The organism is Bythopirellula superficialaquae (genome assembly GCF_059632245.1).
In genome coordinates, this window is the sequence record NZ_CP197426.1 from 4,093,320 (window position 1) to 4,324,005 (window position 230,686).

Consider the following 230,686-nt stretch of genomic DNA (forward strand, 5'->3'; position numbering starts at 1 on the left):
GTGGCGTCGACCCAGAGCACTGGCGTGAAGGAGAACATCTCGTCGCCGTCGCCCAAATGCGCGTCACCAAAAGCGAAAGCATTGGGATTCGTGGCCGAGCCCACCTTGAGATCGGGGGAGCTCACACTCAACAACTCGATGTGGATATGGGCCGCGTCAAATGCCGCGTTCCAGCGGTTTGCACTGCTGTTGAACAGTATGTCATCCACTCCGGCCAGCGACTGTGTGTTGCGCATCTCCAGGTCGGAGTAGGTAAGACCTAAGACTTCCTGCGAAGTTTTCTTACCAGCATACAAACCTGACCCTGGCAGCAACGGCAAAGGTGCTTGGCCAGAATACGTTTCGGGGAGGCGGTTATTGGAACTCGTGTCGTTGAGCACGGGAGTAGCTGCGGGGCCCGTGTAAGTGTAAGCGCCGATGCCATGGTAGTGATCTCCGTGGTTCAGCAAGAGCGTCAAGCGGTTGAAATTCGGATTGTCGGGATAGGCTCCGCCGCCATCGCCCGCTGGGGCCGTGAATGGTGCCGATCGATTATCGATGCCGATGTAATATTCGGCCAATTGGGCAGAAGCTGCTGAAGCCCAGGCCGACAGCCAGCCAGCGGCCATGGCCAGTGTAAACAACGTCTTACTTTTCAAGCATTTCATCAGTCAATTTCCTTAAGCGAATAAATCAATGAGGTTGTTCGCAAACACGATGCAAGGCCTTCGTCGCAGCGCTGACCAACGAAGACAATTTGCAATACAAACGTATTTGCAATCAATTTGCACAATATACACACATGCAATTGAATTGCAAATACGATTTCTGTGAATTTCGCGCGAAGAGTCATCTACATCAGAAAAGCCGAAGCCGATCAGGCTGGAGTGCAATCCCGACAATGGCCGCGCAAGAGAACTTCGGTGATCTCACCAAGTTTTTCGCGGCGTGGACCCCGGCTGGGGGTCAATTGGAATGAGAATTCTTCGAGGCAGGTGACCTTGCCGCAGTCGACGCACATGAAATGAGGATGCTCGAGCTCGTGCCGATTGGTTGAAGAACGAAACTCGAAACGGCGGACCTGATCCCCGAGATCGAGTTTGGTGAGCAGCCCCGCTTCTGCCAATTCCTGCAACACACGATAGATCGTCGACTGGTCGAAGCCGAATTCACTCAGTGCATCGGTAACCTCGCCGTGACTCACCGGTTTGGCAAGGAGAGCCAGATGTCGCAGGACGCCCACGCGGGCTGCCGTGCTGCGGAGGCCCGCCTGTTTGAGGATGCCTTTGGCCCAGGGAGTATCTTGCTTCGGTTCGGTCACAATTGCCTCACAATTAGGATCGCTGAGGCAATTAGATACCATTTGCACTTGAATTGCAAATACGAACAGCAATCTTATCGCTGGCCAGGCTGGCTAGTCTTATTGCGATTCGGATTTTGTGGGCGTTCGACGCGAAGTTTGACCTGATTATCACGCTCTTCGACGGTCGCCGTGAGTGGTGACGCTTCATATTGCGTGTAGCGAATGTCGACCAAGCTTGATTCGTCATCTGTCTCGTGGGCTTCCGAATGCTTGATAACCTTACCACTGGGGGCAGATACATGCTGGGTGATGATCACACGATGCCCACCGGGGACAGCGCCATCGTCCTTGGAGAAGGTTCCCAACTCGAATCGACCATTCGTATCGATCAGGCCTCGAGCGGACGGTCCCGGATTATCGGGCAAGAATTGCACCGTTCCAAATCGCACGGGCTGACCATCGGCAAATGAAACCATTCCCGAGACAGGGAAAGTCGCTGGCCGGGAATCACTGCAACCCACAAGCAGCACGAAGCCAAGCAAGTTGACCCAACGTGAAAGCTTAATCAACGAGGAACTCATCCTACCACCAATAAGGTTCCTCTTCCCAAGGAGGGAGTGCGGCATCATCTCGGCGACAGATTTGTTGCAGGATGCGGTCGTCGATGAAATTGTCGATCGACCTCGCAGATCCATCAGCAAAAACAAACGGACAAACACCTGGATGCCAACTTCCAAAACCAATGATTGGGATCGTCGTATCGTAAGGACCACGCGCTAAGGGAACTCCTGGTCCGCCAATCCGTGCAAACGCTGGCAAATCTTTGCCGTTGTAAAGTGGACCATTTTCAGGCACCTGGGCGAGTCGACCTTGGGGGACGTGCATTTCACCGGCAAGCGCCGTGTTGCTGGCCCCATCGACGAGGTGTTTGTGTCGCAGCTTGTTGAGCCAATCGGCGGGTTTGTTTTCCTTGCAAACGGGCTCACTGGAAATGATCACACCCATGCCGTTGCCGCCCCGCCAGTATGCGTACAGCCAGTCCTCGGATCCGCCCGTGTAGTCACCGTGATTGCCGGCATAGTCACCTACAGCCCCACCTGTGAGTTCGATGATTTCGGTGCCGCTGCAACCACAACCATAGGTGATGTTTTGCTCGACCACACCCGAATCAACGCGAGCCTCCTCCACGGACCGTCGCGAGGGACAAACAAAATGCGAAGGGATAAAGTTTCGCGTATCGAGATCGTGATCGTCGTAAGGCTTATAGATGTTCCACTTGGAGTAAGTCACCGCTTGCTCGACGAAGGGAAGAATCCGCACCATCCACGAAGGTTCCGTCTCGGCACAATCGTTCGGTCCGTAAAATTCCCGTGCGCGAAGCCGAGCGGGTGGGAAGGCCTGTTTGGCTTGCTCGAAATTCAGAGTGGCCAAGCCGATTTGACGTAAGTGATTCTGGCACTCCGCCAGGCGAGCCGACTCACGTGCTGCTTGGACCGCGGGCAACAGCAAGCCGACCATTGCTCCCACGATGGCAATCACGACTAAAAGTTCCACCAAAGTGAAGGCTGTTCGCAATACGGGTGGTCTTCGCAACATCATACGGGAGTCCACTTTAAGTCGATGGGTCGGCTGATCGCAGTATAACCGCGATTGATGAGGACGCAAATATTTCAAACTTGCGGCGATCAAGTACTCACGACTCTTAGATTATCCCCCCGAAACATTTACCCCCGAAAATCGGCATGGCAGGCGGCACACGATTTCTTAACCGCTGTTTCGGCCTCGACGGCCTTGGCAAAATCTTCTGACTTGGCGGCTTGCTTCAACTGGTCCGCGGCATCGCGCAAGGCATCGGCGTGGGCTTGGTACGTTTTGTCATCACCGTAACCGTAGTCTTCGCCGCGGATCACTTGCGAGAGCATGGCGAGTAGCTCCGCTTCATGAACAACTTGCGTCGCCTGCTTCCGAAAGTCGCGCGGCTTGGTCAGCAATGTCGGCAGCTTCTCTTGAGCCGTGATTTCCATGCGTTGCATCAACGGGGCGAACTGGGGGAAGCCGGTTTCGGCTTCGCTCGCTTCCACCGCTTGGCCGCGAAGTAAATCCTCGAGCAGCAAACAAGTTTCCTTGACCATCGCCAGACTTTCGTCAGAACCAACTTCGCAGGCTTCGGCGGTTTGCAGACATTGTCGTTCCATCGCCGCGGCACTTTTCTGCCAAGGGACGTCGCCTGGGTACTGCTGGATAACTCGAAACAGTGTGGCCAGCATTGCCAACTCGCGCGGGCAATCCTTGAGCTTCGCCGCTTCAAACTTAGCGGGGCTCGTTGTGAGCGCCGTGAGGTTATTGGCAATCCGCTTCACTTCCGTGGCGAGCGTCTCGGCTTCGATTAGCGTTTGCCAATCGAACACGTCTTTTGTTTTCGACTCTTGCTGAGTTGCCACCGCTTCTTTGGTCTTATCGGGCGGGTCACCGTTCAGAGCTTGGAAAGCATCGTCGTAGAAAACGTCCTGCGTATCGCCAAACGACTCGGGGGGCTGCGCAAAGTCTTCACCCTCCACCATGGGACAAATCGCCGACACCAGAACCCACGCGAAAAAAAATCTCGATTGCGGCACGCTTCGCCTCTCGGTTTGTTGGATAGAAGCTCGCTGGGTAGAAGCTCGATGACTAGAAGAATTTGGCTGATTCGTGTAGGTTGGCGTCTTAGCAACCAGCCCACGATTCGTGCATTTGTCAGGGAACGCGATGTCCAATCTACCAGAGATTCTCGCCAAAATCGATCAAGCCGTCGCTGCGGACAAGCTCACCAGTTCCGCCGCGGACAACATCAAGATTTGGCTCACCGAGCCGCGCTATGCCGAATACGCCACGCAGGTCATCGAGCATGTGCAAACGGATCGTTGGCGGGAACTCGACGACGTGTTTTGGACGATCATTCCCTTCGGCACGGGCGGGCGCCGCGGGCGGATGTACCCCATCGGCAGCAACGCCATCAACGACCGCACGATTGGCGAAAGCGCACAGGGCCTTGCCAATTATGTGAAATCGCAACTCGGTAAGGATGCCAAGCTGGCTTGCGCGATAGCCTACGACACCCGGCATCGGTCGATCGAGTTCTCCAAACTCTGTGCCGAGGTAATGGTCGCCGCGGGATTCAAGGTTTATTACCTTAAAGGTCATCGCAGCACGCCGGAATTGTCTTTCACGGTGCGCTACAAAAACTGTTCCTGTGGCATCATGGTCACGGCGAGCCATAATCCCCCCAGCGACAATGCCGTGAAGGCCTATTGGTTGACCGGCGGGCAATTGTTGCCTCCGCATGATCAGGGCGTGATCGACGAAGTGATGTCGGTTGAAACCATCGAGCGGGCGAATTTCGACGAAACGGTTGCGGCGGGCAAGATTGAATTCTGCCAGGACGAGATTGATCCTAAGTTCATCGAAGCCGTGTTGAAGCAATCGACTCCCGGCCCGCGCGATTTGAAAGTGATTTACTCGCCGCTCCATGGCGTGGGTGCCACGGCGGTGTGTCCCGTGCTGGATCAAGCCGGGTTCAAAGATGTCGAAGTCTTTGCCTTGCACGCCAAGCCAGACGGCGATTTCCCCAACGTGCCGGGCAATGTTTCCAACCCCGAGAATTCTCAGGTGTTCGACACAATTGTCGCGCACGCCAAACACGTGAATGCCGATCTCGCCCTCGCCACCGATCCCGACTGCGATCGCATCGGTTGCTCCGCACCGCTTACCAAAGCCGAAAACAGCCCCTGGCACTCCCTCTCGGGAAATCAAATCGGGGCGTTATTGGCCGACCACATTCTGGAACTTCGCAAAACCCAGGGCCGACTTTCGCCCGACAATTTCATCGTGATCACGCTGGTAACCACCCAACTGACCCGTCGCATTGCCGACAGCTACGGCATCAAAACCTTTGGCGATTTGCTCGTCGGCTTCAAATGGATCGCTGGCGTGATCGACGAGCAAGGTCCTGACAAGTTCATCTACGGCACGGAAGAATCGCACGGTTACATGGCCGGGGATCACACCCGCGACAAAGATGGTGCCGTCGCTTCGTTGCTTCTATGCGAGCTGGCCGCGAAGCTGAAAGCCAACGGCCAAACGTTGCACGAAAAGCTTGATTCGCTGTTTTGGCAACATGGGATGCACGTCGAGCGAACAATATCGGTGCAGATGCCCGGCAGCGAAGGGATGGAGCGGATGAAGGAAGTGATGCTCAAATTCCGCACGGAACCGCTCAAGCTGCTCGCCGGCATCGACGTCAAGCAAATGCGTGACTACGAAAACATGGAGATCGTGCTTCCCGACGGCACGAAAAAGCCGCTGGTTGGTCCTAAGGGGGATTTGGTGATCATCGACCTAGCCACCGAAGGCAACTACGTGGCGATCCGGCCCAGCGGCACCGAGCCCAAGATCAAGCTCTACATGTTTACCTACGAGCCACCCGAGCAATTGGCGAATCTCGACCGCGCGAAGGAAGAACTCAACGGCCGGCTTGATAGCATGGAAGCCGACATGCGCAAGTTTGCGGGTGTGTAGAAGTAGCATTAATTAAATTGCCACGGACAGACACGGATTAAACACGGATCATTTGAATTCGTCCGTGTTTCATCTGTGAAATTCCGTGGCCATTCTCTTGAACATCTTGTGGCAGGTCTGGCCTGCGAGCCGCCATCGGCTTACGATTTGTTGCCATGGCCGACACTTCCGAAGCATCGGACAACTCATCTGCCGACACCTCCCCTGCCCTGCCCGAGCCAAAATCTCAGGTGGAGTTCTTTCTGCGCGCCGCCGAGAAGGTCCGCTCGAAGTTTCCCGACACGCCCGGCGTCTATTTGTTCCAAGATCAAACAGGCCGCGTGCTGTACGTCGGCAAGGCCAAGAATTTGCGAAATCGCGCGAGCAGTTATTTCCTCAAAGCCGCAGCGCAAGATCTCCGCACGAGCCGGCTGGTGCAGGAAGTATACGACGTCGACTTCATGGAAGCGGAAAGCGAAGTCGACGCCCTGTTGATGGAAGCCAGGCTGATCAAAGACATTCAGCCGAAATACAACAAAGAACTCCGCGACGACAAAACTTTTCCTTATCTGCAAATCACGACGCACGAAGATTTCCCCCGCGTCGAGATCACCCGTGAACCACGTTCAAGCGGTGTGAAACTCTATGGCCCCTTCACCAGCGCAGGGGCGCTCAATGGGGCGCTGCAAGTTCTCCAGCGCGTATTTCAGTTTCGAACCTGCTCGCTCGATATCGAAGCCGAGGACGAGCGTTGGCGGTGGTTCCGCCCTTGCCTGCTGGCTTCGATCAATCAATGCACCGCCCCCTGCAATTTGCGAATCAGCAAGGAAGAATACCGTCGCGACATCGGGCGACTCAAGAAATTTCTCGATGGCAATCGCAAGTCGCTCGTGAAAGAACTTCAGGCCGAAATGCTCGACGCGGCTACCAATCGCCGCTTCGAACAAGCGGCCCGGCTGCGCGATGAAATCGCGATGCTCGAATCGATCAAGGAACGCGGCGATCTCGATAAACATATCCAGCCAGAAGTGTTTTACATCGATCCCCAAAAGGGGCTTATAGGACTACAAAAAGTTCTCAAGCTCCCCACCACGCCAAGGACGATCGAAGGGATGGACATCGCCCACCTGGGCGGCAGCGAAACGGTCGCGAGCCTCGTGCAGTTCATCGACGGCATGCCGTTCAAACCGGGTTACCGTCGTTACCGCATTCGCGAAGTGCAAGGAATCGACGACTATGCGAGCATGCAGGAAGTCGTCACTCGGCGGTTCTCGCGTTTGAAAGACGAAACGGAGATGTTCCCCGACATTCTGCTGATCGACGGCGGCAAGGGCCAGCTCAACGCGGCGATGAAAGCGTTCGACGCCGCCGGGGTCGAACCACCGTTCGTGATTTCACTCGCAAAAAAAGAAGAACTGATCTTCATCAACGGCCGCCCGAAACCGCTGCGATTGAGTCACAGTTCGTATGCGTTGCGGCTGCTGCAATACGTGCGAGACGAAGCCCACCGCTTCGCGCAGCACTATCATCACTTGCTGCGGCGGAAGAAGAATCTGGGGGAGTGATAAAAAGTCGTTCAAACATAGCCCTCACGTCGAGGCATCATGACTAATGTCATGGCAAGCAATAAAAGTCCTGCACTACTGGGTTCTGGAATCAAAGTGTAGGCCGTGAGCATAGTGGCACTGTACGCTCCATTAATGGCCACTGTATACGCCGAAATGAGTTGTCGGCCGGCAATGGTCAATCCCGAGTTGAACAGCATTTGATTTGGCCCTGGAGCCTGCAGCTCGCTCCACAAGAGCGTCCCCGCCACGTCGTACTCGGCAACATAAGACGAGAATGTTTTATTGCCCGCCACGAAGACTCGGTCGTCGGCCCCAATCGTGAGCGAAAGAAGAACAGGGCTGATACCGGACTCGTTAGGGATTGACCAAACTTCGTTACCATCCTCATCGAATTTTAGAATTCGATTGTTGACCACGGCATAGATATTGTTCTGGCTGTCAACGTCGATACTAAAAGCATTGAACCAGGGCCCCAAATCTTTAAGCCAAACTACATCGCCGTTGGGCGTCGTCTTTGTGAGATAGGAATTGAGATCGGGCGAGTTTGGCTGCGAGTAGTTATTGAACATCGAAACGATGTTTCCACTGTTGTCGACGGCGGTACCGTTAGAGGTCGGCGTGCCATTTCCTGGGTAAGTTCCATCGAGTGTATCAAACTCGGTGAGCCATTCGAGTTGTCCCGTGGGACTGTACTTTTGCAGATTGTGAAATGTGCCGGGTGGAGGCTTGCCGTAGTTAATCGCCCAAGGGGCTACAGAAACATACGAATGACCGTCTTGACTCACAGCAATCCCAACGGGCACATCCCGGAGTGGCCCAGTAATCGGTTGATACCAAATCTCGGTGCCGTTGTGTTTGATTTTGCTCACGAAGGCTTGATCTTCGTTGTGTCCGGTAACCAGCGCATTTCCATGAAGATCGGTCGTCACGCCGGTTGGACGATTGTTGCCGTCGAATACGTGGCTCCACATTAGGTTTCCGTCGTTTTTGATGCGAGCCACGCGGTCGTTATGCGGCCAGTTCATCAGGCCCGTGACATAGAGATCGCCATGGGGCGCAGGGGACACATCAGGTTCGTAGAAATTCGGTATCGTGATTGACCAAGCCTTAGGGAGCGCTGTGCCGAAAGCGAAACCAAATGTTGCATGACTCGCAACAAAGATCACGGTAAGTAAGAAACGAACTAAAACGCAGTAGGTCGACTTCATGAGCGCAGCTCCGCCTAACAAAGACAAGATCGTAATGCGAGCGATTCTATCACGGCCACCAGCAGATTCCCGCATTGAGCAGGCTTTCCAAACGCCATTTTCCCCGAAAATTATGCTCCTACTTGCATCCTCCTCGCACTCCGCTAAAATGCGACTACTGAGTGGGTAACAAACCCATTTTCAGTAAAAAACGGATTTATTTGTGGGTTTTAAGCCTTTAATGGCAGCCAGTTTTTAAGGAGGGCATCTCGCACTTTCGTTGAGCTCGCTCGTTCATGCCCGATGCACCGGAACTCTTTGTTGGGGAATGGGCGCGGTCGGTTGACGAGCGTTTCCGGCTCTCGATTCCCACGGAGTGGGCCGAGGAGTTGGTCGATGACAGCAGCGAATGCGTGCTCGCCAAAGAACGGCCCGGTTGCGTGAGTGTTTGGCACCCACGCGATTGGACCGAATGGTTGAATCAAGGATTAGAGTTGGTGGCCGGCAAGATTCGCAGTGGGCGAACCGCCGGTCGCATGGATCAGGTCCAGATGTTTGGCCGTCTGCTGTCGACACGGCATAAGACGGTTCCCATCGCGGGCCGTGGACGGATCGCGATTCCCGACAGTTTCCGCACGTTTTTGGAAGTGGAACCTGGTGGGGAATTGTTGGTCGTGGGTGCCGCGGTGTGCGTAGAAATTTGGAATCCAACCCGTTGGAGTGAACACATCGGCCAACACATGAGCGAGTTTCGCGACTTGTTCGATAAGTTGGCCAACTAAGAAACACATCAGGCGAGCCGGGGACGTCAGTGCCCGGACAAGTCGGCAGGCTCACGCCTACCGCTCGCCAACCAAATCATCGTCGCCGTGCCCGGTCGGCACGATAGCCTATAACAACCCGTCCGTTGTCACCCGGTGCGGGGTGCAAGTCGCATTTTGGAAAGGCTATTGGGCTTTCGAGCCGCGGAAATCGCCGGCTGGGCATGGCGACCAATTTTTACGCTGAGGAGAACTTGGCTTCAATCTATCATTCTGATGGAGCCTAGGTACGTCGGGGGCGGATAGAATCTAGGTTCATTCCGTATACGTATTGGATGCTGGCAGAAAGTTTGAACCAGATCCCTCTGGTCGCGGAACTCCCCTCGGGATGACATTTGCTTGCCCCGCGCCGTTGCTTTACTACGGCTGAATAATCGACGACTGCGTCGGATCGGCCGTCGGTATCTGCGAGCCGTATTCATTCTGCAGCGTCACATACGCGAGCCGCAACTGGTGCAGTAGTGTTTCGAGCATCGCGGCTTCTTCGGTCGAGAGATTCCCCTTGGTCTTGTCCTGCAAGACTTGCAGCATGTCGATCGTGTAGCGGGCATGTTCCCAATTGAGCGAATGCTCGTTGGTGAAGGGATTCGGCAACTGCCCCAGCGCGACCATCGCTTCCGACGCGAAAGTGGTCACCAGCATTTCGAACGAGGCCGGTGGCAGTTCATGAGGCCCTGGCGACGCGGCCTTGCCGGTTTCGGGTTCCTTGGCAAGAGCTTCCTTTTCGGCCTCGACTTGGCTCTTCCAGTCTTCGTCGATGAAAATTTTCTTCTCTTCGCTCATATCAACTGCTTTCTAACGGGCCTTACGAACAAAAGGGACGGTTTCTTCCTCGCCAGTAGCGGAAGTTTCTGACGACGTTTCCGAAGGGCGTTCTTTGCGAGTTTGCCGGTGAGCAACCGCGGCCTTCACAAAACCGGCAAACAACGGGTGAGCTGCCGTCGGCTTCGATTGAAACTCGGGGTGATACTGCACGGCTAGAAACCAAGGATGGCTAGGAAGCTCGACAATTTCCACAAGCGTTCCATCAGGACTTGTGCCTGTGATGGCGAGGCCCTGATCGATCAATTGTTGACGATACTCGTTGTTCACTTCGTAGCGATGACGATGGCGCTCGCTGACGAGTTGCTTGCCGTAGCTTTCGGCAGCGTGACTTTCAGCGGCCAAATTCGTCGGCTGTGCGCCGAGTCTCATCGTGCCCCCCTTGTCGGTGATCGTTTTTTGATCGTTGAGCAAGCAGATCACGGGGTAACGAGTTTCTTTGTCGAACTCGGTCGAGTGAGCGCCCGTCATGCCGCAGACATTGCGGGCGAATTCGACGACGGCACACTGCATTCCCAGGCAAATGCCAAAGAAAGGGATTCCTTTCTCGCGGGCATATTTGATGGCCATGACTTTGCCTTCGATGCCGCGTTCGCCGAAACCGCCGGGCACTAATATACCGTCGTAACCTGCGAGCAGCTTCTCGGCCCCTTCGTTCTCGACCTCTTCGCTTTGGATGCGAGCTAGGCGAATATTGGCGGCGTTGGCTATGCCAGCGTGATCGAGTGATTCGTAAATCGATTTGTACGCGTCGCGGTGCTCCGCATATTTGCCCACCACGGCGATGCTGACTTCATGCTGAGGATTGCGCAGCCCGTTGAGCAAATTCCGCCAATCTTGCAGGTCGGGCTCGCGGGTCGAGAGGCCTAGCTTGCGGCAAATCATGCCGTCGAGATTGTTGTCCAGTAAACTCAACGGTACTTCGTAGATCGAAAAATCCTTATCGCGTTCTTCGATGACCGCTTCCAAAGAGATGTTGCAGAACAACGCGATCTTTTCACGATCTTCGCGGCTGATCGGCTGTTCGGTACGACAAATGAGAATGTCGGGCTGAATGCCGATCTGACGCAACTGACCAACGGAATGTTGCGTTGGCTTGGTCTTCAATTCCCGCGCGGCTTTCAAGTACGGCACAAGCGTCAGGTGAATATACAGACAATTCTCTTTGCCGATGTCGAGCGCGAATTGGCGGATCGCTTCTAGAAACGGCAAGCTCTCGATGTCGCCCACCGTGCCGCCGATCTCGGTAATCACCACGTCAACTTTTTCGTCAGCATCCTTGGCGATCTTGTGAATGACCGATTTGATTTCGTTGGTGATGTGCGGAATGACCTGCACAGTCTTCCCCAAGAATTCGCCACGGCGTTCTTTGTTGATCACCGACTGATAGATCTGGCCGGTCGTGTAGTTCGAGTCGCGCGTGAGGGGCGCGCTGGTAAAGCGTTCGTAGTGTCCCAGGTCGAGATCGGTTTCGCTGCCGTCATCGAGCACATAGACTTCGCCATGCTGATAGGGGCTCATCGTCCCCGGATCGACGTTGATATACGGGTCGAGCTTCTGCATTCGGACCGTAAGACCGCGCCGCTCGAGCAGCATGGCAGCCGACGCACTCGTCAGGCCCTTTCCCAAAGAGCTGACAACACCGCCGGTGACAAAAATGTGCTTGGTCATTTGGCAGAATACCTTCCTGGCTTGCTAAAAGGGTCCCGTCGTAGATCCGCCCTTAAAAGTATGGCACAATCCTGCATTCTAGCGGCGAAAGTGCTAGCTGGGGAGGGTTGGCCCCCAATCCCCTTGCCGGCTTTGTAGGAGACTGCAAAGGCGAAAACACGGAACCGCCAAGATCGCCACATTCGCCAAGAAAAGAAGAATTTAATAAGAATTTCGCAGAGATTTTGTGGCCGTCCTCTTGGCGTTCTTGGTTCCCTTGGCGGTTCACTTTTGAATTCTACAGCCTAAGAAACGCCGTTGGATTGCTGCTGGGCATCGAGAAAATCCTGCCCGTAGGCGTAGCGGGTGTTCACCGGCATACCCGATTGACAGAGCGGGCACTCGCTGGCGGGCCAGTCGGGAATGTCGTATTCCAACAAATAGGCGTAATCGTTCACGCCCAAATCAGCGGCCGTGACATTTCCCCGATCGACCAGTGCCGCGGCGGCGATCACATCGGCGCCGGCCTGGCGGAGGGCATTCGCCGTTTGGCGGATCGAGAGCCCGGTGTTCACCACGTCGTCGACGACCAGCACGCGCTTGCCCGCGACAAGTTTGTCGTAACCACGATGAAACGCGAAATCTCCCCGTAACTGCGAGGAACGCGGCGCGGTGTGTTCGGCAAACACTGCCGGCAGGCCTAATTCGAACGCGGTCCACTGGGCCACCACCAAGCCACCGGTCGCAGGGCCGCAGAGAATTTCCGCATCAAAATGCTTTACAGCCTCGGCTAGAAGGAGCGTGAGCCGACGGATTCGCTGCGGTTCCACGAAAATCGTGTCCTTGTCGATCCAGCCGCTGCCATGGTCGCCCGAGATGTAAACAAAGTGATCGTCGGCCAGTAGTGCGTGGCAATCGACCAAAATTTGCCGGGTCTCAGCGGTCGCGGAATTCTCGGACATTGGTGGGCTCGCGATGAAGATGAGGGATTCGCTCGATTGTAGCAGGACCCACAATCTTGCAAACGCGGCCAGAAACCGCGGTTTATTGCGCGGCAAAAGAGCACGTGAACGAGTAGAATGGCAACTTACCGTATCTCGTCATTGATATTCTTTTGTAACTCAAGTTGATTTCGCATGTTCCGCTTCTTTTTCTTGATATTAGTGCTAAATTTTTTGGCCTCGACGAACATCTGCCAGGCACAAATCGCAGTCGATGGCACGCTCGTGGGCGATGAAGCCGACTACGGGGCCGCGCGATCTGTACAAAACACAAACACCGGTTACGGCAACTCGATCAACGGCGACCCGAAGGCCGCCAAGTCGGGCTCGGAAATCGATCAGGTGTTCGCCGCCGTTCGCGATCAACGGCTCTACGTTTTGATCACGGGCAACTTGGAAGACAATTTTAATAAGCTGAGTGTGTTTATTGACTCCACGCCGGGGGGCATGAATCAAATCGTCGGCAGCAACTTGCCAGCTCAGGTTGATCCTTACTGTTGTTCGGGAAGTGGTGCTCTTCAACGCTTCAATGGTATGCGTTTCGACTCGGGCTTCGAGGCCGATCACTTTCTCACGTTCTCGAACGGCAATCATACGTTCGGCGCGGGAATTAACATTTGGACTTTGTCCGCTTACTATGCCGACCTGACCCAAGGCCCGAGCGGGAACAAAAGCGAGATTGGTTTTCAGCGTAATGCATCCGGCATTGAACCCGGATTGGGAATCGGTGAGCCCATCGATCAGCTCAACAATGGATGCACCGGGCCAAGCGATACCAACTGCATACCCCCCGAGCATGAATTCGCCGAGCCGATTGATTTGGTGAACGATCCCGGGAACACTCGCGGTCATCGCGATTTTCTGAATGATGTCGATTTGTTGATGGCGATCAACAACAGCAACACGCAAGGAGTCAACTCCGGCAGCGGCGCGGCGAGCGGCAATCCGGCTAACGTGCTCACCGGCCTTGAATTCTCGCTACCGTTGTCGGTGCTGGGCAATCCCACGGCCGACATTAAGATCACCGCCTTCATTGGCAACGGCAATCATGGGCACATCTCGAATCAATTCGCTGGGACAGGTGTGCTGCAAGCAAACGTGGGGAGCCCCAGCTCGGTCAACTTGGCCAACATCGCCGGCAATCAGTATGTGACCGTGCCAGTTCCCAATGCCGACTTCGACAACGATGGCGACATTGATGGCCGCGATTTTCTCGCCTGGCAGCGAAACAACGGCTCGGCATCTGACTTAGCACTTTGGCAAAACCAATACGGCGACGGCATTCCCTTCAGCACCATACAAGCCATCCCCGAGCCGAGCGGGTTGGTGCTAACGGTTCTCTTCCTAGCCGCAGGCGGCAGCCGGCGGTCCTCAAATTCGCTTAGCAAAACGACAGCCCAGCTCTAGGCAAATTGCTAGCATCAAAATTCATATTGACTCGCAAGGTCGATCCAGCACACATTGCCGCAAATGCCGTCGCACTATTTCGCCGCGGCCGACCCGCTCCCACGTGCAAATGGAGGTGCACATCATGAAACGCGATTTGGATTTAGCGCGACAACTACTGCTCGACATCGAAGCCCGCGGCGCTGACTGCTCGGTCAGCGTCCTGCACAACGGCGCAGTTCACGAACATGCTTCGACGAGCTTCGAGATCGACGAGCGAGTCCGTTACCACCTGCGGCTACTGATCGATGGTGGCTTTTTGAAGGAAGTCGACCGCACGACCGCTGGCGTGCCTTGTGTGCGGCTCACTTACGATGGCCACGAATTCTTGGAACTCGCCCGGCACGAATCCCTCTGGCGCGAAGCGAAATGGCTCTGCCAGGAACGAACCGGCGGAGAATCTCTGACCGTGATTCGCACGTTCCTCGTGCGTCTTGCCGTTGGACCCCGTGACTACGTGCCCCGGGTGCGTCAGAGCTTGGCCCGACGCCCGCGTTACGTGACATCAACCGAACCCCGCGCAACTCGCAATCGCGTCCGTTATGTGCGCGTGCGTCCGACCGAAGACAATGTGATTGAACGACCTTTGCATTACTTGGCGGACGTCGAATCCGAGAGCCGGTACGACTTGGACTACGAAACGGCCTTTCCGACCCATTTGATCTAAGCAACGATCTGCAGAGATCGGTGATGAATCGAGGCGCTGCCCTCCAAAGGCAGCGCCTTTTTTCGTGTGTGTCCCGCGACCCCGTTGAAACCGGCCCGCGGCAAGCCGTGCTGGCAGCGGGATCGCCTCGGAACCCATCAAACGACAAAATTTTCCGCGTTGTTGCGTCGAGCCAAAGTAGAAATCCTGCCCTAAGTTGTAATTTATCAACAAGTTATGGCGTAGAATTTATTTTCCCGATTGTCCGAATTTTTGCGGTTCTACCGCGAACCTTCGCGACGAAACCATAGTCAGTAGGGAGTTCGCTCGCTGGGCGAGGACGGCGTTGGGTCAAGTTTCGCTTGACCCCAACCAACCCGGTAGCGAAACTCCAATAGTGGAGTCAGTTTTTCAGGCGTCACTTTCACACAGTCGCGTCAGTAAAACTGACCGTTTTATCCTTTAGGTTCTCTTCAGCAGCGCAGAGCGCAGCGAGGGTCACCATGCGTAATCTTCACACGAACATCAGCAATATTGGCATTCAAAGCATTTGCCAAGGCATCGCGCTGATCGTCCGCAATGAAGTCGTACGCCCCTTGCGCGCCACTCTATCAGCGCTGCGTTGGTATGCGTCACGCCTGTCAGACGATATGCGCGACGCACGTTGGCATGGGCTCGCTATGGCCGCTATGACGGCCAAACCGGCCCACTGCTTTGCCACGGCAAAGCAGCACGAGCGGCACGTCGTACGAGTTACGACCCGCTCAGTCGCCTGAGCTTGGGAATTCTGAAGCACTAGCAACGCTTCCCCCAAAATCAGCCCGACCGCTAGCAGCCAACTGCCCCCGGCATTGCCTTGGTTGCTGTGCATTCGTTGCCACGATTTTTACCAAATATTTAACCGCGCCTGGCCTGTGGGCCACCGTCGGTTCCATAAGCGAGAGAACCATGACCGCATTACTGGAAGATGAGTTACTTGAGTTTGAAGAGCCTGTGGAAGCCACCACTGCCGAGTTGGTGATGGCCGCCCAGGATGGCGAATCCGAGGCTTTCGGCGAGCTCGCCAATCGTTTCGAGCGGATGGTCTACTCCGTCTGCTGGCAGCGGTTGCGTAACCACGCCGAGGCGCAGGAAGTTGCTCAAGACGTGTTCATCAAGGCGTTCGAAAAGTTGTACCAGTTAACCGAACCCGCGGCCTTCGCGGGGTGGTTGCGGTCGATTGCCGTCCGGCAGTCGATCAATCGCAGCACTCGACGTCCGCCTTCGATCGCGGTCGAGCCACAAACTATGGATCGGCCTGACAATCGGCATGTTGCTCCGCTCGATTCGTTGCTCACCAACGAACGATACGATCAACTGCGGTACGGCTTGGGACAATTGTCGTCGCTCGACCGGAGCACGCTGGTGGCGTTCTACCTGCAAGGTCGGTCGCTGTTAGAAATGAGCGATGACTTTGAAGCCCCGGTCGGCACGATCAAGCGTCGGTTGCACGTCGCTCGGAAGCGGCTGGCTAAAGAATTGGAGTGCCTTCAAGCGGTGTGAGCCGCGCTAAGGTCTCAATGCGTTTTTCCTGGACGGGTCGGGGATCGGCAACGGTGTCGGTCTCCGACCTTATTTGTTTGATTTAAACACGGTGCAAGCACCGTAGCTAAATCGTTCTGCGGCCGCCCCCCGCCAAACAGACCCAACCCACGATGAACGCAACACCGCCCAGCGGCGTGATCGCGCCCAATTTGCTCCACGCCGAACTTAAAAACGTCATGGCGTAGAGCGAACCGCTGAACAGAACTATCCCGACAAAAAATAGCACGGGTGCGGCTAGCAGCAGGCGGCTTTTGGCTGATCGTTCCGCCACGAGCGCGACTACGATCAATGCTAAAGCGTGATACATGTGATACTTCACGCCAGTTTCAAACCAGCCAAGCCGCTTGGCGAGATCGGCGTCGTAGCCTAGCGCCACGACTTGCTTTTCGAGCCCATGAGCGCCATACGCCCCTAAGCCAACCGCAGCCGCGGCGAGCAAGGCCCCCAGCATGATTGCCGTTCGACTATTCACGTTTTTGACTCCATAAAAAAACCTCCGACTCCACGATAAGTGAAGCCGGAGGTATTGTGAAGTCCCGAGAATTACTCGCCTTGGTTGATGCCGAGGCGTTCTTCTTCTTCCTCTTGAATAATAATGTGGGGCGTGACCATCATCATCAAGCTGTCAGTTTCGCGACCGATACCGACGTTGCGGAACAAGCGGTCGACGTAGGCGATCTTACTTAACAGTGGCACACCGAACTCGTTGCGACCTTCTCGCAAGCGTTTGACGCCGCCCAGGAGCACCGTGCCACCGTCGGGCACGCTGACCGTGGTTGCCACCGTGATAATCTGGAAGGTCGGCAACTGCACCGTGGTACCGCTGCGAATCACTTCTTCCGCTTCTTCTTCACTGTTGTTGTCTGTACCTTCCTCGGTCGTGCTACTTGACGTTGAGGTCGTTTCCGAGCCCTCGAAGGTGAATGTGTCTACGTCGCCGATCTGACTGAAGAACGGTACGAGCGTCAGACGCACATATTTTCGGTCATCGGAAACCACGGCCTGAACCGTGAGCAATGTTCCTTCGGAAAGGACCACGATCACCGGTTGCTGAGCAGCAGCAAATTCACCCACCACCGGGATCACGCTGATCACGAAGGGTCGCAATGCCGTGTCGGCCACGATGCCTTGCTGTCCGTTGAACAACGTCACCTTGGGTGCCTGCAAAATGTTCGCCCGGCTGTCGCCCTGCGAAGCATTAATCAGGAAGAAGGCTTCGATGTCGCTGAGAATGGCGAAGCCGAATTCACCCACCGTTTGGGGACTGCCAAATTGAGGATTCGTGAGAGCAAAGCTATTTTGGCGGAATGGCACGTCCAAGTCGACGGTAAAGTCAGGCAACGGATCGGCCAAACTTGTTGGATTTCCACTGATACCAACCGTCGCACTGGGGCCTTGGTAACCTGGCGGCGATATGATCGATCCACCAACAATGCCCGTGTTGTCTTTGATGTTGAAGTCGAAATCGATGCCAATTCGCTCGAAGAAACTGTCGGTCAGACGAATGAAGCGGACTTCAATCGTGACCTGCAGATCCTGAAGACGGCGTAATTGCTCGAGCAAATCGACGATTTGTTCGTGAACGCGCTGGGTTTGGCTGACCACCAAGCTCAAGTTCGTCGGGAAGGGTTGGATTTCCCCTTCACCGCTACCATTTTCCATCCAAGTGTCATATTCCACCGTCGAGACGATCAAATCGATCAACGAATCGAAGTCCGCATTGGCCGCACCACCCAGGCCACCCGGTCCGCCACCGACGGGAACCGACGAGCCACCTGGCGCGCTGTTACCAAACTGCTGTGCGAGCGTGCCGCCAGGCATCGTGCCACCACCGCCAGGAGGGGCCGTCGGCACCATCGCCACGGGACTCGAAGTCCGCGACCCGTTGCTGAAGGGCATGTTGGCATAAGCATCGTTGATCAAACCCTGCAGACCCATATTGCTGCTGGGAACGAAGTTCGGAATCGGAATCACTAGATCGGCCACGTTGTAAACGCGGCGAACCAATTCACCATCGCGAATTTGCTCGCTGGTGATCTTGAGCACCTCGTCTTTGATCATGTAGGTGAGATGCAGAGGTTCAAGAATCAGATTGAGCGCGCTCTCCAAAGAAACTTCGCTGCTCAAAGTGAGCGACACAGGCGTATCGGGTTCAACACCTTCCTGGCCCAGACCGCGCGGATCGAGATAAATGTTGATCCCGGCAAGTTTCGACAAACTGTCGATCACTTGCGAAAGAGGCATCTTGTCGTAATTGGGAAGTACCGGAGTTTTGAGCTTCTTTTGGATTTCCAATTCTTGCTTGGATTTGTAGCCGTCCCGATCCGTGGCACCCTTACGATTAACTATTTTGTCCCAAGTTTCCGCATCGTAATTGATCGGGTTGGTCGAATCTGCCAAAGCCTTGGCGCTGGTTTCGCGAATGTCCAAGAATGCGTTGGCAACGCCATTTTCGCTCAGTTCTGAAATCTCGTTATTGAGAATCGTGCGACGGATGAACTTGGCATTCTCCCACACCTGCTGAGCCACAGGATCATCCGGCGACATGTCGTACAGCCGCTTGGCGACGACTTCCATTTCAGCATACCGTTGTTCGTCACGCAGCTGATTGAATTGATCGACCATCTCGGCCGTCTTCGTGCGCAATTGGGCTTTGACAGCTCGTTGCCGTTCCACATCGGCCAGGGCTTTTTCATTCGCTTCGTCCAGTTCCAGCTCGGCACTATGATCTTTGATATAGCGATCTGTTTCGGCGGTGCTCAAGCTCAAGCGACGCAACAATTGTGTCTTGGTACTTTCATCGAGCTCGCTCTTGGTGACGACCTCGGCGGCTTCTTGCAAAATTGCGAGCGACTTCTTGGGATCGCTCTCACGCAATTTGTGGGCTTCGGTTTGGCGTTTGCCGATGTCAGCCGAAAGCTGTTGGGCAATCATGACTTGACCGGTCGAGGCATCGTCCAACAGGTTCGAATCCGCCTGTGCCGCAACTTGGGCTGGATTGCTGGCGAGCATTTGCAAGTGATCCTGCAAACGTTGCTGATTCTCTAAATCGATCTCGTTCCGCTTAGCATGAGCCATGCGGAATAGTTTGAGGGCTTGATTGCGGTCCCCCGCCCGCAGCGCGATTTCGCCTTCTTGCAACAAAGCAAAACCATCCATCTGCTCCGGCATGAGATTCGGAGTTGGGGGCGCGCTGTCTGTCTCTGGCAATGGTTCCGGAGTCGGCAATTGAGCCAACCGTGGCACTTCAGGGGTTGCTGCTTCTTCAAGGGTCGGCAAAGTCAGGTCCACTGGCATCGCAGCCGCTGCCGGTGCGATTGCTTGATCCACGATCACTTGATTGTTAGCGTTGTTGCGCTCTTTGCGAGTTTGCGCGATCCGAGCCAGCAATTGATTGGGAGCGGGGTCGGCTAGTTTGACTGCATTCACCAATTGGCTTGCTTCAGACGCGGCCCGTTCGGCGTTATCCAAATCGCCCCATCCCAACAGAACCTGGCCCTGACCGGTTAGGAATTTCGCATAGTTGTATTTCCAACTCGACGAGTCGTCCTGGTTCGTTTTGAGTTGTTTCAGATCGGCCACCGATTGAGCCAACGTGGCTGGTGAATCTTCGCCGTCGGTATAGGTAACGCCACACGCTTGGGCTTGTTCCAAATGTTTGGCGGCTTGTGCCACATCACCTACAATCAATGCCCGCCGACCAGCTAAAATCTCGGCATCGCATTCTTCGCGTGTACCCGCTGGAGCTGTCGCGGTAGGCATATTCACGTGAGGGGCTGAGCCCATCAGAACAGACGCATTCCCGGTGGACGCCGGTGCAGCCGCTTGAGTGGCCGTGAATGGATTGGCAACGCCGCTTTGCTTGGCAACCGTGGCGGCAGGTGCTTGTTGCCCAGGGGGGCGGCTTTGAGCGAGCTTGTCTAAATCACGGCGAACACGGGCAGGTGTATCGCCAAAGTGCAGAACGGGATATTTGGGATTCGCGGCTTCGGCCCGCTTCACCAGGGCTTCGGCCTTCGCCAAGTCGCCTTGGGCCATTGCCTGCCGCGCGTTCGACAAGATTTGGTCGACGTCGGCGTGCGTTAATGCACCAGCCTGACCGGTCGAAACATTCCCGCCTTGAGAATTGGTTTGTGTCTCGGCATGAACCCGCGACATGGTGAACAAAATCGCCAACGTCGACAGCCAACCAACTCTTTTGATGAACCGGTTCAACTCGATACTCCTTTCGAGACGTTTGCCATCCATGGCCGAGTCTCGCAACGCTTTGGTAAGCAGTTTTTAGACACGCGAAAGGCGTGAACTATCAGTTCTGCTTGGCCGCGTAGCCATCCCATATGATGTCTGAATGAAAATCCCCGAACTTCGCCCGTAACCAGAGATTTCTGGCACGAGAGGGGGGTTAAATACTTGGCACGCAAAATCGCGTCAAGTGCAGAAAAGAAACTCAGGAAGAAGTCCTGAAAGATTGCGCATGCTAGCAGTACACGCGCCGTGCCATGCTGAGTCCTAACAAGCGAAGGAAAACCTAGCCGGGGTGCTACGCACGCCGGGGCACAATATAAAATATGGCCCGGGCCGCGTGGCGACCCGGCTAGGTTTGTATTTATCGATAAACGAATTCCTAGAAACCGCCTCGTCCACGGCCTCCACCACCGCGACCGCCACCCCCCCGGCCGAAGCCCCCTTCGCCACCATAACCGCCGCCCCGCTCATCTTGTGGCGCTTCGAGGATCGCTTTGTATTCCTTGACCGTGGGAAAGTCGTTGAGTTCTTCTTTGATGGTCAATTTGCCGGCCGCATCCATCAACACGACCCTTGCCGGGGCGAGCAAATCACGATTCTTGCTGCTCAGCTTGTCGCCACCTTGGATATCCACCAGTGTCGCCCCAGTCGTAAAATCGAACTCAGGATCTTTGTCGACTTCATACTGGTTAGACCAAACCACTTTCGCTGCTTCACGCAGATTCATGACTGTGCCACGAGTGAACGATTCCGCCAAGGCAATTTCTGCGGCAAAAGCGCTGTTCAGAGCTTTGATCAACAATTCGGCTTCCGGCTGAGAATTGTAAACCCCTTCCTTCACAGGCTCAGCGCTCATCACGTACAAACGGGCGGGTAACGGCACGCTGGCAATCGGGCTCGGTTTGCTCCATTCGGTGAGCCGGAAGCTGCGCATCTTGGGCGTTTTGATCTTGTTCCGGCGGGTCGTGACTGTTTTGTCCAAATCTTTGATGGGAACGCCGTCGTTCACGTCCTGCAAGGCCAGCTTAACGCGATAGCGATAACGATGTCCCGGCTGCACGGTGTTATCAAAGAAGCGCAACAGCACATCGGAGGTTTTTCCATCCCAACTGAACTCGGGGATTTCCACGGCACTGCCTTCACCCCTCATGCCACCACGACCGTTGCCCCCTCCGCCGCCGCGACCATAGCCTTCTCCCCTCTCCATACCACCACCGCGGCCGTATCCTTCGCCGCCGCCACCGTACATACCCCGACCACCTTCACCCCCGTATCCGCCTTCGCCGCCGTAGCCGCCGCGCTCCATGTAACCACCAGGAGGCACTTCACCAGCCCGAGGCGCTGTGCGCCCAAACCCCATGTCATCCTCTCCATCAGCATCATCGGCGGCAGGTACTTCTTCCACGGGAGCCATCTCTGCTTCCATCAACGCGGCCTCCTCGTCGGCGGCCAGCGGAATCGAAGAATGACTCGCGCGGTCGTCCCATTCCTTCAAAATCAACGGGGGCAGCGGATGGGTCAGCAATGGATGAACATATTTCGAAGCAACTACCTCCTGGGGATTCACGGGGTAGGTCGCCAGCTCTTCGGTCAAAACTTCTTCGCTCACAGTGGCAAGGCGTTTCCATTCTCCTTGGCCTTCGGGAGTCACTTCGGCTCGTTCGATTAAGTAACCCAAATAAACCGGCATGTCGCGCTGAGGTTGATAACCACGAGCCGACTGCAAGGCATCTTCATACAAACGATTCTGAGCTTTGATCGGCACTCGTGCTAAGACGGTCACCCACGACTGAGCGCGAATATCTTCAAAACCTTCGAGTTCCACGCCGGTTCTGGGTTGCAAGACTATCGAGGAATTCGGTCCCCGACCCCGCTCTTCTTCTTCACGTTCATCGCGGCCACGACCACGGCGCCCTCCGCCTTCGCCTTCCTCACCATCACGCTCACGAGCGGCAAGCGCTTCGGCTTCTGCCTTTTCCTTTTGCTGTTCGGCCAGAGCTTCAAGTTGACGCTGGTAAATCATTTCGGGATTGGATGTTGCCCAAAGACCAATATCAGGTCGTACTTCAAGATCTTCTGCTGTAAGCAACTCAGGATCGGTTCGCGATTTCTGCGGTTGCACGATGTAAGGATTGTGTGGATTGATATTCGGAAAATGCTCGGGCTCGACCGCTTTCATCGACGCCAGATCGATTTGAACCTTTTCGATCACGGCGGCGGGGTCGACCTCCGCAACTTTCTGATAGTCGAAGCTGTTGACGTGCTGTTCCGCAGCGCTGGCTTGAGTGGTCAGCGTGCCAGGGTCTTTACCAGCTTCCATGCGCGGCACACCCATCGCCGACCAGAGCAGCAAAAAGGCACAGGCCAAGATTGCCGCCATGCCGATTTTCTCGCCATGGGCCAGCAACAATCGCACGACGGCGTTTCCACCCTTAAGATTGGTTTTCATGGCCTGCTCTCCTGTTCGAATCCTTCTAAAACTTGGGCAACAACTACTCAGTTATTGTTAAAAAACTACTGACCTACCGCGAGTTGGCTGTCGTCAGCTGGCGCGGCTCCGGGATCGCTGGTGGGCTCGTTATAAATGAACACCGAGCCCTTCAAAAGCAGTTGCACGTAAATCGGATCAACCGGTCCGCTCGAGCTCGTCATACTGCTGTAGGCCCCTCCGCCCCCTTGGCCACCAAACCCTTCCATCGATTTGTCGGGGTTAATTCGTAATTGTTTGACTTCAATCGGCAGCGGTGAATTCGCACATTCAATCAACAACCGAGGGATATACCGCTGGTCGATCACCAGATCCATGCGAATGGGGAGCTGGCGATATTCGGTACCAACGTCTGCCGCGGGTGCTCCGGCATCATCCAAGTAACGTCCCGCGAGAAGCGCTGCATCCATAGCCGCGGGGTCGCCTCCCCCTTCTCCGCCATAGCCACCCATTTCGCCCATGCCTTCGCGACCCATCGACATTTCACCTCCAGGCATCCCTCCGCCGTATTCCCCCCCACGGGACATCATGCCTCCTTCGCCGCCCATGCCACCACCAGGAGCCGCCGAAGGCATATAAATTTGTCCAGGAGACAAGCCCATCGATGCACTCGCTCCCACTTCCAATGCCAAAATCGTGCGGATCGCAGCATTGTCAGGGCGGGTTGCTCCGCGGGCTTCGTTCGTCTTGGCAATCACGTTAAGTAGTGTTTCGTAGACCCACAAATCTTCTTGTGTCACCCAGATTTGCATCGCCGAAGGTTTCGCTTCGCGGAAAGAGAGCTTGGCTCGCAATTTGTCTTGCTCTGGCCACTGCACGATGTAGTCTTCCACAATCGCGCCCGTGTCCGCCGCGCCGCCATAAGCGCCTTCACCCCCGCGGCCAAATTCACCCCCGCCGTACCCCCCTTCGCGTCCTCCGTACCCACCACCCGCACCAGAGCTCCCTTCGGCCAGCTTTTGCGCCTGGACAATTTCCAGCAAACCGTCGAAACGCTTACCGATGTAGTTCTGATAAATCGACCGCATGGACGAGTCGATCGGATCTTTGAATTTCAGTTTTTCGATATATTCAACAAACTGCGGTCCCAATTCCTTGGGCCACTTGAGCACGGAGTCTTTTTGCTTGTTGTAAAGCGTGTTCCAAACCGACTGGACGATCTGGGTTTGCTCGGCAACTACGGCTTCTTCTGTTTCGTTCACCACAGGATTGGGATGCACGGACTTGTTTTTCAAGCCTTGAATGGCCGTGAACATGCCGTCGATGGCCGATTTGCGCGTGCTGAATTGGGCATCCAATTCGCCGGCTGCCATCTTCCAACAAATCACCGCGATCAGGAGGCCGAGCACACTCAGCACCCAAAAGCGTTGTTGCCAAATCACTTTGGCGATTGCCCGCACTTGATCCATCGAGAATTCCTCAAACTAAAAAACGGTATGTTTTGTTTTCTCTGTTATTCCGCAGGGGGTTGCTCGGCCTCGGCGGCAGCCGCAGCAGCCGCGGCTTCTTGAGCTGCCTTCTCTGCCTCGGCGCGAGCCGCTGCCAGTTCTTTACGCTCGGCGCGTGACTTCGGCTGCCACACGAACTGCACAATGAAATCAAAGCGGTTCACTTTGATCAGTTTGCTATTCGCACCCGCTCCGCCGGGGTTGTAGCCCCCTTCGCGACCGTAGCCGCCACCAGAACCCGAAGCCGACGGGTCTTGCGCCATCGCCTCGGGATCAATCTGCTCCTCGTAAAGTTTCTTTTCGCCGTTGGCTAACCAAGCATGGCTAATCGCTAGGTCCTTGATAGGCACATCGATCAATTCGCCGTTGGGGCCGTCTGGCAGTTGAACGGTCCCCTCTTCGAGATTCTTGATCAAAGTGCTTTTGACGAACTCACCACGCTCGTTCTGGGGATCGCTGTTGTGGTAATGAAACCCAGTGAGCTGAACTACCCAACCGGGGCCACTCAACGCTCCGCCACCCGTAGCACCGGCTGCTCCGGCATCGCCGCCCGCCATGGGATCAGCGAACTCAGCCGCAGGAGAAGCGGCATCCAATGGTGCCGCAGCTGCGCCAGCCGCGGTCTGGCCTTTGGCATCGTCATAAGCCGCTTGCACCACCGTCATCCACTCCGTGCCGATGTCGGTGAAGTGCTGGGTCTCCATCGAAACGATATGCAACTCGTTCCGCGTGCTGATATCCTCAGCCGTTTCTTTTCTTTCCTCGGCCGGACTCGTGTCCTTGGGCAAAGCCACATCGACGGCCTTGAGCAACTCCAACCACCGCAAGCGACCTTCGATATTGCTCACTAACTTTTCGCCGGTCGTTTTCATCGCGTCGAAGCGCGAATGAATATCCGCATTGCTCGATTCATAACCGGACGCGGTGGTTTGCACCGATTTGGCCCGCGACTCGGCTTGCTTCATCGCATCGTTTTCGACTTCGCTGTACGCCGCGACATGAGAGTAATAATTGAACGTCAGCCCCGCGAGAATCGCCGCGGCTCCGGCCACCATCCAAGGCTTCTTGTTGCGCACCAACCGCGTGCGGACAATTTCTTCGGGCAGTAAATTGGTTTTGAGTTCTGACTTGCCCAGCCCTTGTAAACAAAGGCCATACGCCACTGCGAAGCTTAGCGTGTTTTCCTTGAACTGTGGTTTACCTGCCGCACTGCCGGCCATCAGTCTCTCGAACTCTGTGACCGGATTCACTTCCATTTCGAGATTCTGCGACAGATAACGCTGTAAGCCCGGTAGCTTCATGCCGTTGCCCAAGGCGAGCACGTTGCCGATCTTTGCCGACTTGTCGATGCTCGTGAAATAGCCCAGCGAACGCTGAATTTCCGACAGCAAATCGCTAAATACGGGCCGCATCGCCTGGAAAACGGCCTTGGGATCGTCGGCCTCGGTGGCATTGCGTTTGAGATGCTCCGCCTTCACAAACGTGAGTTTGAGTTCTTTACTGAGCGCACGGGTAAAGTGATTACCGCCGATGGGGATATTTCGCTGCCAAACGCGAAAACCGTTCGTGACCACAAGATCGGTCGTGTCGGTCCCCAGCGAAATCACAACCGTCGATTGCGGCGGCTTCTTGGGATCGTACGGCTCGGCCTTGAAATCACCTAGGCGATCGAAGCAAACAAAGTTATAGACCGCCAATGGCATCAACTGGATGATATCGACTTCAATCCCCGCGGCGTCGAGCGGCTTGAGCGCGCGGGCCACCTGATCGCGCTTCATCGCAAACAGGCCCACTTCCGGCTCCAAGGCGAAGCCATCTTCTTCGCTTCCGCCGGTGAGTTGCTGATAATCCCACACCACGTCGTCAAGCGAAAATGGAATCTGCTGACGCGCTTCGTATTTAACGATGTCGGGAATCTTTTTGGCTTCGACCGGCGGCAACTTGATAAACCGTGCAAGGCCACTTTGCCCGGCGACTGAAATCGCGACGCGATCTCCCAGGACTTCGTTGCGCGAGAGAAACTGCGTGAGCGCTTCGCTCACCAGCTCTTCGGGATCAGCCTCGGGCTGCGAAAGAATCTTCGGATACTCGATGTAGTCAAATGACTCCACGACTAGCCGATCCGGTTCTTTTTCGTGGGGGCGACACAACAGCGCCTTGAGCGCGCATTGGCCAATATCAATTCCCCAAACGGCATTGCTCTTCGCCATACCTAATAGATTCCTGTTCCGATTTATTGTCACCGCAGGCAGCAGCGCTCGCCGCCACGGCTGTTTCGTCGTTCTCTTGAAAAGCCCAAGAACGACGCATCTCTGTGATAAGTGCCTCTATGGACAATTTATCGCGTCAGCGTCGTGTTCGTCAATTTTTTCTGACGAGAAATGGGCACGGAGAGAGCTTCCCCCGTCAGCCCAAAAGCCGCGCGAGCAAAAAGTCCCCCAGCCTCTCCATTTTAGTCGATAAAAGGCCTTTGTATAGAATTTGCCGGTTGGAACGACTTATCGGCTCGACTTGGACAATTCGCCGCATTTCCCGGCGAAAACTACGAGTCGCGGTGGTTGCAATTCCCAGCAGGGAATCTGATAACAAGGTGACGGCACTAATCGGCTCGGCAATGAAGCCCGTCCGTCATGCCACCCAAGAGGGGCTCGCATGTCATTTCCAACCGCCATTGAAGAGACAATCCCCACGGCCCAAGCTACCATGATCGTCACCATTGATGGTCCGGCAGGATCGGGAAAAAGTAGTGCCGCACGTAGATTGGCCAAACGTCTGGGCTTCAAGTTTTTGGATACGGGGGCCATGTATCGGGCCATCACTCTGGCCGGGGCCCGCCAGAAAATCGACTGGAACGACCCGGAACCACTCGCCCGCATCGCCGCTACGGCCACGATCGAACTCTTCGACGACCGCGTGATGCTCGATGGTGAGGACGTTTCCAGCGAAATTCGCACGGTCGAAATCACACGGCTCACCCGCCACGCGGCTGACAATCTCAAAGTCCGGCACATCCTGGTCGACCTTCAACGGAAAATTGCTGGCGATTACGATGTGGTCGCCGAAGGCCGCGATCAAGCTACTCTCGCCTTTCCGCAAGCCGAGTGCAAAATCTTTCTGACAGCCACTGAGGACGTTCGTGCCGAGCGACGCTTTCACGATCTCGTTGCCCGCGGCGAAGACGTTTCGCTGGAATCGGTCAAAGAAAACCAACGCCTCCGCGATCTACAAGATCATGAGCGCGATTTCGGCGGCTTGCGCAAAGCGCCCGATTCCATTGAAATCTACACCGACGATCTTTCCCCCAGCGAAGTCGTCGACAAGCTCGAAGTGTTGGTTCGCTCACGAATGACCATAATCTAGTTAGCCGGCATCGTCCCGATGCCGTTGCCGGAGAGCAAGATGTCAAATTCCGCAGACGTTCTGATTGTCGGTGCCGGACCCGTGGGTCTCACCATGGCCACGGCGCTCCATCATCACGGCCTTTCCTGCCGGCTGATCGACAAGGCTCCCGCGCCCAGCGACAAATCCAAAGCTTTGGTCGTTTGGAGCCGTACGCTCGAACTCCTGGATAAGTTTGGATTGGCCCAGACATTTATTAACGACGGCCTCAAGCTCAAAGGCGCCAGCATTCACAACGAGGGGAAGCAAATTGTTCATTTGGCCATCGCCGGACTCGACAGCCCTTACTGCTTCCCCCTGATGATTCCGCAAAACGAAACCGAGCGATTGCTCGCCGAACATCTCGCCTCGCAAGCAATTACCGTCGAACGCCAAGTCGAACTGGTCGCCTTCGGCGAGAAAGCCGACGGCGTGAATTGCACGCTCCGCTTCGCCGATGGTCACGAAGAAACGGCCGACTATCCCTGGGTCGTCGGCTGCGACGGCGCGCACAGCACCGTTCGGCACACACTCGGCGTGCCGTTCACTGGTGCGGCCGAGCCCAACGACTGGATTCTGGCCGACGTTCATCTGCACGGTAATATGTCTCGCGATGAAATTAGCGTCTTCTGGCATACGAAAGGGGTGCTTGTTTTTTTTCCGATTGGAGACTCCCGCTTTCGGATGGTCGCCGACCTTGGCATGGCCCAACCAGGGGGCAAACCGGCCGATCCCACGCTCGCCGAAGCGCAAGCCAAAGTCGACGAACGGGGTCCCGGGGGAATCACTCTCACCGACCCGATCTGGCTGGCCGGCTTTCGCATCAACGAACGCAAGGTCGATCAGTATCGCCACGGCCGCGTGATGCTTGCCGGCGATGCCGCCCACATTCACAGCCCCGCCGGTGGTCAAGGAATGAATACCGGCATGCAAGACGCTTTTAATTTGGCTTGGAAATTGGCGCTCGTTCATAAGGGTCAAGGTCAACGAGAGCCGTTGCTCAATAGCTATTCTCACGAACGGAGCGGCGTGGGCGATCAAGTCCTACGCGGTGCCGCTACGATGACCACCGTGGCAACATTGCGTAACCCGGTCGCGCAGTTCATGCGGAATCACATCGCCCCGATCGTCACATCGTTTGGCATTGTGCAAGACAAAATCAAGAATGCCATCTGCGAACTCTCGATCAATTACCGCGATAGTTCGCTCTCCGCCGAAGATTGGCCCATGCTGGGTGGGGGCCTGCCCGCGGGTGATCGCCTCCCCGACAGCCCGCTCACTTCGGCCGCAACGGGTCAGCCCACGAGCCTCTTCACAGTGACAAAGGGGACACAACACGCGCTGCTGCTGTTCCCCGCCGCAAACGACGCCACCGCAATCGCCACGCTCACGCAACTTGCCGACGACGTTCAAAAGGCGTTCCCGAATATTTTCGCGACGCATGTGATCTTCAAACCGACCGACAAACCCACCACCCCCGTCGGGGGCAATTCCCAGGTCTGGATCGACGTCGATGAACTGCTCGATAAGAAACTGAGCATCACGCACCCATCAGTGATCGTCGTCCGCCCCGACGGATACATCGGCTACCGCGGCCAACCCGCGGAGAGCGCGAAAGTGATGAACTATCTGCGAAGTTATCTATTGGTAACCACGAATTGAACGAATCGACACGAATAATTTTCTCTTATTCGTGCTATTCGATGATTCGTGGTTTCTGTCTCTTCCGTCATTCCCGCGCAGAGCCTGCCCTCACGAAGGTGGGGGCGGGAATCCAGAATTTAGCGGGGTAGCACCGATACTTCGTCTGCAATAAGCACCGCCTACGTTGCCACGCAGCCAGACAAGTATCGGTGTGCGCAGCACAAGAGGTGAGCAGCACTGGCCAACCTCTTGTCATCGACACCGACACTCGACTGTTCACGCCAATAAGTACACATAGTTTGTACCAAGTCGAATGTCGCTGCCAACCAATACCAAGACATTGCCGGAACTGCGCACCGCTTGTTCCGGCCTACATCCTCTTCATTCGTGTTTTTCGTCTCTTTCGTGGTTCCCCTCTTCCTTCTCAAAAAACATCAAATGCTGCCACGGCAGTTTGTCGTACTCCTCGACGAGCTTAAAACCGTTCGCCGGGAATTCTTTCATGATCTGCGCCTTGCTCATTTTGTGCAGCGGCTTGATCGGCACGAGCGGATCCTCCTCGCGAAATTCGACGAGCGCCACCCTGCCCCGTGGTTTGAGACTCGCACGTATCGCGGCGAGCATCTGCTCGGGATGCGAGAACTCGTGATAGACATCCACCAACAGCATCAGGTCGACCGACTCCGGTTCGAGCCGTGGATCGACGGGTGTTCCCAACAGAGGCTTGATGTTCTTAATTCTGTTTTTGCGCATCTCGGCCCGCAGCATCGCCAGCATGGGGCTCTGAATATCAACGGCGAACACTTTGCCGTCTGACCCCACAAGCTCGGCTAGCTGGAGCGAATAAAAGCCGTTGCCGCAGCCCATGTCGCACACGGACTGTCCGGGCCGCACATGGAGAGCTTTCAGAAGTTGCTCGCAATCTTCCTCGCGTTGACGCGATTCACGCACAAGCCACGGCGCGCCGGTATAGTGCATCGTGACGGCAATCTCGCGCCCCATGTACTCAGTGAGCGCAGGAGGGATTGGTTCCTTGGCCTCGGAAAACTCGCCAAGGCACAATCCAATCAAGCACGCCGCTAGCAAAATGAGTTTGTTCATAGATCTGAATATTAAACCGCTCATCGACGCTGATGGGCGCTAATTATTTTTTCTCGTTTTATTAGCGCCCATTAGCGTTTATCAGCGGTTAAAAATCTATCGTTTGTTCTGGCCAAAGATTTTGCTCGCAATTGGCCACCAAATTCACGACAATCAGTGCCTACGCACACCATGCGGTGCCGCCGCTCGCATCTAGCTGGCCGTTTTGGAACGTTGCTTCGAACAAATTTGACCAAAAGTCCCCCTATTTTGTCACATGCCGCAGCAATTTCCCCTTTGCCTGACGAGAAATACGCAAAACAGGGGTGCCAAAACCGGGGAGTTTCGTCGCGAAAGTTGGGACCCCGGGCGCCGTTCCAAAAGTGTGACCAAAAGTCTGGCTAAAAGTTCGCCCAAGAGTCCGCCGCCCCGATCAACTAACTCCAGACAGCGGGCCAACTTAACCCGATTGTCACTGGCCGCCTTCATCGTTAAAATGTTGGATTCCCATTCGCCGGATACCCCCACACAGATTGTCAGCGTTGGCAATCGAGTAGACGGCGGTCACCTCGTTTGTTTGGATCGAACTCAGCAGCCAGGGCAATCTGCCGAGCGACGTCCCCGATTGGTTTTTTAATTCATGGTCAACCGTAACTTAATTCGCGAATTCGACATTACTGATGAAGATTGGGAACTGGCCGTTGGTGAGCTCGCCGACGAGGATGCCGGTTGGTTAGATGCCACCGACGTCGATGTCAACCAAATCGTAGAAGGCAAAATCATCCGCATCGACGAAGAGTATGTGCTCGTCGACGTTGGCTATAAGAGCGAAGGCACGATCGCCCGCAACGAATGGGAAGAAGGCGAAGAGCTTCCTGAAGTGGGCCAAACGATTCGTGTGCTCGTCGAAGACGTGGAAGATAGTCACGGGTTGCTTGAAGATCGCGGCATGATCGTGCTCAGCAAGCGCAAGGCCGAGAAGATCGAAAAGTGGATGAAGGTCATGGAGACCGTCCACGAAGGCGACGTCGTCAAAGGCGAAGCAGTCCGCAAGATCAAGGGTGGTTTGCTGGTGGACATCGGCGTCAACGTGTTCCTGCCTGCGAGCCAAGTCGATATCCGCCGTCCGCACGACATTGGCGAATACATCGGCAAGACGATCGAGTGCATGGTACTCAAAATCGACGAAGCCCGCCGCAACATCGTGGTCAGCCGTCGCAGCCTGATCGAAGCCCAACGCGAATCGAAGAAAACCGATTTGCTCAAGGAATTGCAGGTTGGCCAACTCCGCAAGGGTATGGTCAAGAACATCGCCGACTTCGGCGCGTTCGTGGACCTGGGCGGCATCGACGGTTTGCTGCACATTACCGACATGAGCTGGGGACGCATCAATCACCCAAGCGAAATGGTCAAGATCGACGACGAGCTCGAAGTGCAAATCCTGCACATCGACTACGAGAAGGAAAAGATCGCGCTGGGCCTCAAGCAGAAACAAGCCAGCCCGTGGGAGAATGTCGCCGGCAAGTACCCGGTCAATTCTGTAGTCAAGGGCACGGTCGTCAACGTGATGAGCTACGGTGCGTTCGTTAAGCTCGAAGACGGCATCGAAGGCCTGGTTCACATCAGCGAAATGTCGTGGACCAAGCGCATCAGCCACCCCAGCGAATTGGTGAACATCGACGACGTGATCGACGTGGTCGTGCTGCGAATCGACGAGCAGAAGCAGGAGATTTCGCTCGGTATGAAGCAAACCCAAGACAATCCTTGGGAACGCGTTGCCGACAAATATCCGACCGGCGCGTTGGTTAAGGGCAAGGTTCGTAACCTCACCAATTACGGTGCGTTCATCGAAATCGAAGAGGGCATCGACGGCTTGCTGCACGTCAGTGACATGTCGTGGACCCGCAAAATCAGCCATCCCAGCGAAGTGGTCGAGAAGGGCCAGGAAGTCGAATGCAAGGTGTTGTCGGTCGACCAAGAACGTCGCCGTATCGCTTTGGGCCTCAAGCAAATGGACGACGATCCTTGGGCCACCGACATCCCCAACCGCTACCAACAAGGTCAGCTGGTGAAGGGCAAAGTGACAAAGATTACCAATTTCGGTGTCTTTGTCGGTTTGGAAGACGGCTTGGAAGGCCTGCTGCATATCTCGGAGCTTTCCGATCACAAGGTTGAGAACCCTCAAGAAGTGGTCAATGTCGGCGACGACATCGAAGTGAAGGTGCTGAGGGTCGATTCCGAAGAACGCAAAATCGGGCTGTCCCGCAAGCGTGTGGAATGGGCCGAAGAAGACTTCGCTGCTGCTGCTGAGGCCGAAGCTGCAGAGGCCGCCGCGGCTGCCGCAGGCAAGAGCGATCCTTCGGAGCTCAAGGGTGGTATTGGCAGTGAATCGGGGCCGCTTTTCAAGTCGGCCAGCGAAACCAATGGGTCCGCTGAAGAGGATGCCGTTGAAGCAACGCAAGAATAGTTGCCTGGCAGTTTGAATGTGTCACAACTAGGGCACGGTGGAAACTTTCCACCGTGCCCTGTTCTTTTTAAAGTGATGCCGTGGCAATCGTTACGGTCGGCATCATGCGTACAGCCGATCCACTTCAACATCAGACGCCAAAATTGCAGGCACATTCCCCCCTACGTCGATACTTCTTGTGCAACAGGACGTAAACCAGGCGGGTGGAAGTTCGCTGGCTTTGTTGGCCAGAACCACAAACTCGGACCGGTTAAGAGTGGCGCCAAAAACCCTGCCCGCAACAGGACGTGGGGGGTGGTCTGCAGCCCCCAGGCTTGCGGATCACAGTGGAACGGCGAGATCGCATCCCCCACCCAACAACGGTTCAAGTTACCTATGGCAACCACGTCCAAAACCCGCCGAAGCTCATCTGCCGTTCAGACCCCGCTGGAAACCTACCTGCGGGAGATCAATGAAACGGCCTTACTGAACGCCGCCGAGGAAAAAGAACTCGCCGTGCGGATTGGCCAAGGCGACGCGACAGCCCGCGACCGCATGGTCCGCGCCAACCTGCGTTTGGTGGTGAACATTGCCCGCGGCTATTCGGGTAAAGGCTTGAGCCTGCAGGACTTGATCGAAGAAGGCAACCTTGGCTTGTTGCGTGCGGTCGAAGGCTTCGACCCCGCGATGGGCACTCGCTTCAGCACCTACGCCAGCTACTGGATCAAGCAGTCGATCAAGCGGGCCCTCATCAACACCGGGAAAACGATCCGTATTCCGGCGTATATGGTGGAACTGCTCTCCAAGTGGCGGCGGGCGACTGCACGGTTGACCGAAGAACTCGATCGCAGCCCCACCCCCGAAGAAATCGCCCGCGTGCTTGGCCTGCCGAAGAAAAAGCTGCCGATCATCAAAAAGGCGATCAAGATCTACAACGCCACGCCGCAGACCGACCAAGCCGACGCGGGTTGGACGCTGGGCGACATGGTGATGGACGAGCGGCAATTGAGCCCTGACGATACGCTCGTCGAAAGCGACAGCCTCCGGCACGTGATGGAAATGCTCACTACGATGGACGAACGGGAAGCTACCGTCCTGAAGATGCGGTTCGGACTCGACAATCACGAGCCACGCACTCTTAAAGAGATAGGCGAGCAATTGGGCCTCACCCGTGAACGCGTACGGCAGATCGAAACCGAAGCTCTCAATCGCATGGCCGATAGCCTGGAAGATCCTCGTGACCGGGTGATGCGGCACTAAGAATCGCAAAAAACATCGGGAATCTCGCGAAACTTGACGATCCGGAACGCACCTGCCTAGCATGGAAGTGGTGCTGATTCCCCCCCCTGTTTCAAGGATTTTCCGCGTGGCTCTGCGATTACTTCAAACCTGCTTGGTCGTGCTCGCTCTTGGGCTTGCCGTCGATGTGCTGGCTGAGGATACCGTCCCCGCTGTCTATCAGCGTAGTCGTGAAGTTGAATTTGTGAATCACGGCGGCGGCTGGCAGGGCGGACAACGTGGCTGGGGAAATTGGGGCGGCGGGTTCTATAACCCATGGTTCGGCCCGCAATTCTTCGCCGGCACTTGGTATCAGCGGCCTTATCCTGACCACTTGATCTACAACAACGTGCGATCCGGAATGCCGGGTGTGCCGGGGTCGATTGTGGCAGGCTCGGTCGCGCCCAACTGCCCTTGCGCTGAAACGCCAGTGCAATAAATCGCCTGTTCAATAATGCTAATCTAGCGACTGAACCCTAGACTGAAGCTAAACATCTGCTCATCGTCGAAGGGAGCTTTGCTGACGGGGAAGGCAAAGTCCAAAGCAATCGGCGCGGGGCCCATCGCGGGGACAGTCACACGCAAGCCAACGCCCGGTGCCACGCGGAAGTTGTCGATCGTCACGGTCGGCTCGACCGTACCGAAGTCGCAGAAGACGACGCCGTGCAACATGTCGTCGGCAGTAATTGGGAACAAGTACTGCAACGAGTTGAGCCATTGGAAATCACCACCTGATTCAATCCAACGACCATTCACCAGTGTCATCGGCGATGCACCACGGAAATCAAAGCCGCGTAGCGTTGAAAATCCACCCGCATAGAAGCGGTCGTAAATCGGGGCGTCATCACCCATCCAGCCGACGTTGGTCGCATAGCTCAACACATGTCGTCCCGAATGGTCCGGCCGCTCGTGCAGCAAATAGTATTTGCGAAAATCGGCGTCGACGCGGGGGTATTGAAACTTGCCCGTGACATATTCACCACCTATTTCGAGATAATGCCCCTGAGTTGGCAAAAATGCGCTATCGCGAGTGTCGTTAATCGCTGAGAGCTTAAATCCATGCAGGGCATTGTCACCCACCACTTCGTCTAAATCTGGGAAGGCGCCTGGAGCTGTGGCAATATTGCTAATCTCAACATTTTCTCCTCGATATGTTGCGACTGTCGACAAGTCGTTCTCCAGCCACTGATAGCCAAACGAAATACGACCACCCAGGCGGGATTCATCCCAGTCAGTATAGCTGCGATCGAAATAGGAAGCGCTGAGACCGAGATTCACCGGGCTATCGAACAAATACGGCTCTTGGAAGCTCACCAAGTAGCGATTCACTTCACTACCGGGTGACGCGTCGATTCGGAAACGCTGACCAGCACCGCGGAGCGCTGTGCCATTGCGAATGTCTTCCCACGACGTGGGAAATCGCCGCCAGTCGAAGTTGCGTTCATCGATCACGATGTTACCGATCACGCCTGCATCGGAGTTCACGCCCATGCCCAACTGCAAGCGGCCGGTCTGAGTTTCCTGCCCATCAAAAATAATGTCCACGGTTTGCTCGGGATAAGGCTGCCCCGGGAACCCAATATCGCCATTGGGATACACTTCGTAACCCGGAACCGGATTCGCGGTAAAGCCTTGGGTCGGCCCAAAGCTTTGCGCAGGTGGCGGAATTGACTCGGTGTATTGAACCGGCTGCACATTGCTGGGAGGTTTGACACTCGGATCGGTCGCACCAACAGCACGGCCACCATACGGTGAATTCGTTGATGTTGGCAGCGAAGCATAGGCACTGTTGGGTACTACATCAGGAGTTTGACCGCGCACCGCTTGATAGGCATTCGGTTGTGCATTTTGGGGAGCGGCAGCAGGCCGCACCCACCACCCTGATTCAGTGGACTCTGGGCTTTGGCCACGGATGATAATTTCTTCTTCAGGGCTTGGTGAAGCAGGTGTCGTCAATGGCTGAGACCCATCTTCTTCAGGACTCGAAAGCATGCCTTCTTCTTCCAACCAACGCTCATAATGTTCCAAGCTTTCGCATTCGACATGGACATCCATTTGAGTGTCCACAGTCGATGGAAATTGAGTCTGTGGTATGGCGGCAACAGGCGCTGGCAAGTTGTCTGCAAAAGATGGAGGCGCGATTACTCTCGGCCCCCAATTGTCAGGGCTTTGGCCACGAATCCCCGAGCCGCTCGCCTTCGCCGGAATTTTTGGCCTACTTCGAGGAGTGGGCTCACTCGTAAAGGTCGCCGCCATCACTTCGGATTCGTCAGGGATGCGGTAGGTGATCTTGGGACGCACACCCGTCGCTGGATCGGTATGGAACAAGCTGCTTGCCACGAGACGGCGTTCGCTGGCCCTCAATTCACGGATATCCATGATGTCGCCAGGACGCAGCGACATACGATTCATAGCCGTTTGAATTCTCGTGTGAGGATTGTCACCAGCGATATGGACGATGATACGTCCGACGCGAAATCGCTCACCTTCTTCAATGTGATAGACGAGATCGACTTCGCCCGGTTGCTCAAGAAACACGGTTTCCGGCTTCACGTCGGCAAAGACATAACCGTGGCTGCCGTAGAGATCCTGAATCCACTGAGCATCGGCACCCATTTTGGCCTGCTCGAACGCATGGCCTCCCTTAAGTTTGGCCGTTTCCGCCAGTGCGACGGGCTCAAACTTGCTGTTACCAATGAAGCGGACATCACGAATGTTGTAGCGAGGGCCTTCCGAGATTACGAAAGTAATCTGCGCCCAGTTCTCACGTGGATAGTAGTCAACCTTACGGCTGACCTTTGCTTGGAAGTATCCAAACGAACGGTAGTACGCCGTGAGGGAGTCAACGTCGCTGTCGATCTGCTCGCGATTGACGTAACCCTTGAAGACTTTGAGTAGCGGCGGCTTCGATTTGATAATCGTCCGCAAGCGTCCTTCGCTTACGAATTCGTTGCCAACGAACTCGACGTTCCAAACTTTTTGCGAAACACCTTCGTTGATCAAGAAGGAAATGCCTTTGTCGGTCGGCTTGGTTCCTTCGAGAATCGTCACTTGGGCGTTGTTGTAACCTCGGCCTTGATAGTATTCCTCGATCTTACGCCGGGCTTCCTCGACGGCGTAAGGATCGACCGCCCCACCGGCTTTCAAGCCGGTTTCTTTGGTCAGCTTCTTATCGGTTACGCCTTCGTTGCCGAGAAACGTGACATAGCGAATCGTGGGACGCTCAACGACCTGGAAGATCACGATCCGACCTTGGGGCGTGCTTTCGTAGAGCGGTTTCACGTCGATGAACCAACCGAGATTGGCCAGCCGACGAACGTCGCGCTGTACGACCGATTGATCGAAGGGCCGTCCAACACGAGTCGTTAAATGTCCGGCAATCTGCGAGGCCGTGATTGTTTCGTTACCGAGCACGCGAATTTCTTTAACCATATCCGCGGGATCCACGGCAATGTCGGCGGTCGGTGCAGCCAATTCTTGCGCCGAGACAATGACTGTTGCCGTCAAACAGCAGAGCAGCAAGCCGGCTGGAGCCGTGTATGCTACGAGTCGGTGAAGTCGCTCAAGGAAAGGCATGGGCAATTGAAATTCTTACGGGAGAATAGCATGTTGGCTGGGGGCTAAAACGCCATGGGCGCAGTGAGGCCCCCAGTTGGGCCGCAAAGAAATAGCGGAACCTTGGGGGTGAGACAAGCCGAGTTCTGGCTGAGATAACAAAACTGTCACGAAAAGATGCTAGAATTCGCCGCCGTATTGATCGAATTCTTCGTAAGTCTTATGAGAGAAGTTGCGAAAACGGGTAAAATCGTGAATCCAGGCAAGCTTCACATCGCCCGTGGGACCGTTGCGTTGCTTGCGTACTAGCAAATCTGCCTGACCGCGTACCCGCTCCCGGTCTTCTTCGTTCGACATATAGTATTCTTCGCGATGCACGAACATTACAACGTCGGCATCCTGCTCGATGGCCCCCGACTCGCGCAAGTGGCTCAGTTGGGGCTTGTTGTCTTTCGATGATTCCACTTGTCGGTTGAGCTGGGCGAGGCATAACACCGGAACGGTCAACTCACGCGCTAGCCCTTTCAGACGACGTGCGATTTTGGCGACCTGCTCCTGACGTGGATCGCGCGAGTTATCTGGGTCAATCAATTGAAGGTAGTCAATCACGATCAATCCCAGACCATCACGCCGTTTCAGCCGCCGAGCATTGGCCGAGATTTCCGTCATCGTTCGGCTGGGGGAGTCATCAATAAATAGCGGTGCCTTACTAATCTCGCCAGCACACTTAACCAGCTTGCGACGCTCTTCACTTGTGATCGTGCCGTTACGTAAGCGATGGCCGTTGACTTCAGCCACTGAACAGAGCAAACGGTCGCCAAGTTCCAACGCCGACATTTCCAAGCTGACAAACAACACCGGCACATTCATCTGTACCACAACATGCTCGGTGATATTCATCGCGAGCGCTGTTTTGCCCATACTCGGTCGTGCCGCGAGAATGATCAATTCCGAATTCTGTAATCCCCCCGTGAGCTGATCGTAATCATCAAAGCCCGTCTCAATCCCACCGCACGCATGTTGGTTATCCAGACGTGCATCGATTCGTTCCAAGGATTCGTGCAACACGTCGCTGATACTGCTTAAGTCACCAGAACCCCGCGACTCCAGAATGCCAAAAACTTTTTCCTCGGCACGACTTAACGCTTCGCGTGTATCAAGTGTGGGGTCGTACGCATCATGAACGATGTCGGTGCCCGCGTGAATCAACGAACGCAGCACAGCCTTTTCGGCTACGATTTTTGCATAGTATTCAGCATGGGCTGCGGTCGGCACCATTTGGCCGATTTCCGCGAGATAAGCGGCCCCGCCGATCGCTTCATATTGCTCGGCACGACGTAAGCTTTCGACCAACAGCATGGGGTCTATGCTCTTGCCGCCATCATGCATCGCGAGCAAATGCTCGTAGATTGTGCGATTGGCGTCGCTATAGAAATCCTTGGCACGCACGACGAGCGCAACTTCGTCGAAAACTTCGGGAAGCAGCAAAATACTGCCAAGCACCGATTTCTCGGCCTCAATGCTTTGCGGCAGCTGGCGCTCGAAGGGGGCCGACGCAGTTGTCCTTGGCGAGCCGGCATGAGTCCGTTCAATCGTAGCCATGATGAGTCAGCTCCTTCTACGAACTCAAAGACACACAGCCCCAACTACTGATCGCAATCAGTGGCTAGCATCGAAATCTACCGGCATGCACTGAGACTCGTGCGTTGACAAGAATTACTTGTCGTCGGCACCAACAGTCGGCACGACCCACACCTTCAGTTCGCCGTCGACGTCGCTCGCGAGCTTGAACTTAACGGTGTAGAGGCCCAACTCTTTGAGCACGCCATCCAACCGAATCTGGTCGAGATTCAAGGTGATGTCGATTTTCTTGAGAGCGGCGACAATGTCGGCGGCACCTACGCTGCCGTACAAGTGACCGTCTTCGGTGGCGTTGGCTTCGATCGTGATGCTTTGCTTGGCAATTTCACCAGCCTTCTTGCGAAGATTGGCTTGATGAACTTTTTCCAAAGCCTGCAATTTCACACGATGCTTTTCGACCATCCGCTTGTGATGGTCGGAGGCCAACGTCGCCATGCCGTGAGGAATAAGATAGTTGTAGGCGTAGCCTGGCTTCACCTCGACTACGTCTCCTTGATGGCCCAAATCCTCGACGCCGTGAATTAGCAGCAACTCGATCCCGCCGTGGGGACCAGTCGGCAAACGCTTAATGCGGTGAGGTTTTCTTTTCAGCTTTTTGGTATGGGCACTCATGTTTTCGTATCGCTATTGGTTATTAAGTTTTTTGGTGTTTTAGATAGGCGGCAAACTCATACGCCGCGATAGTTTTGCTAGAACGGAATTTCGTCGTCGGGCGGCATCATATCCATGGATGCGGAAGAATATTCATGAGGATCAGCACTGGCCGTGCGGTTCGATGAACCACCACTTTGGCCGCCTCCACCGCCGCCCCCTTTACCTCCGACCATTTGCATCCGCTCGCCGACGACCTTGAGTTTGGTGCGTTTTTGACCGTCTTTTTCCCAAGATTCCATCTTCAAGCGGCCCTCGATCAAGACGCTCGATCCCTTGGAAAGATACTCGTTGGCCACTTCGGCGGTACGACCCCACAGGGTGATGTCGACAAATGTTGTTTCGTCGACCCACTGGTCGTTCTTTTTAACGCGATCATTCACCGCCAGGCCAACATCGGTCACGGCCGTGCCGTTGCCGATGTAACGGAGCTCGATATCGCGCGTCAAATTGCCAAGCAGCACGACTCGATTAAAACTTGCCATGGGACAATCCTTCCGCGGTCACAAACTCAGACGGGTTCCAGTACTCAGGTCGTAACGACTTCTTCTTCAACTTCCACAATGTCGTCGGCCACCGGCGTCACACGGACGACTCCACCGCTGCGGGCATGTTCCAGAATGGGTTCGACCAGGGCACCCGGCAGCCGGATAAAGAGCTGACGTAAAATGCCGTCGTGAATTTCACACTGGCGGGTGAGATCCTTCAAAGCACCCGTGGGGAGACGGAAATAGGTGATCCAGTAGGCACCCTTGCGCTGACCGTTGATGGGATAGGCCAAGCGGCGCTCTTCCCACAAACGGCTGACTTCGATCTGTCCGCCAGCTGCTTCGATGAAGCCGTTGATTTCGCGAGGCAACCCATCGCGATCCCGCGCAAATGCGTTGGAATCAAAAATAAACAGCCCTTCGTAAACTCCGATATTCCCGTCCAAAGTGATACTCCGATTAACGTGCCTAAAAGCTTTTTGCCACCTGAATATTATTGTGGATCTGACGAATGCGTGTTCTCAGATTTTTTGTTTTCTGGTTTCTTGTCTTCGTTTTTCTTCTCTTCGAGTTTGCTCGCTTCGGGGCGACCACCGTTAAATTTGGTCATCGCCGCGGTTGTCCCCTGCTCTACCCAAGTGACCACGGCTTGCCGCGCGCGAGCCACTTGTTCATCAACGGCTTTGCGTTCCAAGGAAGTGAACTTCCCCAGCACAAAGTCTGCCGCGTTCCATTGCTCCGGCACAGGTCCAATCCCCATCCGCAAGCGTGCGAATTGATCGGTCCCCAATTGCCGAACTGTATCCGCGAGACCTTTTTGCCCCCCGTCGGAACCACTCGGCCGCAGCCGCAAGGTTCCTAAGGGAATGTTGAAGTCGTCGCAAACCAACAACAAGTCGTTCTCGCCGAGCTTATAAAAATCCTTGACCTGTTTGACGCTGCGCCCACTCAAATTCATGAACGTGTGCGGCATCAGCAGCAAGATTTTTTCCGAACCAACGAGTCCTTCTTGAAGGTGTCCTTCAAACTTAAGTCGTCCGGGTGCCGTCGCATATCTCTGCGCCAGCGACTGGATGACTTCAAAACCGATGTTGTGTCGTGTTTCGTCGTATTTTTTCCCGGGATTTCCCAGGCCAACAATCAATTTCATACGACGCGATTTCCTTACTACTCTTTCGCCAGCGAACAATCAGCTCGCCAGCGAAAACGAGCAAGTCTTACTCTTCAGCTGCCTCCTCATCGCTAGCCTTGCGACCGATGACTTCGGGTTCAGCACCATCGGCGAGGCCTTGATCCTCGGGGGCTTCGACCGGCTCGACGCAATGCACGAGCACCATATCCTGGTCGCCAATGACCTTGGCTCCTTCAGGGAGGTCGATAATGTCTTTGATTTTCAGCGAACCGCCCAAATGCAGGTGATTCACGCTCACGTGCAGATGATCGGGGATGTGACCGGGATCGGTTTCGATCTCGAGGTAATGCACCAAGTGTTCGACCACGCCACCCTCGTGCTCGCCAGGGGCTTCGCCACGCAGCAACAGGTCGACTTCAATCGTAACGCGATCCTTGGCGTCGACCCGTAAGAGGTCCACATGCAGCACGTGTTGCTGGAAAGTATCCCATTGAATTTCTTGCAGCAGGGCCTGCCCATCGGCGGCACCCTTGAGCTCCACCACCTTGGCTCCATGACGCAATGTGGCTTGCAGGCCCTCGGCAGTTACTGTCAGGCTAATTGGTTCTTGGCCATGTCCATACAATACCGCAGGAAGCTTACCCGTCCGGCGCAACCGGCCGTTATTGAGCTTTCCATGCAACTCGCGCTTGGTGACTTCCAGAACTTCCGACATGACAAAAACTCCAAACTAACCAGTATTGCAAAGCGCCGCCGGGCGCTAGATTGACCGACAAACCGCCAGCACTTCACCAGCCAAGGGCGGGAGAACAGGCGGAAGCCCTTGATTGTCGCCGATTTTGATAGAATTTCAAGCCCAGGAAAGCTCGAAGTTTGGGCCAAAATTAGTGAAATAACCGGCTGATCGACTCGTTGCGGTGAATTCGCTTGATCGCCTCGCCCAACAGCGGGGCAACGCTCAAAACTTTCATTTGCGGCAGAATCTGCTCCGGTTTCAGCGGGATCGAATCCGTGCAGACGATGCTCTTGAGGTTGGCCCCGGCTAAGCGCTCGACCGCAGGCCCACAAAGCACGGCATGCGTGGTGGCCACGTGAATTTCTTTGGCCCCCTTCTCATGCAACACCTTGGCCGCCCCGCTAATGGAACCTGCTGTGCTGATCATGTCGTCGAACATCAACACAATTTTGCCCTCCACGGGCCCACCGATCACGTTTTCTTGAACCGTGGTGTCGGCACTTGTGCGGCGTTTGTCGACGATCGCCACCTTGCCCCCCAGACGCTTGGCGTGCCCCAATGCTCGCTTAATGCTCCCTTCGTCGGGACTGGCGATCACTAAGTCCTCGCTAGGAATCTTCATTTTCAAAAAGTGATCATTCAGCACCGGGGCGGCATACAGGTGATCCACTGGCACGTCGAAAAAGCCCTGGATCTGGGCCGCGTGCAAGTCCATGGCCAATACGCGATCGGCACCGGCTCGAGTAATAATGTTCGCAACGAGCTTCGCGGTGATGGGAACGCGGCCTTCGTCTTTGCGATCCTGGCGAGCATAGGCAAAATAGGGCATTACAGCGGTGACCCGTTCCGCGCTCGCTCGCTTGCAACTGTCGATCATCACCAACAATTGCATCAGATTTTCATTGGCAGGGGGACACGTCGGCTGGATCAAATAAACGTCTCGACCCCGAATATCCTCGTCGATTTTGCACGACGTTTCCCCGTCGGGGAACGAGCCCAACGTGATCTGCCCGAGTGGAACGCCGAGATAATCGGCGATCGATTTGCTCAGCGGCAAGTTCGCCTTACCACTAAAAATCTTGAGGTCGGCCATAAATCTTCTCTTAGCTTAACCAGCAATTCCCAAGCGTTTCATTTCCACTTCGACTAAAGCTAGTTCGTCGGGGTTGTTGATACTCAGCGACTCACACGGTTGCAGCACCTTGTCGGCTCCCACTTGCTTGCCGGCCGCCAACAAAATCGCCGGACAATCGGTAATGTAGTATTCGCGCTGTGCGTTTTGATCGGTCAACTTGTCGAGCGCCCACAGCAAATCCTGCGAATCGAACACATAGGTGCTGACATTCACTTCGCGGATATTACGTTGCTCGGCCGTTGCATCCTTCTCTTCGACAATTCCGACAAATTGACCTCCAGCATCGCGAACAATGCGGCCGTAACCCGTCGGGTTAGGCTTCTCGACGGTCCCCAACAAACAAGAGGCGCCCGCCGCGGCGAAGTTCTCAAATAGTTTCTTGACTGAAACCGTCTGTAAAAGAGGCGAATCCCCGGCAACGATCAATACAGGCCCACGATGATCGGCCAGTTGCCCTCGGCACATCATCACCGCGTGCCCCGTGCCAAGCTGCTCGGTTTGCTCGGCAAACTCGACGCCCGGCTCCCCCGAGAGTTCTTCACGTACAAGATCAGCCCGGTAACCCACGACCACAACAATGCGGTCCACGCCTGCCTGACGCAGGGAATCGATCACGTAGCGGATCATCGGACGGCCCGCCACGGGCACCAGCACCTTGGGGAGCTCGGATTTCATGCGAGTCCCTTTGCCAGCCGCCAGTACTATGGCCAAGGTGGGTCGATTTGCAGAATCAGTTGGCATAGGAATTCGATTTCGAGGTCAAAGGGGAATCCTTATCTTGCCACGAATGGCCATCGGCTTCCAGGGTCAGGCTTCCCAGAAAGGTCTTTCGCAGGCCAGTTTCCCGCCTTAAAATGCTAGATTCCACTGAATTGCAGGAATTTATCTGTGAGTACACTAGCCGCACCACCGCGGACCCGACGTTCGCCAGCGAGGAATCCCGTTTTGTTAGAAGCGATCCAAAAAGCCGATGTCCTGATCGAAGCCATGGGCTGGATTCGGCAATTTCGCGATAAGGTCACCGTGATCAAACTAGGCGGCAGCGTCATGGAAGATCCCGACGCCCTTCGCCACTTGCTGGTTGATATCGTCTTCATGGAAACCGTTGGCATGAAGCCGATCGTCGTGCATGGTGGCGGCGCGGCGATTAGCCGGGCGATGGCCGAGGCCAACATCGAGCCGCGATTTATCCACGGTCGGCGTTACACCGATGAAGCCACCTTGGAGATTGTCGAGAAAGTCCTCGCCGGTGAAATCAACGAATCTCTGGCCGCCAGTATTGAAGAGTTCGGTGGCCGTGCGATGCCCCTCAACTTCAGCGGCAACAATAATAATGTGCTGTTTGGCGAGCGCCTCACGCTGTCCGACAAAGACGGTTCACAGATTGACCTTGGTCTCGTGGGGCACGTCACGCGCGTGGACCGCGAAATCCTCGACAATCTGACCTACGCCAACCAAGTGCCGGTCATCCCTTCAATGTGCGAGACGGAAACTGGCGAAAAGCTCAACGTCAATGCCGATACCGCCGCCACGGCAGTCGCCCAAGCGATGGGTGCCGAAAAGCTGATCTTTCTCAGCGACGTGAACGGCGTGCGGCGTGATAAAGATGACCCCGAGTCGCTCATCCACTCGCTGACCGCAAGTGAAGCCCAGCGGCTGATCGACGACGGCAGCATCGAAGCGGGCATGATTCCCAAGGTTCAAGCCTGCTTGGAAACACTTAGCAAAGGCGTCCGCAAGATTCACATCATCGATGGCCGCCTACGGCACTCCTTGCTGCTGGAAATCTACACCAACCGCGGCGTCGGCACTGAAATCATCGCCGAACCTGTTTGATCTGCATCCAGTCTGTAAGGCAACTCATAAATCATCCTTCCCAAGGAATCCAACGTGACAGTGGCCGAAAAAACGCGAATTTCCCCGGAAACGGTCCAGTTATTCGATGAGTATGTGATTCCAAATTACGGCCGCTATCAACTCGCGCTCGTACGGGGGGAAGGCTCACACGTTTGGGACGATCAAGGCAATCGCTACCTCGATTTCTTCCCAGGTTGGGGCTGCAATCTGCTGGGCCATTGTCCACCCTCGGTAGTTAAGGCGGTGCAAGATCAAGTCGCCAAGCTGATTCACGTTCCTAACTCTTGGTATATGGAAGCCCAGGGGCAGTGGGCCAAATTGCTTAGCGAGCGCAGTTTCGGTGGACAAGCCTTCTTTTGTAATTCCGGCGCTGAAGCCAACGAAGGCGCGATTAAGCTCGCCCGGCTGCATTCCACGACTGGTAAGTACAAAATCATCACCTTTGAAGGGGGCTTTCACGGACGGACCTACGGAGCGACCACTGCAACGGCCCAGCCCAAATATCACGATGGTATCGGCCCATTGCTCCCCGGATTTGTGTATGCCCCGTTCAACGATTTGGAAGCCGTGGCAGCAAAGATCGACGACGACACCTCCGCCATCATGGTCGAGCCGATCCAGGGTGAGGGTGGTATTCGGATCGCTTCGCCCGAATTTCTGCAGGGACTGCGCAAACTTGCCGATGAGCGGGGCCTGCTCTTGATCTTTGACGAAGTACAAGCGGGTTGCGGTCGGACCGGCCAATGGTTTTCTTATCAACATGCCGGCATCGAACCCGACATTATGACGCTCGCTAAGAGCTTGTGTGGGGGAATCGCTGGCGGCGCGTTGCTCGCTAAAAAAGAAGTTGCCAAGAGTTTACGGCCTGGCATGCATGCTGCCACGTTTGGCGGAAACCCAATCGCCGCTCGTGCTGGGATCGCCACGATTGAAACTATCGAAGAACAAGGTCTCTTAGAACGAGCAACCCAACTCGGCGAGGCCTTCCGCACACAGCTTGCTCCGCTCGTCGACGAATTGCCTTTTGTGAAGGAACTGCGCGTTCGCGGACTGATGATTGGTCTGGAACTGACCCTTCCCGGCGCACCGATTGTTCAGCGCTGCTTGGACAACGGCCTCTTGATCAACTGCACACAAGGTAATGTCATCCGTTTGCTCCCGGCGATGACCCTCACAGACGAAGAGCTAGAAAATGGCTGCGACATTTTGATCGCAGCCCTCCGCGAGCACACGCCTTAAGAATTTACATTTCACCCTCCTACCACAAGTGGCCATCATGCGACACTTAGTCAGCCTCAACGACGTCACGAGCGATGAAATTCAACGGATTTTCGCTCTCACTGCCGACCTCAAAGCCAAACTTGAAAAGGGGATTCGCGAGCCGATTCTCCCAGGCCGCGTGATGGCCCTGTTGTTCGAGAAACCATCGTTGCGCACGCGCGTGAGTTTTGAATCCGGCATGGCGCACATGGGCGGTTCGAGCATGATGCTGGGCGACGACGTCGGCTTTGGCAAACGGGAACGGATAGACGATTTTTCGCGTGTCTTGAGCGAATTGGTCGACGTAATCGTGATGCGCTGCAAAAAGCACGAGACCGTCGTCGACGTGGCAAAATACTCGACCTGCCCGGTCATCAATGGCCTGACCGATCTGGAGCATCCGTGTCAGGCACTTGCGGATTTGTACACGATCAAATGCCATGTCAAATCTCTCAAGGAAGCGAAACTCGCATGGGTGGGCGATGCGAATAACGTTGCTCGCAGTTTGGCGCTCGCCTGCGGTAAGCTGGGAGTCCATTTCGCGGTAGCTACGCCTAAGGGTTACGGTTTTGACGATGCGTTCATTGCCGTGCTCAACAAAGAATGCCCGGGCATGAATTTGACTCTGACCAACGACCCCATCGCCGCGGTGAAGGGCTCATCAGCCGTTTACACCGATGTGTGGGCGAGCATGGGTCAGGAAAGCGAACAGGAGCAACGAAAGATTGATTTTGCTCCGTTCCAAGTGAACGGGAAATTGATGGCGGCTGCTCCTAAGGATTCCGTGTTCATGCATTGCCTCCCAGCCAAACGCGGCGAAGAAGTAACCGACGAAGTGATGGACAGCCCCAACAGCGTAATCGTCGAGCAAGCCGGCAATCGGATGCACGTGCAAAAGGGCATACTCGCTTGGCTGATGGCCGCTCAAAACTAACTTACGGCTGAAAGACTCCAACGCATTCCCGATCTGAAACGAAAATTGCCATGCCCACCCGAAGCGATAACCGCCCCGCCGACGCGTTGCGTCCTTTTATTTTGGACCATAGCGTTCCTGGCGCTGCCGCGGGCAAAGTGCTCGTTCGCGCGGGCCGCACGACCGTGCTTTGCACGGCGAGCGTTGAAAACGACGTGCCGCCGTGGCTTGTCGGTCGCGGCAAAGGTTGGGTGACGGCCGAATACAGCATGCTCCCTGGCAGCACTTCCCCGCGCAAACAACGCGAACGCGGGGTCAAAGTCGATGGCCGGAGTTCTGAGATTCAGCGCCTCATTGGCCGTTCTCTCCGTGGCGTTGTCGATCTCGCGGCACTTGGCGAACGCACGTTGACCGTCGATTGCGATGTGCTTGAGGCCGATGGCGGCACGCGCACGGCAAGTATCACGGGGGGCTTTGTCGCGTTAGTGGCCGCGTTGCGATCGCTTCCGGAATTCAGCGGCGACAAAAAACTCCCGCTCACCGATTCTATTGCAGCGGTGAGCGTGGGAATCGTCGACGGCGTGCCGCTGCTGGATCTTGATTACACCGAGGACGTTCGCGCCGACGTCGACATGAACGTCGTCATGACAGGCCGTGGACGGTTTGTCGAGGTGCAAGGCTCCGGTGAAGAAGCAACGTTCGACAAGTCGGAACTGATGGCGATGATTTCCCTCGCGGAAAAAGGAATCAGCGAACTAAGCCGCCTGCAGCACGAGGCGTGTCACATCACGCTGCAGACGGACGAATCAAAACTTGTCGCGGATTAAATACCACCACCACCACCGCCTAAACCACCGCCGCCGCCCGTACTTTGCACTTGCGAGGCAAAACTAAAGTTGGTGACGTCGCCGATGCCCGTGAATGACGGCGAAGACGTGATTCGCACGTATCGTCGATCCGCTGAGACTACGCCCGTGGCTGTCATTTGCACACCGTCAGGCAAAGTTTGGATAATCGGTTGGAATCCAACGGCACCAATCTGACCATTGAGCGCCAAGCGACGAGCCAAACCAACGTCTCCACCGGGTCCACGAATGGGAGAAATCCGAGGGTCAGAGAAATCTCCTAACCGTTGCGCTAATACGTTGTCGCTAATTGCTTGCTGCCGCTGGAGTGCTACTTCCACTTGCTGAGCTTGTAGCGACTGGAGTCGGCGACCATCTTCTAACTCAAACACCACCATCGCATCGCTATCATCATGAATGGCAATATGCTGGCGTTCGTGAACTTCGCGTTCCGTGCCTTTGTGCTTGTAAACGTCGACAATTACTTTATTAGCTACCACGTCGCCATAAATCTTACGAAGCCGAGCACGATACGTACCAGGAAACGCCTGGGCGTTGAGATACTTTTCATTCATCGCTTTGGATTTGTCGGCTGTGTCTTGACTGGCAATATCGCCAGTGCATACGCCGCCTCCAGTCGTGCGTGGTTGTTGTAAAGAGCACACAGTGCCACCTGGTTCCTCGACGAGCAGATCAACGTCAGCATCTCCTGTCCAAGTCACCTCAATGACGACATCGCGGGCCAATGCCTTTTCCAATTGCGACCGATAATTCGCTGATAGCGGATCATTCGCAGCTTCCATCGTCTCAAGTGCAGACTTAGCCACTCGAAACGCCGTGTTATAAATTTCTTGCTGTTCCTTTGGCCAGTCGTTCTCAAGAATGCCAATCGTCGCCCAACGAATGCCAGCCGCATCCTCAACTCGCTGTGCGGCACGCAAACCTAAGGCATAGGCTTCGGGGTGCAAGCCTGGAACCTTCGCCACTTGACGGTAAACATCGAGGGCACGGTTATCCAAACCGATGTGCGACAAGTATTGAGCAATCAACAATAATTGATCCGCGGAGGTACTGAAATCGACTGCCGACATCACGGCACGCTCGATGTCTTCCTTCGAACGACCGTCGAGTTCCATGGCGATTCCGAGCGATTCATACATCCAAGGCTGCGACTGACCATTCTGAATCGCTACTTGAATCAATTCGATCGCTTCTGCTGGCTGTCCCTGCTTCATAAGATTGCGAACAGCCTGACGTACATGACTCGGGTCAAGCTTTTCCTGGGCAAAACGCTCAGCCCAGGTCATTGATTCTGTCGGAATATCGGCCGGCTTTTGACTCGTGGTGACAAGTTGGGCTTTAGTTTCTGCCTGCTTCCCAGCGACTGGCTCGGCATCAGCTTCTTCAGCGACATTAAACATACCGCCGCCGCCACCGCCGCCCATGCCACCCATGCCACCACCACCCATACCACCGCCACCCATGCCGCCACCACCCATACCACCGCCCATGCCACCACCCATACCGCCACCCATACCACCGCCACCACCCATCATGCCGCCCATACCGCCGGTCATGCCTAGGCTCTGAATAGGAAGCACAAGATCGGCCACGGGATAGACCTTCACTTTGAGGGCTTCGTTGGCTTTTTCTTCGGTCGTGATCATTAGCACTTCGTCATCAATCGTGTAAGTCAGGTCTTCAAGACCCGGCTGACGCAGCATCAAATTCAGAGCGGATCTTAGCGAAATATTCCGCAGGTTGACTGTGATCTCGGTGTCGGGGCTGATCGCCACTTCATCAAGGGCTGCGTTATCGAACACGATGGGAATATCATAAATCTCTTGAAGTTCGTTAATGATTTCGTTCAACGGTTGCTCATCGTATTGCAGCGGAGCCTTCAGCGGTTCACGCAAAGCCGATTGAATGGCTTCTTCGGCCTTGCTGCGGGCGCTCAGATCGACAGAAGCGTATTTCTTGCGCCGCGCAGTGAGTGCTTCCCATTCCTCGGCATCCGGATAAACGATGGGAGGATTGTCTGGAAATGGGATATGAGCAATTTCATTTTGATACATCGTTTCCCAAAAATTCTGCCATCGGGCAGCACGAGTTACCTGTTGCAGGTAGTTGTGCCGCTTGAAGGTGGCCCAGAGACGGGCCGCCCGGGGAGTGACGCCATTGGGATCAATCTCTTCCACGACCTGTGTGACTTCGATAGCTTCAACAAAGCGTCGCTCGTCGATCAAAGCGTTAAAACGCTCCATCAGCTGCTTTTCTTTCTCGATCCGCTGCTCCAGCCGTTCGTTAATCAACTTGCTCTCACGAGCGGCTGCCAATTGTTGTTCACGCTGCCGGTCGATTTCATCTTTCAAAAATGCCTGATGACGAGCTTCTTTGAGCGCGATTTCGAGCTTATCGACTAATTCCGCACGCTTTTCCGGTGACAAATCCGGGGCACGCTTCACGCTGTCGAGTGCAAGCTTCATATCCTGAATCGCGACCTGAGGATCAGCCGACATCGTGCTACGGGCATTAAGAATCGTGTTCTGAATTTCTTTGCTGAGCATCTCAGCGTAAACGCGACGTTCTTGCTCGACCTGATCGAGAAATACACCGTCGCTCGCCTCGGGGGTCATTACATCATCCGCGGGACGAACCAACGAAATGTCGCCTTGCGGTGGAACAGGAACCGTAGCAGGGGCAGCAGCAGCCAGGGCTGATTCAGCGGGAGCAGCGTTGCCGGCAATCACATTTTGCACCGTGCGAGCTTGCAAATTGCCTGGGTCGCCGCGGAGCACCGCCTCCGCAATACGTCCTGCCGATTGCTTATCGCCGCTCGCAGCCGCGCGTTCAGCCATCTCGGTGAGTTGATCCATACGGGCACCAACCAATCGAGCCACTTCAGCCAAGCCCGCCGAACCAACCGTCGGCAGCGAGGCACCGTCGTCAACCTTGGCGATCTCGATGACTTCGTTCAGAAAAGCGTGATCATCCGAAGAAGCTTCGGGAGTGACTGACCACGAAAACTTGCCTTGCTCGGCACCTGAAATTGTATCGATCTCAAGATTCAACGATTCGGGCAAAGCCTCTTTCGTGCTGCCGATCAAAATCGTGTCGCGATCGGCACGCAAAGGTGGCGTCACGGCCGGATAAACTTGTCCCAACGTGCCAGGCAAATTTACAGCTGTGGGCCAGAGAACTCGCCCACGGACCGCGGAGACCAAATCTTTGCCCGCCAGTTGAGCATTACGTAGGTTATCACCTTCGGCTTGTTGGATGGTGATATTGCCACCGGATTGGTTGGCGAGGCCTGCGAGCAAATTCACGTCAAGGCGAGGACCCACGGCAAAGCTGGAAACGCTTGCGCGGGCGTCGCGCAATTCAGCCAAAGTTGCAGCCATCGTTTCCTTATCGAGCAAATTCGCCGTGCTAATGCCATCGCCGATGTAAACAATCATGCGTTGGCCTTTGTCTGTTTTAGAAAGCTCGGCGACTGCAGCTTTTAACGCAGCGGCCATGTCGGTCGAACCCAGCGGAACTTGCTTACGCAGTTCGCTGATCGCGGCTTGGATTTCTTCGCTTTGAGGACCCGTAAACTTGGAAGTCACTTGATTGACTTTGAGATCGACACCAAGAAGCTCAACTTGATCGTCGGCCTTCAGGCCCGCGAGAAGTGTATCGAGCGCCGCAAACGCCGCTTCGCGATATTCCCCCTGCTGGCTGGCCGAAGTATCAAACAGAATCACAACGGCAGCTTGAGGAACTTCCTTCTCGGGCACATCAGCCATCAAGCTGAGGGCGTAGTTTGTCGTCCCCTCGTGCTCGTAGGTGATCATTCGCGAAGAGTCGGCGGCCCGACCCTCACTCGTGATAGCCAAAGCGGCGACTAACATGCATGCTGCAAACAAACGATACTTACGCATTGATGCGCTCCCGTTCTTCCCCAAAAAAGGTTTGCCTAACCTGTTCCTAAAAAGCACTCCGCGCTAGCGCCGGGAAGACCCGCCGCAGCCGCAGAGTTTCTGTAAAGCTCCAGATACTATCAGTTTAAGCTGGTCGAAATCGGACTGCCACAAGATTTCGCCAGATTACCAAGCCAGTTTGCGGCGAAGAGGAGCTTCACGAACCATTTTGCTCGGGATTTTGCGGTTTTTCCTATAAAATCGCCCGTTTCGCAGTCCGGAAGTCAGTTTATGCCTGGATCGACACATCCGGAGTAATCGGAACACGAAACTGAAGTGTCCTTCGATTCAACCACCGCGGTCCAAACCTCGCTTGAACGTGAACGAATGTTCGGCAAGGATCGTATACCCATCATAAGACGATATTTGTCTTGCGCTGGCGAACTTATCTAAGACGACTGACCGTGCAAAAAAATAAGATTCAGAGGAGTCATCAAATCATGAAACGGGTTTTAGCGCTGTGTGCCATGACTGGATTGCTTGGCATTGCCGTGGGCATGGGGTTAGGGCAACGCGAAGCAGAATTTCCCTACGCGGCGGGAACTGCCTTCGCCGTCCAACCTGCCGCGAATGTCGCCCTCAATGACCCCGCCCCTTGGGCCAACCAGGCCGGCGAAGAACGTCCGCTAACAACCGAAGAGCAAACCAACGTCTATGTTTACGACCACGCCAACCCCAGCGTCGTGAACATCGATACCCGCAGCGTGCAGATCGATCACTTCTTCGGCTTGCAGCGCGAAGCAGAAGGAACCGGATCGGGAGCGATCCTGGATCGCGCAGGCCATGTGATTACGAACTATCACGTGATCGACGGCGCCGATCAGATTGAAATCACGCTAGCCTCTAGCAAAAGCTATCCTGCCACGGTCGTTGGTGGTGATAAGGAACAAGACATCGCTGTCTTGAAGGTCGATGCCCCCGCGGCGGAACTGACCCCGATTACGCTCGGTCATTCCGACAAATTGCGTGTCGGTCAGCGAGTGTACGTTCTGGGGAATCCCTTTGGTTGGGATGGCACGCTGTCGACGGGCATCGTTTCGAGCCTTAATCGGGATCTTCCTAGCCGCGTCCCTGGTCGGAACATGGAGGCCCTGATTCAAACCGACGCTGCCATGAATCCTGGCAATTCCGGCGGACCGCTCTTGAATACCAGCGGGCAAATGATCGGCATGTGCGTGGCCATTGCCACGAAAGTCGGTCAAAGCGCCGGCGTAGGTTTTGCCATTCCTATCGACCGAATCAAAAGCATCGTCCCCGAATTGCTCGATAATGGCCGGCTCGTTCGCGCGGATATTGGAATCACGCACGTGATGGAAACAGAGACAGGATTGGTGATTGCTCGGCTCGATCCTCAAGGACCCGCGGCTCAAGCAGGTTTGGAAGGGTTTCGTCGCGTGGTTCAGCGACGGCAGCAAGGGCCGCTTGTTTATGAAACTGAGCAGATCGATCGCAGCCACGCCGATCGCATTCTCGCCGTCGATGGCGAGCCGATGAAAACGGGCGTACGATTTCGCGACAAGATTTGGGAACACAAGCCCGGTGATGTGGTGAAGATTACGATCCTCCGTGACGGCAAGCAGCAAGACGTCGATGTGAAGCTGGCGGCCGACTGAGATTCACCTCAAAGACTATTCACAAAAAAAGCCCGGGGACCAACTGGTCCTCGGGCTTTTTGAATTTGTCGACTTAACGACTCATTACGGAGCAGCAGGTGCTTCGGCGGGCTTAATGGCATCGGCCGCATCTTGAGCAGCATTTGCGGCATCTTGAGTGACATCAGCAGCGCCCTGAGCAGCGTCCGCGGCAACTTCCTGACCAGCTTTCGCGGCGTCCTTCGCGGCATCAGCTGCGGACTCGGCAGCGGCCTTCATATCCTCGGCAGCTTTTTCCGAGGCGGCTTTTGCATCAGCAGCGGCATCTTCAACAGCAGCTTTTGTTTCGTCGGCTGTTTTTTCCATGTCGGCGGCAGCCTTCTCCATGGTTTTCTCAGCTTCTCTCGGACCGCAGCCCACAATGGCCAACCCAATCGTTAACGTGACCAAAGCGTGTGTAATTCGCATGTTCGCACCCCTATTGTTTGCAGGGAAAGGAAATCGACGCGGTGGCACAGTTGCCTGGTGAACACCCACCACGAGTTCATCAATCCTTAATGATAGCCGCGCCACTAAAACCAGTACCAGAAGAATGAACACATTCTCCGTTAATATAAATGTAGTTCGCCAACGAACGGCCATAATTGGACCGGCTTATCTCACCGAAAAACTCGCGGCCAATTGACCCGTTTTATCGCTACGACTAAATTCAGTGATTGCCCCGAAACGAACGCCGTTTGGCGAATCTTGCCGTGAGACAGCCCCAAAGTCGCCTGATTTGCGATTTCCTGCTTAAATTTGCAGGGGTGTTGACTGCTGTCTCGATCGCGATTGCGACCGTCGGAATTCCCGTGGAACTTCCCTTTGCCAAGGAAATCCGAGAGTTCTTCCCCTGCATGAATTGCGGTTGCGGCTGCGTGAACGCCGAGATGTGTTGGCGAGATTGCTGCTGTTTTACGAACGCACAAAAATTGGCGTGGGCTCAAGAAAACGGCGTGGAAGCCCCCGCGTTTTTGCTAGAGCAAGTTGCCGTGGAAACACTTCAGGACTCTGAATTGGCCGACATGAAGCCCTGCTGTCGAAAGCGCGCATTGGCTGCTCGCAAGACAACGAGTTGCAGCCGAGACAACCTAAGCTGTGATTCGGAATCCAAATCCGATTCTCAAGAAGATGCGCCGGGAATAATTGCGATCAACGCGTTAAAATGCCAAGGGAATTCCCTGTCACTCTCTTTGCTCCCACCCTCGATTCCCACCGACGAGATTGGCACCGAGTTGCCGCTTCTGCCCGGCGAGGAAGTCTTCATCGCCGAGAATCTTTTCTATCAGCCGCCTTGCTTTGATGCGGTCGTACCACCCCCAGAATTTGCCGTTCTGTAAATCTCTTAAGGCAATTTCTGTATTTTTCCAGGCGTCTCGCAGCCGTATGTCGTGCTGCGCGTCCGTTGGATCTTCTTAGTACGACTCCACAAGAAAGGTTTGAACTTATGTTTCTCAAAAATAGTGTGTGCGCGTGCGCGCTCACTTTGATGGCCCATGCTGCCTATGCCCATGGGCCTCAAATGCAGGTCACGGCTAATGACGGCAAGATTGTTACTCGTAGCATTCTCAACGATGTTTACGAGCCACTCACGTCGCCCAAGACTGTGTACGTGATGGAAGTGTTGGACTATCGCAATGTGTGGTATGCTCGTCCCGAAACGAAAGTGAATCCGCCCGAGCATCCGACGGCCCCAGGACAACCGGTTTATTATTCTGGCCCTGGCTTGGCCTACGGTGTGGATCAAACCTTTGCCGTTGGCAGCAGCTTTTCGATCAATTTTCTGACCGGACTGCAGCTTTGGAACGGAGCAAGCTTCGGCGATGCTGGATCCACGGAACTGCAATACTACCGTGGTGGCTCGGTGGGTGGCGATGGTCAACTCATCAACCCAACCGCGTCAATTACCACCGTTGATAACACTTCGTCATTAAACTTGACATTTCCTGCGATCGCTGCCGGATATGATGGCGAAGCTCATTCGACAGCACGCTTGCGTTTCCTGGGTGATGGCACGACTTCAACCGCAGGGAGTGGTCCTCAAACAGGCACCGTGGCCAGTGAACCTGCCGAAGGTATTTATCTCGCGAGTTTGATACTTTCCAGTAACGATTCCTCGCTAGAAGCTTCTGATCCTTATTACTTTGTGATGCACAAAGGAGTCCCCTGGTCAGATGTTGCGACAGCCATCGGCGCGCTGAATGTGCCAAACTCGGCGGTTCAAGTGCTTGGTGTTCCCGAGCCTTCGACACTGGTGTTGGCGGGCTTGGCTCTCAGCTTGTTCGTTTCCCGACGGAGAACCCAGTCGTGAACCGTCAGCGAGCATTTACCCTCGTGGAGCTCTTGGTCGTGATCGCGATCATCGGCGTCCTCGTGGGCCTGCTTCTCCCTGCAGTGCAGAGCGCGCGGGCTACCGCGCGCTCTGCCAGCTGCAAGAACAACATGCGCCAGATTGGACTGGCCCTCCACCAATATTGCGATACTCACGATGGAGAGTTTCCCGATTGGTCGCATACGGCCGGTGCCGACAAATCGTGGATTTACACACTGGCGGACTATTTTGAAGACGTTGATGGCCTGCGAATCTGTCCCGACGATCCCTTATGGAAAGAACGGCTCGACGCACGTGCCACCAGCTATGTGATTAATGATTACATAGCGGCCCCCACGATCCCGGACGCGGTGCGCAACATGAACAAGGTTACCGCCACGAGTAGGACAATCGTGGTTTTCGAGATTGCCGACAAACAGGCCGCGAGCCCCGACGTCGAGCATGCTCACTGCTCCCAGTGGTTCGACCAAATCAACATCGATTGGGGCCGTGTGGAATCCAAAGTCCGGACTGATATCCAATTAGAACGGCATGCCGATGCCGCCCATTATTTGTTTCTCGACGGCCACGTGGATCTCATTTCCTCGGATCAGATCATCTCATGGATCGACGACGAATTTGATTTTGCCAAGCCTGACGAACTCTGGAGTTCTCCCTGATGAACTTTCGTATTTACTTATGCATAGCTCTCGTTTGCCTCACGGCGAGTCATACGTTCGGCCATGGCACTCCGCTCGATATCTTCGTGGACTCAAATCGACTGGTCGTGAAACATCCGTTCGACCAAACATTCGCTCCGCCGATCTTTGGGCAGTCGGATCAGTACGACGACTTTTCCGACGTGGATAGTTTCCCCGGTATTGGGAACGTCGTTCTGTGGGATATTCCTGGTTTAGATATTCACGACATGACGGGCACAGCTAATCTGTCGCTGGAAGTTCTAGCACGTCCCGTGATTGATTCCCCCACGGCTGAGCACCGCGTGTTGTGGTATTGGAATCCAGCAACGGAAGTGGTGGAAGAATCTCCCGCCGAGTTTCATTTGTTTGGAACGGGTGCGCGAACCCTTACGCTCGAACCCGGTGCTCAACAATCGCCGTCTCCGTTTTTGCTAGCCAATCAAGTGGCTGGGCAAACTGGGTTTCACAATCATTCCTTGATCTTTTACGGCTTGGATGACGACGCGGTTGCTCCGGCGGGGGTCTATGGCTTTTTCGCTCGATTTACCTCAAACGCTTATGCATCGAGCGATCCGTTTTTGATCATTTTCAATTACTTCACCGACAATGAAGAATTGCCAGCCAATGCGCTCGCCATCTACGAAGCGGCCACCTTACCCGGCGATTTTGATCTCGACGACGATGTTGATGGCCGAGATTTTCTGCTGTGGCAGCGGCTGACGGGCTCCACCTCGCGCACCGTGGCCGATGCTTCACTCAACGGAATTGTCGACACGGCGGACTTGCTCATCTGGCAAAACAATTACGGCACGGTGTTTGGAGAAACATCGCCGATTAGCTTGCTGCAGGTTCCTGAACCGACAAGCCTCGTTGGCTTAATAGTTCTTGCCGCTCTTGCGAATATGCACCATCGGCGCCGCTTCGCCTTGTAAGCCGCCACGCACGACCTTGGCCAGGAATATCCGATGATCGCCGGAATCGAAATGCGACACCGGCTCGCATTCCAGATGCCCCAGGCAATCGGTGAGAATGGGCACGGCCCGCGCACAATGGCGAATGTTTAAGCCCTCAAATGCTGGCTGATCGGGTTCAAAGCCTTTGCCGAAGTGCTTGAGCAGGTCGAATTGCTTTTCCGCCACGAGATTTAAAATGAACGGATCGCCGCGGGTGATCCAGTCTTCGACGTATCGTCCCTTTTTCACGGCAATCGTCACCATCGGTGGTTCAAAGCCGGCTTGCATGACCCAACTGGCGAGCATTCCCGTTGCCCGTTCACCTGAGCCCACGGTGAGAATAAAGATGCCGCTCGGCACGCGTCCCAACACGGGATCAAAATCTGCTTGGCTCATGGCGAGTTCCCTCTCGTTGATTTCTTATCGCTTGATGGATCGACCCAATTTTTGCTCGACGCTATCGACCTTCGCCGTTAAGCGACCACTTTTGCCGCGACGGTAATCGAGCTTTGCCGAGCAAGTGACTCGGTCGGAATGCTTGGCCATCAGTTCGATGCAAGCACGCATGAGTTCGATGACCTCAGCAAGCTCCCCTTCGACAATGGTGCCCATCGAGTGCACTTCGTAGGCGAGGCCACTTTTATCGACCAAATCGACACATTCCGCCACGTATTGGCTGACGCTTTCACCAACGCCCATTGGCACGATGCTCATCTCTAACAGGACCATGACGCCTCGTCCTTCCATCTTACTTGCTAGCACTGCGACTGCATTTTACGGAGTTTTGTGGCTCTGTCGACCTGGTTTGCTAGCATGCAAATTCATGGACTAGCCACAATTCGGGCGATAACTGGTCATATCGCCCTTCGCCGAGCGAACTCAATTCAATACTCTCCACGCCGAAATTTCGCACGTCACAACTTGTGTTTAGTGCGCTAACGACCCAACCACTCGCCAACGCAACGACGTACTCCATCATGGCCTCGCGAATCGTATTCGCACTGCTGTTCACCGGCTTCGCACTCTGCGATTGCTTGTGTTCGCGCGCGGATGCTCAATCTGTTGGCAGTCGCAACTCGAACTGGTCACCTTATCGCCAGTTACACATCGCGCAAGATGTCGATCCCGAAGACTCAGAACCGATCATCGAGCCGTCGCAATACATCGATTGCGAACCCTGCCCGCCTGAATGCAACAGCATGAACGGCTACTGCGTGCCACCGGCCGTGGCGCCGCAGCCGATCTATGTCGAGCAAACAACAGGCACTCCCTTCATGTCGACTCATGCCCCCGCAGCCAATTGCGGTTGGGGCTGGGAAATCTTGCCGTCGGATGTAATTTGGCATTCCTATTGGGCGGGTCCCAAAGAACCACGCATGTCGGGTACGTTCTTCAAAGACGTTCACAACGAAGTCTCGCTGCTCGACGTCACTTTGGGTGGCCGTGCTTCGATCGTGCGTTATGGCACGCGAGTCAACAATCAGCCTTATGGTTGGGAACTGCAAATCGAAGGTGCTGGCATGCCCCGTTTGAATCTCGACGAAAACTGGGACCTCGATTCGTCTGACTTTCGGTTCGGTATCCCACTCGTTTATGGGACTGATCTAGTTCAATTCAAATTCTCGTACTATCACCTCAGTTCACATCTCGGCGACGAATTCATCGAGCGCGAAAACTTCCCGCCTGATGAGCGTGTCAACTACTCGCGCGACGTTCTCGTATTTGGCACTTCATTCTTTCCACGTCCCGCTTGGCGGTGGTACGCCGAAGCGGGTTGGGCATTCTATGCCGACGAAGGCGCCGAACCCTGGGAATTCCAATTCGGCGTTGACTACGCTCAACCTGGTCCCACCGGTGCGGGTGGCACTCCTTTCTTCGCGATCAACGGCCTATTGCGGCAAGAACTCGACTTCGGTGGTAGCTTGACCGCTCAAGCGGGTTGGCTCTGGCGGGGTAATACCGGGCGCGTCTTCCGTACTGGCGTGCAATACTTCAACGGCAAGAGCGACCAATACGCATTTAGTGGCCCGCTGCTGCAATTCGAGCAACAGATCGGTGTCGGTCTGTGGTACGACTTTTAGGGCATCTCCTTTCGGGTAGGCACTCCCCTGTTGCGGACATAAAATACGTCCATGGGAGCACGTTTCAAAGAATATCAGGTCTTTTGGCGGGAATTTCGCCAAACCTTTCACACCACGGGGGCGGTGCTCCCCAGCGGTCGTAATCTCTGCAAAGCCCTGGCCAGCCAAGTCGGTCGCGACGAACTCCCTCGCCGCGTCCTCGAGGTTGGCCCCGGCACGGGTGCTGTGACCACCGAGATCATTCGCCGCCTCGGTCCAAACGATCGCCTCGATTTGGTGGAGCTCAACGCACGCTTTGCGGCAACCTTGCGTGATCGGCTCGCCAGCGAGCCCAACTGGCAAAAGGTCGCCAATCGTGTTCGTGTTCTCGAAATGCCCATCGAACAACTCCCCAACGACGAAAAATACGAGTGCATTGTTTCGGGGTTGCCGCTCAATAATTTCTCCTGTGATTTTGTCGAACAAGTTCTCAGCCACTTCCATAAGCTCGCCGCCGAGGGTTGCACGCTCAGCTTCTTTGAATACGTCGCGATCCGTAAAGCCAAGGCGCTCGTGAGTTCCTCGTCCGAACGCACTCGGCTGTTGGGCATTGAAAAACTGCTCAACGACGAATTCGCCAATTGGGAATTCGCCCGCAAATGTGTACTCGCCAATGTTCCTCCCGCCTGGGTTCATCACCTCCGTTTCGCCAAGATGTTGCCCGACGCTGAAACAGTGCCTCAAATTCAACCCGCCCTAGGCTGACATGGTTCACATCCTTACCCTTGAAACTACCTGTGACGAAACCGCCGCGGCCGTCGTTACCGACGAACTCGAAGTCCTCGGCGCGGTCGTCGCTTCGCAAAGTCATCTCCACGACAACTACGGCGGCGTCGTTCCCGAGATTGCCTCACGCGCTCATGTCGAACGTATCTTGCCTGTGATCGAACAAACGCTCTCGCAAGCCAATCTCAAACTCAGCGATCTCAATGCGATTGCGATTGCCAATCAACCCGGCTTGTCAGGGTCGCTGTTGGTTGGCCTCATCGCTGCGAAAACACTCAGCTTTGCTCACAATTTGCCGCTGATCGCCATCGACCATTTGCAGGCCCACATCTATGCTTGCCGCATCGATAGTGGCCGCGATGTGTTTCCCTGCATTGGCTTGATCGTGAGCGGCGGGCACTCGAATCTCTATCGCTGCGAAACGGCTCTCGACTTCACGCCCCTCGGGAGCACCATCGACGATGCCGCGGGCGAGGCCTTCGACAAGGTCGCGAGCATGCTCGGTCTTGGTTATCCCGGCGGACCGGCGATTCAGCGCGCGGCCGAAAAAGGCGATCCCAAAAAGTTTCATCTCCCACGACCACTTCTTGATAATAAGGACCGACTCGATTTCAGCTTCAGCGGTTTGAAGACCGCCGTTCGTTACGAACTCTTTGGCCCCGGTCGCCCCGAGATGGGTCAGGCAGCCCAGCTCGATCCGCAGCTTGTGGCCGACATGGCGGCGAGTTTTCAGGAAGCAGTTATCGATTGCTTGCTGGCCAAGGCCGATCTCGCGATGAAAAAAACCAAGTACACGCGGCTCTGCGTCGGCGGGGGCGTCGCTGCCAACTCACGCTTCCGCGAGCGAATCGAAGCCCAAGCCAAACAAAACGGCTACGAACTGTTCATCCCTCCTCTCAGGCTCTGCACCGACAACGCAATCATGGGAGCGATCGCAGTCGAGCGTTATAAAGCTGGTTTATTTGAAGATCTGTCGCTCGATATTTCGGCAGGGCTCGTAAGGCATTGAGAAAATTTATGATTGCTGATCTCTAAATCAGAAATCAGTAATCATAAATTCTCTCCCCCTTCAACTTGGTAAACCTTGCCAAGTTGATTTCTATTGTTGGCCTCGTAATCTCTCGAGAAAAACGGCAAGACTTCCAACTTGTCCAACTTGGCAGACTTTTTTGCGCGATTCGAAATGAATTGTGATTTTTTCATTGAGTTTGTCATGTGTCTGGACCTTCGGCGTAGCCTGCTCGTAGGCCGGAACGAGTAACGCGAGTTCCGGCACCGAAGTGGTATTGGTAACGCTTTGCCGGAACTGCGCTCCGCTTGTTCCGGCCTACATTCAATGCCTAACATTAAGACCCCATTATCGTGATTTGCGAACGCGTTTCCACAACGATTTTTGGCCACCCAAGATAAAACTTAGCCCCGGGTGATCGAGAGATCCTGCCGACCGTACACCCGGGGCAGCGGCTTTCTCTGGCTCGTGTATATCGCGGCTTTCGTGGTACCTTTCCCAACGTCCGCGCAATAAAAAAAGCAGTGCGGCCTGGGTCAGCCGCACTGCTTCAAATTTTCGACTTATCGTCGCGTAATTTATTCTAACAAACGTCTCTTACAAACGCTTCTTATAAACCTTGTGCCTTGCGTTGGCACGAGGGGCAATACGAGGGGCTCTTCACCGAGCTATCGACATCGCCACGGAAGAACGACGTTTGGATCTTGCTCACCCGTTCACCATTTTGATAGGTGGCCAGCGTAGCTTGCCATTCTTCGTCGCTCACCTTGCCGGTCTTCTTGCACAACACGACCGAACCGGTCTTGTCGATGATCGCGGCAAACGGAAATTCTTCGGCCTTGAAAGCGTCAGCCACCTTCTTGCCGTATTCTGTGCTCACGTCGACGTGGCAGCATTCGTAAGCGTTAAGCAATTCTTCTTGCTCGCCTTCGGCGGTGAGTTGCTCTTCTTCAGCAGCTGCTTGAGGATCGCTCGGGTTGTCGAGCACGATCAACAAAGGACGGGCTTCGGCCCGCGAGGCTTCCAGGGCTTGGCCGTAGTCTGATTGCCACTCAACCGAATCGACGGAAACGCCCAAAGTCGAGAACGCAATCACGGTCATTGCCAAAAATTCAACCATTTCAACTCCTTTCGCGGCGAGGACGACGCTTGCGCGGATTCCTCGTCCAAAAAAATAAGTCGACCAGCGACACACTGGTCAGGCTCTTAATGGGAAAGCATGAGGCAGGGAAAAGGCGATTAGTCGTTGAACAGGCTCAAATGAGAAACGAGCCTTCGCAAGTCATCCTGACTGTTCGCCCAAAAAATAGAGGAAGGAAACTCAAGGTGGGAAATCATTCCCCGCAGGCAAACTCGTTCTGCCTCGCGGTGCTCCCTTCCGAAGGAGCATGGGCGAATCTTAACGGGCCTCGCGTCGAATTCAAGTCGCGCGGTGGCAAACCCACGACATTTTGCGCGAATCAACCTGATTTGTTGCTATCATGCCGACTGCACTCGCAAGCCATAACCCCTTACCCAAAAACAACTTGACACAATTCCGTGCGGATTGTCGCAGAAACTTTATTCCATTGAAATCGACGCGTGCAGTTTCCCACCTTACAATCGCAACTTCATGCCTGCTAATCGTCGTTGATCAAATTTCATTGAGATCGACATCTAAGGGAGAAACACTATGCCACTGTTGTTTAGAACCGTTTTGGTACTCACGTTAGCAACAGTCTTTAACAATGCATCGCATGCGTATTTGATTGTCGGCACCGAACCAGAAGGGAACGGCGGCTACGGGGTCGGCTTCAGCTTCGATCCTGAAGTGAATCTCATCATCGGGCAAGAGTTCACACTCAACCAGGCGATCACGCTTGATGGAATTCATGTGTTCCTCAATGGCAATGGCACCGGCGGCCCACAAAGCGATTTCACGCTTTACCTCACCGACGCAATCGGCGACACGGCGACCGCCGCAAATGTCCTGGCCACGATGACGGGCACTTTTCCCGATAATCCCCCCGGCACGCATGCGCCCGTTTCGTTTTACGGATTCGGACCGTCGCTCGATGCCGGCAGCTATTATCTGGTGATCACATCGGACGGTGGCGCGGGCTCTGGCTGGGGATCGGGGGCTCCGATTATCCCGACGACTTACGGCACGGTCGGCAGCGCGTTCGTGGGGATCGTGGGTGGCGGCGCGGTCGGCGACTACACGAATCTCGATCCTGGGAATCCCCAAGCGGGCAACGTCAATTTTCAGTTCACGCGCATCCCAGAACCGGCAAGCACCATAATGTTGGCCGCTTTCGTGTTCATGGGGATGAAGGCGCGAAAGCGTTAATAGTTGGCCGGTTAGGCTCTTGTTGATCTTTTCGCCAAGCAGTAAGCCCTGGTCCTTACTATTGCATGGACCCGTCGGAACTGGCTACTTCCACAATCTGTCCGCCGTCACGGTCGGGTGACCTCGTTCGTCGATTTCGTGCGATGGGAACGACGTCCGTTGCCAGCCCAACCGACTCCAAGCCTTTTATAAAGTAGTAATTCAGGTCAAATTCCCACCAGCGGGTTTGTAAAGAAGCGGCTGCTTGATCGGCGTGGTGGTTGTTGTGCCAGCCTTCGCCACCCGTAATAAACGCCACAAACCAATTGTTGCGGCTGTGATCGCTCGTTTCGAAATTGCGATAGCCGAAGATGTGCGACAACGAATTGACGCTCCACGTGATGTGCCAAACATACACCGTGCGAGCAAAAACTCCCCACACCAACACGCTCATCGCCAATTGCAAGGCGGCCCCATTGTCCTGCAGCACGAGATACGAAATCCCCCAACTCACGAGGAAATAAAGCGATGCGTGCAGCAGATAAATCCAGGCAAACGCGAGTCGCGAACGCTCTAGATACATATAGAACGGATCTTGCAAGATATCGCGGGCGTATTTTTCATAGAACGACAGCGGTGTGCCGCTTTGTTTCTTTACGCAGAGCCAGCCAATGTGCGCCCACAAGAAATTTACCAACGGCGTGTGTGGATCTTCCCGCTCGTCGGAATGGACATGATGCCTACGATGCCATGCCACCCATTTGGCCGGCGTTTCTTGAGCGCTGCACAGTGCCAATACGACGAAGGTGTGTTCGAGCCATTTTGGCGTCTTAAAACTCTTGTGTGTCAGTTGGCGGTGGTAACAGACGGGGATGCCCACTTGGCCGAAAATGATGACCCCCACCCAGAAGGCGATCACACCGGTCCAACTAAACAGCCACGGGAAAAAAATTCCCAAGGCGAGGACGTGCATCACGACAAATGAAATGATCGAATCGCGCTGCAGAGTCGTTACGTCGACGAGAGTCGGTAATGGAAAGGCCGGGGCAGCAGGTTTAGAGGCGGTAGGAGCAGGCAAAGATTGACCACCTAACGGTAAAAGTCGAGTTGTCTCTAACCGTGACACTCTAAAACAATTCAGTCACCGTATTCCCAACGCAAAATGCGAACACCACGTACGCTGCTGGGCCAATAATTAGAGAGCAAATTAAGTACCGCACTTGATTAATACTGCAACATAATTTGCCTGCCGTATTCAAATAACTTAAATTTACTATTCTTTTGTATTTATTCCTGGTAACCCAAGTAGAGGTCTTGTTAGTTGATCTCAACTCGTGTGGAAGTCGGATGATCAGACTGCAAGTACCTGCACCATCAACATTAGTGCTTTATTACTAATTAGCGATTTTAGAGAAGCTGAACTTTACCAGCATGGCCGCTTGATCCAGGAAGAAACCTTTGGAGAACAAAAATTCTTGCCAAGACTCGTGTGGATGCGGTGCCAAACCGCGTGAAAAGAAAAGAAAGTCGGGGCGACATGATTCGAACATGCGGCCTCCTGCTCCCAAAGCAGGCGCTCTAGCCAGGCTGAGCTACGCCCCGTGACGCACGGACCGCGTTGCGATCCGGCTAAGATTGAGTATGGATATTACAGATCGGCCACAGGTTCGGCAATGCGAACGTGTAAATATGTACACAAATGCGCCGATTTTGGCTGTAATTTGAGCAAATTCTGCACTGCTGATCAACGCTTCGCCATGGACAAAATTAGCAAATATTAGCGTCTCTCAGCGGTTGTCCCACCTAACCCACTTCACGGAACATCGTGCTTTCGCCGGTCAGGATGCCCTTGAGCCGGTCGAACTCATCGAGATTTCCAAAGTGGATCGTGATCTTCCCCTTCCCCTTGGCCGACTGGCGTAGCTCGACCTTGGTTCCCAAGGCGAGCCGAAGCTGATCTTCCAACTGCGACAGGTGACCACTTACGGACACGTTGGCGGGGGGGAAAGTTCCCTCGCCGGAGAAAACTTTTAGCGGCTCGCCGTCGGCACGTTGGATATGTTCCGACACAAGCTGCTCGGTCGTCCGCACCGAAAGCGACTCGGCGGCGATCCGTTTGGCGAACATTTTTTGTTCTTCTTCATCGCCCAGTGGCAGCAGCGCCCGGGCATGACCTTGAGAGATTTCTCCCGCCGCCACGAGCTGCTTCACCTGTTCGGGAAGTTCAAGCAGTCGAATCAAATTGGCCACCGTTGAGCGGTCAACGTTCACCCGGCCGGCGAGCTCTTCCTGGGTGCAACCATATTCTTGGATGTAGCGCTGGAACGATGCCGCTTTTTCCAAAGCATTCAAATCTTTGCGTTGGACGTTTTCGACAATCGCCAGCTCGGCCATCTGCCGATCATCGACTTCGCGCACCAGTACGGGGACCTGATTCCAGGCGGCAAGTTGCGCGGCGCGGAAACGGCGTTCACCAGCGATAATTTGAAACCGTCCCATCATGGGACGCACGACGATTGGCTGCAAAAATCCGTGGGTGCGGATACTGTCACACAAGTCTGCTATTTCAGCTTCGTCGAACTGTTGGCGAGGCTGATAGGGATTGCGGTCGATCATCGCCAGATCGATCCATTGCTGCCCCGCAGAGTTGTCGCCATGCTCAAATTCATGTGTTGAAGCTTGAGGCTCGCCCGCAAAATTTTCGCTGCCCACGGGAGCCTCATTCGAGAAACCCAACAGCGCTTCCAAACCACGACCCAAGCGGCGTTCTTTATTCACGGTCCATTACCTCCAAGCAAAGTTCCACGTAAGCCCGCGCACCCCTCGATCGCGGAGCATAATCAACCACCGAGCATCCATGACTCGGCGCTTCCGAGACGGCGACGTCCCGGGGAATCACAGTTTGAAACACGACTTCGCCAAAAAAGTCGCGAACCTCGCGGTCGACTTCGGCCGTGAGCTCAAGGCTCGCGTCGTACATCGTCAGCAAGATTCCGCCAAATGAGAGCCGGCTGTTGGGCCGCTGCATCACTTGGCGAATCACATCGATCATTTGCGTCAGTCCTTCCATCGCGAAATATTCGCACTGGATCGGCATCAGGACTTCGCTCGCACTTGCGAGCGCGGTCCGCGTCAATTGCCCCAGCGACGGCGGGCAATCGATCAGCACCGCGTCGAACGAGCCCAAGCTCCCGGCCAAATGCGTCGAGAGCATGTTCGATTGGCTGTCCGACGAATGGGCCAGGGCGTCGACGTCCTGGAAGCTGCGGGCTCCCGGGAGCAACGACAAATTATCTTGTGTCGTGGCGACAAACGATTCCCGCAACGGCAGGCTATCAATCAAGGCATGCCGCTCGGTGGGTCGATGCCCCAGGCCGCTCGTGGCGTTGCACTGCGGATCGAGATCGACCAACAAAGTCCGTTGCCCGGCGAGTGCTAGCAGCGCCGCCAAATTGAGAGCGGTGGTCGTTTTGCCCACGCCCCCTTTCTGATTGGCTATGCAGATCACGCGGCCCATGCACAAAATCCTCTGTCGATGTCACGCCCGGGGATGGCAGTCCCATGGGCTTTATTATCGGCGCGAGGGGGCCGCGGAGGTCGTTTCACGTGAAACATCCGGACGAGTCAGCGCGTTTCACGTGAAACGCGCAAATTGCCAAGTCGCGCTGCTAGCACTTTTAGGGAGAATCGTTTCACGTGAAACAAAAGAAAGGGGAAGGCGGAGGGCGGAGGGCGGAAAATATTCAGTCCGCCTTCCGCCTTCCCCCGTCCGCCATTCTTACTCAAGCGGATTAAACAACAACCCGCTGAGCAGCTTTGGATAGAAATAGGTGCTCTTGGCTGGCATCCGCTCGTTGGCGTTTGAGATCGCGCGGATGTGTTCTACCGTGGCGGGCATCACCATCGCGGCGAGTTCGAAGCGGCCACCGCTCCCCATCTGGCCCGTGTGGTCGCGACCCGCGGCGTCGCCGTGCTGCAAGCCTTCGACGACTTCATCAATCGCGCGCACGTATTTCGGCGCGGGGAGATCGGGCTGATCCAGAAGCGCATCCATGACCAGCCGATGCAAGATGCTCACGCCGAGTCCTTGCCAATCGGCACAGTGATCGGGGGCAACTTCGGCCATTCTTTTCTGGCCTGCCATGTTCAGGCGTGCAATCGTCCAGGCTTGATCCTCGGCCGTGAAGAACGCCAAAGTCCCCTGCTCGCCTTCCATTTCAATCTCTTCCCACAGGGCGGGGGCACGTTCGGCACCTTGGCCCGCGTCTTCAAAATCGAAACAGCTCGCGAGCTTTTCTTTCAACTCGGCGGCAGTCATCTTGGGCAAGCCACGGAACAACCGGTGCGTCGGCAACACGATCATGCCGGGGTCGCTCATTGATACGCACATCATCATCACGAAGTTCGCGGGATGTTCGGCGTCGAGCTGCTCGCCCCGCGCGGCCATCTCGGCGGCTAGTTCATCGCGATAATTGCAGGCGGTCTCGTAGCGATGATGACCGTCGGCAATGTAGATTGGCAGCCCCCCCATGGCCCCGCTCACTTGTGTGCTGACATGGATGTCGACCACGGGCCAGATGCGATGCAGAACTCCCAGGTGGTCGGTCGCTTCGAGCGGTGCCACACCACGAATCGCTTCTTCCAAGATCTCTTGAGCTGTGTTTGCGTCGTCAGGGTAAAGGCCAAATATCTGGCTGCAGTTCGCCTTCAAAGCTTTCCACAGTTTGAGTCGATCAGCCTTCGCCCCACCGTGAGTTTCCTCGTGCGGGTAGATGTTCCCCTCGCCAAAGCGTTCCAGCCGTACCCGGCACATGAATCCGCGGCGGGTGAACTCCTGGCCGCGTTCGGTGAAGACTTGGTGGTAGACGTAAAGCGCGGACTCGCCCTCGGTGAAGAGCACCCCTTCGCGGAGCCAGCCGCGCATGGTCTTCGCCGCGCGGGTATAGCGGTTGTTGGCGTCGTCGTCGCCTTCTTGGTCCTGCCCGAGAATGATCCGCACGCAGTTGGCGGGGTGCAGGTCGTAGAGCTGTTGCTGCAGTTGGCTGTCGATGACGTCGTAAGGCGGAGCGATCACATTGCTCAGCGAACCAACTTGGGCGAGGTCATAGCGAATACCGGGAAAGGCACTGATGTTGGGCATAGCGGGAGAGAGGGTTCAGGGGCTAGGGTCGGGGGGATTGAAGTAAGCGGGTCAGTGTACGAAATGTGCGCGCAAAAAAAAACCGCTGGCTTGCGCCAGCGGCTATTGAATAACGCCAGGAGTGCTCCTGACAGGAATTGAACCTGTGACGCACGGCTTATAAGGCCGTCGCTCTCACCACTGAGCTACAGGAGCAAGTTAGATTGCTCCTGCGTATCAAGAATTCAATTCCCATCATTTGCCCTCTTCTTAGTACCGGTAGTATTCCGGCTTGTAAGGGCCTTCGACCGGGATACCAAGGTAATCGGCTTGGGCTTTGGTGAGCTTAGTGAGCTTCACACCGAGCTTGTCCAGGTGGAGGCGAGCGACTTCTTCGTCCAGCTTCTTGGGCAGCACGTGCACGCCGAGCGGATAGTTGTCGGTCTCTTGCCAAAGGGCCAACTGGGCAAGCACCTGGTTCGTGAACGAGTTGCTCATCACGAACGAGGGATGGCCCGTTGCACAACCGAGATTCACCAAACGGCCTTCGGCCAGGATGATGATCGAGCGCCCGCTCTTGGTGAAGGTGTACTTATCGACGGCTCCAACTTCAGCCGGCTTGATGCGATCCTTCGTGGCGCGACCAGCCTTCACTTCGCCGTTGAGCCACGCCATATCGATCTCGAGATCAAAGTGACCGATGTTGCAAACGATTGCGTCATTCTTCATCTTCGACATGTGCTCGCCGGTGATGATGTCGCGGCAGCCGGTGGTGGTGACGAAGATGTCGCCTTCGGTGACGGCATCTTCCATCGTGGTGATCTCATAACCTTCCATCGCGGCTTGTAGCGCGAGAATTGGGTCGATCTCGGTGAGAATGACGCGAGCACCCAAACCCTTCATCGACTGGGCCGAGCCCTTACCAACGTCTCCGTAGCCAGCGATCACAACCACCTTGCCGGCGACCATGATGTCGGTGGCACGCTTGATGCCGTCGGCGAGCGATTCGCGGCAACCGTACAGGTTGTCGAACTTGCTCTTCGTGACCGAGTCGTTCACGTTGATCGCGGGTACCTTGAGCTCGCCGCGCTCGTGCATCTGGTACAGGCGATGAACGCCCGTGGTGGTTTCTTCCGACAGGCCGCGGATGTCTTCCAAGAATTCGGGATAGCGAGTGTGAACCATTGCGGTCAAGTCGCCACCGTCGTCCAGGATCATGTTGAGCGGCTTGCCCGAGGGGAAGAACAAGGTCTGCTCGATGCACCAATCGAACTCTTCCTCGCTCATGCCCTTCCAGGCGTAGACGGGAACTCCCGCTGCGGCGATCGCACAAGCGGCGTGATCCTGGGTCGAGAAAATGTTGCAGCTGCTCCAAGTCACTTCCGCGCCGAGATCGATGAGAGTCTCGATGAGGACGGCGGTTTGGATCGTCATGTGCAAGCAACCGGCAATCCGCGCTCCAGCGAGTGGCTTGGTCTTGCCATACTTTTCGCGCAAGGCCATCAAGCCCGGCATTTCGTTTTCAGCCAGTTCGATCTCTTTGCGGCCCCAGCTGGCGAGGCGTTCAAATTCGGCATCGGAACATTTAAGGACTTTGTAGGGAAGCCTGGTTTCAACTTGGGCCACGTTCGGAAATCTCCATTAAGGATACGGATAGAAAGATCAGGGCAGCGGTCGATTCCTTGCCGACTTACTAACCGCCCGATTTTAACAACTTTAACGGTTGTATGAGTTTATCCGGCAAAGGGCTTCCCTGACAAGCGACAGGCCGCTATTAACGCCCGATTTCGGCAAATCCGCGCTTCGCTGCCGCGATGAAGGCCCGCACTTTGTCGGGGTCTTTCTGACCGGGACTCAACTCGACGCCGCTGGCGACATCCACACCATAGGGCCGAACGACCCGAATCGCTTCGGCCACGTTCTCCGGAGTCAGCCCACCCGCCAAGATCAGCTTCATGGACTCTGGTCGATCAAAGTTCAAGATCTCGATGCGGTCACCCAAGCTATCCCAATCAAGCCGACGACCAGTCCCTCCATATTCCCCCGGCGCGACGGCGTCGATCAACAACGCTTCGGGGACGCGGCCAAACTTTTCGCACATCACGAGGTCGGCTTTCACTTTGATGAAGCCCGACATGCCAATTCGAAAGACGCGCAAGATGGGAAAGCTTGGTGCGACGTCTAATAAATAAGCCGGAGGTTGATCGCCATGCAACTGGACGGCATCGAGTCCTACACCGCGCGCGATTTCATTTAAATCATCCGCTGACTGAGTAACGAACACGCCGACTTTCAGCGAACGATTTCCCACGGCGTCGGCAATCTTTTTTGCCTCGACAAGCGGCACGTAACGCTTGCTGCCAGCATAGTAATTCAGACCAATCGCATCGGCGCCAGCATCAACAGCAGTCAACGCATCAGTAGGATTCGTGATGCCACAAATTTTGATGCGGAACATATTCGTCTCGCGTGGATCGTACGGCTAAACAAGACATTACCGGTTATGCATTGTCCCTGTTAAAGATTGAGGGTCAAGCTGAGTCGAATTGACACCCCAGAGGTGCAGGCCACGCGTCGGCATTGCCGATGGTGGAGAATGAGTGTCCCAGGCAGATTCCCTACGCATTGTTCACTCCGTTACCTAGTGAGTTCGCTATCGTGAACCAGGAAGTGCGCACCATGGAAGAGAGTTCCCCCATCGACACCATCGAGAGACCCTTTGTCGCGGCCCCCGATCCGGATCGCTATTTCCCCGCCACGGTGATCGAAGAGGCACGTCGTCGGCTTTCGCGCTGCATCGAGCGCGGCGAAGGCCCGGCCCTGTTGATCGGCGGCACGGGAACCGGCAAGTCGCTCCTGTTGGAAGTCCTCGCGCGCCAGTTCGAGAATAAGATGACGACCGTGCTGCTGGCTGGTGCTCAGCTTTGCACCCGCCGCGCGCTGCAACAATCGATCCTGTTCCAACTCGGCTTGCCCTATCGCCAGTTGGAAGAAGGAGACTTGCGGTTGTCGCTGCTCGAATTCTTGCGTCCCCTGGAAGGCAAGCCCCGCAAGTTGTTGCTACTGGTCGACGAGGCCGACTCGCTCCCCACGCGATTGCTGGAAGAACTCCGGGCGCTCACGAATATATCGTATAAGGGAGAATTGCTTGTTGGCCTCGTGCTGGTCGGCTGTGCCGCGCTGGAAGAGCGTTTTGCTGAACCAGAACTCGAGGTGTTTTCACAACGCTTGGCTCATCGCTGCTATCTGGCTCCGTTGGGTCGCGAAGAAACCTTCCAATACTTACGGGCCCAAGTGGCGTCCGTCGGTATTGACCCCGCGAAGCTGTATGCCCAAGACGGACTCGAAGCGATATTCACCGCCACTGATGGCGTGCCCCGGTTGATCAACCAGATTGGCGATCAGCTTGTGTGGCTGGTGAATGAAACCGGTTACGCTCCGATTGATGCAGCCATCGTGCAACAAGCCTGGGCCGAGTTGCAACAGATTCCCGCCCCCTGGAATCTGACCGCGACCGAAGAACTCAACAGCCCCGTTGAGTTCGGTGAACTGTCGCTCAGTGCCGTGGAATTCAGTGCGCCTGCCATTGAAGAGAGTGACGACGAACTCCCCGCTTCGATCCCCATCAACGGTGTTCGTTTTGGAGCCTACGGCGACGGGGATGAATTTTTCGATTCGCTCCCCAGTACTACGGCCATCACCGACGAGTTCAAGAATCTCGGTACAATTGCCCAAACCTACACGGCCCCGCTAGCCAGGAATCCGTTCGACGAGGATTTCGCTTCCGAGGAAGTGGTCTTCGATCAATACATGGGATTCGAAGATCAAATGCTGGCCGTCGCCCCCAAGGTGATCAACCGCATCGATACGGCCTTTGCCCAACAACTCAAAATGTGCGAGCTGCAAGCAGAGTCAGAAGCACTCTTGGCGCCGGTCAAAGCGGAACCAGTCACTCGGCTCGAACAAGTGGCGTTGAAAGCAGACCCGGTTGCCTTCGCGCAATTGGAAGAAGAAGTGGAAACGGCGGATTTCGGCGACGTGCTGATTGTCGAAGATGAACGCACCACCGGGCCCACGATTGTTTCGAGCCGCAACTTCCGTCAGTTGTTCAGCAGCCTCGAAACGAACAACAAGCCCCATCGGGTTGGTTAACGCCCAGCGGACGCTCGCCACACGCCCATGCCAATGGTTGATCCCGCCGCGGTGTTGATTGGCTTGGCCACTTACAATGAGCTGGACAATTTGCCCGGACTGGTGGCGTTGATCCATACGATCTTGCCCGAAACCCAGGTGCTGGTCGTCGACGACAATTCGCCCGACGGCACGGGGGCATGGTGTCGGGAGTTCGCGGAGAAGGAAGAATGGTTCTCGTGCATTGAGCGCCCCGGCAAGCTGGGGCTTGGTTCGGCGATCACGCTGCTCATGCAAACCGCCATCGAGCGCGGGGCCAGTCATCTTGTCACGCTCGATGCCGATTGGAGTCATCCCCCCGACAAACTGCCCGCGGTACTGCAAGCGGCCACCTATGCCGACGTGGTCATCGGTTCGCGTTACACCGTGGGGGGGCAAATCGTCGGCTGGCCGATGCAACGCCGGGTCATGAGCAAAGTGATCAATTCACTTTCGCAAAAAATTCTTGACCTGCCGATCACCGACTTCAGCGGCAACTACCGCGTGTACACCACCCGCCTGCTCGCGGGGCTGCCCTGGCAGGAGATCAACTCCTCGGGCTATGCCTTCATTGAAGAAGTCTTGTGGCATCTGAAACTTGCCGGGGCAAAGTTTGCCGAGGTGCCGATCACGTTCACGAACCGCACCCGAGGAAAGTCAAAAATCTCGTGGCGGGAAAGCGTCGGTGCCGTGCGAATGCTCACGCAGCTAGCCGCCAAGCGATTCCGCAAGCGATGAGTTGTTGACGGTTGTAACGATTAGCATACCGAGTACTGTGAAGACACTGCTGGGCAAGCCAGCAGTGGCACCCAATTTCACAGGGCAAATCACACCGGTTATCGCCTATACTTTGAATAAGAACTTTTTGCGTCAACCGAGTGAGGCCCGTGATGTTCAGAAACCATAACGATCTGCCAGACGATTTCGATGACTCGGTCGAGGACGAACTCCCGTGCGAGTTGAAAGCCAAGATCGATCAAGCCTTGGCCGCGGATGATGAGATCTACACCAGTGGAGACGTTGAGATCAACATTGAGTTGACACTCGAAATCGCAGAAGCCGCGGCGGAAGAAGCGTTGTTGGATTAGAGAGCAACGTTTAGCTTTGTAGCAAACGCTCATATTGGTCGTGCGGGCCGATCCAGAACCAAACTAATCCTTCAGAACGTTCCTTCGCAAGCGCACGATAATTCAACCCCACACGTGCGGACCAATATACACCCACTTTCTTTAGACGTAGCGAAGAATGATGCGGGTCCTGCTTGAGCAAAGCGAAGTTTTTATCCTCCAAGTTACGCATCTCGTCGGGAAGCTGACGATAGTGAGCCCAGAATTCTGGCGTGGCCAGATGATTCATAGTGGCCTGCACCGTCCTGCCTCAAAGTCGTCATCCGCTTGCTGGCCGACAGAGTCAAGTCGCCCTGACAGAATATCCTGTTCAATTTGGCGATCCCACTGATCGGCGCGGTATTCATCGAACCATTGCGCAAAACGAGCCATCTCCGTCGGGGAGAGTTGCGTGATGGCATTTTCCAGTTCGTCAACGCTCATAGAATAAACCCCTACATGCGGAGGGATGTCGATTGTTTACAAGTCAATTCTACCACGGCAACAAATGTGAGTCAGTTCAAATCTTTTGAACTGAAAGGGAAAAGCCGGCAGCAAGCTGCCGCTCAACTGCAACCTGTGCTTCAACACCAGTGAGATCGATAGAGAATCTTGCATTCGTTATTGTTCCTGGTTCCTAGCATAAGCCGACGTTAGCAAAAGCGTGGAAATTAACGTCGAGTTGACACTCGAAATCGCCGAAGCCGCGGCGGATGAAGCGTTGTTGGATTAGCTTATCGCGCTCGGCGAAAGCGTAATTGCCGGGTGCCATCCGCAAAGGGAACTCCGGCCGCAAACACAAGATAGAACGTGAGCGCACTTAGCGGCATTGTGATTCCCTCTATGCTATTCGATTGTAAAGTCAAACGATGAACTCACTCTTGGTAGCTTCTGCTCATCAGGGACTTCAACCAATCCCTTGTCAATAAGTCGCTGAGCAAACGGTTCATTGGCAATGTCAACCTGATAATGGCCTGTTGGCAATTTCCCAAGCGGGATAATTGCGACATGACTTGTGAAATGTTTCTCGTAGTGAGGCACAAACTCATATCTAATCTTGATCGTGCCCTGGATACGTTCCACTTTTGTTAGATGGACGTATTGACCGCTTTGGACAGAAAAGAAAATCACCGAGACTTCAGTGTCAAAGGGTAGCGAGTGCAAGAGTTCCTGTTTTCGGGCAATAATCTTACTAGCGTTTTTGAGTGCTTCTAGCCCAATACCCTGAACAACGAAAGCCTGTCCCGCCTTGCCTTGAGTATTCTTAGAGAGATGAGCTTTGACAATCGCCGACATCAAAGGGTAATTCGACTTTGGGTCCTCTAATTCATAGACATTCATTGTTCCGGGCATATCTTGAGCCCAGATTTTGTCGAGGGGAATTTCATCCCCACTGCTAACAGAATAGGAAAGAGCTATCAACACAATGATTGTAAGGATCATAGATGCTCCAGCCTGACCGCAGGTATTTTTACACTACCAACGGTCAGTTGCAAGTTAAATTTTCGATATCACTAAAAAACATTATGCACGCTGCATGCACAAGCGTCTAAGATACGTGGTTTTTCCGCCAACTTTTGAGAACGAAAAATTTGATAGTAGTATTGATGGCATAGTCACCAATCCAACCAATATAGCCGCAGGCCTATCGCCCTGAAACGAGGGCGAACTTGTTGCAGCTTCGCTTGAGAGGATCGCGTATTTCAACAATTGCCCAATAAGCGCTGCTGGATTAGCTTATCTCGATCGGCGTAACCGAAATTGCTCTTGCAAGATTTCGCCCTGAAAGCCGACTTCGAATACGTGCAAACCAAAACGCTCGGAGAGTTCGCGGCACACTTTGATGCCACGCACGCTATTGCCGCGTTCGTCGAGGGGCGGTGAAAAAATGCCGATGCCGCACACGCCCGGCACGACTGCGCAGATACCGCCTCCCACGCCGCTTTTTGCCGGCAGGCCCACGCGATAGGCCCATTCGCCGGCGTAGTCGTACATGCCGCAGGAAAGCATGATACTCAGGATGTCTTTGACATATTCGTGATCGATCGCCCGCTGCTTGGTGACGGGATTGATACCCCCGTTGGCAAGCGTGGCTCCCATGACGGCTAAATCATGGGCGTGCACCAAAATGCCACACTGCTGAAAATATAATTCCAACGAGTCTTGAACCTGCTCCGTGACCATCCCGAAATTTAGCATCAAATGGGCAATGGCACGGTTGCGATGCCCCGTCGTCCGCTCGGAAAGAAACACCGCGTTGTCGACGTGCAAATCGCGACCTGCGTAGGTGCTGAACATCGCCAGGATCCGCTTGATGCGATCGGCAAAGTCTTTGCCGCCAACGAGATCGGTCGTGGCAATCGCGCCGGCGTTCACCAGCGGATTAAACGGGCGATTGGAGACTTCATCCAGCACCACCGAATTAAACGCTTCGCCGGTGGGCTCGACTCCCACTTTCTTGAGCACCGCCTCGCGGCCATGATCCTCGAGCGCCTTGCCAAAGACAAAGGGTTTCGACACCGATTGAATGCTGAAGAGTTGTTGGCTGTCGCCGACTTCAAAAATATCGCCGTCCACCGTCACAACGCAGATGCCAAACCACTTGCGGTCCGCGAGGGCCAACTCAGGAATGTAGCCGGCAACTTTACCTTCATCCAGTTCGCGATACTTGGCGTGGATCTCCTGCAAGGTCTTGCGAAACGGAGCGACTGAAGTCTTGAGGTTGCCAATCAACCCTTGGATCGGGTCATCAGAGTCGCTCGTGGACATTGCCGGCTCGATTGCTAAATTCTGTTAAGGGATCAGGCCATGATCCGTGCGGCCACTTGCTGCAGCGCAAGCGTCATCGGATGGTCGGGAAAACGATTGACAAAAATTCCACTGCTCGCCAGACGGACGATTTCGAAGTTCATCGGTAAGAGCGCCGCCACTTCCGCCTGATAGGTGGTTTCTACTTTCTCGCGGAGTTGGACCGTATCCATGCCGGGCGGCACTTTATTTACCACCATCAACATGGTGGGGATATCAAGTCTGCGTGCCAGTTCGGCCGTGACGGCTGTCCCTTGAAAATCTTGGCTGTCGGGACGCATCACCAGGAGCAGAATATCGGAGATGGCAATCGAAAGCAGGGTTTCTTCGTTCACGCCGGGGTGGGTATCGATGAACAAGTAATCAAGCCGCAAATCTTCGAGCAATCTTTGAAAACCATCGTTGAGTTTGCCCACGTCGTAGCCGTCGCGCAGGATCTTGCTAATTTCACCCGTCTTGATACTTGAAGGAATCAAAAAAATGCGGGGACGTTCCGCGTCAGGCTCCGCCGTGCCAATCGCCGACTCGGTCACGTCGTATGCGGCCTCTTCGATTGGGCAGCGTTCCCACAGGTAGTCATTTAATGCCCGCACTATTCGGGACTCGGGCAACTGAAAGATCACATGGATGCCAGGCGATTGAATGTCGGTATCAATCACGCCCACGCGGTTCCCTGCCCGCGCCACGAGGACCGCGATATTGGCCGTCGTATTGGACTTGCCCGTGCCGCCGCGAAAGGAGTGTGTGGAAATAATTTTTGGCAAAAGACGGTCCTTGGAGACGAGTTGAAACCCTTCCGGAGAAAGGATGTTTTAGCTTGGCGATTCTCGCCTGCGAGCTTTCATAATCTGCGATTGCTCCAACAGACCTTGAAATAAGGCGTCTTCGGTAATGTGGCGAACTTCTTCTTGTGTCCGGGCCTCGTCAACCGCCAGCATCGCAATCATGCTCGGATCAAAATTACTTATTGTTTCGGTGCGCGTCGGCTCTGCCTCGGTAAGTCTCACGCGCAGCATGGGTCCGTCGGTTCCCAAGCGAAAGATTGTTTGGTCGGTCAGTTGGAACTCCGAGACAAGGTGATTGTCGATCACCGTGCCGTTGCGTCCCAGCGAAATGAGCAGCCAACCGTTCTCCTGCCAGACCAACTTGGCGTGTAGCCGCGAAACTTGCTGATCGGCGATGGCAATATGATTGTCTTCGGCGCGACCGATCGTGATCGAGGGAAGATTATCGAAGCGCCACGCTTGAATAGGACGACCCTGCGCGGAGTCCAGCAATTGAATGAACAGGCTGCGCGGGGATTGAGGCTCAGAGTCGTTGGTCATCACGCCCAACACTTCCTTCCCGCCTACCATCAATTAAGTTGTCGTCGAGGGATTTGCCTTTCCCACGGTGACGATTCTAAAGGGCCGTTGGTCGCAATGCAATCAGTTCGCCGCAACCTTTCGGATCATTGTCAAATACTTAATTTCTTACCTTGCCCCCGCAACCTGCACTTCAATGCCGTCCGGATCGGGAAAGTAAACCCGCCCCCCTGTTTCGCGAGGATTAATACCCGCCGCACGCAGTTTCGCCACAGCCGAAGCAGTCTCGAAATCTTTGATGCCGTAGCAATAGTGATTGAACTGGGGCTTGTCGGCACGGAACAGTGTCAGAAAGAACTCGCCATCCGCGCCCATAAACAGTGCATTGTCATCGCCGTTGGTGACGCGCAGTCCCAAATGCTCGGCATAAAAATCGCGCGAACGCGGCACGTCGGTCACATCCAGGGCGATATGGTGCAAGCCCGTGGCCTGAAACGTCGGCGCTATTGATTTCGTGTCTTCTTGCGATAGTGCGGTGTCCGCCGTCATGGCCATGGCGGCTCCTAGCCCCATCAATCGTGCCACGAGCTGCCGACGCGTGAGTTTGCCGGCTTCAAAATCAGCAACAAGTTTTTCCGCGAGATTTGTGTTCATAGGAATTTCCTGCTAATTGCTAGATATGAGTCGTACACATAAATTCGCTATGCGTCGTCGCTAGACGACTGTATAAGTACGCTATGACATACGCTACTTTTTGGCAACGACTGTTGGCAGTTCTTATTGATGGGCTCGTTCTCTTTCCACTGGTTATCCTGTCGTGGTGGCTGGAGGGATTTTCAAAGCCCTCGGCTTATCTTGTTAATTTAGTTCGCTTTGTCATTCTGAATGGCTACCAAGTTTACTGTCATAGACGTTATGGCCAAACTGCGGGCAAGTATGCGATTGGCATTCGTGTCTTACAACTCAATGGTGAAAAGATTACTTGGAAACAGGCATGGCTACGTAGTTCAGCGGATATCCTACTTGGTGGCATAATTCTTTTTGGTACGCTTCACACATTGTCTATTATGCCCATCTCCGATTTTTATTTGGGCTGGTACGATCGAGGTAAAATCATCAAAGCAGTTGAAGCCAGACTGGCTAATAATTATGATCCGGATTGCTCAGGTCTGGACTGTATGCGGTGCGGTTGCAATTTTATTGAGCAAGAAACGACGTTCACTCGACGACCTTATTGCTAAAACTTTAGTGGTCGATTTGCAAACAGGATGAGGAGTCAAACCGAGCCAACCATCCACTGTGTGCTACAATTCAATACTAAGGATTCAAACTCCACGAAGATCCATTGATCTCGAGGTTTGAAAATGGGTGCTTATCGCTATCTGGTGTTTCCACGACGTCAGCAGCCGACGACTGACGAAGTGGCCGAATTTCAAACTTATGCGATGCTGCTCAAACGTCGCTTTGCGATCGGCCGCGAGGGAAAAACGGATGCGCTCGTAATTGCCTTTGAAAAAGAGGTGTTCGACCAAGCCTTATCCGCGGACGAAGGTTTTGAGTTGCTGATTCGCAAGTGGCAAGTTCACGGCTGCGAACTGGTCGACAAGCTGAAGTTTGTAAAGGATCCCGACGCGCTCAAGCCAACGCGTGTCCATCCGCTCGAGCGTTATCCTTCGCCGGCAAAAATCCTGGCGGCGAAACAGCAATTGGCTCAGGAAGCCATCGCAAAATCACTGCTTAACGTCGAGCAGACTTTGTCGCGGATGACATGGTTGCAACGCGTGGGAAGAGGTGTTCCCTACGCTCTGATCGCGCTAGGAACAATCGGAATGATTGCCATGGGGTTTGCAGTCAGCAGTCGCCTCGAAAGTGCCGGCCGTGAGCGACGTCAAGACACCGTTGAACGAGTTTCGACCGATGCCATGCAAGAAAAACTAGAAGCCGAAACCGCCTTGGCCACAGATTAATGGCTAATATCGCTTGGCATTCAAGTTGCACTCTTTTCAAGGAACCCGACACTAGCGCGTTGCGGCTCAGATACACTTCAGAGAGGATCACGCCATGGAACACTCACTAGCAACGGCGGAAGTCATTAGCAAAATGGCTTATCGCATTTGGGAAGAGGCGGGTAAGCCCGCAGGCACTGGCGAAGCGGATTGGCTCGAGGCAGAACGGCTTTACTGCGCAGCATCATTGCGAAGATGATCCCACGGTCGTCGGCGTCGTTCAGGAAGCGTCCGAGGAGTCGTTCCCTGCGAGCGATGCCCCCGCTTGGACCGGCGCGGCGGTAACAGGAACCGTGAATCCCATCAAAATCCCCGAAAGGATCCCCACTATGCCAAAAATTACAGTCGACGGAGTCTGCAGCGTCGAAGTCCCCCTGGGTAAACGACTTGTCCTGGCGTTGACCGAAGATGCGGGCATCGACCAATTGCATGCCTGCGGCGGCAAGGCACGCTGCACGACTTGTAAAGTCGAATTTGTCGATGGGGAACCCGACAAGATGACCGTTGCCGAACGCGATGTCCTCGCGGCAAAGGGACTTACTGGCGTACGACTGAGCTGCCAGATTCTTTGCGAACACGATATGACCGTGCGGGCCACGAGCCGCTTTGAAGGGAGCGGGCGCAAGGACGCCGGCAGCCCTGTGGCGACGGAAATCGAACCACCTGCTGAGTGGATCGACAAATAATTCTTCTCGTCAATCTTCCCCAGCAATCTTCTCTCAGACGTGAGGATTAATCCACGGTCTGCGTAAGTTTGCTAGCCAACGTATTGCTGCGGCTCGTGTCGTACGGAATTTCCGGCATGACGTGTTGACGATTGCGCCCATTGGTCGAGTTGGAGCGGCAACATCAAGCAGAGCGCCGTCTTAGCCAGAAAATATGGCCTAGAATTCACTGGCTTTTCGGCTCGCCAGTTTTGGCGGCACACAACTTTTCCTTGGTGATTCTCATCCACAAACGCACATGTTCGTGCGACTTCCCACGGAGAGGGATTGCCACGGAATACCACACAACTTGGGGGGATTGACTATGACTTATTTGAATTCACGATTGGGCGTTGCGGCCACGCTTGTGGTGTTGGCAACCTTGATTGCCAGCCCTGTTTTTGCACGGGGTGGTGCCGGTGGTGGACGGGGTGGTGCCGGTCGAGGTGCCGGAGGGGGCGGGAGACAAAGTGCAGCTCCACGCGGTGATCGCAACTTCCGCGCCCAGGCACAAGTCGGCAACGGCGACCGACAGATCCAACAGGATCGAGCTTTCCAAGCAGGTGCTGACAACGCGATCGATACCCGCGGTTTGGATCACCAAAATCTATCGAACGCCATCAAGCAACAAGGATTTGAAAACCGCAATGGTCAAGTTCAACAAGTAGCTCGCGATCGGGAGAACAACTTCCAGAATCGGAATCAGCCCTTTTCGCCTGCTTGGTATGCCGATCATCCGCAAGCCTGGCAATTCGCCCATCCACATGCCGATGCCGTCGCGGTAGCAAGCTTGGCGTCGGTAGGTGCCTGGATCGGTGCTGGCTACTATGTGCCTGTTGATGACGCGGAAGAATCAACTACTTATGAAGAGGCCGCCGAAGATGAGGCAAGCTCTGATAAATATGCACCTCAACAGTCGATGGCGAACGTCGCCCCCGATGCGCAAGAATGGATGACCTTAGGAACGTACTCCTTGTCGTCTAATCAAAATGCGCCTCCATCGGTGATGCTGCAATTGGCAGTCGATCATGCGGGCGAGCTTCGTGGGGTCTATTACGATTCATTCACCAACACGACGCACAACGTGATTGGCACATTGAATCCCAAAACCAAGCAAGCTCAATGGTCGTTCGATACCAATCAGGATGTCACGTTTCAAACCTCAATGGACCAACTGTTGCAGCCCACGGGTAGCGTCGCCGTAAACTTCGCCACGGGCCAACAGCAGTGGCAGCTCGCACGTGTCGACCAGACGGCGCAGGGGAATTAACGTCGTTTCACCTTTCGTGAAGTCGACAATTTGAGAAACGCCCGCGTCAAAGGGATTTTGGCGCGGGCGTTTTTGCATTTCGGGGCATAGCTTTAGAAAGATCTGTAAACCGCTGATTGTAGCTAATACAACACGCATGAGATTAGCGATTATAAGCGTTTAGCAGCGGTTTACTTCTGATACGGTATCTCGCTAAACGGCTAGAAATCGCAGTCCGTTTCTGTAAAATCGAAGGTTCTCATTTCCAGACTTTTCCTTCGCTTTTCAGACCGGGAGACTTGTCGATGTCGGCAGCCAGCGGGCAGATTGATACCGTTATGCACGAAACGCGGCTGTTTCCGCCGAGTGCGGAATTTTCAGCCCAGGCACGGATCAAATCGCTTGCCGAATATGAGCAGCTCTGGAATGAGGCGAAAAGCGACCCCGTCAAATTTTGGGCCGACCTTGCTCGCGAAGAATTGCATTGGTTCAAGCCGTTCACCAAAGCTCTCGAATGGAACGAACCGTTCGCCGAGTGGTTCGCCGATGGCGAAACGAACGTGTCCTATAATGCGCTCGATAAGCACATCGCCGAAGGCCGCGGCGACCGCACGGCGATTCTCTGGGAAGGCGAGCCCGGCGACGAACGCAAACTCACTTATGCCGATTTGCATCGTGAAGTCTGCAAGTTCGCCAACTGCCTGAAATCGCTCGACATTCAAAAAGGCGACGTTGTTTCGATTTACATGCCGATGGTTCCCGAGCTCGCCATCGCGATGCTCGCCTGTGCGCGAATCGGGGCGATTCATTCGGTGATCTTCGCGGGCTTCTCCGCCGAAGCGATTGCCGACCGCAATAACGACGCGAAAGCCAAGCTGCAAATCACGGCCGATGCCGGTTGGCGGCGCGGTAAGGCGCTACCGCTCAAGCAAACTGTTGATGAAGCGCTTGCCAAATCGACGACCGTAAAACATTGCATTGTGCTCGACCGCGTGAATGAAGCGATCCATATGGAAAAAGGACGCGATCATTGGTGGCATGAGCTCATGGCCAAGGCCTCGGCCGATTGCCCCGCCACGCCGCTCCCCAGCGAAGCACCGCTGTATATTTTGTACACGAGCGGTTCCACCGGAAAACCCAAAGGGATCAAACACACCACGGCGGGCTACAATCTGTTCGCCAAAAAGACCTTCGAATGGGTCTTCGATCATCGCGACGACGACGTGTATTGGTGTACCGCCGACTGCGGTTGGGTCACTGGTCATACCTATTTCGTTTACGGTCCGCTCAGTGCCGGTGCAACGTGCGTGATGTACGAAGGGGCCCCCAACGCCCCCGATGAAAGCCGCTTCTGGCAGATCATCGAAAAGTACAAAGTCACGATCTTCTACACGGCCCCCACGGCGATCCGCGCGTTCATCAAGTGGGGCGACCATCACGTCGCCAAGCACGACCTCAGCAGCTTGCGCCTCTTGGGCACGGTGGGCGAAGGAATCAATCCCGAAGCATGGATGTGGTATCACCGCGTCATCGGCGGCGAGCGCTGCCCGATCGTCGATACCTGGTGGCAAACAGAAACCGGCGGCATCATGATGAGCCCACTCCCGGGGGCGATTGCGACCAAGCCCGGCAGTTGCACAAAGCCTTTGCCAGGGATCATTCCCGAGATCGTCGACGAAACGGGCAAGCCCGTTGGGATCAACCAAGGGGGATGGCTCACTATCGCTCATCCTTGGCCCGGAATGCTTCGCGGTATCTGGGGCGACGATGCACGCTATAAGGAAGTCTACTGGAGCAAAGTCAAAGGCAGGTACCTCGCCGGTGATAATGCGCGTTGCGACGACGATGGCTATTACTGGATTATGGGCCGCATCGATGACGTGCTGAACGTCTCAGGTCATCGGCTCAGCACAATCGAGATCGAAAGCGCGCTCGTGTCGCATCCCAACGTTGCCGAAGCCGCGGCGGTGGGTCGCCCTGACGAGCTTAAGGGGGAAGCGGTCGCTGTATTTGTAACGCTCAAAAATGCCGTGCCCAGCGACGAACTGCGCAGCGCTCTCAAACAGCACGTGCGCAAAGAAATCGGCGCACTCGCCCAACCCGACGACATCCGCTTCACGGGCAGTCTTCCCAAAACACGCAGCGGCAAAATCATGCGGCGGTTGCTCAAAGACATCGCCGCCGGCAAGGAAACGGTCGGCGATACCACGACGCTCGAAGATTACAGCGTTCTGGCGAAGCTCAAGGAAGACGACGAGTAGCCTTTCACCCATCCGGGGGGAGGGAAAATCTCCACTCTCTCTTGGTAATGCGCGGCTCCGCCGATTAGACTACGCTTGCAAATACCATTGCCTGTTCTCTCTTTTCACTTGCCTGAAAGGTAGGCGTGTCATGGAACAACTAGTTCCTCTGTTGATTCAATTGATTGGTGGCGGAGCGGGCGGCAACATTGCCGGCACGCTGCTCAAGAATATCGATTTGAGCAAGCTGGCCCAAACGATCATCGGCATCATCGGCGGTATCGCCGGTGGCCAAGCCGTCGATTGGATGGGCGTGCTGGAATCGGTGCTGGGAGCCGGCGGAGCGGGCGAAATGGCTGGCCAAGCTGGAGCTTCAGCCATTGGCGGCGGACTCCTGGTCGCGATCATCGGCCTGATCAAAAAAGCCATGGCCGGCGGCGCAGCGGCGCGCTAAGCATTCGCTTCATTTCGTGTAAGCGAAATCAACTGCGCTGAGGGTGCGCACGGAGGTCGCTTTGTTGGCCGCGAACAAGCCCTGAGCAATTCCGGCAATGCACAATCGTTCGCTTGGCGAATGTTCACAGCTTCTTGCCGGAACTCGCGTTACTCGTTCCGGCATACGGGAGTTCACGTTAGAAATGATAACGCGACCTCATTCCTCTCACCGCTGCAGGAATGACTAAGGCATCCCAGGGCTCGCCGCGTGTGCGCTCTTTCCCTGCTCTGCTGAAATTCTGACATGTACCACCATTTTTTGCTTATAGCCGACGCCGTTAGTACTGGAAACTAACGACGCTCGCGCGCTGTGGCTCGATCAAGAGATCGTCGAACGCAGCCTGCTGGTTTCGCTCATGGTTCCCGCGGCCGATGGCACGTATTTGTCACGCCCCAAAGAGAACAAGCAGAAAGCATTGTTTTAATTGCCAATAAGCGACACTCCCTACAGCCGCATCAACTGCTCACGTACGGTTGCCATTCTGCCCCTCGTCCGCAATACTGGAAAATTCTGGTCAACTCGCCAGCTTAGGTCCGGTAGCTCAGTTGGTTAGAGCAGGGGACTCATAATCCCTTGGTCGGGGGTTCAAGTCCCTCCCGGACTACTTGTACATTTGTACACATATGACTGAAATTGCCTAGTAGTGACAAAACCGGGGATTTTTTGATATCGGTCATGGTCCGACAATCGTTGGCCAACACTGTCTGCGTCGGATTTTGCGTCGCTTTTTGGAAATGGCTGTCGGTGACCTGAAGGTAGTGTTTGGCGGCAACCTCTTTGGTATTCCCGATCCAAGCACAGACCACATGCTGGGGAAACTGTTCGGCGAGTTCGGTCTGCCGGGTGCTGCGTAAATTTTGAAAGAGTTTGGGCCAAGGCAGCAGTCCTGCTCTCTCAATGATCCGCAGAAGCTGTGTACGCAGATTGATATTCAAATCCCGGTAGCGGGTGATCACATGCACGGTACCAGGCTCAGCGGCATCAAACGCCTCTTCAAGGATGGGGGCGAGTTCAGGGAAGATTGGCACCTCCCGAAACGCTTTGCCTGCAATACGCTCCGTTTTGGGCGACCTAACGCGAATCTTTCTCTTTTCCCAGTCGACATCGTCCCAAGTCAGAACTAAGTGCTCAGACGGGCACCGCAGGCCTCCAAAGCGGCTTAAGGCAAAGATCAGACGCCATTCTACATCAGGGCAGGCTTCCAAAACCTTCTGCGAGACCTCGCGGCTCACGAAATAGAACCGATCAGGATTAGCCTGCACTGTTCCTTTCAGGTCGGCGAAAGGGTTCGATTCGATCAGCTTTCGCCGAACGGCTGCAGTGAAGAATTGCTTCGTAATCTGCACAAACTTGCGTATTGTGTTTTCAGCGAGTCCTAATTTAACGAGGTAGAGCCGAAACCCGTCAGCGTCTCCAGGAGTCACCTCGCGGAGGAGCTGATCGTGCCCAAAATGCTCGATAAGGTGCTTTTTCGTGGCCCGTTGCTTGAGAAGAGTGAGGGGTTTCAGGTCGGTTCGGTTTGCGATGTAGTCATCGAGATAAGGTCCCAGTAGGCCAGAGGAACGCGGCCTAATTAGTCCTGCATTGGCGAGCTTCTTGTAAAACACGTCGTCGAGAGAAGCCACCCAACGAGCTGTCTCAGCTTCGACGGGGTGCTTTGTAAGCTTGGAATTCAACAGGTGCTCGACATGCACCTTAGCGGTCTCCGCGGCTCGCTTCGAGATAGCACCCAGGCGGATCGTTTGCCGTTTGCCATTAGGATCTGTGAATAGAAGGCGTCGACGACCATTGGGGTCATTAGAAATTGATGCCATGATTCGAGCTCCTTGGAGTAGAATCGGCCTCGCGCGTGCGCGCGTGACCCTCAGATTATTCTCTACCGTGATGGAAAAAGCTATTGTGGAGTCTGTTTGCAAAGTTTGAGTTGAAAATAAGCCGCCAAACGGTCAGCCATATCAAGTCTCAAACTACTGTCGCCACGTGCAAACCTCATCAGTGACATCCTCGGGATACCGGTCGCCTTCGAAATCGTTGGAAACGATTCGTCACACCGATTTAATTCGCGTCGTAAAATCTCGGTCATGGATTTCTGACGGGTGGGCATGTATCAGATTATACGTAAATAAACTTACTACGCAATGGTCTCTATTCGCTCGCGAATGGCTTCACGCAATTCGCTGTCGAGCGAATCGCTGTTGCACACGAGCCACGCCAGATAGTCCGCTGGCACTTGCGACAACGGGCTTGCCCTTCCACTTGCCGAACGGCACGACAGACTTCCCACGACTGCCCGAAGGTCATCACACGTCGGGTTGTGGCGTGTCCTGCCACCGCACCACGGACAAGCCCCCGGATAATCACGAGGAGAAGTCAGATAGGCCTGATCCCGGTCGGAGAGCTGGGACCAGCAGAATTCGTTTTCGTCGAACTCCGCAGGGTCCACGGCGCCTGGGAAGTAGGTGTCATCATCGCCCGGCTCGATTTTGTTGGGAATTGCCGGGGTTTCTGATGGTTTCGCCGGTTGAGAGAGCCACGCTGGCGCCCAACTCTGTGCCAGGGTGCCAGGGTAATCCAGGGTGGTTCTGTATTGCGAGGGGCTTCTAACATTGTATTTTTCTTTCTGTTCTCAAATCTCTCATTACACGTGCATAGGTAGGTCAGGGTGGAATGCTATGGAACGGTGGCACGGCTTACCCAAATTCCGGCAATCAATCCGATGCCCTCATAAACCTGAATCGCGGTTCCCCTTCGCAACTTCAGCCGCTTGGAGTCGAACGTCAGGTTCAGCCGCCAACAAATCACGACCGAAGCTTGGGAGAGTCCCGGTATACTTCTCACGACCATTCCGCTTGCACCACGATTCCCACGCCTTGAACAATGATTCCTTCTCCGTAACTTCCGCAGGTGCAACTCGGCAGCATTCACGCACGAATGCGCTAACCGGGCTTGCTAGGTCGTTAATCTCAGCGAGTGATTCCAAGCCGCCTTCGGGCTGCGTGAATCGCCCTTGCTGACGTAATCGTTCCCAACCGGCTATTGCCCAAATCAGAATTCCTGGCAGCTCGGCAAGTAGCTTCTCGGTTAGGTCCAAATCTTCGTTGCCGAGAAACGACCGGCGGGTTTCAAGCAATATCATGCGGCTGACGATCGCACCCGAGGCGTCGGTCAAGTCTCGGCAATTCATTCGAGAGAATCACGAACCGGGTCGGCAGTCGGCAGGTAATTGGCGATTGATACTTGCGGTCGATAGTCCGCAAATCTTCGCCGGTGATACTCAGGATTCGCTCAACGACGGCGGCTTGGTCGGCACGCCCGGAAAGTCTCGCATCGGAGATAATCGCCACCGCTCTTCCCCACCAGAGGCCACAAGTCCGAAATTGGTGCCGAGACCGTTCATTGTCGGCGCCGCGACGTTCACTTTGCCGACAAGAGCCGTCAGCACCCGTGCGATTGTCCCCTTGCCACTGCGCTTTGGTCCCACAATCAGCAGTAACTTTTGTTGCCGCGTATCTTGAGTCAGCAAGTATCCGAACCACTCTTGCAATGATTGAACGCTTTGCGGGTCATTTCCCCAAATCGAATCGAGAAACCTTAGCCAAATTGTCGGTTCACTCGCATTTCGGTCGAAATCGAACGGACAAGCACTGAAAACAAAGAACGACGGGATTGCCGGTGCCGAATAAATTTCCTTCCCCGCAACTAAACTCGGCAGGTGGATAATTTCGCTTTTCGTGGCGATGCACTCGGCAGCGGGGAAACCGGCGAACGGCTTGCCCAACCAAGCCGGAGCCTCGACTGATCGAACGCAAGAGAGTTTTCGCCTTGAGTTGTTCCATCACGTCGGAAACATAGCGGGAGCGAACGTCGAAATATCGGCAGTTCAAACTGCTGACAACTTCGGCGCGAATCTCTTCGAGTGGTACTTCGCTGTAAACGCCGTTGGTATAAACCCAAAAGGAGCCACGATAGAATCGAATTCGAGACAACCCGTGCGAACTTTTCGCCTCAATCAGCAAGTCAGCTTCAGTCGCAGGGTCGGCATCTTTGGCGTTGCCGCGAAGCACTTCTGCATCCTGTCGTTCTGAGCTATGATTTCTGGCTAGATATGCTTGTTTGCTGCTAGTCACAGGTGGTCGCCTCCTGGCTCAGTGGAGGACAACCTGCCGCGATCCAGTCTTGTAATTGACTTAGTCGCCAACGGACGAGCGATCCTAACTTTGTGGGGGCAGGCATGCGGCCAGATTCGACCAAGCGATAGATGTGTCTCGGCGAGCAACTGAGCATCGCTGCAACAGCTCGGAGATCAATGAGTGCCGCTGCCGTTTCTACAGGCTTAGAATCAGGAATTTTCATAACTAGTCTCCGGTCACAGGTAGACTGGCTGCAACAATCACTCGTCGTGAGTGACATCGCATGCCAGCTAAAGAACGGAAACCTGATTTCTTAGTTAGGCATCAAATGGAAGGCTGAAGAATCGTAATGTCAGCTGATGTATAAACTTACGAAAGGGTACCTGACAAAGTTGAATTTCTTAAATATTCAATTTTATTCAACTTTCATCAGTTTCAGTTCCTACTACCCCCAGCTCAGACCTCATCCTGCTTAACTATGCTTCTGCCTAATCGACCTGATCTTCTGTGATTCTTGTTATGATTGCTTGCTGTCCGTCCCTTTGAGAGATAGTTAAGCCAAGTCTCTATCTCGTCAGGAAGTGCGTAATCTTCAAGCTCCTCGAATTCCGCCTCGAGTGTCTTATCAACACCATTCTCCTTGAGCCAAGCATAGGCGTATCTATCCTTTAGGTCCCCACCGTTCTTCGAAACTGCATAAGTGTAAGAAAGGAATGCGAGACGATGGCGCTTTACGATTGGTACCTCGTACTTAGCTGCCTTTTCGGCCATGTCTGCTTGCCAATCATTGTCGATCTGCAATTCAACTCTTCTCTCGGCTTGATTGAAGCGGCGGTATTTTCGTGTTACCGCCAACACATCATCCAAAAAATAGTGCACCAGTTTTTTTCTTGAGTCCCACTCTTCTCTCGGAGTAAAGATCGCGTCGTCAGGGATTGCGTCCAGCTCCTCATACGATGTCGGAATGCGGTATCCAACTATTGGACCAGTTTCCCAGCGCGGCCATCGCAGGAGACGGAACAAATCGCGCTCGAGAGCTGTGATCTGAGGCACTCCCTGCAACTCAACCAGGTCTCTAGCGACTTCTGGGGTGAGTTGATTGAGATTGTCGATGGATTCCTGCACAGCTTTTGTGATGAGCCTACAGCTGTCAAACAGCATTGCGTACTCATCATCAGCAACATTTTCCCACCCGAGTTGCTCAAATGTTGAGAGAGACGCTTCAAGGCGCTCGATTCCGAGATGCACGCCAACTAAACAAGTTCCCAGGCGATCTAAAGCATTGATCGTTGATTCATATTGTGCATTGCTGGAACTCTTTTTCGGCGATTTCTTTTGTTTGCTCATTGTATAAAGACAGATTCTGCTGAATTTAATTCGCGATCAACAATTCGAATCTGACGAAAAAGCAAATTTTCTACTGAACTTTCGGATCAGGCACAAAGGTTTCCACAACTTCGTCACCATCCTTCACGATAACCAAACGGTACTCAAATTTTTCGTCCACGAGATAATCACGTAAAGACTGAAACTCCACATAAGAGTCATCCCAGATTGAGATATCGATATATTCTCTTGCGGGCGACTTATTGGACATAAATTTACGTAAGGATTCAGATAACTCACCCGCTTCGATGATCGGAATTCCGCGATAAGGCTTGGGAGTTACCGTCAAGAAGTCGCTTCCATCATCTAAAACGGCAAAATCGTCGAGATTAACTTCGCCTGAGGGGTAGCGATCGAGATACAATCGTCCATAACGAAGTGTCACAGTAATGTGAGACTTTGTCGCTGGTCTTTCTTCTGGGAAAGGTGAACTAATCTTGCGACTGGCGCGTTCTTTCTCGATGTTGCCCAATGCTTGAGCTATCTCGGAAGCAACCTCTTCAATCTCTCCACGGAGCTTTTCCTCTCTGTCCTTGAAGGAATCTAGATTTTTCTGCTCGCGTGACATATCTGCTCGTAAGGCAGTCAATTCGGAAATTTGCTCCTGACGTTGCAGCCGCCTATCTTTGAGGCTTTCGATTAATTTCCTCAAATCCTGATCCGCGAGATTTCCTGCGATAACTTCACGTGCTTCGGCTTCTAACTTCAGTGCGGAAAGTTCTGCTTCTAGCTCTTGGAGCTGGCGCCGTAGGTCGTTGGTAATGATTGGATCGATCTCAACTTGATCCAGGGTTTGGGGGCTCATGTTTTGCGACAAGATGACAATCAAGATCGCTAAGAACAGTATCCCGCCGAAAGCATTTGTAATCGTGTCCAGGAGTAATTCAAGACTGTCGTCGGGTTGTGCGTGCGATCTTCTGCCCATGAATCAACCTGCTCCAAATTTAGGGTCGACGGCAGTTTTGTCTTTAGGTAACAAGTCATAGCCGATCTTGAAACCTTTGCCCTTCAGTTCGTCTTCTATCTTACGGAACAAATCCGTCGTCCCGGGATGGACGATGATCACAAAACGGACACGACTGGGTGAAATCTCTTTTGTCCAATCAACAAAATCGGCCAGCTTTTTTGGGCCGGAGAAACGATCAGGCGCGCTCTTCAAGCCTGCGGCAGCAACCAGAATGTCGGAGTTAAACAGCTCAACAATGTAGACTTGTCGCCCTCCCTCATCCGCCTGGTTATAAAAAACTCTTTGCGAGTTCTTCAGTTCTGTAAGTTCTCGTTGAGCCGCAGCCAGTTCTTCCTGGGCTTTCTCTAACGTTTCCACATCATCAGATTGATTCAGCCAATCTTGATTTGCTGCTTCCACTAGATTATCCAAATCAACACTCTGCTGCCTGAGTTCTGCAACTTTATTTTGCAGGAGTCGAACCTCCTCGGTTACCGCAGCGAGCTCTTTAGCGGCTGATTGAGACGTGTGCTTCCCAAGTTCCTCGTCTAAGGTACTGTGTCCCTCGAGGCTCAGACGAAGAGCAGCGATGGATTCTTTTGTCTGTGCAATTCTTTCCTGCATCATCTCAACATTTTCGATCGCGTTGGAAGAAGGCTTGGCTGAAACTTGAGTTGTCAACTTGAGAGCCAAAAGCAGTGTCACCAACATAATCACCCCAGTGACTGAGGTGATTATGTCTTGGAACGAAAAAAGGGAAAAAGCAGAGGTATCTTTGTTTCTACGTTTCATCGCTGTGAAATGGCATGATTCTTAGTTTGCTGACGATATTTCTCTGACAATATTCCGTACAGCTGTCGAGAAACTCTTCTTCGTTCTTGTGGATAAATGTACTTGTCATTTGCAATCCCAACGCCGCAATCAATGCGACGAGTGTTGTATCGAAAGCAGTCGCAAGCCCCGCGGTAACTTCTTTCAACGCTCCCGTAATCTCGTTCATATCCTCGGACGCCGCCATTACTCCACCGAACCCGCTGATCGCATCTGACAAACCCAGCACCGTGCCGATAAATCCAAGGACGGGAATGGCCCAAATCAGCCCCCTCAGCAACGAGTAACTGGACTCCATGATGGATTCGTCGTGTTCGGCTTGGCTCCTCAAAATTTCGTCCACATCAGTCACACGCCCTAAGTTACGTAAATTAGAAAGTGCGACACTAATCCTGTTGAACAACACGAATTTTTTTGGGTCATCAACGACACTATAAATCCTCTCAAGGACTTCGTTAACGGTCGCTGTCGAAAGAACAAAATCACTCTCCGGGGGGATAATGCTGCGCTGCAGACATCGACGCTGGAGTCGGAGCTTTATGGCTTTAAGAAACAGAATCGCTGCCCCCCAGAATGAAAAGAAAACTGTGAAATACTGAGTAGGACCTCGGCTGCAAAAGATGTCCTTGATTAGATGAAATTTTCCTGGCAAGTACTGGAGGCTCACGAAAAACAGTATTGTCAATATGAGTGCTATACTGGCTGTCAAGATGGCGGAAGTACCAGTGTACCGAGCACCAGCAAAACCTAGCCGACACTCAGGGTCGGACTTGAGCCAAGACAACTCTGCTGTGGAGGAATTATTCATCGCAAAACCAAAGGTGGCCTATGAAGGTTCAATAACATCCGTAACTCCAGGCTCTTGGGGGAACGCTGCCCCCGAAGAAACTATCGGGTCGACACTGATCGCACTCTACGTACCAGCACAGGCTCCGATCTTAAGTAACCGATTAAGAGCGCCAACGAAACTGTAGCCGAGGACACGGCCAGCCAAGAGTATTGAGGATCGCCAGCTCCTACATCGTAAAGTCCATGGAGCAAGGCAGCGATACCCAATCCAAAGAAAATCCAACGCCAAGAGTTCTGCGGGGCACAATAACTTAATCCCAAGAAATACCCTGATAAGCCAGCCCAGACTGCATGCAGGAGGGGCAAACTTAACCAACGAAGTATCAGGGAAAAGAAAAGTGTGCCATAGGCATCAGGGTCTGAAGAACCTTCATGCATGGCTACATAAGAATGGGTATAGGCGACCGCTTCAATTGTTCCGAACGCGAGCCCGCTGACGGCACCAAGAAAGCAATAGGATCTCGCAAAATGCTTGACTCTCATACGCGAGGCTACGACCAATAGTGCGATTAACTTACCCGCCTCTTCCACGACGCCGACTCCAAAAGTCCAGCTCACGACACGTCTGAGAAATGAAGCTTGAGTAGAGGCCTCCATCCCCTCGCTAAAAAGTGGCAACACCAGGATGCTGGCTATAAGCACAATGACCAAACCTAGTGTGCCTGTAAACAGCCACACACCAAATATCCTCCAGGGACTAATTTTATCTGGAGAAATACTCCAGTGAAAAAATGCTGTCCACAGGAGCGAGAAGTACAGAGAAAAGATCGCGCTTGCCCACGTAAGATCAATCGATCCGGAGCCGTGATATTCCAGAGCAAACAGTGGAAACAAGAGTGCTATCCCTAGACACTGCACCCATCCAAACGACCAGCTATCATCGTTGACAATCGTAAAAATCGGGAAAAGTTCGCCCCAAGCCAATTTGGCTGAACCAATCTTCTTCCCACTCTCATTAACTTCAAATTCGTCATTACTCAGTAGCGCACTGACCTCTGGGATACTCCCAGCCGATTGCCAGTCAACCATTCCTTGCTTCCAGAACAAAGTCGCGCGATCGATCTTACCAAGAGAAGCTAAAAACTTAATTTCCTCCTGGCTTACTGGCCCTTTTTGCTCACCATCGATCGCGTAGCTCCACGCGGTTAGCTGTCGTTCTGTAGACTGAGACAATGGACTAGGTTCGCCCGTCTGCTCCGTGTCAGAACGAGTTTTTTCCGCAGCGAGGCGGCTAATGTTCTGACGGTTTCCAAAAACTGAGGCGATCGTCTCAGCAGGAACCCAAGTTGCAGCGTCGAGTGATACCTCATGAGACTTCGTAAGCTGACCGCGCTGAACCAATTGAAGAAGCTTTGCCTCTTCGTACGGCCCGTTGACTCGGCCCCGGATGCGAACGTAATAGGAGTCACTCATAGCTAGTCACTTTATTCATTTATGCTAGTGTTAGCTGGATTGTCAGTCTCCAGGAACAACGGACTGGCAATTGGCTGCTCAGCCGCACTTGGTGACCACTCGATTTTTCCCAATTTGACTTCTGCGACTTTAGATAATGAGACCTTCTTGGTGCCTGCGGTCTTGGAGACGAGCAAAGTACCATTAGTGTCTGTGGATAATGGCGGGCGACATTGCCAGCCATCGGTTCCCAATCGATTCAGGGCACCTACCCACCTAATTTCCTGTCGAGGAGAAAAACAAAACTCGTGATAGTCAGAAGAGGCTGCTTCGGCGCAATCTTGAAAGTTTGGTAAAGCATCTAGAACTATTCGCGCGTCGCGCCTAGCACTCGTGGCCTCGTCGTCGTTGGGTAAGTACCAACTTACGGACAGGTCGACGCCTGAGCCATCAATTTCTTCTAGAACTTGTTCAAAGCCTGACTTAAAGGCGAGACTTCCATCACAGCCGACTTGGAGGATTTGACGAAGCTGATCGAGACCGAGCACGGGATCAAGTGGTGGATCTCCTGTGAGCTGGGTACGAATATGAGTGGCCAACTGGTAAAATGACTTCTCCCAGTTCGACGAATTCAAGTCATTGAGCAGTTTAAGAAAGAACTCGGCAGATTCAGATTGTGGAGCTCGATACGTCCGAAATTTATTTGCATTTGAAAGAAAGGATTTAGGCTTTACGGTATTTTGACTATCTACGAGATACTTGAAGCGAATTCGAGTGTCTTCGAAGGTGGGTTTTTCCAAGCAGTAGTATCGTACTTGATTTCCATCTTCTACCGCTTCTACTACCCACAGATTACTGACGAGATTGTTTGTGCAGAGAATTTGCTTTAACTCCAGTAAGCTGATTTTCTCTCGCCCAAGAATCGCTTCAAGATAAGGTACTCGACTCTCGTAGGCTTCACTCAGGTCGTTGCCAAGAGTATGAGATTTTAGCGTCTTGCCAGCTTCAAGAATTTCCTCCGCCTGTGCGGGTGTAAATGGTCGACTGCTTGGGTAGGAATTCCAAAACTTGTTCCATTCAACTAGCGACGACCAGGCTGCTTGTTCATCCAATACGCGACGAGCATGTGCCGCTGCTTGTGACTCGGGTTGCTTGGCGATTACCTCCTGCAAGCGCTGCGTAAACTCAACGGGCTGACCCACCGCTTGAAAAACGTCTCCAATCAAGCTTCGCTCATGTTTCTCATTCTCTTCCTGTTTTATAATGGCATGCAGCTTGTTAGTGACGATAGCCCCACGTTGACTGAGCCCAGGAGAGATCCGGTCATGTTGAGCAAGATCGCTTTCAAGCTTGTTCAAAACTGACCAAAGACTCTGGTCATCCTTATTTCCTTGTTTTTCGAGAACTGAGAGCTTCTCGCTCCAAGCCTTCAGCTCAGCGAGATAGGCTTTATCGCGCGACTCCTGCAACCGTTGTTCATGTTGCCCAAGCTTCAAATCAAGATCGTCAAAACGTTGCTGTTCTTCGGATGTCTTAATCAACTTCTTGATAGAGCCTAGAAGCTGCCGATCTAGGGACTCAATGGATTCTGACTCGGCACCCTCAAATAGGCTCTCGAGTTTGCTCACACGGATCTGCTCACTTTGCAGTGCTTCCTGAATTCTTGTTCCCAACGACGCCAAATGCGGGTCTTGCCTGTCAACTTCCGAAAGGGCCTTGATGTACTTTTCCCCCTGATCCCAACTTCCGCTCGACACAAGCGATTCGAGCTTTGCACGATGCTCTACTAGCAAGTGTCGCTGATGTTGGATTCGCCAATAGCCAAACAATGCTACAGAGATTATCAGTAAGCCAACTACGGCGATCACACCGAATAGTGTACTCCGCCTACGGCTATGCGCAGCCTGATAATCTATTCGAGATTGAGCACGCTTAATAAGTTTCTCGGGAATCGGCAAGCTGAAACGCTCCAACTTATGTAGAAGCGACTCAATTTGTTTTTGAGAAGACTCTTGTTCGAGTGCAGTCTCTAGCGACGCCAGCAATGAGTCAAATGTGCTTTTCGTAGATCGATCTTTGAGCTCTTCCTCAAGCCATGTTAAGGTCTCCTTGACCTGGATCGAAAGGACATCATCGGAAGATAGCTTGGCAATATCTGCTAATCTCCTCCAGTCGCTTGCATAACCTTCCGCTTGCGCAACATCAAGCTCGCTATGGGCCTTGATGAGTTGAGGAGCCAGCAACGTCAACTCCTCCCGGGCGCTGTCCATTTGAAGTGATCGGAAAGCAGCCTCAGCCTCTTGCCGCAACTCGCCAGGAACTTCGCATGTCCAATGAGCGTACGACAATTCCGAGCAAAGTTGTCTAACAACTTTGACATCACGACGTTTTATGGCTTCGTTCACTTCAGCACGAATTTGCCTGATACGGACACGTTCATATTCCGTCAGGTCAGACTGCCAGGAAAAGTTAAGCTCGTCCAAGGCAGTGATTTTTCGCAATACATCGATGCGGGCATTCAGCGGGGCACGTGCCAACGCCAGTAGCCGATGTTGTCGGAGCAGTTGTTCCAAGGGCCTTAACTCGGCGTAGGCCACGTTGAGACGTTGCGCAATTTCCAAATCCAGTTTGGGTGGCAGGGGCAAACCCCATTGAGCCAACATACCCTCCCATTCCTCAAGAAATGGCAGGTCCAAATCCGCCACTAGCATCAACAACGCAGGCTCCATTTCGGCTTGCTGAATCGCTTCGCTTCGCAAGCCATCGCGTAGCAGCTTATCAACTTGCCTGAGCCTTTGATTGGCTTTGCGGCACTCATCGGCATATTCGGTGACTGCCTGGCGCACAGTCTCCATGTCAGCCGACTCGGGTGAGTTGACTGTATCGCGGATGACATCCAGGAAACTGTATGAGGAATTCATTACAATTGCACTATTTCGCTTCATTTGGCTTACTCACGCGTGTTGACATAAGTATCAACTCGCTCTTTGTGATGCCTACATCTTGTCTATCGTCATTCATTTGCAAGGCAGAAACCAAGAAGACACCGATATCGAGGTCGCACTTAAGCGTCTGCAGCTGCTCTTCAACCAGAAGTGGATCGAATTCATCTGGAATATAACTATTAAGACTACTGTGCTTCGCAAGTAGTGCATCAAGTTCCTTTGCTGTCACCCCTAAAGTCTCGATAGCGTCCTTCTTTAAAAGTTGTTCACCCAACTCCTTCCAACTAAGTTCGCTCGTTTTCTGCAGTCTATGGTCATTTCTGAACTCAATACGCTGCTTACCGACCTTTATTGCCTCAACTAGAGAAGCAAAATTTGTGGTAGCCAACGGGTACGCTTCTGGCACCAGACGCCAGGAAAATTTTATACTAAGTATTATCTTCGATTCTAATTTCTTCCGCTCTAGCGTGATATCGAGATAGAGAGTAAAGCATTTCTGTTTTAGCGCCGGATATTCGTGAGTTGTCTCTTCAGCGTCAGTGCTAACGGGTTGCCAGTTTTCAATCCGGACCTTGCTCGCGCCATTGTTGACGTGCAGGAAATAAATCCCGGAGCCGTATACGTCCTCAAACTCTCCAATCCGCATCATCTGTTCTGTAGGATTGTCCCAAACTCGCAAAGTTTCGATCAGTTGACTCTGATTTTTGCTGGGCATGTGAAGAGTTAGCGGATCTAGTACTTTAGGGTAACTTGCAAAACGAACGCTGTATTTACGGAATTCATTCGACTGTTTTTCGTGAATATTGAACACCAACTCTGATAGCTCTATCAGGCGTTTAAATTTGTTTTTTTTTAGAAGTGGTTCCTTATTTATGACAATCTCATCTTTGCGTCTCGAAGCATAAAGTAGCGGTAGGCCAGACGTTTCTTTAGAAGTGCTAGTGCTAATTTTGAGTTTCCAGCCATCTTCTGTCTTTTCGAAAAAGAGAGGGTATGGTTGGGTATCATTCGTCGTTTCGGGGTAGAAAAACTTTGCGTCTACTTCCTGGTTAGGTTGTAAATGGGTTTGTATCGTTGCCGTGCCGTGCTTTAGAAATGCGTCAAGAGGCTTAGAGCTTTTTGGAAAAGGCTCGGCTACTTCCTGAATATGACTTAGTTCTTCAGTCATATCGTGCTTACTTTCCGAGCTTGCCAAATCTTTTGGAACAGTTGAATCCTCATTCGACTTCGAATTTGGAGTCTTCGCCAGAGGTTTGGGTTTAGACACCACTGTTAATTCAACGTCTTCATTAGCAATATTTGATGGTCTGTTTGTGGCATTCACCCCATCAAGGGGTGTCGTGACAGGCTTCGTTATCAAAACAGGAGCATTAGGTTTTCGCTGCTCTAAATCTTTAGGCACTCGATCGTCTGACTCATGTTCTCCAGATGGCTCAGTAGCAAATAAATCCTCGTTCGCTATCCATCCCCTCACGTAAACGAAGTAACCACCAATTCCCGCTCCTAGCAACAACAACAATAATAAGAGCGCACCCGCCAAAAACCACGCCCTTTTGCTATCGTTATCTCCCTTTTGCTGAGAGTTAGTCGGGGCTACTTTTATGGATCGCTTTCCAGGCAAAGGTGGAGGGCTGCTGGATTCGAGTTCCGGCAGCTCCTCCTGAAGCTCACTTTCGGGAATAAGGATAAACTCGTCACCCTGATCCGAAGGTATTGTCGGGGTTGATTGTTGCTTGACAGGCAAAACACCCGTTCGAGCCACAACTGCCAAGGGACTGTCTGGAGCAGCGGGAAGTGCGGTACAGAGATCCAACACTTGGAGTTCGTAGCGTCGACGAAGCTGCTGGGCTTCAGCGGTACCATCGACGGCAAAACGCACCCGACAATCAACGCCGGGAGGGAGTTTGGTATAAAAAGTGGTATAGGTTACGCGCCATCTCTCTTCATCAGACAATAGTGCCAGCGATTCCTGCAAGAGCCTTAACGGATCGACCGAGAGCGGATAGATGATCCATTGCTCCGGCCCTTCAGCTCTTCGTAAACGAGTCGCGACTTCTCCCCCCCATCCAGCATCACCGCAAATCGTCTCCCAATATTTACATACCCTTGGCTCGGTGGCCGCCGCGGTGACTGATTTTGGCTCGGCAATGATTCGCGGCTCACCGCTCCAACTAGTTGCGTGAAAATCTCGTTGTACCTGAAGCGCGGCCGGACCTGCCGTGGGCAATCGCATAGAGCTGAACACCACATGATGGGCGAGCTTGTTGGTACGTCCTGAATAATCGAGCCCTGCATCTGCGATTCGTGAGAGAATGTTGAGGTTGCGCCCACCAACTCGACCTTTGAGGTGACTGAAAATGACAGGGTTCTGTTTGGCACCCGCAGTTCCGGGGTCTGCCAAATGCCGATAGCCGCTGAGGGATTCCAGTAGATTGGCGAGGTTGCTCGCCATGCCCGCAGTGCTCGCCACCGTCGTAAAGCCGGAGCTGCCAGGTTTCAGCCCTTGGGGTGCAGAGGTATAGATCAGCTCTTCAATCATACCAGCAAGCCTTGCAGCAAGTTACGCCGTGGTGTCCTTGCAGACCGGGACGAGTCCGCCGGCTACACCCGCCAGCGCCAATAAAAATGGCACTTCGCACCACATGGGATTCATATTTTTGGGACGGACTCCCCAAGCATCTTTGCCATCGACAGTGCCCAGGAATTCAGGCGTGCTTCCTGTTGCACTGACAGGAATAAACCAGGTCTGTTCGCTGAAGTCTTCCGCAGCGGAAACGAGTTCCGGTGTGACTTGCTTCAATAAGTCTCGAATTGCGTCCGACACCTTGCGAATTAATCCCATATCCAAACCGTGTAGACCATTTGTCCCGAGTGGCTTCCACGGGAGGGGTAACCTCTCGTAGTGATTAAGGGGCCACCAAGCATCGTACTTGGTCACCGCAACAATTAAGGGTTGCTTACGCCGCTCCGTTTGACCAAGACCAGCGTGTTGACGCACGCGATGAACCAACTCATGTAAGACGGTCTCCTGACGCATCGTGACTGGCGCACGTTCTATTTGATAGTCGCTAGTTCGACCACGACAAGCCTCTCGAAAACGAGGATCTTGCGTCGGATCAAAGCAAAACAAGATAGCATGCGACTTGGCCAAATGCCGCGTGACAGGATTAGAGACCGTGTCCTCGCCTGGGAGGAAGGACTCACCAGCATTGTCGTACACACAGAGAACCTTTGAAACCTTGCTTGCGTTGGCGATAGAAGGATGATTCTGAGCTGTACGAACGGCAAACAGGAAAGGTCGCGGATAGCTCACGTTATGCTCACCGAATCGTACCTCGTCGTAGGCATCACCACCTTTCGGTTCGGTTTTTTTGAGTTTCACGATCTTATCAGAGGAAGTATCGAGAAACTGTTGGTGTTCGTAGTCTCTCAAGATCTGATTGCAGGTCGGATCCGCATCAGAAAAGCTCAGCCAAAAATCCCTTGGTAAGGTATGTCTTAAAGTCCATGTCATGGCAGCCAGGTAATAACTCTTGCCACACGAGGGAGTTCCGGCAATCGAGACAAACACTGGAGCCAGTTCTAGGAGTTCGCGGGGTACACCAAGATGACAGTTAGGACACGCCAACTCTTGACACGGCATGCCGCGGACATCGATCGCATTCCCATCGGCGTTGAATCGAGTCGGTAGAAATCGCTGATGTTTATCAGCTCCTAGTCGGGGATCCTTAAGCAGATCGGGATGCGCGGCTACCCAGAGCGAGTCCTCGGGAGCAAATGATTCCCAACAGTGAGGACACGTAATTCTGGAACGCAGAGAAATGCGAACTGTACTAGAATCCGCTGCCATAACGTTCCTTTACTTGATCTTGAGCGGCTTCCCGACGATAGGATGGCCCTTGCTGCCGAGCGACTCTCCATAGTTCTCAAGATCAGCCAGGAGGCCAGTGGCCAGCTCGCTGCATTTCTTGTCCGACAAGTGTGGTTGTAGGGCTTGCCAACCTTGCAGTGCATCCTGGTAGGCTTCAGCTAGGTCACCGTTCTTTTCTGCTTGGGAGCCGCTGGCACGCATCCGTTCCGCGTACTGACGCGCCTTCTCAGGCGACGAGAATTTTGGTCCAGCGAGTCGCGGTGGGCTCGAGCTTTCCGGAGAGGTAGCTCCGCTACCACTATCCCCTGGACTACTTTCGGAGCCGGAACCTGGATTCGACCCCGGAGGATTCGCCGAGGAGCCAGAAGTCGGCCCGGCACCGGACCCCTGCTCGCCTTCGCTGCCAGTTGCCTCCCCCTCCGACAACTGTCCGGCTGTCCCACTCCCGTTGGCTGTAGGTCCGGGGCCTTCGCTTTCCTCGCTCGACTGCTCTGGCTCAACTCCACTTTGATTGGCTGGATCCTCAGAAGCAGACTCATCCTCCGAATTTGATTCGGTTGCCGCATCCTCTTCCGATGCGGAGGCGCTGGCTGATTCTGACTGTTCAGCCTCGCCTTGTCCTGTTGCCTGGCTAGAACTTGATTCTTCGCGGCATCCTCGACAACCGCAAAATAAGGGGCAGAATGCGATTAACACTAATAGCCGAGCAAGATTCGAGGACATGGGCAGTCAAGCTCCGAGGGGCTATTAATTGTCCTAGGTAAAACTCACACTCTACGATAATGACTGTGAATCTGTGAAACAAGTACCTAAAGGGCTTTCCGTTGCCAACTATCCGACGTCAACACTAGCTCTCAGAGTTCCGATTGCGACCAGACCTTAAACTGGATGCATTTAGCTGCTGCAATAATTCCTGACTTTGGTAGGTATTGCGTTCAATCTGTATGCCGAGGCGAATCAAATTGGCTAGAAAGAGAAGGCAAAGAATAACTACTGATCCTCCAATTACGACATTGAAGATATCTCGCAGAATACGACCCTTTCGCAATTCATTAAGTTCATCAAAAGCCTTCTGCGCAATTTCATTGTATTCCAGCGCATCCACCGTGATGCTTACTGTCATGGCGAGAAGCATAAGTACTGCCAGTATCTCGAAGATACCAGCTACTATGCGAAGTGCTAGAAATCTCCTGTGCCCCGACGCAATCTCCCTAGCAGGCAAAGTAGCATCGGTAAGATTTGGTGTCTCGTATGCATTTTCTATGTCTATCCATTGATGAGGTTTTTGCAATGGAGGCGGCGAGGGGCGTGATTCTGCCGTCGACTCGGCCTCAGCCTGCCGTATTGCATCGTCTTCGTGCGTCTGCTGGATTTGCTGTCGAACTATTGGAAAAGGATCAATCTCGGCAAGCACGAATGGTTTGCCACATTTTGTGCAGCGAGTGCGCTTTCCAATGACGGTACTGGAAACTTGGAAACGAGTCGAACAGTTCGGACAAGAGGTGCTAACTTGCATCTGACTTACAATCGCGGCTTAGTGTCAATCATAATCCCAAACATTTGTAAGTGGACTGCCTCTTGTTTGATTGTAATTACCGAATTGCTGGATTCTAGCAGTCTATCTAAATAATCAGTTAATTCACGAGTAATTCTGTTGATTATTATTTATCATGCTCTATCGAATCGAACTCAGGCTATGGAAAGTCGATGGATGCGAGTCTCACAAACATGATCAATAACGAAATGCCTGCTAGTGCCATCCCCCAGGTACGCATCTCATGTCCTCCCAAGGCAGAATTTCTGTTGAGATTGTTTGTGGCAACAGCGGCACAAACTAAAGCCATAGGTGAGAAAACTATCGGCAGGAACAGCAAAGAGAGTATCCCTGATACTAATGTCAAGACAGCACACGGTTCTCTCGCAGATCCGGCTTGAACGGGTTCAAAGCCTAACGAAGTTGAGTCAAGATCATGAAGTAACGCGCCGCAAAGTCGGGGCCAATTTGCGAGAGTTTCGTGTCGACGGTGCCTCGACGAAGTGCTCACGAGCTAGCTCGTTGTGAACTTGATGGAAATGCTGGATGACCCTAATATACCCAAAAAGGAGAATCGACTATTCAGGCAGGTTGTAATAGTGCGATTTTATTATATAATGTTTTCGCCGCATTATTCACAACTTAGTTTAGCAAGTGAGGGGGTGGGGTTTATTGTAGATGTATATAAGGAGTGTCGAAGCCTCCTAAAAAGCGTGGGCATCTAGGCGGAGTCAGAAGTGCTTTAAGTCAATAAGATAGATTAGCTTGGATTCCCGTTGATGCTTATAGCATGCCGACTTTACTACTGCGAATCTCTATTTGCTTGCTCTATCGCTTCACGCGCTACATTAATCTGAACTAACCGTTCATCAAAAAGCATTTCAATTTCATCGCTCAAAAGTTCACCAGTAATATTATTGATTCTCTTTTGCTTGATTATGAAAGCATTGGAATGTACTAGTCTTTGAGTAGCATTACTTCTGTCATCGTAGACGGAAGATTTTTGCTCGTTTGCGTATTTGGCAATGGTTTTTTGTTCATCATTGCTGAGTAAAGACCGTTGCTTCTTTCTTAGGGCAGCCAGCTCATTTTGGGAAAACTTAAAATAAGAAATAGGCTGAGGCATTCTCAACTCTTTGACCTTATGCTTAATATTCTTCAAAAGTGTAGGCATAACAATCGCGTCAATCTTCCGCATGGTGGCTATATATTCAACTTCATCTAATTCTTTCCAATCGAAATTGCTAGGATCCATTCCCATGTTTTTTATGACGCCCTCCACTTCAGAATTCGTATCTAAAACGGAGCTATTGTAGGCGTCTATTTGTTCACTTTCTGGTAATCGTCGCGCCCATTCAGTCTCTATCTCTTCGATAATCCTTTTCGTCTGCTCATCAAATAAATCTTGGTCTAGAAGTAGTTCATTTAACGCATAATCATAATCATCTCGTGCTTCCGGTGCTGATTGTAGTTGTTTTTGGAATCTCTCTCTGGCGATTTCAGCCGTACTTGCAATTTCGTTAGACAAAGACTGTATCTCAGAAATTTTCTTCTGCGAAACGCTATCCAATTGATTTATTTTTACCACTACAGTTTTGCTATCTTTGCGTTTTAGAGAAACGGCGGCATCCTTAATTGAGTGACAAGAGGCTTCTATAGAATGTTTACCGTCTTTACTTTTCCACTCCGTTTCTTCGATCAGTTTTTGGTAATCAGCGAGATTAGTACGAACTTCTAGCCAATCTATCCCAAGTCGACTTTCCAAAACTGGAAATGCGTCATTGTTCTCTTCGTAATCAAGACACATTACCTGCATTTCACCAAGATACTTACAGTCGACAAGAATCTCCGAGATCACGTAATTAGAATCGGCCCACGCAGGCATAATATCGTGGAATACCGTGATGAACCCCGCACAGAACAACAACGTGAAGCGAAAGCAGATGGGAAAATACATCGGAAAATATTCACCCTAGTAAAAGATTGAATGGCCGAGGTCAATAGAAAGCTATCACACTATCAATTCTCGGCAAATTTACGAAGAATCTGCTGTGAAGCCTGTTTTCGACTCTTAATGTAATCTCGATAGTAATCTGTATCATCTTTTGAAAGTTTGTTAGGCGGCAGCTTGATAATAGAGCCGTCCTCCTTTTGCAAATGAACATTCCCTTTCTCGTATTTCACGAATCGCGCTTTGACTGTGTGTTTCTGATTGGATGAAGTCCATATACGAAATTCGCCGGGCTTCAAAAGTAAGGCCTTACTGTCTCTTATCAACTCTGCCCTTCGCAGAGGAGTAAAATACTGGATGACGCGAACTGTATTATTGTTTCCCTTGACTGTTGTATAAGACATGGTTTCCATTACTTCCAATTCGCCCATGAGCAGAACTTCTTGTCCATTGACCAAGGCAGCAGTAGGTAAGCCCCTAAGGCAAACCGGAGCTTTAAGAGCATCTTTTGTCAGCAGGAGTACCTCAGACGGACCAAAGATGTCAACAACCTCGTATATGTAATAGTCAAGAAAGCCAATATCACCTTCAGCAAGTTCTTGAGGGTCTAAACATTCATCAGACGCATGATACTCAGGCTTGTTCTTATCTTGAGGATGCTGAAGCCAAGTTGATGAATCCCGCTTTTCCCGATGCTCGATAGCTGCCTTAAGAACTTCGACAGCAGTTAGACGCCTTGTCTGACCCTGCAAGGTCAAATCAAAGCAGCTTGTTAATAACAATAGAGTCATCAAAGATAGAAATGTGCGATTCATGGCTGAACCTATTAATTGCAATGACGAGCAGAAAATTATGCTTCAGATATTATCAATTCCCCCACCTAACAAAGCAAGCAGCAAACACGGACAGAAATCCCCTAGGAAGATCGTTGAATTTATTGCTTCGGGATTTAGGGAACATGGTTGCCGAGTATTCAGTGCGGGTACGCGAATTGCGGGGATCATCCGCTGTCGGCATTCTAGCCAAGCAATAGCTTAGGTTCCAAGCCGTCGTGGTTTTGCGAGGTGTGCAATGAGGCGGCACATGTGTCTAAGCAGCGCGCTGTCTGCGAGTTCGTATGGTGAATCCGGAATGAATGATCAAAGACATCTGGAGCCTTCGGAAAAATGAACGATACCGAGCTAAAACAAGAGCTTCGCGTGTACGTCGAGGTTCTTAAGATTCCGCCGCAGAGTTGTCCACCGGACTACTTTACGCTTCTTGGCCTAGGGAAAGATTGTGCCGATCCACAGGCAATTACTTTGGCCTCCAAGAAACGCGCTTCTCTCTTAAATAGAAGCCTCCCCGCGGAGCTTCATCATGCAGCTCGTATGATTCTTCGAAGGATTGAACGGGCAAAATTATGCCTTTCAGATTCTAACTCGCGAGCTGCTTATCTTATCAAGATCACAGGTAGTTCGAGCGTCTTTATTTTAGGCGACTCGGCTAGTATTTCATCTCACAAAGTGAGCGAACGCAAGTCCTCAACGACCGTTAAGGTTGAATCCGCAGCGATTCGGAAATCACAGCTTAACGAAGAAGAGACATCCTGGCACTTCTTGATCAGTGTATTCGGTATATCCTCTTTAGCGGCTCTAGCATTCGTTGTTTGGTTCACAGTTTTGAGCGATAGTTGGGAAGTAGATAATCTCCAGCGCATTTCGGCTGAAATCAGCGAAGCACTTCAGAACGAGAGCACAGATCCGCTTAGCTCTTTCAAAGTTTACGAGTCGATTCTAGTCGAGGCCCAAAAGCATACAATCACAATGCCGATTCTTGAAGATCGTCTAAAACAGGCTGAAGAGCGGCGCACGGCGCTACTACCTACTGTAGAATCCCAATTACGGAAAGAAGAAGCACAAAAGAATCGATTAGAAGAAGAGAAGGCCAGGATTGCAGTAGAGGAGCAAGCCCGTCTAGCAAAGCTGAGACAACAACAGCAAGCGGCAAGGGCAGCTCAAGAGGAAGCAGATGAAAAGCGCGATGCGGAGCAACTACGGCTACAGGAAACAGCTTCCGTTTATAAAAATGTTCCACGAAACGCCCGCATTGCCCTAAATGCAATTAAGAAAGTGGAAGCTAGAATTGAAATTGGCATCAACTATGGAGACTATTCTGAAGTTGTCGGAATTGCATGGGCGGAAGTCAAAATATTCCTCGAATCGAGAAGCGGTAAGAAGCTAGCGGATCTTAATATCGCACTGGCACAAGCAATGAGCGCACATAAACTCGCTTTGGATATTTGGAGAAATAAGATTGAGTATAACAGTCTCTATGGAGACAACTTAGATGTCGACGCACATCAACAGAAATGTTGGCTGTTCGCAGGTGCATGGACTGATTTAGCTGAATCTCTGCTTGACGGCCCGGATACTTTAGAAGGACTGCAAGCAATCTCGACTTTCAAAGACAAGGCCCCTGACTTGCAGAAGGAGTGGGACGATATCCAGAAGCAGATTCTGCGGAGATAGAGCTCACAATAGCCCACTACTTGCGGCGCGGGAAAGACGTATGCTCATCTATTAATAAGACTGCATCGAGATGGAGCGGTTACGCAGTCACTCCGATAAAAACCGAAGCTTCGCCCGGCCATGTACGTCCCACGGTGAGTGCTCCTAGCATGACGTTTGAACCTACGCCTACTGAAATTGCTGAACAAGCAGAGGAGAATCCCGAGCCAGCAACTGAAAGGCCCAGGAAAGTAATGCACGAATTCTCAGTGGTCGACCACGGTATACTCGTCGATCAGTGTGATCATGCGAATCGCTTGGCCATAGCTCGTACGGTCCGCGACGAAGTCGTAGCTGTCGTAGCTCCAGACATGATCTGGATACGCTGGCCTATGCCTGACAGACGAACCGTTTGCCAGGCACAGACACTTCCATTGGGGCTGCTTCTTGGAGGCTTTTAAGCCTTCCTGACGCCACAACCGCTTAACCCGCTTGTGGTTCACACGCCATCCTTTCCCGCGCAATAACGCTGTTACTCGAGGATAGACGTACCGGCCCTAATCGCTGGCCAGTTTCACGATCCGCCAAGTAAACGCGTCTGATAAATAGGAACATGCATGTTTCGACGCTAGTGCTAACCAACTTGCATTCCAACAGTATGGGGTCACAGACCTTGATAAAATTGTAAACTGTTGCGGTTCTAAGAAATTATTTCCGTCTGTCCACCGGGTATAACTGAGGGTTCTTTGAGAGGAAACACCTGGGGAGCTGGTAAAAAAACCGCCGTCTCTGGGGCCCCTGACCAGACTCGACGAGACACTTGTCACCAACCCCCGTAAACTCTGTCGGAACGATGAGGTCGATAGGGCCGATAACCAGTAACATAGTTGTCGTAGAATCCGCCTCGATCCACGACAATCACCCTGGGACATAATAAAATTCCGCAGCCCCCGCGGCATTATAGCCCACCATCAGATTGTTCTGTCCCGGCGAGTAGTAGGGAAACGGGTTGTATTGAGCCCCGCACGTTCCCGTTGAAGAGATCCCAAAGGCAACAGTCAACAGCACAAAAAGAAGGGTTCTCATGATTCGATCTCCAAGGCAAGTTTGAGAAGTTTTCGCGCTTCCGTCAGATCGTCGGCGTATTCAGAGCCACCGCTACCACGTTGTGTGTATGCTTTCTTGTTGGCAGCCACTAATTTGGGCAAGACTTGTTCGTAGAATCGATCTTGATTCTTCCTCGCCCACTGTAGCATTCCCCACGCCCCCGAACTAGGAGCCTCATGGGGTTGCAGTCCTGAGGCCGCCAAGTGCGTGTAAACCCACATGGTATCGTCAGCGAATGACTCTGGTGTAGATTCGGCATTAAAGTCGAACATGCTCAAACTTAGTTCTTGGCCGGCTTCTGGCTGGAATTGTGAAAGTGGCGGAAACTTCTCTTCCATCAACCGCCAAGCCTCTGCCTGCGCCTCAGAGCGTTTCATCCCCTCTAATCTCAGTCGGGAAATGGTTTCATCCTTAAACCGGCTGGCTTCATTCCAGCGGTTCTCTCTCTGCAAGCGACGAGTCAGCTCAATCTTGCTTTCAGTCATGATCGTACCTCTCTACGGACGAGAATTTCTGCCAGCTGCGAGCATTGCTCAGGAGTCAAGAACTGATGCAGCCCCGCAGCAATTTCAGACAAGTCGACGTGACTTGCGTCGGATTTTGCGCCGCCCTGTGGAGGATTTGCTCGGATGCTCGAAGAATTGGCGGTATCTTCAAGTCCCTCCCGGACTACTTTTCTTTAGTCGTGGTTTGCCATGATATCAACGGCTACTCCCGAATATGGAGGGCAAGCCTGCATTAAACCAACCAGTTGGGTAGAGTACAGAAGCGCGGTATCTTGAGCGACTCTCAAACTCACTGAGTGAGATTGACTCTTCACCGCGTTCTCTTGGCTGATTTCACGCCACCTTGATCGCAAAGAGTTCCAATCTTAACTGCTCTGCGCGGTTATGAAGGAAGCTCTTGGGATCGCTTTTGATCAACATCTGTTCGCCAAAAATCCAGCCTTTAGGGTGTCTTCATTGTTTTGTTCTATCTCGCTGGTACAATCTTGACTTGGATAAACCCCAAGAATTCATGAGAATCGTGGCCCAGCGATTACTGGTTGCGGAAGCAACCAATCGCAATTCTGCGGATGCGCATCTCCATGAAGCAGTACGCGTCTGCGAAAAGCTGCGTATCGCGATGGTGCGACTCATTGGATTAGATGGCTACGCCGCCTTGTTGCGACGTGCGCTGGCTCTGGCACGAGTTGAAGTCCCTGAACTTGAGCGCGTAACGGTCGGCTCCGACGGTTGCATGCATGGACTTGAAGACCTCGCGACTGATAACACGAGTGGTGGAATCCATGGACCGACCGTGGTCACTGCCCATCTGCTCGGACTCCTAGCCACATTCCTTGGCGAAGCACTCACTCTGCGGTTGGTTCGCGAATGTTGGCCCGCTGCGACTTTGGATGATAACCCCTGAACCGAGGCTGTTATGAGTATTTGCCCCGCGATTGATGAACGCCCTGCCCCGGTGGAAATCCAGCTTATGTCCACCGGAGTACCTGGCTTGGACGAAATCCTGGGCGGCGGTCTACCTGAGTATTCCTTCAATATCTTAGCTGGCTCGCCCGGTAGCGGTAAAACCACTCTGGCGCACCAAATGATGTTCACCAATGCTAGCCCAGAGCGACCCGCGTTATACTTCACCGTACTCGGTGAGCCGGCTATCAAGATGCTGCGCTATCAGCAGCAGTTCTCGTTTTTCGACGGTTCCAAAATTGACAGCGCAATCCGTTTCGTCAATCTCAGCCAAGCTGTCTTACAGAACGACCTTGGCGCTGTGTTGGACGAAATCATCAAGGAGGTGGAAAGCTCCAACGCCAGGATTGTCGTCGTCGATTCTTTCCGGACCGTCGTTCGCCGCGCACAGGCCGAGTCCAGCGATTTCGGGATGGAACTCCAGGGCTTCGTACAGCGCCTGGCTTTGCACCTGACCAGTTGGCAAGCCACTTCATTTTTAGTGGGCGAGTATTCCGACACCGAGTTGCGCGACAACCCGGTGTTTACCGTTGCCGACGGTTTGTTCTGGCTCTATCAGTCGGTCGAACGCAACTCGATCGTCCGCAAGATGCAGATCATGAAGATCCGGGGTCAGGCAACCGTGCCTGGATTGCACACCTTCCGCATCACCCAGGATGGATTGCAAACTTTCCCGCGCACGTTTGGACTCGTTGGCAGCGACGGGCATGTCAAAGGCACCCGTCGTCTCTCCACCGGCATCGCCAAACTTGATGAGCTGCTTCATGGCGGTATCCCCGAAGGCGAGAGCCTGCTCCTGGCTGGTCCGTCGGGATCGGGCAAGAGCACGGTTGGAATGCAGTTCATCGACGAGGGACTCCGGCAGGGAGAACCGGGCATCGTCGCCATATTTGAAGAACTCCCTGGAGAACACGTGCAGCGTGCCGCTATGTTCGGCATCGACTTCGACAAACCTCAGAAAGAAGGCAAGCTCAAATTGATCTATCTGCGGCCACTCGACCTCTCGGTCGACGAGACGGTTTACGAAATCGTCCAGAGTGTCCGCGAAATCGGCTGCAAGAGGTTAGTGATCGATTCCTTGGTCGGCTTCGAAATGGCGCTGGCTCCGGGTTTCCGCGAAGACTTTCGCGAATCTCTCTACCGCATGATTGCGGCGCTCACGCGCCTGGGCGTGACAATCATGAGCACCGTCGAGGTCGAGGAGGACTTCACTTCGATGGTCTTCTCGAAGTATACCGTCTCGTTCCTGGCCGATGACATCGTGCGTATGCGTTACGTGTCGATCAACGGGCAATTCCGAAAAATACTGATGGTAGTCAAGATGCGGCGCAGCGCCCACTCGATTGACATGCATGAATACCAGATCACCACCGAGGGGGTGCAAATTGGCGAGCCGCTGCGGGGCTATTGTGGACTCACAAGTGGCATCCCCGCACCCTGGCCCGCGGATGCTGGACAGAATATCCCGAAATTGAGCGTCGATACCCCCTCGCCTCCTCAGAAAAACCCTCTGCCCGACGCGCACTAGCGCTAGGGCAAGAAAAACCTCTATGAAAGATGCTGGTTAACCCGTGGACATTGAACAAAAACTTCGCGAGGTGAACGAGGCGCTGCTGATCTCATCAGTTCATCAACATGAACTGACTGAACGCGCACAGCAGGCAGAGACTGCGCTACGCGCAAGCGAGAATCGCTTTCGCACTTTGTTCGAACTTGGCCCCGTGGCTGTCTATACTTGCGATGCTGCGGGCAGGATCATGGAGTACAACCGCCGTGCGGTCGAGGTTTGGGGCCGCACTCCCGCCGTTGGAGATAACAATGAGCTGTACTGTGGCTCGTACAAGATGTATCTCCCTGACGGAAGTCCTATGGCCCACGAGGACTGCCGGATGGCTCTGGTGCTCCAGGGCACGGTTCCACAGATCGTAGATGCTGAAGCAATCATCGAACGGCCCGATGGCTCGCGGATCACTGTCCTCGCCAATATTCTTCCGCTCAAAAATGAACAAGGCGAGATCACCGGAGCGATCAATTGCTTGCACGATATCACCGAACGCAAGTGCGCAGAAGAGAATTTGCGAATACTCGATCGAGCCATCCAAGCGGTGACACAAGGCATCTTGATTACTGACCCCGGCCTGCCGGACAACCCGATTATCTATGCCAGTCCCGGGCTACAAAGAATGACAGGCTACTCTGCAGAAGAACTCGTTGGTCGGAACTGCCGGTTTCTCCAAGGTCCAGATTCCGACATCGAGACCATTCATAATCTTCGCATGGCCGTTCAAGAAAGCCGTCAGTTGACGGTTGAAATACTCAACTACCGCAAAGACGGCACGTCATTCTGGAATGAATTGTCAATCTCGCCCGTGATGGATGCCAACGGTCGATTGACAAATTTTGTCGGCATCTCGACCGATGTCACCCAGCGGCGTCAACTCGAGGAACAGTACCGTCAATCACAGAAGCTCGAGGCGATCGGGCGACTGGCTGGAGGAGTTGCCCACGATTTTAACAACCTTTTGACAGTCATCCTGGGTTATTGCGATGTCTTGCTCGATTCCTCGCCAGCACAAGTCGAATCCCACGAACATCTCGAAGAAATCAAGCGGGCCGGCGAGCGAGCAGCAGGCCTCACCAATCAGCTCCTCCTGTTCAGTCGTAAGCAGGTGCAAGAGGCAACCCAATTGGACCTCAACGACCTTGTGCGTAACACAGAGAAAATGCTCGGCCGTGTCATCGGAGAGGATATTCGCTTGATTACGAATTTGGATCCGAAGCTGGGCAGCGTCAAGGCAGTGTATGGACAGTTAGAGCAGGTCTTACTTAATCTAACGGTCAATGCCCGCGATGCCATGCCCAATGGTGGCAAACTCGTGATTGAAACAAATCATATTGATGTTGACGAAGAATATCCTGCAGCTCATCACACGCTTCAGCCTGGCTTATATGCCATGTTGAAAGTGATCGATACGGGGGAGGGAATTCCAGATGACATTCGCGAGCACATCTTCGAGCCCTTCTTCACGACCAAAGGGGTAGGCCAAGGAACAGGCTTGGGCCTGCCCGTTGTTCATAGTGTTGTCAAGCACAGCGGTGGTCATATCGAGGTCGAAAGTCAACCTGGCAAGGGGGCTTCGTTTAGTATTTACTTGCCATGCGTTAAGCAACTAGAACCATCCATAAAAATTTCACGAGTCGAGGAACTGACTCCGTTGGGAGTGGAAAGCATCCTCTTGGTGGAAGATGAACAATCCGTGGCCACCCTGGGCCAACTTATCTTAGAGGAGTGCGGTTATACCGTGTTCACGGCAGGAAACGCCGAAGAAGCTCTGGCGGTCTTCGCAACCCAGCCATCGACTATTCAGCTACTCGTGACGGACGTTGTGTTACCAGGACTAAACGGGCGTATGCTGGCCGAGCAGCTACTGGAGCTTAATCCGCAGTTGAAAGTCCTGTATGTATCGGGCTACATGGATGACGATGTTCTCCGGCGAGGCATCGTGCAAGATGGGGTGGCCTTTTTGCAAAAACCCTACTCGCGAATTAACCTCGCCAAGAAAGTGCGGGAAGTGCTTGAAGTTACCAACGGTGCACTGCAACGATCAGAGTACTGACGAGTAGCAACATGAGGCCTGTCGGTTCTGGGACGCCGAGAGGGACAGCTTGCAGTGCGCTAATACTGTAGTTTGCTTGCCACAACTGCAAATCGGTCGTCGAATGCGGGTTGGGCGAACCCCCGCGTTGCCACATGAGAAAGTCGCGGCCGTTGACATTTCCGTCTCCGTCGAAGTCCCCCGCTGTCTGAGCGAAAAGCGTGACGCTATCGATGAACACGCTCCCACCATCGTAGGATGAGGGTTGGACAAAGACGAACGCCAAGCGAGCTTCCACCGCATTGAGTGGTGCTGACTCGTTGATTTGCCTGTACGACCATGCATCTTCAGGCGATTCGCCGTTGGCCAAAGTAATAATCGACTCGCCCAAAAAGTATTGTGACCCATAGGGGGCACCGAACTCGCTGTAGAACTCCAGCTTCATTTCAACCACGTTAAGCGTGTCGGCGATCGAATCTTCGGAACGAGTCAGCGCGTGCGCACCGGCCACGATATGCGATCCCCCCGTGATCGGCACGCTTTGGTAGGCACCCGAAACATTCGTCTGGCCGTTGAATTGGCCAAAGAGTTTGAGCGAGCGCTCACCATCAAGCGGCGTTCCATAATCCGAAAGCACATTATTAATGCTGCTGCCAAATACGCCCCAATTGGCGAGAGATCCGCCAGCTTCTTCGAAGCCTGGGTCGGCGATCAGGGATGTTGGTGGCGCGCTAGGTGTAGGACGCTGCCAAACGCGCACATAATCGACCTCGAACTCGGACGGGAAGGGGGTCGTTTGGTTAGGGTAGCCAGAATAATTGCCGCCGACGGCCAGATTCAGAATCAGGCTTTTAGGCGTGCTGGGAATCCCCACGTCGGGTTCGTACAGACGCATGTGCTCGACACCATCAACATAGAATCGAACAGTGCCGACTTCCCATTCGACGGCATAGTCATGAAAGTCGGCCTGAAAATTCGCGCCGCTCTCGTACCACTCCGAACGATACTGTCGCGAGTTGAAGTCCCATCCCCAGTGGAGCGCGCTGCTCATGCCATAGGGTAGATCGCCGCGTGCTTCCATGATGTCGATCTCGCCCCCGGCCGGCCAGCTCGCATGGCGAGGAAGCAACCAAATCGCAGGCCAGAAACCTTGGCCGTGCGGGAGCTTAGCCCGAACTTCAAAGCGGCCATGACTCCACTCTTGCCATGTCCGCACGAGCCCAGAAAGGTAAGGCTTGCCATAGGTGTAACTTGGATCGAGGTCGGCCCGCAGATGCAGCAGATCGTTTCCGACCGAAACCTGGTTGGGATGATAGTACTGAGCTTCGCCGTTGGCTTCGTTGGCACGATGAGCGACTTCCCACACACCCGTGTTGATGCCGCTCCCCGCGAAGTTCTCTTGAAAGACAGGACTTCCCCAGCCCGGCACAATCACGGGACCTGCTTGAGCACATTGCAAGCCCTGGTTGGCAACAATAGCCAGGAGGCACAAGATGAGCGCCTGGAAGAAATATTTTTGACACACAGGCACTTGCAGTACCCTTGTAACAATGAGAGGAAAAGCCACCTTGGCGAGAAGGTATTGATGTTTCCAGTATAAAGATTGGGGGCGAAATCTCAACCTAATTGCGTTGAACTACTGACGGGAAGATGGAGTGAGCCAACCCATACCTGTTCGCCAGACCAGCGAATGACCTTATAATTCCCTATCAGAACAAGCCTGAAGTGCAATATTGCAAGATACTAGCGTCGGGGGAGATTTCATTTTGACGAGTCCGCTGATTGTCGTTGGATTGGGTGAGGCCCTGTTCGATTGTTTTTCCGATAAGCACATCGTCCTGGGAGGCGCGCCGGTGAATCTCGCCGTGCATGCTCATCAGCTTTTGCAATCGCGGGGGCGCGGCGTGGTGGCCAGCTCAGTGGGTCGCGACAACCTAGGTAACAATTTGCTCACTGAGCTCGCTGACCGCGGCATGACGACCGAGTACATTGCGATCTCCGACAGCTACCCCACGAGCACGGTCGAGGTGGAGATCGATTCCACGGGCGAAACGCAATACGAAATCAAGCAGTGCGTAGCTTGGGATCATCTCGAGTTCAACGAAAAACTCGCGGAGCTGGCGACAAAATGCTCGGCCGTTTGTTTCGGCACATTGGCCCAACGTGAGGAAGCAAGCCGCGCGTCGATTCGACAGTTTCTCACCACGGCCAAGTCCGCGCTCAAAGTCTGCGACGTCAATCTTAGGCAACGATTCTATTCGCAGGAAATTTTGCGAACGTCTCTCGAACTTGCCGACGTGGTGAAACTCAACGAAAACGAGCTGCCCATTGTGAGCAAGGCGATAGAGATGCCCCCAGCGACCCTTGTTGATGAACAGGCGCTCCGTCTCATCGCGAAGTATAACTTAAAGTTGCTCGCATTAACGCGGGGCGAAAAGGGGACTGTCCTTTACTCGGCAACGCAGCTAGTGAAAGGAAATGTTCCCAGCTATCCACGCAAACCGAATGCCGACAATGTAGGCGCTGGAGATTCTAGCTGTGCGGCGATCATAGTTGGCGTGTTGCTTGACAAACCGCTGCCGGAGATCGTCAACCTCGCCAATCGCGTGGGTGCTTATGTGGCGGCTCAACCAGGCGCGACGCCAGTCCTGCCTGGAGAGATTCTCGTACAGGTGTGAGTGCCGCCCTATAGCTCAGCTTTCAGCAGAAAGTCCGTAGCCGCATAGGCGCGACTGACATCGGCACTCAGGATCCACCTCCAGGGATAGACGGTCCAGTTAAATATCCTGAGTACTTTGAGCATCTTCTTGAGTTCCGTGAAGTCAGCATCACCGCGAGCTTCACGATAGGCTCCAAAGGCCACCGGCAGGATATTGGGGGCAATCTTTGCGTAGCGTGAAGCTCCGCTCAGAAACAACCAAATCTCACGCGCCTGTATCGAAGAGGGGCTGAGATGCGAAACGTCCTCTTCAAAGTCGATAAAGCCAATCTCACCACCATTGGTCACAATAAAATCATTGATCTTGGCACGACCGTGGCATTGCCCCGCTGTGTGCAACCGAGCAAGTTCCCGGCCGCAGGCACTGATCACGTCGCGAACGCCGTCCGCTGATATATTCGTCTGCTCAGTGAAATGACGGTCCACCGTCAAACCTAAATCCGACAAGACCAGCCACTCGTCAGAACGGGCCAGCACTTCGGGAACAACAAACCCTGCCTTACGCAATTCGGCAATGCGTCTTGCTTCGTGATGCAACGCCGCTGCGCCTCCCGCGGTAACGGTCGGGCGAAAACCTTCGATGGGAATCAGTCGGCAAAGGACTTGCTGAATCTTATGAAAGACTGTCGCCTTGGGTCGTGTTGCTTGTTTAATCCAGACTTTGCGCCCATGCCATGCCTCACGTCTGACGCGCAGGGGACTGAGAACATTGGCCACATCTGTGAGGCTCTGTGGATTTTCGGCGCTAATCGTTAGCATGGTCACGTGTCTTTGCTTGCTTGCATGTGGGCTGGCTACCTAGACTGTGAGGTCGTCGTAGGCAGATTTTTAGTCCAGCACTCGTGATGAGAGAAGAGCATTGAAAGAGCGATCAATGATGCTGATTAATCCATCTTCGATTGATTTCCAGGGGATATTTAGTAAAACCCCTCGCAATGGGTACAATTGGCTTAAGGAAATGTAACCTTGTTTTGGGTGAGCCTTTCATCTGAGATTGAATATCAAAATCCTCTACGCCTGTTGATTGCTGGATGTTTAAGCCTCTTTGTTTATCCCTGCTAATTGCCACCTCATTGCTAGGCGGCAAAATCCCCGCAGCGCAAGAGTTTACCGGTGATCAGCTTGTCGTCGCCGAGTTCCTGGTGCTGCCCCGAGTAGGACGCTACGGCCGGGTTCCGCTTCACGTCGATCCACTGCAAGCAGAATTGGCCAGCGGTGACTGGCACCCCCCCACCTTGGGGTCTGAAGTGTCCACCTACGATGGCAAGAAAGTCACCTGGCAGAAGTTCCAAGCCGGCGAAGATGGTTGGCTGGAGCATACAACGCTACGGGGCGGTTATGCTTATGCCCATGTCAAATCGGCCAAACGCCAGGTTGCTTTACTGGAAGCGTCAGGCCACGCGATGGTCTTCGTCAACGGTGAACCGCGCGCAGGTGATCCGTATCTCACGGGACGCACGGTCTTGCCCATCATGCTCAACCCCGGCACCAATGAACTGTTGTTTCATGCCGCAGCTGGGAAGCTCCGCGTCAAACTCTCCAGGCCCACTGACGATGTGTTCTTCGATCTGCGTGATGTGACCAAGGCTGACTTGGTACGCGATGAAACGGAACCGGTGTGGTTGGGCGTAGTCGTTGTGAATTGTCGCGAACAAACACTTAGCGATGCACAAGTCAAAACAACCGTTGCCGGTGGCGGAGACTTGACGGCGAAAGTCGATACTGTACCGCCATTGAGTGTTCGCAAGGTAGCCATTCCGGTTTTGCCAAACTGGAACGCCGATAGCGCTACATCCGACAAAACCAACGTCGAGCTTGCCTGGAGTGATCCTACAAACGGTAAACCAGCGAAGATCGAACTTAGTATCGTCGAAGCGAGCGAACAGCAAACGCGCACCTTTCGCAGCAAACTCGACGGCAGCGTGCAGGCTTATCGTTTATTGCCTGCCAAAGATAGCAATGATGAAGCTGGGATGTTGGTTTCATTGCATGATGCTGACCAAACACCAACCAATCTACTCTCACAATTGCAAGCTGCTGCTGGCGTGCATTTGTCGGCTCCCACGGGCCGACGGGTCGAAGGGTGCGACTGGGAAGATTGGTCAGCTCGAGATGTCTTGGAAGCTCTGGATGATGCGGCGAAGCATGTGAAGTACGACCCACGGCGAACGTGGCTGCGTGGCACCAACACAGGTGGGCATGGCGTGTTGCGACTCGGCGGAATCGCCGCGGATCGTTGGGCCGCGCTCGCGCCGCGTGATCCTTGGCTCGAATATGCGGGCGACGAACAAACCGACGTCGACACGCCCATCGAAGAGCTGCTGGAGCGCGTGGCATGGTCGAATCGACTCACACCGTTGCTGCGAAACACGGTTTCAAGCGCTCTGTTACTGGAAGAAGACAATTCGAACCCGCTTACTCAAGAGCTCATCAAATTGTTCCGCGCGTTCCATCCGAAATTTGAATCGCGTACCATCGACAATGAAACACCGGAACAGAATCTCACCGAAGTATTGACGTTCGTAACCAAGCACCTATCGCCCACCGATATCGAAGTCGAGGAGGCCGATTGCGTGACGTTCAGCCCAGGGGTGAATTCGCAAAGCCGCTGGCTGACGATCTTGGGCCAAGAAGAGCAATGGGCGCTCAGCCGCGCCGCGGTGAAGTTCGACCGTGCTCGCAACCTGTTCTTGGGTCTCACGGTCAATGTCAAGGCACTTTCGATCGAAACATCCCAACTGAAAAGTGATACGGTCGTTGAAGTCGCCCTCGATGGCGAGCCAGTGGGCGAATTCGCCGTCGATGGCCGACCGCTCACCTTTTTGCGGCACGATGAGGCTTGGCAATTGGTCCCCAGCTTGCCCGCTTCTTTCAAACGCCCCGCGCGTTATGGCGGACTGCGAAGCGTGTTCGAGAACAATGCGGTGCTAGTTTATGGCACAAACGGCACACCCGCAGAAAGCCAATGGGCACTGGCCAAGGCCCGTTACGATGCCGAGACAATGCTCGTGCGACTCAACGGTTCCGCAGAAATTGTCGCCGACAAGGTTTTCAAACCCGAAAATTATCGCGATCGTAACGTCGTGCTCTACGGCAATGCCGACACGAATCTGGCGTGGCCTGTGCTGCTCTCGACATCGCCGGCGCAAATGCGACGAGACGGCGTGTGGATCGACCGCCGACCGGAACTTGGCGACGATTTGGCTTGCGTATTTGTTCATCCCCGCCGCGGCAGTTCTAACGCGGTCGTCGGCGTGATCGGGGGCACGGGCATCACCGGCATGCGAACGACCGACCGCCTACCTGTGTTTGTGAACGGCACAAACTTTCCGGACTTGTTGCTTTATAGTTCTCAGAGCCTCATGACCGGGAACGACGACGTCCGCGCTGCGGGATTCTTTGGCATCGCCTGGACGGTCGAGCCGGGTGAGATCGTGTGGCGGGATGCGGCGCTTTAACAAGGCCCCAACGACATCGGGACGATGCCGGCTAACTATTCCACCGTGACGCTCTTGGCCAAATTCCGCGGCTTGTCGACGTCGCAGCCGCGAACTACCGCCATGTGGTACGCCAATAGTTGTAGCGGCACTGCGGCGACGATCGGTTGCAGCAGCTCCGTCACGGGGGGAATGTAAATCACGTCATCGGCGAGTTGGGCCACGCGCGAATCATCGTCATCAATCACCGCGATGACAGGGCCGCCGCGGGCTTTGATTTCCTCGACATTGGCTAGTACTTTGTCATACACCGGCCCTTGGGGCACGATAAACACGCTGGGGGTATGTTCATCGACAAGCGCAATTGGGCCATGCTTCATCTCTGCCGCGGGATAGCCCTCGGCGTGGATGTAGCTGATTTCCTTGAGCTTGAGGGCCCCTTCCAGGGCAGTAGGAAAATTGTATTGTCGGCCAAGATATAAGAAGTTGTTACAATCTGCGTACTTCTCGGCGATCCGCCGGGTCACTTCGTTGGTTTCCAACGCTCGTTCCACATGGCCTGGAAGCTGCTCAAGCTCTTCGATGATTCTCAATCCACTTTCGTAGCTCAAATGGTGCAACCGGCCGAAATACAAGGCCAGGAGCGACAACACCACGCACTGGGCGGTGAAGGCCTTGGTCGACGCCACGCCGATTTCCTGCCCCGCATGCAGATAAATGCCGCCGTCCGCTTCACGAGCAATGCTGCTCCCCACGACGTTGCAAATCGCCATCGTGGGATGCCCCTTACGTTTCATCTCGCGGAGCGCAGCCAGGGTATCAATTGTTTCGCCGCTTTGGGTCAAGGCGAAAAACAGGGTCTGGTTATCAAGCGGCGGATTGCGATAGCGCAGCTCACTGGCATATTCCACTTCCACGGGAATTCGCGCCAGGGCTTCGATCATGTATTCACCCACGAGCGCCGAATGCCAACTCGTGCCACACGCCGTCAGCACAAATCGCTTCACCGATTGCAATTGATTCGCCGTGAGATTCAACCCACCAAACACGGCCGTGGCCGAGTCTTTGTCCAAACGCCCGCGCATCGCGTTGCGAATCGTTTCGGGCTGCTCGTAGATTTCCTTGAGCATGTAATGGGGAAAGCCGTTGAGATCCATGTCGGCCGCTTCGATATCGAGGGCTTGCACGTCGTGAACCACGTCGCCTGAATCGCGATGAATCACGCGGATCGAATCGGAGGTGACGAGTGCAATCTCATGGTCGGCCAGATAGACAATCTTGTTCGTGCGACCCGCCAAGGGGGAACCGTCGCTCGCGATAAAATTTTCGCCGTCGCCCACGCCAATCACCAGCGGACTGCCAAGCCGTGCTGCGACCATTACGTTTGGCCAATCGCGAAACACCATCGCGAGGCCGTAAGTCCCGCGTAGCTTGGTCAGCGATTTCTGCACCGCGGCAATCAACGGGGCGTAGGGATCTTCGCTTTCCAGCACGGTGTCAGAAACTTTCTCTAACTCGTAAGCGACTAGCTGTGCGACCACTTCGGTGTCGGTGGCCGAACGAAATTCGCAGCCCTTATCGATGAGCCGCTCTTTGATCGCACGGAAATTTTCGATCACGCCGTTGTGAACCAGGGCCAACACACAGTCGCCACCCAGATGCGGGTGAGCATTCACATCGTTTGCCGGGCCATGCGTGGCCCAGCGGGTGTGCCCGATGCCAATTGAACCTTTGTGTGCGTGCCGCTTTAGTAAGTTGGCCAACTCGTCGACCCGACCAGCAGCTTTATCGATTGTTATCTCGCCATCTTCGATAGTGGCGATTCCCGAGCTATCGTAACCGCGATATTCCAAGCGGCGCAAGCCTTCGAGTAAGTACTCGCTCGCGTCCGCGAATCCGACGTAACCGACTATTCCGCACATAGAACGACTTCCTTCCAAAGGTCGTAGGCTGCTAGCAACCATGCCAGCAGTCGTGGCAACATTTAAGTTAGCATTTTCGGCGAATTCCGGCCACGGAGATAAGGAGCCAGCCCCACGGACTGACGTGGAGCTAACGCGGCAGTTTTGGTATTTAGGAGCCGCGATTCTTGGCCCCGCCGGAGAAATTCTATGTCACGTCTCGTGGAAAGTGAAAAGTGCTTGTTGGTCATCCCCGCTCGCCGCCGTTCGACGCGCCTGCCGGACAAGATGCTGCTTAAGGACACCGGGAAAACGGTGCTTCAACACACCTACGAAGCCGCCTGTCGGGCAACATTGCCAGAGGCCATCCTCATCGCCACCGATGATCGCGAAATCGCACACGAGGTTCAGCGCTTTGGCGGGCGCGCGATTCTGACCAACCCCGACTGCCCCAGTGGTACCGACCGGGTTGCCGAAGTGGCCAGATTCATTCCGTGGGCGGAAATTATCGTTAATTTGCAGGGAGACGAGCCGGAAATTGATCCCCAGGCCATCGACCGCTTGGTTATGCTGTTGCAACAGAATCCTGCCGCCACGATGGCAACCTTGGCCACACCGATTCGCAGTCGCGAAGCTTTGGAAGACCCGGCGTGCGTGAAAGTCGTGTTCGACAATGCCGGACGGGCCATGTATTTCAGCCGCAGTCCGATCCCCCATCCGCGTGAATGGCGGGACGACATGCTTACGGCATCGCCAGCGACATTTTTCCAGCATATCGGCATCTACGCTTATCGTCGCGACTTGTTACTACGGTTTGCCAGCCTGCCCATGGGCCAGACCGAGCAGATCGAGAAGCTCGAACAACTCCGAATTCTCGAGCAAGGTGAAACGATCCTGATCGGCGAGATCGCTCAGCCAACCCGGGGCATCGACACTCCCGCGGATTACGCTGCATTCGTTGAAAGGCAGCGTCGCCAGCGCCTCGCGGCCTAGGTGACGTTCGCCGACGGCTTGAGCTATAATTGGCCCATGCACGAATCGAACGAATTGCCCTTGCCTTTGTTGATCACCGGCATCGCCGGCGTAGCGGGCTACAATGCGCTCGCCTATTTTCAGCAGCGTTACCCAGGCCAAGTCATCGGCATTCGGCAAGGGGACAATTGGCCCCTGTCGGGACCAGGAATCATCGCCTGCAACGCCGAAGATCGCGCGGGTCTCGAGCGCTTATTCGACCAGTACCAATTTCGTTCTGTGCTGAACTGCGCTGGCAATTGTGCGTTGAAATCGTGCGAACTCGATTCGCGGCTCGCCTGGCGAACGAATGTCGAAGGAATGATCACGCTGCTTTCGATCGTCGTCGAACGGCAAGTCCGACTGGTGCATACGTCAATCGATCTTGTGTTCGGTGGTCGCGATTGCAAACCCATCGATTGGCCCGGTCATCTTGAAACGGATCGCACCGATCCAGTGACCGTCTACGGCACGACCATGGTAGCCGCCGAACAGCTTTTGTTTGACTGCGCTCCCGCGGCCTGCACGTTGCGAATTTCGCTCCCCATGGGCGTGAGTTTCAATGGCCACGCGGGGGCCATCGACTGGATTCAATCCCGGTTTGCCAAGGGCCGCCCCGCCACGCTTTATTTCGATGAAGTTCGTACGCCCACCTACACCGATTGCCTGAATCATGTTTACGAAACATTACTCGGCAACGATCTTGCTGGCCTCTATCACGCGGGAGCGCCACGTCGGTTGTCTCTCTATCAAATCGCGCAGGTGATCAATCGCGTGGGCGGGTACGATCCGCACTTATTGATGGGTTGTCCTCGAATTGAGGCGGGCCCTATTCCCCCGCGAGCGGGCGATGTTTCCATGAATTCTACTAAGCTCGCGCAGGCCTTGGGCTATCAACCATTTGATCCCTGGCCACTGGAAAACGATTGGGTTCCAACCCACGACAAGTGGCACTACGAACGTGATGGCTTTCGCGGTTCTCCCGAGTTGCTGGCCGAGGTGTTGTACCGCAATCCCCGGCGCGTGAATGCGGCGTAGTTCATCCAACCCCTCTTCCTAAAACTCCGCGTTCCCCGGTGTTCTCGGAAACGGAATCACGTCCCGAATGTTGGCCATGCCGGTCACAGCTTGAACCATCCGTTCCAGGCCTAAGCCGAACCCCGAATGCGGCACCGAGCCGAACTTTCGTAACTCGATGTACCACCAATAATCGTCAGGGTTGAGCCCCTGCTCGGCCATCCGCGCGAGCAACACATCGAGCCGATCTTCGCGTTGACTGCCGCCGATGATTTCCCCCACCCGTGGCACAAGCACGTCCATCGCCCGTACGGTTCGGCCCGGCACGTCGGGAGTTTCGTCGTTCACCTTCATGTAGAACGGCTTAATCGCTGCAGGATAGTCGTGCAGGATCACCGGCGCTTGCAGATACTCTTCGGTGATGAATCGCTCGTGTTCGGCCTGCAAATCGGTGCCCCAGGAGATGGGATATTCAAACGTTTCGCCTGACTTCTCCAGGATCTCGATGGCTTGGGTATAGCTCAGCCGCTGGAAATGCTTGCCCGAGATTGTCTTAAGGCTATCGAGTACCGTGTTGTCGATTCGCTCGTGGAAGAATTGCATATCCTCGTCGCAGTCGGCGAGTACGTCGTTGACGATCCGTTTGAGGAACCGCTCGGCGAGGTCCATGTTGTCGGTCAACTCGAAAAAGGCGGCTTCCGGTTCGATCATCCAAAACTCGGCCAAATGCCGGGAGGTGTTGGAGTTCTCGGCGCGGAACGTGGGGCCGAAGGTGTAAATCTTGCCGAGTGCCGTGGCGTAAATTTCTCCTTCCAACTGCCCGGACACGGTGAGATACGCAGGGCGATCGAAAAAGTCTTGCTCGAAATCAACTGCTCCATCTTCTTTGCGCGGCACATTTGCAGGGTCGAGAGTCGTCACGCGAAACATCTCGCCCGCCCCTTCGCAGTCGCTCGCCGTGATGATCGGCGTGTGAATGTACAGAAAACCTTCCTCTTGAAAGAAATCATGAATCGAACGGCATATGCGATTCCGCACGCGCATCACCGCGCCGAAGGTATTCGTGCGCGGCCGTAGATGGGCCCATTCGCGGAGCTTTTCCATCGTGTGCCGCTTCTTTTGCAGCGGATATTCGTCGGGATCGGCCCAACCATGAACAATAATTTCGCTGGCGTAGAGTTCGGTCGCTTGGCCCTTGCCGCCGGATGGTTTGATCTCGCCACGGACCGAAACGCTTGCCCCCGCGCCAAGTTTTTTGACATCCGTTTCGTAGTTCGCAAGCGTGCCATCCGCGATGACTTGGATATTGTTCAAACACGTGCCGTCGTTGATTTCCAAAAAGCTGAAGCCGCCGCCACTATCGCGACGAGTGCGAATCCAACCTTGGATCAAGACGTTTTGTCCTACCGACTTGGCATCACGCGCTTCGCGTACCGAAAGTTTTTTCATGGATCCTTCCCAATCGTAGTTACCAGCCGTGCTGCTGGCGGAGCCAAACAATTTGTCCCGTGTGATGGCGGCTATGCCACGGATAATAGCAAAGGGCTGATTTCAATGTGACTTGCTGCGACGTCTCGGGATGGATGAACGACTTCTCAAAATCGCCGTAGTCCATCGACTTCAAAAGCTGTACCCAACGGGCATGAACCGCGTCGAACAACGCGAGCGGTGCGGCAATTTCGCCATGCTTGGAATCCGACAGCGCGACCCAACGATCCTCAAAATAGGCTTTGATCGTCGGCAAATCTTCAGTCAAAGCCCATTTGAAGCGGATGTAGCTGTTCACATGGCTGTCGGCCAAATGGTGGACAATCTGCCGAAGTGACCATTTGCGATACAGCGTGTCAAGTTGGGATTCCGATAGCCCCGCAACAGCCTTCCGCAATTCCACAGGGGCCGAAGCAATTTGCTCGATCAATTCCGCGATGCGAGCCGGAGTGCATTCCTGCTCGGCGGCATATTCTCCCACCGGATTAAGCGGCGCATCCATCGTCGATATAGCGATTGTCTATCGCCCCTGTGAGGACTGTGAATACTGAATCGCTCTACAGACCCTTCGCAGCCAACCAACGTTCAGCATCCAACGCCGACATACACCCCGATCCGGCAGCCGTTACCGCTTGGCGATAGTAGTCGTCGGCCACGTCCCCCGCGGCAAACACGCCGTCCACGCTGGTATTCGTGCGGAACGGCACCGTCCACTTGAGATACTTCTTCGCGGTCATCTCGAGCTTGCCTTCGAGAAACTTCGTGTTGGGCGTGTGGCCGATGGCCATGAACGCACCGGCGATTTCTTTTTCCGTTTTCTTGTCGTCGATCGTCGAAACCAGCCGCACGCCGGTCACACCGTTTTTGTCGTCACCCAAGATTTCCTCAACGGCGCTGTTCCACACGATGTCGATCTTCTTGTTGTTCTTCGCCCGCTCGGCCATGATCTTCGAGGCACGCAATTCGTCGCGGCGATGTACGAGGTGAACGACGCTGGCGAACTTGGAAAGATAATCAGCCTCTTCCACGGCCGAGTCGCCGCCACCGACGACAACCACTGGCTTGTTACGGAAACGTGGCAATGCACCATCGCACACGGCACAGGCACTCACGCCGGCGTTCTTGAAGCGTTCTTCCGAAGGCAAACCGAGATAATTTGCCCGTGCCCCGGTGGCGATGATCACCGAATGAGCTTCGATCTCTTGGCCTTCAAGCGATTTGAGCTTAAACGGCTGGCCACTGAAATCGACGTCGACAATGTCATCTGTGATGATCCGCGTACCGAAATTCTCGGCCTGCTTGCGCATCAGGTGCATCAATTCAGGTCCCGAGCAGCCTTCCCCATGATGCAGATCGGCAAGCCAATGATGCTCTTCCGGCAAGGCCGAACGCAGATAGTGGCTCAAGTCGCCCGCGGGAAAGCCGGGATAATTTTCCACTTCGGTCGTAAGAGCGAGCTGCCCCAGCGGCATGGTTCCCTGCAACCGGTTAGCTTCCGTGATCGCCCCCTCAAAAAGGACTGGCTCCAAGCTCGCGCGGGCCGCATAAATGGCTGCTGTCCAACCCGAGGGTCCACTTCCAACGATGACAACTTTTTCCGGCAAGATAGTCTCCTCAACTTCTAAAATCCCAAGATGCCGGGCGACTCACCGTCTCGAATTGTGCAGCTCCCTCGGCAGCGAAGATTATAGGCCAGCCACTGAAAACCGTAAACCAAGCCAAATTGCGACGTTTCTACCCGACGGGCTATGATGTAGAGTAGCGGCAACTTTTTGGCTGCGGTTTCTCGCGTTGTGAAAGCTTCTCCATGAATCTGCTCTATATCGTGCTTCCGTCGGCGGTCGTGTTGACGGTGGCCTACCTTACCTACGGCCGACTCCTGGGAAGGCTCTTGCAGCTTGATCCCAAGACCAAGACACCTGCCGTCGAATTGCGAGATGGCATCGACTTTGAGCCGCTCTCCTCGTCGGCCCTCTTGCCCCAGCACTTTTCAGCGATTGCTGCCGCGGGACCGATCGTGGGGCCTATTCTCGCTGGGATCACCTTCGGCTGGCTGCCGGCTCTGCTTTGGATTTTGATCGGCTCAATCTTCGTCGGCGGCGTCCACGATATCACGGCCCTGGTTGCTTCGATTCGCCATAAAGCCCGTTCGATTGCCGAAGTCGTCCGCGAGCACATGTCGCGCCGATCCTATTTACTATTCCTCTCGTTCATTTGGATCGCGCTCATTTATATCATCGTGGCGTTTACCGACGTCACAGCCGCTTCGTTTGTAGGTGCGGCCACCGCGGAAGCGGGCGGCGTCGGGGGGGCGGCGATCGCCAGTTCGTCACTCATCTATTTGCTGCTCACTTTGATCATGGGCCTCGCGATGCGCTACGCAGGTTTGTCGCAAAAGTGGGCATTGGCGATCTTTTTGCCGTTGGTTGCCGGAGCAATTGTTATTGGACCATACATGCCGTTTGATTTAGCCGCACTAACCGGCCAAGACGACAACGGTGCCCGCAAGACTTGGGACGTGATACTCCTTGTCTATTGCTTGATCGCGGGGGTGATGCCCGTCTGGCTGCTCTTGCAACCGCGCGGGCAATTGGGAGGCTGGTTTCTGTACGCGGCCCTCGCCGCCGGCGCAGTGGGTCTTGCTTTCGGCGGTGGAACTGCCGAGTATCCGATGTTTCGAGGCTGGCAAGTTACGGGGGCCGATGGAATTACGACCAATCTGTTCCCCTTACTGTTCATCACCATCGCCTGTGGTGCCTGCTCCGGGTTTCACTCGCTCATCGCTTCGGGCACAACATCCAAACAACTTCGCGTAGAAACCGACGCAGTCGTAGTCGGCTATGGCACAATGTTGTTGGAAGCGATGGTGTCGATCATTGCCCTCTGCTGCGTGATGATGTTTGCGGCCGGTTCGCCTCAACTCAACGGGGGGCCCAATCAAGTTTTCTCGCAAGGGATCGGCAAGTTCCTCGAAGTCATACATTTGCCACGGGCCGTGGGGATGACTTTTGCGCTCATGGCCTTCACGACGTTTGTTTACGACACGCTCGATGTTTGCACGCGATTGGGCCGTTACATCTTGCAGGAGCTTACCGGCTGGCACGGTCGGGGTGGTCGTGCGTTGGGTACCGCGCTGACCGCAGGCGTACCGCTCTTTTTCTTGCTGGGGCATAGTGATCCCAACGTGCCGGTTTGGCGTATCTTTTGGAATCTGTTCGGGGCCAGCAATCAATTGCTCGCCGCGCTGACATTACTCGGCGTGACGGTCTGGCTCTGGCGAACACGCGGTGCCTGGTGGGTTTGGATCGTGACCGGTATTCCAACTTTGCTCATGTATCTCACGAGCACCTGGGCGCTGGCCTCGATGACGCTGAGCAAATTTCGCTCGCCCGACGGAACGTGGCACATGTCGTCCGACATTGTCGGTTGGATCGGCATTGTGCTCATTCTGCTCGCCGCCATGATGCTCTACGAAGCGGTGATCGCGCTGTTGGGTTCGCGTGAGCCGTCAGAACCTGAGCCTAAACCTGCTCTTGCTCAGTAAATCGTCACCACTGCTGCATAAACGCGTTGCACTTCGGACACTTCGCAAACCACATCGGCACTTTTTCTCCGCATTTGCATTTGATGTGGTGACGGATTACTGACGAGCCCAGCATGCTGCCGCTTGTTTCGGCGGAGGGTTCTTCCGGATCGTCAAAGACGGATGACCCACTCGGTGAGCCGCCATGTTCGAGGCGCACGGCGCGCAAGGCGGCCGTTTTGAGTTGATCCGACGAAGTTGCATCAGGCACGCGAACGACGACTTGCCCGGGGCAAAAAGGACAAACGCCTTTCTTGCCGGCGTATTTATCTTTGACCTTGAATTCGTGCCCGTTGGGGCAAACAACCGAGATCCCCATGTGCATGTCTCCTCACAGGTTCGCCGGAAATATTTCCCGACGCGAGTGTCGCTATTGGCAACCATTGCGTCGCTTGATTGCGGCGCACGGTCTAAATCAACAACTCAACTGAGACAAACCACAGGCCATCGCTCTGTGCAGTGTTCCCTGCACGCGTGCGAGAGTCTGGCACTCTTCTCGTTCTGCGTTCTCAAAAAAATCGCGAACAGGCAACATTCGCGACAATCACGGCAGTCACATCAAAGATAAGATAATGAAAAGATGTTGCCAACAACTTGTATTCTTTCCGCGAAGCAGGCCCGGTGTCAATTGATTCGTCACTAGATTCTTACGAACTCGGCCACGCTCAGCCTGCGGTTTTGGCCTGAGCCGCTGCGTTTTTCGCGGCGTATTGCAGATGGTGTTCTTCGCAAAGCCCCAGCACTTCAATCGCTTTGCGCCCCTTATGTTGCCCCGGCTTGGCAAAATACTTGGGTTTTCCCTCGACCGATACCACCAACGGCTCGGAAATGTCCTTTTCCGTGGCGATGATATCCCCCACACGGAGGTTGATCAGGTCCGCGGTCGAGATTGTCGTTTCGGCAAGCTCGACCACCACCTCCACGGGAGCTTCCGCAATCCGATCACTGATCATTTGGATCGATTCTTGCGTCGGCGGACGCTTGCTGTAGCTCACCCAGCTATTGGAAGTCAGTTTGTTGCTGATTCGCTCAATCGAGTTAAATGGAATGCATAGGTTCACCATTCCACGCGTTTCGCCGACAGTCAGCTCAAAGCTAATCAGCACAACCACTTCATTAGCGGGAATGATCTGCACAAGCTGTGGGTTGCTCTCCACGCGATCAACGGCGAGCTCAAACTTCAGAACATTCTCCCACGTATGCTGCATTTCCGCGAGGAACAAGCTCGTAATCCGCGACACCAGCCGCAGCTCGATCTCGGTCAGCGGCCGCCGCACCGAAGCAGTCGACATCGTGCTGCCGCCCAGCAAGCGGTCGATGATCGGAAATAAGATCGACGGGTTAATGTCGAGAATCAACTGCCCTTCCAACGGCGGCGCATTGATCAGATTGAAGCACGTCGGATTCTCGAGACTGAAAACAAATTCGCTGTAGGTGAGCTGATCAACGCTGGTGAGCTTCACTTCGACGATATTGCGGAGCAACGCCGAGAGCGCCGCACCAAAGTTGCGGCCAAAGCCTTCGTGCATCGTTTGCAAAGCGCGCATTTGCTCTTTGCCGACGCGCTCGGGGCGTTTGAAGTCGTAGACGGTAACCTTTTCTTTCGGCCTGAGCGTCACCGGCGAAGCAGACAACGACTGCAACTCTTCCGGCTCGGCCTCCAAGGCACTCAGCAGGTTCTCGACTTCTGCTTGACTTAATACATCGCCACCCATGTCGCACTCCATTGCGCTCAATGTGTTGTGACTATTTTCTGACCTGTCCCTGTCCGAAAACCACGTATTTGTAACTGGTCAGCTCTTCGATGCCACAAGGCCCGCGAGCATGAAATTTGTCGGTGCTGATCCCGATTTCGGCACCCAGACCAAATTCCCCGCCATCATTGAAGCGGGTACTCGCATTGACCATCACCGCAGCGCTGTCGACGGCCGCCGTGAATTTCTGCGCGGCTAGCAAATCGTTCGTCACGATTGTATCCGTGTGCCCTGAACCATAACGGTTAATATGTGTGATTGCCGCATCGACTGATTCCACGACGCGAGCCGAGATAATCGCGGCCAAAAATTCCGTCGCATAATCTTCTTCACTTGCTGGGACGGCGAAATCGACAAGTTCGCATGTCCGTTCGTCACCGCGAATTTCGACTTTGTGCTTAGCCAACGCCGCTGCGGCCAATGGCAAAAACTCACCGGCAATGTCGGCATGCACCAGCAGCGACTCAGCGGCATTGCAAACCCCCAGCCGATGGCACTTGGAGTTAATCAAGATATCAACAGCCATATCCAAATCCGCCGCGGCGTCGACGTAGACATGACAGTTGCCATGAAAATGCTTGATCACCGGCATCTGGGCTTCCGCCACGACGCGGCGAATCAATCCCTCGCCACCGCGCGGGATCGCCACGTCGATATATTCGGGAAGCTGCAAGAAATGCCCCACCGCGGCGCGGTCGGTTGTTTCCACCAACTGCACGGCATCGTGCGGCACACCCTTTTCACGAGCCGCCATCTTCATCAAATCAACAATCGCTTGGCTGGAGTGGATGGCTTCTTTGCCGCCACGCAAAATCACAGCGTTGCCACCTTTAACACAAATCGCTGCGGCGTCGGCGGTCACGTTGGGGCGTGATTCGTAAATAAAGAACACCACCCCCAACGGCACACGAACCTTGTTGATCACCAGCCCATTGGGCCGCACCGTGGAGTGCATCACTTCGCCAATAGGGTCCGGCAACATGGCGACATCGCACAGCGCCGAAGCAATTCCCTCGATCCGCTCGGGGGTGAGCCGCAAGCGGTCCATCTCCGCAGCGGTCAAACCATAGCCAGGAGCCGCCGCGAGATCGCGTTCGTTGGCTTCTTGAATCGTATCGCTGTTCTCACGTAGCAGTTCCGCCGACCGCTTCAGCCAAGCGATCTTTGTCTCGCCAGAGAGCTGCGCGAGTTGGGCCGAGGCTTGCTTGGCTCGTCGCGCAACCTGAGTGCAATACTCGGCAAGATCGCCGGTCGCGACTTCGGATTGTTCGATGGTAGCCATGACGTTTTGCCTTGCCCAACAGTGTCCAATGAGCAGACACTATCTCCGTAAGTATCGTTCATGGCCCAGGATGGGTCAACGTCGATGGGTTTGCTAGCTCCAAGGCATTGCCATCGATTCCACCGGTCGCGGCGAATGCCAGCAAGGCCTCGCGAACGGGCCGCACGTCGTGAACGCGAATCACTTGGACACCCTGTCGGGCCAGCGACAAGGCACTTCCGACCGTGGCGGCCGAGCGATCCTGTTCCGCATCGCCGATCACCTTGGCCAAGAAACCTTTCCGCGAATGCCCCACCAGCAGCGGGCAGCCCAATTCATGAAACTGCCAGCAATTGGCCATCAGCGTCAAATTGTGCTGGTGCGTTTTGCCAAAGCCAACTCCCGGATCAAGGCAAATGCGTTCCGGTGAAATCCCGGCAGTCAGCAAGGCATCGCGCCGTGCCGCCAGATAACCACGGATGTCACGAACCACCTCGTTGTAGCGCGGATCGTCCTGCATCGTCTGCGGCGTTCCTTGCATATGCATCGCGCAGATGCCAACTTCTGATTTCGCCGCCAAAGGCAGCATCGCCGGATTGCCTTCCAGTCCGGTCACGTCATTGATAATTTCAGCACCTGCCGCGATTGCTGCTTCGGCAACCACGGCTTTGCTGGTATCGATCGAAATTGGCACGCTGACCGCTGCGGCGAGAGCCTCGATCACCGGCACCACGCGGCGGAGTTCTTCGTCGATGCTCACCGGCTCGGCATAAGGCCGTGTGCTTTCCCCGCCGATGTCGAGAATGTCCGCCCCATCGGCCACCAACGCCAGCGCATGCTCAACGGCAACTTGCGGGTCAAAAAATTTCCCGCCATCCGAAAAGCTGTCGGGCGTGACGTTCACGATCCCCATCAGCAAAGGCAAATGCCCAAACTCAAGCGTACGGGATTGCAACTGCCAACGCGTGGCACGCTGGGGGTATCGCTCAGCAAGAGAAGACTCGAATTTCATCCCTTGAGCTTAACATGCAAAGCCAGTGCTTGCACCGCATAAGACTTTCTAGCCAACACTACCAAGGCTCTTCCATCGTCGAAACAATCTGCTGCGCGAGCCGCTCGATCGCTTGCTGCTGAGATACCGCGACCGACTGGCCACCTTCAGGAATCAACTGGGCCGTCTGACTCACCGGCAGCAGTTCCGGGGGCAAAATGACCGTGGACGGCAAACGCAACGGCTCGCGGCGGCGATTGAGCCACGAAATTTCGGCGAACATCCCCATCTCGTTCACGCGGGGATCGTCGTTCTTGTTTTCGACGGTCACACGCTTGGTGTCGGCGATGAGCCTGGCCGAAAGAATGCTATCCGCATCTGGGGTGCCCACGACTTTGAATGGCGTTTTGAGTTCGACTTCCTTGACGACCGCTTCGGTCAGCCGTTCGCCCAAATCCCGGCGGAAACTGTCCGACTCGATCATCGGCACGTAGACGGTTTGCACGTCGGGGGCATACAGCGATTCGCTCCCCATCCGGTACGAAGCACAGCCCCCGCACAGAACCACGGCGAGCAAGCTCAGCACGACACGCTTAGCGATAGACGGTGTTGCCATCGGCTTGCACACCTTCGGTTTGCGGTCGCGTGGCGATTCCCACTTCCGGCTGTGGCTCGAGCGGTGACGCCTGCTCAAGCATTGGCACCTGCTGTAGCATTTTGCGCTCCGCATTCTCAGGCCACATTTTCAAAAACCAACCAACTTGAGTCGTCGGATGATCGGGCAAACTGAGAATCTGATCATATCGCTCGCGGGCCTGTGTTCCCAGCGACGAGGTCGGATACTCACGGGCAATCTTGGCGTAGTAGTATTTCGCGCTGCCATAGTGCTCGGTTTCGTCGTAATACTTGGCCACCACATAATCGCGTTCAGCCAAGGCTTCGTTCAACTGAGCCAGCTGCGTGTTCAAGCGTTCGCTTTCCTCGGCCGAAAGCTCCACGCCAAATTGCTGCTTGATTTGCTTGACAAGTTTCTTGGCTTCTTCAAGCGGCGTGCCGTCGTAGTTCGGGCCCTGATACTTGCGAATCTTGCTTTGCAGTCCCAACAAGTGAGCCTCAAACTGATGCTCACTCTGCGGGTACTCCGTTCGCAGCAAGTTGTAGTGATAATCCGCGTCGCTGTAGCGTCCCCTCAAGAAATACGAATTCGCCGTCGCCATGATCGCATCGTCGGCTAGCGGCCCAGTGGGATCTTTCAAACGAATATTTTCGTACGTCTTGATGGCATAGCCCAAAGTGTCGAACCAGGGCCGCGTGTCGTCGAAGGCGTTCGGCGTCATGACCCAATGAGGATCGTACTCATGATGCTTTTCCCAATAGCGCGCGATATCGAACTGCCGCCGCACAACTTTGTCGAGATGCTGCGAGTTGGGATACTTTTCCAAGAGGTCTCCATATTGGGAAACGGCCTTGGAATATTCGTTGGCGTAAAAATAACTTTCCGCCAGATAGAACATTGCATCTTGTTCAATGTCGGAATCCGGATCGCGGTCTACGGCTTCGTCGAAGGCTTCCGCGGCATCGGCATACTTTTCTTGCCGGAATAATTCTTCGCCCTTAGCAAAGGCTGCGCGTGCGGCAGTGGCGTCGGGCCCCATGCCGAAGGTCGTTTTCACTTCGTCCATGGTTTCGGTCATAGCGACGTCGTTGAGCAAGCCCCCGGCCCCTTTGGGCTTCACGACTTTGGCGACTTTCGCCTGAATGGGCCGGCCTTCCTGATCGAAATAGCCTTCCTGGCCAGCCACGCGAAAACCTTCGCCCGGCACGAACTCAGCTTTTTTCTTGTGCTTTTTCCACCACGCCTTGGTGCCCACCTCTTTGGGATCGCCCCCGCCGGTGGTCGGCAACTGCCAACTCGTGGGATTAAGGTCCATGCTCGCGCAGCCTCCTAGAAGGAGCGTGGCGATGGTCCACAGTATCGCGATCTGCTTGCCTGGCTTACTGAGCATGCTGCAGCGTGTGTAGGTGAAACGGCATTCCAACCACGCAACCAGTGCGCAGTCGGAGAACAAGTGACGCGGAACCGTACAGGCCAAAGGGGAACGCGGTCAAGGGCGTTTGCGTGCGCTGCTAGCAACAGCCAATTCACCGTAATAAGTTTGTTCGCCGCGACGCGCCGCGAAGCGCTCCAGTGCCTGCACCCACCACACCCTAAGCGCTTTCGCGCTGGTCGTCGGTCAGCCGCTCGATGCGCACGCGTTCGACGCGGCGTTTTGAGGCTTCGAGCACGCGGATTTGCACTTGCTCCTGCCATGTGAGCGATTCGCCAGAGACCGGCACGCGGCCAAGTTCCGAAAAGACAAACCCACCGATCGTCGTGTAGTCACTATCCTCAGGAAGCTCAATGCCCAAGCGTTCATTAATCTCGTCGATGCGCGTTTTTCCGAGCGCTTCGCAGATGTTGTCGTCGATCATGTGGATTGCCTCGACGACTTCCTCATCGTATTCATCGACGATCTCGCCGACGATTTCCTCGAGCACGTCTTCGATGGTGACTAGCCCTGCAACACCGCCGTATTCATCGAGGACGACCGCGATATGAGTCCGCATTTTTTGGAACATCTGCAGCAGATCGTGTACTGGCTTGGTTTCGGGCACAAACACCGGCTTACGCAGCAGTTCTCGAATCGGCGTCCGCAATTCTCCGTCGCTAGTTGCCAACTCGGGGAGCAAATCCTTGGTGTACAGGATGCCGATGATGTCGTCGCGGTTCTTTTCGTACACAGGAATCCGCGTGTGGCCCGACTCGATCGCCGCGGCAATCAGGGCATCCCACTCCAGCCCGATCGAAAGCATGTGCATGTCGGTCCGTGGAGTCATCACGTCCGCCACATCGGCCTCGCCGAGGTCGATCACCCCTTCGATCATTTCCCGGGCTTCTTCTTCGAGCAAACCTTCTCGGTGCCCTTCGCTGACGATCGTGCGGATTTCTTCCTCGATCCGTTCATCATCTTCGTCGTGTTGCTCGCGGCCCGCTATGCGGTGGAACAGCACATCCAAGAAATGTGCCCCCCAACCCAGCGGCGTCGTCAGCACGGCCAGCCCCCGCCACACCGGCCAAGTGCGAGACAGAAACTCTTCGGAGAACACACGCGCGATCGCGCGGCTGATCCAAACGATGCCGATGATCAGGACCAATGCACACACCGCACCCGTGGCGAGCAGCGTGCTCCAATCTTCGTTGTCCGCCAACTCCCAACGCATATCAACCCAGGCGGTGATAATCACCACCGCAAACGCAGCGAGCAGCACGGTCAGTATTTCAGCACCCAGCCCCACGTGTTCGTGATCTTGCAAGACTTGCGAAAAACGATCCGGGTTGCCACGACGCCGGCAGATTTCTTCTAAATCGTGCCGAGAAAAGTCTCGCAACGACCGCGCACCGAGATTGGCCACTATCGCAGCTGCGAGCGTTACCAAACCTGTTATGAGCAATGCCGACAACGTCACGATGACGAATCCTTTCCGAGAGCATCCTGCCAACGTGACTGGTCAGATGGCAATGCGATTCCCAACTGTTTCAAATAGTGTGCCTCGGCCGCATACATTTCTCGCTGATCGGCCGGTTCGTGATCGTCATAGCCCACCAAATGCAGCGTGCCATGAATCACGTAGAGCAACAATTCGTCCAGCGGCGACCAACCTGCTTCCTGGGCTTCCCGGACCGCCGTGTCGGAGCTGACGATCAATTCCCCTTCGACGTTTCGTGATGAATCTTCCAAGACAAAGCTTAATACGTCGGTGGGATAATCGTGCTGGAGATACTGCACATTGAGCGCGTGGATCGTAGGATCATCAACCACCGCGATGCTCACCATGGCTTGGGAATAATCCGTGTCGGCCAGAATGGCTTCCACCGCGGCAACTAATCGCGCTTCGTCGATGGCCAATGTCGCTTGTTCGTTGGCGACAAGAATTCGGTAAGCCCGTTTCACAGGGTCCGATTCGCTAGGCATAGCGGAAGACGTGGGTGGGGGAACTTTGTCCAAACGGTGTTCGTGCATGTCGTTCACGAGGTGGGGGAACAAACGCTACGCCGTTTCTTGCTCGGGGTACTTAACGCGGCCATGATACACGGCGGTGAGCGATTTTACCAAACTTTCGCCAACTTTGCGCACCTCTTCCAAAGTCAGCCCACTTTCGTCGAATTGGCCGTCCAAAAGCCGCTTCATCGCCAAATCTTCGACGATTCCTTCGATGCGCGAAGGCGTTGGCTCCTTGAGTGCCCGACTGGCACTCTCCACCGCATCGGCCAGCATCAGCACGCCGGCTTCTTTCGACTGCGGTTTCGGACCGGGATAGCGGAACGAGCTTTCATCCACTTCGGCGCTGTCGGGATCTTGGTTGCGCTTCTCGTTGGCTTGGCGATAGAAATACTCGACAAGTGTCGTCCCGTGATGTTGTTGAATGAAGTCGATTATCGACTCAGGAAGTTTATTCTGGCGCGCGAGGTCGGCCCCGTCTTTCACGTGGGCAATGATCACCAGCGTGCTCATCGCGGGGACCAGCGAATCATGGCGGTTCTGGCCGGGGGTTTGATTTTCGATAAAGTAACCCGGCTTGAGCATTTTGCCGATGTCGTGGAAGTAAGCCCCCACGCGCACCAACAAACCACGGGCACCGATGGATTCCGCCGCGGCCTCGGCGAGCGACGCCACGGTGATCGAATGGTTGTAAGTTCCGGGTGCTCGGCGAATCAATTCTTGCAGCAGCGGATGAGCCGGATCGCCCAATTCAATGAGGCTCAAATCGGTCTGCACGTTGAACACACGTTCCACCGCAGGCAGAAGTACCGTCATCAACGAACCGGCAATCACCGACCACAGCGCCAGTGTGAGCCCGTTGATCCACAATTGCATGTGAGGTTGGCCGTAGAGCGTGCCGACGCCGACCGTCGTAAAGAGCGCCACGACGCCCGCGACGGCACCTACCGACAAAAGCTTGCCACGGGTGCGCACCTGCTTCAGAACCAGAATCGCTCCCGCAACCGTCGCCAGCAACACGAGTGATTGCTGCATATCAAGCCCGATGGCTACGGTAATCACCAGATTGACGCTGGCCGCGACAATCAGTGCCATCTCTTGTTGGTAGGCGATGGCCACCGTCATTCCCAACAACAACAGCGGAATGACCTCGGTGCCCCACAAGTAATGGCTCACCAGATCGGCAAGCAACACCGTAACGCAGCATAACGTGACCAGCGAGACAAAGCGGAAAAGATCATTCAGGGCGCGCGGTTCGCGTGCATAGATGTAAAATCCACAAAGTGTGTACAGGGCGAGATACATCCCCAAAATCGCCAGAGCACGCCGCACTTTCACGCCGAAGCCGCGCTCGGCGAGTCGCGAATCGTGTTCGAGTTTCAGGAGTTTCAGCGTGTCGGCATCAATTGCCACGCCCCCCTTGGCGAGCGTGTTTTCGCCCGTGCGAAATGGTTTGGTCACTTCGGCCACCGCCGCGGCTGCTGCATCCTGTGCTTTGAGTGTCGCGGCAAGATTTAATTTCAGCGTCGGCACCAACTTCAGTCGCAACCATGCAAACACTTGCTGCGCTAGTTCTACCGAAGAAAGCTTCTCGTTGAGAGATTGCTGCAATTTAGCACTGGCATTCTTGATCAACACGTCGGGAACATCTCGCCCCGCTTCCGCAGAGAAGCCTTCCCCTTCGCGGGTGCGAACGAAGATTTTCTCCAAGTTGCCATCGTGTTCTTTAGGCAGTTCTTCCAACAGGCCCCATTCTTCAAGTGGAGCCATCGACTCGGCAACCTTGGTGTTGAAAGCATCCAGAGCCGTCTCCGTGGCGAGCGATTCTTTCAACCGTTTGAATTGCTCAGCGCGCTCTTCGTCGGTGGGATCAGGAGTTCCCTCCGCCAGCGGCGGTTGAAACTGCTGCCAGAGTTCGGGATCAACGTCTTCCCACGTTTCGGCCGTTAGAAGTTTGCCGATTTCAAGCCTTAATTGAGCACGCAGCTGTTCGAGAGGCGCGGGGTCTTGGTCGTACACGGCAACTGTCAAACGGCGGGCCAAGGTGCGAGCTTCCGCTGTCGCGGCTTGGTCAGGTTGCTCGAAATCGACGCTTGCTACGATGTTCCGCTCAGGAACTTCGTTGAGACGATAACGGAACGGCGGATCCCAACCTCGCGTGAAGATCAGCATCAAAATCGCGGCTAGGGCGCAAATGGCCAACCGCAGCAATATGGAACCTCGCTGTAGTTGCCCCCACAAATTGCCCAACAGTCCGGGTGGCAATTCGACGACAGCCACGCGTTGCTGTCGAGTTCGTTTTTGAGGGATATTGGCCATAACAAAATAACTCACCACCCCAGCGCAGTTTTACCGCAGGGGTGAGTCGCTGAAACCTCAGCGTTTCTTTTTCGAGCTCTCCTCATACGCGCGGACAATATCCTGCACGATCCGGTGGCGGACGATATCTTCGGTCGAAAGATGAATCTTGGCAAAGCCTTCGATATCTCGCAGGCGCGACAACGCATCGATCAATCCGCTCTTGGTGTGCGGGGGCAAGTCGATTTGCGTCGTGTCGCCCGACACAACAATTTGAGACCCTTCGCCCATCCGCGTCAAAAACATTTTCATTTGTGCGACGGTCGTGTTTTGGGCCTCGTCCATGATGATGAAAGCGTTATTGAGCGTTCGGCCACGCATGTAGGCGAGCGGCACGACTTCGATGACGTCCTCATCCATATATCGCTGGACCTGATCGCGGTCGATCATGTCACCCAGCGCATCCAGCAGTGGTCGCAGATAAGGATTGATCTTTGCCTGCAAGTCGCCAGGAAGAAAGCCGAGGCTTTCGCCCGCTTCGACCGCAGGGCGCACCAGCACCAACTTCCGCACCCGGTGAGCCCTAAGTGCTTCCACGGCGGTGGCCACGGCCAAATACGTTTTGCCCGTACCAGCGGGACCCGTACAGAACACCAACGCGTTTTCGCGGATGGTGCGCAAGTAGTCGGCTTGTCCGCGGGTGCGGGGGTGAATGAGTTTACCGCCACGGACGCTGATCGGTTCAGCGCGTGGCATTTTTTCACCCGTCGTGACGCGTCGGATAACTTGCTGCACTTGATCGTTATCAAGCGGCAAGTCGCGCGCGAGCAATGTGCGCAATTCTTCCAACACGCTCGTGGCCTGTATCACGGCGTGTTCGTCGCCATGGATATAGATTTTGCCGTCACGCGTCGAGATATGCGCGGGAATTGCTTCGCGTATCTGTTTAAGATGCTGATCCTTCGTCCCCAGGATGAGTACCAGACTCTCTGGATCACCTACCGAGATGCTTGCTTCAATCATGCAGAGAGGGGCGCGTGGTAAGCGTCCGTATTGCTATAAGTAGTCATCGCCGGGTCTCCGTCCTTCGGCGCCGCAACGAGCGATGTCACTTAATAAATATACTCAATCCCTGCCAGCAACGACCACCCAATCGCCCCCTGCCGGGCCTAAATAGTGACTGGCTAACGGTTTGTAGGGATTCTGCCACAGAACCGGTCGGCGGCGGACTCAACCACAATTGGCATTCTTGGAACTTATCGCTCGCCTGAAACCCCTCTCGTGCGATGTCATTAAACGCTGACAACTCCCAGTATCCACAAAAGATAAGCCATCGGCGCGGCCAGCAGCAGCGAGTCGAGCAAATCCAACACGCCGCCAAAACCGGGAAGCCACGTGCTGGAATCTTTCATCCCCGCATCACGTTTAAGCAGCGATTCGGTCAAGTCGCCGATCATACCGGCGATGCTCACACAAACGCCGTAGACGATCGCTCCTCCTATCCATGGCAGCCACGCACGCTCGCTAGGCAAACCCATCAGACGAGCAAACGGGCCCAACATTAGAAACGCCATGGCGGTGCCCAAGGCTAAGCCGCTGGCTGCTCCTTCCCACGTCTTGCCGGGACTAATGACAGGAGCCAACTTGAGCTTCCCCCATTTCTTTCCGCCAAAGTATGCGCCGATATCGGTGAATTTTACCACGGCGATCATCGAAAAGAGCGCAACCATTCCGCCGTGAAAACGCTCGCCGTTGATGGGGAGCAAACGGAGTTGCACCAAAAATCCCAACAAGCCGCCAATATAAACCACGGCCAACGTGGCGAGTGCAAGTTGGGTGATTGTTTTGCCAGGAGCCGTATAACGCCACATCTCGGCAATGACATTCACAATAAACCCAGCGGCAATGGCCAATCCTAAACAGCCAAGTCGACCGACGGTGGTGTTGCCGATGTCCTCAGACCAACTCAACGGCAAACTCGCGCCGATAAGCGTCACCAATGTTGCCACATGAGTGGCCAAGCGGTGAGGTTCATGTCCCACGGCTCGAAACATGACGAGCAGTTCCTCTGTGGCGAACACGCACACCACGGCAGCCAAGGGAAATAAATACATACCGGGCCGAGGACCATGCACATCGAGCCAGCAAAGCCCCAATAACAAAGCCACCAAGGCCGTTCCGATAATGAGTCGCCAGCGAAGCACTTAAGACTTTGCCCCCAGAGCCGAATTGCGTCTTGTCAACAGAAATGCGATGGGCAGCAGCAGAACGATACTGCTTGGCTCGGGCACGGCCGTCACGGCAATCGAGGGGCTCTCGTATCCCGCTTGCCAATCAGCTAAGTCGCCGGAACTGAATGGAACGGGTGATTCGCCCCGCTGCCAAGCCAAGAAGTCTCTTCCGTTAACCACGCCGTCGGCGTTGAAATCGCCCGGCACGCTGAAGAAATCGGCAGCCGAACCGACCATCACACTGCTCACCGTGTAGTTCGCCTCAAATAAGCTGGTGAACTGCAAGTCGGTGATCGTGGGGTTGAAGCCAGTGCCGCCGTCGGCGGAGAGCATCCACTGGAAATCCGGATCGGTAAAGTTGCCTACGGTCGAGCCGGTGGCAAATAGCGACGCCTGCAGCTGGTTGGCGTCGGTGCCGTTGCCAGAGATTTTTGCCACAAACAAGAATGTCTCATTCGCAGCGAAGCCGTCCGCCGTCACATCTTCGCCAAGTGCGTCCGTCTGACTGCGAATGCCGAAGTCGGTCTGCTGACCGAAGAACGCGAAATCATACGCTGCTTGGCCGGCGGCGGTTTGGAGTTCCAATGTGAGGGTGCGATTCGGCGACGCCAACTGGGCAGCGGTCAGCCCTGCCGTGTCCTGCCGTACGAGAAACGTGAGGTAGGTTTCCTCGTTTTCGGCAAGGTTGATTGGTGTTGCCAGCGTCGTCGTCATCTTGCGGGCCGCGGTATTGAGCCCGTCAAACGCCTCCGCGCTGTTCTGCTGACGAATCGTGACAGCCGTTGTACTGAACTTTTCCGCGCCTGCGCCATCGGCGACAAACGAAAGATAGCCGGGATCACGCTGCTTGAAGTTGCCCGTCTCGACGAGTTGGTTGGCCACGTTCCGCTCCGCCTGCCAGCGCCCATTGAGGCCCATCGTGGTGCCCAGTTTCTCGAACGTACCCGTGTAAGGGAGCCGGTCCGGAATGGCCACGCCAAGCGTCGTAAACCGTGTGGCCAGCCAATCGGCGTCAGCCTGATTGACAAAGCCGTTGCCGTCCCGGTCGCCCTTCTCCCAGTTCCCCCGCATATAAAACGCCTCCATACGTGCCGGCGTGTTCGTGCCGGTCCAGCCGGGCACGCTCCCCATATTGTCCGCCAGGGCGTTCGCGTCGGCCGCGTCGACCTTGCCATTAAGATCCAAATCCGGGATACCTTGCTTAAACATGGCGTAGTGGTGCGCCACCCGATGCAGGCTCATCGGCCCCACTGCGTCGTAGTGCAAAGTCCAGAACATCACCCCTGGCTGGCCGCGATCGAGCGCGAGTTGAACATTGTCGCGCACCATGTATCGGCTGTTAATTGTCCACGTGCCAGTGTGCGTGCCGTTGAAATCGGTTAGGGTGCCCGTGTACGACGTGGCGTCGGCGGGTAGGTTGGGATTTGCCGCCACGATCGCCTTGAGGCTTTTGGTCGCCGGACCGTCCGTGCCCCATGTGCCGATGCCGATGACAATCTGCTCGTCGGTGAACGCCTTCTCGACCCCCTGCCCCGTGAGATTCATCTTCCCATTTGCAAAACCCGCCTGTGACGACGCAGCGTAGTGATAGGCCATCATCATGATCTGGTCGTACACCCGCGCATCGAACAGCGACGAGTCATCCCACCTCGCATCAGTAGACCCATAATCGTCGACGGAAATCTCGACGCGATGCTCCTGCCCCGGCGGATTGAGCGCCGTCCCAAGTTCTCTGGCAAACTGGGTATAGTTGCCCCATTTCGTAGCGGTGTTGGGACGTTCCCAGTCGAGGTTGACCCCCGCTAGTCCCCATTGATCGACGATCGTCTTGACGTTGTTCACAAACGTCGCGCGAATGGAAGCATTGCCGGTGATCGTCGTCCAAACCGAATCGACGCTGCCGCCATTGGTGTCGAACATGTCCATCATCAACCGAAAGCCATACTGCTCGGAATCGGTCTTCAACTTGCCAAGATTGGCGTCCGTCCGACTGTGCTTAAACAGCGTGCCATCGGCCCTGGGGTGGTAGCCGGCATGATAGATCACGTCCGAAACGTGATTGTAAACGCCGTCGCCGGCGAACGTGTTGATCTGCGACGTCTCGGTCCAGTACGGCACGAAGCTCCAAATGCGAAAGTCCGCCGCGTCCCACGCCGAGACGGAGCTTTCCTGGGCACGGGTGACTGTCGACGACGCGATCAGCGCAGTCAACAACACTAATGCGACAGCAGGCAGGCGGAGTATCTCGCGACGACGAATGCGCATGATCTAAAGTGCCTTTCGATGTTCCTGTGGTCCTGGCTTGTCCCGAATGTAGCCTTAAGATACCTCGGATATCTTAATCTCAAACGACGCTCTGGTACAGCAAAACGGTGCGTATCGGCTTGTCGTTTCGTTTATCTCTCGGGGGAGAGCCGCGCGCCAGACTGGCTAGTAAGGTGTTTGAATTGCCGGCCAAAGCACTCTGCGGAATCACCAGGCATTGCCAAAAAAATTCCTTACATAAGCCCGCCGAATTTGCGATTTCTTTGGGCAAAATCTGCGATCGCTTCGTGAAGCGTTGTTTCCTCGAATTCAGGCCAACACTTTTCGGTGACCCAAATCTCGGCATAGCTTATTTGCCACAACAAAAAATTGCTGATCCGCATCTCGCCCGCGGTGCGAATCAGAAGATCGGGATCATCCGACCCCGCCGTGTACAGGTGGTCGGCGATGATGGATTCATTGACCTGTTCAGGCGAGAGTTCACCCGCCACGATTTCGCGGCCGATCGCCTGCATCGCATCGACCAGTTCGGCGCGGCTGCCATAGTTGATCGCCAAATTGAGCCACATCCCATCGTTCTGGCGGCTCATGGCGACAGTCTGATCGAGTTCTTTAAGAACTTGCTCGGGGATGTTCGTCCGCCTGCCGACCATCCGCACCCGCAGATTGTTCTCCATGATCGTTGTGCGTTCTTCGATCATGTATTGCTCGAGCAAGTGCATCAAAAAATCGATCTCTTGCTGCGGGCGTTTCCAATTCTCGCTCGATAGGCAATAGAGCGTGAGCTGTTCCAATTTCAGTCGGGCGCATTCCTCGGTCGTTTTGCGCACGGAGTCGACGCCCCGGCGATGCCCATCGATCCGCGGCAAATTCTGACGCTGAGCCCAGCGACCATTGCCGTCCATAATGATGGCGATGTGCCGCGGCCAACGGTCACGGGGAATATGAGCAAGCAACTCGGGGATATGCTCCGCCATCATGAACATCCGAGATCAGTGGGTGGCGGTGAGGGAACGGCTATTGAGCACGGGGATCGTCTGGGCGCGATCAGGACCAACGGAAACCATTTCCACGGGGACTCCAATCAACTCGCCGATACGATCCAAATAATCGCGTGCCGCAGCTGGCAGTTCGTCGAGCGAACGGACCCCCGTAATATCTTCCTGCCAACCTGGTAGCGTTTCGTAAATCGGTTTCACTTTACGAATATCATCGACGTGACTGGGGAAGGTCGACGTACGCTTGCCGTCGATTTCATAGGCCGTGCAGATTTTGAGTTCTTCCAGCCCGCTCAACACATCAAGCAGCATCACACAAATCGAATCCACGCCGCTCAGCCGCGAGGTGTAACGCAAGGCCACGGTATCGAGCCATCCGCACCGGCGGGGACGGCGAGTCACGGTGCCGTATTCATTGCCCTGATCGCGGATGCGCTGGCCGATTTCGTTGTCCTGTTCCGTCGGGAACGGTCCACCGCCAACGCGAGTGCTGTAGGCCTTAACGATGCCGATCACTTTGTCGATGTATTTTCCCGGTACGCCGGAACCGTTGGAGATTCCGACGCCCGAGCTATTGCTGCTCGTCACGAACGGATAAGTCCCATGATCAACGTCGAGCAATGCCCCTTGGGCCCCTTCAAACAAAATGCGTTTGCCATTTTCAGCGGCGGAGAGCAAATACTCTGTGGTGTCCGCCACATACGGTCGCAACCGTTCGGCAAAGGCGTGATATTGCTCGTAGATTTCCGCGGCGTTGAGCTCCTGAAATTCCTCGGCGGGTAACATCGCTTTGAGCAGACGATTTTTCTCGGCGGTGATGAATGTGACCTGCTCGCGGAATGTGTCGCGATACATATCACCCAGTCGAATTGCGAACGAACGGCCCACCTTATCACGATAACAAGGCCCGATGCCGCGACCGGTCGTGCCAATGTTCTCGCCATCGGACGTGTTGCGATCCATCGAGCGGTCTTCGGCGAAGTGCCAAGGGAAGATCACATGCGCGCGGTCGCTGAGCTTGAGATTGTCGTAGTCTTCGACGTTCCGCGAGCCGAGCTCATCGAGTTCTTCAATCGCTTTAGCGGGATTGATGACCACGCCCCCGGCAATCACGCAGGTCACGCCCGCGGTCAGCACGCCGCTGGGGAGCAGCGACAATTTGTAGACTTCGCCGCCGACGACAACGGTGTGCCCGGCGTTCGCGCCCCCTTGATAGCGTACGACAATGTCGTGGTCGCGGGTCAACAGGTCGACGATCTTTCCTTTGGCTTCGTCGCCCCATTGCAAACCAATAACACATGTCCCAGGCACGTCATCTCCTCCGCGGCAACGGGGCGCAGCGCACTTGCGTACTCTTTCCCCAGGTCTACGATAAACAAACGACCCAATTGTAACGAACCTCAAGCCCTACCGACACGGGGTGCATCGAAATCGAGATTATGGACTACCTCTATCTAACAATCGAGATTCTGCTGCTACTCTTTGCCATGGGTTTTGGCTGGTTGCTGACGCTGCTGGCTTTGCCGGGGATTTGGCTGATGGTTGGCGCGGCGGCTTTGTATGCCTGGCTGGGTCCGCAAACAGGTGTTACGAACATGACCTGGAATACCGTCATCGCGATGCTAATTTTGGCGATCATCGGCGAAATTGCTGAATTCTTGGCCGGTGTAATCGGAGCCAGTCGGGCGGGAGGTAGCCGCCGCGCGGCAGTTTATTCGTTGATGGGGTCACTGATTGGCGCCATCGGTGGCGCGAGCGCCGGCATTCCGATCCCCGTGATCGGTTCAGCCATCGGGGCGGTCGTGGGTGGTGCTCTGGGAGCGTTTGGAGGCGCAGCCTACGCGGAACACTCATTGGGCATGGAAGTCCAACAATCGATGAAAGTTGGCCAAGCCGCCTTCTGGGGACGCCTGTTGGGCACTGGAGCGAAAACCGTGTTCGCTTCGATCATCGCCGTCATGGCCATCGTCGCCATCTGCGCGTAAGCGATTTCTTCCCGCGCAGATTCTGCTTTGCGTTTGCGGCCAGACCCTTTAGACTGGTCCTGACTCAGCCCCAAAGTTTCATAGGTGCCGCGTATGTCCGAACCGCGTAAACCCCTACCGCTCCATACCAAGATTCTGTTGGGGCTTGTTATCGGGACGACGTTGGGACTTACGGCCAAAGCTCTCGCCATCCCTCCGGAAGACGCCGCGGGAGTGGAACCCGGCTTTCGTACTTGGCTCGGTGAGAATCTCACGTTCATCGCCACGCAGATTGCCGAACCCATCGGCAAAATCTTTTTGCGGCTCATCATGATGATGGTCATCCCGCTGGTGGTGTCGGCGCTTGCGCTCGGTGTATTGGAATTGGGCGACGTCGGTAAGCTGGGATTAGTTGGGCTCAAAACGCTCTTTTACACGCTAATTCTCTCGGGCTGCGCGGTCGCGATTGGCATTGGGCTGGTGAATCGTTGGCAACCCGGCAACACGCTTTCCGAAGAACAGCGAGAAATATTAGCAGAGCGCTACAACGCCAAGGCCGCCGAATCGATGGCCAAAAGCAAAGCGACCAAGGGGCTGAAAGATACGCTCTTGGACATGATCCCCGAGAATCCCCTGCAAGAAGCCGTGGGGGCGCTCGACGGTACCTCCAAGGGAAATGGCATGATTGCCGTGATGTTCTTCGCGCTCATTCTGGGGGGAGCGCTCTCGGTTTCCGGTGAGCGAACTAAAACGCTGGTCAGCTTGCTCGAAGGATTCTTCGATGTTTCGATGACCGTCATCGGTTGGGCGATGAAGATTGCGCCCTACGGCGTCGCATGTTTGTTGTTCACCATCACCTCGCAGGTGGGCTACGACATTCTTAAAACACTCGGATGGTTCGTGGCGACGGCTCTTTCAGCGATGGCCATTCAAATGCTCGTGGTCTATCCCCTGATGATCCGCTTTGTTGCCAACCGCAACCCTTGGCAGTTCTACAAAGATATTAGCGATGCTCTTGTCACCGGCTTTGCTACGTCAAGTTCCAATGCAACGCTCCCCACTGCGTTACGAGTCGCCGACGAAAAGCTGTGGCTCCCTAACGAGATTTCACAATTCGTGCTTACGATCGGTGCCACAGGTAACCAAAACGGCACGGCGCTTTACGAAGGGGTCGTCGTGCTGTTTCTCGCGCAGGTGTTTGGAGTCGATCTCACGATTTCGCAACAAGCGACCGTGGTGCTGATGTCGATGCTCGCCGGCGTCGGCACGGCAGGCGTACCCGGCAGTTCGATTCCCTTGATCGTACTGGTGCTGCAATCCGTAGGAGTGCCAGGGGAAGGAATCGGCATTATCCTCGGCATCGACCGCATCCTCGATATGTGCCGCACGGTGCTCAATGTGGGCGGCGATCTTGTCCTCGCGGCGTGCGTGGCGCGGAAATCGACCTAGAGCATTACCCCGTCGGCCACTGCCGGCAATATTCGTACAGTGCCATCGCCGTGGCCGTCGCGACGTTGTAGCTATAGGGCAACCCCCACACGGGAATCTCCACCACATCATCCAGCAGTGCCAACACATCGTCGGTGAGTCCGGTACGCTCATTGCCAATTACCAGCGCGGTCTGGCGATGGAACTGATAGTGGTGCATGTCGACCGAGTCGGTCGTTTGTTCGAGCCCCACCAAATGATATCCGTTTTCCTTGAGTCCTTTCAGCACGGGAGGCAACGTGCGGTGAGTCACAATCCGAATCGTGTCGGCGCCATCCCGCGCGATACTGCGTTCGAGTTTGGCGGGTCCCGTGCAAATGATCTCAGTGAGTCCACAGCAACTGGCCGCCCGGGCAATCCGCGAGAGATTGATGTTGCTCCGCATGGGAGCGCAAACGAGCAACAATTGCCGAGGTTCGACCAAATCGCGCGGGGGCTTGTGGCGTTGATGCTCGAACAAGTTGGTTATTCTCCTTTGAGGATTCGCACGCAAAGATTAAGCTGAAAGAAAGCCCGCCCACTCGTTCCGCTTTGAGAAGAGTTTCCCGCCTGCATGCCCACCAACCGCCGCACATTGATCGCTTGGATACTGCTCTTGGGCGCGGGGGCGGGCATCGCTTGGTCGTTCTGGGGAAGCGACCTACCGCCGGCTGATTTTACCTTTATCAACCCGAGCGAAGTCAAGAGTGTCGATCCCTCGTTGATCACCGGCCAGCCCGAGGGCCGCATCGCGATGGCGATCCACGAAGGTTTGCTCCGTTATCATCCGGAAACGCTCGAACCGATTCCCGCCATTGCGAAAAGCTGGGAAATTTCCGACGACGGGCTCGTTTATACGCTTCACCTGCGCGATAACGCCAAGTGGTCCAATGGGGATCCGATCACGGCCAAAGACTTTTACTACTCCTGGCGAAGACTGCTCGATCCCCGCACGGCTGCTGAATACGGCTATCAAGCGTGGTACCTCAAGAACGCGAAGCGTTACAGCATCGGTGGCAGCGGAATCGAACCGGGCGATCCGGTAGAAATCGAGCTGAATCTTCCCACCGACGCCATCAACACGTTGCGGGGGGAAGTCCTACACGGCAAGTTGGTTCGCATTGAGGAACGCGGCGAAGACGAACGGACCTACATCGTCGAGCGCGATGGCAAAGAAATCGCCTATTGCCCCACTGATGACAAAACAGCCGCCACCGAAAAGCCACCCAACAATTGCCACTGGTGCCGGCAAGTGATCTTGGACTTTCGTGAAGTCGGCATTGAAGTTGTCGACGATCACACGCTGAGGCTCACGCTCACGCATCCCACGCCCTACTTCCTAAGCCTGTTGGCGTTTTATCCCTTCAGCATCGTCAATCAAAAATGCGTGGAGACGTTTGGCTCGCCCCAATGGACGGCGGAAGAAAATATTGTCTCGGCAGGCCCATATAAGATCGACTTTCGCCGCATTCGCGACCGCATTCGGCTTTCCAAGAACGAGCATCACTGGGACCGCGACAATGTGAAGCTCAACACGGTCGACGTGCTGGCCGTGGAATCGCTGACCACGGGGCTGAACTTGTTCATGACGGATGAGGCTGATTGGATCACCGAAGTCCCACCGCCCGCGATGCGGGTGTTGCTCAAGGAAGAGCCGCCACGCGACGATGTCAACCCGTACCCTTTTCTGTTGAGTTACTTCTTCTATTTCAACACGACCCGCAAGCCGCTCGACGATGTGCGAGTTCGCAAAGCGTTGTCGCTGGCACTCAACCGCGAAGAGATCACAAAGCGGTTGCTGCCCGCCGGTGAGTTTCCGAGCTACAGCCTCGTGCCGCCGGAGATTCCAGGCTACGTCGAACAAAAGTGCGCGCCAGAAGACGCGGATGAAGCCCGCCGATTGCTCGCGGAAGCCGGTTATCCCGAAGGACGCGGCTTTCCGCGGATCGATATTCTGTACAACACGCACGAATCGCATCAGGCCGTGGCCGAGCTGATGCGTAAACAATGGCAGCGCGAACTGGGAATCTCGGTTCGCACGCGCAACGAGGAATGGATGTCGTATCTCTCCAGCTTGCAGCAAATGCAATACAACATCGGCCGTCGAGGTTGGATCGCCGACTATAATGATCCCAACACGTTCATCGATATGTTTATCTCCGACGGCGAGCAAAATACCACTGGCTGGAAAAATGAGAAGTACGATCAGCTGGTGAAGGACGCCAGCATGGAACTCGATCCCGACAAGCGTTTCCGCATGTTGGAGGAAGCCGAGCGAATCATTATGGACGAGCTACCCATCCTGCCAATCTATACGTCCGTCTCCAAAAACATGGTCAAACCGCACGTTCGCGGTTTCTATAACAACGTCCGCGACGAGCATCCGATTTGGGCCATGTCGATCGACCCCGACCTCAAGGGCCCCAATGAATTCATGAAAGGTGAGAAGTGATCTCTTTCATGCTCCGCCGGTTGCTTTGGATGGCCGTCACGCTGTGGATCGTCTTTACGATTTCATTTTTTCTCATGCGGGTCGTGCCTGGCGGACCATTTGACCGCGAACGCGCACTTGAGCCCGAGATCAAAAAGAACATCGAAAAACGCTACAATCTCGACAAACCACTCTACCAACAGTATCTAATTGAATTGGGCAATGTGACACGGGGCGACTTGGGCTACAGTTTTCGCATCAGCGATTACACCGTCAACGAAGTGATCGCTGAAGGTCTGCCAATCTCGGTGGCACTCGGCAGCCTAGCACTCATCTTCGCGACAACATTAGGACTCTTTGCAGGCGTAACTTCCGCCGTGTTTCGCGGGACATGGACGGACGCTGGTTTGATGCTTGTGGCCACGCTGGGGATCGCGCTCCCCAATTTTGTGATTGCCGGCATCAGTATCATTTTGTTTGTGTTTCTAATTCCCATTTTCCCAGCCGCCGGTTGGGGCGATTTCAATCAGCTTTTGCTCCCTGCATTTTGCTTGGGAGCCCCTTACGCGGCTTACGTCGCCCGCATTGCGAGGACGAGCATGCTCGACGTGCTTTCCCAGGACCACATCCGCACGGCTAAGGCTAAGGGAGTGGGCCCCGTCCGCGTGGTCATTGTCCACGGACTGCGCGGCGCGCTGCTCCCTGTTGTGTCGTTCCTCGGGCCGGCAGTCGCGGGAATCCTTACCGGATCGTTGGTGGTCGAACAAATCTTTGCGATTCCGGGTCTCGGTTCGCACTTCGTTCGAGCCGCTTTGGATCGCGATTACACATTGGCCATGGGGTTGGTGCTGCTCTATACCGTGCTGCTCTACGTCATGAACTGGATTGTCGACCTTTCGTATGCGGTGCTCGATCCGCGGGTGGAGTTGCAATAGCCGCATGTCGAGCGACATTATCAAAACAATCGAAACGCCAGCCCAGCCGATTCAAACCGAGCCCATCCAAGCCGCAGCAGGCATGTCGCTCTCGCAGGATGCCTGGCGACGGCTGCGTAAGAACCATGTCGCCATGGTCTCGCTGGCCGTACTGGTCATGATTTGCGTTTTCGCATTCATCACACCGCTCTTGCCACTCCAGGCCCCCGACCAAGCGCAAACTAGCTTGCAGTATGCCGAGCCGTTGTTGTCGCCATTTTGGCTACACACGTTTGAACTCGACACAAAGGCGATTGCCAAAACACCTGACATTGTAAATAAGCTCCAGTCGGAATTGGTTGAACTTGAACAAAATTTCGCCGCTGCTCGTGATAAGTCCGATGAAGAATACCACGCGACACGGGAAGCCTTGCGCCGCAAGGAAGCCGAGATCCAAGACACAATCCAAGCCCCTTACCGCAAACTGGGATTTCCCAATCTCGGCATTGTGAGCCGCTGGATGGTTCGCACGCGCTATGCCATCTTCGGCAACCGCAGCGTCAATTCGCTCTGCGGTCGCGACGTGTTGGGCCGCGATAGCCTTTCGCGCGTTTTTTGGGGATCGCGGATTTCCTTGCTGGTGGGGCTCGTGGCGACGATCGTGTCACTGGTCATTGGCGTCACCTACGGGGCCGTATCCGGTTATTTTGGTGGTTGGGTCGACGACGCGATGATGCGGTTCGTTGACGTGCTGTATTCGGTTCCCTTTATTTTCGTCGTGATCTTTCTGCTCACGATTTTGGGCGAAGAACGTGTCGCCGATGAGTTGGCCTATTGGGGCATCAATCGCATCACGGTCTTCTACCTTGTCGTGGGGGCCATCTATTGGCTCACCATGGCTCGAGTGGTACGCGGACAAGTGATGTCGCTCAAGCACGAACTGTTCGTCGAAGCGGCCCGTTCACTTGGGGCCAGCCAATTCCGCATTATCTTCTGGCACTTGCTGCCCAACCTGCTGAGCGTCGTGCTGGTTTATCTCACACTCACCATTCCCCGCGTGATGTTGTTTGAAGCCTTCTTGTCGTTCCTTGGCTTGGGCGTGGAACCACCCGACGTGTCGTGGGGGTTGCTTGCCAACGAAGGGATCAAAGTCATCACTCCCGTAAAAATCTATTGGTGGCTGATTCTCTTCCCCAGCATGGCGTTGGGCACAACCTTGCTCGCACTCAATTTCCTGGGCGACGGGGTGCGCGACGCGCTCGATCCCCGCTTGCGGGATGCGTAATAGCGGGCTGTTAATCTGGGCAATTCCAAATCCCGCGAATTCCCGTCTTTCCAAGAGACCCTTTGACGCACGGCCCCAATTCGCTACATTAACGTCCATACATCTGACCGCACTCTTTCATTGAGCCGTTTCGAATTTTATCAGTTCGAAACGGCTCTTTATTTTGCTGCGTTACTTTTGATCCCTTGGCTAGTAGCGCTCAGCGCCAGCATCTGCGGCAGGATTGCTCGCAGCGCGCGGGCTCGGTGACTGAGTGCCGCCTTTACGTATGGGCCGAGATCGCCGAAGGTTTGGTGATACTCGCGAATCTCAAAGAGTGGGTCATAACCAAAGCCGTTACTCCCGGAGGCCGACGTGCGAATCACTCCGCGGCATTCGCCCCCGCTTTCAGCGCGGATCGTCCCCGCCGGATCGGCTAGCGCCACGTGGCAGTAGTAACGGGCCCCCCGCTTTTCCCAGGGGACGTTTGCCAGTTCCTCTAACAGCTTGGCGTTGTTATCAGCATCGATCCCCGTGCCGGCATAGCGAGCCGAATAAATCCCAGGGCCACCGTTGAGCGCATCGACTTCGAGGCCACTGTCGTCGGCTAAGACCCATTGCTGGAGATGCTGCGCTTGTTGAGAGGCTTTGAGCCGCGCGTTCGCGCCGAAAGAATCGCCGTTTTCCACAACGTCGAGCGGATTCGCAAAATCCTTGAGCGTGCGAATCTCAAAACCGTACGGCTCAAGCAGTTCCGCCAGCTCTTGGGCTTTATGGGAGTTCGACGTGCCGATGACAAGTTGGTGCGCAGCATTGTTCATGCTTCGCGTTATAACGAGTCGGCCGCCAAGTCGCCAGCCGCTCGCCGCTTAGCGAATCGAACACTTAGTTCCTGGCGTAAGTCGAACTGATCGATTTTCTTGGCACGTAAACTGGTTCGGGGATAATGTCGAACGGCAATCCGACAAAACGCTTGGGATGCAATCCGGCAAAGGCTTGCCCGCGCTGGGCAAACAAATTGCTAAAACGCTGCTTTTGGAGTTCTTCCAGTTGTTTATCTTGCGTCGCAGGTTTCTCGAAAATATTGTTCGGCGTCGCGGCACCAAAGGTATTCACAATGGTTTGAGCCTCACTTCCGGCCAGAGCCACCCGACCATCTTCAAACTGCTGCCCGTCATCAAAAGAACCGACCGTCACATAACTTTCATGTCGATCGTGAAATTCGTAAGCCTCCCAACCTTTTTGACGCAAGGCCGCGGCCATGAGGTGAGCATTCTTGGCAGCTTCGACCAAGGGGTCTTTTTCCTTAGCGGCTCGTGTCTTGTTGTTTGGCTGTTCGTCTTGATTTGTTTGAAACATAACCCGGCCACGGAAGGTGGCGACACGAATCGAATACTTGCCGGGACACTTCATCAACGAATATTCTAAACCTTCGTTCCATTTGGCTATTTCGCTATCGACGCCTTGCGGAACAAAATACTCTTTGGGCAGAATCGGATTACGCGTTAAGAAAGCATGACCCATCGGCCCGCGTTTTTTATCGGGATTGACCCGTTCGCGAACCAGATTTTGAAACTCGCGAATCCCTGCCAAACTTTGCGTATTCTCCTCGCCCTGCTCGACTTTCAAAGATTCTGGAGTGATTTGCTTGATTTGCTTCAACAGCTTTTGGGCTTCAGCATCATCAATCGCAGGAAATTCACCCACCATCACGGCGTGTTCCACAACGCTGTTGCCACGATTGTATCGCTTCTTTATCGGCGAGCCATCTCCATCAATACCGCGGCCCGGATTGCTCTCCTCCATCTCAAATGTCATAGCGTAGTAGTAAGCTGGTAGTCGAAATTTACTTCGCAATTCCAACACCAACTCACGCGCCTGGGCTTCCCCTTCTTCGCCTGTAAACGAAGTGGCCATCACCAGCCAAGGACCGTTGGTTTCGCCGAGGTTGTATTCCTGATTGGGGTCGGCAGCGACCGCCTTCCGCGGCATAAGTTGCTCCCACACCGGTGGCGCAGCCAAAGCCATCGAAGTCGTGAACAGGGTGGTCGTCAGCGCTAAAACAAATTGCGTATATCGCATGGATCGGAGACTCCTCGAAAGGCGAGAAACACTCGTGCGGGATGCCGGTGAAGACATTCAGGGGCGGGGAAAATAGCAAACCTGGCCGCTGCCATCCAGGGCGATCCTCAGCCATTTCCTGTCGCAGAAACGGCGAAATCGGACGGTTTTTCCGCCACTAAGCGGTTTTCCTCACAAGATGTGCTAGCCCCCGGCGAACAACCCTGCATTCCGCCGTATAATCTTTGTGTGGTCGCGGGGAGCGGCCCCGCTTATAAATTAAATCGTTGAACAGACTTCGCTACGGCATTCTCGCCGAGTTGGTTATCAAAGAGGGAAAACCCATGCGTCATAATTTTTTTTCGTTGGCATTTCTTGCAACGCTGCTAGCACTTGGCAGCATCATCCACCCCGTCACAGCCGCCGATGCTACCGTAGATAAGCCGAAAGCTGAAGCCGCTGACAAGGCTGATAAAAAAGCGGACACCGACAAAGCCGATAAAAAATCTGACGCGAAGAAATCCGAAGAGAAGAACGCCAAGGAGAAGGAACCCGAACAGAAACCGACCAAAGTTCGCCTGGCCCTAATCAAGATCGAAGGCGACTTGCCGGAGTCACCAGGACAAATGTCGCTCTTTGGTGACTTGGGTATCGACCTCCGCAAGATGATTGCCCGGCTCGACAAAGCGGCTGACGACAAGAACATCGACGCCATCATCTTGGAACTTGGCAATGCCAACCTGAGTCGCGGCAAACTCAACGAACTTCGCGATTCGATTCACCGCATTCGTAAGGGTGGCAAAAAGATCTACGCCCAAATGGAATCCGCCGACGGCGAGCAATTGCTCCTGGCAAGTTCGTGCGATGAGATCGTTATGCCCGAAGCAGGGATCATCTTGATTCCCGGCGTGCAATTGGAAATCGCATATTACAAAGATCTGCTCGGCAAGATCGGCGTTGAAGCCGACATGCTGCATGTGGGTGATTCCAAAGGCGCGGCCGAACCCCTGATGCGTCGCAATATGAGCGACCCCGTCCGCAAAAACCTCACGGCATTAGTTGACGATTTATTTGACCAGATGCTCACCACGATCGCCTCGGATCGGCAGCTTCAAATCGAAGAGGTTCGTAAAGTCGTTAATCAAGGCTTGCTTACCGCCAACGAAGCGAAGAAGGCTGGGCTGATCGACCGCGTCGAATACTTCGACGAATTTCGCGAACAGCTCACGAAACAATACAAAGCCGACAAGCTGGTTTATGTCGTCAATTACGGCAAGCAGGAAATCGATACTGACTTTTCTGGCCCGATGGGCATGATGAAATTGTTTCAATCGATTCTAGGCGCCAGCACCAGCGGCGATGGCGTGACGGGTCCCAAGATCGCCCTCGTGTATGCGGTTGGACCGATCATGTCTGGCAAAAGCCAAAGCGGCTTCGGCGGCGAAGCGATGGGCTCGGAAACTATCGTCGAAGCCCTGCACAAAGCAGCCGCAGACGACGAAGTGAAAGCCATCGTGTTGCGGATCAACAGTCCCGGCGGTTCAGCTTTGGCGAGCGACATGATTTGGCACGCCACACAGAAGATCGACAAGCCGATCATCGCCAGCATGAGCGACGTTGCCGCCAGCGGTGGCTACTACATCGCCATGGGTGCCGACAAGATCTACGCCGAGCCCGGCACAATCACCGGCTCGATCGGCGTCGTCGGCGGCAAGTTGGCGATGAACGGTCTGTATAGCAAGCTCGGCATCACCACCGACGCAATTCGCCGCGGTGATAACAGCACGATCTTTTCGGCCACTGAGAAGTTCTCCGAGGGAGAACGCAAAGTCGTCGAGAACATGATGCAGGACGTTTACCGGCTCTTCACGACCAAAGCGGCTGAAGGGCGGAAGATGAAGCTCAAGGACTTAGAATCGCTGGCCAGCGGACAAGTTTACACGGGCCGCATCGCCAAGCGGAAAGGGCTGATCGACGAAGTCGGCAGCCTGAAAGATGCCTTCCATGCCGCCAAGGTCGCCGGCGGGCTCGATCCCGACAAGAAGTATCAACTCTTGGTGCTGCCCGAGCCAGTCAATCCGCTGGAAGAGCTGTTCGGCGCCGACTTAGACAAAGAACGCGAAACCGAGATCCTCAGCGGCTTGAATTCGTTGATACCCGAACTCGCGGCCCCGTTGGTTCACGCTCTGCAATTGCGTGAGCTGATGCAGGATCCGGCGATGGTGCTGATGCCCTTCTGGTTAGAGGTAAAGTAGCCTGGTGGAAGTATAGTAGATCAAAAGTCCAGCCTGAGAACTTGTCGTGTGTGCCAATTCGCACGGCACATCCAGAGCAGTGGCTAAATTCTCGGCTTTGTGCGCCCGGAACAGCGTTTGCCTCTTTGATCTTGCATGGTTCACTCGATGCAACTGGGGGCAATTCGATGTATACGTCACACAATTGGTCAAGAATCTTAGTGATTGCCGGGCTGATGAGCATGATCATAGGAGCTATCGACCCGCTCGAAGGCTGCGTCGTTATATTGGCTGGAATCGCAGCGGCCGCGCTTGGTGCTTATTTAGGCCAGACGCGACATCGGAGGTTCCTTTACTCGGGCCTCGCGGCGGTTGTCTGCGGCGTCGCGGCGATGATCATCCTAAGCGGATTCGGCGGCATCGGCGGCCGCAGCGGACACTCGCTTTGGTGGGGTCTGTTGATGGTCCCCTACCCCGTGGGCTGGCTGTTAGGACTCATCGGGGTTGGATATGCGCTTGTCGAGTTTTATCGACTAAGGTCGCTGCCGAAGAATGGGTTGCAGTGATTTAATTCACACAGATTGGATCGCCACTGCAATGACCGCTACAATCCCTGCATGATCCCGAATAAGCATTTGCTACTACGAAAGTATGGGAAGCCTGCAATCACGATTGCAGTGATAGCCGCCCTCACTGGCTATCTTTTTTATCCAGTTCGCCCCTTGAACAACGTAGAGAAGCAACTTGTCGGCAAATGGCAATTCGACATTAAGTACCCGAATGGCATGCGCTATTGCTACATCTTTCAAAAAGATCGAACTATGAAAGGTGTTGTGATCGAGTCCCAAAAAGCGCCCGTCGAATTGCTTAACGGAAGCTGGAAGATCCAAAACCAAAGATTGACTATTTCCCCTCGAGGTATCGGCGCATCGTATAATTTGCTCGAAAAGATATTGGGAATAACCGCCAATGATTCTCCCTATCAACCCCAGGAAATGGTCTCATTTACGGAAAATCAGTTGGTACTTAGAACGAGCAAGAAAAGCGGAGCTATCTTGTATCGGATCAATTCGCCGTAACTCACTCCTCTTCGCTCCCAATCCGCTCCTTGCCCACCCACTTGCGTAAGACCTCGGGAATCACTATCGACCCGTCGGCTTGTTGGTAGTTCTCCAGAATAGCGATCAGCGCGCGGCTGATTGCTACGGCCGTGCCGTTGAGGGTGTGGACGAGTTGGGTTCCCTTTTCGCCTTTCACTTTGCTACGGATGTTGAGGCGGCGGGCTTGGTAGTCGGTGCAGTTGCTCGTGCTGGTGACTTCGCCGTATTCGCCGGCGTTGCCACGGCCTGGCATCCAGGCTTCGAGATCGAACTTGCGATACGCGGGGCCACCGAGATCGCCGGTGGCGGTGTCGATCACGCGATAGGGGATGCCGAGGCCGTCAAAAATCTTGCACTCAAGATCGCAGAAATATTGGTGCATCGCGTCGCTTTGCTCGGGGAGCGTGAAGGCGAACATCTCGACCTTGGTAAATTGATGCACACGGTACAAGCCGCGTGACGCTCGGCCCGCTGCGCCGGCCTCGGTGCGGAAACAATGGCTCACACCGCACATCTTGAGCGGCAGCTTCTCGGCCTCCAACACTTCGCCCGAATACAAACCGCCGAGGGTGATCTCCGCCGTGGCGACCAAATTGAGATCGAAATTCTCGATCGAGTAAATCTGCGTCTCGGGGCCGCGCGGGATAAAACCGATCCCTTGCAGAATCTCGCCGCGGGCCAGGTCGGGGGTAATCGTGGGGACAAACCCTTCGCCAACCAGAAACTGGATCGCATATTGCTGAAGCGCGAGCTCCAGCAGGGCGCCCTCGTTCTTCAAAAAGTAAAAACCGTTGCCAGCGATGCGGGCTCCCCCTTCAAAATCGATCAGGTCATGCTGTTCAGCGAGTGCTACGTGATCGAGAATCGGGAAGCTGAATTTGCGGACCTCGGGTCCACCGCGGCGAATCTCGCGGGCGTGATCTTCTCCACCAATCGGCGCTTCGGGGTGCGTCAGGTTGGGCATGCTGCGATAAATGGCACCCGCTTCGGCACCCAAACGATCCATCTCGAATTGCAGCTTATCCTTTTCTTCTCTGAGGGCCCGACCTTCTTCCTTGCGTTGGTCGCGTTCGGCATCGTCCTTGGCCGTGCCAATCGACTTGCTCACGACATTGGCCTGCCGCGAAAGTTCTTCGATTTGCTGCTGCATCTGGCGGCATTCGGTTTCCAGCCGCGCGAAGCGATGCACGTCGGCCTTCACGCCGCGGACGTCGCAGTTCTTCTGAACCAAATCGGGATTTTCGAGAATGAATCGTTTATCGAGCATGTCGCTACACTTCCTGGTTGACCTTAGCGAGCGAATCCCACAGCGCCGCACTCGTGCGAATGCCGCGATGGTAGTCGGCCAGCGTAAATTTTTCGTTCGGAGAATGTAGGTTATCGTCGTTCTGTCCCCAGCCCAACAGCAACACGTCGGCTTCGAGCCGGTCGGCGAATTTGTTGACGATGGGAATCGAGCCCCCCTCGCGCATGAAGACTGGCCGCTTGCCGAAACCTACCTCAATCGCGTCTGCCGCCGCTTCGAGATACGGACTTTCCAAAGAAATCACAATGCCGGGGGCACCATGAAAATCGATCGGCTCCATCGTGATCCCAGGAGGCACCAGGGGTTCGAGGAGTTGCTTGAGCCCCGCCAAAATCTTCTGCGGATCTTGATTGGGAACTAGACGGAAACTGAACTTCGCCGACGCACGGCTGGGGAGAACCGTTTTTGCCCCCTCACCTTGATAACCCGAGGTCAAACCACAAATGTCGAACGTCGGTCTTGCCCAACGACGTTCGAGCGTGCTGTAACCTTTCTCGCCAGTGACACCGTTGATGCCCAAATCCTTTTTGAACTCGTCTTCATTGAACGGCAGCGAACGAAATTCTTCGCGTTCACGATCGGTGAGCGGCACAACGTCGTCATAGAAGCCAGGAATCTGCACGCGGCCATCGGCATCGATCAAAGCACTCATCATCTTGCAGAGCGCGATGGCCGGATTGGTCACCCCGCCCCCAAACACGCCTGAATGCAAATCACGATTCGGACCAGTGAGAAAAATTTCGCAATAGGCGATTCCCCGCAGGCCATAAGTGATCGCCGGCACACCGGGGGCGAATTGGCTGGTGTCGCTGATGACGACACAATCGCAGGCGAGCTTCTCGGTATTGCCTGCGAGGAAGTCATCCAAATTGTCGCTGCCGACTTCTTCTTCCCCTTCAATAAGGAACTTCACTTGCAGCGGTAGTTTCTTTTGCGTTTTGAGCCAGGCCGCCACACTATGCACGTGCGTGAGCATTTGCCCTTTGTCGTCGGTGGCTCCGCGGGCAAAGATCGCCCCGTTGCGCACTGTCGGTTCAAACGGCGGCGTGATCCACTTGTCGAGTGGATCGGGAGGCTGCACATCGTAATGACCATAAACCAATACTACAGGCGCGCCGGGCACGGCGGGGGTTTCGGCATAGACGATAGGATGCCCAGGAGTGCAGATCAATTCCGGCTTCAAGCCCAAGCTCGTCAAATGGCTGACCAACCACTCGGCGGCACGCTTGACGTCGGGAGCGAATTTGGAATCGGCACTGATGCTCGGAATCCGCAAAAGTTCGCTGAGGAGCACATCGTGCTCCTCGTGATTTTGATCGACAAACTCAAGCACCTGATTAACGGCGGAAGATGTCACAGTGCGCTCTGTTCCTGCAAGAAGCCGCCATTGGCAGCAATTGTCATTTTTGCCTCGTAATTCGCAGCATACCGCCCGGCTGCCGCCTGTCGGGGAGTTCCCCCAACATGAGGGAATCTAATATAATGCGACACTTGCCCTTTTGCTATAAGGGTGCTGGCTAGGGGGAGCGGCTCGGACTGGCCGTAATCGACTCGGAGGCTCGACGGATGGATTGGGATGACGACGAACAAGACGAAGGGGTTGTTACGGTAGCCCCCGTCAAGCAAGAAACTCCGCAAAAAGAACGCCGTCGGCAACCGCGTTACAACGTGCTGTTGTGGGATAGTGACGACCATACGTTTGACTACGTGGAAAAGATGCTCCGCGAGCTCTTTGGCCATGAGAAGGAACAGTGCGAAGAAATTGCCAAGACCGTCGACAAAGACGGCAAGGCGGTCGTCCTGACAACAACCTTAGAACACGCGGAACTCAAACGCGACCAAATCCACGCCTACGGCAAAGACCATCTCGAAGGCAGCAAAGGTTCGATGTGGAGTACGATCGAACCGACGGAGTGAACCAAAGGGGGAAGGCGGAAGGGGGATGGGGGAAGATGAAGAATGAAATGCTGAGGGAGCGAACTAAGAAATTTGCTCTGCGAATCATTCGTCTCTTTGTCGCGCTTCCCCGAGCCACAGATGCACAGACAATCGGCAAACAGCTTTTGCGCTCAGGTACGTCGGTAGCAGCAAACTATCGAGAAGCATCTCGAGCCAGATCAGATGCCGAGTTGAAATCAAAACTTGGTATTGTTGAACAAGAATTAGATGAATCGTTACTATGGATGGAGCTGCTAGTTGAGTCTGGGATTGTTGAGGAAGCAAAACTCAAAGACTTAATCCAAGAAGCCAATGAGTTACTGGCGATGACTGTTGCTGCAATTAAAACTATGAAATCCCGTGAATGAATTGGTCTTATCCGCCTTCCCCCTTCCGCCCTCCCCCTTTGCACTCTTACCCGTCTGCCATGAAGCTCAAAACCGTCACCCTGGGTTGCAAAGTTAATCAATACGAAACCGAATTCCTGCGCGAAGGATTGTTCGGAATTGGTTACCAAGATGCGGCCGAGAGCGATCCTGCGGACCTGTGCGTTGTGAATACTTGCACGGTGACTGCCGAAGGAGATTCCAAAAGCCGACAAATCATTCGCCGGCTCGCGCGGGAAAACCCGGCGAGCAAGATCGTAGTGATGGGCTGCTATGCCACGCGTGCTCCTGAGGAAGTTGCCTCGCTGCCGAATGTCACCGAAGTGCTCACCGATAAGCGCGAGCTTTCCGACTTGTTGGGACGTTTTGGCGTGACCGATGTACCCACCGGGATTTCAGGTTTTGGTCGTCGGCATCGAGCTTATGTTAAAGTTCAAGATGGTTGTTTGCTGCGCTGCAGCTTCTGCATCATTCCGATGGTGCGGCCGGAGCTTTCCAGTCGTCCCATGGCACATATTCTTGATGAAGTCCGACGGCTCGCCGACAACGGCTACCGTGAAGTTGTGCTGACAGGGATTCACTTGGGGCACTATGGCGTGGATTGGAACCGTTACGAACCCAAAGAAAATTGGACGCGGCTTTCGCATCTGGTTCGAGCCATCGCCGAACTGCCGGGCGATTTTCGCGTGCGACTCTCCAGCATCGAAGCCACGGAAGTCACTCGTGAACTGATCGATGTGATGGCCGATAATCCGGAAAAGATTTGCCCTCATTTGCACGTTTCGATGCAGAGCGGCAGCGACAGCGTGTTGCGGAGAATGCGGAGACGCTGGGGAAGCCGCCGGTTTATCGATCGCTGCGAGTTGCTCAAAGAACGGCTCGACCTTCCGGCGATCACGACCGACATCATCGTTGGTTTCCCGGGCGAAACCGAAGCCGAGTTTGCGGAGACTTGCGAAACGGCTCGTCAGGTTGGGTTTTCTAAGATTCACATTTTTCCGTTCAGTGCCCGGCGTGGCACACCGGCGGCAGAGATGCCGAACCAACTTTCCAAACAGGCCAAGCACGAACGCATGCAAGAGCTCGCGCGGGTGGAAGCCGAGTTGCAGGCTGACTATTTTGCCAGCCTCACCGGAAAGCAACTACGAGTACTGGTCGAATCGCCTCTCGAAGGCAATTTAGATCGTGTGGTAGGAACTTCTTGTCGTTACGCGCCGGTGGAACTGCCGAGTTCGGCAGGTTCATGCGGTGAGTTTGTCGACGTGGTTGCTGGACCAGTACGCGAAGGGCGAATTGCTGGCCAATGCTTTTCAAACCACTGATGGACGCTGAGATACGCTAATAAAAAGAAAGAATGATATTAGCGATCATTAGCGTCAATTAGCGGTTAAAATCTTCTCCGCTTCATCACACAGCTTTTTGGCCTCTTCAGCGGTTGGCGCTTCGGCAAAGATTCGCACGATGGGTTCCGTGTTGCTGCCACGAATCAAGAGCCACTTCCCCGGCCAATCGAACCGCAAGCCATCGAGATTGTCGCAACTGGCATTCTCGAAATGATGTTGCAAAGAGACAAATGCCACTGAGATTTTGTCCGTAGGCAACGTGACTTTGGATTTGTGAATGGCGTACTGGGGCAATTCGGCAACCAGTGCGCTGACGGTCTTTTCGCGTGCGGCCATCGCATCGAGCATCAAAGCCATGCCTGCGAAACTATCGCGCACTAAACCAACCCTCGGGTCAATCACGCCGCCGTTACCTTCGCCACCTAAGATCGCCTTCTCGCCGAGCATGAGATCAACGACGTTCGCCTCTCCCACTTTGGAACGAAAGAACGGCACATCATATTTTTCGGCCAAGTCTTGCGTCATCCGGCTCGTGGAACAATTCGTCACAACAGGCCCCGGCGTTTTTCGCAACACGTGATTGGCAACCAGCGACAACGTGAACTCTTCGCCGATGTAGTTCCCTTGCTCGTCGATAATAGCCAAGCGATCCGCATCGGGGTCCTGACAAAATCCAATGTCGGCACGGAACTCACGCACTTCTTTCAGCACCGATTGCAGATTCTCGCTCGTGGGTTCCGGCGGATGGGCGAAATTGCCGTCCGGCTTCTCGCCAAGCACTTTGACTTCGCAATCCAGCGCTTCAAGCAGAGGTTTTCCCAACACGCTCCCCGCCCCATGATTCGCATCCAGCAACACACGAAACTTACGAGACTTAATACGTTCGACATCGCAAATCGCCAGCAGTAATTTCAAATGTGCGGAGGTCGTGTCGGAAATGGGTTGGCATTCGCCGAGCTCGTCGAATTTTTTCCAGCGTGGACGGTTGGCATGAAAGCGGTCGATCACCTTTTGACCTTGTACCGCGGGGATCACCCGCCCGGTCGAATCAAACAATTTGATGCCGTTGTATTCCGATGGATTATGGCTCGCTGAAATCTGAATCCCCCCCGCCGCCTTGAGGTCACGCACCAGCACACCCGTCGTCGGCGTCGATGCGATGGCACAATCGAGGCAGCTGCGTCCCATCGCGAGAAGTGCGGACTGGACAGCCGCTTCCATGAGCGGGCCGGTGTGGCGCCCGTCCCGCGTAACCACCACCGGCCCCGACGGAAGCTCTTCAGCAAATGCGGCCGTGTAGCGGATGATGATCTCGGGGGTGAGCGATAGCCCCACGATGCCACGCAAACCGGAAACACTAATAATCAGGTGACTCATGCCCAGGGATTTCTGAAAAAGGAGGGAATGGGAAGAGTCAAATCTAGCACGAACTCAACACCGACAATATGGCTATAATCGAAGGAATGAGTTCCGACAAACATCATTCCCGGCGTGATTTCCTGCAGGGCAAGGCCGCAGCGCGGAGCTTGGCGGATCGTGTCTTTGACTGGGCCCAGCAATGGGTCGATTCAGCGACGGAGCTCATTGCTGACCGCTTTCCGACCACACCCACAATCCATATCGAAGCCTCTCGGCGAGCGATGGCCTGTGAATTCGTCGTCCGTTATCACGACACAGATCGACATCTTGCCGGCGATATGTTGGAAGCCTTCGACGAAATCGAACGGATCGAAGACCTGCTCACGATTTATCGGCCCACCAGTCAGGTGAGCGAGATCAATCGTCTGGCCGCCACGCAGCCAGTTTCCGTGGACCCGGAGCTTATTAAGTTGCTGCAACTCGCGGTGAAACTGTACGACGATACCGCAGGGGTCTTCGATATCACGGCGACACCGTTATCGCGGGTCTGGGGTTTCTTGAAACGTGAGGGACGACTGCCCAGCGACGAAGAAATCTCCGCGGCCGTAGAAATGGTTGCGAAGTCTGACCTTGTGATCAATCAGGCCGCGAGCACCGTGCGATTTGCTCACACCGGCATGGAAATCAATTTCAACGCCCTCGGCAAAGGCTACGCACTCGACCGCGCGGCTGCTTTGCTGAACGAACGTGGGGCACACGATTACCTGTGGCACGGTGGCAAAAGCAGCGTGTTAGCGCGGGGAAAAAATCGGGGGGACGATCACGACTGCTGGAGCATTGGGCTACGGCATCCGCTCGAACAAAATTACCGCCTCGCCGAATTTCATTTACGCGATCAGGCCTTGGGCACATCCGGCGGAGCGACACAATTTTTCGACCACGAGGGACGCCGCTACAGCCACGTAATTGACCCACGCACCGGTTGGCCCGCCGCGGGCGTATTCACGGCAACTGTGGTGGCAGAAACCGCAGCCGAGGCCGATGCTCTCTCCACGGCGGCTTTTGTGCTTGGTCCCGAAGAAGCCGCGAATTTGTGTTCGCGACGGCCTGACATTCGCATGGTATTGGTGTGTCCCGCGGATTCGGAATTCGGTATCACTGTGTATACGGGAAATCTCACGGACGAGCACTGGACTCCGCTGTGCGATGCGCGAATGCTGACCACTTTGTAGGCGAAGTGGTCAGTCGATGACTTCAATCACCTCGAACCTGCTACCACCTACCTTCACGAGAGACGCTTGACGTGGATTGGCTGATCCAAAACGGCGGTTACCTGGGCATCGTGATTTTCCTGGTACTCACGGGTTGTGGTCTGCCGATCCCCGAAGAAATTCCCATCATTCTGGCGGGGGTGCTTAGTTCGCAGGGGCACTTCGATCCATGGCTCGCCTTCGCGGCCTGTCTTGTGGGGGCTTTGCTTGGCGATAGTGCCATGTATGGCATTGGCTATCACTTTGGCCATGGGCTGGTTCAACGCCACCCAAAGCTCAGCAAATGGCTGGGGGCCACGCGTCACGAAAAGTTCGACGCGGCAATTAAGAAACATCTGTTCAAAGTGATGGGGGTGGCCCGTTTTATGGTGGGCGTGCGTGGACCGGTTTATCTGTCCGCAGGAATCATGCGCGTTCCCTTTCGCGAGTTTATTTTTTACGACATGTTTTGCGCGACGCTCGTGGTGGGCACTTTCTTTTGGACGGCCCATTTCTTCGGCGATCACATCACCGAATTGCTCCGCGATGCCGAGTGGGCGCTCACGTTGCTCGTCCTCTTGGGCGGATTGATCGGCACCTATTGGTGGATCAAGCGCGAAAAACAACCGCTCCTCGATGAAGCGCTCGTGCGTGTGGCCCAAGATGATGAACCGGAATCGGTTTAGTCCCACCACCATTGCTCGGATGGTGCATCATCCTTGAGACCGACCGCGACTTTTTCATCGGTTTCCAGCTTGAGTTGCCTGGGTGCGTCGACCCACACGCCGCCGCTGATTCCTGCGACGATATGCTTTTTCTTGATCACGCGGTGATTGATGACAGTTTCTACTTCTTGCGGCACGGCCATGCGAGGTAGTCGCAAAGAACCCGCGTCTTCAAATAATGCCGATTTCCAACCTGAGCGGCCGACGAGTTGTTCACGCTCAACAAGCGCCAAGACCACCGCAAGGTCGAAGATATTCTGGAGCTCGCCATACAATGGGTATTTGTCGGCAATCTGAGCAAAGTGTTTGGTAAAAGACTCGGCAAAGCGGCGATTGAGATCGTCGGACTGATTCGTGTGAATTCGTTGGCCACGCGCGGCGATAAGCTCATTTTCACTCAGCACTTGGACCCCGCCAGTCGGAATCTCGAAGGCATCACGCGTGGCACTCGCTTTGATGGGACGCTCGGTGAGTGCAAACCACCAACGCAATACGTTCATCGGCGGGGCTGAACCATCGGCGGCAAGTTGCACTGTGTCCAGATAGCTGCTGACGCCATCCACCCCATTGGCGAGTCCCATGCCGATGAGCTTCATGTGATAGTCGGCCACCAACAAAACTCGCGCCATGTGGCTATCAGGGGTCGTGCCGAAGAATTCCACGTCCTGCTTGCCAAGGCTATCGCGGAGGCCTGTGAGCCAGTCCTTCCGATCGCTGGGCTCAATGGCTTGGTTGGCCGTACGATTCAAATACTCTTGCGTTTCAGCCAGCGCTTGCTGTCGAGGTGTGATCGAACAACCAAACGCTGCCCCCGTGTTGTGTCGTCGCCACAATGTGAGCAAATCGTCCAGCCGGACAACGGGCTGTCCGGACTCTGTGCTGACGATGATACCCGACGGATCGACCTGCCAATCTCCCGCTGGTCCCGCCAAGATCAAATCGTTTGTCTTGGGATTGATCAGCACAAACTGAATTCGTTGCAACCCGGCGAGCGTGAGCATCTCGGGAGGAAGTGGTTTGTGCTCGGCTTGGTGTTTGGCAATCGCTCGCTCGAGTTGCGGCAGCGACACATAACGGAGCGGTGAGCTTTGCCGGACATCGCCACCTGCCGCTAGAGGCTTGGGCTCACGCTTGAGACTGACCGCGGTCAACTGCGAACGATCGAATCGCAAGGTCCCTTCGGGATCGGCATACACGCCCGTGGGAAACGGTTGAATCTCGCCTTCACCGCTACCGTTTTCCATCCAAGTGTCGTATTCCACGGTCGACACGATCAAGTCGATGAGCGAATCGAAGTCGGCATTGGCTGCGCCTCCCGGTGCCCCCGGGCCTAAACCCACCGGCCCCGGCCCACCAAAGAAACCAATGTTCCCCAGGCCTTGGTTGGCTTGTCCCTGATTCCCTTGCGGCGGCAAGGCTTGCTGGGCAGGGAGAGTTTCAACGGTGAGGAGCAGGCCAAGAATAGCTCCCCAAAATCGCGAAGTGTTCATAGTGCACCTTCCCTCTGTTCCGGAAAAAGAAGATGCCGTGATTATCGCGCGGGGCTCGGCGAAAGTCCACAAGATCGAGAAACCATCGCAAATCGTAGCCCACCTAAACGAAAAACGGCTCCTTACCCGTGAGAGTAAGGAGCCGTTTTATTCTTATTCAGTTGTCAAACCTTGTGGGTTTGTTGACTGATCTCAGCCTGCACAACCGCAGCTTGGTTCGCAGCAGCTGTCAGCACCGCATGCATCGGCACAACCGCAGCTTGGTTCGCAGCAGCAAGCCTTCTTGCAGCATTTGCGAGCACGCATCTTGGCCAAGAGGCCGCAACGCTTCTTGCAGCAGCAACCGTGACCGGCATTGCAGCAGGTGTCTTCAGCACAACCGCAGCTTGGTTCGCAGCAGCTGTCATCGGCACAACCACAGCTGGGCTCGGCACCGCAGCAGCCGTTGTCGGCACCGCAAGCGTCAGCACAACCGCAGCTTGGTTCGCATGCATCGGCACAACCACAGCTAGGTTCGCAGCAGCAAGCCTTCTTGCAAGCATGACGAGCTTTGCAGCGGGCGAACAAACCACAACGCTTCTTGCAGCAGCAGCCACAAGCAGGGGCACAGCAGTCATCGGCACAACCGCAGCTTGGTTCGCAAGCGTCGGCACAGCCACAGCTGGGCTCAGCACCACAGTCATCAGAACAACCACAGCTCGGCTCGGCACAACCACCAAACAGGCCGAACGCGTTGGCATTCGAAGCACTGCTCAGAACAATTGCGACGCACAAACCAAGCGCCGACAGGAGGACATTACTCTTCATTTGGGAGGCTCCTAAATTGAGGGGGAAACACAGTGGCCGCCACGGCACAAGGAAGGGTCTGGACTGCACTTGCTTATGGGAAGCGTAGAGTGCTCATCGCGAAACCTTTGTCTTCCTTTGCGAGCGGCTAACGCTCCATTGGATATGACAGCTATCGACGAAGGTCACAGAAACCCTTGATGACTTTCAAGAAATTGCTATCACTCTTTCGCGACCGCGTTCCGCGCATTTCGTTCGTAGCGATTGAGACCGGTTGAGGCGAGTTTTCCCGGGGATTTTACGATCGATTCAATCGTTCTGCCCCGCACAAGCCGTTCATCGCGCATGCGCGAAACAGCTTCTCGGGGGAGGGTCTGTGCTCGTGGGAGCTAGAAAAGACGCTCGACCGTGGCCAGAGCACTTTCGCGCATAATTGTCTCGCATTGCCGCGAGCAGTTATGAGAAATCGCAATACGACTTTTAATCACTATTAGCAGATCGAAACGATTCCTCGCGTCGTTTAACCACTTTGCCTATTCCTATAAGCCACGGCACCCCATGCCGAAAAATGGTCTAGGCTTCGCTAGAAGTTGGTTGTAAGAGTCTGCCTAGTAACCTAGCGCGAAGCAGTCGCACGGACGTGTCTCGCCTTCAACCAGGAGATCCATCATGCAATCGATTCAATCGTTACAGCCCGTCTATTCGGTGTATGGCGACGACCCAAATTTGGCCGAACTTGTGGCGATCTTTGCCCACGAGCTGCCCCAGCGTCTCGAAACGCTCCGTTCTCACGCCGAAGTGGCCGACTGGGAATCGGTCGCCCGCGTGGCCCATCAACTCAACGAACTGGCCAGCAACTACGGCTTTGCCAAACTCAGTACTCTCGCGGCTCGTCTCGAGATGTGCTGCGAGGAAGAAGCCAGCCCCGGCGAAACTTTGAAGGCCCTCGACCGTTTTGCCGAATACTGCGACCGAGTTCGCCCCGGCACCGCCGCTTAAGACTTGGCTGCCATCCGTAGGGCGACCAGATACGGGACGGGCTCGCTGCCTAGGGCATTGAGCACGGTTCCCCCTGCGGTGAAGACGTGCGTCACCCAGTCCGGTTTACCGTAGAGTTCAAGGGCTTTACCCCCTTCGCCGCCACCGACGTAAACCTCGACCTCCGAATCGGTCATCCGCTTGAGCTGAGGTATGAAGTTTTTCGTGCCCGCCTCAAAGCGTGGATCTTCGAACATGCCGAAGACGCCGTTGTGAAACGCCACGGCTCCGCGGGGATGGTCGACCAGGAACTCGGTGACTTTTTCTTCAAAGAGCTTGCTCGACTCGGGGCCAATATCGAACTGCTGTTGATCTGGGGCGAGATTCTCGACCACCGAGCCGTCCTCGACCACGGAATCAACCGGCACGATAAACTCAATGCCTTTCATCCGGCCCTCGGTGACCATTTCCTTGGCCTGAGCCACCCGCTCAGCCGGAATATAGTAGGGCTTGTCGGAGTGGGCAGGATCTTCGGCGACACCCAGGCAGCAAGGTTTGCCGTCGATTTCGCCAATCGCTTTCTTCAACGCCATCGCCAGCGACCCGGCGGCAAAGACCGTCTTGATCGTTCCCCGACCAATCATTGCTTCGAGGTCATCGAGCTTGTCAATTTTAAGCCCGCTGAAGATCACCAATTGTGTCTTCAAACACTTCCGCATGGGGCCGTCGAATTCCGACGCCTCGTAAGTTCCCATTGCCACACGGTCCATCGCCGCGGGAATCACCACACTCGATGTATCCAAGCTGCCGGCGGAAAGTGCTTCGTGCACGTAGACCTTGGCGATCTTGGCCGCGAAGTCGTTGGCAAATTTGCTCAGCGATTCGGCCAACTTGGGAAGATCAGCCTCTTTGGCTTTCCACAGCACGGTTTCGATTTTGTATTTGCGGGTGTTCTCCAGCATGATCACCGCGCCCGGCTTGGCGTCGGCAATTTGCTTGGCCACGGAATCCAGAATCATGTCGTTCGATTCGTCGATCCAATCAGTGATCAACGTCACATCTTGCCCCAGCAATTCGCCCAACCGGGCTGCGACCTTATTAAGCGAACCTTCCGGCTTGCGGCCAATGTGGCCAAAAATGATTTGCTTCCAGCCGCGCTCGCTGCCGTATTTGAGCGTATCGACCATCGATTGCAGGCGGATGTCTCCCTCACCAACCTTGGCCCCTGGCTTGGCATCGACGTCGCCGCGAATAGCGACCGGTGTTCCTGACGGCACGTCAGCCAGCGTATCCAAACGCGGCACCGTGGAAAGATAATCAACAAGTTCCAGCTCGGGTGCTGCCGAACGTCCCGCCAGAAGGGTCTTGAGCCAAGTGGTCATTTGTTCGGAGGTAACAGCCATGGAATTCTCTTTCTGTTCAAGCCGACTGCTCAATCCGGTCGGGGCTTAGCGAAGTTAATTTTCTCAACCACCGAACTTAAAATCAGTCGCCCAGAAATTCAAGGTGCCGATTCCGCCGAGATTCGCCACGCGGTGAGTCGATTCCCCGCTGACACCCACAGAAAAGGGCCTTTCTCGGTAACCCGAGCAGCTAAACCGCTTATCGAATCGCCGTAATCGAAACGATCGATAAGTTCACCCTGAGCACTGAGAAATTGCAAAGAACCATCGGGCCCAGCCACGACGAGACTGTCTTTCAGGTCGGGCAGATCAATTCTTTGAATAGGCGGAATGGATCCCTGATATTCGCCCGCCGGCAAATCATAGCTCCACGCAACTTTGCCGTTGCGATCAAAAGCCACAACGGCATATCGACCAGCCTTGACTGAGCTGATGCCACATCGTGTTTGTTGCTCGTCGTGGGTGAACGGCTCGAGCGAAATTAAGTTATGCCCGACGATCACGATCTCGCGATTCAACTTGCCATCGGCAGTGATTTCGGTGACGGTCCCTCGAGTGCTGGTACACCACAGCGAACTATCTTTGCCCGATTCAATGGCGGGCCCTTCCGCAACTTGCAGCACGTGATCCAAATGGCGATTGACCCACACTCGTTGTCCTTCGAGTGATCCTTCCTGAACGCCTAACCCGCCCCAATAACCTACAAAAAGGTTGGGCTTCCCAGCCGATTTCAAATCGAACAACCGCGCATCACCAATCCCCGAAAGTTGCTCATCAGGAAAGGAAAACACGAGTTGCCAATTCTTGTCGTAGAGAAATACTTGTTGCCAACCGACGCCGCTCACCAGAAACCAGTTCTTCCCGTCGGCATCGGTAGCTGCTCGGACAAATCCTGCAGATTGCTCGGAATGCTGGGGGAGTTTGATGCCTCCAATTAACTTGCCCGTGTGGTCGTAGCGAACCACTGCCTCACCACCATCGACAACCAATATTTCTTGGCTGTCTCCCGTGAGAACCACCACGTAGCCCGGCTTACTCAGATTCGCAAGTTTCGATTTCCAAACTTCTTCGAGAACGAGCTTCTCCGGCAACTTGCGTGGTGAAATCTCCGCGACGGCGGGTTTCTCGTCAACGAGCGAACGTTCCAGCGTGGCGGCTTCCAAAATCGCCATGTGTTCGTCGATTTCACGCGTATGCTCATCTCTAGCTGCTTGGACCAAATCTTCGCCCGCTTGGATCTGGCGAACTTTTTTCACCAAGTCATCGGCGTTCTCCAACATGCCGGTATGCATGTCCTGCAACTGGCCGTCGGCACTTACCAGCATCAAGGTGGGGGTCGCTTTGACTTCTAAGTTGTAATAGGCGTTCTTTTCCAAATCCCGCAGAACGGGAATGGTGCCGCCCCAGGACTCGAAGGTCTTGGCTACGGTTTCGGTCGGCAATCCTTTGGGATCTGTGCTCACCGCGTAGAACACAACGCCTTCGTCATCTTTCAACGCTTGAAATGCCTTTTCCAGTTGCGGTGTGTGTTGTTTGCACGGTGCGCAATCCGTTCCCCAGAACTCCAATACGCCGATCTTGCCTTTCAGCGATGCAGGAGTGACTTTATTTCCCGAGAGATCTTCAAAGGCAAATTCCTTGACCGGCTTGCCGAGATTCGGCGAAGGCCCTTCTGCGGCCGGAGGAACAAATCGTCGCACGAGCCGACCGCCCTCGGGAATGGTGATCGTTACGACCTCGTCATCAAACTGCGGATTGAGCGTGATATCAGTAAAGTCGAGATCAACCGAGAAACTGGAAAACTGCCCCGTGGGATCCAAACTTTCGCGTTGTTGATCGATGGGTACTTCCATCCGCCGCAGAATGTATTTGTCTTTATCAATCCATAACACACGCTGGCCTTCAGGTTCCGTGAGTGCGATTCGAAAGCACGCCACACCCTCGATTTTTTCCTCCGGCAACATCTTGAGTGCTGTGCTGCGCGGAAATAAAGGCTTCTCCGCATCACGCGCGAGCAACATCATTAGTTGTGGAAAAAGATTCTCAATTCCTACCTGCAAAATCGCTTGGCGCAGTTCCGGTTCGGGAATGAGATTTTCGGCGGTTGTTTCCCGAGGGGCGATCGCTTCGTGAATTTGTTCCGGCAATTCGTTCGCCACCGACCGCACACGCTTGCCATCCGAAGCGATGCGATACTTCGTGCGTCCCTGACTGCTGGGGATCGCGTCTTCGTAGGAAATCGCATAGCGGTTCGGCCGACCAAATACCAATGAAAGATGCGTGAAAGGCATCTCGGTGACGCTGCCCCGCGAGCGGCTCACACCCCGTTCCACGAGAATCGCATTGTCGGAGTAAGAATCGAGCGCGGCGTAAGTGTCACGCAATTTGGCAAGAATATCTTCAGGCGAAATCTTGTCCGCTTTCGATTCTTTCACTCGCGGTGGGAGCTTTGAATCGCTGCAAGCGGACAACAGAAGTGTCGCTGCCGCCGCGACAACCCAGGTCCCCAGAAAAAAACGACTTTTCGAGCAATTGGTCATCTAGAAAAACTCACGGCGAAATACGTTGATCGACAGCCCCGCTGAAATTGACGTGCGTTCGACCCGACGACACCCCTTGACCAAGAGGCCACTCACTGCGCCAATGGTTGAAGTTTATCAACATATCACACGACTACGCGGCGGCCTAGAGAGCCGTGCTCTACGAATCTATGAAGCTTACTTACGGCAACGGGACAATCTGTGATTTATCAACCACGAATGTCGTGACGATTCGCGCCAACGACATGGCAGCGATCCCCGATGACGACATCCCCGCACGAGTGGAACAAGCCTTTGCCAATCCGCTTGATTACCCTGAACTCGCCAGTGCGACGGTCCCGGGAGATACCGTGGCCATCGCTCTCGCCTACGGCACGCCTCACGTGTTGCGAGTCGTCGATGGAATCATCACAGCGTTAACGCACGCCGGCGTGGAAAAGTCGGCCATCACGATTTTGCTTTCGCCAGAGTTCGCCGCAGATGGTGTCGTCCAACATTTGTTGCGTGAACAGGTGGGAGAAGACCTCCCGATCATTCTTCATATTGTCGATCAAGAGGAACAACTGGCCCTGCTGGGCGTCACTGCGGCTGGCCTGCCCTTACGGCTCAACCGTGTGCTGTGCGATGCTGATCTGGTGATCCCTGTTGGTGTCACCACAGGGGGCGAACGCGACTATTCGGGCACTGGAATGTTCCCCACGTTTTCCGATCAAGAAACAATCGGCCGTTTTCATTCCCCCAGCTCGCAAGAATCGAAGTCGAGTCGTCAGAAGCTTCAGGAAGAAGTTCATCAATGCGATTGGTTGCTTGGAATTGGTCTGGCATTGCAGGTCGTGCCTGGTCCCCAAGGAAAAGTTGCCGCGTTCTGCTGCGGTACGCCGACTGCCGTCGCCGAGGCAGCGCGGGGCGCTTATCGCGATGTGTGGTCGACTGAAGTGGATCGCAAGGCGGAGTTGGTTGTCGCGACGATCGTCGGCAACGATTCTCAGCAAACTTGGCAGAACTTGAGCCGCGCGCTTACGGCGGCTGATGAACTTTTGATTCCGGGTGGCGCGATCGCTATCTGTTCGGATATCGCAGCGCGGCCCGGGCCCTCCGCCAAACGGTTGCGTAACGCGCAAGATTTGGCTGATGTCGAACGCAAGCTGCTCAAAGATGCCTTCGCCGACAGTCAGGCCTCGTTGTTGTTATGTCGCGTGCTGCAACGCGGCACGATTTACCTCAAAAGCCAACTCGACAGCCGCCTTGTCGAAAGCCTGGGTTTCGCCCCCATCGCTTCGGACAAAGAACTCGCCCACCTGATCGGCAGCTATCCTCAGTGTGTTGTTTTGGAACAAGCTCAGCACTTAGAACCAAATTTGACCGCTTGATCCATTCAACAAGATTGAATTTCCATGCCTTCGAATCCTGCTTGGCAAGACGATTACACAACGCTCACGACCTCGGGTGGGTCGATACGGCTGGAGAATTGGTCGCAAGTTCAACTCACGGGTCAGGATCGCTACAAGTTTCTACACAACATGTGTACGAACGACATCCTTCGCCTAGTGCCCGGCCAATCTCGTGAAGCGTTTTGCACCGACGTCAAAGGCAAGATTCTGGACCACGTGACCGTGATCGCCGAAAAGGATCCCGAACGGTTACTCTTACTCACGGTTCCCGGCCAAGCCGAGAAACTGATCAAGCATCTCGACCGCTATATCATTCGTGAAGATGTGCAACTCGCCGACGTAACAAATGAAGCGACTTGGAGCTATCAGATTGGCTCCACGAGCGGCGCTGGAGTTTCCTGTGATTGGCTCTGGCCGGGAGGTTCGCTTTCGCGCACAGCCAACGAATCATCGTTGGTCATTGACGTCGATTCCCCAATATTCACGGCACTTCGTGTGGAATCAGGTTTTCCACTGTTTGACGTTGATTTCGACGAGTCGCACCTGCCCCAGGAAATCAATCGCGATGCCCAGGCCATCAGCTTCAACAAGGGCTGCTATCTGGGTCAGGAAACTGTGGCTCGCATCGACGCTTTGGGACATGTCAACAAGAAACTCGGTGTCGTCAAATTCGACGGTACAGATGTTCCTGCGATTGGGGCAACGCTACGCAGTGGCGATCAAGAAGTTGGCAAAATCACAACCAGCAGTTGGTCTCGGAAACTTCAGGCCCCTGGGGCACTCGCCATGGTAAAGCGCGGGGCCAACGAGATTGGCACATGCCTGCAATCTCAATTTGGCGAGGCAGTAATTGTTTCTCCCATTGCTCGCCAAGGCTAACCGACATTTGCGGCCTGCGCAATTTCAATCGTTCGCACCGAATCGAGCCAACTTTGCAATCGGGCGAGCCCCTCCCCTTCCACGGGAACTTGCCCCACGATTTCAAAATCGCGTTGCAGTAAAGTCTCACGCAAAGCAGTAAGCCGTCGCAACAGGTTGGCAACGAACTCTGTGGACTCAGCCGAGTCCATTGTGCGACTGTTCATCGCGACTTCCCGCTCTGTGCGTTCGGGCTGCCAGGTATGAAGTTCACCTGCGACGGCCTTGATAATCGCATTATCAACGAACGCTCGTCGCAATTCCCGAGAGCTATTGAACTGATACACCGGGTCCGCGTCGAAATAAAGGCTCAAAGCGTTGTCGCGAAAACCGGCAAACAATTCACAAGGCTCGTCCAGGATCTTGAGCTTCAACATCAGGCGGGGCACAAGAGCCTTGGCATCGCGCAACAAATCTTCGCGATCTTGTGCTTGGCGTGCCATGAACGCTACCGGCCGCTCTTATCGCTGCCACGGCGTTGCTGATAGCGACGGCTGGCCCGCTTGAGAAAGGCCCGTTCTTCTTCCGACAAGTTATCGAAACTCGTCTCGTGCAACCGGGCGAGAATGTCGTCGACACGCGCGTCTTCGTTGGCTTCCTGCTCGCGGCGTTTACGATCCAGGGCCTCTTGCTGCTTGTCTTGCAAGTGCTCGACCAAAACGGCTTCGCGGTCTTCTTCGACCCAATCCGTGGTGAGCCACTCTTCATCGTCGGAATCGAACTCGTCGATGGCGATGCCCACGTCAAACTGCTTAGACACCACCGTACCTCGCCCACCATACAACAGCAGCACGGCTACGAACGCCAGCGGATACCAACTTGGCATGATCAGCACTGTGGTATTCGCATAGGAGACCACCACCGCCGCCACGGCAAAGAACAAGGCCATCCCCAGGGCAATATGCGATGTGGCGGTATTGGCGGAACTTCGTCCCAGCACGGGCCACAACATGCCGCGCAGGATTTCCGCCCCGGCACAGGGATCGATTGGCAGCATGTCGATCAACAGCAGCAAGCCGTTGACGTAAACGAACAACTGGCCCAACAGTTTCCAAGAAATGAAGTGGCTCCCCAGATGCGGGAAGACATACTCCAAATCCGTAGGTCTGACAAAGAAGCGAAACATGTCGCCATTGCCACTCAAAGCCAAAGCACAGGCGGCGATCACTAAGAGCGCAAACGAGGCGATCGGCCCCGCCATAGCGGTGAGCAAATGGGCCGGTGGGTCGGCCGGCAGGTGAATCTTCGACAACCCACCGATAGGTCCTAAAACGATGGTGGCAGCCTGCCCACCAATCCGCAGTGCCGTCACCAATCGTGCCAGCTCATGCACAGCCACGCTGAAGAGCAACACGACGAGCGACCAGCCAACAACCCGTTCGTCAATCTGCTCGACGTTGCGGGTCAGGAAAAATGCACTCAGTGCCACGAGCGGAAACAAAATGTGCAGCCGCACTTCCGCTTCCCGCCAGCGGCCTATACACAGACTCCAAATTCCATGTGCAGAATTCATCGCATGGCCGCTTGTGGGTGGCACCAAACTCAACAACCCTAGCAGAAAACGGTTTCAGAGAATCCCCGCCAAGGCAATCCGATTGAGAATAGACTGCCGCACTCTCTTAGAGTTATCCTAACAACCCCAACGAAAATCGGCAAACCTGTCCGCCGTTACGGCAAAAACTCGCGGAAAAACGAACGTGGTTGCCGCATACTGAAACTGTCGCCAGGTCTGCTGTCACCGAAGCCCGGTTAAAGAATGCCATGAGTGATGAACCCAAACTGTTGTTCCAGGCCAGCCGCTTTCAAGTGCTCGAGCGAACGCAAACATTACAAGACGGTCAGCAAGTCTCGCGGCAAGTGATCGAGCATCCCGGCGCCGTGACAATTCTCCCGTTGCTCGAAGGAAACCGTATCTGCCTGATTCGCAACTATCGCGTTGCGGTAGGCAAGACACTTATCGAGCTTCCCGCGGGGACAATCGACAACAAAGAGCCCCCCGAACAGACCGCGATCCGTGAACTGCAAGAAGAGACCGGCTACACCGCCGAGCGTTGGACTCAGCTACCGGCCTTTTATATGTCGCCGGGCATCCTGCATGAACGCATGTACTTGTTCGTCGCCGAGGGACTCACCCCCGGCGCGACGGCCCGGGAAGCTGGCGAGGAGATCGATAACTTAATCGTTCCTTGGGACGAGGCCGTGCAAATGGCACTGCGCGGCGAAATCGAAGATGCCAAATCGCTGGTCGCCATCTTCCACTGGGAGTACCTGCGCGGCCGTTAGCCGGCAGCGTCCCGCTGCCGCGTTACTGCAAGTTTCTCAAAATCAGCCCCAAGATCGGCGCGATCGCCAAACACGCTCCAAACACGGCGATCCCCGTGGGAGGAACGACATTGCGGACGCGATAAACAACCGGCAATAGCACCAGCGAAATCGCGCCCAAACCACTGCCCGCCATCAGCAGCATCTCTTTCATCATCCGCAGCCCAGCGACGTCCGGATACTGGCGCGAGAAATAATAACCTCCCGCAATTGCTAGATTGCAAAACAACAGCGTGGTGATCGTCACCATCCAAGCGACCGTAATAGCATCGCTCGACTTCGATTCCAAGGGTGTAAGCTCTTGCGGACGCTTACGCTTTTTTGATTTGCTGGGCATAGAATTTTGCACGAATGATGTGGCGTTTCAACAACACTATTTAACCTTCTCGCGTTCGGATTGACTAGAACCAGGCACTGGCCGCTTTGAGCAAAAATTATTTCAGAGAAATTCTTTGCTTCTCCCAACTACGTAAGCTACTTTTCATTCGGCGGAACGTTGCAAAACAACGCTCGCCAACCTACTCCACTTGCGGTACCCACCTACCTTGCCGCAGACCGACTTTTCCAACGTCGTTTGACGCTATTCCTCGCCTTTGCCGCACGCTCACGCTGCGACGTTACCCTTATCAACGTCATGTCGACACCCGCGACTTTGGAATCGTTGCATTCGGCACTGCAACCTCTGGAAGTTCTCCAGAGCGAGCAGGTGGAACTCGGTTCGTGGATTCACGATTCGTTCTCCGCACTTGAAAAACTGCATGAGGAGCTCACGCAATGGCAAAGCGAACTTGCTCGCAAAGAGACCGAGCTGGACCTCCGCCAGGACGCGCTTGGTAAAAGCAAAACCGCGGAAAAAGGGCTGCAAAAACAAGCCATTCAGCTTGAGCAGCAACTGGCCGCCGCCAAAGAAGAACTTCAGCAACTCGAGGAGGAAAACAGTGAGCAGTTGCGAGAATTTGAAAACTTGGAAGCTCGTTACGGCGAGCTGGAAATTGATCGCCAGGTCGCCCAACAGCGAATCACCGAACTGGAGGCTGCTTTGGAAACCGAACGAGCACGGGCCTCCGCTGACAATGACACTTGGAAGGACGAATTCCGCGAAATGCGCGGCGACCTAGAAAAATATTATCAACTCCTCGCGGACCAGTTGGAAAAAGTTGCCGTCACCGTGGACCATTGTGCCCACGAATCGAACACACCCCTGTCGGCCGGCGCAGCTCACGCCAAGAGTGCTGAGCTGCGTCGGCGGGCTTTGTCCCGCCGCGAATCACGTAAAGACCCAGCCGACATTCAGGATTAATCTCTCTCGCCATGAACCATCGACCCCACGCACCACACGGGGGCCGTCCGCACGATTCCAACGGCGCGGATTCGCTCCCTCTCGATTCTCCCTCGCATTTTCTACATGCCGAGTCGGATGAAGTGCAATTGCTGCTCGAAGAATTGGACGACGTCGTCTTCCAAGCCATTCGCGGCGATGCCGATTCTTTAGAGCAAGCCCGCCAGCTCTGGCCGCAAGTGGTTCGCCAAATTGGCTGGGAGTTGGCCGAAGAATCCCGCGAGCAATACTTGCGCTATTCGACCGATCTCGCCCGACAATTCGAGCACGAAGAACTTCGCGATCCCCAACGAGCGCTCGCCGCCATCGAAATCATCGAGCTCCTGATGCGCGATTCCTAGCTGCTCGAGGCTTAGCGCGAAATCAATCACGACTTTGCCATCGCATCCAAAAACTCGCGAAACAAATAATGGCTATCGTGCGGCCCCGCCGAAGCTTCGGGATGATATTGCACGCTGAATGCGGCCACGTCCCGTCGGCGCACCCCTTCGATCGTCCCATCATTGAGACTGCGATGCGTCACTTCGAGATCCGCGGGGAGCGACTCTTCGTCCACGGCAAACCCATGGTTCTGTGAAGTGATTTCCACGACACCAGTTCCCAATTGCTGAACCGGTTGATTGGCCCCGCGATGGCCGAATTTCATCTTGAATGTCTTGGCACCGCTGGCCAGTGACAGCAACTGATGCCCTAAACAAATGCCGAAAACAGGCTGTTTGCCGAGCAAATCGCGGATCGTGCCGATCGCATATTCCAGCGGTTCCGGATCGCCCGGCCCATTGGAAAGAAACACGCCATCCGGCTTAAGCGCAAGCACGTCCTGAGCCGTCGCCGTCCCCGGCAAGATCGTGACACGGCAACCTTGATCAACCAAGTGCCTCGGGATGTTCCACTTCATGCCATAATCAAGCGCGACGACATGCGGAGCAGAATGCGAATTCGTTTCCCCCTTCCCCCTTCCACCATCCCCCTTTCCGGCAAGATGCGTCCATTCACTTACCGAATCATCCCATGCGGCTGCTTGTGTGGGGATCACCTCACGCACGAGATCACGCCCCACCAGCCCCAGGCTTGCTTTTGCCTTGGCCACCAGACTGGCGTCATCCATGTCGATGGTCGATAGCACGCCCCGCATGGCCCCCTGCGAACGAATCCGCCGCACGAGCGCGCGGGTATCAATCGATTCGATGGCCACCACGCCCCACTTCTTCAGAAACGCGCCGAGCGATGCTTCCGAGCGGAAGTTGCTTTCGATGCGGCTATGTTCCCTCACGACAAAGCCAGCCAGATGGGGCTTGCTGCTTTCGTAGTCGCTTTGATTGACCCCATAGTTGCCGATTTGGGGATAGGTCATCGTGACGATCTGACCACGATAGCTCGGATCGGTGAGAATCTCTTGATAACCGGTCATCGACGTGTTGAAGCAGACTTCGCCGTCGACTTCGCCAGCAGCGCCAATCGACGTGCCGGTGTAAACAGTGCCATCTTCGAGAGCCAGTTTTGCGGGTTGTATCATTTGCGCGGGGCGTCTGCACACGGTAGGAGGCCAAGAGAATGATTAAAACGATTTCGCCGTTAAGCTCGCCGCAAGGGAGCGACGATACGCAAAACAGGCTGTGGGTCTCCGGTTGTTTAACCATAACCGGTCAGCCTAAATTTCGAGGGTTCTTGCCCCGGCGAGCAAGGACCCTCATTTTTTGCGCGGACTTATTTTTAGCGCGGCTCCATTTTAGCGAATCGGAGCACTTCTCTATAGGGGCTGAAAATAGCCGCGATTCGACGAATCGCAGGGGCACCGGCGATCAGGTCTGATCGCGGCTCATGGGGATAACGCTACCGATGCTGCTTCCAGCCCCAATTCCGCACGACGGCCTGCCAGGCGAGCAAACTGGCAAGCACCACTGGTATCAACATGGCAAGCAAAGCTCCTGCAACGCTGCCGAGCAATGTGGGTTGTCCATTCGGGAAAATAAAAACCACCAACGATATCCAGCCAACTATGATCGCAGTAATGGTCAGAATTGCCGCATAGATCGGTTGGCGTACAAGTGCATAAAAAGCAAGTGCCAAGGAGTAGAGCAGTAAGTATAAAAGTAGCGCATAGCAACTCGCCAACAAGGTCTCGTCCGACCATCCCAGCTGCCGGTAGGAAAACACAATGAGTGGCAGAAAGGCCAGCAACTGAACGAGTATGCCCGTCAGATATTTGACCCAGAACCACAAACTCAAATCTATCGGGCGAGACCGCCAAAAATTCTCCACACCCCTCATGTAGTCTTCGTACAGCAATCCTATACCTGTTACGAGGACGACTAAAATCGAAACTGCTATCGTAAGACTGCCTAGGATATCGCCAAACCGATTGAGCCCTCCATCCATGTGATCTACCCAATAGATAAGTGGAGCGATGCTACAAATCCCAACGACCGCTAGGAGGGCCAGGGGTCCAATTTCGCGAACTTGTTTCCAAATGATCGCATCAATCCCTGAACGAAAAGGCTTTCTTGATACGGTGGAATAGGAAAACAATTCCCAACTCGTTCCAGCATGCTTGAGTCTTGCAGGAGCTTGCCCAAACCTCTTAAGGAACCAGATCAACAAAAGTATGTGAACAAATATTGCGCTGGCCGCCAGGGCAAGCCAGCTTAGACCGGCGTGTGTTGCCGAATCAACTACGAAAGAATTAACAATCCCGGGACCACCCGGTAAAGCAGCGATTGCTAAAAGTCCCAGCGGGACAAACTGTTGAGTTTCGTATCCAAGAGTCGCAGCATAATTGCCAAGGGCTCCCAAGCCCGCGAAGCCACACCAAGCACCCGCACCAATTAAGAATGAAATCGCTCCCGCACGAACTTCGTCAATTCTGTTGACGCCTCCGGCAATAGTCCAAACGAATACGCTCCAAGTACCTAAGATTCCCGCTATAGTCCGAGCCAAAAATAGGTTTCCCAGCCCCCACGGCGACTTAAAGTCAACAAAGTTTTGCCTAATAGCTAGTTGGACAGATTCTGGGTCTTGAAAAGAAATATATATCCACACGCAAGACATCAGCAGCAAGATGGGCAAAGCGATCACAATCATTGCGATCGACACTTTTGCCAAGGCAACCTTCCAGGGCGGGACCGGCCAAGCCTGCAGGAACCGCGCGGTTTGATGCGAGTTCTCACTGGCAGCGACAGACATCCCCACAAACATTCCCGCTAGCAGGGCGTACCCGAACGAAAATGCTGTTGTAATACCCAGTAGTGCCTCAGGTATGTCGACATCAGCCATGCCAAACAGCGCTGCAATGATGGCGAGCGGGGTTCCGATGCTAACGGCCGTCAGCGACGCCATCTTCCACCGCTGTTCGCGCCACTCTTTCCACAACAAGCTCAGCCAAATTGAGTTCATTTGACACTTCCTTTGGCTTCTGCCGTCATTCCCGCGCAGGCGGGAATCCAGTTCCTTGCCACAAAGCCTGGATTCCCTGGTCTCGTGGAAGTCGCCAGGGAATGACGGAACGGAGTCAAAAATATAATGGAGTTCATGCCATCACCTCCGCCCCGGCGACTCGTTGAGTCGTGGCTGAGTCAGACCTTTTCCCCGCGACGTAGGCTTCGAAAATTTCATCCAGGTTAAGATCGATCACCCGATGCTCGACACCTTCTTGCTCAAGTGCCGCGACGATCGCTTCCGCTTCTTCGACGACAAGGGCCAAATCTGGCCCATCAGGACGTTGGTCGAGGATTTTCGCCTGATGGGCCAGCATCCCCGCCGCCTCGCGACTAAGGGAAATTTGCTTCACGTCTCGCCGCAGATCCTCCGTCTCCGCATGCCGCACAATCACGCCATGATCGAGAATCGCCACCTCGTCGGCCACCGGCTCGACTTCGTACAGCAGGTGCGAACTGTAAAACACCGTGCGGCCTTCACCCTGCAGATGCGTAATCAGATCTCGATTGAATTGTTTGCGCATGATCGGATCGAGCCCCAACGCGGGATCGTCGAGAATCACCAACTCCGGCCGATGCGCGAGCGCCAGCACCAAACCAAGTCGCACATTCTGACCTTTGGAAAGATGCTTGATCCGCGTGGCAAGCGGCACTTCAAAATCCTTGGCATACCGCAAAGCAAGTTGATGGTCCCATGTCGGGTAGAACGGCGCCATGAATCGCAATATCTCTTCACAACGCATCCAGCCGTACATCGTTTGATCTTCAGCCAAATAACCGACCCGTCGTCGCACTTCCACAGGGTGCGTGGCAGGATCGAGATTCAAAACGCGAATCTCTCCCGAATCGCGTTTCAGAAGTCCCATCATCAGGCCGATGGCAGTTGTCTTGCCCTCGCCATTGCGACCTAAAAAGGCGAACGTCTTCCCCTTCTCGACTTGCAGTGTGGTGCCGCATAACACCTCTTTGCGACGGAAAGATTTACGCACGTCACGAAACTCGATGGCCAGTTCGCTCATTTCGTCACCTTAGTTCGAGCCTTGCTATCTGAAAGATGTCGTGCCAGCACTTCGTCGAGTGCCGCGGTGAGAAGTTCGTGGAGGTCGTCGGAATCCAACCCCAGCGCTACGCCCTGCCGCGCAAGTTGGCGCAACTCTTCAAGCAGCCGCTTGCGATGCGCGACAAGCGTCGATCCGCCGATGTCCTCGGCGACAAAAGTTCCCTGCCCATGCCGCATTTCGAGCAGGCCATCGCGTACCAAGCGTTCGTAGACGCGCAGGATCGTGTTTTGATTGACGGCCAATTCACGGGCCAATTCACGCACCGACGGCAAACGCTCGCCCGGCACAAGCTTGCCCGACGCACACAGAGTGGCGATCTGCTCGGCCACTTGCGAGGAGATAGGAACCGCCGAGCCCTTTTCGATGCGAATCAGCATAAGAAAAACCGCTGAGGACCGCCGTCACGTGAAAAATATCAGACAAACAACCCAAGTGACTACTGTTGTATAACACTGGTCTTAGTGTGTCAATATCCGTGGAGATGGCTTTTCCCGATTTTTTTCGATGAGCTGCTAAGTCATCGATCGTTACTGAAAATGCCGAGTCGGATTTGGTGGCCACGCTATATTGATGATCGCTTACGACAGCGACGGCTCAGTCGCCTGATAACATGAGGCTGCACAACTTGAACATTACGCTTAAAAAGATCGGCATCGTACTGTTTCCACGTTTCGAGACGCTGGACGTCTTCGGTCCCGTCGAAATGTGGGGCCACATGCCTGATTACGAAATCGCGATGGTTTCTGAGCATGGCGAGGCGGTGGTTTCGTCACAAGGAGTCGAGACGGTCGCCAAGTACTCCTTCGAAAACGCGCCGCAGTTTGAGATTCTGCTCGTTCCGGGCGGAATAGGAACACGCGTTGGAGTCAACAACTCCATCCTGCTTGAATTCATCCGCCAGCAAGACCAAGCAACGGAGTGGACCACTTCGGTATGCACGGGATCTGCCGTTCTAGCACGCACCGGGATTCTCGACGGGCGAAAGGCGACGACCAACAAACAGGCTTACGCATGGGCGACGAGTCAATCGAATGCCGTCATGTGGCAATGCCGGGCTCGCTGGGTCGTCGACGGAAAGTATGTCACGTCCTCGGGAGTTTCCGCTGGCACCGACATGGCCTTGGGGCTCATCGAACTCATCCAAGGCAAGCAAACCGCGGAGCAAATCGCGGTCTACGCGGAATACATTTGGAACAGCGATCCCCATAACGATCCGTTTGCGATTGAGGGAAAAGAGGCCCATAACCAAACTTGAACCTAAACGCTCACCGGCGCCGGCGGAGCATTCGTGAACGCCGTATCGGCATCCTTGAGGCAGGCTTTGATTTGCCGCACGGCTTGACGCAGTCGTTCCTCGTTTTCGACGAGCGACATCCGTAAATAGCCCTCACCCGCGGGACCAAACCCACTGCCGGGGCTGACCGCGACGTTCCCCTTTTCCAACAGCATCATGGCGAAATCCATGGTACTCATCCGCGACCGCCAGGGCTCGGGAATCTTTTGCCAGACGAACATGCCCGCCTTCGGTGGTTTCACTTCCCATCCCAACCGAGCCAGCGATTCACACAGCGCATTGCGGCGGCTTTGATAGATGAGCGATTGCTCCTCGACGGCCGCATCGGTGTGACGGAGCGCCAAAATCGCGGCGATCTGCACCGCTTGGAACATGCCGTAATCGTAGTAGCCTTTGATCGTGGCGAGTGCGGCGATCATCTCGGCATTGCCCGCACAGAAGCCGACCCGCCAGCCGGCCATGTTATAGCCCTTGCTCATCGTGGTGAACTCGACGCCGACTTCCGCCGCGCCGGGCGAAGCCAAAAAGCTGGGGGGCTTATAACCGTCGAATGCAACGTCGGCATACGCGAAATCGCTGATCACAGCGAAGTTGTATTTCTTCGCAAGCTTCACCACTTCGTCGAAGAACGATTGCTCAATGACCACACTCGAAGGATTGTGAGGATAGTTGAGGATCAGCAACTTCGGTCGGGGGTAAAGCGTCTCGCAGGTATAGGCAATGTCGGCAAGAAACTTTTCGCTGTCGGCCACTTCGAGCGCGATCACGTTCCCCGAAGCCAATGCCACGGAATAAACGTGAATGGGGAAAAACGGCGCCGGCACGATGGCTGTGTCGCCGGGCCCCATCATTGCCAGGCACATGTGGCTGAAGCCTTCTTTCGATCCCAAGCAAACGATGACTTCCTTGTCGGGATCGAGCCGCACGCCGTACTTCTTGTTGTACTTGGCGGCCACCTCGCGGCGAAGATTGACGATGCCGTTCGATTTGCTGTAGCCGTGGTTATCCGGATCGCGGGCGGCCTCGGCGAGCTTTTCGATCACCAAATCCTGCGGCGGGTCCGAAGGATTGCCCATGCCCAAATCAATCACGTCGTCGCCGTTGCGACGCTTGTTGTAGAGCATGGTGTTGATCCGCCCAAACAAATAGGGCGGCAACCGCTTCACGCGGTCGGCAACTTGCACGCGGAAAGGCTCGGAACCGGCATCTGTCGACATAGTTTGATCCTGGCAAAAACAGCGAAGTTTCCTACCAGACCAAATATATCGCATTCCGGTTCGCCACGAAACTCTTTTGGCCTACGGCTATCGAGTCATACTGCCAGCCGTGGGACGCACTGCCGGGTCCTGCAACATCGCGTCCTGCTTGTTCTTGGCCGTGCGCTCGGAAGGAGCCTGCGACGTGCCAGCCAAGTAATTGTCGATCCGCGAATTTTCGCGCATCTCTTCATACTTTTCGCTCATGGCCAAGCGCAGTTTCTTCTCATAGATATCGCGGCTCAGAATATCGCGAACTTCGTCTTCCTTGATATTCATGGGCTGGGTGCGACCTTCACAACGCAAAATCAGGAACTTATCGCCGACTTGGACAATCCCCGAAAGTTGTCCTTCTTGCAGCTTGAAAGCGGTCTCTTCCAATTGAGTCTGGCCGCCAAAGCGTTGGATGGGGGGCACTTCGCCGCGCAGGGCCTTGCTGGTCGGTTCGATGGAATACTCTTCGGCAAGATCGCCAAAGTATTCAATCGAAGGATTACGGCGAGCCTTATCCCAAACTTCCTGAGCCCGGCGCATCGTGGGCAACACAATCGCCCGGCAGCGAACCCGTTCGCCATAGTTAGCTTCAAAGCCTTTGCGAACGTCTTTCTCGGTGACTTGGACCGTCGAGGCGGTCAGCTTTTTCAGTGCTGCCGAAGGCCACACGGCATCTTGCAAGTACTGGTCTTTCTCGAGGCCCTGCTCTTCGGTAACGGTCTTAAACCACTTCGCTAGGTCCGCTTTGCCGTTGGCGTCGACAACGCCCGAGAGTTCTGCCGCATGGCAAACTTCCTCATTCAAATCGGCGTCGGTCACAGTCACGTTGTTTTTCTTAAGTTCCTGTTCAAGCAGCAGGCGCGAAATTTCCGCTTCCAACACGTCTTCGCCGTGTCGCAAGAGGCATTCGTCGCCCAACTCCTTCATCGTAACGCGATCGCCATTCACCGTGGCGACAACTCCCGGCATCGTCTGGCGAAGCTCGGGATTGTTGTAGACGTTCACCAACGTCGACGACGCTTGCAATTGAGCAAACAGCGAGTGCGAAGCTTCACGTAATTTCTCGTCAGCAATCTTTTCGACCAATGCGTTTTCAACGGTTGCCCGATCGACGGTTCGCGGCGGGTTGTGTGATTCACACTTGAGAATCACAAATTGACCGGCCACGGGAATGACGTTGGAAATTTGGCCCGGCTGCAAGGCAAAGGCTGCCTGTTCGATGCCGGGGTCGCCCAAATACCGACGAATCGGTTGGATCAAACCACCGACGCTCGCCGAGTTGATATCAATCGAATGTTCAATCGCTAAGCGCGGGAATAACTCGGGATTGGTTGCCAGTTGCTGCTGCAGCTTGTTGGCCAGTTCAGCATCACTAACGGCGATCAAACGAGCATTCACGCTCGCGCCGTAATCTCGCTCCATGGCTTGGTCGATTTCTTCTTGCGTCGGCTTCACTTCCTGAGCGGCCAACTTCCGCAGGGCCAAGGTTGGCCACACGATGTCGCGAGCGTACTCCTGCGGACTAATACCGCGTTCCTTCTCAAGCATCTCGAACCACTGCTCGCGAGAAAGTTGAAAACGCTTAGCCATGCGGTCAATTTCGGCGGAGATGTCTTCGTTGGTGATCGCGATGCCGCGTTTTTCGCAGTGATTAAGAATCAACCGCTTGTTCACCAAGCTTTCGAGCACGTCTTCGCCATGACGCTGCACGCAGGCATTTGTCAGATCGACGCGGCTAATGTCCTTGCCGTTGACGATGGCCATCACGTCGTGCTGCGGCGGCTCGGGGCGTGGCACGTTGCCGTCGGCTTGCGCCGACTGCGCGGTCTTTGTCGCCGCACTTGGCTCCGCGGCTTTGGCGGATTGCGTTCCGTCTGTCGTACGAAATTTCAAACAAGCGACCAAGATCACTGCCGCGGCAATGATCCAAGCGATTTGATTACGCCACAGCCAAACTTTCAAACGGGTCGTAAAGGGACGAACATCGGCATCCGTGCGGATCGTCTCCGAAATAGACATCGCGGTTTCTCCATAAACCGAAGGCAATAAAATTGGGTCAACGCGCGTCGGGTATACGCGTAGATAACGGGTGTTGCCGAGGAGTATGGCCTAACACACCAAATGCGACAAGAGAAATCGCTTGCTAGCTGCTAGCAAGCGATGAGTTGATAACTCAATGTTAGTCGATTCCGCAAACTGAAGTCGACATTTCGGATTTGTCTACCCGCCCATGACTTCTGTCTCTTTGGCTTTCGCCAGCGCGTTGGCCTGATCTTCGTAGTTCTTCGTGAGATCCTGAACTTCCTTCTTCAAAGATTCACAATCATCCTCGGTCATTGTCTTATCTTTTTGAGCCTGATCGGCGTGCTTGTTGCCGTCACGGCGGACGTTGCGAATCGCAATCTTGGCTTCTTCTGCAAGTTCCTTCGTGCGGTTCACCATCGTCTTGCGAACTTCGCCCGACAGGGCGGGGATGTTCAAGCGGATCACTTTGCCATCGTTCTGCGGCGTCAGGCCCAAATCGCTGGCAATGATCCCCTTTTCGATGTCCTTGATCGTCGAAGGATCGAACGGGCGAATGACAATTTGCTGCGGCTCGGGGGCGCTCACCGAGGCAATTTGTTTGATCGGCGTCTGCGAACCGTAGACGTCCACGCGCAAAGTATCGACCAAACCAGGATTCGCGCGGCCGGTGCGAATGCCGTTCAAATCTTCCTTGAGCTTGGTAATGGCCTTTTCCATCCGCTCTTCGGTATCGAGAAGTATTTCGTCGTTCGTCATTTCGAATAAGGGGTTAGGGGTCAGGGTCTAGGAGTAAGCGATAAGTGAGATCAAGTCGTAACGGCTTCTTTGCGACTGGAAACGGATGTTCCAATCTTTTCGCCGCGGACTGCGCGTTCGATGTTGCCGTCGTGGCGGTAGTTGAACACCAGAATCGGCAGATCGTGCTCCATGCACTGGGCGATCGCCGTGGGGTCCATCACGCGCAAGTTTTGATCGCGAACTTGCTGGAACGTCAAATGCCGGAACAACACCGCGTGAGGATTCTTTTCGGGGTCTTCGCTGTAAACCCCTTCCACGCGCGTGGCCTTCATCAAGATGTCGGCTTCGACCTCGAGGGCCTTCTGCGCCGCCGCGGTGTCGGTCGTTACGAAGGGAGCTCCCGTGCCACCCGCCACAATCACGATGCGGCCTTTTTCCAAATGACGCTTCGCGCGGCGACGGATATAGGGCTCAGCCACGCCATCCATTTTGACGGCGCTCATTAGGCGAGTTTGACAGCCGAGCGATTCCAGTGCGTCTTGCAAAGCGAGGCCGTTGATCACAGTCGCCAACATGCCCATGTAATGGGCGGTCGCTTCCTGGATGCTGGAGTTGCCCGCCGTGAATTGGGCCCCTCGCAAAATATTACCACCGCCAATGACGATGGCAATTTGCACCCCCTGCTGCATCGCGCGGTAGGTTTGCGCGGCAATGTGCACCACCTCTTCCATGCTGATGCCACGCTCGCCCTGGGGAGCAAAGCTCTCGCCCGAAAGCTTCAGAACGATGCGACGATAAGGGCCACCCGAGGAATTTGTTGATTCCGACATCAGTTCACCAATCGGCTGAAAATAAGTGTTCGTTTGGGAGATTTTCTAGCAAACAGGCCCCTGTGACTAGGAGTGTTTCGCCACAAAAAATTGAGCCCTGAAAATCAAACCATAAAAAAAGCCCAGGGCGGCAAAGCCCTGGGCTTGTAAATATTCAACTACGCCGGACTGTCGGCAGGGGCGTTCGTCTCGCCCAATTGCCACCGGATGAAGCGCTTGAGCTTCATGCCGCCCGACTTGGCGACGTTGCCGACGGTCTGGCTTTCGTCCTTTACATAGGGTTGCTCTTCCAGAACGTGTTCGGCATAGAAGTTCCGCATCCGGCCTTCGATCATCTTTTCGATGATGTTCTCGGGCTTGCCCTCTTGGCGTGCACGGTCCTTTTGCAATTCTTTCTCCTTGTCGACGACGGCTGGATCGAGATCCTCCTTGGTCGTTGCCTTGGGGCTCATGGCCGCAATGTGCAGGCTCACGTCCTTGGCCAACTCGTCGCTGCCACCTTCGACTTCCAGCAGCACGCCGATCTTGGCCATGTGCACGAAGCCTCCGCTGGGGGCATCGAATCGCTCCAACCGAGCAATGCGAAACACTTCACGAATCTTGTTCTGAAGTTCATCGCGTTGATCTTCGAGCGTCATGCCTTTGCGGCTCGGCGAGGGTTGCTTCCACAACTCTTCGTCGGTCTTCGCGCCGGGGCCAGTCGCCAATTGCTTGGCCAAATCTTCGGCCAGCTGGATGAACTCCTCGTTCGAGGCCACGGGAGCCGACTCGCATTGAAGTTCGACCATCGCGCCAACGCCATCTTTGATGCTCGCGAACACGCCGATGCGACCTTCTTCGGTCGTACGGTCTTGGCGCTTGCCCATGAACTGCTTGCCTTGCTCGCGCAACTTACGCTTCGCGGCTTCCATGTCGCCATTGGATTCGGCCAACGCGGCCTTGCATTCCATCATCGGTAGCTGCGTTTCATCGCGCAGCTTCTTCACCATGGCTGCGGTGATTTCTGGCATGGAAATACTCCTCGTAAATGATTTTGCTAGTGAATTGTGTTGCCGGTTATGGCCGAAGAATGAGCGCCTGGCGAATCATGCCCTCACAAGAAATCGCCCTTCATCGGCCGTCGCAATTAAGCCGTGGCCGTAGCCTTGGCTTTGGCATCCGCGCCTTCCGCCTGCTGTTGCTGCTGGACGGCAGTCTTAGCCTTGCCTTCAGCGATCGCGTCAGCCAGTTGGTTAACGATCAAATCGATCGAACGCATGCTGTCGTCATTGCCTGGAATCGGTAGGTCAATCATGTCGGGATCGCAATCGGTGTCGATCAACGCGACCGTGGTGATGCCCATCTTGCGAGCTTCCTTGACCGCGTTCTTTTCCTTTTTCGGGTCGACCACGACCATGCATTCGGGCAAGCGATTCATGGTCCGCATGCCGTTGAGATTTTGGAACATCTTTTCGTATTCGCGATTGAGCGCCGATTGCATCTTCTTGGAATACGCGTTGATCTCTTCGGATTCACGAATGCGCTCGAGTTCTTCCAACCGCGTAAGCCGGCTGCGAATCGTGCGGAAGTTGGTGAGCGTGCCGCCCAGCCAACGGTCGTTGATGTAAGGCATGCCACAACGATCGGCCGCTTTTTGAATCGTGTCGCCCGCTTGGCGCTTCGTACCCACGAACAAAATCAAGCTGCCGTGGGTCGCGACGTCAGACAGATATTTCTTGGCTCGTAACAAACCGCGAATGGTTTCGCGAACGTCGATGATGTGGATCAGATTGCGGCGGGCATAGATGTATGGCCGCATCTTGGGATTCCAGCGGCTCGAACGGTGTCCGAAATGCACGCCGGACTCAACCAATTCCTTCACGAGAGTCGTAGACAAATTCATTCTCCAAGGCACATCGGCTATGTCTCCAAAGCGAGACCCGGCTTATGTAGCCAGGAACCCCACAGGGCGTCCGACGTTAGGTCAATACTCGGCCAATTGTTGGTACTTCGCTTGGCTTGGGCCGTTCAAGCCATTTGAGCCTCGTAGTTTATCGCTTTTGGCAGCCACCGTCAACGGCCGACCACCGAGCGTAATCCTCGCAGCAATAAGCAGTTAGCAGCATTTGCCAGCACGTTTATACCCAATTGGTTGGCCTTACCCTGGTTGCGCCGTCCTGCTAATCTCCCGCCGCCTTTCATTCAACCTGAATGCCACGCTCCGTTTCATCGTGAGTTCAATCATGGATCTCGAGCCAACCACCAAACACGTTCTCCAGGGCCGCGAGCTAATCGATTATCTGGTCGAGAAAGCCGCGAACACTACCAACGCCGAGTTGGTGGAGCGTGAAGACCGACGCAACCGGCGTTCAACTATCGTTTTTTCCGTGATTACTTTCATCGGCATCAGCGGCTTGATGGGGGCGGCACGACTGTTTATCGACAACGCCGTTCAAGAGCGCACCAAGGAATTCCGCGCCGAAATGACGCGCAACTCCGAGCAACTGGAACGCCGTATCGCCGCCATGCAGCTGGAAGGCCAAGCACTACAAAAGCTGCTCGCTCAGCAAATGGACACGCTCTCCTTGTGTATCGATCAAAAGGTCAAATATCAAGTAAGCGAAGAAGCAACCCGCGGACTGGTGCTGCTTAAACATCGAGAGCAGTATCACGCCATGAAGCAATTCGTTAGCGAGATCAAAGAACAAATTGCCATCAACGAATATCCCGAGAACCTTCTCACCGCCGCCGTGGATACGGCCAACTCACTGGCCGATGCCCCCGAAATTCTCGCCGAGCCGCAGTTTCAAGGGATGATCGAAACATTGATCGATCTCTTGGTACGTGCCGATCGTGTGAAAGATATCGGCCGCGTGGAAAAGGCCACTCGCGAAACCTGCACTCGTTCCAAGAACATCGCTTTTTCCCTCACCGATCACTTCGGCCAGTTGATCATCTCCTCGCCGTACACTGTCGAGCAAATGCCGGAAGAATTTGAAGCCCTCACACGCTATGCGCGTGCATCTCGTGAACTCAAGTTCCCCGAAAAGTCGCTCATGTGGGAGCTCTTTGTCGAGTACAAACGAGCCAAGTACGCCCGCTCGGCTACGACAGACGAGATCGTCGGCATGATTCATAATCTCGCCGAAGCAGACCTACGCAATTTTTGCTACTACGTGTTTCTCAATTCCCATCCGCTGCACTGGATGTACACGCCCGATCACGAAGGCCTGATGCTCGCTAAGTTGGTCGAAGGCTTGCTCGATGATTATCCGGAACTGCGCAAGACTGTTGAAACACAATTGGCATCTTCGGAATTACGCCCCACGGTCGAGCAAGTGCTCGCCACGCGCGAAGAACGCCAGCAAAAAATCGACGATCTCAAACTCGCGAAAGAACCGACGCCGCAACCTGCAACAGAACCCCAAACAGCGGCGGAGCCATCCGAAGAAAACGTGCGGCGTTAAGCTCACGCACCGATCTGCTTAAGACCGGCCAATAATGCATCGTGCAACTTACCATTCGTAGCCAACACGCCGCGGTTGGTGGCTAATGTTCGCCCGTGCGAAAAATCCAAGGGCTTACCGTCGAGATCGGTCACTCGACCACCGGCTTCTTCCACGCAAACCGAGCCGGCGGCTTGATCCCAAATCCGTTCGCGATAATCGGGCGCTGAAGGCGAAATCAGCCGCAGATTGACTTCGCCCCCGCCGGCAGCAAGGACAGCATACTTGGCTTGGCTATCCATCGGCACGGGATCGGCCGTGATGCCTAGCACGCGCACCAATTCTCCGATACCGCCCGTGTCGGTGTGAGCTTTTTCCACGCTGCGCAACATTCGTGTGGCGGTCACGTCGCTTTCCTGTGAAACGGTGAGCTTTGTCCAAGCCGCTTCATCATCGGCGAGCGAACTGGCAAAACTCCCACTCTCCCAGCGTGCCACCACCACGGTCCCTGGACCACCCTTGTCGGACGTCACTCCGGAACCAAGTTCCGGACACCCCAGCGCGCCAACTCGCACTTTTCCATCGCGAATAAACGCCAAGGCCACGGCGTATTGATCGCCACGCAAAAAGCCTTTCGTGCCATCCACAGGATCGAGGGTCCAAAATTCGCCGCGTGGTTCTGCTTCGCTACGACCGATCCAATTGCATACATCGTGCGATGTCGCCGCGGGCTCAAAGATTCGCACAAAATGCGTGATCTGCTCGAGCGTGTCGGCTCCGGCTTCAGTACAAAGCCAGTCGGCATTTTCTTCGCCGACAAATCCCATGTCCGGAAAGGTTTCCAGCAATCGCTTAGATACCAACGCTTGAGCGGCAAAGTCGGCCACGGTCACCGGCGATTTGTCTTCCTTGCTGATGGCCGAAGTGACCATCTCCTTTTGCACCCTGCGAACCAAGAGCGAGGCCTCGCGAACCGCGGCGATGGCGAAACGAACTTTGGAGCAATCGATGGGAGAATTCATGGCAGGCTTTCCGACAAAAACAAAAACCCAGGGAGGACATCCCTGGGTTTTCAAAACAAAGCTACCCCGTCAGGGCTCGAACCTGAAATGAGGGAATCAAAATCCCTAGTGTTACCATTACACTACGGGGCAACGGGCCAACGCACTTTGTCGTTGGCATGCTTGGTAATCTACGAGAAACGGTGCGTTTCGGAAAGTGCTAAGCATTTTTCAATTTCTGTGGGGCCGCCATCTTGGCTGTAAGGCGTTCACTTTTACAGGATAGAAGCCTGCACCACTACTGCGGATGCAGAATCCGATTGGCCACCGCAAATGTCACCTGCTCCAATTCGCGGGCCAAGTCGACACCCACGATACTGACACCCGCAGGGACCCGGAGGGTCACAGGCGCGAAGTTCACAATTCCGCCCACCCCGGCGGCCACCAGCTGATCAGCCACCTCCTGGGCATGCGTAGCCGGAACCGCCACCATCCCCAGCTCAATCTGCTTGTCTGCAATGACCTCGCTCAACTGGCTGAGCGGCCAAACTTCCACTCCGTCGATCACCGTGCCCGCTTTGCTAGAATCCGTATCGAAAGCGGCGACGATGCGGAATCCTTGCTGGACAAACCCGCGATATCCGAGCAAAGCACGGCCCAAGTTACCGACGCCAATCAGCGCGACGCGCCATTCGCGATCGGTTCCGAGAATAATCTTGATCGCCCCGATTAATTCCTGGCAGCGATAGCCGATGCCCGGATGGCCGAAGTGCCCAAAATGAGCCAAATCCTTACGGACCTGAGCATCGGTAAAGCCTAACTGGCGGCCGAGTTGGCTACTGCTGATCGTTTCCTTGCCGTCGGCGATCAGGTGCTGCAATTCCCGCAAATAGAGGCTCAGCCGACTCACTACCGCTTCGGGAATCGCGCTCGGATCGGGTCGGGATAAGTTGTTCTCGTTCGGCAAGGTGCGAGCTCGGGTTGGGATAGCCTGAGAGTGAAATCTTACGAAGGCGAGCCGCGAGAAGCCCCCCCGCAGTTATCACTTTAACCATAACCGCGCAAGCGGGGCAAGCGAAATCCGCTCGATCATCAATCCTGCCAACAACTTACGCCTTTCTCAGTCGCACCCGCACCGCCTTATTGGCTTTCAGAATCCCGGTGAAGTGTCATCTCAAGTCGTAACTCCGCCAGGCGAAGGCCATGTTCCGCAAAAACTGCCAATCCGTTGCAGTTTTACGCAACTCTAGCGGTCCGGCAATTTGGTTGGTTTCGGTCGTAGCGAATAGGCATGGCTGGCTGAGTTCAGCATGTAGGAAAAACACAACAACTAGCTAAGGCAGGTGGTCTGTTCATTCCGAAAACAGCAATGGGTGGGAATTGTCCCATTTTGACCAAACCTTCTATTTCCACATTTAGTTCCGGAGGAGAAAACACCATGAGAGCCAAGTCTGTAGTGCGGGCTCTCGCTGCCATCGCCTTGGCAATGCTGCCTTCAGTGGCATGGGCGGGGTATTGCGGGGTCGCACGTTACAACGGCTGCACGCCTTGTTGCTATCAACAACGCTGCCATACCGTCATGAAGACGGTGCGGTGTGTTGAATGGCACAAAGAACAAGTTCAGTGCTGCAAAACCGTTTACGACCGTGTGTGCGAAGATCGGGTGATTAACTGCACCCGCTACGTACGCGAACAACGACAGAAACAAGTCTGCTACACCGTTTGCTGCCCGGTCTGGGAAACCAAGACCCGCTGCTACACCGTCTGCAAGCCTGTTTGGGAAACCAAGACGCGCAACGTCTGCTACACCACGTATCACCCGGTGTGGGAAACCAAAACTCGCTGCTATACCGTGTGCAAGCCTGTCTGGGAAACCAAGACCCGCAACGTCTGCTACACGACGTACCACCCCGTGTGGGAAACCAAAACTCGCTGCTACACCGTGTGCAAGCCTGTCTGGGAAACCAAGACCCGCTGCTACACCGTCTGCAAGCCTGTTTGGGAAACTCGCACTCGTGAAGTTCCTTACACAACCTGCAAGGCTGTGTGGGAAACCCGTCAACGCAACTACACGGTCTGCAAGCCTGTGTGGGAAACGCGTGAACGTCAAGAAACCTATTACGTCCGCAAGGCCGTTCCCTATACCAAAACGATTACCGTCCGCAGTGGCCATTGGGAAACTGAGACCTATCAGATTCCTGGCAAGACCTACACCAAGACCGTTCGCGAGCCCGGCTGCTTCACATGGGATCCCTGCCGTTGCCGTTGCGTGTATTGCCCAGGTCCTTGCAAGACGCTCTGCTGCCAAGCCCCTCCTCGCAATTGCTGCAAGAAGGTTTGGGTGCCTGAGTGCTGCACGAAGGAAATCTGCTGCACCAAGTTCGTGTGCGAACCCCGCGTCCGGACCTGCTGCTACAAGGTTTGCCAAATGGTCCCCGAGACTCGCACTTGCTGCTACAAGGTCTGCCGTATGGTGCCCGTGCAATGCACTCGCACATGCTGCTACCAAGTGTGCCACATGGTCCCCGAGACCAAGACCTGCAACTACCAAGTTTGCCGCATGGTGCCCGAAACCAAAACCTGCTGCTACAAGGTTTGCCGGATGGTCCCCAAGCAATGCGTGAAGACTTGCTGCTATCAGGTCTGCCACATGGTTCCCGAAACCAAGACCTGCTGCTACAAAGTTTGCCGCATGGTGCCCAAGCAATGCGTGAAGACTTGCTGCTACAAGGTCTGCCACATGGTTCCCGAAACCAAGACCTGCTGCTACAAAGTCTGCCGCATGGTGCCTGAGACTCGGACCAAAACGGTGTGCTACAGCGTGTGCGTGCCTGTCTGCGAGCAGAAGACCATCCAAGTGATGCGTTGCGTGCCTCGCCAGGTGCCTTACACGGTGACTCGGTGCGTGCCCCGCGTGGTTTGCAAGCAAGTGCCGGTCTGTGTGCACTGCCCAGAACCTTCGTGCGGCTGTGCGGAACCTTCCTGTGGAGTACCCTGCTGCGACTAGTTCGCCGCGGAAATCGGGTTTGGTCAACCTAATTGGTGACCCGGCAGTCCTTTGCCGGGTCACCTTTTTTTATGCCTCCAGCCGCTTGCGTCTTAGCGATTTGAACATGACAACCGGCGCGCTAACATTCTGGCATGCAAGCCAAGCCCCACCATCCTTGGAACGTCACGCCCGCCGAAGCCCGTGCAATCCAGGAAAAACTTCGCACGGAAGTCCGCGCCAAGAACGCCCCCAGCTTGCGCCGTATTAAACACGTCGCGGGGATCGACATTAGCATTCGCAACAATCGTGCGATCGCCGCCATTGTCGTCCTCGATTTCGTATCGCTTGAACCCGTCGACTTCGTCGTTCACGAAGCTGACATACCGTTCCCGTACGTTCCTGGGCTGCTTTCCTTTCGCGAGTGTCCGTCGATTCTCGCCGCAGCAGAGAAGCTTCACTTGGAACCCGATCTCATCATGGTCGATGGCCAAGGAATTGCTCATCCTCGCCGGTTGGGCATCGCCGCCCATTTAGGATTACTCTTCGATAAACCCACAATTGGCTGCGCGAAATCTCGCCTGAACGGAAAGCATGAAGACCCAGAGCTCACGGCGGGCTCGCATGCCGAGCTATGGGATCGTGAAGAATTGATTGGCTCGGTGCTACGCACGAAGAACAAATGCCGACCGCTGTACATTTCGATTGGTCACAAGATCAAACTCCCCACGGCAGTGGAGTTGGTGCTTTCGTGTTGTCGTGGCTATCGACTTCCGGAACCCACGCGCTTCGCGCATCAAGTGGCGGGAGGCAAGAAATTATCTCTCCCCGCGCGGAACTGAATGAACACGAGCGCGACGAAATCGTAAACCGCGTGGGCCACGATCGGCGCAACCAAATCATCGTACGCCAGCGCCAACCAGCCAAAGTAAATGCCGATCACCGTGGCCGCGATGAAATACGTCGGCGTCAGCGCATGAGCCAACCCAAACAGTAGGGCCACCACAAGCACCCCAATCCACGGACCCGTCCAATGAGTGGCCAGCGGTTGCAGAGCCCCGCGGAAGAGAATCTCTTCGCCAAATCCTGCGGCAATGCTCACCAACGCAAACTCAAACCAACGGCAACCAACAAAGAGTTCCTCGACGACCTTTTCCACTTCATCGCGCAATTTCACGAGTGGTTGCCACGTGCTTTCGTAAAAAGCGATCAAAAGCACGATCATCGGCATGGCGGCTAGGATTCCCCTCAGAACCGCATCCTGGGAAACAGTCAATTGATTGGCCAAATTGATCCCCGCAGCCCAGGCAATCAGCACCCCCACAAAGCCCAAACCCGTCTCAAACAGCATTGCCATGGCCACCGTTTGAGCTTTGCGGTTTTCCATAGGATCCATGCCAAGGGCCCCCCGCAAGCGGCAAAGTCTTGACGCTTTCGCAAGGCCCAATTAGATTAAGCGGTTCGATTTTTCTCGCCGGATCAAACCTATCTGATCTGGCCGGGGGGCAACTGCCGAATGCACGTCCGCTGGGGCTATTCAAGCCACCAGCGCTGGGCATCTCTTGTGCGATTCCCCACGACTCTAGCGAGAGCCAACTACCAATTCAATCGACGAACGACAAATCTCTAGCGATTTAAAAATTAAACGAATCAGTCGCACTCGTTATCGCGACGCTCCCGGTTAAGAGGATCCATTCTCAATGTCAAAAAACTCGACCAAGATGATCTACTACTTCGGCAAGACCAAGACCGAAGGCAAAGGCAATCAAAAGACCCTCCTCGGCGGTAAGGGTGCTAACCTCGCCGACATGACCAGCATCGGCCTCCCGGTGCCCCCTGGGTTCACCATCACCACCGAAGTTTGCGACCTGTACTACAAAAGCGGTCGCAAGTTGCCTGATGGATTGATGGACGAAGTCAAGAAGAACGTCGCCATGTTGGAAAAGGAACTCGGCAAGAAGTTCGGCGACACCAAGGCTCCACTGTTGCTCTCCGTTCGCTCGGGTGCCGCCTCATCGATGCCTGGCATGATGAACACGATTCTCAATCTTGGTCTCAATGACGAATCGGTCGCCGGCCTCGCCAATGCTACCGGCCATAAGCGTTTCGCTTACGACTCCTATCGCCGTTTGATCAACATGTATGGCGACGTCGTTTGCGGCGTCGATCACGAGCACTTTGAAGTCGCATTTGACAAAATTAAGAAGCGCTACAAGGCGACCGTCGACAACGATGTGCCGTTGGAAGGCATGGTCGAGTTGTGCGATGAGTACAAAAACGTCTTCAAGAAACATTTTGGCAAACCCTTCCCGCAAGAACCACTCAAGCAGTTGGAACTTGCCGTCGAGGCCGTGTTTAAGAGCTGGATGCAGCCCCGAGCCGTTAAGTATCGCCAAGTGGAAAACATCACCGGCCTGCTGGGCACTGCGGTGAACTGCCAGTCGATGGTCTTCGGCAACATGGGCGACGAATCGGGCACCGGCGTGGCCTTCACCCGCAATCCTTCCACGGGCGAAAACAAGTTCTACGGCGAGTTCCTGATTAACGCTCAGGGCGAAGACGTCGTGGCTGGCATTCGCACGCCTGAGCCCGTCGAAAAGATGGCCAAGTGGAACAAAAAAGTCTTCGATCAACTGATGACGATCAAGGACAAGCTCGAAAAGCACTACCGCGACGTGCAAGACATCGAGTTCACCATCGAAAATAACACCTTGTTCATGCTGCAAACTCGTAACGGCAAACGGACCGGTGCCGCCGCCGTGAAGATTGCCTGCGACATGGTCAAGGAAAAGCTGATCACCGAGCAAGAAGCCATTTTGCGTATACCCGCCGGTGACCTCACGCAGTTGCTACTCCCCAGCTTCAGCCCTGTCGCCAAGCAAGCCGCCAAGAAAGAAGGTCGTTTGCTCACTGTCGGTCTCCCCGCTTCCCCAGGTGCCGCCGTCGGTAAGCCCGCCTTCACCGCCGCCGAAGCCGTGGATCGCACGCTCGAAGGCGAGCAAGTCTTGCTCGTCCGCAAGGAAACCAATCCCGAAGACATCGACGGCATGCACTCCGCCGCTGGTATTCTGACCAGCACGGGCGGCATGACCAGCCACGCAGCGGTCGTCGCGCGTGGATGGGGTCGTTGCTGTGTCGCGGGTGCCGGTGAAATTCAAATCGACGAGAAGGCCCGTAAGATCAAGATCGGCAACAAGGTCTACACTCACAAGGACGTCATCTCGATCGATGGTTCAACCGGCGAAGTGATGGTTGGTGAAGTGGCTACACAAACTCCCAAGATGTCTGGCGACTTTGCCACCGTTATGGGCTGGGCCGATAAGTACCGCACTATGAAGGTTCGGACCAATGCGGATACGCCGGAAGACGCCAAGCGTGCACGTGATTTTGGCGCCCAAGGCATTGGCCTCTGCCGCACCGAGCACATGTTCTTCGAAGGGGACCGCATCACGGCGATGCGGGAAATGATTCTCGCGGGCAACGAAGAGGATCGCAAGAAAGCTCTCAAGAAACTGCTGCCCGTCCAACGCAAGGACTTCATCGGCATCTTCACCGCCATGAAGGGCCTGCCCGTGACGATTCGTTTGCTTGACCCACCGCTGCACGAATTCTTGCCGCACGACGACAAGAGCCAAGCCGAAATGGCTTCGCGTTTGGGCGTGAAACGTGCCGACGTGAAGAACCGCGTGCTTGCCTTGCACGAACAGAACCCGATGCTGGGTCATCGTGGTTGCCGTTTGGCCGTGACCTATCCCGAGATTCTCGACATGCAAGTCACCGCCATCGCGGAAGCCGTGATCGCCTGCAAGCAGAAGAATATCGATGCTCAGGCAGAGATCATGATTCCACTCGTGGGTACCGCCGCGGAGCTGAAGTTGCTTGGCGATCGCACACGGCAAGTTATCGAAGAAGTCAAAGCCGAAAAGAAGTACACTGGCAAGCTGGATATTTTGATCGGCACGATGATCGAAATTCCACGTGCCGCGTTAACCGCTGATCAAATCGGTGAGCTCGCCGACTTCTTCAGCTTCGGCACGAACGACCTCACGCAGATGACGTTTGGCTACAGCCGCGACGACATCAACACGTTCCTCCCCGACTACCTCGAGCAGGAAATCTTGCCGCGTGACCCGTTCCAGTCGCTCGACACCACGGGTGTCGGTCAGCTGGTCGAAATGGGTGTCACCAAGGGCCGTTCCGCCAAGAAGGGCCTCAAGTGTGGCATCTGCGGCGAGCATGGTGGCGATCCCGATTCGATCTTGTTCTGCCACAAGGTAGGGCTCGATTACGTGTCGTGCAGCCCGTTCCGGGTACCCATCGCCCGTTTGGCCGCCGCACAGGCCGCCCTCGGCAAAGGCAAGTAATCGCCAAGATTGCATGTAAAAACGACAACGCCCAGAGGTTTCAACCCCTGGGCGTTTTTCATGCGCCACCTCGGCACAATTTATCGAACGTCATCCATCCAACGCGGGGTTGGCGGCGAACACGTCTTGCACCAGCTTTTTCTCCGCCGCCTCGTGTTCGGCGAATCGGCGTTGGAACAAACGATACCGCTCCGTCAGGACGTCCACGTCGCGCTTCTCGACAAAAGCCAATTTGGCCAAGCCGATCATGAGGTCGACTTCAGCCAACAGGGCTTTGCGCTCGGCCTCAAGACGTTTCACTTCCGCCACAAATTGAGGCGACCGACGGGCCGCTTCCGCAAAATTCTCTTCCGGAACTTCCAGCTCGAAATACATTTCCAAGTGGGAAGCCAACGAGTTAAACAAAGAAACCAAGCTCCGGTTAGCCGGTTCGCGAGAATTTAGGCGAGACTCCAGGGCATCGATTAAGGAATTGAGCAATGTGTTCCCCTGTCTCGGCTTGAAATTCATCACGTTCCATGTTTGACCGGCATACATAGTGACCTCGTCTCTGCGGATGCATTGCCGAAGTGGAATGGCACATACATGATTTCGCAAATGGGATGCCAACAGTGCCATCGACAGGAAAACCCCGGGAAATGCCGAAGTTCAAGTTCTAGCTGTGCCAGGACGCACAGCCGAAGATTCGAGGGCGCGCCACATCGGGCCCGCCACTAGGAATCGATGTCGTGCTTTTCAAGCAGCCGATAGAGTGTGCGGCGGCTGATGCCCAAGGCCCGCGCCGTCCGCGCCTTGTTACCCTGGTAACGCTTGAAGGTATCGGCGATGTGATGGCGATTGAGCGTTTCCAGATCCGACTCCGGCCCTGGTCGTTGGCTTGCTGCCTCTAAACCGGTCCGCATAATTTCCGGCGGTAAATTGACAGCTAGTAACCGATTCTCATCGGCGAGAATCTTGGCCCGTTCGACGGCATTTCGAAGTTGGCGAATGTTGCCCGGCCAACCATAGTTCTCGATGACGTGCTGAAATTCCTTATCTAATTCCCAATCACGTCCGGCAAAATGCCTGACCAACGGGAGGATGTCCATTTGTCGATCCCGCAGCGGCGGCATCACGATCGTCAGCACATTGATGCGGTAGTACAAATCTTCGCGGAACCGGCCCTTTTGAATTTCTTCGCCCAGATCGCGATTGGTCGCCGCCAGCAATCGCACGCTTACCCGGCGTTCTTTCACGGAACCAACTCGCCGCAACGAGCCATCTTCCAGCACGCGCAAAAGTTTCGCCTGCAACCCACCAGCCAACTCACCGATTTCGTCGATGAACAACGTCCCCCCATCAGCCACTTCAAACAAACCGGGCTTGCTGGCCACTGCACCGGTAAAGGCCCCTTTTTCATGGCCGAAAAGTTCGCTTTCCAGCAAATTTTCGGGAAGCGCCGCGCAGTTGATCACCACCAGCGGCTTGTCGGCAAATCGACTCGCGCGATGAATTGCTTTGGCGACGAGTTCCTTACCCGTCCCGCTTTCCCCCTGAATCAGCACCGGCTTGTCAGTCGTAGCCATGCGATCGATCAGGCGTAGCACTTCCTGCATCGGCTCGCTATTGCCAACCATCGGTATGGTCTTTTGTTCCCGTTCCAACACGGTTCGCAGTTGCAAATTCTCTTTGCTTAATCGCTGTTGCTGAGCCGCGAACTCGGTCTGATAGGCATCCTCAATGATCGCCAAATCCAAATCCAGCAGCTTATTCAGGGATCCCAACGTTAACGAGAGCTCTGCCGGCGTTCCCTGCCAGTTTTCCGATGTGATCCGGCCAAGTGCCTGACGCATCCGCGACAGAGCCGCGTTTGTGTAAACCTGGTCGAGCCCGATGGCCACGTGCCGCTGACCCACTTTGGTTCGCAGCACCACGTAATCGTTGTCGTACGGCCCGGTCAATAGTTGCCGCAGCCACAAGCGCAGCGTCGATTTGAGCTGCAAGATTTGCGCTTCGCCCCCGCGGATGACTTCCGCCGCGCGAGGATGCAAGCCAATCTGATGGTAGAAATCGTCGACGATTTCGTCGGAACGCGCCAGCAGGACGTCACGAACGGCGGTGATCCGCTGATAATCAACGGCATCCCAACCCACGTAGCGTTGCAGTTCGCAATATTTATCAAATGAAGTGCTCAGCATAAAAACTCCCATGTTTACCTGTTTGTAACATGTCTTGCTCGGCACTCCAACTGTGTCAACGAAGCTTGGAACGTGCGGAATAGCACGCCCTACAATCCAATCTCGCGGTATTTCCAGGGAAAAATGCCCCGCGAGCCTGTGGCCTGCGACTTGCTCTTTTATTGATCAGAGCTCGGTAAACCGAGCACGCGGAGGGAGGGCTTGGTTATGTCGATCTCTTGCGACGACGCCTGGTGCAATCAGAGACCTTGCACAAAGGGAATTGGTGACTCGCGCAAGATACAGATCGAAACCGAGGCCTGCGACCGGCTCAAGAGGCACAACTCGTTCAGGGGTCATTGGGATTCGCTGACGGTGGAAGTTGTTAATGACACCCTGATACTCTCCGGTCGCCTCCCTTCGTTTTACCTTAAACAAGTTTTGCAAACGATCATGAAAAATGTTCCCGGCGTAACTCACATCGTCAACCAAGTCGACGTTGTTTCGCCGCGAGGGCTCAGTAGCATAACCACTCATCTTTAGGAGACAGACCCATGATTGCCTCCGCAGACCGTCTGAAAAGCCTGAAAGTTTCCGACGCTATGGCGCACAGTCTTATCACCATCAGCGCCAACAGCACTCTCAGTGAAGCCGCCGACGTGCTTTGCGAGCATCGCATCACGGGTGCCCCCGTTGTTGACGAGCGCGGCAAGTGCATCGGAGTGATCAGTGGCTCGGATTTCATTCACTCCAAAGCCGAAGAACTCGAGGGCACACAAACCCGGCACGTTCTCGTGAGTGGGTCATCCTATGACGCTTTCTGCATCGAAGAAATGCGCCACGATCTCGTGCGGAGTCACATGACGCCCGGAGTGCAAACGATCGGCGAATCCACATCGCTGCTGCTAGCCGCGCGGACCATGTGCGACAAACATATTCACCGGCTCATCGTCGTCGATGAACTCGACCGGCCGGTTGGCATTCTCACAAGTCTCGATCTGGTCGCCACGCTGATTGCGGTGGTGGAAGAATGAAAGGAGCACACCATGGTCGCTCTCCATCCTAAACACGTCCTCGTGCCCACGGATTTTTCCGAGGAATCGGCCCAAGTTGTTGAGAACTGGCGGAATCTCGTCGACAATCCAGGGCAACTCACCGTTCTGCACGTCGCCCCACAAGCAACACCGGCGGAAAGCGATTTGGTCATCGGCTGGAATCTCGAAAGCGATGAAAAACGCCGTGAGCGACTCGTGGAAATGCTGCACAAGAAATTTCCTGATAAGAGCTTCTCCGACGTCCATTTTGAGGTGCTCTTCGGCTCGCCAGCCACAGAAATCGCTAAATATGCCGAAGAACACGACACCGATCTGATCGTGCTGCCATCGCACGGCAGGACCGGATTAGCGCGATTGATGATTGGTTCGGTCGCCGAGCGCGTGGTACGTTTGGCTCACTGCCCCGTATTGGTCATTCGCGAGTGAAGGTGACTCAAAGTTATGCCGTCCCGCGGCCGGAAGATACGCAAGGAGTAGCGCTACCCGGCCGCGCTCTCGGCAAGAGCCAACACTTGAGCAAAAGGCACGCTTTCCAATCTGCCAAACGCGGCGTGTTTGCGCAACTTGTCTTTGGTCGTAGCGGGTGAAGTGATACCGCATAAAAATCGCGCAATCTGCCGCGGGCTCCGCAGAGAATGATGCTTCTCGGCGATCAGCTGTTTGACAGTCGCGCGGTCTGCTCCATCAATTGCCGCCCCGGCCGTTGGGGGCATGATCTGTTTCTTAGCTCCGTCACAACGGCTGCAATGTCCGCAGTTTTCGCGCTGCTCGCCGAAGTATTCCAACAGATAACGCGTGTAACACCCACCGCATTCCGCGAGCGCCACCACTTTCCGCAAGCGACTGATATCTTGCTCCTCGCGACGGGCAAAGCGTTCGTTCAAATGCTGCAAAACAGGCTGCAAATCATGGGGACGCCGTACCATTTTGTAGCCGTAACGTAATCCCGCGGTTTGCAATACGATGTCGCCTGTCTGATCCAAATAATCGAGGGCCGACACAATCCGTTCGCGGCTTTCGGCGAGTTTCTTGGCAGCCTCCACAACGTCGATGCTGAGCCAAGTCTTTCCCGTCCGGGCACATTGAAAGATGTTCTTCAAAAATTCCGCGCGTTTAGGATCGAACTTCTGGAGTATCTCCTCCGAGGGTTTCCGCGGCTGGAATTTGAATTCCGTGTAAACCGGCCCCGTCGGCTGCAAAATCTTTTCGAGTTCCAGATAAGTGAGTAGCGTCTTAACCACCAGCTCACGGACGTCATGCCGTGCCGACAGATCGAAGGTGGAGACTTCCAGCGTATCGCCCCCATCCAGCAACTCTTTTGTTAAAGATTCGATAGCTTGAGGGGTGGGCGTGTCGCCGTAGCTAAAATTTTCGAGCGTCACCAAATCGTCGCGGCAGGCCAACAGCTCGCAGACGGCCGGTTGACCGTCACGCCCCGCGCGGCCGATCTCCTGCATGTAACTTTCCAAGCTCTTGGGAAGATTGTAATGATACACCGCGCGGATGTTGGACTTGTCGATGCCCATGCCAAAGGCAATCGTGGCGACAACGATCATGTCGTCAGCCGCCATAAAGTCATCTTGCACCTCATTGCGTTCTTCGGTTTTCATGCCGGCATGATAGGCTCGCGCCGCATGGCCTTGGCTTGCGAGCAAACCCGCGATCTGCTCAGCAGTGCGCTGCAACGTGACGTACACGATGGCTGGTCCCGGCGACCGCTCCGCCAATTTCTTGAGCAACACATTTTTACGTTCGCGCTCCACGCATGCCGTTACGCGGAGTTCCAGATTTGAGCGGTAAAATCCCGTTTGCACGACATTGTGCACGGGAACCGCAAACACCTTGGCAATATCGTTCACCACGTCGGGGGTCGCCGTAGCGGTCAGTGCCAAGACCCGTTTCACCTTGAGCCGTTCGGCAAGCGCGGCGATTCGCAAGTAATCGGGCCGGAAATTATGCCCCCATTCGCTGATGCAATGCGCTTCATCAACGGCCAGCAAGGCAATCTTTTGATGCTCGAGTAACTGCAAAAATCGTTCATTGCCCAACCTTTCTGGCGAAACGTACAGCAACCTCATACGACCCTGCCGCAAATCTTCATAAACCTGAATCGCTTCCTCGCGTTCCATCGTTGAATCAAGCCGCGCAGCAGGAACATTGCGCTCCCGCAAAAAGTCGATCTGATCTTTCATCAGCGCGATCAATGGCGAGATTACCACCGTCAAACCGTCAAAGAGCAATGCCGGCAATTGATAACAGAGGCTCTTGCCGCTCCCAGTGGGAAAGATCGCGACCGAGGATTCCCCTTCGAGCAAATGCGTGATCACTTGATGCTGGCCGGCTCGGAATCGTTCAAAGCCAAAGACCTCGCGAAGTTTTTCGTAAGCCTCTTCCATAGATGTGCGCGGACGACGGGGTGGCGAAGCAAGCATGGTAACAATTCTCCGCTGAGCTAGTGACTGCGTAAAACGTCGTGCCGCGCGACGCACTCAACAAATGACACTATGAACATTTGTTCACATAGCGGATTATCATAGCGGCTGAGAAAGGAAGTACAAGCAATTCACTCAAAAAACTCCAGATCGCTACGGGCAGATAAAAAACGCGGAATTTGCCGGGAAAACCGCACAATTCCACTGGAGAGTGACAAGCTGCTGTCACTGGAAACGAAAAACGCCTAGGGTTTGCAATCCCTTGGGCGTTTGATTTTCTTGTTGTTACTGGCCCAACTCACGCGGCTTTGCGGAACGGGGTCGTCGCGGGTGCTTCGGTTTCCACTTCGTCCACGGCCGGATGGATCCGCAGAGCCACCCGGGGCGGGCTGCGGCGTTCCTGAATGAAACCACGCGTGCCGGTGCGGAAGAATTCGGCAAACTCCGTGGCGATTCCCTGAGTGAAACGTTGTTCGAGCGTCTCGACCATTTCGTTGAATGTCAGCCCTTCGCGGTAAATCACGCGGTAGGCGGCTTTGAGCTCCAAAATTTCAGGTCGGGTGACGCCGGCCCGATTCAAGCCCACGCGATTCAAACCGACGATCAGTGCGGTGCCGCCATCGGTCAACACAAATGGTGGCAGGTCTTGCACGACCTTCGTGCAACCGCCGACCATCGCCAACCGACCGATGCGGCAGAATTGATGTACCGCCGCGTTGCCACCCAGCACGGCCCGATCGCCCACTTGCACGTGCCCACCCAGCATGACGCCGTTGGTCAAAATCACGCGGTTGCCGATGTTGCCGTCGTGGGCGATGTGCGCTCCCACCATGACCAAACAATCGTCGCCGATCGTGGTGTGATGCCCCTCGTGCATGGCACGGTGAATTGTCACGTGTTCGCGAATTGTGTTGCGATTGCCGATTCGTACGCCACCGATTTTTTCGGGGGCACGCGTGTGTTGAGGCAATCCGCCGATGACGGCCCCTTCGCAAACGATATTTTCACAACCAACGCTTACACCCGATTTAATCGTAACGTGGCCCACGAGCCGCGTGCGGTCGCCGATTTCGGCCCCGGGCTCAACAATCGAAAACGGGCCAATCTCAACGTTGGCACCGATGCGTGCCTCACTGCTCACAATCGCGCTCGGGTGGATCATCACGATGGGTCCTCGTGTGGAAAGCTTGGCGGTAGGCGATCATTCCGGCGGGATGGCGTGATCGCGGCGAATCATTCACTGCTGGTAATATCGGATGCATGGGTTATAGGGGGTTAAGATTTGGTCTTTGATTCAACCGCGGGTGTGACAACCCGCGAGGAGTGCTAGCAACAGCGTGAAATCGCATTCTGGTAAAGACTTAGTGCAACGGACCCCTGGGCGAAGAGTGCTATCGCGCGTTAAACTCAACGCTTGCAGACAACCTGTGAATCAAGCTAAAGGCGGCACTGTGCGGGAGGAATCATGAGCGACGAACACAAACTCTACGACGAAGCGGATCAACACAAAGCGGCGGGCGAACTCGAACTGGCCGCCAGCAAGCTCGAACAAGCGATCGCCAAGAACGAAGAATTCGCGCTGGGCCACTCGGCACTCGCCGTCGTGCTGCAAAAAATGGGCAAGCACGAAGAAGCCCTCGCACACGCCAAGCGCGTCGCGGAGCTCGAACCGATGGACCCGTTTAGTTACACCGCGCTGAGCGTCACCTATCAGCGCGCCTACGCGGGCACCGGCAACATGGATTACATTCGCATGGCAGAAGACGCCATGGAACGCAGTCGACAATTAAGTTCGGGAATGTGAGAAGAGTTGCGAGACGCGAGTTACGAGTTGCGAATTCTAAAAACTCGCCGCTCGAAACTCGCTACTCACGACTTATTTACGCTTGCGGCTTCGCCACGACGCGCTTCTGCACGTCGACTTCCAACACGCCGAAGGCCTGCTCATGCCGCTGCACTGACAAGTGCAAAGCGTGCAGCAAACGCTTGGCGGTATAATAGTTCGTGACCAAACGCTGCGTAATGATCACCGGCTCGGAGGGCACGCCGAACGGCTGCGCGTTCAAGCCGAAATCGATAATCAATTCCTCGGGCGTGCCGGTCACGCGGCAAAAATTGGCATAAGACGTCGAAGCGTGGGTGTCGTCCACTTGCACGCGTTGTTGTTCGGAAGCAGGTTGTTTTTCGTCGGCCACGGGTATTTCTCCATTCGCTTGTCTATTGAACGTTTGCCACTCTTAAATGGCTCTGGAAAAGTGAATCAGCAAGTTTAAGCAATTAGATGGCCAAATTCCATCCCTGAGAATCGCTGCTGAAATCGGGTGACGTTTGCCCTCCGACACGGCCTTAGGGTCATTTCCCTTTCGCCGCGGGAGTGACGCTCAGAATCACACTTTCCGCATCCGTGCGGGGTGTCAGATAAGTTGCAGCTTTGCGAAGTTCATGTTTTTTTAACAATCCCAAGTGTCGCGCTTCGCCCCGTTCATCAACCCACTTACGCCCCTTGATCAAAAGCAACCGATCAAATGCTTTCCAATGCGGCTCAACCCACCGCAAGATTTTCGCCAGCGCCGCAACGGCCCGTGCGACAAGCGTATCAAACGTTTGCAGTTCTAGCACTTCCTCGGCCCGGCAGGCGTAAACCGACACGGGAATGTTGAGTTCCACGACCATCGCCTCAACGACTTTGGCCTTTTTCTGCATCGACTCGCAAACGCTCACCCGCAAATCAGGGCGGCAGATCGCAATGATCAATCCCGGCACGCCACCCCCGGTGCCAATGTCGAGAACTCTTTCGCGTTTGCCGATCAATTTCGCGAGTTCCCAACTATCGACAACGTCGCGCGTGACGAATTTTTCGAGTGTCGTATGCCTCGTGAGGTTCAGTTGTTCGTTCCATTGCCATAACAACTCGCGGTAACGATCTAGCGTTTTAATTTGCTCGTCGGTGAGTTCAATCCCCACATCACGCAATGCGGTGGCCAAGTCGGTGGTGTACGTTTCGTCGGTCATAAAACCAGTATATGATTTACCCGCGGCGCTTGCACTGTGCCCCTAAAAATTCATTTCGGCCACTTGTGGCTTAGCGCTTATGTTCGGCATTCTCAACATCAACAAACCGCCCGATTGGACGTCGCGCGATGCCGTCAACCGCATCCAGAAACACGTCCGCCCGCTTAAGGTCGGCCACGCCGGTACGCTTGACCCGTTGGCCACGGGCGTACTCGTCATCTGCGTTGGACCAGCCACGCGGCTTATCGAATACATCCAGCAATTGCCCAAAGAATATTGCGGCACGTTCTTACTCGGCCGCAGCAGCGCCAGCGACGATACCGAAACCGAGATCACCGAGCTTGCTGCTGCTTCCGTCCCTACACGGTCAGAAATCGAAGCCGCCTTGCCACAATTTCTCGGCCGCATTGACCAGATTCCTCCCGCCTATTCCGCAGTGAAGATCGCTGGCCAACGCGCCTACGCCCTCGCTCGCAAAGGTGCGGACTTTACGATCACTCCCCGCCCCGTCGAAATTCACGCGATCGAAATCACGAACTACGAATACCCCCAACTTCAACTGATGATCCGCTGCGGCAGCGGCACGTACATCCGCAGCTTGGGCCGCGATCTGGCAGCCCGTTTGGGCACCGCTGCCGTCATGAGTGAACTCACGCGCACGCGAATTGGCGCGTTTCGCGTTGATGATGCACTTTCTGTCAACGATTTAACGCTGGATCAGATTCAAGAGCACCTTCAATCTCCCGCCCAAGCTGTGAACCATCTGCCCCGTTTCGAATTGTCCGGCGAACAACTCCAAGAATTGCGCTACGGCCGACCGCTTTCGAGCGATTTACAAACCGAATGTGCCGCCTTTGATGAACAGGGCAACTTGATCGCTTTGCTCACACCCAAGTCGCCCGGCCTGCTCAGACCGCACATCAATTTTGCCCCGTCGGCATGATCGTTATTTCCGCGCCGGTATCTCTTCACACTTGAGCGCTAGGCACACGAATTCGGGAACAAGAGCGACCATTCCTCGTGAATAATTGATCGCCGTTCCAATCTCTTGCACTTTGAGCTGAAATTGGAAAGCAACATGCGAGCCGCATCTGCCGGTTGTGCCTGCCACTTCCGTTCTAGGAGTCCTCCCTGCCAGGGAATCCGTAGCGCGAACGGGACACAAGTTGGACTGCCGACTCGCGGCGTGTCGAAATGAATAGAACCAACGCGTCTGCGCGAGCGATGCGTTGACAAGATGACACCAGGATGGACAACCAGGGAAACACTTCGGGCACGGATGGGCCCCGCGATCGGTTCGCGACTGTCATGATGGCAGAGCGGACGAGACCATGGATCGTAGACCACTGATGTTCGAAAACCGTAGTTTGCGAATCGACCTGATGACGCTGGCACTCTTGGCAGTGACGGCGTTGGTGGGCATTTCGCTGTTCACATACGATCCGCTCGATCCTCCCAGCACGCTGGTGCTGCCCGCTCGCGCTGAGTTCGCGAACGCCGTCGGCCCCATCGGCGCGTACGTCTCGCACTATTTGTTTGAAAGCGTCGGTGTCGGGGCTTACTATGTCGTTGGTTCGCTCTCCGTATTGTCGGTTGTGCTGCTTATGCGGCGTGGTATCGATCAACCGATCGTGCGTGCCGTTGGCTGGGCCCTTTCGTTGTTGGCTCTGAGCACGCTTTCTAATATGGTGATGCCCGCGGGCAGTCCCGGCCCCGAAATCGGCCCCGGCGGATTCTTAGGCGCGATGGGCAGCGCCCTGCTGGAATCGCACTTCGCCACCATCGGCGCTTACATTCTTTCACTCAGCGTGTTGCTGGCTGGGTGGCTGTTGTGTACCGATTACTTCCTGTTCCGCGTGGCCGCGGTGACAACCGTCGCCTCGGGCCGTGGAATCGCCACATTGGGTCAGGTCGGCCAATCCCTAAAAGCAGCCAACAAAAAACGCCCCGCCACTGATGTCGAAAATGGCATCGAAGAAGACTCCGAAGAGTACGAATACGATTACGAAGAGGAATCGTCTGACGAGGGCGAATGGGAATACGAATACGAAGATGAGGAATCAGAAGACGCCGAAGCCCCCGAAGAGGAAGAGGTCGAGCTAACAGTCCGCACCCCCGCCACCAAACAAGAAGAGCCCGGCGAGCCCGCTTCAGCGGGCGGTGATGACCCCGTAGAAGAACAACCCCAAGCCCCCCCATCCCTCAAAGAAAAACTCGGCCTGGGCAAAGGCAAGAGTCTCCTCAAAAAGAGCGAGCGCGAAGAAGTCATCAGCCAGCTCGATGCCGCCGACCTACGTCAGCCCGACACGAATTTTGATTACGAACTCCCGCCGCTCGATCTACTGCTGGAACCCGAAAATGTCAGCTACGACGAGCACGAGAAGGAAGTCCGCCGCAAGGCTCGCATCCTGGAAAAGACGTTCAAGAACTTCGGGTTCAATGTAAAGGTCGTTGAGATCGAAACGGGCCCCGTGATCGCGCAGTACGAAGTGCAGCTCGAAGCCGGGCTCCGTTTAGCCAAGATCACGAACCTGTCCGACGACCTGGCGATCGCGCTCCGCGTGCCAAGCGTGCGTATCGTCGCACCGATTCCCGGCAAGAATACCGTCGGCATCGAAGTCCCCAACGAAAACCGCCAACTCGTGCGTTTGCGCGAAGTGATCGAAGAATCCAACGGCCATGCCCGACGGATGAAGATCCCCATTTACTTGGGCAAAGACGTCTCGGGCAATCCGCTCGTGGTCGATCTCACTTCGCTGCCGCACTTGCTGATCGCGGGCCGCACCGGTACCGGTAAGAGCGTGTGCCTCAACTCGATCATCCTGTCGATGTTGATGAGCCGCGGTCCCGATGAAGTTCGCATGTTGATGATTGACCCCAAAATGGTGGAGCTCAGCGGCTATCGCAAGTTGCCGCATTTGATGCATCCGGTCGTGACCGATATGAAGAAGGCCGAGGCGATACTTTCCTGGGCGGTCGACAAGATGGAAGAGCGCTACGCGCTGTTGGCTCGGGCGGGCGTTCGCCACATCACCGTGTTCAATCAGCTGAGCGACGAAGAACTCCGCGAGCGGATCGATCCCGTGAGCGAAGCCGAATGGGAATTGATTCCCAAGCAGTTGCCGTTCATCGTGATCGTAGCCGACGAAATCGCCGACTTGATGATGACCGCCGGCAAAGACGTGGAACAGCACATTATCCGGCTCGCCCAAAAGAGCCGTGCCGTGGGCATCCACTTGATTCTCGCCACGCAGAAACCGACCGTCGACGTCATCACCGGCTTGATCAAATCGAACTTGCCGGCGCGCATTGCCTTCCAAGTCGCAAGCCGTACTGACAGCCGCGTGGTGCTCGATGAAATGGGCGCGGATAAACTTTTGGGCAACGGCGATATGCTGTTCCTTTCACCGGGAACAAGCCAGTTGCTCCGTGGCCAGGGGACGTACCTTTCCGACGACGAAATCACCCGCGTGGTCGATTTTGTCGGTACCGATGCGCCGCAGTTCGCCAAGGAACTCATTGAGCTTAAGACCAAAGACGAAGAAGAAGCCGCCAGCACGCCGGGACAACTCAAGAATCGCGATGAGCTGTATGAAGCCGCCGTCGATATCGTGGTCCGCGAGCGTCGTGGCAGCGTGTCGCTGTTGCAGCGTTGCTTAGGAATCGGTTACGGCCGTGCCGCCCGTTTGATTGACTTCATGGCCGAGGACGGCATTGTGGGCGAATACAACGGTTCGCAAGCGCGTGAAGTGGCGATCTCGATCGAAGATTGGGAGGCCATGCAATCCGGCGGTGCTGAACAAGCCACGGCTGGTCCAACAACTGCAGTAACAACTCCGCCCAAGCCCAAGCGCGTGAACAAAGTCGTCCCCGGCACAGACGAACCTAGCGACATCGAAGACGGCGAGCCTGCTTCAGCAGGCGGCGGGGTTGGCGTCGAGGAGGATGAAGTCGAAGACCCCTCGGAACTCGATTACGAAGTCGAAGACGAATCCGAATCCGAAGTCGACGAGACTCAAGACGCCGAGTACGACGAAGAGTACGAGTACGAAGAAGAGGAAGCCGGCGAGCCCGCTTCAGCGGGCGGTGAGGATGAAGTCAACAACGAAACCGAAGACGAAGAAGACTACGAATACGAGGAAGAAGACGAACTCGATTCCGACACCGAGGAATCCGATGAAGAAGACCTCTGGGACGAAGGCGAAGATGACGAAGAATCTGAAAACACCCGCCTTGCAGAGGGGGCTTAAACCGCTTTGACTCGCTTGCTAATCCCGGCATTTGCTAATCAACATCAAATACCCGCCCCCATTGGAGGGGACGGGTATAAAAATGCTACTCATCGTTCGAATTTTCTTGTGAATTTATGTGACGCATAGTACCCTGAATGCAGAAGCGTTTTTTACTTCTCCCGCGCATGGCTTAGGGATTTTCTCGCGTCGCCAATTCTTGTCCCTAGCGCAATATTGGCCACACACCCGGTGTGTCCAACTTCGTTTGACGTTTAGCATAGAGGGCACCGCTAATGACTCCGACCCCATTCCGTGCATGGCTGCGGTTAGCAGTTCTTGCACCGGCAATTGCAATCTTCTCAACATGGCAATTGTCACCATTGTCCGCCACCGTGATGACTTTTCCTCTGTCGATCGAGTACAGCGATGGAACATCTCCCGCTGGATCAGCTCCCTGGCTCACTGCCATTTTCGACGACGAAGGCACTCCCGGCACGGTCAAGCTGAAACTCGTCGCTTCGAATCTGACAGGAAGCGAGTTTGTCAGCAAATGGACGTTCAATCTCAATCCTGCGCTCTCACCATCCGACATCACATTCAGCGCGCCGATTAAGACCGGCAGTTTCACGAGCCCCACGATCAGTAAGCTCATTAATTCCTTTTCGGCTGGGCCTGACGCCAGCTATGACATCGAGTTCAGCTTCTCCACGAGCGGAGCCGGAGGCGGTACACAACGCTTTGGCGCCGGTGAAGCCGCCGAGTACACCATCACGGGAAGCGGTGGCGCTGCTGGTTTGATTGCTGCTGATTTCAACTTCAAAAGCCAACCAGGTAATGCCGGTGTCGGTGGCCCTTACCTGACAGGTGCTCACGTTCAATCGATCGGTGGCAACGACAGCGGTTGGATCACCGTGGTTCCCGGCTTCGATCCTTTTGGCGGCGTTCCTGAGCCAACAAGTCTCGCTCTTTGCGTGCTTGCTGTTTGTGGATTGGCCACTTACAGATCACGAAAATAATCGAAACTCAACACATCATTAAAAAAACCTCAGCCACATGGCTGAGGTTTTTTATTGTATTTCTTCGTCAATACGACTACCGCTGCGCTGCAGCCCGCGGCGCGGCCCTCTGCTGCTCCGGTGCATCTTCCACCATCGAATGAAGCATCGTGCCAATCAGAGCTGTCGTTTGGCCCTCAGCGCCGTTTCCGCCCCCCGTGACCATCACCCGTGGCGTGATCATGATGTTCTTCTCGCCCACGATGTTTAAGAGCTCCACCAGCGCGGCATTGTCGCTGCCGATCTGCTCGGCAATCAACTTGTAAGCCGCGGCTTGGGCTTCGGCTTTGATTTCGACGGCCTCGGCTTCCGCCTGGGCGGCGATTACCTGTTTCTGCTTATCGTTCTCGGCGATCTTCACCGCGTAAGCCGCCGTCGCGAGGCGTTTTTCTTCCTCGGCCTCTTGCTCGGTCTTGGTGAGTTGCTTCTTTTGCTCGGCGGCACGCTGCTGCTCGTTGAAAGTTTCCTGCTCTTGCAATGCGATTTCGCGGTCGGTTTGCGTTTTCAGCAATGCTCCAAGAGTCTCCTCATTGCCCACGTCGCCAATCCGCACGGCCGTGATCGTCACGCCGATGTTTTTCAATTCGTCCTTGAGCATCGATTCCGATTGACTTTCCTGGTGCGAACGCTGCTTCACATAGTCGAGCGCCTTCACCCCTTCGGCATTGTTACGGAAGATCGCTCGCACGGCGGAATCCATCACGGTCCGCAAACCTTCTTGATCGTCACCCACCGTGGCCACCAACAGCGGTGCATCCTCGGGATGAATTTCAAACTCCACGCGCACGTCGACGGGGAACGTAAAACCGTCGGACGTACGCACCATGATTTCCCGCTCTTCAGCCGTATCAGACCGTGGACCTTGCCGCGACGTGTACAGCACGATGTGCTTCTTAGTGGAAATCTTCGTGACTTCATACGCCTTGGGATTGATGTACTCCTGACCTTCAGGAAGTGGTTCGCGCCAAATACCCCGCTGACCCCGAGCCGCCAAATGCCGGGCCATCGCTTCTTGACCTTCGACTTCAACGGCTGCCGAGCTATCGCCGACATTCGACTTTACGACGCCCACGGTCGCTTTTTCGATCGTCGTGGCTGGTTCAATCTTCATTTCAAACAGCTTGGGGTTGATACGATACGACCCCGGCTTGAGTACCGAAGTCTGGGGGCCCTTATAGCCGCCCCCTTCTCCCAAAAAGTACTCGGCGTCCTGCGCCATCAATCCTTCTTTGGATTCTTCCCACTCGGGCGCATAAGCGGTGCCGCGCGGTAACGGCTTGCCGTCCGACGCATTGAGAATTCCGACGCTGCCTGCGGGAACGGTTTGCACTTCGGTGATATCAATGTCGTAGATGAACGGCCAATACCAAGGATGCCAGCCCGGCGGCAGAATGCGCGCCTGCGGGCCCTTTTCGCCATTGGTGGCAATAATCTTTCCTGGTGGCAACGAAGTGAAACCAATGTTCTTGGTCACGACGCCGATTTGGTTCTCGCTCACAAAGCGAAACGATGCCAACGTGAAGAACGACATCATCACCAAAAATGCCACGAGCAAACCTGCCAAGCGCAGTTCAAAAGACTGCAACTTGGCGACACTCGCCACGATCATGGCAGACAACACAACACCCACAATGACAAACAATAAAGACATATTCATTTCCCCCCTTAAAATCGGCTTGCACAAACTTAGCTCAGCCAGGCCCAGGACCCACGACTTCCTGCCGTAATTCGGTCCCTTGAGAGCGTATTCGCCGCAGTGCAGGCGGTCTTGCACAGATTCGCCTTTGCCACGGGAAAGGAATATAACGATTTTAGCGACTTCGCGCTGAACCTTTCCTTCACAATGCGAGTCTGGAATGGCAGCCCGTGCCCCTTCCAAGGCCGCCAAAGGGCCCCTGAGTTGCTTCCGCCCCCACGGGCAGGTAAACTTAGGTAATCAGCCGAAACACCCTTTATTCTCCGAAACTTGCCATGCTGTCCGTCGCTTCCAACTCGATTTCGCGAATGAGTATCGAGATTATTGCGATCAGCATTATTATTGGCGGCAAGCCTCGGGGTTGAAGTCGGCAGACAACCGAACCACACGACAACCCTGGGCCCTCAAGGCTTCAGGGTTTTTTTATTCCTTAGTTGGAGTGGTCGCTTAAGCGACCAGTCCGGACCAGATCTATGACACACATCCAAATCTACGACACCACTCTCCGCGACGGTGCCCAAGGTGAAGGCGTTAACTTTTCACTTGAGGACAAAGTTCTTATCGCCCGGCGGCTCGATCAATTCGGATTCGATTTCGTCGAAGGTGGTTATCCGTTGTCGAATCCCAAAGATGCCGAATTCTTTCAGCGCATCGCCGAAAAACCGCTTAAGAACAGCCGGGTCTGCGCCTTCGGCATGACGCGCCGCAAGGGGATGAAACCGGGCGAGGATGTCGGCATGAAGGCACTTCTTGATGCCCAGACACCCGTTGTCACGATCGTCGGCAAGACTTCCGATTTCCAAGTCACCGAAGTGCTTGGTGTTTCCTTGGAAGAGAATCTGGCGATGATCCGCGAGACAATCGCTTACTTGCGCGAACAAGGCCGCGACGTGATCTACGATGCGGAACACTTTTTCGACGGCTGGAAGCGAAACCCCGAATACGCCGCTCAAACGATCCGCGCCGCTGCGGAAGCCGGGGCCTCGATCATCGTCATGTGCGACACCAACGGCGGCACGATGCCCGAGGAAATCGCCGCCATCACCCGTGAGGCCGGCGCGAAAATCGACAAGCCTCTCGGCATCCATACCCATAACGACTGTGAACTCGCGGTGGCAAATTCGCTGGCCGCCGTCGATGCGGGTGCCGTCCAAGTGCAAGGCACGATCAATGGGCTAGGCGAGCGTTGTGGCAACTCCGACTTGGTTTCGGTGGTCGCGAATCTTGCCCTCAAGAAGAAAGGCTACAAAGTTCTTAACGGCTTTGGCCCGGAACACCTCACCGAGCTATCGCGCTATGTGTATGAAATCGCCAACATGCACTTCCGCGTGAATCAGCCTTTTGTCGGCCCCAGCGCATTTGCTCATAAGGGGGGCATGCACGTCCACGCAGTGGCGAAGATCGCGTCGAGCTACGAGCATATCGACCCCACGAAAGTCGGCAACGAACGCCGCATCCTCGTGAGCGAGCTTTCCGGCCGGTCGAACATCATCGCGCTCGCCACAAAGATGAATCTGCAGAACGACAAGGCCCTGATGGACCGCGTGCTGCGGGAGGTAGTCGAACTTGAGAATCGCGGGTATCAATTTGAAGCCGCTGAAGCGTCGTTTGATTTGCTCGTTCGTAAAGCGGCGGGAATTCACAAACCCCACTTCGAGCTGATGCACTATCGCACAAGCGTCGTCAACCGCAATGGCACGCCGATCACCGAAGCCACGGTCAAGCTCTCAGTCAACGGCCAGCAACTTCATGAAGTCGCCGAAGGGGACGGCCCCGTAAATGCGCTCGATGCCGCGTTGCGTAAAGCACTCAACGGTCAATTCCCAAGCCTCAACCAGATGCACCTCGTCGATTACAAAGTGCGTGTGATCAACTCCGACGCTGCCACCGCCGCGAGCGTCCGCGTCGTCATCGAAACCCAAGACGACACCGGCACCTGGGGCACCGTTGGCGTCCACGAGAATGTCATCGAAGCCAGTTGGCAAGCCCTTGTCGACAGCATCGAGTATAAACTCTGCAAGGACAACAAGAGTTAGCCGGCAGCGTCCCGCTGCCGATCCTCAATTCCGTGCAAAATAGCCTCTCTCTACTTCATCTCGAACAGTCCCGGCTCGGGAGTTTCGATCTCGTAGTTGGCTTGCTCGACGGTCGAGCTCTCCTCTTCTTCGGAGAAATTCTCGCGGTCGCGCATCACCAGTTCGCGTCCAACCTCAGGCAAGGCATTCACACGAAATCTGCTCTCGAGTGCGCCGGACTGTTTGGCTTGTTGCAGCATCTGTACGACGTCGGGATAATTGCCGCCAAGTTCCACCACTGCGCGGATAACCTCTTCGACCTTGGTTGAGACAATCCGCTGTTGTGTTGTCTCACCGAAATTGCTGACTTTGATCTGTCCGCCCGAAAGTCCGTTGACAAGGATTTTCGGCCCTGCATCCAATACCAACGGTAACTTCAGCTCGTGGTTGAGTCCAAAGAACACAATCTCGGGTCGATGGCTGCTGGTCACGTGAATCAATGGATCGCTCGGTAAGTCGAGCAAATGCAGTTTGAACTTTCCTTTGAAATCTTCACCTTGTAAAAAACCATCCGACGGTGCCATCGCCGTCATTGCGCGAAAAGCCCCATAGCGAGTCTCGGCACTCTTGACTGTGAGCAACGATCGCAAACCGTCATATGCTGCACCATCATCCATGGCGCTCAATGCTGCTAAAGCATGTACGCGGAACGCTGGTTCCTCGCGGGCGACATAGACCAATGGCTCAACTGCCTCGGTCACGTCCAGATAGGCCAAGGCCTCAGCAGTGTAAAATCTGACTTCTGGATCCTCAGACTTCAATCCAGAGAGCAAGATCTCTTTCGCTTGATCACTGCCGACGGCTTCCAATCTGATCGACGCATCGGCAGAAGTGACTGGATCAAGCAGTTGTTTCTTCAACAGTTCCAGCCGGGCCTGCAACTCGCTGGCTGATTCATCGATGGCGATGTTTCGCACAACGCGCATATAGCGGCTCACGTTATCCTTATAACGTGGATGCAATTCAAGTTCCAGAAACTCATCAGTCTTGGGCGTGGCCATGCCGCGTTGCTGGCCCTCGACGTAACTATAAAAGCGATTGTTTACGGCCTTGCCAATTGACTGGCTTAAACGAATCGACTGATGTTCGTTATTCAGAATGAGACCCAATTTGCGATCCTTCGAGGCTATACCACCACCAAGAATACGACCTTGCCGCGCAAGCACGGGATCTTTCTTGATCTCCGCGTTGGGATCAACCAGCACGGATCCCATCGCAGCTCCCAAGGTATGGCCCTTGCGAAGTTGATCGCCGAGCACGGCAGTTTCCGTGAGAGATGTTTCCAGCAGATGACCGCCGCGCAAACTGGTTGTGTTGCTCTTGGAGGGGCTGCGCACTTCGATGTCGAAAGGATCACCGGCACGAATGCCAGGACGTTGGAAACCACGCACCAAGACCAACGCCGTATTCGGCGAGGCGAGAATTTTATTGGGATTCTCGATGCCACGGCGATTCATTTCGGCAAGCAAGGCCGCTCGCTGCGGCGATGGGGGAGGATCTTCTCCCGTGCCAGCCAACCCCGTGACCAACGACACGGCCTCGACTTTGACATAGTTCAAACCGTAAGGCTGCGTAACGCTCCCCACGAGCGACATATCAGCCCTCGAAGCCTCAGCTTCCTTATCCAGCGTGGGGCTTTGCTGCCTCAAAATCGGGCCCATGCAGCCCGACCACAAACCCACGGCGATCAAGGTGATCACAATGTCCGTTCGATTGCCCAGCTTCGTTCGGCGGGTCAGTGCAGGCCTCATGCAAAGCGTCTCCTACGCATCGTAAAACAAACATGGCTCCCGCGCACCACATCCTGTGGGGGGAGCGTCAAGCGGTGGGAGATTACGAAGACCGGCAAGCTGGGTCAAGACAATCCCTGCCAGCACCAGCACAGCATGATGCTAGCAACATGCGGCAACATCTCACGGAGGATCGTAGCCGCCAGGATTCCAGGGATGACAGCGGGTAATTCGCCGCACACCCATCAACGAGCCACGAACCGCACCATACTTCTTGACCGCTTCAATGAAATAGGCGCTGCATGTCGGCTCAAAACGGCAACATCGCCCCAGTAGCGGGCTGATCGTCCACTGATAGCACCGCACGCAGAAAATCAGCAGCATCGCCGGGACTTGCCGACAGGCCGACCACACGGCTTTCATGTCGTCTCCTTGCTCTCGCGCTGCAATCGTTTGGCGAGCCGCAAAGAAATCGCCTGAAAAGATTGTTGCAAGTCGGCAACGCTCGGTACCGTCTTTCCCCGTGGCACGACACAAAGGTCACACGTGGGAAGTTCAGACCTGACTAACCGAAACGCCTCGCGCAAGGCACGTTTCCAACGGTTCCGAGCGACCGCGTTGCCGCACTTCCGGGAAACGACCAATCCCAACCGCGGTTCATGCGTCACACCAAGGGCCGCGTGCAGCACGATGTGGTCGTCGCTCGCCACGCACCGCCGCTTAAACACCCGATCAAATTCGGCGGGCTTCAGGAGTCGAGCCGATTTGGGAAAGCCGAATTCGTTCATCACCCTTGCCGTGAGGTTACGACACAACCGTGTCATCTGTGCCGACGGTGTCGTCACCTGAAAACGTTTCCGAAGAATTCGCCGATTGCATCCGGTCCGACACAGGCCGTTGTGGCGGTTGGGTCCGTGGCAAGATCACATCGGGTGGCACCACCGGCCCACGACGTTCGTGTCCCTGGCGACGTACCCAATGCCCAAGCAGCATCGTCCCCACGATCAGCAGCATGCCGAGCAGCAGAATCCCCAGCAAGGCCATCAAGATGATCGTGCGTGTCGGCTCGGGAACTTTGCGTTCCGCCTGCTGTGCGAAGAGCAATCCATCGACGATTGCAGGGATTACCATCGCAACTCTGACCGCGGATTCTGGGGATACTTCTTCAAGATCTCAACAAGTTGTTCACGATCGTCCGGCGAAATATCCTTCGGCACAACGACCATCACTTCGGCAAACAAGTCGCCGACTTCACCGTTGGAATGTTTCACACCCTGCCCTTTCACGCGCAGTTTGCTACCGCTCGATGTGCCTGGGGGAACCGTGAGCGTGATTGTGCCATTAGGGGTCGGCAGGTCGATTTTCGCACCTCCGATGGCTTCCGCCACGGTGATTGGCACCCGCACGTCGAGCCGATTGCCTTGGCGGCGAAAATGGGGATGCGGCGCGACATCCACCTTGATCAACAGATCACCCGCCGCACCACCCGATTCACTTTCTTCGCCCTTGCCACGCAGGCGAATCTTTTTCCCCGGCTCGATCCCCGCGGGGATCTTCACCCGCAAAGATTCGGTCGTGCCATCCACTCGCTGCAACGAAATCTGCGCTTCGCCACCCAGCACGGCCGTGGCAAACGGCACGGTGAGTGTGTGTTCGATGTTGTGTCCCTTGGTGGGAGCAGCCCGCTTGTTCTTTTGCTTGAAGGTTTTGAAGAGATCGGCAAACCCGCCACCACCGACGCCGCCACCCATTCCCGCGCCGCCGCCGCCGAACAGATCGTCCAAATTCACTTCAAAGCCGCCGGCTCCCGGGCCTCCCGCACCAGCCCATGGATTCGGTCCACCTGGGCGCGGACCACCACCGCCGCCGCCAAATGTTTCGTAGGCATTTCCATAGCGGTCGTAGAGCTCACGCTTCTGCGGATCGTTCAAGACATCGAACGCGGCCTGCACCTGTTGGAATTTTTCCTTGGCCTTGGTGTCGTTCGGATTGAGGTCGGGGTGATGCTTGCGAGCCATCTGGCGGTACGCCTTCTGGATTTCATCCGGCGTCGCCTGCCGACTCACCCCTAATGTTTCGTAATGATCTGCTGCCATGCGATTGAAATGCGAGGAATGGAAATCGGCCTGAATGCCTCATTTTACCGGTTGCCCCTACGAAGGATAGCGGCCAAAAGTTCATCGTGCGTGCTAGACTTGGCATAGGTTCCTGGAATCGTCGTCTATGCCGATTACAAGTGTTTTGCGGGAGTTTCCGTTGCTAGTTCGAAGCATTGCCTGCCTACTGAGTGCCCTGCTGATCTCCATGAGCGTCTCGCCCGCCCACTCCGCGGGCTACGACGGCGTGCTCACGATCAGCGTCGCCGAGGAAGGCACGGGCCAGCCCTTGCCTGTCCGCATGCAACTTCGCAAGTCGGGACGACCTGTCCGCGTGCGCGCCGCAGGAGCGATTGCCGTTGATGGTTATCTGGTGTTCGAAGGTTTCGTCACCCTGGAACTGAAACAAGGCAACTATGAGTTTTCTCTGGATGCCGGCCCCGAATTCCAAACCCGCGACGGCCATTTTTCCCTTGAGCGCCATGCCGACGACGAAACCGAAGTGCTTCTCGCACGGCGAGTCAGCATGCGCGGCGAAGGCTGGTGGGGCGGCGACCTGGATGTGGCTCAAAGGTTTGAGAACATGCCCCTCTTGATGCGTGCCGCGGGGATTGAATTCGTTCCCGTGATCACCGCAGAGAATGACAACGGCAAATGCCGCCAGGTTCGACAATCACCTTCGGAACAAATCTCCGAAATCTCGCCACCCTTGTTTGGCCCCTGGGCCGCAGTTGATAACCGCCGCGGCAGTGGATTGCTGTTCGTGGGCATGCAACAACTGCCACAAGTTTGCGAAGCATCAGCAACTGAATCGCCGCTAGCCATGTTAAAAGTGGGTAGCGAAATGGGAGATACCCCTATCGCGCTCAGCCCGTTTGCTTGGGAACTCCCCGTGTGGATTGCCTCGGGTAAGTTGGAAGCCGTGAACATCATCAATCGCAATGCTCTGATCGATAAATCAATCGCCAACGAAAAGGGTGGTTACCCACGCGATAAGAAATTCTTTCCCGGTGCGATGGGCAATGGCCGTTGGAGCGAAGCCATTTATCACCATCTGTTGAATTGCGGCCTGCGTATTCCACCCACCGCGGGAAGTGGCTCAGGCAGCAATGGCAATCCTCTCGGCGCGAACCGAGTGTACGCCTACTGCGGCGAACAATGTACCCCCGCCATTTGGCTCGAAGCGATGAAAGCGGGCCAAGTGATGGTCACCAACGGCCCGCTACTTCGCACGAAAGTCGAAGGCCAACTCCCAGGCTACGTCTTTCCCACCGCCGTCGGCGAGGAGCGTGAGTTTCACATTTCGCTCAGCCTCACTTTCTACGAGAAAGCTGCTGTGGAGTATCTGGAAATCCTGCAAAACGGCGAAGTGGCCCACCAGATTCGGCTGAAAGATCTCGCGGAACGGCAAGGCCGACTGCCGCCGATCAAGTTTGCCAACAGCGGTTGGTTCGCCGTACGAGCGATGACCGGCAACACAAGAAATTATCAGTATGCCACAACCGGCCCGTACTACGTCGAACGCAACCGCCAACCGCGCGTCAGTCGCCGCAGCGTGCAGTTCTTTCTCGATTGGCTCGACGCGGCCAAAGAAGAATTTGCCGACGATGAAGCGATTCTCAAAGACTTCACCGACGCTCGACCTTTTTGGGAAGAGTTGCTCGCCAAGGCCAATGATGACTAGCAACTGGTAAATCTCTTACGCACACGCTACGTCTGCTTCTTACTCAGCTCTTTTTGATTTTTTGGCTGCGGGTTTCTTTGAAGTCGTTTCAACAACCCGTTTTCCTGGCTCCGCGTTCTTAAAAAGATCGATGATCTCATGGAATGCGCCCGTCATTTCGACCATTTGCTCGGCCATTTGCATGGGCGTTGCGCCGTGTTGATCTTGAGCCTGTGGATCCGCACCAGCATCAATGAGTAGCTTTGCGGTCTCGTAAATTCTCTGTGAGTCGATTTTCAATCGAAAAACGAATTCCTCATTGACGTAGTCTTTTATAAGAAACGCTGTTCCTAACGGCGTGTGCAATGCCGTACGGCCAATTTTCGATTTGGCCTGCACATCGGCTCCGGCTTGAATCAAAGCAGCAACGGACGCGGGTTGCGCTTTGCTTGCAGCTAACATCAGCGCCGTGTAACCGTCAGCGTCCTTTAACTCAAGCTTTGCGCCGCCTTGGGCCAATGCATCGATGACGTCGGCATGGCCTTTTTCCGCGGCAAACATGAGCGCGGTTTGTTTGCCTCGGCAACGCAAGTTGACATCTGCACCCGCCGCCAATAACAACTGCACTGTTCCGAGCGAATTCGAAGCGGCAGCAATCAACAGGGGCGAAAGTTTCGCTCGGTCGAGGGCATCGACTTCGGCACCATTCTTGAGCAGCAACTGCACGACGTCGGCATGCCCCGATTCTGCCGCCCACCCAAGGGCCGTGCGATGCATTTGGAATCCGCCCTCGCGGACCATCGCCACGCCACCTTCCCTGAAGACAAAGCTAAAGCCGCTATCACTATCTTGGACGTTATCATCCTTCACAGAAACGTCGGCTCCATTTTGCAAAAGTTGTGCAACAAACTCAGCGTTTCCATGCGCGGCAGCCAACATCAGGGGCGTAAAACCTGGCGACTCGGGTCGCGTGTCACGAACGTTGACGTCCACTCCCGCCTGCAGCGCATCACTCACTTTGGCCGCATCGCCCGATTGAGCCGCCAAAAACAAGCCTTCAGCGGACGAATTCTTGTGGTGTTCACTTGCCATTGCGATCTCAAGTAATTTAACAAGATTACATGCACTAGCCGGTTAGCCATTCAACGGCGTCATACCGTTGGCATTCATGATACCGGGATGGCTTGGCGAACCACAAGCAAATGCATCGAGATTTCCAGCACAACCGCATGGAAAACGACATGCTCAGGTGAAATTACTCAACCTTGCTACCGTGGAACCGATAAGTCACTTCACCGGCGTGGCCATTGGCAGCGTCCTTTTTAGGATCCATTGGCAGGTAGGTGCCTTGCGTGGAATTCAACAACTCGCGTTGAGAACGGAACTCCTCGCCACCTTGCCAGGCTGCGGCGCGGACGTATGTGCCATCCGACATGAGTATCCGCGCCCGCGTATTGTCGCGTAGGTAAATGGGAACGATTTCATCGCAGACGCGTTTGCGCAATTCTTCCGCTTCAATAGGAAACATCACTTCCACGCGGCGGTCAAAGTTACGCGGCATCCAGTCGGCACTGGAAAAGAAGACTTGAGCTTTCGCTCCCTCGCCAAAGATCAAAATGCGGCTGTGTTCCAGGAATCGATCCACGATGCTGCGAACGTGAATGGTTTCTGAAATTCCTTCCAGTCCAGGCCGCAAACAGCAAATGCCGCGGATGATCAGCTCAATCGGCACACCCGCTTGACTAGCGCGGTAGAGAGCTTCGATCGTTTCGCGATCCACAAGCGAGTTGAGCTTCGCGAAAATAAACGATTTTTTCCCCTCGCGGGCTCGCTGCGCTTGTTCGTCGATGAGTTCCACCGTACGTCGATGCAAATCTTGCGGCGCGATGATCAACTTTTGCCACTCGTGGCCTTGCGAATAACCGGTCAGAAAATTGAACAATGCCGAGGCATCTTCGGCGAAAGCTCGATCAGCTGTGAACAGCCCCAAATCCGTGTAAAGCCGAGCGGTGGTTGGGTTGTAGTTGCCCGTACTGAAATGGACATACCGGCGAACTTTCTTTCCCTCCTGCCGCACGACCATGGCCAGCTTGCAGTGTGTTTTCAAATCCATGAAGCCATACACCACGTGCACGCCGGCGCGTTCCATCTGGCGCGCCCAGATGATGTTGTTCGCCTCATCGAAACGGGCCTTCAGCTCGACCAGCGCCGTGACCTGTTTGCCATTTTCAGCCGCCTGAATCAACGCCCGCACAATGGGGCTGTCGCCACCACTCGTGCGATAAAGCGTCTGCTTAATGGCCAGCACGTTGGGATCTTCGGCCGCTTCTTGAATGAACTGCACCACCGGATCAAACGAGTCGAACGGGTGATGCAGCAAAATATCCCGTTGTGCGATCACATTGAAAATATTGTCGGCCCGGCGTAATTCGGTCGGCATCCGCGGCACAAAAGGAGCATCACGCAGAGTTTCTTTGTCTACAAGCCGAATCAATTCGCCCATGCAGGTGAGATCCAGCATGCCGTTGATATGGTAAACGTCCGAGTAAAAGCGGCCATCGACCTCATCACGGACGTGCAGTTGCTCTTCATTGACCAGCATGGCCAACAGATCGGAGCTCATCCCCGCTTGCACTTCCAACCGCACCGCTTCGGAATGTTGCCGCACGCGTAGCTTGGATTCAATGGCCCGTAGCATGTCGTCGGATTCGTGCTCGAGCACGTCGATGTCCATGTCCCGAGTCATACGGAAACAGGCGTGATGCGAAATTTCGTAACCGCCAAAGAGTTCGGGCAACTTCGCAGCCAACAACTCTTCGAGCATCACGTACTTGTTTTCGCCCGGTTGGCCAACGTCGATGAATCGCGGCAACACGGTCGGCAATTGCACCACGGCAAAAATATCAGTCGGGCCAAAGCCACTCGCCCTGTGCAACAAAGCAACCAGATAAAAACCGCGATTGTGAAACCGCGGACTGGGATGGCTCGGATCGATCGCCATCGGCGTAAGCACCGGGAACGCCCGCTGGCGGAAGAACTCATTGACGGTCTTCCGTTGAGCTTTGTCTAAATCCTTCTCGGCCAATATGTGGATGTTGTTCTGGGCCAACTCGGGCAGAATCGCGTCGTTGAAACAGCGATACTGCTCATCGACCATGCGTCGCGCGCGTTCCGAAATGCGCACCAATTGCGCGACCGGCGTCAGACCATCGGCGGTGATATCTTGTGGTGCCACACCGCCAAAAGCTTGCTCTCGCAAACCTGCCACCCGCACCATAAAGAACTCGTCGAGGTTCGAGCTGAAGATCGACAAGAACTTCGCTCGCTCCAAGAGCGGATTCGACGATTCTTGCGCTTCTTCCAAGACGCGCGAGTTGAATTCCAACCAGCTCAACTCGCGGTTGATGAAATGCTCGGGAAGAAACAGCGAAGAATCAGTCATGGTGCGAAAACTTAGAGCAGCAATTTCAGACAGCACAAACGCTAGAGCGTGCCTCTGCAGTATAGCTTATTGAATCCGGCGAAACTGGGGGATTCAGGAGTATGCCGGCAAAAGATGGGGCCTAAATCGGCACCTGAACCGCATTGCGATTGTGGCGAACCGCGGGGCCGATGAGTTGGGCCATATCTTCGGAATCAAGCGCCTCGCGCTCCAGCAGCGCATTGGCGAGAACTTCTAGTTTTTCCTTGTTTTCCGTCAACAACTCCGCCGCCCGGTCAGCGGCCGAGTGCAGAATCTTAGCAATTTCTTCATCAATGACCTGGGCAGTCCGCTCGCTAAACGTCCGCTGCTCGTGTGCCATTTCCCGACCCAAAAAGGGATGCTCCTCGCCATTGCTGTAGGCCACGGGCCCAATGCGTTCGCTCATGCCCCAACGTGTGACCATCTTGCGCGCGAGTTCGGTGGCTCGCTTGAGATCGTTCTCAGCACCGGCACTGAATTGCGCGAACTCCATCTTCTCGGCCGTGCGTCCTGCAAGGACCATGGTCAACATGGCTTGCATTTGACTTTGATTAGCGTTGAATCGATCTTCCTCGGGAACCAACTGCGTCACACCAAGTGCCCGCCCACGCGGAATGATCGTGACCTTGTGTACCGGTTCACAATCGGGCAACAGCCAAGCCACAAGCGCATGCCCCGATTCGTGGAAGGCTGTCACCTTCTTATCTTCGGGAGTAAGAATGTCCTCGCGCATCGATCCCATTAAAACTTTATCACGCGCGTATTCAAAATCTTTGGGACCGACCTTGTCATTGTTTTGCCTTGTGGCCCACAACGCTGCTTCATTTACTAGATTACGAATGTCAGCGCCCGTAAGCCCCACCGTGGCCCGTGCAAGTTTGTCGAAGTCCACTTCCTCGGTCATGGGGACGTTCTTGCTGTGAAGTTCAAATAGCTCTTTGCGCCCCTTCACGGTCGGTCGATCAACCGTTACATGCCTATCGAACCGGCCCGGCCGCAAGAGTGCTGGGTCGAGCACGTCGGGACGATTCGTCGCAGCAAGCACGATTACCGTCGACGTGGGACTGAAGCCGTCCATTTCGCTCAAAATTTGGTTGAGTGTCTGTTCCCGTTCATCGTGTCCACCACCCATTCCTGCGCCGCGTTGCCGGCCCACGGCGTCAATTTCGTCGATGAAAAGGATCGCCGGCGAGTTTTCTTGAGCGGTCTTAAACATATCGCGCACCCGGCCCGCGCCGACGCCTACAAATAGTTGGATAAACTCCGAACCGTTGATCGAGAAAAACGGCACACCCGCTTCCCCCGCAACCGCCCGAGCGAGCAGCGTCTTGCCAGTTCCAGGAGGGCCCATCAACAACACCCCCTTAGGCACCTGGGCACCAAGTCGCTGGAACTTAGGAGCGTCTTTCAAATATTGAACAATCTCTTCAAGGTCTTTTTTCACACCATCCAAGCCAGCCACGTCGTCGAAGGTGATTTTGCGATCACTCGCATCGTAACGCCGTGCGGGGCTTTTGATGACGCCGCCTAA

Annotated in this window: 199 protein-coding genes, 4 tRNA genes and 4 pseudogenes (2 of these 207 only partly in view); 78 read left to right on the forward strand and 129 right to left on the reverse strand. The window is 54.8% G+C overall.

Annotated elements, in window-relative coordinates:
- The 5 genes from SH678x_RS16860 to SH678x_RS16880 all read right to left on the reverse strand — a co-directional run.
- A protein-coding gene (locus SH678x_RS16860) for an all3515 family Zur-repressed PEP-CTERM protein (RefSeq protein WP_496919623.1) crosses the window boundary here: on the reverse strand, nucleotides 1-647 show its 5' portion. The gene continues 163 nt to the left of window position 1, outside the view; 647 of the gene's 810 nt are visible here — the first part of the coding sequence; the start codon lies at nucleotides 645-647; the stop codon falls past the left edge of the window.
- A 209-nt stretch (nucleotides 648-856) separates the two neighbouring features.
- Nucleotides 857-1,300, reverse strand: coding sequence for a Fur family transcriptional regulator (locus SH678x_RS16865; RefSeq protein ID WP_496919624.1), 444 nt, complete (start codon nucleotides 1,298-1,300; stop codon nucleotides 857-859).
- 74 nt (nucleotides 1,301-1,374) lie between these two features.
- The gene (locus SH678x_RS16870; protein ID WP_496919625.1) at nucleotides 1,375-1,863 is read right to left on the reverse strand and encodes a hypothetical protein; all 489 of its coding nucleotides are present in this window, start codon (nucleotides 1,861-1,863) and stop codon (nucleotides 1,375-1,377) included.
- A gap of 1 nt (nucleotide 1,864) precedes the next feature.
- Entirely contained in the window at nucleotides 1,865-2,881 is a 1,017-nt protein-coding gene (locus SH678x_RS16875) for a DUF1559 family PulG-like putative transporter (RefSeq protein ID WP_496919626.1), read from the reverse strand.
- A gap of 125 nt (nucleotides 2,882-3,006) precedes the next feature.
- A complete protein-coding gene (locus SH678x_RS16880) occupies nucleotides 3,007-3,843 on the reverse strand; it encodes a cytochrome c (RefSeq protein ID WP_496919627.1) in 837 nt (278 codons plus the stop codon).
- 184 nt (nucleotides 3,844-4,027) lie between these two features.
- On the opposite strand from SH678x_RS16880, the gene SH678x_RS16885 reads away from it, so the two are divergent.
- Both SH678x_RS16885 and SH678x_RS16890 read left to right on the forward strand, forming a co-directional pair.
- Nucleotides 4,028-5,836 carry a phospho-sugar mutase gene (locus SH678x_RS16885; protein ID WP_496919628.1) on the forward strand — a complete coding sequence of 603 codons (1,809 nt, stop codon included), beginning with the start codon at nucleotides 4,028-4,030 and terminating at the stop codon, nucleotides 5,834-5,836.
- A gap of 155 nt (nucleotides 5,837-5,991) precedes the next feature.
- Nucleotides 5,992-7,380, forward strand: coding sequence for an excinuclease ABC subunit UvrC (locus SH678x_RS16890; protein ID WP_496919629.1), 1,389 nt, complete (start codon nucleotides 5,992-5,994; stop codon nucleotides 7,378-7,380).
- Between the two features lie 11 nt (nucleotides 7,381-7,391).
- Here the strand turns inward: SH678x_RS16890 and SH678x_RS16895 are convergent, their stop codons facing one another.
- Nucleotides 7,392-8,591 carry an outer membrane protein assembly factor BamB family protein gene (locus SH678x_RS16895; RefSeq protein WP_496919630.1) on the reverse strand — a complete coding sequence of 400 codons (1,200 nt, stop codon included), beginning with the start codon at nucleotides 8,589-8,591 and terminating at the stop codon, nucleotides 7,392-7,394.
- Between the two features lie 275 nt (nucleotides 8,592-8,866).
- On the opposite strand from SH678x_RS16895, the gene SH678x_RS16900 reads away from it, so the two are divergent.
- Nucleotides 8,867-9,352: a division/cell wall cluster transcriptional repressor MraZ gene (locus tag SH678x_RS16900; protein WP_496919631.1), complete on the forward strand. Its 486-nt coding sequence runs from the start codon at nucleotides 8,867-8,869 to the stop codon at nucleotides 9,350-9,352.
- Nucleotides 9,353-9,751: 399 nt separating this feature from the next.
- Here SH678x_RS16900 and SH678x_RS16905 read toward each other — a convergent pair whose 3' ends face one another.
- From SH678x_RS16905 to SH678x_RS16915, 3 genes are all read right to left on the reverse strand, one after another.
- Complete coding sequence (locus SH678x_RS16905; protein WP_496919632.1) at nucleotides 9,752-10,174, reverse strand: DUF1844 domain-containing protein; 423 nt, start codon at nucleotides 10,172-10,174, stop codon at nucleotides 9,752-9,754.
- 12 nt (nucleotides 10,175-10,186) lie between these two features.
- Nucleotides 10,187-11,884, reverse strand: a complete 1,698-nt coding sequence (gene pyrG / locus SH678x_RS16910) for a CTP synthase (protein ID WP_496919633.1) — start codon at nucleotides 11,882-11,884, stop codon at nucleotides 10,187-10,189.
- Nucleotides 11,885-12,168: 284 nt separating this feature from the next.
- Nucleotides 12,169-12,825 carry an orotate phosphoribosyltransferase gene (locus SH678x_RS16915; RefSeq protein WP_496919634.1) on the reverse strand — a complete coding sequence of 219 codons (657 nt, stop codon included), beginning with the start codon at nucleotides 12,823-12,825 and terminating at the stop codon, nucleotides 12,169-12,171.
- 174 nt (nucleotides 12,826-12,999) lie between these two features.
- Here SH678x_RS16915 and SH678x_RS16920 point away from each other — a divergent pair, with 174 nt between their 5' ends.
- The 4 genes from SH678x_RS16920 (at nucleotide 13,000) to SH678x_RS16935 (ending at nucleotide 16,498) form a co-directional block, all read left to right on the forward strand.
- Nucleotides 13,000-14,271: a hypothetical protein gene (locus SH678x_RS16920; protein WP_496919635.1), complete on the forward strand. Its 1,272-nt coding sequence runs from the start codon at nucleotides 13,000-13,002 to the stop codon at nucleotides 14,269-14,271.
- 124 nt (nucleotides 14,272-14,395) lie between these two features.
- On the forward strand, nucleotides 14,396-14,977 hold the full coding sequence (locus SH678x_RS16925; RefSeq protein WP_496919636.1) for a DUF2513 domain-containing protein: 582 nt from the start codon (nucleotides 14,396-14,398) through the stop codon (nucleotides 14,975-14,977).
- Nucleotides 14,978-15,459: 482 nt separating this feature from the next.
- Nucleotides 15,460-15,732, forward strand: a complete 273-nt coding sequence (locus tag SH678x_RS16930) for a hypothetical protein (RefSeq protein ID WP_496919637.1) — start codon at nucleotides 15,460-15,462, stop codon at nucleotides 15,730-15,732.
- A 172-nt stretch (nucleotides 15,733-15,904) separates the two neighbouring features.
- Nucleotides 15,905-16,498, forward strand: coding sequence for an RNA polymerase sigma factor (locus SH678x_RS16935; RefSeq protein WP_496919638.1), 594 nt, complete (start codon nucleotides 15,905-15,907; stop codon nucleotides 16,496-16,498).
- Nucleotides 16,499-16,604: 106 nt separating this feature from the next.
- Here the strand turns inward: SH678x_RS16935 and SH678x_RS16940 are convergent, their stop codons facing one another.
- The 5 genes from SH678x_RS16940 to pilM all read right to left on the reverse strand — a co-directional run bounded on the left by SH678x_RS16940 (nucleotide 16,605) and on the right by pilM (nucleotide 26,931).
- Entirely contained in the window at nucleotides 16,605-17,012 is a 408-nt protein-coding gene (locus SH678x_RS16940; protein WP_496919639.1) for a DUF423 domain-containing protein, read from the reverse strand.
- A 71-nt stretch (nucleotides 17,013-17,083) separates the two neighbouring features.
- The gene (locus SH678x_RS16945; RefSeq protein ID WP_496919640.1) at nucleotides 17,084-20,755 is read right to left on the reverse strand and encodes a type II secretion system protein GspD; all 3,672 of its coding nucleotides are present in this window, start codon (nucleotides 20,753-20,755) and stop codon (nucleotides 17,084-17,086) included.
- A 409-nt stretch (nucleotides 20,756-21,164) separates the two neighbouring features.
- Nucleotides 21,165-23,234, reverse strand: a complete 2,070-nt coding sequence (locus SH678x_RS16950; protein WP_496919641.1) for a hypothetical protein — start codon at nucleotides 23,232-23,234, stop codon at nucleotides 21,165-21,167.
- A gap of 65 nt (nucleotides 23,235-23,299) precedes the next feature.
- Nucleotides 23,300-24,682: a hypothetical protein gene (locus tag SH678x_RS16955; RefSeq protein ID WP_496919642.1), complete on the reverse strand. Its 1,383-nt coding sequence runs from the start codon at nucleotides 24,680-24,682 to the stop codon at nucleotides 23,300-23,302.
- 44 nt (nucleotides 24,683-24,726) lie between these two features.
- Nucleotides 24,727-26,931 carry a type IV pilus assembly protein PilM gene (gene pilM / locus SH678x_RS16960; protein WP_496919643.1) on the reverse strand — a complete coding sequence of 735 codons (2,205 nt, stop codon included), beginning with the start codon at nucleotides 26,929-26,931 and terminating at the stop codon, nucleotides 24,727-24,729.
- Between the two features lie 442 nt (nucleotides 26,932-27,373).
- Between pilM and cmk the strand changes: the two genes are divergently transcribed.
- Together cmk and SH678x_RS16970 are read left to right on the forward strand one after the other, a co-directional pair.
- Complete coding sequence (cmk, locus tag SH678x_RS16965; RefSeq protein ID WP_496919644.1) at nucleotides 27,374-28,081, forward strand: (d)CMP kinase; 708 nt, start codon at nucleotides 27,374-27,376, stop codon at nucleotides 28,079-28,081.
- A gap of 39 nt (nucleotides 28,082-28,120) precedes the next feature.
- Nucleotides 28,121-29,761, forward strand: coding sequence for an FAD-dependent monooxygenase (locus tag SH678x_RS16970; protein WP_496919645.1), 1,641 nt, complete (start codon nucleotides 28,121-28,123; stop codon nucleotides 29,759-29,761).
- A 363-nt stretch (nucleotides 29,762-30,124) separates the two neighbouring features.
- On the opposite strand, the gene SH678x_RS16975 is transcribed toward SH678x_RS16970, so the two are convergent.
- Entirely contained in the window at nucleotides 30,125-30,844 is a 720-nt protein-coding gene (locus tag SH678x_RS16975; RefSeq protein ID WP_496919646.1) for a class I SAM-dependent methyltransferase, read from the reverse strand.
- Nucleotides 30,845-31,463: 619 nt separating this feature from the next.
- Between SH678x_RS16975 and SH678x_RS16980 the strand changes: the two genes are divergently transcribed.
- From SH678x_RS16980 to SH678x_RS16990, 3 genes are all read left to right on the forward strand, one after another.
- On the forward strand, nucleotides 31,464-33,290 hold the full coding sequence (locus tag SH678x_RS16980) for a 30S ribosomal protein S1 (protein WP_496919647.1): 1,827 nt from the start codon (nucleotides 31,464-31,466) through the stop codon (nucleotides 33,288-33,290).
- 375 nt (nucleotides 33,291-33,665) lie between these two features.
- Nucleotides 33,666-34,529 carry a sigma-70 family RNA polymerase sigma factor gene (locus tag SH678x_RS16985; RefSeq protein WP_496919648.1) on the forward strand — a complete coding sequence of 288 codons (864 nt, stop codon included), beginning with the start codon at nucleotides 33,666-33,668 and terminating at the stop codon, nucleotides 34,527-34,529.
- A gap of 106 nt (nucleotides 34,530-34,635) precedes the next feature.
- Complete coding sequence (locus SH678x_RS16990) at nucleotides 34,636-34,986, forward strand: hypothetical protein (RefSeq protein ID WP_496919649.1); 351 nt, start codon at nucleotides 34,636-34,638, stop codon at nucleotides 34,984-34,986.
- A gap of 23 nt (nucleotides 34,987-35,009) precedes the next feature.
- On the opposite strand, the gene SH678x_RS16995 is transcribed toward SH678x_RS16990, so the two are convergent.
- From SH678x_RS16995 to SH678x_RS17035, 9 genes are all read right to left on the reverse strand, one after another.
- On the reverse strand, nucleotides 35,010-38,123 hold the full coding sequence (locus tag SH678x_RS16995) for a POTRA domain-containing protein (protein ID WP_496919650.1): 3,114 nt from the start codon (nucleotides 38,121-38,123) through the stop codon (nucleotides 35,010-35,012).
- A 159-nt stretch (nucleotides 38,124-38,282) separates the two neighbouring features.
- Nucleotides 38,283-39,704, reverse strand: a complete 1,422-nt coding sequence (dnaB, locus tag SH678x_RS17000; protein WP_496919651.1) for a replicative DNA helicase — start codon at nucleotides 39,702-39,704, stop codon at nucleotides 38,283-38,285.
- Nucleotides 39,705-39,818: 114 nt separating this feature from the next.
- On the reverse strand, nucleotides 39,819-40,355 hold the full coding sequence (rplI, locus tag SH678x_RS17005; RefSeq protein ID WP_496919652.1) for a 50S ribosomal protein L9: 537 nt from the start codon (nucleotides 40,353-40,355) through the stop codon (nucleotides 39,819-39,821).
- Nucleotides 40,356-40,432: 77 nt separating this feature from the next.
- On the reverse strand, nucleotides 40,433-40,879 hold the full coding sequence (gene ssb / locus SH678x_RS17010) for a single-stranded DNA-binding protein (RefSeq protein ID WP_496919653.1): 447 nt from the start codon (nucleotides 40,877-40,879) through the stop codon (nucleotides 40,433-40,435).
- A gap of 44 nt (nucleotides 40,880-40,923) precedes the next feature.
- The gene (gene rpsF / locus SH678x_RS17015) at nucleotides 40,924-41,328 is read right to left on the reverse strand and encodes a 30S ribosomal protein S6 (RefSeq protein ID WP_496919654.1); all 405 of its coding nucleotides are present in this window, start codon (nucleotides 41,326-41,328) and stop codon (nucleotides 40,924-40,926) included.
- Between the two features lie 47 nt (nucleotides 41,329-41,375).
- Nucleotides 41,376-42,032, reverse strand: coding sequence for an aminoacyl-tRNA hydrolase (gene pth, locus SH678x_RS17020; RefSeq protein WP_496919655.1), 657 nt, complete (start codon nucleotides 42,030-42,032; stop codon nucleotides 41,376-41,378).
- A 67-nt stretch (nucleotides 42,033-42,099) separates the two neighbouring features.
- A complete protein-coding gene (locus SH678x_RS17025) occupies nucleotides 42,100-42,729 on the reverse strand; it encodes a 50S ribosomal protein L25 (RefSeq protein WP_496919656.1) in 630 nt (209 codons plus the stop codon).
- 169 nt (nucleotides 42,730-42,898) lie between these two features.
- Nucleotides 42,899-43,843, reverse strand: a complete 945-nt coding sequence (locus SH678x_RS17030) for a ribose-phosphate diphosphokinase (RefSeq protein ID WP_496919657.1) — start codon at nucleotides 43,841-43,843, stop codon at nucleotides 42,899-42,901.
- A 15-nt stretch (nucleotides 43,844-43,858) separates the two neighbouring features.
- On the reverse strand, nucleotides 43,859-44,626 hold the full coding sequence (locus SH678x_RS17035) for an NTP transferase domain-containing protein (RefSeq protein ID WP_496919658.1): 768 nt from the start codon (nucleotides 44,624-44,626) through the stop codon (nucleotides 43,859-43,861).
- A 246-nt stretch (nucleotides 44,627-44,872) separates the two neighbouring features.
- Here SH678x_RS17035 and argB point away from each other — a divergent pair, with 246 nt between their 5' ends.
- From argB to rph, 4 genes are read left to right on the forward strand one after another with little or no spacing between them, the layout of a single operon-like run.
- Nucleotides 44,873-45,721, forward strand: a complete 849-nt coding sequence (gene argB / locus SH678x_RS17040; RefSeq protein ID WP_496923080.1) for an acetylglutamate kinase — start codon at nucleotides 44,873-44,875, stop codon at nucleotides 45,719-45,721.
- A 54-nt stretch (nucleotides 45,722-45,775) separates the two neighbouring features.
- Nucleotides 45,776-46,981, forward strand: a complete 1,206-nt coding sequence (locus tag SH678x_RS17045; RefSeq protein ID WP_496919659.1) for an aspartate aminotransferase family protein — start codon at nucleotides 45,776-45,778, stop codon at nucleotides 46,979-46,981.
- 37 nt (nucleotides 46,982-47,018) lie between these two features.
- Nucleotides 47,019-47,936: an ornithine carbamoyltransferase gene (argF, locus tag SH678x_RS17050; RefSeq protein WP_496919660.1), complete on the forward strand. Its 918-nt coding sequence runs from the start codon at nucleotides 47,019-47,021 to the stop codon at nucleotides 47,934-47,936.
- Between the two features lie 50 nt (nucleotides 47,937-47,986).
- Nucleotides 47,987-48,742 (forward strand): ribonuclease PH, encoded by a 756-nt coding sequence (rph, locus tag SH678x_RS17055; RefSeq protein WP_496919661.1) that lies wholly within the window; start codon nucleotides 47,987-47,989, stop codon nucleotides 48,740-48,742.
- Here the strand turns inward: rph and SH678x_RS17060 are convergent.
- Nucleotides 48,739-52,683, reverse strand: coding sequence for a vWA domain-containing protein (locus tag SH678x_RS17060; RefSeq protein ID WP_496919662.1), 3,945 nt, complete (start codon nucleotides 52,681-52,683; stop codon nucleotides 48,739-48,741). The genes rph and SH678x_RS17060 overlap by 4 nt on opposite strands.
- Before the next feature lie 479 nt (nucleotides 52,684-53,162).
- On the opposite strand from SH678x_RS17060, the gene SH678x_RS17065 reads away from it, so the two are divergent.
- Nucleotides 53,163-54,335, forward strand: coding sequence for a S1C family serine protease (locus SH678x_RS17065; protein WP_496919663.1), 1,173 nt, complete (start codon nucleotides 53,163-53,165; stop codon nucleotides 54,333-54,335).
- 84 nt (nucleotides 54,336-54,419) lie between these two features.
- Here the strand turns inward: SH678x_RS17065 and SH678x_RS17070 are convergent, their stop codons facing one another.
- Nucleotides 54,420-54,782 carry a hypothetical protein gene (locus SH678x_RS17070; RefSeq protein WP_496919664.1) on the reverse strand — a complete coding sequence of 121 codons (363 nt, stop codon included), beginning with the start codon at nucleotides 54,780-54,782 and terminating at the stop codon, nucleotides 54,420-54,422.
- Between the two features lie 284 nt (nucleotides 54,783-55,066).
- Between SH678x_RS17070 and SH678x_RS17075 the strand changes: the two genes are divergently transcribed.
- The 4 genes and pseudogenes from SH678x_RS17075 to SH678x_RS17090 all read left to right on the forward strand — a co-directional run bounded on the left by SH678x_RS17075 (nucleotide 55,067) and on the right by SH678x_RS17090 (nucleotide 58,297).
- Complete coding sequence (locus tag SH678x_RS17075) at nucleotides 55,067-55,693, forward strand: hypothetical protein (RefSeq protein WP_496919665.1); 627 nt, start codon at nucleotides 55,067-55,069, stop codon at nucleotides 55,691-55,693.
- Nucleotides 55,694-55,800: 107 nt separating this feature from the next.
- Entirely contained in the window at nucleotides 55,801-56,664 is an 864-nt protein-coding gene (locus SH678x_RS17080; RefSeq protein ID WP_496919666.1) for a PEP-CTERM sorting domain-containing protein, read from the forward strand.
- Nucleotides 56,661-56,865 (forward strand): annotated as a pseudogene (locus SH678x_RS17085) (type II secretion system protein); the annotation flags it as partial. The gene SH678x_RS17080 and the pseudogene SH678x_RS17085, both read left to right, overlap by 4 nt.
- Nucleotides 56,866-57,343: 478 nt before the next feature.
- Nucleotides 57,344-58,297, forward strand: coding sequence for a PEP-CTERM sorting domain-containing protein (locus SH678x_RS17090; RefSeq protein ID WP_496919667.1), 954 nt, complete (start codon nucleotides 57,344-57,346; stop codon nucleotides 58,295-58,297).
- Here the strand turns inward: SH678x_RS17090 and SH678x_RS17095 are convergent.
- Nucleotides 58,241-58,714: a flavin reductase family protein gene (locus tag SH678x_RS17095; protein ID WP_496919668.1), complete on the reverse strand. Its 474-nt coding sequence runs from the start codon at nucleotides 58,712-58,714 to the stop codon at nucleotides 58,241-58,243. The genes SH678x_RS17090 and SH678x_RS17095 overlap by 57 nt on opposite strands.
- 24 nt (nucleotides 58,715-58,738) lie before the next feature.
- Nucleotides 58,739-59,047 (reverse strand): MTH1187 family thiamine-binding protein, encoded by a 309-nt coding sequence (locus SH678x_RS17100; protein ID WP_496919669.1) that lies wholly within the window; start codon nucleotides 59,045-59,047, stop codon nucleotides 58,739-58,741.
- 248 nt (nucleotides 59,048-59,295) lie between these two features.
- Here SH678x_RS17100 and SH678x_RS17105 point away from each other — a divergent pair, with 248 nt between their 5' ends.
- Genes SH678x_RS17105 through tsaD form a run of 3 tightly spaced genes read left to right on the forward strand, consistent with a single transcriptional unit; the run spans nucleotide 59,296 to nucleotide 62,173 of the window.
- A complete protein-coding gene (locus SH678x_RS17105; protein ID WP_496919670.1) occupies nucleotides 59,296-60,399 on the forward strand; it encodes a DUF1207 domain-containing protein in 1,104 nt (367 codons plus the stop codon).
- Between the two features lie 51 nt (nucleotides 60,400-60,450).
- Nucleotides 60,451-61,143: a class I SAM-dependent methyltransferase gene (locus tag SH678x_RS17110; RefSeq protein ID WP_496919671.1), complete on the forward strand. Its 693-nt coding sequence runs from the start codon at nucleotides 60,451-60,453 to the stop codon at nucleotides 61,141-61,143.
- A gap of 1 nt (nucleotide 61,144) precedes the next feature.
- On the forward strand, nucleotides 61,145-62,173 hold the full coding sequence (gene tsaD / locus SH678x_RS17115) for a tRNA (adenosine(37)-N6)-threonylcarbamoyltransferase complex transferase subunit TsaD (protein WP_496919672.1): 1,029 nt from the start codon (nucleotides 61,145-61,147) through the stop codon (nucleotides 62,171-62,173).
- Nucleotides 62,174-62,783: 610 nt separating this feature from the next.
- On the opposite strand, the gene SH678x_RS17120 is transcribed toward tsaD, so the two are convergent.
- Complete coding sequence (locus tag SH678x_RS17120) at nucleotides 62,784-63,293, reverse strand: thioredoxin domain-containing protein (protein ID WP_496919673.1); 510 nt, start codon at nucleotides 63,291-63,293, stop codon at nucleotides 62,784-62,786.
- Nucleotides 63,294-63,845: 552 nt separating this feature from the next.
- On the opposite strand from SH678x_RS17120, the gene SH678x_RS17125 reads away from it, so the two are divergent.
- Nucleotides 63,846-64,502, forward strand: a complete 657-nt coding sequence (locus SH678x_RS17125; RefSeq protein WP_496919674.1) for a hypothetical protein — start codon at nucleotides 63,846-63,848, stop codon at nucleotides 64,500-64,502.
- Between the two features lie 58 nt (nucleotides 64,503-64,560).
- On the opposite strand, the gene SH678x_RS17130 is transcribed toward SH678x_RS17125, so the two are convergent.
- From SH678x_RS17130 to SH678x_RS17165, 8 genes are all read right to left on the reverse strand, one after another.
- A complete protein-coding gene (locus SH678x_RS17130; RefSeq protein ID WP_496919675.1) occupies nucleotides 64,561-65,559 on the reverse strand; it encodes an acyl-CoA desaturase in 999 nt (332 codons plus the stop codon).
- Nucleotides 65,560-66,008: 449 nt separating this feature from the next.
- Nucleotides 66,009-66,083: transfer RNA gene (locus tag SH678x_RS17135), tRNA-Pro, on the reverse strand.
- Nucleotides 66,084-66,284: 201 nt separating this feature from the next.
- Nucleotides 66,285-67,259: a ParB/RepB/Spo0J family partition protein gene (locus SH678x_RS17140; protein WP_496919676.1), complete on the reverse strand. Its 975-nt coding sequence runs from the start codon at nucleotides 67,257-67,259 to the stop codon at nucleotides 66,285-66,287.
- Entirely contained in the window at nucleotides 67,252-67,998 is a 747-nt protein-coding gene (locus SH678x_RS17145) for a ParA family protein (RefSeq protein ID WP_496919677.1), read from the reverse strand. The genes SH678x_RS17140 and SH678x_RS17145 overlap by 8 nt, the downstream gene beginning before the upstream one ends.
- A 261-nt stretch (nucleotides 67,999-68,259) precedes the next feature.
- Nucleotides 68,260-69,621, reverse strand: coding sequence for a DUF1015 domain-containing protein (locus SH678x_RS17150; protein WP_496919678.1), 1,362 nt, complete (start codon nucleotides 69,619-69,621; stop codon nucleotides 68,260-68,262).
- Nucleotides 69,622-69,743: 122 nt separating this feature from the next.
- Nucleotides 69,744-69,816, reverse strand: a tRNA-Ile gene (locus tag SH678x_RS17155).
- 54 nt (nucleotides 69,817-69,870) lie between these two features.
- The gene (gene ahcY, locus SH678x_RS17160; RefSeq protein WP_496919679.1) at nucleotides 69,871-71,226 is read right to left on the reverse strand and encodes an adenosylhomocysteinase; all 1,356 of its coding nucleotides are present in this window, start codon (nucleotides 71,224-71,226) and stop codon (nucleotides 69,871-69,873) included.
- A gap of 148 nt (nucleotides 71,227-71,374) precedes the next feature.
- Nucleotides 71,375-72,058 (reverse strand): phosphoribosylanthranilate isomerase, encoded by a 684-nt coding sequence (locus SH678x_RS17165; RefSeq protein ID WP_496919680.1) that lies wholly within the window; start codon nucleotides 72,056-72,058, stop codon nucleotides 71,375-71,377.
- Nucleotides 72,059-72,279: 221 nt separating this feature from the next.
- Between SH678x_RS17165 and SH678x_RS17170 the strand changes: the two genes are divergently transcribed.
- The 3 genes from SH678x_RS17170 (at nucleotide 72,280) to SH678x_RS17180 (ending at nucleotide 74,858) form a co-directional block, all read left to right on the forward strand.
- Complete coding sequence (locus tag SH678x_RS17170; protein WP_496919681.1) at nucleotides 72,280-73,752, forward strand: ExeA family protein; 1,473 nt, start codon at nucleotides 72,280-72,282, stop codon at nucleotides 73,750-73,752.
- A 27-nt stretch (nucleotides 73,753-73,779) separates the two neighbouring features.
- Nucleotides 73,780-74,508, forward strand: a complete 729-nt coding sequence (locus SH678x_RS17175; RefSeq protein ID WP_496919682.1) for a polyprenol monophosphomannose synthase — start codon at nucleotides 73,780-73,782, stop codon at nucleotides 74,506-74,508.
- A gap of 152 nt (nucleotides 74,509-74,660) precedes the next feature.
- On the forward strand, nucleotides 74,661-74,858 hold the full coding sequence (locus SH678x_RS17180) for a hypothetical protein (RefSeq protein WP_496919683.1): 198 nt from the start codon (nucleotides 74,661-74,663) through the stop codon (nucleotides 74,856-74,858).
- A gap of 10 nt (nucleotides 74,859-74,868) precedes the next feature.
- On the opposite strand, the gene SH678x_RS17185 is transcribed toward SH678x_RS17180, so the two are convergent.
- The 7 genes from SH678x_RS17185 to SH678x_RS17215 all read right to left on the reverse strand — a co-directional run bounded on the left by SH678x_RS17185 (nucleotide 74,869) and on the right by SH678x_RS17215 (nucleotide 79,642).
- Complete coding sequence (locus SH678x_RS17185; RefSeq protein ID WP_496919684.1) at nucleotides 74,869-75,126, reverse strand: type II toxin-antitoxin system RelE family toxin; 258 nt, start codon at nucleotides 75,124-75,126, stop codon at nucleotides 74,869-74,871.
- The gene (locus SH678x_RS17190; protein ID WP_496919685.1) at nucleotides 75,123-75,320 is read right to left on the reverse strand and encodes a hypothetical protein; all 198 of its coding nucleotides are present in this window, start codon (nucleotides 75,318-75,320) and stop codon (nucleotides 75,123-75,125) included. The genes SH678x_RS17185 and SH678x_RS17190 overlap by 4 nt, the downstream gene beginning before the upstream one ends.
- A gap of 402 nt (nucleotides 75,321-75,722) precedes the next feature.
- Entirely contained in the window at nucleotides 75,723-76,319 is a 597-nt protein-coding gene (locus SH678x_RS17195) for a hypothetical protein (RefSeq protein WP_496919686.1), read from the reverse strand.
- Nucleotides 76,320-76,613: 294 nt separating this feature from the next.
- A complete protein-coding gene (gene glsA, locus SH678x_RS17200; protein ID WP_496919687.1) occupies nucleotides 76,614-77,645 on the reverse strand; it encodes a glutaminase A in 1,032 nt (343 codons plus the stop codon).
- A 32-nt stretch (nucleotides 77,646-77,677) separates the two neighbouring features.
- Entirely contained in the window at nucleotides 77,678-78,448 is a 771-nt protein-coding gene (locus SH678x_RS17205; protein ID WP_496919688.1) for a MinD/ParA family ATP-binding protein, read from the reverse strand.
- A gap of 48 nt (nucleotides 78,449-78,496) precedes the next feature.
- Nucleotides 78,497-79,009, reverse strand: coding sequence for an FHA domain-containing protein (locus tag SH678x_RS17210; protein WP_496919689.1), 513 nt, complete (start codon nucleotides 79,007-79,009; stop codon nucleotides 78,497-78,499).
- Between the two features lie 147 nt (nucleotides 79,010-79,156).
- The gene (locus SH678x_RS17215) at nucleotides 79,157-79,642 is read right to left on the reverse strand and encodes a VOC family protein (RefSeq protein WP_496919690.1); all 486 of its coding nucleotides are present in this window, start codon (nucleotides 79,640-79,642) and stop codon (nucleotides 79,157-79,159) included.
- 83 nt (nucleotides 79,643-79,725) lie between these two features.
- Between SH678x_RS17215 and SH678x_RS17220 the strand changes: the two genes are divergently transcribed.
- The 8 genes from SH678x_RS17220 to SH678x_RS17255 all read left to right on the forward strand — a co-directional run bounded on the left by SH678x_RS17220 (nucleotide 79,726) and on the right by SH678x_RS17255 (nucleotide 86,287).
- On the forward strand, nucleotides 79,726-80,229 hold the full coding sequence (locus tag SH678x_RS17220) for an RDD family protein (RefSeq protein WP_496919691.1): 504 nt from the start codon (nucleotides 79,726-79,728) through the stop codon (nucleotides 80,227-80,229).
- A 123-nt stretch (nucleotides 80,230-80,352) separates the two neighbouring features.
- Nucleotides 80,353-80,955, forward strand: a complete 603-nt coding sequence (locus SH678x_RS17225) for a hypothetical protein (RefSeq protein WP_496919692.1) — start codon at nucleotides 80,353-80,355, stop codon at nucleotides 80,953-80,955.
- A 94-nt stretch (nucleotides 80,956-81,049) separates the two neighbouring features.
- Nucleotides 81,050-81,193 (forward strand): DUF2934 domain-containing protein, encoded by a 144-nt coding sequence (locus SH678x_RS17230; protein ID WP_496919693.1) that lies wholly within the window; start codon nucleotides 81,050-81,052, stop codon nucleotides 81,191-81,193.
- A gap of 130 nt (nucleotides 81,194-81,323) precedes the next feature.
- Nucleotides 81,324-81,680 carry a 2Fe-2S iron-sulfur cluster-binding protein gene (locus SH678x_RS17235; protein WP_496919694.1) on the forward strand — a complete coding sequence of 119 codons (357 nt, stop codon included), beginning with the start codon at nucleotides 81,324-81,326 and terminating at the stop codon, nucleotides 81,678-81,680.
- A 343-nt stretch (nucleotides 81,681-82,023) separates the two neighbouring features.
- Complete coding sequence (locus SH678x_RS17240) at nucleotides 82,024-82,968, forward strand: hypothetical protein (RefSeq protein WP_496919695.1); 945 nt, start codon at nucleotides 82,024-82,026, stop codon at nucleotides 82,966-82,968.
- 284 nt (nucleotides 82,969-83,252) lie between these two features.
- Nucleotides 83,253-85,208 carry an acetate--CoA ligase gene (gene acs / locus SH678x_RS17245; protein WP_496919696.1) on the forward strand — a complete coding sequence of 652 codons (1,956 nt, stop codon included), beginning with the start codon at nucleotides 83,253-83,255 and terminating at the stop codon, nucleotides 85,206-85,208.
- A 130-nt stretch (nucleotides 85,209-85,338) separates the two neighbouring features.
- Nucleotides 85,339-85,641 carry a hypothetical protein gene (locus SH678x_RS17250; RefSeq protein WP_496919697.1) on the forward strand — a complete coding sequence of 101 codons (303 nt, stop codon included), beginning with the start codon at nucleotides 85,339-85,341 and terminating at the stop codon, nucleotides 85,639-85,641.
- Nucleotides 85,642-86,213: 572 nt separating this feature from the next.
- Nucleotides 86,214-86,287 (forward strand) — tRNA-Ile (locus tag SH678x_RS17255).
- Here SH678x_RS17255 and SH678x_RS17260 read toward each other — a convergent pair.
- The 19 genes and pseudogenes from SH678x_RS17260 to SH678x_RS17350 all read right to left on the reverse strand — a co-directional run bounded on the left by SH678x_RS17260 (nucleotide 86,247) and on the right by SH678x_RS17350 (nucleotide 106,333).
- Complete coding sequence (locus tag SH678x_RS17260) at nucleotides 86,247-87,497, reverse strand: tyrosine-type recombinase/integrase (RefSeq protein WP_496923081.1); 1,251 nt, start codon at nucleotides 87,495-87,497, stop codon at nucleotides 86,247-86,249. The two genes, SH678x_RS17255 and SH678x_RS17260, sit on opposite strands and share 41 nt — an antisense overlap.
- A gap of 908 nt (nucleotides 87,498-88,405) precedes the next feature.
- Nucleotides 88,406-88,867, reverse strand: a complete 462-nt coding sequence (locus SH678x_RS17265; protein ID WP_496919698.1) for a hypothetical protein — start codon at nucleotides 88,865-88,867, stop codon at nucleotides 88,406-88,408.
- Nucleotides 88,806-89,027 carry a DUF5906 domain-containing protein gene (locus tag SH678x_RS17270; protein ID WP_496919699.1) on the reverse strand — a complete coding sequence of 74 codons (222 nt, stop codon included), beginning with the start codon at nucleotides 89,025-89,027 and terminating at the stop codon, nucleotides 88,806-88,808. The genes SH678x_RS17265 and SH678x_RS17270 overlap by 62 nt, the downstream gene beginning before the upstream one ends.
- Complete coding sequence (locus SH678x_RS17275) at nucleotides 88,958-89,206, reverse strand: hypothetical protein (protein WP_496923106.1); 249 nt, start codon at nucleotides 89,204-89,206, stop codon at nucleotides 88,958-88,960. The genes SH678x_RS17270 and SH678x_RS17275 overlap by 70 nt, the downstream gene beginning before the upstream one ends.
- Nucleotides 89,207-89,291: 85 nt before the next feature.
- Complete coding sequence (locus tag SH678x_RS17280) at nucleotides 89,292-89,747, reverse strand: hypothetical protein (RefSeq protein ID WP_496919700.1); 456 nt, start codon at nucleotides 89,745-89,747, stop codon at nucleotides 89,292-89,294.
- Between the two features lie 55 nt (nucleotides 89,748-89,802).
- A complete protein-coding gene (locus SH678x_RS17285) occupies nucleotides 89,803-90,036 on the reverse strand; it encodes a helix-turn-helix transcriptional regulator (RefSeq protein ID WP_496919701.1) in 234 nt (77 codons plus the stop codon).
- Nucleotides 90,037-90,269: 233 nt separating this feature from the next.
- Nucleotides 90,270-91,160 carry a hypothetical protein gene (locus SH678x_RS17290; protein WP_496919702.1) on the reverse strand — a complete coding sequence of 297 codons (891 nt, stop codon included), beginning with the start codon at nucleotides 91,158-91,160 and terminating at the stop codon, nucleotides 90,270-90,272.
- Nucleotides 91,161-91,230: 70 nt separating this feature from the next.
- A complete protein-coding gene (locus tag SH678x_RS17295; protein WP_496919703.1) occupies nucleotides 91,231-92,124 on the reverse strand; it encodes a hypothetical protein in 894 nt (297 codons plus the stop codon).
- Nucleotides 92,125-92,127: 3 nt separating this feature from the next.
- Nucleotides 92,128-92,937 carry a hypothetical protein gene (locus SH678x_RS17300; RefSeq protein WP_496919704.1) on the reverse strand — a complete coding sequence of 270 codons (810 nt, stop codon included), beginning with the start codon at nucleotides 92,935-92,937 and terminating at the stop codon, nucleotides 92,128-92,130.
- Nucleotides 92,927-93,784: a MotA/TolQ/ExbB proton channel family protein gene (locus SH678x_RS17305; RefSeq protein ID WP_496919705.1), complete on the reverse strand. Its 858-nt coding sequence runs from the start codon at nucleotides 93,782-93,784 to the stop codon at nucleotides 92,927-92,929. The genes SH678x_RS17300 and SH678x_RS17305 overlap by 11 nt, the downstream gene beginning before the upstream one ends.
- 80 nt (nucleotides 93,785-93,864) lie before the next feature.
- The gene (locus SH678x_RS17310) at nucleotides 93,865-95,238 is read right to left on the reverse strand and encodes a GYF domain-containing protein (protein ID WP_496919706.1); all 1,374 of its coding nucleotides are present in this window, start codon (nucleotides 95,236-95,238) and stop codon (nucleotides 93,865-93,867) included.
- A gap of 11 nt (nucleotides 95,239-95,249) precedes the next feature.
- Nucleotides 95,250-98,162, reverse strand: coding sequence for a coiled-coil domain-containing protein (locus SH678x_RS17315; protein ID WP_496919707.1), 2,913 nt, complete (start codon nucleotides 98,160-98,162; stop codon nucleotides 95,250-95,252).
- Entirely contained in the window at nucleotides 98,149-100,701 is a 2,553-nt protein-coding gene (locus tag SH678x_RS17320) for a GAP1-N2 domain-containing protein (protein ID WP_496919708.1), read from the reverse strand. The genes SH678x_RS17315 and SH678x_RS17320 overlap by 14 nt, the downstream gene beginning before the upstream one ends.
- Nucleotides 100,702-100,722: 21 nt before the next feature.
- On the reverse strand, nucleotides 100,723-102,012 hold the full coding sequence (locus tag SH678x_RS17325) for a hypothetical protein (RefSeq protein ID WP_496919709.1): 1,290 nt from the start codon (nucleotides 102,010-102,012) through the stop codon (nucleotides 100,723-100,725).
- Between the two features lie 9 nt (nucleotides 102,013-102,021).
- Nucleotides 102,022-102,234, reverse strand: a complete 213-nt coding sequence (locus SH678x_RS17330; protein ID WP_496919710.1) for a hypothetical protein — start codon at nucleotides 102,232-102,234, stop codon at nucleotides 102,022-102,024.
- Between the two features lie 646 nt (nucleotides 102,235-102,880).
- Nucleotides 102,881-103,447, reverse strand: a complete 567-nt coding sequence (locus SH678x_RS17335) for a hypothetical protein (RefSeq protein ID WP_496923107.1) — start codon at nucleotides 103,445-103,447, stop codon at nucleotides 102,881-102,883.
- Between the two features lie 12 nt (nucleotides 103,448-103,459).
- Nucleotides 103,460-103,549, reverse strand: a pseudogene (locus SH678x_RS17340) (MJ0042-type zinc finger domain-containing protein); the annotation flags it as partial.
- An 820-nt stretch (nucleotides 103,550-104,369) separates the two neighbouring features.
- A complete protein-coding gene (locus SH678x_RS17345; protein ID WP_496919711.1) occupies nucleotides 104,370-105,524 on the reverse strand; it encodes a hypothetical protein in 1,155 nt (384 codons plus the stop codon).
- Between the two features lie 62 nt (nucleotides 105,525-105,586).
- Complete coding sequence (locus SH678x_RS17350; protein ID WP_496919712.1) at nucleotides 105,587-106,333, reverse strand: SHD1 domain-containing protein; 747 nt, start codon at nucleotides 106,331-106,333, stop codon at nucleotides 105,587-105,589.
- 351 nt (nucleotides 106,334-106,684) lie between these two features.
- On the opposite strand from SH678x_RS17350, the gene SH678x_RS17355 reads away from it, so the two are divergent.
- Nucleotides 106,685-108,028, forward strand: a complete 1,344-nt coding sequence (locus tag SH678x_RS17355) for a hypothetical protein (RefSeq protein ID WP_496919713.1) — start codon at nucleotides 106,685-106,687, stop codon at nucleotides 108,026-108,028.
- A gap of 260 nt (nucleotides 108,029-108,288) precedes the next feature.
- Here the strand turns inward: SH678x_RS17355 and SH678x_RS17360 are convergent.
- From SH678x_RS17360 to SH678x_RS17370, 3 genes and pseudogenes are all read right to left on the reverse strand, one after another.
- A pseudogene (locus SH678x_RS17360) lies at nucleotides 108,289-108,564 on the reverse strand (IS3 family transposase); the annotation flags it as partial.
- Nucleotides 108,565-108,925: 361 nt separating this feature from the next.
- A complete protein-coding gene (locus tag SH678x_RS17365; RefSeq protein WP_496919714.1) occupies nucleotides 108,926-109,093 on the reverse strand; it encodes a hypothetical protein in 168 nt (55 codons plus the stop codon).
- Entirely contained in the window at nucleotides 109,090-109,599 is a 510-nt protein-coding gene (locus SH678x_RS17370) for a hypothetical protein (protein ID WP_496919715.1), read from the reverse strand. The genes SH678x_RS17365 and SH678x_RS17370 overlap by 4 nt, the downstream gene beginning before the upstream one ends.
- A gap of 532 nt (nucleotides 109,600-110,131) precedes the next feature.
- Between SH678x_RS17370 and SH678x_RS17375 the strand changes: the two genes are divergently transcribed.
- The 3 genes from SH678x_RS17375 to SH678x_RS17385 are packed head-to-tail and all read left to right on the forward strand — an operon-like array spanning nucleotide 110,132 to nucleotide 114,200.
- Nucleotides 110,132-110,524, forward strand: a complete 393-nt coding sequence (locus tag SH678x_RS17375; protein WP_496919716.1) for a hypothetical protein — start codon at nucleotides 110,132-110,134, stop codon at nucleotides 110,522-110,524.
- Nucleotides 110,525-110,536: 12 nt separating this feature from the next.
- Nucleotides 110,537-112,111, forward strand: a complete 1,575-nt coding sequence (locus tag SH678x_RS17380) for a DUF7125 family protein (protein ID WP_496919717.1) — start codon at nucleotides 110,537-110,539, stop codon at nucleotides 112,109-112,111.
- Between the two features lie 43 nt (nucleotides 112,112-112,154).
- Nucleotides 112,155-114,200 carry a hybrid sensor histidine kinase/response regulator gene (locus tag SH678x_RS17385; protein ID WP_496919718.1) on the forward strand — a complete coding sequence of 682 codons (2,046 nt, stop codon included), beginning with the start codon at nucleotides 112,155-112,157 and terminating at the stop codon, nucleotides 114,198-114,200.
- Here the strand turns inward: SH678x_RS17385 and SH678x_RS17390 are convergent.
- Complete coding sequence (locus SH678x_RS17390; RefSeq protein WP_496919719.1) at nucleotides 114,166-115,710, reverse strand: glycoside hydrolase family 16 protein; 1,545 nt, start codon at nucleotides 115,708-115,710, stop codon at nucleotides 114,166-114,168. The two genes, SH678x_RS17385 and SH678x_RS17390, sit on opposite strands and share 35 nt — an antisense overlap.
- Nucleotides 115,711-115,945: 235 nt before the next feature.
- Here SH678x_RS17390 and SH678x_RS17395 point away from each other — a divergent pair, with 235 nt between their 5' ends.
- A complete protein-coding gene (locus SH678x_RS17395) occupies nucleotides 115,946-116,857 on the forward strand; it encodes a carbohydrate kinase family protein (RefSeq protein WP_496919720.1) in 912 nt (303 codons plus the stop codon).
- Between the two features lie 8 nt (nucleotides 116,858-116,865).
- Here the strand turns inward: SH678x_RS17395 and SH678x_RS17400 are convergent, their stop codons facing one another.
- Entirely contained in the window at nucleotides 116,866-117,657 is a 792-nt protein-coding gene (locus SH678x_RS17400; protein ID WP_496919721.1) for a BUD32 family EKC/KEOPS complex subunit, read from the reverse strand.
- A gap of 272 nt (nucleotides 117,658-117,929) precedes the next feature.
- Here SH678x_RS17400 and SH678x_RS17405 point away from each other — a divergent pair, with 272 nt between their 5' ends.
- Entirely contained in the window at nucleotides 117,930-120,356 is a 2,427-nt protein-coding gene (locus SH678x_RS17405; protein WP_496919722.1) for an alpha/beta hydrolase family protein, read from the forward strand.
- A gap of 35 nt (nucleotides 120,357-120,391) precedes the next feature.
- Here the strand turns inward: SH678x_RS17405 and glmS are convergent, their stop codons facing one another.
- Nucleotides 120,392-122,257: a glutamine--fructose-6-phosphate transaminase (isomerizing) gene (gene glmS, locus SH678x_RS17410; RefSeq protein WP_496919723.1), complete on the reverse strand. Its 1,866-nt coding sequence runs from the start codon at nucleotides 122,255-122,257 to the stop codon at nucleotides 120,392-120,394.
- Nucleotides 122,258-122,446: 189 nt separating this feature from the next.
- Here glmS and kdsB point away from each other — a divergent pair, with 189 nt between their 5' ends.
- Together kdsB and SH678x_RS17420 are read left to right on the forward strand one after the other, a co-directional pair.
- Complete coding sequence (gene kdsB / locus SH678x_RS17415; RefSeq protein ID WP_496919724.1) at nucleotides 122,447-123,229, forward strand: 3-deoxy-manno-octulosonate cytidylyltransferase; 783 nt, start codon at nucleotides 122,447-122,449, stop codon at nucleotides 123,227-123,229.
- 36 nt (nucleotides 123,230-123,265) lie between these two features.
- Complete coding sequence (locus tag SH678x_RS17420; RefSeq protein WP_496919725.1) at nucleotides 123,266-124,285, forward strand: SDR family oxidoreductase; 1,020 nt, start codon at nucleotides 123,266-123,268, stop codon at nucleotides 124,283-124,285.
- A gap of 18 nt (nucleotides 124,286-124,303) precedes the next feature.
- Here SH678x_RS17420 and asnS read toward each other — a convergent pair whose 3' ends face one another.
- From asnS to SH678x_RS17435, 3 genes are read right to left on the reverse strand one after another with little or no spacing between them, the layout of a single operon-like run.
- Nucleotides 124,304-125,713, reverse strand: coding sequence for an asparagine--tRNA ligase (gene asnS / locus SH678x_RS17425; RefSeq protein ID WP_496919726.1), 1,410 nt, complete (start codon nucleotides 125,711-125,713; stop codon nucleotides 124,304-124,306).
- A 19-nt stretch (nucleotides 125,714-125,732) separates the two neighbouring features.
- A complete protein-coding gene (locus tag SH678x_RS17430; protein ID WP_496919727.1) occupies nucleotides 125,733-126,254 on the reverse strand; it encodes a YfiT family bacillithiol transferase in 522 nt (173 codons plus the stop codon).
- 55 nt (nucleotides 126,255-126,309) lie between these two features.
- Nucleotides 126,310-127,356: a thioredoxin-disulfide reductase gene (locus SH678x_RS17435; protein WP_496919728.1), complete on the reverse strand. Its 1,047-nt coding sequence runs from the start codon at nucleotides 127,354-127,356 to the stop codon at nucleotides 126,310-126,312.
- 203 nt (nucleotides 127,357-127,559) lie between these two features.
- Here SH678x_RS17435 and SH678x_RS17440 point away from each other — a divergent pair, with 203 nt between their 5' ends.
- On the forward strand, nucleotides 127,560-129,296 hold the full coding sequence (locus SH678x_RS17440) for a carbon starvation CstA family protein (RefSeq protein ID WP_496919729.1): 1,737 nt from the start codon (nucleotides 127,560-127,562) through the stop codon (nucleotides 129,294-129,296).
- A 4-nt stretch (nucleotides 129,297-129,300) separates the two neighbouring features.
- Here the strand turns inward: SH678x_RS17440 and SH678x_RS17445 are convergent, their stop codons facing one another.
- The 14 genes from SH678x_RS17445 to SH678x_RS17510 form a co-directional block, all read right to left on the reverse strand.
- Complete coding sequence (locus SH678x_RS17445; RefSeq protein WP_496919730.1) at nucleotides 129,301-129,654, reverse strand: hypothetical protein; 354 nt, start codon at nucleotides 129,652-129,654, stop codon at nucleotides 129,301-129,303.
- A 346-nt stretch (nucleotides 129,655-130,000) separates the two neighbouring features.
- Nucleotides 130,001-131,050, reverse strand: coding sequence for a flagellar motor switch protein FliM (gene fliM, locus SH678x_RS17450; RefSeq protein WP_496919731.1), 1,050 nt, complete (start codon nucleotides 131,048-131,050; stop codon nucleotides 130,001-130,003).
- 31 nt (nucleotides 131,051-131,081) lie between these two features.
- A complete protein-coding gene (locus tag SH678x_RS17455; RefSeq protein WP_496919732.1) occupies nucleotides 131,082-132,371 on the reverse strand; it encodes a glutamate-5-semialdehyde dehydrogenase in 1,290 nt (429 codons plus the stop codon).
- A 58-nt stretch (nucleotides 132,372-132,429) separates the two neighbouring features.
- Nucleotides 132,430-133,362 carry a dihydropteroate synthase gene (folP, locus tag SH678x_RS17460; protein ID WP_496919733.1) on the reverse strand — a complete coding sequence of 311 codons (933 nt, stop codon included), beginning with the start codon at nucleotides 133,360-133,362 and terminating at the stop codon, nucleotides 132,430-132,432.
- A 58-nt stretch (nucleotides 133,363-133,420) separates the two neighbouring features.
- Nucleotides 133,421-133,957, reverse strand: coding sequence for an LPS assembly lipoprotein LptE (gene lptE / locus SH678x_RS17465; RefSeq protein WP_496919734.1), 537 nt, complete (start codon nucleotides 133,955-133,957; stop codon nucleotides 133,421-133,423).
- Nucleotides 133,935-135,347 (reverse strand): outer membrane protein assembly factor BamD, encoded by a 1,413-nt coding sequence (bamD, locus tag SH678x_RS17470; protein ID WP_496919735.1) that lies wholly within the window; start codon nucleotides 135,345-135,347, stop codon nucleotides 133,935-133,937. The genes lptE and bamD overlap by 23 nt, the downstream gene beginning before the upstream one ends.
- Before the next feature lie 202 nt (nucleotides 135,348-135,549).
- Entirely contained in the window at nucleotides 135,550-136,848 is a 1,299-nt protein-coding gene (locus SH678x_RS17475; protein WP_496919736.1) for a hemolysin family protein, read from the reverse strand.
- Entirely contained in the window at nucleotides 136,845-137,333 is a 489-nt protein-coding gene (gene ybeY, locus SH678x_RS17480) for an rRNA maturation RNase YbeY (RefSeq protein ID WP_496919737.1), read from the reverse strand. The genes SH678x_RS17475 and ybeY overlap by 4 nt, the downstream gene beginning before the upstream one ends.
- A gap of 96 nt (nucleotides 137,334-137,429) precedes the next feature.
- Nucleotides 137,430-139,700, reverse strand: a complete 2,271-nt coding sequence (locus tag SH678x_RS17485) for an HD family phosphohydrolase (protein ID WP_496919738.1) — start codon at nucleotides 139,698-139,700, stop codon at nucleotides 137,430-137,432.
- Between the two features lie 57 nt (nucleotides 139,701-139,757).
- A complete protein-coding gene (locus SH678x_RS17490; RefSeq protein WP_496919739.1) occupies nucleotides 139,758-140,702 on the reverse strand; it encodes a PhoH family protein in 945 nt (314 codons plus the stop codon).
- Nucleotides 140,703-140,971: 269 nt separating this feature from the next.
- Nucleotides 140,972-141,883, reverse strand: coding sequence for a phosphatidate cytidylyltransferase (locus tag SH678x_RS17495; protein WP_496919740.1), 912 nt, complete (start codon nucleotides 141,881-141,883; stop codon nucleotides 140,972-140,974).
- Complete coding sequence (locus tag SH678x_RS17500) at nucleotides 141,884-144,175, reverse strand: glycoside hydrolase family 18 protein (RefSeq protein WP_496919741.1); 2,292 nt, start codon at nucleotides 144,173-144,175, stop codon at nucleotides 141,884-141,886.
- A gap of 233 nt (nucleotides 144,176-144,408) precedes the next feature.
- Nucleotides 144,409-145,155 carry an undecaprenyl pyrophosphate synthase gene (gene uppS / locus SH678x_RS17505; RefSeq protein ID WP_496919742.1) on the reverse strand — a complete coding sequence of 249 codons (747 nt, stop codon included), beginning with the start codon at nucleotides 145,153-145,155 and terminating at the stop codon, nucleotides 144,409-144,411.
- A 12-nt stretch (nucleotides 145,156-145,167) separates the two neighbouring features.
- Nucleotides 145,168-146,484 carry an adenylosuccinate synthase gene (locus SH678x_RS17510; RefSeq protein ID WP_496919743.1) on the reverse strand — a complete coding sequence of 439 codons (1,317 nt, stop codon included), beginning with the start codon at nucleotides 146,482-146,484 and terminating at the stop codon, nucleotides 145,168-145,170.
- 128 nt (nucleotides 146,485-146,612) lie between these two features.
- On the opposite strand from SH678x_RS17510, the gene SH678x_RS17515 reads away from it, so the two are divergent.
- Both SH678x_RS17515 and SH678x_RS17520 read left to right on the forward strand, forming a co-directional pair.
- A complete protein-coding gene (locus tag SH678x_RS17515) occupies nucleotides 146,613-147,158 on the forward strand; it encodes a DUF456 family protein (RefSeq protein WP_496919744.1) in 546 nt (181 codons plus the stop codon).
- A 93-nt stretch (nucleotides 147,159-147,251) separates the two neighbouring features.
- Complete coding sequence (locus tag SH678x_RS17520; protein ID WP_496919745.1) at nucleotides 147,252-148,586, forward strand: dicarboxylate/amino acid:cation symporter; 1,335 nt, start codon at nucleotides 147,252-147,254, stop codon at nucleotides 148,584-148,586.
- Nucleotides 148,587-148,590: 4 nt separating this feature from the next.
- Here SH678x_RS17520 and SH678x_RS17525 read toward each other — a convergent pair whose 3' ends face one another.
- The gene (locus SH678x_RS17525) at nucleotides 148,591-149,085 is read right to left on the reverse strand and encodes a TrmH family RNA methyltransferase (RefSeq protein ID WP_496919746.1); all 495 of its coding nucleotides are present in this window, start codon (nucleotides 149,083-149,085) and stop codon (nucleotides 148,591-148,593) included.
- A gap of 93 nt (nucleotides 149,086-149,178) precedes the next feature.
- On the opposite strand from SH678x_RS17525, the gene SH678x_RS17530 reads away from it, so the two are divergent.
- Genes SH678x_RS17530 through SH678x_RS17540 form a run of 3 tightly spaced genes read left to right on the forward strand, consistent with a single transcriptional unit; the run spans nucleotide 149,179 to nucleotide 153,234 of the window.
- Nucleotides 149,179-151,056, forward strand: a complete 1,878-nt coding sequence (locus SH678x_RS17530; RefSeq protein WP_496919747.1) for a peptide ABC transporter substrate-binding protein — start codon at nucleotides 149,179-149,181, stop codon at nucleotides 151,054-151,056.
- A gap of 8 nt (nucleotides 151,057-151,064) precedes the next feature.
- Nucleotides 151,065-151,970, forward strand: a complete 906-nt coding sequence (locus SH678x_RS17535) for an ABC transporter permease (protein ID WP_496919748.1) — start codon at nucleotides 151,065-151,067, stop codon at nucleotides 151,968-151,970.
- A gap of 4 nt (nucleotides 151,971-151,974) precedes the next feature.
- Nucleotides 151,975-153,234, forward strand: coding sequence for an ABC transporter permease (locus tag SH678x_RS17540; protein ID WP_496919749.1), 1,260 nt, complete (start codon nucleotides 151,975-151,977; stop codon nucleotides 153,232-153,234).
- A 158-nt stretch (nucleotides 153,235-153,392) separates the two neighbouring features.
- Here the strand turns inward: SH678x_RS17540 and rdgB are convergent, their stop codons facing one another.
- Both rdgB and SH678x_RS17550 read right to left on the reverse strand, forming a co-directional pair.
- Nucleotides 153,393-154,034, reverse strand: a complete 642-nt coding sequence (gene rdgB, locus SH678x_RS17545; RefSeq protein WP_496919750.1) for an RdgB/HAM1 family non-canonical purine NTP pyrophosphatase — start codon at nucleotides 154,032-154,034, stop codon at nucleotides 153,393-153,395.
- Nucleotides 154,035-154,098: 64 nt separating this feature from the next.
- Nucleotides 154,099-155,295: a hypothetical protein gene (locus SH678x_RS17550; protein ID WP_496919751.1), complete on the reverse strand. Its 1,197-nt coding sequence runs from the start codon at nucleotides 155,293-155,295 to the stop codon at nucleotides 154,099-154,101.
- Nucleotides 155,296-155,618: 323 nt separating this feature from the next.
- On the opposite strand from SH678x_RS17550, the gene sppA reads away from it, so the two are divergent.
- The 3 genes from sppA (at nucleotide 155,619) to SH678x_RS17565 (ending at nucleotide 158,587) form a co-directional block, all read left to right on the forward strand.
- On the forward strand, nucleotides 155,619-157,529 hold the full coding sequence (sppA, locus tag SH678x_RS17555) for a signal peptide peptidase SppA (RefSeq protein ID WP_496919752.1): 1,911 nt from the start codon (nucleotides 155,619-155,621) through the stop codon (nucleotides 157,527-157,529).
- A gap of 167 nt (nucleotides 157,530-157,696) precedes the next feature.
- Nucleotides 157,697-158,074 carry a hypothetical protein gene (locus SH678x_RS17560; RefSeq protein WP_496919753.1) on the forward strand — a complete coding sequence of 126 codons (378 nt, stop codon included), beginning with the start codon at nucleotides 157,697-157,699 and terminating at the stop codon, nucleotides 158,072-158,074.
- Nucleotides 158,075-158,125: 51 nt separating this feature from the next.
- Complete coding sequence (locus SH678x_RS17565) at nucleotides 158,126-158,587, forward strand: hypothetical protein (protein ID WP_496919754.1); 462 nt, start codon at nucleotides 158,126-158,128, stop codon at nucleotides 158,585-158,587.
- Between the two features lies 1 nt (nucleotide 158,588).
- On the opposite strand, the gene serS is transcribed toward SH678x_RS17565, so the two are convergent.
- Together serS and SH678x_RS17575 are read right to left on the reverse strand one after the other, a co-directional pair.
- A complete protein-coding gene (serS, locus tag SH678x_RS17570) occupies nucleotides 158,589-159,875 on the reverse strand; it encodes a serine--tRNA ligase (protein WP_496919755.1) in 1,287 nt (428 codons plus the stop codon).
- 4 nt (nucleotides 159,876-159,879) lie between these two features.
- On the reverse strand, nucleotides 159,880-161,271 hold the full coding sequence (locus SH678x_RS17575) for a dipeptidase (RefSeq protein ID WP_496919756.1): 1,392 nt from the start codon (nucleotides 161,269-161,271) through the stop codon (nucleotides 159,880-159,882).
- Nucleotides 161,272-161,480: 209 nt separating this feature from the next.
- On the opposite strand from SH678x_RS17575, the gene SH678x_RS17580 reads away from it, so the two are divergent.
- Genes SH678x_RS17580 through mtaB form a run of 3 tightly spaced genes read left to right on the forward strand, consistent with a single transcriptional unit; the run spans nucleotide 161,481 to nucleotide 163,560 of the window.
- Complete coding sequence (locus SH678x_RS17580; RefSeq protein ID WP_496919757.1) at nucleotides 161,481-161,831, forward strand: ATP-dependent Clp protease adaptor ClpS; 351 nt, start codon at nucleotides 161,481-161,483, stop codon at nucleotides 161,829-161,831.
- A gap of 35 nt (nucleotides 161,832-161,866) precedes the next feature.
- Complete coding sequence (locus SH678x_RS17585; protein WP_496919758.1) at nucleotides 161,867-162,220, forward strand: four helix bundle protein; 354 nt, start codon at nucleotides 161,867-161,869, stop codon at nucleotides 162,218-162,220.
- A 59-nt stretch (nucleotides 162,221-162,279) separates the two neighbouring features.
- The gene (gene mtaB, locus SH678x_RS17590) at nucleotides 162,280-163,560 is read left to right on the forward strand and encodes a tRNA (N(6)-L-threonylcarbamoyladenosine(37)-C(2))-methylthiotransferase MtaB (RefSeq protein WP_496919759.1); all 1,281 of its coding nucleotides are present in this window, start codon (nucleotides 162,280-162,282) and stop codon (nucleotides 163,558-163,560) included.
- A gap of 54 nt (nucleotides 163,561-163,614) precedes the next feature.
- Here mtaB and glmM read toward each other — a convergent pair whose 3' ends face one another.
- On the reverse strand, nucleotides 163,615-164,958 hold the full coding sequence (glmM, locus tag SH678x_RS17595) for a phosphoglucosamine mutase (RefSeq protein ID WP_496919760.1): 1,344 nt from the start codon (nucleotides 164,956-164,958) through the stop codon (nucleotides 163,615-163,617).
- Between the two features lie 68 nt (nucleotides 164,959-165,026).
- Between glmM and SH678x_RS17600 the strand changes: the two genes are divergently transcribed.
- Both SH678x_RS17600 and SH678x_RS17605 read left to right on the forward strand, forming a co-directional pair.
- Nucleotides 165,027-166,172, forward strand: a complete 1,146-nt coding sequence (locus SH678x_RS17600) for an FAD:protein FMN transferase (RefSeq protein WP_496919761.1) — start codon at nucleotides 165,027-165,029, stop codon at nucleotides 166,170-166,172.
- Between the two features lie 71 nt (nucleotides 166,173-166,243).
- Nucleotides 166,244-166,876, forward strand: a complete 633-nt coding sequence (locus tag SH678x_RS17605; protein WP_496919762.1) for a DedA family protein — start codon at nucleotides 166,244-166,246, stop codon at nucleotides 166,874-166,876.
- On the opposite strand, the gene SH678x_RS17610 is transcribed toward SH678x_RS17605, so the two are convergent.
- Both SH678x_RS17610 and SH678x_RS17615 read right to left on the reverse strand, forming a co-directional pair.
- Nucleotides 166,873-168,405, reverse strand: coding sequence for a DUF1598 domain-containing protein (locus SH678x_RS17610; protein ID WP_496919763.1), 1,533 nt, complete (start codon nucleotides 168,403-168,405; stop codon nucleotides 166,873-166,875). The two genes, SH678x_RS17605 and SH678x_RS17610, sit on opposite strands and share 4 nt — an antisense overlap.
- 164 nt (nucleotides 168,406-168,569) lie before the next feature.
- Entirely contained in the window at nucleotides 168,570-169,145 is a 576-nt protein-coding gene (locus SH678x_RS17615) for a hypothetical protein (protein WP_496919764.1), read from the reverse strand.
- 715 nt (nucleotides 169,146-169,860) lie between these two features.
- Between SH678x_RS17615 and SH678x_RS17620 the strand changes: the two genes are divergently transcribed.
- Entirely contained in the window at nucleotides 169,861-170,190 is a 330-nt protein-coding gene (locus SH678x_RS17620; RefSeq protein ID WP_496919765.1) for an Hpt domain-containing protein, read from the forward strand.
- On the opposite strand, the gene pgk is transcribed toward SH678x_RS17620, so the two are convergent.
- Entirely contained in the window at nucleotides 170,187-171,572 is a 1,386-nt protein-coding gene (pgk, locus tag SH678x_RS17625; protein ID WP_496919766.1) for a phosphoglycerate kinase, read from the reverse strand. The genes SH678x_RS17620 and pgk overlap by 4 nt on opposite strands.
- Nucleotides 171,573-171,670: 98 nt before the next feature.
- Nucleotides 171,671-174,112, reverse strand: coding sequence for a redoxin domain-containing protein (locus SH678x_RS17630; protein WP_496919767.1), 2,442 nt, complete (start codon nucleotides 174,110-174,112; stop codon nucleotides 171,671-171,673).
- Between the two features lie 170 nt (nucleotides 174,113-174,282).
- On the opposite strand from SH678x_RS17630, the gene SH678x_RS17635 reads away from it, so the two are divergent.
- Nucleotides 174,283-175,482 (forward strand): lactate racemase domain-containing protein, encoded by a 1,200-nt coding sequence (locus SH678x_RS17635; RefSeq protein WP_496919768.1) that lies wholly within the window; start codon nucleotides 174,283-174,285, stop codon nucleotides 175,480-175,482.
- Nucleotides 175,483-175,506: 24 nt separating this feature from the next.
- The gene (gene ygfZ / locus SH678x_RS17640) at nucleotides 175,507-176,382 is read left to right on the forward strand and encodes a CAF17-like 4Fe-4S cluster assembly/insertion protein YgfZ (protein ID WP_496919769.1); all 876 of its coding nucleotides are present in this window, start codon (nucleotides 175,507-175,509) and stop codon (nucleotides 176,380-176,382) included.
- On the opposite strand, the gene SH678x_RS17645 is transcribed toward ygfZ, so the two are convergent.
- Together SH678x_RS17645 and SH678x_RS17650 are read right to left on the reverse strand one after the other, a co-directional pair.
- Entirely contained in the window at nucleotides 176,379-176,864 is a 486-nt protein-coding gene (locus SH678x_RS17645; RefSeq protein ID WP_496919770.1) for a hypothetical protein, read from the reverse strand. The genes ygfZ and SH678x_RS17645 overlap by 4 nt on opposite strands.
- Before the next feature lie 5 nt (nucleotides 176,865-176,869).
- Entirely contained in the window at nucleotides 176,870-177,934 is a 1,065-nt protein-coding gene (locus SH678x_RS17650; RefSeq protein WP_496919771.1) for a zinc metalloprotease, read from the reverse strand.
- 248 nt (nucleotides 177,935-178,182) lie between these two features.
- On the opposite strand from SH678x_RS17650, the gene SH678x_RS17655 reads away from it, so the two are divergent.
- Nucleotides 178,183-178,704 (forward strand): NUDIX hydrolase, encoded by a 522-nt coding sequence (locus tag SH678x_RS17655; protein ID WP_496919772.1) that lies wholly within the window; start codon nucleotides 178,183-178,185, stop codon nucleotides 178,702-178,704.
- A gap of 22 nt (nucleotides 178,705-178,726) precedes the next feature.
- Here the strand turns inward: SH678x_RS17655 and SH678x_RS17660 are convergent, their stop codons facing one another.
- Complete coding sequence (locus tag SH678x_RS17660) at nucleotides 178,727-179,080, reverse strand: hypothetical protein (protein WP_496919773.1); 354 nt, start codon at nucleotides 179,078-179,080, stop codon at nucleotides 178,727-178,729.
- 159 nt (nucleotides 179,081-179,239) lie between these two features.
- Between SH678x_RS17660 and SH678x_RS17665 the strand changes: the two genes are divergently transcribed.
- Together SH678x_RS17665 and SH678x_RS17670 are read left to right on the forward strand one after the other, a co-directional pair.
- A complete protein-coding gene (locus SH678x_RS17665; protein WP_496919774.1) occupies nucleotides 179,240-180,043 on the forward strand; it encodes a coiled-coil domain-containing protein in 804 nt (267 codons plus the stop codon).
- Nucleotides 180,044-180,054: 11 nt separating this feature from the next.
- Nucleotides 180,055-180,423: a hypothetical protein gene (locus tag SH678x_RS17670; RefSeq protein ID WP_496919775.1), complete on the forward strand. Its 369-nt coding sequence runs from the start codon at nucleotides 180,055-180,057 to the stop codon at nucleotides 180,421-180,423.
- A gap of 26 nt (nucleotides 180,424-180,449) precedes the next feature.
- Here SH678x_RS17670 and carA read toward each other — a convergent pair whose 3' ends face one another.
- The 4 genes from carA to SH678x_RS17690 all read right to left on the reverse strand — a co-directional run bounded on the left by carA (nucleotide 180,450) and on the right by SH678x_RS17690 (nucleotide 184,954).
- Complete coding sequence (carA, locus tag SH678x_RS17675; protein WP_496919776.1) at nucleotides 180,450-181,598, reverse strand: glutamine-hydrolyzing carbamoyl-phosphate synthase small subunit; 1,149 nt, start codon at nucleotides 181,596-181,598, stop codon at nucleotides 180,450-180,452.
- 317 nt (nucleotides 181,599-181,915) lie between these two features.
- The gene (locus tag SH678x_RS17680; RefSeq protein ID WP_496919777.1) at nucleotides 181,916-183,184 is read right to left on the reverse strand and encodes a hypothetical protein; all 1,269 of its coding nucleotides are present in this window, start codon (nucleotides 183,182-183,184) and stop codon (nucleotides 181,916-181,918) included.
- Between the two features lie 424 nt (nucleotides 183,185-183,608).
- On the reverse strand, nucleotides 183,609-184,535 hold the full coding sequence (locus SH678x_RS17685) for an ABC transporter ATP-binding protein (protein WP_496919778.1): 927 nt from the start codon (nucleotides 184,533-184,535) through the stop codon (nucleotides 183,609-183,611).
- Nucleotides 184,532-184,954, reverse strand: a complete 423-nt coding sequence (locus tag SH678x_RS17690; RefSeq protein ID WP_496919779.1) for a GntR family transcriptional regulator — start codon at nucleotides 184,952-184,954, stop codon at nucleotides 184,532-184,534. Before SH678x_RS17690 ends, SH678x_RS17685 begins: the two co-directional genes overlap by 4 nt.
- 233 nt (nucleotides 184,955-185,187) lie before the next feature.
- Here SH678x_RS17690 and SH678x_RS17695 point away from each other — a divergent pair, with 233 nt between their 5' ends.
- A complete protein-coding gene (locus SH678x_RS17695) occupies nucleotides 185,188-185,832 on the forward strand; it encodes a DJ-1/PfpI family protein (protein ID WP_496919780.1) in 645 nt (214 codons plus the stop codon).
- A 2-nt stretch (nucleotides 185,833-185,834) separates the two neighbouring features.
- On the opposite strand, the gene SH678x_RS17700 is transcribed toward SH678x_RS17695, so the two are convergent.
- From SH678x_RS17700 to rpsB, 6 genes are all read right to left on the reverse strand, one after another.
- Entirely contained in the window at nucleotides 185,835-187,088 is a 1,254-nt protein-coding gene (locus SH678x_RS17700; RefSeq protein WP_496919781.1) for an aminotransferase class I/II-fold pyridoxal phosphate-dependent enzyme, read from the reverse strand.
- A gap of 87 nt (nucleotides 187,089-187,175) precedes the next feature.
- A complete protein-coding gene (locus SH678x_RS17705) occupies nucleotides 187,176-189,140 on the reverse strand; it encodes a peptidylprolyl isomerase (protein WP_496919782.1) in 1,965 nt (654 codons plus the stop codon).
- 201 nt (nucleotides 189,141-189,341) lie between these two features.
- Entirely contained in the window at nucleotides 189,342-189,902 is a 561-nt protein-coding gene (gene frr / locus SH678x_RS17710) for a ribosome recycling factor (RefSeq protein ID WP_496919783.1), read from the reverse strand.
- A 50-nt stretch (nucleotides 189,903-189,952) separates the two neighbouring features.
- Nucleotides 189,953-190,714, reverse strand: a complete 762-nt coding sequence (gene pyrH / locus SH678x_RS17715) for a UMP kinase (RefSeq protein WP_496919784.1) — start codon at nucleotides 190,712-190,714, stop codon at nucleotides 189,953-189,955.
- A 158-nt stretch (nucleotides 190,715-190,872) separates the two neighbouring features.
- Nucleotides 190,873-191,724: a translation elongation factor Ts gene (gene tsf / locus SH678x_RS17720; RefSeq protein ID WP_496919785.1), complete on the reverse strand. Its 852-nt coding sequence runs from the start codon at nucleotides 191,722-191,724 to the stop codon at nucleotides 190,873-190,875.
- A 116-nt stretch (nucleotides 191,725-191,840) separates the two neighbouring features.
- Nucleotides 191,841-192,596, reverse strand: a complete 756-nt coding sequence (gene rpsB, locus SH678x_RS17725; RefSeq protein ID WP_496919786.1) for a 30S ribosomal protein S2 — start codon at nucleotides 192,594-192,596, stop codon at nucleotides 191,841-191,843.
- Nucleotides 192,597-192,936: 340 nt separating this feature from the next.
- On the opposite strand from rpsB, the gene SH678x_RS17730 reads away from it, so the two are divergent.
- Nucleotides 192,937-194,160 carry a hypothetical protein gene (locus SH678x_RS17730; protein WP_496919787.1) on the forward strand — a complete coding sequence of 408 codons (1,224 nt, stop codon included), beginning with the start codon at nucleotides 192,937-192,939 and terminating at the stop codon, nucleotides 194,158-194,160.
- Between the two features lie 2 nt (nucleotides 194,161-194,162).
- On the opposite strand, the gene SH678x_RS17735 is transcribed toward SH678x_RS17730, so the two are convergent.
- From SH678x_RS17735 to SH678x_RS17745, 3 genes are all read right to left on the reverse strand, one after another.
- Nucleotides 194,163-195,161: a 3'(2'),5'-bisphosphate nucleotidase gene (locus SH678x_RS17735; protein WP_496919788.1), complete on the reverse strand. Its 999-nt coding sequence runs from the start codon at nucleotides 195,159-195,161 to the stop codon at nucleotides 194,163-194,165.
- Between the two features lie 61 nt (nucleotides 195,162-195,222).
- A tRNA-Gln gene (locus SH678x_RS17740) sits at nucleotides 195,223-195,293 on the reverse strand.
- 145 nt (nucleotides 195,294-195,438) lie between these two features.
- On the reverse strand, nucleotides 195,439-196,107 hold the full coding sequence (locus SH678x_RS17745; RefSeq protein WP_496919789.1) for a redox-sensing transcriptional repressor Rex: 669 nt from the start codon (nucleotides 196,105-196,107) through the stop codon (nucleotides 195,439-195,441).
- A gap of 471 nt (nucleotides 196,108-196,578) precedes the next feature.
- On the opposite strand from SH678x_RS17745, the gene SH678x_RS17750 reads away from it, so the two are divergent.
- Both SH678x_RS17750 and nfi read left to right on the forward strand, forming a co-directional pair.
- Nucleotides 196,579-198,147, forward strand: coding sequence for a hypothetical protein (locus SH678x_RS17750; protein WP_496919790.1), 1,569 nt, complete (start codon nucleotides 196,579-196,581; stop codon nucleotides 198,145-198,147).
- 134 nt (nucleotides 198,148-198,281) lie between these two features.
- The gene (gene nfi, locus SH678x_RS17755; RefSeq protein WP_496919791.1) at nucleotides 198,282-198,968 is read left to right on the forward strand and encodes a deoxyribonuclease V; all 687 of its coding nucleotides are present in this window, start codon (nucleotides 198,282-198,284) and stop codon (nucleotides 198,966-198,968) included.
- Here the strand turns inward: nfi and SH678x_RS17760 are convergent.
- A complete protein-coding gene (locus SH678x_RS17760; RefSeq protein WP_496919792.1) occupies nucleotides 198,923-199,522 on the reverse strand; it encodes a CPBP family intramembrane glutamic endopeptidase in 600 nt (199 codons plus the stop codon). The genes nfi and SH678x_RS17760 overlap by 46 nt on opposite strands.
- Before the next feature lie 304 nt (nucleotides 199,523-199,826).
- Between SH678x_RS17760 and ppdK the strand changes: the two genes are divergently transcribed.
- On the forward strand, nucleotides 199,827-202,490 hold the full coding sequence (gene ppdK / locus SH678x_RS17765; protein WP_496919793.1) for a pyruvate, phosphate dikinase: 2,664 nt from the start codon (nucleotides 199,827-199,829) through the stop codon (nucleotides 202,488-202,490).
- A 90-nt stretch (nucleotides 202,491-202,580) separates the two neighbouring features.
- Here the strand turns inward: ppdK and SH678x_RS17770 are convergent, their stop codons facing one another.
- Complete coding sequence (locus SH678x_RS17770; protein WP_496919794.1) at nucleotides 202,581-203,027, reverse strand: hypothetical protein; 447 nt, start codon at nucleotides 203,025-203,027, stop codon at nucleotides 202,581-202,583.
- Nucleotides 203,028-203,203: 176 nt separating this feature from the next.
- Nucleotides 203,204-204,667: a sigma 54-interacting transcriptional regulator gene (locus SH678x_RS17775; protein ID WP_496919795.1), complete on the reverse strand. Its 1,464-nt coding sequence runs from the start codon at nucleotides 204,665-204,667 to the stop codon at nucleotides 203,204-203,206.
- A 207-nt stretch (nucleotides 204,668-204,874) separates the two neighbouring features.
- On the opposite strand from SH678x_RS17775, the gene SH678x_RS17780 reads away from it, so the two are divergent.
- From SH678x_RS17780 to SH678x_RS17790, 3 genes are read left to right on the forward strand one after another with little or no spacing between them, the layout of a single operon-like run.
- Nucleotides 204,875-205,189, forward strand: a complete 315-nt coding sequence (locus tag SH678x_RS17780; protein WP_496919796.1) for a BON domain-containing protein — start codon at nucleotides 204,875-204,877, stop codon at nucleotides 205,187-205,189.
- Nucleotides 205,190-205,200: 11 nt separating this feature from the next.
- Complete coding sequence (locus SH678x_RS17785; protein ID WP_496919797.1) at nucleotides 205,201-205,680, forward strand: CBS domain-containing protein; 480 nt, start codon at nucleotides 205,201-205,203, stop codon at nucleotides 205,678-205,680.
- A 12-nt stretch (nucleotides 205,681-205,692) separates the two neighbouring features.
- A complete protein-coding gene (locus tag SH678x_RS17790; RefSeq protein WP_496919798.1) occupies nucleotides 205,693-206,127 on the forward strand; it encodes a universal stress protein in 435 nt (144 codons plus the stop codon).
- 53 nt (nucleotides 206,128-206,180) lie between these two features.
- Here the strand turns inward: SH678x_RS17790 and SH678x_RS17795 are convergent, their stop codons facing one another.
- Entirely contained in the window at nucleotides 206,181-208,133 is a 1,953-nt protein-coding gene (locus SH678x_RS17795) for a RecQ family ATP-dependent DNA helicase (protein WP_496919799.1), read from the reverse strand.
- A 298-nt stretch (nucleotides 208,134-208,431) separates the two neighbouring features.
- Nucleotides 208,432-209,295 (reverse strand): acyl-ACP--UDP-N-acetylglucosamine O-acyltransferase, encoded by an 864-nt coding sequence (gene lpxA, locus SH678x_RS17800; protein WP_496919800.1) that lies wholly within the window; start codon nucleotides 209,293-209,295, stop codon nucleotides 208,432-208,434.
- A 303-nt stretch (nucleotides 209,296-209,598) separates the two neighbouring features.
- Between lpxA and SH678x_RS17805 the strand changes: the two genes are divergently transcribed.
- A complete protein-coding gene (locus SH678x_RS17805; protein WP_496919801.1) occupies nucleotides 209,599-209,937 on the forward strand; it encodes a tetratricopeptide repeat protein in 339 nt (112 codons plus the stop codon).
- A 76-nt stretch (nucleotides 209,938-210,013) separates the two neighbouring features.
- Here SH678x_RS17805 and SH678x_RS17810 read toward each other — a convergent pair whose 3' ends face one another.
- Both SH678x_RS17810 and rsmG read right to left on the reverse strand, forming a co-directional pair.
- The gene (locus SH678x_RS17810) at nucleotides 210,014-210,328 is read right to left on the reverse strand and encodes a DUF3467 domain-containing protein (RefSeq protein ID WP_496919802.1); all 315 of its coding nucleotides are present in this window, start codon (nucleotides 210,326-210,328) and stop codon (nucleotides 210,014-210,016) included.
- Nucleotides 210,329-210,485: 157 nt separating this feature from the next.
- On the reverse strand, nucleotides 210,486-211,145 hold the full coding sequence (rsmG, locus tag SH678x_RS17815) for a 16S rRNA (guanine(527)-N(7))-methyltransferase RsmG (RefSeq protein ID WP_496919803.1): 660 nt from the start codon (nucleotides 211,143-211,145) through the stop codon (nucleotides 210,486-210,488).
- 79 nt (nucleotides 211,146-211,224) lie between these two features.
- On the opposite strand from rsmG, the gene truB reads away from it, so the two are divergent.
- The 3 genes from truB (at nucleotide 211,225) to SH678x_RS17830 (ending at nucleotide 216,393) form a co-directional block, all read left to right on the forward strand.
- Entirely contained in the window at nucleotides 211,225-212,088 is an 864-nt protein-coding gene (gene truB / locus SH678x_RS17820) for a tRNA pseudouridine(55) synthase TruB (protein WP_496919804.1), read from the forward strand.
- Between the two features lie 388 nt (nucleotides 212,089-212,476).
- Nucleotides 212,477-215,395, forward strand: a complete 2,919-nt coding sequence (locus tag SH678x_RS17825) for an FtsK/SpoIIIE family DNA translocase (RefSeq protein ID WP_496919805.1) — start codon at nucleotides 212,477-212,479, stop codon at nucleotides 215,393-215,395.
- A 275-nt stretch (nucleotides 215,396-215,670) separates the two neighbouring features.
- Nucleotides 215,671-216,393, forward strand: coding sequence for a hypothetical protein (locus SH678x_RS17830; RefSeq protein ID WP_496919806.1), 723 nt, complete (start codon nucleotides 215,671-215,673; stop codon nucleotides 216,391-216,393).
- Between the two features lie 76 nt (nucleotides 216,394-216,469).
- Here the strand turns inward: SH678x_RS17830 and SH678x_RS17835 are convergent, their stop codons facing one another.
- Nucleotides 216,470-218,083 carry an SPFH domain-containing protein gene (locus tag SH678x_RS17835; protein WP_496919807.1) on the reverse strand — a complete coding sequence of 538 codons (1,614 nt, stop codon included), beginning with the start codon at nucleotides 218,081-218,083 and terminating at the stop codon, nucleotides 216,470-216,472.
- Nucleotides 218,084-218,601: 518 nt separating this feature from the next.
- On the opposite strand from SH678x_RS17835, the gene cimA reads away from it, so the two are divergent.
- Complete coding sequence (gene cimA, locus SH678x_RS17840; RefSeq protein ID WP_496919808.1) at nucleotides 218,602-220,164, forward strand: citramalate synthase; 1,563 nt, start codon at nucleotides 218,602-218,604, stop codon at nucleotides 220,162-220,164.
- Nucleotides 220,165-220,214: 50 nt separating this feature from the next.
- Here the strand turns inward: cimA and SH678x_RS17845 are convergent, their stop codons facing one another.
- The 5 genes from SH678x_RS17845 to SH678x_RS17865 all read right to left on the reverse strand — a co-directional run bounded on the left by SH678x_RS17845 (nucleotide 220,215) and on the right by SH678x_RS17865 (nucleotide 224,029).
- A complete protein-coding gene (locus SH678x_RS17845; RefSeq protein ID WP_496919809.1) occupies nucleotides 220,215-221,954 on the reverse strand; it encodes a flagellar basal body P-ring protein FlgI in 1,740 nt (579 codons plus the stop codon).
- 162 nt (nucleotides 221,955-222,116) lie between these two features.
- A complete protein-coding gene (yidD, locus tag SH678x_RS17850) occupies nucleotides 222,117-222,356 on the reverse strand; it encodes a membrane protein insertion efficiency factor YidD (RefSeq protein WP_496919810.1) in 240 nt (79 codons plus the stop codon).
- Nucleotides 222,353-222,721, reverse strand: a complete 369-nt coding sequence (gene rnpA, locus SH678x_RS17855; RefSeq protein ID WP_496919811.1) for a ribonuclease P protein component — start codon at nucleotides 222,719-222,721, stop codon at nucleotides 222,353-222,355. Before rnpA ends, yidD begins: the two co-directional genes overlap by 4 nt.
- Nucleotides 222,722-222,737: 16 nt before the next feature.
- A complete protein-coding gene (locus tag SH678x_RS17860; RefSeq protein WP_496919812.1) occupies nucleotides 222,738-223,064 on the reverse strand; it encodes a hypothetical protein in 327 nt (108 codons plus the stop codon).
- Complete coding sequence (locus tag SH678x_RS17865) at nucleotides 223,058-224,029, reverse strand: DnaJ C-terminal domain-containing protein (protein ID WP_496919813.1); 972 nt, start codon at nucleotides 224,027-224,029, stop codon at nucleotides 223,058-223,060. The genes SH678x_RS17860 and SH678x_RS17865 overlap by 7 nt, the downstream gene beginning before the upstream one ends.
- Nucleotides 224,030-224,156: 127 nt before the next feature.
- Here SH678x_RS17865 and SH678x_RS17870 point away from each other — a divergent pair, with 127 nt between their 5' ends.
- Nucleotides 224,157-225,713, forward strand: coding sequence for a CehA/McbA family metallohydrolase (locus SH678x_RS17870; RefSeq protein WP_496919814.1), 1,557 nt, complete (start codon nucleotides 224,157-224,159; stop codon nucleotides 225,711-225,713).
- 39 nt (nucleotides 225,714-225,752) lie between these two features.
- On the opposite strand, the gene SH678x_RS17875 is transcribed toward SH678x_RS17870, so the two are convergent.
- The 4 genes and pseudogenes from SH678x_RS17875 to ftsH all read right to left on the reverse strand — a co-directional run.
- Nucleotides 225,753-226,493, reverse strand: a complete 741-nt coding sequence (locus SH678x_RS17875; RefSeq protein ID WP_496923082.1) for an ankyrin repeat domain-containing protein — start codon at nucleotides 226,491-226,493, stop codon at nucleotides 225,753-225,755.
- A 69-nt stretch (nucleotides 226,494-226,562) separates the two neighbouring features.
- Nucleotides 226,563-226,799 (reverse strand): annotated as a pseudogene (locus tag SH678x_RS17880) (ankyrin repeat domain-containing protein); the annotation flags it as partial.
- Nucleotides 226,800-226,947: 148 nt separating this feature from the next.
- Nucleotides 226,948-229,134, reverse strand: coding sequence for a polyphosphate kinase 1 (gene ppk1, locus SH678x_RS17885; RefSeq protein WP_496919815.1), 2,187 nt, complete (start codon nucleotides 229,132-229,134; stop codon nucleotides 226,948-226,950).
- A gap of 121 nt (nucleotides 229,135-229,255) precedes the next feature.
- On the reverse strand, nucleotides 229,256-230,686 hold the 3' portion of the coding sequence (gene ftsH, locus SH678x_RS17890) for an ATP-dependent zinc metalloprotease FtsH (RefSeq protein ID WP_496919816.1). The gene runs 492 nt beyond the window's last position; the window shows 1,431 of its 1,923 coding nt (coding positions 493-1,923); its start codon lies beyond the right edge, outside the window; the stop codon is at nucleotides 229,256-229,258.

Coding starts and splice junctions, on each gene's coding strand:
- SH678x_RS16870 (WP_496919625.1), bottom strand. CDS start 1,863: ATGAGTTCCTCGTTGATTAAGCTTTCACGTTGGGTCAACTTGCTTGGC.
- SH678x_RS16875 (WP_496919626.1), bottom strand. CDS start 2,881: ATGATGTTGCGAAGACCACCCGTATTGCGAACAGCCTTCACTTTGGTG.
- SH678x_RS16880 (WP_496919627.1), bottom strand. CDS start 3,843: ATGGTGGAGGGTGAAGACTTTGCGCAGCCCCCCGAGTCGTTTGGCGAT.
- SH678x_RS16885 (WP_496919628.1), top strand. CDS start 4,028: ATGTCCAATCTACCAGAGATTCTCGCCAAAATCGATCAAGCCGTCGCT.
- SH678x_RS16890 (WP_496919629.1), top strand. CDS start 5,992: ATGGCCGACACTTCCGAAGCATCGGACAACTCATCTGCCGACACCTCC.
- SH678x_RS16895 (WP_496919630.1), bottom strand. CDS start 8,591: ATGAAGTCGACCTACTGCGTTTTAGTTCGTTTCTTACTTACCGTGATC.
- SH678x_RS16900 (WP_496919631.1), top strand. CDS start 8,867: ATGCCCGATGCACCGGAACTCTTTGTTGGGGAATGGGCGCGGTCGGTT.
- SH678x_RS16905 (WP_496919632.1), bottom strand. CDS start 10,174: ATGAGCGAAGAGAAGAAAATTTTCATCGACGAAGACTGGAAGAGCCAA.
- pyrG (WP_496919633.1), bottom strand. CDS start 11,884: ATGACCAAGCACATTTTTGTCACCGGCGGTGTTGTCAGCTCTTTGGGA.
- SH678x_RS16915 (WP_496919634.1), bottom strand. CDS start 12,825: ATGTCCGAGAATTCCGCGACCGCTGAGACCCGGCAAATTTTGGTCGAT.
- SH678x_RS16920 (WP_496919635.1), top strand. CDS start 13,000: ATGTTCCGCTTCTTTTTCTTGATATTAGTGCTAAATTTTTTGGCCTCG.
- SH678x_RS16925 (WP_496919636.1), top strand. CDS start 14,396: ATGAAACGCGATTTGGATTTAGCGCGACAACTACTGCTCGACATCGAA.
- SH678x_RS16930 (WP_496919637.1), top strand. CDS start 15,460: ATGCGTAATCTTCACACGAACATCAGCAATATTGGCATTCAAAGCATT.
- SH678x_RS16935 (WP_496919638.1), top strand. CDS start 15,905: ATGACCGCATTACTGGAAGATGAGTTACTTGAGTTTGAAGAGCCTGTG.
- SH678x_RS16950 (WP_496919641.1), bottom strand. CDS start 23,234: ATGAAAACCAATCTTAAGGGTGGAAACGCCGTCGTGCGATTGTTGCTG.
- SH678x_RS16955 (WP_496919642.1), bottom strand. CDS start 24,682: ATGGATCAAGTGCGGGCAATCGCCAAAGTGATTTGGCAACAACGCTTT.
- pilM (WP_496919643.1), bottom strand. CDS start 26,931: ATGGCGAAGAGCAATGCCGTTTGGGGAATTGATATTGGCCAATGCGCG.
- cmk (WP_496919644.1), top strand. CDS start 27,374: ATGTCATTTCCAACCGCCATTGAAGAGACAATCCCCACGGCCCAAGCT.
- SH678x_RS16970 (WP_496919645.1), top strand. CDS start 28,121: ATGTCAAATTCCGCAGACGTTCTGATTGTCGGTGCCGGACCCGTGGGT.
- SH678x_RS16975 (WP_496919646.1), bottom strand. CDS start 30,844: ATGAACAAACTCATTTTGCTAGCGGCGTGCTTGATTGGATTGTGCCTT.
- SH678x_RS16980 (WP_496919647.1), top strand. CDS start 31,464: ATGGTCAACCGTAACTTAATTCGCGAATTCGACATTACTGATGAAGAT.
- SH678x_RS16985 (WP_496919648.1), top strand. CDS start 33,666: ATGGCAACCACGTCCAAAACCCGCCGAAGCTCATCTGCCGTTCAGACC.
- SH678x_RS16995 (WP_496919650.1), bottom strand. CDS start 38,123: ATGCCTTTCCTTGAGCGACTTCACCGACTCGTAGCATACACGGCTCCA.
- dnaB (WP_496919651.1), bottom strand. CDS start 39,704: ATGGCTACGATTGAACGGACTCATGCCGGCTCGCCAAGGACAACTGCG.
- rplI (WP_496919652.1), bottom strand. CDS start 40,355: ATGAGTGCCCATACCAAAAAGCTGAAAAGAAAACCTCACCGCATTAAG.
- ssb (WP_496919653.1), bottom strand. CDS start 40,879: ATGGCAAGTTTTAATCGAGTCGTGCTGCTTGGCAATTTGACGCGCGAT.
- pth (WP_496919655.1), bottom strand. CDS start 42,032: ATGAAATTGATTGTTGGCCTGGGAAATCCCGGGAAAAAATACGACGAA.
- SH678x_RS17025 (WP_496919656.1), bottom strand. CDS start 42,729: ATGTCGGAAGTTCTGGAAGTCACCAAGCGCGAGTTGCATGGAAAGCTC.
- SH678x_RS17030 (WP_496919657.1), bottom strand. CDS start 43,843: ATGGCCGACCTCAAGATTTTTAGTGGTAAGGCGAACTTGCCGCTGAGC.
- SH678x_RS17035 (WP_496919658.1), bottom strand. CDS start 44,626: ATGCCAACTGATTCTGCAAATCGACCCACCTTGGCCATAGTACTGGCG.
- argB (WP_496923080.1), top strand. CDS start 44,873: ATGGGCTGGATTCGGCAATTTCGCGATAAGGTCACCGTGATCAAACTA.
- argF (WP_496919660.1), top strand. CDS start 47,019: ATGCGACACTTAGTCAGCCTCAACGACGTCACGAGCGATGAAATTCAA.
- rph (WP_496919661.1), top strand. CDS start 47,987: ATGCCCACCCGAAGCGATAACCGCCCCGCCGACGCGTTGCGTCCTTTT.
- SH678x_RS17060 (WP_496919662.1), bottom strand. CDS start 52,683: ATGCGTAAGTATCGTTTGTTTGCAGCATGCATGTTAGTCGCCGCTTTG.
- SH678x_RS17065 (WP_496919663.1), top strand. CDS start 53,163: ATGAAACGGGTTTTAGCGCTGTGTGCCATGACTGGATTGCTTGGCATT.
- SH678x_RS17070 (WP_496919664.1), bottom strand. CDS start 54,782: ATGCGAATTACACACGCTTTGGTCACGTTAACGATTGGGTTGGCCATT.
- SH678x_RS17080 (WP_496919666.1), top strand. CDS start 55,801: ATGTTTCTCAAAAATAGTGTGTGCGCGTGCGCGCTCACTTTGATGGCC.
- SH678x_RS17090 (WP_496919667.1), top strand. CDS start 57,344: ATGAACTTTCGTATTTACTTATGCATAGCTCTCGTTTGCCTCACGGCG.
- SH678x_RS17095 (WP_496919668.1), bottom strand. CDS start 58,714: ATGAGCCAAGCAGATTTTGATCCCGTGTTGGGACGCGTGCCGAGCGGC.
- SH678x_RS17100 (WP_496919669.1), bottom strand. CDS start 59,047: ATGGTCCTGTTAGAGATGAGCATCGTGCCAATGGGCGTTGGTGAAAGC.
- SH678x_RS17105 (WP_496919670.1), top strand. CDS start 59,296: ATGGCCTCGCGAATCGTATTCGCACTGCTGTTCACCGGCTTCGCACTC.
- SH678x_RS17110 (WP_496919671.1), top strand. CDS start 60,451: ATGGGAGCACGTTTCAAAGAATATCAGGTCTTTTGGCGGGAATTTCGC.
- tsaD (WP_496919672.1), top strand. CDS start 61,145: ATGGTTCACATCCTTACCCTTGAAACTACCTGTGACGAAACCGCCGCG.
- SH678x_RS17120 (WP_496919673.1), bottom strand. CDS start 63,293: ATGGTTGAATTTTTGGCAATGACCGTGATTGCGTTCTCGACTTTGGGC.
- SH678x_RS17125 (WP_496919674.1), top strand. CDS start 63,846: ATGCCACTGTTGTTTAGAACCGTTTTGGTACTCACGTTAGCAACAGTC.
- SH678x_RS17145 (WP_496919677.1), bottom strand. CDS start 67,998: ATGGGCCGCGTGATCTGCATAGCCAATCAGAAAGGGGGCGTGGGCAAA.
- SH678x_RS17150 (WP_496919678.1), bottom strand. CDS start 69,621: ATGCCCAACATCAGTGCCTTTCCCGGTATTCGCTATGACCTCGCCCAA.
- SH678x_RS17165 (WP_496919680.1), bottom strand. CDS start 72,058: ATGTTCCGCATCAAAATTTGTGGCATCACGAATCCTACTGATGCGTTG.
- SH678x_RS17170 (WP_496919681.1), top strand. CDS start 72,280: ATGGAAGAGAGTTCCCCCATCGACACCATCGAGAGACCCTTTGTCGCG.
- SH678x_RS17175 (WP_496919682.1), top strand. CDS start 73,780: ATGCCAATGGTTGATCCCGCCGCGGTGTTGATTGGCTTGGCCACTTAC.
- SH678x_RS17180 (WP_496919683.1), top strand. CDS start 74,661: ATGTTCAGAAACCATAACGATCTGCCAGACGATTTCGATGACTCGGTC.
- SH678x_RS17185 (WP_496919684.1), bottom strand. CDS start 75,126: ATGAATCATCTGGCCACGCCAGAATTCTGGGCTCACTATCGTCAGCTT.
- SH678x_RS17190 (WP_496919685.1), bottom strand. CDS start 75,320: ATGAGCGTTGACGAACTGGAAAATGCCATCACGCAACTCTCCCCGACG.
- SH678x_RS17195 (WP_496919686.1), bottom strand. CDS start 76,319: ATGATCCTTACAATCATTGTGTTGATAGCTCTTTCCTATTCTGTTAGC.
- glsA (WP_496919687.1), bottom strand. CDS start 77,645: ATGTCCACGAGCGACTCTGATGACCCGATCCAAGGGTTGATTGGCAAC.
- SH678x_RS17210 (WP_496919689.1), bottom strand. CDS start 79,009: ATGACCAACGACTCTGAGCCTCAATCCCCGCGCAGCCTGTTCATTCAA.
- SH678x_RS17215 (WP_496919690.1), bottom strand. CDS start 79,642: ATGAACACAAATCTCGCGGAAAAACTTGTTGCTGATTTTGAAGCCGGC.
- SH678x_RS17220 (WP_496919691.1), top strand. CDS start 79,726: ATGACATACGCTACTTTTTGGCAACGACTGTTGGCAGTTCTTATTGAT.
- SH678x_RS17225 (WP_496919692.1), top strand. CDS start 80,353: ATGGGTGCTTATCGCTATCTGGTGTTTCCACGACGTCAGCAGCCGACG.
- SH678x_RS17230 (WP_496919693.1), top strand. CDS start 81,050: ATGGAACACTCACTAGCAACGGCGGAAGTCATTAGCAAAATGGCTTAT.
- SH678x_RS17235 (WP_496919694.1), top strand. CDS start 81,324: ATGCCAAAAATTACAGTCGACGGAGTCTGCAGCGTCGAAGTCCCCCTG.
- SH678x_RS17240 (WP_496919695.1), top strand. CDS start 82,024: ATGACTTATTTGAATTCACGATTGGGCGTTGCGGCCACGCTTGTGGTG.
- acs (WP_496919696.1), top strand. CDS start 83,253: ATGTCGGCAGCCAGCGGGCAGATTGATACCGTTATGCACGAAACGCGG.
- SH678x_RS17250 (WP_496919697.1), top strand. CDS start 85,339: ATGGAACAACTAGTTCCTCTGTTGATTCAATTGATTGGTGGCGGAGCG.
- SH678x_RS17260 (WP_496923081.1), bottom strand. CDS start 87,497: ATGGCATCAATTTCTAATGACCCCAATGGTCGTCGACGCCTTCTATTC.
- SH678x_RS17265 (WP_496919698.1), bottom strand. CDS start 88,867: ATGAATTGCCGAGACTTGACCGACGCCTCGGGTGCGATCGTCAGCCGC.
- SH678x_RS17285 (WP_496919701.1), bottom strand. CDS start 90,036: ATGAAAATTCCTGATTCTAAGCCTGTAGAAACGGCAGCGGCACTCATT.
- SH678x_RS17290 (WP_496919702.1), bottom strand. CDS start 91,160: ATGAGCAAACAAAAGAAATCGCCGAAAAAGAGTTCCAGCAATGCACAA.
- SH678x_RS17295 (WP_496919703.1), bottom strand. CDS start 92,124: ATGGGCAGAAGATCGCACGCACAACCCGACGACAGTCTTGAATTACTC.
- SH678x_RS17300 (WP_496919704.1), bottom strand. CDS start 92,937: ATGAAACGTAGAAACAAAGATACCTCTGCTTTTTCCCTTTTTTCGTTC.
- SH678x_RS17305 (WP_496919705.1), bottom strand. CDS start 93,784: ATGAATAATTCCTCCACAGCAGAGTTGTCTTGGCTCAAGTCCGACCCT.
- SH678x_RS17310 (WP_496919706.1), bottom strand. CDS start 95,238: ATGAGTGACTCCTATTACGTTCGCATCCGGGGCCGAGTCAACGGGCCG.
- SH678x_RS17315 (WP_496919707.1), bottom strand. CDS start 98,162: ATGAAGCGAAATAGTGCAATTGTAATGAATTCCTCATACAGTTTCCTG.
- SH678x_RS17320 (WP_496919708.1), bottom strand. CDS start 100,701: ATGATTGAAGAGCTGATCTATACCTCTGCACCCCAAGGGCTGAAACCT.
- SH678x_RS17325 (WP_496919709.1), bottom strand. CDS start 102,012: ATGGCAGCGGATTCTAGTACAGTTCGCATTTCTCTGCGTTCCAGAATT.
- SH678x_RS17330 (WP_496919710.1), bottom strand. CDS start 102,234: ATGCGTGCCAGCGGCTCCCAAGCAGAAAAGAACGGTGACCTAGCTGAA.
- SH678x_RS17345 (WP_496919711.1), bottom strand. CDS start 105,524: ATGTATTTTCCCATCTGCTTTCGCTTCACGTTGTTGTTCTGTGCGGGG.
- SH678x_RS17350 (WP_496919712.1), bottom strand. CDS start 106,333: ATGAATCGCACATTTCTATCTTTGATGACTCTATTGTTATTAACAAGC.
- SH678x_RS17355 (WP_496919713.1), top strand. CDS start 106,685: ATGAACGATACCGAGCTAAAACAAGAGCTTCGCGTGTACGTCGAGGTT.
- SH678x_RS17365 (WP_496919714.1), bottom strand. CDS start 109,093: ATGAGAACCCTTCTTTTTGTGCTGTTGACTGTTGCCTTTGGGATCTCT.
- SH678x_RS17370 (WP_496919715.1), bottom strand. CDS start 109,599: ATGACTGAAAGCAAGATTGAGCTGACTCGTCGCTTGCAGAGAGAGAAC.
- SH678x_RS17375 (WP_496919716.1), top strand. CDS start 110,132: ATGAGAATCGTGGCCCAGCGATTACTGGTTGCGGAAGCAACCAATCGC.
- SH678x_RS17380 (WP_496919717.1), top strand. CDS start 110,537: ATGAGTATTTGCCCCGCGATTGATGAACGCCCTGCCCCGGTGGAAATC.
- SH678x_RS17400 (WP_496919721.1), bottom strand. CDS start 117,657: ATGCTAACGATTAGCGCCGAAAATCCACAGAGCCTCACAGATGTGGCC.
- SH678x_RS17405 (WP_496919722.1), top strand. CDS start 117,930: ATGTTTAAGCCTCTTTGTTTATCCCTGCTAATTGCCACCTCATTGCTA.
- glmS (WP_496919723.1), bottom strand. CDS start 122,257: ATGTGCGGAATAGTCGGTTACGTCGGATTCGCGGACGCGAGCGAGTAC.
- kdsB (WP_496919724.1), top strand. CDS start 122,447: ATGTCACGTCTCGTGGAAAGTGAAAAGTGCTTGTTGGTCATCCCCGCT.
- SH678x_RS17420 (WP_496919725.1), top strand. CDS start 123,266: ATGCACGAATCGAACGAATTGCCCTTGCCTTTGTTGATCACCGGCATC.
- asnS (WP_496919726.1), bottom strand. CDS start 125,713: ATGAAAAAACTTTCGGTACGCGAAGCGCGTGATGCCAAGTCGGTAGGA.
- SH678x_RS17430 (WP_496919727.1), bottom strand. CDS start 126,254: ATGGATGCGCCGCTTAATCCGGTGGGAGAATATGCCGCCGAGCAGGAA.
- SH678x_RS17440 (WP_496919729.1), top strand. CDS start 127,560: ATGAATCTGCTCTATATCGTGCTTCCGTCGGCGGTCGTGTTGACGGTG.
- SH678x_RS17445 (WP_496919730.1), bottom strand. CDS start 129,654: ATGGGGATCTCGGTTGTTTGCCCCAACGGGCACGAATTCAAGGTCAAA.
- fliM (WP_496919731.1), bottom strand. CDS start 131,050: ATGGGTGGCGATGTATTAAGTCAAGCAGAAGTCGAGAACCTGCTGAGT.
- SH678x_RS17455 (WP_496919732.1), bottom strand. CDS start 132,371: ATGGCTACCATCGAACAATCCGAAGTCGCGACCGGCGATCTTGCCGAG.
- folP (WP_496919733.1), bottom strand. CDS start 133,362: ATGAAATTCGAGTCTTCTCTTGCTGAGCGATACCCCCAGCGTGCCACG.
- lptE (WP_496919734.1), bottom strand. CDS start 133,957: ATGGCAACACCGTCTATCGCTAAGCGTGTCGTGCTGAGCTTGCTCGCC.
- bamD (WP_496919735.1), bottom strand. CDS start 135,347: ATGCTCAGTAAGCCAGGCAAGCAGATCGCGATACTGTGGACCATCGCC.
- SH678x_RS17485 (WP_496919738.1), bottom strand. CDS start 139,700: ATGGCCAATATCCCTCAAAAACGAACTCGACAGCAACGCGTGGCTGTC.
- SH678x_RS17490 (WP_496919739.1), bottom strand. CDS start 140,702: ATGATTGAAGCAAGCATCTCGGTAGGTGATCCAGAGAGTCTGGTACTC.
- SH678x_RS17500 (WP_496919741.1), bottom strand. CDS start 144,175: ATGCGCATTCGTCGTCGCGAGATACTCCGCCTGCCTGCTGTCGCATTA.
- uppS (WP_496919742.1), bottom strand. CDS start 145,155: ATGATGGCGGAGCATATCCCCGAGTTGCTTGCTCATATTCCCCGTGAC.
- SH678x_RS17515 (WP_496919744.1), top strand. CDS start 146,613: ATGGACTACCTCTATCTAACAATCGAGATTCTGCTGCTACTCTTTGCC.
- SH678x_RS17520 (WP_496919745.1), top strand. CDS start 147,252: ATGTCCGAACCGCGTAAACCCCTACCGCTCCATACCAAGATTCTGTTG.
- SH678x_RS17530 (WP_496919747.1), top strand. CDS start 149,179: ATGCCCACCAACCGCCGCACATTGATCGCTTGGATACTGCTCTTGGGC.
- SH678x_RS17535 (WP_496919748.1), top strand. CDS start 151,065: ATGCTCCGCCGGTTGCTTTGGATGGCCGTCACGCTGTGGATCGTCTTT.
- SH678x_RS17540 (WP_496919749.1), top strand. CDS start 151,975: ATGTCGAGCGACATTATCAAAACAATCGAAACGCCAGCCCAGCCGATT.
- rdgB (WP_496919750.1), bottom strand. CDS start 154,034: ATGAACAATGCTGCGCACCAACTTGTCATCGGCACGTCGAACTCCCAT.
- SH678x_RS17550 (WP_496919751.1), bottom strand. CDS start 155,295: ATGCGATATACGCAATTTGTTTTAGCGCTGACGACCACCCTGTTCACG.
- sppA (WP_496919752.1), top strand. CDS start 155,619: ATGCGTCATAATTTTTTTTCGTTGGCATTTCTTGCAACGCTGCTAGCA.
- SH678x_RS17560 (WP_496919753.1), top strand. CDS start 157,697: ATGTATACGTCACACAATTGGTCAAGAATCTTAGTGATTGCCGGGCTG.
- SH678x_RS17565 (WP_496919754.1), top strand. CDS start 158,126: ATGATCCCGAATAAGCATTTGCTACTACGAAAGTATGGGAAGCCTGCA.
- serS (WP_496919755.1), bottom strand. CDS start 159,875: ATGCTCGATAAACGATTCATTCTCGAAAATCCCGATTTGGTTCAGAAG.
- SH678x_RS17580 (WP_496919757.1), top strand. CDS start 161,481: ATGGATTGGGATGACGACGAACAAGACGAAGGGGTTGTTACGGTAGCC.
- SH678x_RS17585 (WP_496919758.1), top strand. CDS start 161,867: ATGAAGAATGAAATGCTGAGGGAGCGAACTAAGAAATTTGCTCTGCGA.
- mtaB (WP_496919759.1), top strand. CDS start 162,280: ATGAAGCTCAAAACCGTCACCCTGGGTTGCAAAGTTAATCAATACGAA.
- glmM (WP_496919760.1), bottom strand. CDS start 164,958: ATGAGTCACCTGATTATTAGTGTTTCCGGTTTGCGTGGCATCGTGGGG.
- SH678x_RS17600 (WP_496919761.1), top strand. CDS start 165,027: ATGGCTATAATCGAAGGAATGAGTTCCGACAAACATCATTCCCGGCGT.
- SH678x_RS17610 (WP_496919763.1), bottom strand. CDS start 168,405: ATGAACACTTCGCGATTTTGGGGAGCTATTCTTGGCCTGCTCCTCACC.
- SH678x_RS17615 (WP_496919764.1), bottom strand. CDS start 169,145: ATGCCAACGCGTTCGGCCTGTTTGGTGGTTGTGCCGAGCCGAGCTGTG.
- SH678x_RS17620 (WP_496919765.1), top strand. CDS start 169,861: ATGCAATCGATTCAATCGTTACAGCCCGTCTATTCGGTGTATGGCGAC.
- pgk (WP_496919766.1), bottom strand. CDS start 171,572: ATGGCTGTTACCTCCGAACAAATGACCACTTGGCTCAAGACCCTTCTG.
- SH678x_RS17630 (WP_496919767.1), bottom strand. CDS start 174,112: ATGACCAATTGCTCGAAAAGTCGTTTTTTTCTGGGGACCTGGGTTGTC.
- SH678x_RS17635 (WP_496919768.1), top strand. CDS start 174,283: ATGAAGCTTACTTACGGCAACGGGACAATCTGTGATTTATCAACCACG.
- ygfZ (WP_496919769.1), top strand. CDS start 175,507: ATGCCTTCGAATCCTGCTTGGCAAGACGATTACACAACGCTCACGACC.
- SH678x_RS17645 (WP_496919770.1), bottom strand. CDS start 176,864: ATGGCACGCCAAGCACAAGATCGCGAAGATTTGTTGCGCGATGCCAAG.
- SH678x_RS17650 (WP_496919771.1), bottom strand. CDS start 177,934: ATGAATTCTGCACATGGAATTTGGAGTCTGTGTATAGGCCGCTGGCGG.
- SH678x_RS17655 (WP_496919772.1), top strand. CDS start 178,183: ATGAGTGATGAACCCAAACTGTTGTTCCAGGCCAGCCGCTTTCAAGTG.
- SH678x_RS17660 (WP_496919773.1), bottom strand. CDS start 179,080: ATGCCCAGCAAATCAAAAAAGCGTAAGCGTCCGCAAGAGCTTACACCC.
- SH678x_RS17670 (WP_496919775.1), top strand. CDS start 180,055: ATGAACCATCGACCCCACGCACCACACGGGGGCCGTCCGCACGATTCC.
- carA (WP_496919776.1), bottom strand. CDS start 181,598: ATGATACAACCCGCAAAACTGGCTCTCGAAGATGGCACTGTTTACACC.
- SH678x_RS17685 (WP_496919778.1), bottom strand. CDS start 184,535: ATGAGCGAACTGGCCATCGAGTTTCGTGACGTGCGTAAATCTTTCCGT.
- SH678x_RS17690 (WP_496919779.1), bottom strand. CDS start 184,954: ATGCTGATTCGCATCGAAAAGGGCTCGGCGGTTCCTATCTCCTCGCAA.
- SH678x_RS17695 (WP_496919780.1), top strand. CDS start 185,188: ATGAGGCTGCACAACTTGAACATTACGCTTAAAAAGATCGGCATCGTA.
- SH678x_RS17700 (WP_496919781.1), bottom strand. CDS start 187,088: ATGTCGACAGATGCCGGTTCCGAGCCTTTCCGCGTGCAAGTTGCCGAC.
- SH678x_RS17705 (WP_496919782.1), bottom strand. CDS start 189,140: ATGTCTATTTCGGAGACGATCCGCACGGATGCCGATGTTCGTCCCTTT.
- frr (WP_496919783.1), bottom strand. CDS start 189,902: ATGACGAACGACGAAATACTTCTCGATACCGAAGAGCGGATGGAAAAG.
- pyrH (WP_496919784.1), bottom strand. CDS start 190,714: ATGTCGGAATCAACAAATTCCTCGGGTGGCCCTTATCGTCGCATCGTT.
- tsf (WP_496919785.1), bottom strand. CDS start 191,724: ATGCCAGAAATCACCGCAGCCATGGTGAAGAAGCTGCGCGATGAAACG.
- rpsB (WP_496919786.1), bottom strand. CDS start 192,596: ATGAATTTGTCTACGACTCTCGTGAAGGAATTGGTTGAGTCCGGCGTG.
- SH678x_RS17730 (WP_496919787.1), top strand. CDS start 192,937: ATGGATCTCGAGCCAACCACCAAACACGTTCTCCAGGGCCGCGAGCTA.
- SH678x_RS17735 (WP_496919788.1), bottom strand. CDS start 195,161: ATGAATTCTCCCATCGATTGCTCCAAAGTTCGTTTCGCCATCGCCGCG.
- SH678x_RS17750 (WP_496919790.1), top strand. CDS start 196,579: ATGAGAGCCAAGTCTGTAGTGCGGGCTCTCGCTGCCATCGCCTTGGCA.
- nfi (WP_496919791.1), top strand. CDS start 198,282: ATGCAAGCCAAGCCCCACCATCCTTGGAACGTCACGCCCGCCGAAGCC.
- SH678x_RS17760 (WP_496919792.1), bottom strand. CDS start 199,522: ATGGATCCTATGGAAAACCGCAAAGCTCAAACGGTGGCCATGGCAATG.
- ppdK (WP_496919793.1), top strand. CDS start 199,827: ATGTCAAAAAACTCGACCAAGATGATCTACTACTTCGGCAAGACCAAG.
- SH678x_RS17770 (WP_496919794.1), bottom strand. CDS start 203,027: ATGTATGCCGGTCAAACATGGAACGTGATGAATTTCAAGCCGAGACAG.
- SH678x_RS17775 (WP_496919795.1), bottom strand. CDS start 204,667: ATGCTGAGCACTTCATTTGATAAATATTGCGAACTGCAACGCTACGTG.
- SH678x_RS17780 (WP_496919796.1), top strand. CDS start 204,875: ATGTCGATCTCTTGCGACGACGCCTGGTGCAATCAGAGACCTTGCACA.
- SH678x_RS17785 (WP_496919797.1), top strand. CDS start 205,201: ATGATTGCCTCCGCAGACCGTCTGAAAAGCCTGAAAGTTTCCGACGCT.
- SH678x_RS17790 (WP_496919798.1), top strand. CDS start 205,693: ATGGTCGCTCTCCATCCTAAACACGTCCTCGTGCCCACGGATTTTTCC.
- SH678x_RS17795 (WP_496919799.1), bottom strand. CDS start 208,133: ATGCTTGCTTCGCCACCCCGTCGTCCGCGCACATCTATGGAAGAGGCT.
- lpxA (WP_496919800.1), bottom strand. CDS start 209,295: ATGATCCACCCGAGCGCGATTGTGAGCAGTGAGGCACGCATCGGTGCC.
- SH678x_RS17805 (WP_496919801.1), top strand. CDS start 209,599: ATGAGCGACGAACACAAACTCTACGACGAAGCGGATCAACACAAAGCG.
- rsmG (WP_496919803.1), bottom strand. CDS start 211,145: ATGACCGACGAAACGTACACCACCGACTTGGCCACCGCATTGCGTGAT.
- truB (WP_496919804.1), top strand. CDS start 211,225: ATGTTCGGCATTCTCAACATCAACAAACCGCCCGATTGGACGTCGCGC.
- SH678x_RS17825 (WP_496919805.1), top strand. CDS start 212,477: ATGGATCGTAGACCACTGATGTTCGAAAACCGTAGTTTGCGAATCGAC.
- SH678x_RS17830 (WP_496919806.1), top strand. CDS start 215,671: ATGACTCCGACCCCATTCCGTGCATGGCTGCGGTTAGCAGTTCTTGCA.
- SH678x_RS17835 (WP_496919807.1), bottom strand. CDS start 218,083: ATGTCTTTATTGTTTGTCATTGTGGGTGTTGTGTTGTCTGCCATGATC.
- cimA (WP_496919808.1), top strand. CDS start 218,602: ATGACACACATCCAAATCTACGACACCACTCTCCGCGACGGTGCCCAA.
- SH678x_RS17845 (WP_496919809.1), bottom strand. CDS start 221,954: ATGAGGCCTGCACTGACCCGCCGAACGAAGCTGGGCAATCGAACGGAC.
- yidD (WP_496919810.1), bottom strand. CDS start 222,356: ATGAAAGCCGTGTGGTCGGCCTGTCGGCAAGTCCCGGCGATGCTGCTG.
- rnpA (WP_496919811.1), bottom strand. CDS start 222,721: ATGAACGAATTCGGCTTTCCCAAATCGGCTCGACTCCTGAAGCCCGCC.
- SH678x_RS17860 (WP_496919812.1), bottom strand. CDS start 223,064: ATGGTAATCCCTGCAATCGTCGATGGATTGCTCTTCGCACAGCAGGCG.
- SH678x_RS17865 (WP_496919813.1), bottom strand. CDS start 224,029: ATGGCAGCAGATCATTACGAAACATTAGGGGTGAGTCGGCAGGCGACG.
- SH678x_RS17870 (WP_496919814.1), top strand. CDS start 224,157: ATGCCGATTACAAGTGTTTTGCGGGAGTTTCCGTTGCTAGTTCGAAGC.
- SH678x_RS17875 (WP_496923082.1), bottom strand. CDS start 226,493: ATGGTCCGCGAGGGCGGATTCCAAATGCATCGCACGGCCCTTGGGTGG.
- ppk1 (WP_496919815.1), bottom strand. CDS start 229,134: ATGACTGATTCTTCGCTGTTTCTTCCCGAGCATTTCATCAACCGCGAG.